Origin of the sequence: Sulfitobacter sp. F26204, from assembly GCF_026410305.1 — a bacterium.
GTDB lineage: Bacteria > Pseudomonadota > Alphaproteobacteria > Rhodobacterales > Rhodobacteraceae > Sulfitobacter.
Genome location: NZ_JAPMLQ010000004.1, coordinates 173,015 through 360,437, shown reverse-complemented (window position 1 = coordinate 360,437; position 187,423 = coordinate 173,015). Strand labels below are relative to the sequence as shown.

The window sequence follows — 187,423 nt, the reverse complement described above, 5'->3', positions numbered from 1 at the left end:
TCTTCAGATATCTAATTTTCAAACAACGTCGAGACAAATAAAACCAGATGCGCCCTAACAACGGCGCGCCCCGCCTCATAAACCTCAGAATTTTCTCGTTACACCAAAGTGAACCTCAAGCTTCAAAACCCGATACCCACTCCAGCAACCCCTCAGAGCGTCAATGCCCTGCTGAGAATTGCTCTCTAAACCCAGCGCGCCGGACCCGCAACCCCTTTTTCGCAAAAACTCACGTCTAAGATCGATTTATTTGAATTCCTCCTCTGCAAATCGGGCTATCTCCTTATTTATATGGGGTCAGCCGATGCGTTTCCTATGGACCGGAAAAATAACTTTTCTTCCTCACAGGCGAGATCGCTTTGTTTCGGGCCAGTCTGAAGAGCAAAAACCAGTCAAACGGAATCACTCCGCCACGGGTTTGTCTGTTTTTTGGCATCTTCCCACCGATTCCGGTCTTTGAAATGGGTCGCAGGGTGCCGGACGCCTTCTTAAAGATGCCCGTTTTTGTGCTGCGGCTGCTTTTCAAGCGACAGGGGACACCCCCGCCTGCCCTGCCTTGGGTAGGTTGGGGCACTTCCTCCAAACTGACAAGCGAAGGTCCGGCTTCTGCCCGCTAAAATTGCAATTTCGCTCCCGGCAAGCTATATCCCTTTGCATAATAAAAGATATTGAGTGGTTTCTGAATGAATGCGGCACTTCAAACGGTATGGAAGTCGTTCCTTGTACCGATGCTGAGACGGCCCAAACGGCTACAGGTAGCTGCATTGTGTCATCGTGGAACAGGAAAGAACAAGGAGTACCTTCTGGTGACGAGCCGCGATACCGGTCGTTGGATCATCCCCAAGGGTTGGCCCATACGTGGTCTCAAGTCCAATGAAGCGGCCTTGCAAGAGGCCTGGGAAGAAGCAGGTGTGCAAAACAGTAATGCCACAAGTGAGCCTGTGGGCGCTTATACCTATCAAAAGCGCCAGTCGACCGGGCTGAAGATTCCTGTAGAAACTCTGGTATATTCGGTTGCGGTCAACGAATTGTCTGAAAGCTTTCCCGAAGCCCATCAGCGTAAACGCAAATGGGTCAAGGCAGACGCCGCCGCCGAAATGGTGAACGAGGCAGAACTGAAATCAATCTTCCGCAACCAATAGCAAATCGCATTCTATAATGAATGCGCGGTTGCCTTCCTCGCCATTGCAAGGGTAATCGTTTCTCCCAATTGGGGGAAGGTTACATATGACTCAGCAACAAGGCGATCGCCGCCACCTTGAAACTCTGGACCGCGATCTTGCACGCTATTCCAATCTAGAAATCGCAACGGCTTATGTCTCCCGTCCCATGATCGGTACGGGCATTGCGCTGGTGTTTGTTCTGGTGACGGGCATCGGCGCATTGCTCTTTCTCGGGCAGTCGAACAATTCGATCATTGTCGTAATTGCTGCCTGTCTGGGCGCCTATATGGCATTGAATATCGGGGCCAATGACGTCGCCAATAACATGGGCCCTGCGGTTGGTGCGAATGCGCTGACCATGGGAGGGGCCATCGCGATTGCTGTAATCTGTGAAAGTGCCGGGGCGTTGCTGGCCGGAGGGGATGTAGTTTCTACCATCGCCAAAGGTATCATTGCGCCTCAATCCATGGGCACCGCATCAATATTCATCTGGGCGATGATGTCCGCATTATTATCTGCAGCCCTTTGGGTCAACCTGGCGACCTGGATCGGCGCACCTGTATCCACCACACATTCGGTGGTTGGTGGCGTGATGGGGGCGGGCATCGCAGCGGCAGGTTTCGGTGCCGTCTATTGGCCAACGATGGGTGCAATTGCTGCCAGCTGGGTGATTTCTCCGGTGTTAGGCGGTGCTGTTGCAGCCGCCTTCTTGTGGCTGATCAAATCGCGTATCATCTACCGCGATGACAAAATCGCCGCTGCGCGCGTATGGGTCCCCATCCTTGTTGGTATCATGGCAGGGACTTTTTCCGCTTATCTGGCTCTCAAAGGTCTAAAGAAAATTATCAAGATCGATATGCCGACCGCGCTATTGATCGGGTCGATCATCGGCGTTCTGGTCTGGCTGGTCATGATTCCTGTAATCCGCAAACAGTCCCAGGGGCTTGAGAACCGCAACAAATCGCTCAAAGTTCTTTTTGGGATCCCTCTTGTTGTCTCCGCCGCATTGCTCAGCTTTGCCCATGGAGCCAATGACGTGGCCAATGCCGTCGGGCCGCTTGCCGCCATCGTACAGGCCTCGCAGTCGGGCAGCTTTACCGATGCGATCAGCATTCCGAACTGGGTCATGATTATCGGGGCGTTCGGCATTTCATTTGGCCTGTTCCTTTTCGGGCCCAAGCTGATCCGCATGGTCGGCGGCCAGATCACCAAGCTGAACCCGATGCGCGCCTATTGCGTTGCCCTGTCCGCTGCCATCACTGTCATCGTGGCCAGTTGGCTAGGCCTGCCCGTCAGTTCGACACATATCGCTGTCGGCGGAGTCTTTGGCGTGGGGTTCTTTCGCGAATGGGATGCTGAACGCCGCATCCGCAAAGCACGCATGGAAATGCCGGAACGCACCAATTACGCCCCCGAAGAGCGTCGTCGTCGCAAACTTGTGCGCCGATCGCATTTCATGACCATTATCGCGGCTTGGGTGATCACTGTTCCTGCAGCAGCAATTTTGTCAGGCATCATCTTTATCCTGATCAATTCCGCAGTAGACTGAGCAAAGTCGATACACCTCCGACCAAAGCGGCCTGTCAGACCGCTCAGCAAATCTTGCAAGGAAAAACATCATGATCATCTACGGATTAAGCACCTGTTCGGTTTGCCAAAAAGCCCGCAAGGCACTGGAGGTCCAGCGCAAGGATGTGCGCTTGCGCGATGTCAGGGCAGATCCTCTAAGCGAAGCGGAATTGAACACACTAATTGCCGAGTTCGGGGACCGTCTGGTGGATCGCAAGTCCAATGATTATCGCGCTTTAAGCGACTGGCTGAAGAATTCCGAGGCAGAGGCCCAGATCGCGGCGCAACCGAAAGTCATGGCCCGCCCGGTCATACACGACCAGAACACCTATTATCTGGGCTGGGATGACGAGATACAGGCGGCGCTGCTTGGCGAATAATCTGCGAAGTTAAACGCAGGTTGACACCCTTTGCGGCATCACCGGACCAAACCGCATCATGCTGCATCATGCAAAATTTGTACCAGCTCCGGTTGGGAAAGCGCAAAGGGGTTTGCACCCATGGAAGATGCCTTGGCCGCCAGGGCGGCCACCTCAGCAAAATCGCCGCTGGAAAGCCCCATTTCCTTTAGCCCACGCAGCCCCGCTTCACGCGACCAGTTGCGCAGTCCGGCCACCTCTGAACCAGTCGTCCCCGAACCGAAACAACCATCAATCTGATCAAGCACCCATTGTAACCGCAAACCGATTTCGCTGTGTTTTTCTGACTTGGCCAAGTGTGAATTCAGTACAGCAGGCAGCAAGGTACCACAAATCTCTCCATGAGGTGCATTTGTCTTGCCGCCGATCACACCGGCAAAACCATGCACCGCACCAAGACCCGCATTTGCCAACGCCAGACCGCCACAGGTGCTGACCCATGCCAGGCTATCCCATGCCTGCGTCGCATCCTTTTCAACCACGGCCTTCAATGCACCAAGACCTTTTGGAATTGCCCCGTGACACAATGCATCTGTCATCGGATTGGCCTTCAGGCACAAATAGGGTTCGATTACTTGTGTTACAGCATCCAACCCCGAGGCAAGGACAACAGCTTTTGGCGCACCCTGCATCAAAGCCGGATCGATGATGGCGATATCGGGAACCATGCGGGGATCCCGCAGGCTGACCTTGATGCCATGTTCCGGCACCGTTATCACCGCGTTCTTCGTGACTTCTGCACCTGTGCCTGCGGTGGTTGGCAGTGCGATCAGCGAAATCGGCGGAACATCCAGGGGGCGGCCGTCGCCCACCACTTCCAGATACTCAATGGGCTTGCCATCGCACCGGATCAATGCTGCCAGCGCCTTGCCAAAATCCATCACTGACCCGCCCCCAAGTGCGATCACCACATCAGGCTTGAACCCGTCCAGTTCGGTCAAGGCTGCATCGATGTCCGGCAGGCTCGGCTCATTAGCGCAACTCAAGGTCCGCAAGGTGAGTCCTGCAGTTGTACAGGCATCTTTTAGCCATGCCGCCCGTGTCGCCGAGGCCCCATGCACCAACAATATCGCCTGCCCGAAACCCGCTGCGAGACTCGCAGTTCCCGCGCTTTGCCCCCTGCCAAAATAAAGGGCTTTCGGACTGAAAAACGAAAACACTTTCCCTAAACGCTCAGGGTGGCCTGCACCGCCCTGCCCCAAGCCGCATATTTCGCCTGGCGGTCATCCTCATTCATCTGCGGAACAAATTGTTTGTCGCAGGCCCAGGTTGCGGCAAATTCTGCCTGGTCGGGATAGACACCCGCATGCATCCCCGCCAACCAGGCGACACCCAGAGCGGTTGTTTCCTGATTTTCGGGACGATCAACAGGGGCAGCAATGATGTCAGACAAGAACTGCATCGCCCAATCGCTGGCTGACATACCACCATCAACGCGCAAAGTTGGCTGAACACCAGTTGCGGCAGGCCAATCCGCCGCCATCGCCTCAAGCAGGTCACGGGTTTGATAGCCGACACTTTCAAGTGCGGCCTTGGCCATTTCCGCAGGCCCCGTCGCGCGGGTCAGACCGTACACCGCCCCACGGCAATCCGGGTTCCAATAAGGCGCACCCAGACCAACGAAGGCAGGCACGAGGATCACGCGCTGTTGCGCATCGGCCTGCTGCGCGAGGTTCTGTGTCTCTGCCGCATCCTTGATGATCTGCAAACCGTCACGCAGCCATTGTACAACCGCGCCGGCAACAAAGATCGAACCCTCAAGCGCGTAAACCGGTTTCCCATCCAATTGATAGGCAATGGTGGTAAGCAGACGGTTCTTGGATGTAACCGGCGTTTCACCTGTATTGAGCAAGGCAAAACACCCAGTTCCATATGTTGATTTCAACATGCCCGGTTCAAAACAGGCCTGACCGATGGTCGCGGCCTGCTGGTCACCTGCGACCCCGCAAATAGGGATTTCATGGCCGAACAGATCCGCCTGCGTCAAACCAAAATCGGCAGCGCAATCCTTGACCTCGGGCAACATGGCCACCGGAATTTCCAGTAGGTCACAAATCGTGCTGCTCCACCGCCCCTTGCGAATATCATACAACATCGTGCGGGCGGCATTTGTGGCATCGGTCACATGGGCCTCGCCACCAGTCAATTTCCAGATCAGGAAGGCATCAACGGTGCCAAACAACAACTCACCATTGGCAGCGCGATGACGGGATCCTTCAACCTTGTCCAGAATCCATTTAACCTTGGTGCCTGAGAAATAGGGGTCCAGCAACAGGCCAGTGCGTTCCGTGATCATCTTTTCATGCCCGGCGTCACGCAACACGCGGCAGGTATCCGCGGTTCGGCGATCCTGCCAGACAATCGCATTATGGATCGCTTTACCCGTGATTTTGTCCCAGACCACCACGGTTTCTCGCTGATTGGTAATGCCGATGGATGCGATCTGTGCCGCCGATATGCCCGCCTTTTCAATCGCCGCGCGGCAGGTGGCCAAAGTTGTGTTCCAAAGATCATCCGGATCATGTTCGACCCAGCCGGACTGAGGGAAATGTTGAGCAAATTCTTCCTGCGCATTGGCAACCGCCGTCATGCTGGCATCGAATACAATCGCTCGCGTGGATGTCGTACCTTGGTCAATTGCAAGCACATAGGTCATGGAAGGTCTCCACAAGTTGGATTTGGAAACAGCGGCCACTTGGGAAAGAGGCCGCTGTTCTTGATAAACTATCAAACGATTTACCCGAGGCCAATTACATGGCCGCGGATCCTGACCTTACTGCCAGGATTTGATCAGTTCGTCATAGGCAATCGTAACGGGCGCTTCGTCTTCGTTTTCCAGCTTTGGCTTCGGCGAACCGGGCTGGGACAGCCAGTACTCTGGATCCCGCTCTTCGTTCATTTTCGGACCAATATCACCCTGGACGCCAGCACGCTCCAAACGGATCAGTACCTTTTCCTGATCTGCGCAAAGTGCATCAAGCGCTTTCTGGGGCGTTTTAGCACCAGACATCGCATCGCCGATATTCTGCCACCAGAGTTGCGCCAGTTTTGGGTAGTCAGGGACATTGGTACCGGTTGGCGACCATTGTACCCGCGCTGGTGAACGATAAAATTCAACCAGACCACCCAGCTTAGGCGCACGTTCGGTAAAGCTCTCATGCTGGATCGACGATTCACGAATGAACGTCAGGCCAATATGACTTTTCTTCACGTCGACCGTTTTGGAGGTCACGAATTGTGCATACAGCCAAGCCGCCTGTGCACGATCCACCGGGGTGGATTTCATCAATGTCCATGACCCTGCGTCTTGATAGCCAATCTTGGTACCTTCGGTCCAATATGCACCGTGCGGAGATGGTGCCATGCGCCACTTGGGCGTGCCATCTTCGTTCATTACCGGCAAACCGGGCTCCACCGAAGCCGCCGTAAAGACAGTGTACCAGAACATCTGCTGAGCGACGTTGCCCTGTGCCGGGATCGGACCTGCCTCAGAGAATGTCATACCGGCGGCGGCTGGCGGGGAATATTTGTCCAGCCATTCGATTGCCTTGGTCACAGCATAGACAGCAGCCGGGCCGTTTGTCGCACCACCGCGCGCCATGCAGGATCCGACCGGTTGCGAATTTTCGTTGACACGGATACCCCATTCATCAACGGGCAGGCCATTCGGCTCTCCCACGTCACCTGCACCGGCCATGGACAGCCAAGCATCGGTGTAACGCCAACCCAGGCTTGGGTCTTTCTTGCCGTAGTCCATATTACCAAAGACTTCACCTTCGACGCCAAGATGTGTCAGATCACGACCGGTGAAGAATTCGGCAATATCCTCATAAGCGGTCCAGTTGACCGGCACACCGAGATCATAACCGTATTTGGCTTTGAAATCAGTCTTGTTCTTTTCATCGTTGAACCAGTCATAGCGGAACCAGTAAAGGTTCGCGAACTGCTGGTCAGGCAACTGGTAGACTTTGCCATCTGGTCCGGTGGTGAATGACAATCCAATAAAGTCTTCCAGATCAAGGTTTGGGTTTGTCACCGCTGCCCCTTCGCCCGCCATCCAGTCGGTCAGGTTGCGCGCTTGCTGATAACGCCAATGCGTACCAATCAGATCACTGTCGTTGATATAGGCATCATAGATATTCTCGCCCGACTGCATCTGAGTCTGCAGTTTTTCAACTACGTCGCCTTCGCCAATCAAATCATGGGTAATCTTGATACCGGTGATCGCCTCAAACGCAGGTGCGAGAACGGTGGCCTCGTAGGTATGGGTGCCGATGGTCTCGGACACGACGTTGATTGACATACCTTTGTAGGGCTCTGCCGCGTCAATGAAAAACTGAAGTTCAGCTTCCTGCTCGGCGCGCGAAAGCACCGACAAATCGCCGATCTCATTGTCCAGGAATGCCTTTGCGGCCTCCATGTCAGCAAAAGCAGGCGCGGCGAACATACATGTCGCCAGCGCAATCGCTGTGGTTCCTTTTAGTCGCAAGTTCATCTTGGTTCCTCCCTATATGAACACTGCGGGCCACCGGACATTTTGCCGGAAGGCCCATTCGATTAAACCCAGCGGAAAACCGCAAAGGCGTAAAAAAGACAGACCACCAGCGCACCCCATTGTGGTGCATCAAGCAGCCCAAGCCATGCCAGATTGATAAAGGCCGAGCCCAGTAGCGTGATGAACAGACGGTCACCCCGCGTCGTTTCGATCCCCAACACCCCGTGGCGGGGTACCTCGGGATACTTGATCGCCAGCACCGTGAAGGTGATCAGCGTGGCCGCGATGATGCCGAAGAAAACAGCGGTCGGCCATGTCCATGCCATCCATTCCATAGTGCTTCTCCTTTCTTAGACACGGCCCAGGGCAAAACCCTTGGCGATGTAGTTGCGGACAAAATAAATCACCAACGCTCCCGGTACGATCGTTAGAACCCCCGCCGCCGCCAGCACGCCCCAGTCGATGCCCGCCGCCCCCACGGTACGTGTCATCGTTGCGGCAATCGGCTTGGCATCCACGCTCGTCAACGTCCGGCTCAACAGCAACTCAACCCATGAAAACATGAACAGAAAGAACGCCGTCACCCCGATGCCAGAGGCGACCAGCGGCGTGAAGATACGGATAAAGAAATGCGGGAACGAATAGCCGTCGATATAGGCCGTTTCGTCGATTTCCTTGGGCACGCCGCGCATGAAACCTTCCAAAATCCAAACAGCCAAAGGCACGTTGAACAAGCAATGCGCAAGGGCGACAGCGATATGGGTGTCAAACAATCCAACCGAGGAATACAATTGGAAGAACGGCAGGGCAAAAACCGCAGGTGGTGCCATCCGATTGGTCAGCAGCCAAAAGAACAGATGTTTGTCACCCATGAAACTATAGCGGCTGAATGCATAGGCGGCTGGCAAGGCAACCAGAAGCGAGATCACCATATTCATCACCACATAGGCCATCGAATTGAGGTACCCGCTGTACCAGGAGGCATCGGTAAGGATTGTCAGATAGTTGTCAAAAGTCAGGTTCTGAGGCCAAAGGGTAAAGGTACTCAGTATCTCTGTGTTGGTCTTGAGGCTCATCATCACCAGCCAATAGATCGGCAAGAGCAGGAACAAGAGATACAGCCCCATGACAAGGGCGCTGCCCTTGAACCGTGGCAGGCGACGTGGCGGGTTATGCGTCACTTCAGACATCATTGGCCATCCCTTTTGTCGAGGTTCGTCATGACGGTGTAGAACACGTAGGAGACCAGCAGGATCACGAGGTAATACATGATCGAAAAGGCCGCCGCGGGACCAAGGTCGAATTGCCCCAGCGCCATCTTGACGAGGTCAATCGAAAGGAAAGTGGTAGAATTGCCAGGCCCGCCACCAGTCACGACAAACGGCTCGGTATAGATCATGAAACTGTCCATGAAGCGCAGCAGGATCGCGATCATCAATACCCCCATGATCTTGGGTAGTTCGATAAAGCGAAACACCTTCCAGCGACTGGCCTGATCGATCTTTGCAGCCTGGTAATATGCGTCGGGAATGGACTGCAGACCGGCATAGGCCAGAAGCGCGACCAGCGAAGTCCAATGCCAGACATCCATTACAATGACTGTGATCCAGGCTGCGTAAAAATCCTGAGTATAGTTGTAGTCAATGCCCATGGCCGCGAGCGTATGGCCCAAAAGACCAATATCGACCCGTCCGAAAATTTGCCAGATCGTGCCAACCACATTCCATGGAATGAGCAGCGGCAATGACATCAGCACAAGACACAGTGAGGCCCAGAAACCTTTCTTGGGCATGTTCAACGCCACGAAAATACCCAGCGGAATTTCAATGGCAAGAATGATAACCGAAAAGGAAATCTGCCGGCCCAATGCATCCCACATGCGTTCGGACGACAGCATTTCCTCAAACCATTCAAGCCCTGCCCAAAAGAACTTGTTGTTGCCAAAAGTGTCCTGAACGGAATAGTTCACAACTGTCATCAGCGGGATCACCGCGGAGAAAGCGACCAGCAACAGCACCGGCAGAATGAGAAACCATGCTTTTTGATTGACCGTTTTGTTCATCTTGACGCTACCTTTGGCGCAACACGCCAGTTGTCGGAATAAATGTTGATACCCGCAGGATCAAAAACGACTCGGTTCATCTCAGGCGAGAATTCAGCGCCCTCGTCGGCAAGGATATTGATCTCTGTTCCCTGGAAATCCGCCCGCACGATCTTGTTACGGCCAACATCTTCGACACGCTTGATGGTGACGGGCAGACCATTGTCACCTGCCCTCAACGAGGTGAATTCGGGACGTACGCCCAGTTCGACCTTGCCTTTGAGCGGCGCATAACCTTTGCCCAACGCAATTTCAAAGCCTCCCAAAACGGCTTTGTCACCGTTCACTTCTGCACTCAGGACGTTCATCCCTGGCGAGCCGATGAAATAGCCGACAAAAGTATGCTCTGGTGTCTCGAAAAGTTCCTGCGGCGTACCCATTTGCACCACCCGACCATCGTACATAACGACCACCTTATCAGCAAAGGTCAGTGCCTCTGTTTGATCATGCGTCACGTAGATCATCGTATGGCCAAACTCGTGGTGCAGCGACTTGAGCTGTGTGCGCAATTCCCATTTCATATGCGGATCAATCACTGTCAGCGGTTCATCGAACAACAGCGCGTTCACATCCTCGCGCACCATGCCCCGCCCCAGCGAAATCTTTTGTTTGGCATCCGCCGTCAGGCCACGCGCCTTGCGGTTCAGCGCTTCTTCCATGCCGATCATCGCCGCGATCTGCTGTACCCGTTCCTTGATATAGGTTGGATCAGCCCCCCGGTTGCGGAGTGGAAACGCCAGATTGTCGCGTACCGTCATGGTGTCGTAAACAACTGGAAACTGAAAAACCTGCGCAATGTTGCGTTCCGTCGTTGGTGCCAATGTCACATCCCGATCGTTAAACATAATGCGTCCCTGACTGGGATGCAGCAGACCGGAGATAATGTTGAGCAAGGTGGATTTACCGCACCCCGATGCCCCCAGCAGCGCATAGGCCTCTCCGTCAACCCAGTCGTGGTTCAGCTCCTTGAGCGCATAGTCGTCCTCGCTTGCGGGTTTTGGCAAATAGGAATGGGCGAGGTTTTCGAGGGTGATTTTGGCCATATTCCGTTCCCTCAGGCTGCGGTTGCATAAGAAGCAGGGGCAATCGAGGTGCCGTCCTGCGCGAAAATGTAAATATGGGCAGGATTGAGATAGACCTCCAAAGGTGCCCCGATCATCAACTTTTGCACCCCGTGTATCAGGCCAACCCAATTGTCGCCGTGATGGTCAAGGTGGATAAAGGTTTCAGATCCAGTAATTTCGGTCACTTGCAGTTTGGTTCTGAACGTCAGGGAATCCGCTGCCTGCTTTTCCAGTCTCAGGTGGTTGGGGCGAAACCCGGCCAAATAGCTGCCATCGTTCAAACCGGTGAATGCACCAAATGCCGCCGTACTCAGCCCGTCACCGAATTCAAGCCGGTCCCCCGCTTTGCGCACCTTAAGAAAATTCATCGGCGGGTCGGAAAAGACCCGCGCCGTAGTCGCGTTTATCGGCTTGCGGTAGACGGTTGGCGTTTTGTCAAATTGGGTGATCCTGCCTTCCCACAGGGTGGCAGTATTTCCCCCCAGCAACAATGCCTCCTCCGGTTCGGTTGTCGCATAAACAAAGATTGACCCGGCTTCTTCAAATATCTTCGGAATCTCGGCCCGCAGTTCCTCGCGCAACTTGTAGTCAAGGTTTGCAAGCGGTTCATCCAACAGGACAAGGCCCGCATCCTTGACCAAGGCTCGCGCCAGGGCGCAGCGTTGTTGCTGCCCACCCGATAATTCCAACGGCTTGCGGTCCAGAAAAGGAGAAAGCTGCATCAAATCGGCCGCCTTGCGAACAGCGGAGTCAATTTCTTTTGCGGATTTCCCCAGCAACCGCATCGGGCTTGCGATGTTTTCATAAACTGTCATCGACGGATAGTTGATGAACTGTTGGTAGACCATGGCCACGCCCCGGTCTTGCACCCGCATGCCGGTCACGTCCTGGCCATCCCAGATGATCCTGCCACTGTTTGGCACATCAAGCCCTGCCATCAGGCGCATCAGCGTTGTCTTGCCCGAAGAGGTTGGGCCGAGCAGCACGTTCATTGTACCCGAGGACAGTTCAAGGTCTGTCGGGTAAATATAGGTCTGGCCATTCATGGCCATGCAAACCCCGTCAAGTACCAGTGACATTACACCCTCTCCCTTGCAGTTACTTCTGCGCATTGCTGCATCTGGCCATTTGCCTGTGCCATCCAAACGTCGAGGGCGTCGACTTCATCCTGACCAAGGCGCAAACCCAGTTTTGAACGACGCCAGACCACATCCGCGGCCCTGCGTGCAAATTCGTTATGCATCAACCAGACGACTTCGCGCTCGGTCAGGCTGGCCCCGAAATCCCGCCCCAGGTCTGCCGCGCTTTTGGCGTCGCCAAGAACATCAAAAACATCAACGCCATATGCCTTTATCAGGCGGCTCATCCAGGATTCTGACAGAAACGGATATTGCCGCTCCAATTGTGCTTTCAGGGCCGGCACACCATCCACAGCAAAATTCCCACCCGGCAAAGCGACCCCGGCGGTCCAAGGTCCTGCCGCCTTTGGAAAGAACGGAACTATCTTTGTTAAGGCTGTTTCAGCGAGGCGTCGATAGGTCGTTATCTTGCCGCCAAAAACGTTCAGGATCGGCGCACCTGCTGTTTGGTTCAACGTCAATACATAATCCCGCGTTGCAGCAGTCGCAGAGGACGCTCCATCATTATAAAGCGGGCGCACACCAGAATAGGTCCAGACAACATCCTCTTTGGTGACCGGTTTTTTCAGGTAATTAGAGGCAAAGTTGATTAGATATTCTTGTTCTTCAGGGGTGCATACGGGTTTATCGCTCACATCCCCATGGTCGGCATCTGTTGTCCCAATCAGCGTAAAATCGGTTTCATAGGGGATTGTGAAAATGATCCGACCATCCTCACCCTGAAAGAAATAACATTTGTCATGATCATAGAGCTTGCGTGTCACGATGTGACTGCCCCGCACCAACCGGACCCCCTCGGTCGAATTGATGTGAACCGTGTTGCGGATAATATCCTCAACCCACGGGCCGCCGGCATTGACCAACATTCGGGCCGCAACAACACGTTGTTCGCCTGTTGCCTGATCTTGCAACGTCACCTGCCAGATGCCATCTGCCTGCTCTGCCGAAAGGACTTTGGTGCCTACATTGATGCGCGCACCACGGATCTGGGCATCGCGTGCATTCAACACCACCAACCGGCTGTCTTCGATCCAGCAATCGGAATATTCATACGCTTTTTTGAATCGTTCCTGCAGCGGAGCGCCTTCTGGTGTGTTGTCCAATTCTACCGAAGTCGTGCCCTTAAGGATTTTCCGACCACCCAGATTGTCATACATGAACAGCCCAAGCCGGATCAGCCAGGCGGGTCTACGCCCTTTCAACCAGGGCATCAGAACGCGCAATACCCTGGACGTCGGCGTATCACCTTCAAAGCGCATGTCTTCATGATAGGGCAGCACAAAACGCATTGGCCAGGAAATATGCGGCATCGCCCGCAACAGCGTCTCGCGCTCGACCAAGGCCTCGCGGACAAGCCGGAGTTCCCAATATTCAAGATAGCGTAAGCCACCATGAAACAGCTTGGTCGAAGCAGAGGATGTTGCAGATGCGAGGTCGTTCATTTCGGCCAGTTCGACCCTCAGGCCACGCCCAGCCGCGTCGCGCGCGATCCCACAACCGTTGATGCCACCGCCAATGACGAAAAGATCAACCATGTCATGATTATCAAGCCGACCCAATGAAGCCTCCCCGCATTCATTTTGCGCCGCATTCTCCCCGATTGCGGTCTTGTGATACCCAACATCAATTAGCGCAATGTAGCAATAGCGAATGTTCGGTTTCTTTCGTTTTGCTGTAAACCCTTGAATCCCTTGGGTCTATTTGTTCGGGTTCGATAGATTTTACAGATTCCGCCGCGAAAAAAGAATCGCCTATTGACGCAAGGGGCAGTCTGCTGATTGTCTCGGAGAACTGGACAGAGGCTTCCGTTGACGACGGAAGAACAAGTGACGTAAAAGGCGCGATGGTTTCGAATTTCAGGCAAAAAGAGATACTTGAGCTGGCCCGCAAGGACGGCAAGGTGACAGTTGACGGTCTTGCCGATCTTTATGATGTGACGGTTCAAACAATCCGACGTGATTTATCCGATCTCGCCGATACAGGACGCTTGGAAAGAGTGCACGGCGGCGCGGTCTTACCTTCCGGTGTGACCAATATTGTATACGAGGAACGCCGCAGGCTGAACGACACCGGCAAAAAGGCGATTGCGCTTGCATGCGCCCGCGCAATCCCGGATGGGGCGTCTGTGTTTATGAACATTGGCACGACAACAGAAGCGGTGGCGCGTGAGTTACGTGATCATGAGAACCTGCTTGTGGTGACGAACAACCTCAATATCGCAAACATTTTGGCCATCAACCACAGCTGCGAAATCATTCTCGCAGGTGGTGTGTTGCGCCGTGCTGATGGCGGGATTGTCGGCGGGTTGACCGTCGAAATGGTAAAGCAATTTAAGTTCGACTATTCGGTGCTCGGCTGTTCTGCCATAGATGCGGACGGCGACCTGCTTGATTTCGATGGACAGGAAGTCATGGTCAGCGGCACTGCAATCCAACGCTCACGCAAGGTGATGATTGTAGCCGACCATCTCAAGTTTACACGCAAGGCACCATTAACAATTTGTTCATTGAGCGACGTTGATGTGTTGTTTACGGATTGCGCCCTAGCTCCCGAACTCGCCGAAAATTGCAGGTCCTGGGGCACCGAAGTTGTAACGCCATAACCGCGTTTTGCGGCGGGTGGGATACGGTAATTCGAATCACTTTCTAGTGACGGCCAAGGAAAATGCGCGGCCACAATGCTGTAAAGTATGCCATGATCGTTTCCCAAATTGGCCGGAACCTTGCCTCAATTGGGTTGGTCATGAAAGTGTAACCTTCCGCGATTTTCAGATAAGACACTGTTAAAATTTACAAAATCACGATGTCTGCATTTCTCCTTTCTTGAATTTTGCTCTCGCTTCAGGTTTACCTCTTCAGCGACTTCCGTAATTCATCATGATGAGTGCGCCAAATGCCCCTGTTGAATCCCGCAGCATCTTCCATGTCGATTGTCGCCCATATCGACGACGATCTGCTGTTTCAGAACCCTGATATTCGGCACAGCATCAACGAAGGTGGCGGGCATACCACGGTCTATCTGACAGCCGGGGATGCAGGCCAAAGCGCGCTTTACTGGGAAGGGCGCGAAGCTGGTGCCAAGGCCGCATATGCCAATATGGCCGGCACTAGCGACTGGATAGATACAATCGCAACCTTTGGCGATGGTCCCAACCGCGTAGACGTCCATACTTCCTATCTGGAAAGCAACCCGGACGTTCGCCTGTATTTCCTGCGCCTGCCCGACGGCAACCCCAACGGGTCAGGTTATTCGGTAACTGACCAGCAAAGCCTTGAGCTGCTTTGGAATGGCGACATCGAAACGATTTCCACGGTTGATGATGCCAATACCTATGACACGGATCAGATTTCCGGCCTGTTGTTGGGGCTGATGCAACATCACCAGCCTGAGGCGGTAATGTTTCAAGATCACAGTTCGGATTATGCAGACAGCAATCATTCTGATCACGTGCATGCTTCTCAATTCGTTTATGATGCTCAGCAATATTACGATGTGGATCATCAACTGATCTCATATGTTGAATACGCAACATCGGATTTTCCCAGCAACCTGACACCCGAAGAGATTCAGCAAAACCTGGAAACACTTTATGCATACGCGGAACATGATCCGCATGTATCCAGCGCAACCGATGCAGAAGGTAATCCTGTTTTGCCCGGCGTCTACCGCGCATGGACCGAAGTCAGTTACGAGGTCGACAACCTGCCCACGCCCGGCACCGCGCCTATCCCAGAGCAGGTTTTTGAGACCCTTGGCTTTATCTCCGAGGTTGATCCACCTGAAATTGGCTTGTCTGAAATCATTGGCACTGATGCAGATGATGTGCTGATCGGTACCGAAGCAGACGACACGATCGCCGGCTTGAACGGCAATGATTCTATGACGGGTGATGCGGGCGCGGATTTGCTGACAGGAGGCGCAGGCCAAGACACGCTTCGCGGTGGTTGGGGTAATGACACGATTGCTGGGGGCGACGGTAATGACGAGATCGAAGGCCTCTATGGGGATGATGTGATCTATGCCGGTGCAGGTGATGACCACGTATTTGCCCGTGACGACAACGACCTGCTATTCGGGGAAGAGGGCAACGATACGCTGATTGGAGGTATCGGCATCGACACGATCTGGGGCGGGACCGGCAATGACATCCTTGCCGGCAGTCAGGGCAATGATGAAGTGCACGGTGGCGACGGCAATGATCTGGTCTTTATCGGTGTACACGAAGATTCAGACCGAATCTTTCTGGACGCTGGCAACGACTTTCTTGACGGCCAGACTGCGGGATCTTCTTTCTATGCAGAGGGCGGTGACGGCAACGACATCATGAATTCGGGCATCGGCAACGACACATTGATTGGTGGCGATGGCAATGACCAATTGGATGGTGGTAGCGGCAATGACATTCTTGACGGTGGCGCGGGCATCGATCAATTGACCGGTGGTGACGGCGATGATGTGTTCGTTTTACAAAACCTCCCCGGCAGTGTGCGGATTACGGATTTCGGGGCCAACGGCGCGGCCGACCTGATCGATATGTCGCAATTGCCAAACTACGCCAGCACCGAGGCATTGTCCGAAGTGATGCGCGTGACGGGCGATACCACAACCTTGACCCTCGGCGTCGAGGGGGGAACATTGGTTGTTGCCGTCGTATCCGAAACACCGCTGACCGCTGCTGACTTTGGTCTCACGGGCGACCTGGTTGCGCCTGTCGATCCGGTGGATCCTGACGGCCCGGCGGACCCCGGTATTTTGTATACTCTTGATGGTCCTGATGCTGGCCATTTTGATGTCGATCCCACCACGGGCGCGGTCAGTAACAAGGACTGGTTTGAACCGTCATATGATCAGGTCTGGGATACCAACGGGGATCACATCTATGAAGTGACTGTCACCGGCACAGCGCCGGATGGCACGCAAGCGAGGCTAAGCGATCTGGAGCTTGTCGTTACCGAAACCGAAACCTTCTGGCAGCCTGCCGGCACTGGTGAATCCCTAGACCCTATTGAGCCGGTAGATCCCGTTGATCCGATAGATCCGGTTGACCCCATTGAAACTCCCGGTCCGATTGCTGGACCTGACGGCGTGACCTATTCTTTGGCAGGCATTGACGCTGGACATTTTGATGTGAATTCAGCAACCGGTGAAATCAGCAACAAGACCTGGTTCAACCCGTCGTTTGATCAGATATGGGATTCGAACGGCGACCATATTTATGAAGTGTCTGTCCTTGGAACCGACGCTGAAGGTACCGAAACCAGCAACAGCGCGTTTGAACTGGTCGTCACCCAGGGCGAAACCTATTGGCGTCCCGCTGAATTACCCGACGACAACGACCCAACAACGGACCCTGTCTATCCCGTAGATCCCAATGATCCTGGCGACCCGGTTGTGAATGAAGACGGAATATCCTACGTGCTGGACGGGTCAGACGCGGGACATTTCGATGTCAACGCGCTGACCGGCTCGATCTCGAACAAGAGTTGGTTCACGCCGTCCTTTGACCAGGTTTGGGACACCAATGGTGATCACATTTATGAAGTTTCCGTTTTGGGCATGGATATTGACGGCGCAGAAGTCAGCCGCGATGCGCTTGAACTTGTCGTAACTGAAACCGAAACCTTCTGGCAGGATGCTGATGCAGATGCAGATGCAGATGACGAGGTCGGAACCACCGCGTCAGAAAGTGAAGCCGCCGTGAACGACAATGAGAGTGAAGACGTCATGGCCGCCCTGTTTATCCCCGAAGACCCGGAAGAGGCTGCCGTTCCCTTCGAAGCAGAAGAAGACGAGATGCTCCTCACCATGTTCTGACCGGGACTGTTGTACCAATTGAGTGAAGCCGAGTTTATTTACCTGTTATTACACTCGATCACACCGGGTACCGTCGAAATGCGGGCCCTATCGGTGGTTGTTCTCGCGGATGACGCGACGATCCCCTATCGTTTCTTGCGCCGTGATTGCGGTGTCTTGTTGCCTCGCGGACCGGTGGATATGGGCGTGTTGTCGCGGTTTTCTTCGGATAGCTTGCGCCAGCGATCAAGGCGCGCCGGGTCAAGATCACCCGCCGCCACCGCCGCCTGAACCGCGCACCCCGGCTCATGTGCATGGGTGCAATCGCGAAATCGGCAATCCGGCGCCAATTCGGTAATCTCCGCAAACAGCATCTCCAGACCTGTCGCGACGTCACTGACGTGCAGCGTGCGTATCCCCGGTGTGTCAATGACACAACCGCCGCCTTGAGTGCTGTGCAACGAACGCGACGTGGTGGTGTGGCGACCCTTGGCATCGTCTTCTCTGATCCCGCCGGTCCGTTGCGCGGATTTGCCTGATTTACCGGTCAGCGTGTTCAGCAAGGTCGATTTTCCTACCCCTGATGATCCGACCAGCGCCACCGTCTGACCGGGCCCGCACCATGGCGCAAGCGCCTCTGCCGCCTCCGGTTCCTTGGCGTTCAAACTGACCACGGTGAGGCTACGCTGCAATGCCTCGGCTTGCGTGCGAAAAGGCGTCACATCGACAATCTGATCTGCCTTTGTCAGAACAATTACAGGATCGGTACCCGCCTCGTTCGCCAGTGCCAGATACCTTTCCAAACGTGCGGAGTTGAAGTCTTCATTACACGACGTCACGACAAGCAGCGTATCGACATTTGCGGCAATCAACTGCGGCAATCGCGCGCCTTCGGTCTTGCGTTGCAAAAGCGCGTGACGTTCCAAACGGCGCACTACCATGTCGGATTGCGGAGCCAGCAATACCCAGTCACCAACAGCGAAATCTGTGGTTTTCACATTTCCGGGCAAATTCAGTCTCACAGGTCCGGTTGCGGATTCTCCCGTCATCCGTGAACGATGCACTGTACTAACACGCACCGGCGTCAGGTCCGCTTCAGCGGGATCACGTTGTTCTTCAAAAAATGCGGACCAGCCTAAGGCAACCAGCGACTGAGCAGTATCCATAACCATCCCGTTCACTCCCGCGTGTCGAGCGGCAAATACCTTTTCCCCCTCACGAAGCCAGACGCCGTTCGACGATACGCGCCATAATCGACGCGCCGACCGGCAAGATTTCGGGATCAAGAAAAAAACTGGGATTATGCAAGCCCGTGGTGCCGGAATGGCCTACGCGGCAATAAGCCCCGGGCACGACCCTGAGCATATCTGAAAAGTCCTCTGAGCCTGTCGCCGGCTGATCTGCATCCGATACATTCTCTTTGCCAACAATATCCGCTGCGGCCTCAAGATAGGCATCCGACAATTCCGCATCATTGATCAGCACATCAAATACATTTCGCAGGTCCAGATTTATGGTAACGCCATAGGCCTTGCCAAAGCCGTCGCAGAGTTCGCGCATCCGGCTTTCGGCCAATGCAATTACATCATCTTTGAAATAGCGGATGGTGCCCGCCAGGGTCGCGGTATCCGGCACTACGTTATAGGCTGAACCCGCATGAAGCTGCGTGACGGACAACACACAGGCATCCAGCGGCGCGATGTTGCGCGACAGAATGGTTTGCAGGCTGCCAACCAGAGCCGAGGCAATAACCAGAGGGTCGCGCGATTGCTGTGGCATCGCGGCATGACTGCCCTTGCCTTGAATTGTAATGTCAAAAAATGAGGCTCCCGCCATCGCCGTGCCTTTGCATATCCCAAAGGTTCCTTGCTGCCCGTTGGGGGAATTGTGCATGCCATAAATCTCGTCGCAGGGGAATTTTTCAAACAAACCTGCCTCAAGCATGCCACGGGCACCGCCCAGACCTTCTTCGGCGGGTTGAAAGATCAGAACAGCCGTGCCAGCAAAATCACGGGTCTGTGCCAGATGTTTGGCCGCACCCAGTAGCATGGTGGTATGGCTGTCATGACCACAGGCGTGCATGACGCCCGGATTGATCGATGCATAGCCAAGGTTGGTCTCCTCATTGATCGGCAGTGCATCCATGTCAGCCCGCAGCCCGATACGGCGTGTGCCCTCGCGCTTGCCTTTGATCAATCCGACAACACCGGTATGAGCAATGCCGGTATGCACCTCATCCACGCCGTATTCCTTTAACTTTTCAGCAACGATCGCAGCGGTGCGGGTCTCTTGAAAACCGATTTCAGGATGTTTGTGAAGATCTTTGAAAATGGCGGTCAATTCGTCAGTGCTGTCTGCGATAATCTCAAGAGTGGGCATGCATGTATCCTTGTTGCATTGGTAACTGGCTGCGATCTGGTTCTTTCGGCCCGGTCCGGGATTGCCGATTGTCCACACGGACAACAAGCAAATCTCCGGGCATCAGGCCTCGCATCTACTAGCGCTAGTTTGATCAGTGCCAACAAAGTGTCAATGATACCTGCAACCTCGGGCTTTTGATGGCAAAGCAAGATCTGTACTTTTCTGCACTACGTCCAACAGAAAAGCGCGGGCTTCAAATCTAACAAGCCCTGGGGTTGATGTTTGCTGCATTTTCGAAGCCGCATCATGCGCATCCGTCAAAGCATGACTTCAATCAAATTGGGACCCCCACAGGTCAGACCATCCTGCAACGCATTCTCCAATCCGTCGCAATCGGCGACACGCGACGCCTGCACGCCCATCGACTGCGCCATCTGGACCCAATCAAGCGCGGGTCGGTCAAGGCTGAGCATATCAACGGCCCGGGGACCCGGATTGCCAACACCAACATTGGTCAGTTCGCCGCGCAGGATCTGATAGCTTTGATTGGCGAAAACCAGCACTGTGATGTCCAGGTTTTCCCGTGCCATGGTCCATAGCGATTGCACCGTATACATCGCCGATCCGTCCCCGGTCAGACACATGACCTTGCGGTCGGGACATGCGATGGCGGCACCAATTGCCGCAGGAAGGGCGTATCCGATGGAACCGCCGCAATTGTTCAACCAAGTGTGTTTTGCGGCACATTTGGTTGCCGGTGAAAAGGCCCGTCCGGTAGTGACCGATTCATCGACAACGATGGCATCTTCGGGAATGGCACGCGCAATCAAAGCCGCAAGACTATCACGGTTGATTGGCCCGCTTGGTCGTGTCGGCACGGAAGGAGCGACCAGATCCGCCGGGGGGGTTTGCCCGCTGTCCGTCGCAACACAGAGCGCGTCCAATGCCCCAGTCAGATCGGCACCCGCACCGGCAAGCGGCAAGATTTCTGCGCCTTCACGGGTCAGGATTGCGGGTTTGTCAGGATAAGCGAAAAAACCGATGGGGGCCCGCGCCCCGATCAGGACAATGCGTTTGAACGGAGCAAGAACCTCAAGCGCCATGTCGATTGGATAGGGGACCCGGCCGACGAAAACCCGTCCTGCCCCGCGTTCAAGGCGCGCATTCGACCATTCCGACAATAGCTTGCAACCGGTCTTGGCAGCAATGCGCCCCGCGGTTTCAAGATTATCCTCGGTCAATGCACCACCGCCAAGCAGCAGCAAGGAGTCCGGTCCGTCAAGGGCAGTGACGGCTGCATCAAGATAATCGGCATCAAAGGGGGCAGGCACCGGCATGTCGACCGCGTCCTGCACGACACCACCTTCGTTCCAGGCTGTATCACTGGGCAGGATCAATGTTGCTATCTGACCGGGTGACACCCTGGCCGCCTGCACTGCTTCGGCCGCGTCTTTACCAACTGTTTGCGCTGTCGGAGATATACGCACCCAATGGGAGACCGGTGCCGCAATTCCCGCGATGTCAGAAGTTAGCGGCGCATCGAGGGCGATATGCGTCGAGGCGTGTTCCCCAACGATATTCACGACGCCAGAACCAGCTTTTTTAGCATTGTGCAGATTGGAGAGCCCGTTCGCCAATCCCGGACCAAGATGCAGCAATGTAGAGGCGGGCTTACCTGTCATGCGATAATAACCGTCTGCGGCACCGGTTGCCACGCCCTCTTGCAAGGCGAGGATCGACCGCATGCCTGGAATATGATCCAGTGCCGCTACAAAATGCATTTCCGACGTGCCCGGATTGGTAAAACAAACCTCGACACCGTTGGCCAGCAGGCTGTGTACCAGGCTTTCGGCACCGTTCATCCTTGTGGTGGGGGTTGTTGAATCTGTCACGGTTGTTCCTTTTCCCAGTAGGGCGCACGCAGGTCTTTCTTGAGTATCTTGCCGATGGTGCTGCGCGGCAGGGTATCGCGGACTTCGATCGCGGACAAACGCTGGCTTTTGCCCAGCTTTGCATTGGCGGCTTCCAGGATCTCTTTGGCGGTTCTAGTGGCAGCGACACGGAGGGTGACCAGACCGAGAGGAGTTTCCCCCCAGGCATCAGAAGGAACACCGATCACCGCGACATCCGTTACGTCGGGATCAGCCAGCAGTACCAATTCAAGATCATTGGCATAGATATTCAAGCCCCCCGAAATGATCATGTCCTTTTTACGGTCTGACAAAACCAGAAAGCCATCCACATCGAAGGATCCCATATCACCAGAACGGAAATAGACATGACCCTTTGCATCGCGCCAGATGTAAGCGGAGGTAAGATCGTCACGGCCATAGTAGCCCGCCATCATGGTGGGACCGCGGCCGCAAATCTCGCCCACCTGCCCTTGGGCAACTTCCCGGCCTTCGGAATCGATCAGACGGATGTCATTGCCTGGGGCCAACTTGCCCACCGTATGCAGCTTGTCGGGATGTTCATGTGCGGCCAGGACCGTCACGCCACCGCCTTCTGTCAAACCGTAATATTCCTGCAAAGTGCCTGGGAAACGGGCCAACACATCCGCTTTGACGTCAGCACGCAGGGGTGCAGATGTCGAAAACTTGACCCGCATGGACGACAGGTCAAATGTGTCAAAATCCGGTATATCCATTATGCGCTTGTATTGGACCGGCACCAGCATCGTGTGAGTAATCTGTTCACGCTCTACAATTTCCAGATAGGTGCGCGCATCAAATTTTGACATCAGATGCACGGTGGAGCCGCCGAACAGCGTGGGTAGGAACGAAACAATCGTTGTGTTGGAATAAAGCGGTGTAGAGAGCAAGGTGCGCGCATTATCGTCATAACCGTTGGGCGTCACCCGGTCCATTTGCGCAGCACGCATCAAATGGTTGTGCAGGATGCCTTTTGGTGTCCCCGTGGTGCCCGAGGAATAGATCAGGTTGAACGGATCCGACATGGCGATCGGAATCAGGGGATCGCTGGTCGATGCCTGGGCAAGCGCCGCTTCGTAATCTTGAAAATTCTCGTGGACAAAATCGATGGCAAATCGTTTGAGCGGCATCTCGGTGATAAACTCTGCCACCAACCCGAAGAACTGTTCTGCGACAAATACCGCGACGGCACCGCAATCGGTCAACATCTTTTGGAGCGCGTCGGACGAAGCCATCGACGACAGCGGTGTGACACATCCACCCGCCCGCAAGATACCCATGAAAAGTTCTGCATAGGGAATGGAATTCGCCGACAGGATCGCCACGTTGTCCCCCTTTTGCAGGCCGTTCAAAAGCAAGGTATTCGCAACGCGATTGATACGCTCCTCAAAATCGCCCCAGGTAACTCGTGCCGCGCCGCATACCAGTGCCAACCGGTCAGGATGCAGCGCTGCGTTGGCGCGCAAACGCGCGACAATTGTTTCGCCTGGCGGGCTGTCGCCTTGGGGGGGATTGATCGGGAGCATGTTTCTCAGACGGTATTGGGACCTGCGGCATTTGTCCGCCACGCAGCGAGTATTGGCAAGGCACATAGAACGGCACCGATTGCGAAAGACAACCCATAGCCCAAGTCGACCAAAGCATTCTGGGGCATCGCAATCAACACGCCGCCACAGAACAACAGAATGCGCAACGGCATCCCGGCCCCGCCTTCCAGAGGGCCGACAAGACTGATGAAGCCTTGCAGCGCAGATGAAATCATCGCGACTCCGATCAGGGCGCAACCAAGGGCGACGATGATCTCCCACGCAGGGGCCTGACCGATCAAAGCTGGATTCAACACAAAGAAGAATGGCGCAATATAGATCACACCGCCAAGGCGCATCGCCTCGAACCCTGTCGCTATCGGATTGGACCCCGCCATGGTGGACGCGGCAAAGGCGCCCAGCGCAACAGGCGGTGTGATGTAGCTGACCATGCCCCAATAGAGGATGAACAAATGCACCGCGAGCGTATTCAACCCGCCAGCTTCAAGCGCGGGCGCAAGGACAACGGCAAGGAAGATATAGCAGGCCGTGACCGTCATCCCCATGCCAAAGATAAAGGCCGTCAGCGCACCCATCAGCAGCAGCACCAGCGTGCTGTCACCCGCCATGAACACCAGCTCATTCACCAGGGTTCCGGCAAGACCGGTGGCGGAGAATGATCCGACGATCAGGCCCACCCCCAACAGGATCGCGGTAAGCTCTGCCAAGCCCATGCCAACACCCACGATCATATTGCCAAGCCGTTGCAGGTTCAGTCGAAAGCGCGCACGGAACTGGTTTACGAACAACAGCAATGCAGTTGAATAAAACGGAGCGGAAGACTCCTGTCGCAAGCCGACCATCATATAAAGCAACAAGGCAAACACAAAGATATAGGGCCAGCCTTCGGCCATGACTTCCTTGAGGCGCGGCAGGTCGGGCTTGGGCAATCCTCGCAATCCGCGTTTTGCAGCATAGGCATCAATGCCCGTGAACAAGCCCCAGTAAAACAGGATGCTCGGGATGGCGGCCGCCAATGCGATTTCCACATAGGGACGTGACAGAAACGACGCCATGATAAATGCCGTGGCACCCATGATCGGCGGCATCAGGACGCCACCGGTTGAGGCACATGCCTCGGTCGCGGCGGCCGTTTTCGCGCTGAAACCGGTTTTGCGCATCGCGGGGATCGATACGGCCCCCGTGGTCAAGACATTCGAGATGACAGATCCGGACATCGACCCCATGAAACCGCTGGCAAAAATGGACACCTTTGCCGCGCCCCCACGATAGCCACCAACCAACCCCAGTGCGAGATCGTTAAAGAACTGGCCGCCACCGGTGCGCTGCAAAACAGCACCAAACAGGATAAACCCGATGACCACACCGCCAAAGGCCTTCATGGGAATACCGAAAGAGCTCTCGGCGGAATAGATATGATAGGGCACCGTCTCCATGAAGGTGCTCTGAAATCCAGAGAACGGATCAGGCACTACACCTGCAAATGTGGGATAAAAGGCAAAGAAGGTGACAATGCAGAACAGCACCAGCCCACCTGCGCGACGTGTCGCTTCCAACGTCAGCAGGAAAAATGCCACGGAAACATATTGCGCGGTCTGCGGCGCGGCATATTCCCAGCCTTGCGAAAGATTTACCTGCGCTGTCTGCGCCAGATAGCCGGTACAGACAACGGCCAGCGCGAAGAGCGCCCAATCAAGCACCGTGGGCACACCACCTTTGCCACCGCGTATCTGGAAAATCAGAAAACTCAAGGCCAGAAACATGCCGCCAAGAATATAAAGGTATCGTCCTTCGATCAGGACGATACCGAACATGTGCAGGTTGAACAGTTGGTTGATCACCAGAACCAAGGACAGGAGCGTCCCGATCACAACCACCCACCGGGCTGGGCCGGCTATACGCTCGGACGGGGTCTCACCATCTATGGCAACCTGTTCGAATCCTTTGGCGTCCGGGGCAGAGGTGTTCTGATCGGTCATTGGCTTACTCTTGTGAAGGAAACAACAGGCAAACCGGCCTGCAACAAGACACAGGCCGGTTCACGTCAATGCGCGCGGTCTAGAATACGACTGCGAAACCGCCGTCTGCCAGTGCCTTGCGGCGTGCTTCACTCCATGCGGCAACCCAATCTGCCGGCGCGGCAGCCTTGGTTGCTTCCCATGCTGCAGAAAGCGCGGCCTGACGGGCAACGAGATTATCGTTATGTGCCTGTGCCGCGTCGTTCCATACACCGATTTCCTTATAATAGCGGATTGCGCCCTCATGGTAGGGTACAACCCATTCCATGTTCTGCTTGTCGAGAGCCCAGCCCCCGATGCCGGGTGAATTGCCGTCATATTTGGGGAACAGCTCGACCATCGCCTTGGTCATATTGTAAACCAGATCCGCTTCGGTTGCAGCCATCGCTGTCAAAACAGGATAGGCATATCCCGCCCCCTGATACCCGTCGGTGCCATCGATTGCAGCCCCGACTTTGGCTTTGTTGATCTGGAAGAACGGCGCGATGTCTGTCATGCGTTTGAACCCTTCTGTGTCCGCAGGGTCGATCGGGGGCCAATACAATCCGCGCGGACCCGCTTCAGCTTCATAGGTCTTGCCCGAGTTGGTGGCGGCAAAGGCGGCATCCACCTGCCCCTCGATCAGCCCATTCCAGCTGGCACCATAGCCGCCAAAATCGACACGCTCGACATCATCCCACGTGAGGCCGCCGTACGCCAGATAAGCCTCGGTGTTCACATTCAACGCAGGCGCGCCCACGATAAAGGCGACGCGCTTGCCCTTAAGATCCGCATAGGTTTCGATCCCCACATCAGCAGCGACACCCACGGCGAGGTTGATCGCGCCACCATTGTTGGCCATCAGCACACGAACAGGTTGCGGACCCCAGTTTTCAGCACCGAAATCAAACACACCTTCTTGCGCCATGAAACTGCCGCCAACACCAGTTGCCGAGAACTGGACACGGCCCTGACGCAGCGGTTCGGTACGCGAGACATCGTTCTTACCGGGCAACACGCGCAGGTTGACGCCGGTCGCGTCTTGCAGCGCCGCACCGATTGCGACTGATTGGTTATATCCTGCAGAGCCGGTGCCATACGCTGTCCAGCTGAGTTGTTTTGGCAAATCAATGTCGGCAGCCATCGCCATTGAAGCTGACAAGCCCACAACAGCAATCGCAGATGTAATGTAATTCATAGGTTCCTCCCAAAACGATGTCTGACCCGCGCGCGAGGCGCGACAGGCCAATTTTAGCAGCTGTGTCATTTTCCGAAACACTGTTCCGCTATGTGGAATACGATAAGTGGATTGCCTTTCCTGAGTCAACACAACTTCGGGATTGATTTGGCTGAAGCCTCTTTTGGCCCGCATTCCAGTAATTTTGGGACCAATAGGTGCCGCCGAACGTTGGTCAAACAGAACCAAAGAAAACCGGTGGCAATGGATACTCTTGCTGGATACTCCGCCCAGCTTTCTTCCGCCGTCATCCCATGTTCGGCGGTCATTCAATCCTGTCGCGTGCTAACCCGCTGCCGGACTTACGCCTCATTCGATCGTGAGTGTCCCGTCGCAACGCGGGGCATGACCAAAACGGTACCGCCCTTTGGCATAGGCATTCTGCACCTTTTGGTGCCTTAGCGTTCCAACTGGCTGGCAGCGCGCGCCAGAGCCTCGATCTCGTCCCACTTTCCGGCCTCGATCAGATCGTTCGGAGCAACCCAGCTGCCACCGGCACAGATTACATTCGGCAGGGACAAATAGCTTTCGGCATTTTCAGAGTTTATCCCGCCTGTCGGGCAAAAGGTAATTTGTGGCAATGGGCCGCCAATACCCTTGAGCGCAGGCACCCCTCCCACTGCCGCTGCGGGAAAGAATTTTTGCACATCATACCCGCGTTCCAGCAGCGCCATAGCTTCGGATGCCGTTGCCGCACCGGGAAGCATCGGCAGTCCCGCCACCTCTGTCGCGTCCAGCAGCGCATCAGTGGCTCCCGGGGAAACACCAAATTGCGCGCCTGCATTTATGGCCGCGGCGACATCATCAGGCGTAACAAGGGTTCCCGCCCCGGCATATCCTCCCTCGACCTTTGCCATTTCGGCAATCACCTCAAGGGCTGCGGGCGTACGCAACGTGACCTCAAGCACCGGCAGGCCACCGCGGACCAAAGCCTCGGCCAGAGGACGGGCATGTGCCACATCATGCACCACCAGAACAGGAATGATCGGTGCCAAGGCACAGAGTTTGCGGGTCTCGGTAGAGCGTGAATGCAATGTCATCATGACTTCCTTACCATCCAAAAACACTAGCGCCGGTTTCTGCCGCACCAACCGCGGCGCGGAACGGTGTAAACAACTCGCGCCCTACACCTGCTGCTCCGCCGCTCAGATCCACGGTCACCATAGGGCGACTGGCCGCATCCGGCGCGAGGTTCTCTAGCGTGCCTGCAACCGCATCGACGCGCAAGATATCCCCGTCCTGCACCTGTCCAATGGGTCCGCCATCCAGTGCTTCCGGGCAGACATGGATGGCCGAAGGCACCTTGCCAGAAGCGCCGGACATGCGCCCATCTGTCACCAACGCAACCTTTTGACCACGGCCCTGCAAAATCGCCAGCATCGGTGTGAGGCTGTGCAATTCGGGCATGCCGTTTGCCTTTGGTCCTTGAAAGCGCACGACGACAATCACATCACCAGTAAATTCGCCAGCCTTGAACGCGGCTTTTGCATCTTCTTGTGAATGAAACACCCGTGCTGGCGCTTCGATCACATGATATTCCGGTGCGACAGCCGAGATTTTCATCACGCCTGTACCCAAGGATCCCTTTAGACGTTTCAACCCGCCGGTTTTCTGGAAAGGTGCGTCAATGCTGCTTACGATCTTGGGGTTCAGACTTTGATCAGTTCCGGGCCGCCAGACAAGTTCACCATTCTCCAGGAAGGGCTCCTGAGTGTAATGATCAAGCCCCTGCCCCGCGACCGTTTGCGTATCGGGATGCAGCAATCCGCCCTTAAGTAGTTCCCCAACCACAAAACCCAAACCGCCCGCGGCATGGAAATGGTTCACATCCGCCAGGCCGTTAGGATAGACTCGCGCCAGAAGCGGCACGAGTTCGGATATTTCGGAAAAATCGTCAGGTGTTAACACGATGCCACCCGCTCTTGCCATTGCAACCAAATGGATCAGCAGGTTCGTAGAGCCACCCGTCGCCATCAACCCCGACATCCCGTTCACAAAGGCACGTTCGTCCAGAATGTCGCAAACCGGCGTATAATTATTGCCAAGCGCGGAAAGCGACAATGCTCGGCGCGCTCCCTCCGCAGTGAGGGCTTCCCGCATGTCAGTGTTTGGCGTGACAAAGCTGGAGCCAGGCAAATGCAAACCCATGAATTCCATCAGCATCTGGTTGGTGTTGGCCGTCCCATAAAACGTACAGGTGCCCGGACCGTGATAGGCACTCATCTCGGCTTTCATCAATGCATCGCGGCCAACCTCGCCCGTCGCAAATTTCTGACGCACCATCGCTTTTTCATCGTTGGCAAGACCGCTTGTCATCGGTCCGGCAGGCACGAACACCGCTGGTAAATGGCCAAAGGCTTGCGCCCCGATCACAAGGCCCGGAACGATCTTGTCACACACGCCCAGGAAAACCGCCGCGTCAAAGACATTGTGACTAAGTGCGACACCGGTGGCCATGGCAATGACATCGCGCGAAAACAGGCTCAATTCCATGCCCGCCTCACCCTGGGTTACTCCGTCACACATGGCAGGCACACCACCTGCAACCTGCGCGGTGCCGCCCACGCTGCGCGCGGCCTTGCGCAGGACATCAGGAAACAATTCGAAAGGCTGATGTGCCGACAACATGTCATTATAGGCAGTGACGATCCCGAGGTTTCCCCCGATACCCGTTGCCAGGGCATCCTGATCATCACCGGCGGCCGCATAGGCATGCGCCTGCCCACTGCAAGACAGATGCGCACGCGACGGCCCTTTGCCATTGGCCGCCCGCATCCGCGCCAGATAGCCCGCACGCGGCGCTGCGCTTCGCTCGATGATACGATCGGTAATTTCTTGGAGCCTGGGATGGACGGTCATGGCTTTCCCTCAGTTTGTTAGCGCTAACATCACAACATCTACACCCCTGGCCGCATTTAGGCAACCGCTTGACGTCTAGATACAGCGGCCGCCATCAACTTCCATGCAGACCCCGGTGATCATGCTCGCTTCGTCAGAACATAGATAGCAGGCGGCATTGCCCATGTCTTCTGGAGTCGAGAAACGGCCCAGCGGAATGGTGGCAAGAAATTTTGCGCGCATTTCGGGCGTATCCTCTCCCATAAAGCTCTTGAGCAAGGGGGTCTCACCTGCAACCGGGTTCAATGCATTCACACGTACGCCACTCGGCGCCAGTTCGACCGCCATCCCTTTTGTCGCATTGTTCATCCAGCCTTTGGATGCATTGTACCAACTCAGTCTTGGTCGCGGGCTAACCCCTGCTGTTGATGCGACATTCAGGATAGCTCCCGCCCCCCGTGCCTTCATCAGTGGCACGATGGATCTGGCGGTAAGATACACGGATTTGACATTAACCGCGATGACCCGGTCAAAGTCGTCCTCGGAAATATCCTCCATCGCGGCAGGTAAATGGGTGACACCCGCATTGTTGATCAATATGTCGATCTGCCCCCATGTCGCCATCGCATGGTCGGCCATCGCCTGAACGCTCAAACCATCGGCTACGTTTGTCGCAATCACCGCGACACCCGACCCAAGTTCAGAGGCAAGATCATGCCCCATTTCGGCATTCAAATCTGCAATCAGCACTTTCGCGCCCTCGGCGCGAAATTTACGTACAATGCCCGCACCAAAGCCCGAAGCGCCGCCAGTCACAATCGCTGTTTTACCATCCAACCTCATGAAACTCTCCTATCCGTGTAATGCCGCGACCGTTTTCAGGGTCGAAAATCCATAGAGTGCCTCGAACCCTTTCTCGCGTCCATGTCCGGACAGGCCGGATCCCCCGAATGGGAGCTCGACACCGCCGCCTGCACCGTAATTGTTCAGGAATATCTGCCCTGCCCGCAGGCGTTTGGCCAGACGCATTTGTCGCGCCCCGCTTTGCGACCAGACCGATGCGACCAGGCCATAGGGCGTGCCATTGGCGATTGCAACGGCTTCTTCCTCGCTCTCGAACGGGATCACGACCTGCACGGGGCCAAAAATTTCTTCCTGCGCCAAGGTATGATCCGCCGCGACATCTGCAAACAAAGTCGGGGCGACATAAGCCCCGCCACTTGGCGCAACTGCGATGATCTGACCGGTTGCAGCAATTTCAAGATCGTCACCTTTGCTCAGAAAGCCCTCAACGATCTCTTTTTGACGATGGGACACCAACGGGCCGACATCCAGATCTTGCATCGCAGGTCCGGCACGCAAAGCACGATAATGCGCGGCCATCCCGTTCACCACTTCGTCGAAACGACTGCGGTGCACCAAAATCCGCGAGGATGCGGAACAGGTCTGACCCGCGTTCTGTATTCCCGCATTGGTCAAAAACGGCAGAGCGGAGTCGACATCCGCATCTTCGAACACCAACTGCGGAGATTTACCACCAAGCTCAAGTGTAACCGGCACAACATTGGCCCCAGCTTCGGACTGGATCAACTTACCCACGCCCACAGAGCCTGTGAAGGAAATGTGGTGTACGCCTGGATGTGCAGTCAGAGCAGCACCTGCCTCCGCTCCCAGTCCGGGCACCACGTTCAAGGCTCCCGCGGGCAGACCTGCGTCATCGGCGATCTGGGCAAATGCCAGTGCCGTCAGACAGGCATCTTCAGCAGGTTTGAGGACGCAGGCATTGCCCATAGCCAACGCCGCACCAACAGAACGGCCGATGATCTGCATCGGGTAATTCCACGGAATGATATGCCCCGTCACCCCATGTGGCTCACGCAGGGTATAGACAGTATAGCCGTCAAGATAGGGAATAGTCGCGCCGTGAATCTTGTCAGCCGCCCCGGCATAAAATTCCATGTAACGGGCCAAAGCAATCACATCAGCGCGCGCTTGTTTGAGGGGTTTGCCGACATCCAGCGCTTCCAGCTCGGCCAGCGTTTCCAATTGCTCCAGTACCAGTTGGCCGATTTTCGCCAGCAAACGACCGCGCTCGAAATTGACCAACCTGCCCCAGTCAGACACCAAAGCGCCCTGGGCCGCGATCACGGCCTTGTCTATATCCAAAGCATTTCCTCGCGCGATGGCACAAAGTGTGCTGCCATCAGACGGATTAAGCAGATCCAACGATGAGCCGCTTTCGCAGGGCACCCACCGCCCCCCGATAAAACACTGGCCGGGATCGATCCCAAGGGGGCGCATTGTCATGATATGTCCTTCTGAGCGGGAATGCCGTCAGGCCAGATTAGACACCCAGAGCCTCGTGTCAAAGAAGATGTGCGTCCGGAAGTTTATCCGTCGATCAGACCCGCCATATGCGTCGCAGTATCAAGCATTCGGTTTGAGAAACCCCATTCATTGTCATACCAACTGACCACCCGCACCAAACCTTCGCCGGTGACACTGGTTTGAGCCGGTGCAAAGACAGACGACAACGGATTGTGGTTGAAGTCAGATGAAACCAGCGGCGCTGCCTCATATCCCAGAACACCTTTGAGGGGGCCGTCAGCAGCGGTTTTGATGGCTTCATTCACGGTCTCGATCGTGGCCGGCTTTTCAGGTACAAAGCTCAGATCCACCAGCGAGACATTCGCGGTTGGCACACGAATAGCCGAACCTTCCAGCCGCCCTTCGAGATGCGGCAATACCAGCGAAATCGCCCGCGCCGCGCCCGTCGAAGTCGGAACCATAGACAGGGCGCAGGCCCGAGCCCGGTAAAGATCGGAATGATCCCGGTCATGGGACGGCTGGTCCCCCGTGTAAGCGTGGATCGTGGTCATATACCCTGTCTTGATGCCAAAGGTATCGTCCAGAACCTTGGCAACCGGAGCCAGACAGTTTGTGGTGCAGGACGCGTTTGACACCACCAGATCTTCGCCCGTCAGTTCCGTGTGGTTCACACCGTAAACAACCGTACGGTCCGCTTTGGATGCGGGGGCGGACACCAGAACGCGTTTTGATCCATTTTCGAAATGTGCCGCTGCCTGCTCACGACTGTTAAACCGGCCAGTGCATTCCAGTGCAATATCAACATCGCCCCATGGCAGGTCCGCAGGTTTGGGTTCAGCGCTCAGCCGAATCCTTTGTCCAGCAATGACCAGCTTCCCGTCTTCGACCGACACATCCTGCTGGAAGGTACCATGTACACTGTCGTACTTCAGCAAATGTGCCATATGATCGGGGGATGCCAGATCATTGATGGCGACGACTTCCACATCACTGCGCCCGCTTTCGAACAATGCCCTAACTGTGCATCGACCGATGCGTCCAAACCCGTTGATTGCGATTTTGGTAGTCATGTCGATTACTCCTGCAAGGTCCGCCGTTCATTTGCGGCCATCGTTAGCGCTAACAGTGGCGACAATCAAGCGAAAGCTTTAAAAATGCCTCCTGAGACTGCATGTCGTTGGGCCGCCCACTCAATTCTTACTATTTCAATAAGAATACTTGCACCTGTCGCAAGGTATGATAGTTGATCAAAACAGTAAGATACTTTCAACCGGAGAGCCCGATGTCATTTCTAAAACAGACCACCACTGCTTTGCTGACTGCTTCAACCTTGCTTGGCGGGACCGTTGCCGCTCAGGCAGATGGTCAGTCCAAAGAACTGAATCTCTATTCCTCGCGCCACTACGACACCGACGAGCGGCTCTATTCGGATTTTACAGAGGCGACCGGAATCACCATCAACCGGATCGAGGGCAAGGCCGATGAACTTATCGCCCGGATGCAAGCCGAAGGGGCAAACTCTCCGGCTGATATTCTGTTGACGGTCGATACCTCCCGTCTGTCCCGCGCCAAGAACATAGGCGTGCTTCAGTCCATCAACAGCGCCGTACTGGAAGAACGCATTCCCGCCAACCTGCAAGACAATGACAACCAGTGGTTCGCTTTTTCCCAGCGTGCGCGGATCATCTTTTATGACAAGGCCGACGTGCAGGATCCCCCGATGGATTACCTCTCGCTCGCCGATCCAAAATACAAAGGAATGGTCTGCCACCGTTCCTCGTCCAACGTCTATGGCCAGACCCTTCTGTCGTCGATCATCGAGAACCATGGCAGCGAAGCTGCAAAAGAATGGGCAGCAGGCGTCGTTGCCAACTTCGCCCGCGATCCAGAAGGTGGTGACACTGACCAACTGCGCGGCATCGTATCTGGCCAATGCGATATTTCGGTTGCCAACACCTATTATTTCGCCCGTGCCCTGCGCACCGATGTCAAAGGCTTAAGCGCCGAGATCGACAAGATCGGCTGGGTTTTCCCAGCACAGGACGCTGAAGGTGCACATATGAACCTGTCGGGCGGTGGTGTCGCGGCGCATGCCCCGAACAAGGAAAACGCCATCGCCTTTCTGGAATACCTTTCCTCTGATCAGGCCCAGCAGTATTTTTCAGCAGGTAATGACGAATTCCCATCCGTTCCCGGCGTCACACTGAGCGAGAGCGTCGCGAAGCTGGGCACCTTCAAGGCAGATACAGTCAACCTCTCAGACGTGGCTGAGAACCTGCCGGAAGCACAGAAAATTTTTAATGAAGTCGGCTGGAAGTGAACCACATTTCCAACACTCCCCGGGGGGCGTACCAATGGTGCGCCCCTTTATTTTTGGCCGTGCTTTAAACCGGATTCGGCACGGGTTTTCCGTCAAAGAAGGCGCAAAGATTGTCGACGGCCATCAACCCCATTTCCTCTCTCACTTCTTGCGCCGAAGTGCCCAGATGCGGCAGCAAGGTCACGTTTTCCAACGCACATAGCGCCGGTGGCACGGTCGGTTCAAATTCATATACATCCAGACCCGCGCCCGAAATCTGTTTGCTCTGCAGCGCCTTTATCAGGGCTGCCTCGTCAATGATGTCGCCCCTAGCGATGTTGATCAGATAGCTGTCGGGCGACATTGCCGCCAAGGCTTGTGCGTCAATCAAATGGTGCGTCTGCCGGGTCGCGGGCAAGGCGATCACGACAACATTTGCCGCCGCAAGCACATCTGTCAAACTGTCCATCTGGTGCGCGTCAAAGGGCAAGCCCGTCACCTTGGAGCGGTTGTAGAATACCACTTTCATTCCGAAACCGGCTGCGGCACGTTTGGCAATAGCCGTGCCGATCCGTCCCATGCCGACAACACCCAGCGTCTTGCCGCCCACATGCATGCCCAACAATTGCGTCGGATGCCACCCCGGCCATTTGCCCGCACGCACCAGACGTTCACCTTCGCCGGCACGCCGGCATGTCATCAACATCAATGTGATACCAATATCGGCAGTGGCATCCGTCACTGCACCGGGCGTATTCGTCACCTCGATACCAGCCGCACGAGCAGCCTCTGCGTCTATATGGTTAAAACCCACACCAAAATTTGCCAGTATCCGGCAGCGTGGTTCAGCCGTAAAAGCATCCGCAGGAAAGGCATCCCCCAATGTCGGAAGAACTGCATCAAATTCGCTCAGGGCGGCACTCCGTTCAGCCAGGGTCAAGGGTGTCGTTTCCGCACGCACCCTCACGTCAAAGTTCCGTTTGGCCACGTCAATCACGCTTTGCGGCAGGGGACGTGTAATCAGGAGTTTGGTCATTTGGCACGCTCTTTTGCAGGTCCGGACGGTAAATGATGTCATCCTAGGACCGGCTTCATAAAATATCGACCCATAGGTTTGACGTTTCCACAAGCCGATGGCACAAAGTCGCTGACCTCGGTTTACCCGATACAGGAGCTGCATCATGACCACCCCAAACAGCCTGAAATCGGGGGCCATCCAGTCCGCCGAACTGGTTTTAGCGGTCAAAGACCTCAAGACCGAGATGCCGTTCTTTCTTGGTAAGCTGGGCTTCCGGCTTGATTTGATTTTTCCTGCGGATGATCCTTCCGTTGCGGTAATTTCGGGACATGGTCTGCGTCTTCGCCTGGAACGCGATGCGAATGTGGCACCTGTGGTGTTGCGCCTTTATGTCAGTGACTATGAAACACTGGCCGCGCAAAGCGCAACCTTGACCAGCCCCAATGGCAACCGGATCGAACTGCATGATGCAAACCCACCCTTGCAGATCCCCGAAACACGCCATTCTTTCATGGTGCGGCGTTTGGCCGACAGCGATTCCTGGGTCATCGGGCGTGCAGGCATGCGCTACCGCGACCTGATTACCGACCGCCTCGGTGGGTCGATCATTGCTTCCCATATCCGCATTCCGGATGGTGGTCCGGTACCTGACATGGTCCACTATCATACCGTCGGTTTTCAGTTGATTTTCTGTTATCGTGGCTGGGTGCGTCTTGTATATGAGGATCAGGGCGAACCCTTTATCCTGAGCGCCGGAGACTGCGTCATCCAACCGCCAAAAATCCGCCACCGCGTGCTGGAGGCATCAGATAATGTAGAGGTTCTGGAACTTGGCGTCCCAGCCGAACATATCACAACAATTGATCACGACATGGAATTGCCCAATGACACAGTGAATCCCGATCGTGATTGGGAAGGCAGCAAGTTCGTGCATCACAAAGAAGCAGAGGCGGTATGGAGCCCCTGGCGAATCCCCGGATGGGATGCGCGTGATACAGGAATCGGTGACGGCACTGCAGGCGTCGCTGGCGTCATGGTGGCGCGACCAGATGGATCGGGCGATCAAATATGGACAAGCCATGACACCGACATCCTCTTTACCTTTGTCAAGGAAGGCAGCCTGACATTGGAAGTCGATGCCGAAGGGCCAAAGACCCATGACCTCGTTGCGGGGGATGCATTTGTCCTGCCCCCGTTCCTCAAGACACGCTATGTAAACGCATCACCAGACTGTGAAGTGATCGAGGCGACCTTGCCTTCGGGCTTTGCCACCACGGTTCACACCTAAAGACATACACCATAGGTCGCGGGTCATCGGCCTTGCAAAACACATTCTGCGAAGGGGTGGGTTTGCGCGGGATGTTGGTCTTTCACTTATCTGATCCGACGCGCTTCGCAGGCAAAAATCTCCCTACCTACTGGCCACTGCGCCCAGCCAATTGATACTTGTCACAGGATCGTTCAGCCAACCAGCCCTCGGATCGGTTTCTTCAATCACGTCGTTACGACGTACCGATGCACCAATTCGGTATAGATCAAAGGCATCAAGGATATATCACTCTTTGCCCAATACGATGCCCCCATTGGCCCCATTGGCCCCATTGGCCCCATTGGCCCCATTGGCCCCATTGTCGCGGGTCAATTCGGCACCACCAAGGGTGTTTTCGGAACAAGGGCAATCAGTTCTTCGATCGGATACATCATGGGCGAGAGAGAATCATATTGTCGCAGATTACCAATTACTTGAGCTTCGATCGTGGGCGCGTTCAATGTCGCGGATGAGCGCGTGCTAAGGGTCTTGGCGGAACAGGCACGCCCTGGCGCCACCCATTTTACAGGCATTGGGCGACAGGTCATTCGTGCAACTGCTCAACCAGTTGGTAGACTGGGTGATTTCACCTTTCGCCCCTTTGGCAATACCTCCCCGCGCTGACCCACATTTCAATGGTGGCGGTCAGGAATCCGTATCATCGCTGCCAAATTTCTGCCGTACAGGACCCGTGTATTTGGCGATCAGTTCAGCGGGCACTTCGCTACCGTCATACAGAAACGGTAAAATACCCCGGCGCAAGGATTTGCCGCGCATGTTGATGATGTCCGCATCCGATTTCGTAACCCGTTGCGACATGCGTCGGCCCCATTGCCCCAACAAACGATATAGCCGCTCCAGCACCTCACCGTGTTCATCCGTTTTGGCAAGATCCTGGAATTCGTCAGGGTCATTTTGCAGATCAAACAGCATTGGACGGAAGCCACCCTCGGCATGCATCAACTTGTACCGCCCGTCAAACACCATGAAAAGTCGGGCATCTTTCGGCGCAACGCCTAATTTGACCGCATGCGGCGTTGCGGAATAATCATATTCGCTTACTACAAAATCGCGCCATTCTGGCCTTTCGCCCTGTAACCAGGGGATCAAGGACCGCCCTTCGATGATATGTTCGGGTACTTCTCCCCCAGCGGCCTCAACAAAGGTGGCGGCCAGATCAATGCTTTCGACCAGGGCATCACAGGTCGTACCACGGGTGCCGTCGGCCTGCTTGCGTGGATCGAATATGATCATGGGCACCTTAACCGATGCCTCGTGAAACAGATCTTTCTCACCCAACCAATGATCACCAAGGTAGTCGCCGTGATCAGAGGTCAGGACGATCATGGTATCCTTGATCCGGTCGTTTTCCTCAAGGTAATCTAACAAGCGGCCCAATTGATCATCGCATTGCTTGATCAAACCCATATAGGCAGGGATGACTTTTTCGCGCACTTCTTCGCGCTGAAATGCCTGTGCGACCTTGTTCTCCATATAGGCACCAAACACAGGCTGCGGATCATCGCGCTCCACCTCGCTGCGCCGGGCCTGCGGCACGTGGTTCTTGCCGTACATGTTGTGATAGGGTGCTGGCACGATGTAGGGCCAATGCGGTTTGATATAGCTGACATGTGCGCACCAGGGTGCTTTTGTCTGCTCCATAAAAGCGATGGTTTGCGAGGTCAGCCAGGGCGTTTCACTGTCTTCCTCGCGGATATTGGCGGGCTTGTCTGCATTTCGGAACATCCAGCCAGAGGCAATCTGTTCATCGCTGACCGCAGCATTGGCAAAATCCGCCCAGGGGTTGTCGCTGTCATACCCCCTGGACTTCAGGTATTCATTATAGGGAGAGCGTTTTTCGTCATAAAACCCTTCCGGCCCCTCCGCCCATAGGCCATCGTCCCTGATCCAGCTGTCAAAACCGCATTCCGCCTGTCGGGCACCGATAACGCTGTCGGGGGCGAGGCCCAGGCGTGCCATACCTGCGGCATCTGCCCGCATATGGGTTTTGCCAATCAGCCAGCAGTCCATGCCAGCCCGGCGCAGGTGATCACCAAGGGTATGTTCCCCCACCCGCAGGGGGAAACCGTTCCACTGTGCCCCATGACTAGAAGCATAACGCCCCGTGTAAAAACACATCCGGCTGGCGCCGCAGATCGGCGATTGTACATAGGCATTGGTAAAACGGACACCCATATTTGCCACACGGTCAAAATTAGGCGTTTCCAGATGTGGATGGCCCGCGCAGCTCAGATAGTCGAACCGCAACTGGTCATACATAATAAACAGAATATTCAAGACGCGTCTCCCTTGGCGCATTCTATCCATGCCGCCAGACCAATCGCCAGCCATTAGTTATCCTGCAATTGCCCGGCATTGCAGCGATGCACCACCTCAATCCAGTATGGAAAGCCGAAGCCACGGCGATATTGCCAGCCAGATACGAGTATGAAAGACATTGGGTTAAAAAAATCGAGGCTGGGCAGAGTTATGAAAATTGCAGTATTCGGCATTGGCTACGTTGGACTATCCAACGCTGCCCTTTTGGCTCAGCACAATACCGTCGTGGCCGTCGATATTTCGGGCGATAGGGTTGCGCAAATCAACGCTCGGGTCTCGCCTATTGATGAGGTTGGGCTGGCACAATGGCTCGCCGAACGCCCGCTGGAGCTGAGCGCAACAACAGATGCGACTTCGGCCTGTGTCGGGGCCGATTACATCATTGTCGCCACGCCAACCGATTACGACCCCAAGACTGACTTCTTCGATACCTCGTCTGTCGAACAGGTGCTGGCAACCGCACGTGAAACCAACCCGACTGCCACATTGGTTGTCAAATCCACGGTGCCGGTCGGATTTATCCGGCGCATGCGTGGTGTTCTTGGCACAGAAAACATCTTCTTTTGCCCCGAGTTTCTGCGCGAGGGGCAAGCACTTTATGACAACCTCAACCCCTCGCGCATCGTCGTGGGCGCAGATACAGAGGCCGCCCGCGGCTTTGCCCGATTGATGGCGGATGGCGCGACGGCCAGCAATATTCCGATGCTCTTTACCGGAGCGGATGAAGCGGAATCGATCAAGCTGTTTGCCAATACCTATCTTGCTTTGCGGGTTGCATTTTTCAACGAGCTTGACAGCTATGCCCTGAGCGCTGGCATGGACGCACGCCAGATCATCGAGGGTATCGGCTTGGACCCCCGCATCGGCGATCACTACAACAATCCGTCTTTCGGCTATGGTGGCTATTGCCTGCCCAAGGACACCAAACAAATGCTGGCAAATTTTTCGGATGTGCCACAGAACCTGATGCGTGCGGTGGTCCAGGCCAACAAGACCCGCAAGGAATATATCGCCTCAACCGTAATCGCGATGGAACCTCAGACCGTGGGCATCCATCGTCTTGTCATGAAGGCCGGGTCTGACAATTTTCGACAAAGTTCGGTGCGCGGCGTAATCCGAGACATCCGCGATGCAGGCATCCGGGTACTGGTCTATGAACCTTCGCTCGATAAAAAGAAATTCATGGGATGCGAGGTCGTCACCGATTTGACAGCGTTCAAGTCGGAATGTGATGTCATCGTTGCAAACCGTGCGTCAACCGACCTGAATGATGTCGAAGACAAGGTCTTTACCCGCGATATTTTCGGGGTCAGTTGACCCTTTCGGAGCGCTGATGCCAGATACCTCCCGCAAGTTCCTGAGCCATCTTTTTGAGCATGCGGTTGCCGCAGCGGACCCGTTCAAGGCCCTTGAGCATCGCTTGCCTGCCAGACCACAAGGCCGCACTGTGGTGATTGGCGCAGGCAAAGGTGCCGCGCAATTGGCACAGGCGTTTGAGGTGCTTTGGGACGGTCCGTTTTCAGGCGTGGTTGTGACGCGCTACGGCTACGCTGCCCCTTGCGAAACAATTCAAGTGTTGCAGGCTGCGCATCCAGTGCCGGACGCCGCAGGCATCAAGGCTGCACAGGCCTTGAAAGCGGCAGTGTCGGGCCTTGGCCCTGAAGATCTGGTGATCGCCTTGATCAGTGGTGGTGGGTCATCGCTTTTGCCTGATCCGCCGCAAGGGTTGGATCTGGCCGACCTGCAGGCACTGAACCAGGCGCTTCTTGCCTCTGGCGCACCGATCTCGGTGATGAATGATATTCGCAAATGTTTCAGTGGTATCAATGGCGGACGATTGGCAGAACTTGCCGCGCCAGCGCGGGTGTATAACCTCATTGTTTCGGATGTACCCGGCGACATACCGGGCGAGGTTGCGTCGGGTCCGACTGTGGCGGGACGTCCCTCCCCCAAAAACGTGCGGGACATGATAGGTGCCCGTGGGATTGCCTTGCCCGAGGGTCTGATGTCCCATCTTGACGGCCAAGAAGACAGTCCAGCAGCCGACATCAATGAACGGATTGAAACACAGATCATTGCCTCGGCCGCGATTTCCCTCGAAGCAGCCGCCCTAGCGGCACGCGCCAGAGGCGTGAACGCTTGGGTGATGTCAGATCGTATGGAAGGCGAAGCACGGGATGTCGCCCAGGTCCATGCTGCCATCGCCCGTCAGGTCGCGCAAACCGGCTTCCCCTACCCCGCACCTGTTGTACTGCTCTCAGGGGGCGAAACCACCGTCACCCTGCGCCATAAGGGCCGCGGCGGACGCAACAGCGAATTCCAGCTGGCAATGGCCCTGGCGCTGGAAGGCATGGATGGCATCCACGCTCTGGCCGCGGACACCGACGGTATTGACGGTTCAGAAGACAATGCAGGAGCCTTTGTTGACGGGACAACTACTGCCCGGATGCGCAGGGCAGGCTGGAATCCACAAGCCACCTTGCAGCAAAACAACTCATATGAAGCCTTCCAGGCCACGGATGATCTGTTTGTCACAGGTCCGACCGGCACCAATGTCAACGATTTCCGTGCCATTCTGATCGGCGCAGTGCCGTGAAGTCAGGACCGCTCTGCCACATGGCGATGGATCAGGTCTTTATACAAGGCCTGCAATCGCGCCGTCACCGGCCTGTCTCCGCTGCCGATCGCTTTACCATCGATCTTTGCCACCGGTGTCTGCGCCCCGAAGGTTCCCGTCAGAAACGCCTCATCCGCGCCATAGGCCTCATAGAGTGAGAAGTTCTTTTCAAAAACCGGAATATCATTGGCGCGGCACAGATCAATCACCTTTTGGCGGGTGACCCCGTTCATGCAGTAATCCCCCGTTGAAGTCCAAACCGCACGCTGGCGCACGATGAAAAAGTTGCAGGCATTTGTGGTGTTCACAAATCCATGAGGGTCAAGCATCAGCCCCTCATCCGCTCCTGCTGCCTCGGCCTGCAGGCAGGCGATGATACAATTGAGCTTGGAATGTGAATTCAATTTTGGATCCTGGGATGTCGGCAGACCGCGCACCTGTGGCACCGACGCCAATCGGATGCCGGTAGATTGCAGTCGGTCAACTGGCTTGGAATGTTCCATGATGATCACCAGCGTCGGCCCCGAGGTGCTGAGACCGGGATGCTGGAAAGGTTTGTCCTTGATCCCCCGTGTCAGCATCATTCTGCAATGCACGTCATCTGTCATCCCATTGGCCTCTGCTGTCAGGCGCAGCGCCTCTGCAATGCCTGCCTTGTCCATCCCGACATCCAGCGAGATCGCCTTGCAAGAATTGAAGAACCGGTCCATGTGCTCGTCAAAGAAAGCCCAGATCCCTTTGTAAAGGCGCATGCCCTCCCAAATTCCGTCACCCAGCATGAAGCCGCTATCATAAACCGACACTTTGGCCTCGTTTCGGTGAAGGATGTCTCCGTTTACGTAAATCTTGATATCGCGGTTACGGGCGTCTTCGTCCGCTTCATGTGTCGTGGTCATCTGCTGGCCCTCCTGCTGTGTCGGTCATTGATAGCAGGTTTGCATAGGCTGGCCAGCAGGGGCACCGGACCTTTTTGCAGATCCCGGTATACCGCAAATAGTGAAGGCAGCTGCCCAATCACCCTTTTACAAATGGTCCGCTTCGGCCTATCAGCCAGCATAACAACCCTGTTCAACTATCGCGAAAGAGGCCCGCTATGACCTTTGACAGATCGCTCAAAATCGCTCCTTCCATCCTCGCGGCGGATTTCGCCAATTTCGGCGCTGAATGTGCAGCAGTTGAGGCGCAGGGGGCAGATTGGGTTCATGTCGATGTCATGGACGGGCATTTCGTTCCCAACATCAGCTTTGGCCCGGCGACCTGCGCCGCGATCCGCCCACATATAAAAGGGGTCATGGACGTTCATCTCATGATCGCGCCTGTTGATCCCTATATCGATGCCTTTGCCCAGGCGGGTGCCGATTTCATCACCGCGCATATCGAGGCAGGGCCACATATTCACCGCACCCTGCAGGCAATCCGCGCCAGTGGTGCCAAAGCGGGCGTAGCGTTGAATCCCGGCACCCCTGCGGAAAGCGTGGCGCATCTGCTCGATCTTGTTGATATGATCTGCGTCATGACCGTGAACCCCGGCTTTGGCGGGCAGAAGTTCATCGACATGAGCGACAAGATCAAAAGCCTGCGCCAGATGATCGGCGAACGCCCTATCCACATCGAGATCGATGGAGGTGTTGATCCAGTGACAGCCCCTATTGTGACACGGGCGGGCGCGGATGTGCTTGTTGCAGGATCTGCCGTTTTCAAGGGCGGCTCTGCAAGCGATCCTGCGCCCTATGGCCACAACATCAAAGCGATCCGCGAGGCGGCCAACGGCGTCTACGTCTGACATCCAGTCGCAGCCAGAACAAGCTAGTCCAGTTGATCCGCAAACGCCTCAAGCAGTTTGTGTTTCAGAATTTTTCCCGTTGGCGCAGCTGGCAGACTCGTGCCCATCACAATGCGGCTGGGCCGTTTGTATCCAACCAGCCGTTCGCCCACAAAGCGCCGCAACTCTTCCGGCTCCAGACTGTCCCCGTCGGCGATCTGGACAAAGGCCAGCACTTCTTCGTCACCGTCCTTCATACGCCCGATCACAGCTGACTGAATGACCTGCGGATGGTCGTTCAGCGCCGCTTCTACCTCGGGCGGATAGACATTGAATCCTCCATGAATGATCAGTTCCTTAGAGCGGCCCAATATATGCAGATGGCCGTTGTCATCGATCATGCCCAAGTCGCCGGTGCGCAGCCAGCCATCCGGGCTTAGCGCCTTTTCGGTCTCGGACGGATTACGGTAATATCCCTTCATGACATGCGGGCCGCGCACCAGCACCTCACCCGTGCCTGCACCATTTCCTCCCGAAGCGGCATCATCAATCCTGATTTCGGTGCCCGGGGTCTTGGGCCCGACCGAAATATCCGGTGACCCCGGAGGATTGCGTGTAGCAGATGCGCCCGAGGCTGTCTCGGTCATGCCAAAACCGTTCTGCAATGGCAGGCCATAAAACGCTTCGGCCTTACGCTTCCAGGCGGGGTCAAGCGGTGCACCGCCCGACGATACATAACGCAGGCTGGGGGATCCGAGTTCGGTCAGTCCCTGCTCCTTGCTATATTGCATCACCAGCGCATGCATCTGCGGGACCGCAGGCAGAATGGTCACTCCTGCCATCACTGCATCATACAGGGACTTGGCCGAAAACCGTGCCTCTTGTTGCACTGTCGCGCCTGCGTAGATGGCCCCTGTGATGACAGAAACCAGCCCGAAAACATGGGTCAGCGGCAGAACACCATATATGACATCATCTGTTCTCATCTCGCGCAGGTTTGACGACGCGGTGCCGCCGAAACACATATTCCCATGGGTCAACATGACCCCCTTGGGATCACCGGTTGTGCCGGTGGTATAAAGCAACACTGCCACGTCGTGCAGATCCGCATCCGGATTTGACCGGAAAGAGGCCATATGCAGCGTCCCGAAATCACCGCTTACCTCTCGCGCGCCCAGTCGCGCCGCATGGATGCCCGCATCTGTGGAAACCGCGGTTGTCATCACAATTGCTACCGGTGTGGCGTGATCCAGAATGCGGTTCAATTCGCTTTCGGTCTGACGGGCATTCACCGGGATCACCACTGCATCGAGTTTCCAACAGGCAAACAGAACGGCAACCGCGCTCGCACAGTTTTCCGACAGCATCAGCACACGGTCATTCGCAGCGACACCCGCATCGCGAAACAGTTCGGCCAGTGCGTCACTTGCCGCGTCGAGATCAGCAAAGCACCAGCGCGTGCCGATGCTGTCGGTGATGGCCAACGCCGCTGGTCGGGTCGCCACCTGTTGTGCCAAAAATGCTTCTACCCGCGCCATCGCTCTATCCTCGCCTGCGCCTCTGCCTAGGGATAGGCTGGCGCGCGTTTTTCCAAGAAAGCCGCGATGCCTTCGGCGGCCTCGTCTTTTCCCGCGGCCGCGGCCATGGCATCACGTTCTGCGTCCAGTTGCTCAGTTTCGCTGGTTTCATAGGCTTGGGCGACCAATCCACGGATCACGCCCTGCGCCTCACGCGGGCCTGCCGCCAAATGATCCGCAATTGCCATCGCTTCCTCCATCGCCTTGCCCGGGCCGCTCAGGCGGTTCACCGCGCCAAGCTCTGCAAAACGCGTCGCCAGGACGGGACGGCCAAGCAAGCACATTTCCATCGCCAAAGGGCGCGGCAATAACCGCGCCATCGCAGAGGTCAATCCACCATCGGGGACCAGACCGGCCTTGACATAGGCCGCGGTGAATTTCGCATCCTTGGCAGCGACGATCAGATCACAGGCAAGCGCAAGACTGAGACCGGCGCCAGCGGCCCCGCCTTCGACCGCCGCAATCAAGGGCACCGGACTTGCCCGCATCGCGCGGAGCAAATCATGCAATTCATCAACCTTTTCGCGCCGTGCCTCTTCTGACATCTTACGGCGTTCAATCAGCACATTGAGGTTGCCACCTGCGCAGAAAAACCCGCCCTCCGAGGTAAGGATCACAGCGCGAATGCGCGGCTCCGTGGCCTGTACCAAGGCCGTGTTGATACAATCGTAAAGTTCGGGCGACAAAGCACCACGTTTGGCGGTATTCCCGTTCCAGATGATCAGTCGATCACCGGCGTCTTCAATACGTGCGTTCATTTTGCAGCCCTTTTAAACACACCCGAGGCCGAGGACAGCACCTGACCTCCGGCATCAGTTATTTCTGCCGTGGCATAAACAATCTTGTACCCGCCCCCTGTGACACGGCCCGTCGCCACCACGCGCCCATCGGCAATAGCCGCAACATAATTCGTGGTCAGCGACAGCGTCACGACCGGCACCAAGAGGCCGTCACCCGCCATAAACCGCGAGGCGGCGAAGCCGGCGGCTGCGTCCAACATCATCGCGTGGATGCCACCGTGCAATGTGCCGTTTCGGTTGCGGTGTTTCGCGTCGATGTCAAGCGTCACCGTCGCCAATCCCGAAGGGTCGGCAAGATTGATACGGTAACCCACCAACAGTTCCGCCCCGCTTTCAGGAGCTTCATGCGGCGGCAGTGTCTTGCTGGCTTCGCTCACATGGCACCAAGAGCGATAAAGCGCTCAAGATGATGATCCGTGTCTCCAAAACGGTGGTCGGCCATAACAATGCGTTTTGCGATATGGGCCAGTTCATATTCTTGGGTCATGGCAATGCCACCGTGCATCTGGATGCTGTCCTCACCCACCAGACGCCCGACCCGGCCTATCAGGTTTTTGGTCGCCGAGACATTGATCTCGCGCTCCTTGCGGCTGGCTTCCAGATGACCGGCTGCATTGATCACGGCGGAGCGGGCTTGCTCCATCTCGATCAACATCTCCGACATGCGAAACGCCAGTGCCTGAAACGTGCCGATGGGACGTCCGAATTGTTTACGTGTCATCAGGTATTCTTTGGTCAACGCTGTTGCGGTATCCATCGCCCCCAAGGTTTCGGCGCATTGCGCGATGGAAGCGGCCGCTATACGTGCCTCGATCGCCGCAAATGTTTCACCTGCTTTACCCAGGCGGGCGGACACAGGAATTGTCACTTCATCCAACATGACTTCGGCGGCGCGGCCACCAGCCAGCAGCGCATAGCCCTGTATTGTGATACCTTTGGTGTCTGCGGGTACCAGAAACAGAGATATTCCCGCTTCCTTTGATGGTTCACCGCCCTCACGGGCCGAGATGACCAAATGGTCCGCAGCTTCCGCATTGACCACAACAGCCTTATGCCCGTTCAGGACGATGGCATCACCCACGTTCCTTGCCGTAGTCTGAACGCGGTTCAGGTCATAACGGCTGGTCGGTTCGCCATGGGCAAAGGCCATCTGGCAGGTGCCCTCGATGATTTCCTCAACCAGTGTACGCTGACTCTCGTTGCCCAAATCTGCAACCAAACCACCGGCCAGCACGGCTGTATCAAGAAACGGTTCCACAACCCCGGCGCGGCCGAGTTCCTCAAAAACAACGGCAAGATCAAATCCCTTGCCGCCAAAGCCGCCCTGTTCTTCCGTGAACAATGCGCCAATCACGCCAAGTTCGGCCAGTTCCTGCCAGATTTCAGGGGACAGCCCGGTCTCACTGTCCAGGATCTTGTTACGTGTCGCAGTATCATAACGGTCACGCAGAAAACGTCGCAGCGTATCCTGCAGCATTTGCCGCTCTTCTGTCAGCTCGAAATTCATCGGCGTTACCCTCCCATGCTTACTTTGGCGATGATGCCTTTTTGGATCTCATTGGATCCGCCGAAGATCGACAGCTTTCGATTGTTGAAATATTTGGCGGCCACCGGTCCCGCGCCAAGCGGATCGGGCAGCCCCGCATTGGAGCCTTCAAGCGCTTCAGAGGCAAAAGGCATTGCGTAGACACCCGCCGCCCGGCGCGCCAGATCATTGATTTCCTGGCGGATTACGGTGCCCTTGACCTTGAGCATCGAGGCTTCGATCCCTGGTGTACCGCCGCCAGCAGCCTTTGAGATGATGCGCAGGTTGGTCGTTGACATGGCCCAGAGGTCAATCTCGACCTGTGCAATACGTGCCGCGAAATGCGGGTTCTCGATCAACGGTCTGCCATTGGACATTTCGGCCTTGGCCAAACGTTTGACAGTGTTCAGTCCAGCTTTGGAAAACCCGACGCCCGCGATATTCGTGCGTTCATGTGTCAGAAGATATTTGGCATAGGTCCAGCCCTTGTTCTCTTCACCCACCAAATTCTCGACAGGCACTTCGACGTCCGTGAACCAGACCTCGTTCACCTCATGGGCACCATCAAGCAAGATGATCGGACGAACTTCGATACCGGGCGTTGTCATGTCGATCAGCAGAAAGGAAATGCCTTCCTGTTGCTTCACATCCTTGTTGGTGCGCACGAGGCAGAAGATCATGTTCGCGTGCTGGCCCAAGGTCGTCCAGGTTTTCTGTCCGTTCACGATGTAATGAGTACCAGCTTCGTTCAGGACGGCCGTGGTCTTGAGCGACGCCAGATCGGACCCTGCCCCCGGTTCCGAATATCCCTGACACCACCAATCGTCACCATTCAACATCCGCGGAAGCCAATAGTCGTTCTGTTCCTGGCTGCCGAATTTGTGCAGCACCGGGGCCAGCATCGAAAACCCAAACGGTACAATGCGCGGGGCATTTGCGGCTGCGGCTTCCTCTTCAAAGATGTGCTTTTGCACCGCATTCCATTCGGCGCCGCCAAACTTCTTTGGCCAGTTGGGCACCAGCCAACCCTGATCGTTCAGAATGCTATGCCAACGTTCCATATCCTCCTTGGTCAACCCGTCACCATCCGTGCCTGCCACCTTGTCGCGCAGGTCTTTCGGCAACTTTTCCGCCAAAAAGTTTCGGACTTCGTCGCGAAATGCCTTTTCTTCGTCTGAATAGCTCAGGTCCATTGGGTCTCTCCCTTGGGGTCAGTTTCTGGGTTGCATGAAGTCAACCCGCTGCCTCTCTCAACGATCCAACGGGAGAGACAGCAAGTTTTCCAGCACATCCAAAAACAATCTAGTAGATTTCGAACAGGCCAGCAGCACCCATGCCGCCGCCAATACACATTGTCACAACGCCCAGTTTCGCACCGCGCCGCTTACCTTCCAAAAGCAGATGCCCCGTGCAGCGTGCGCCTGTCATGCCAAAAGGATGGCCGATGGCGATGGACCCCCCGTTGACGTTGTATTTTTCCGGATCGATGCCCAATCTGTCTCGGGAATAAAGGCACTGAGAAGCAAAGGCTTCGTTCAACTCCCACAGGTCGATGTCGTCAATTTTCAAACCGTGACGCTCCAGCAGCCGTGGCACGGCATAAATCGGGCCGATGCCCATCTCGTCAGGTTCACAACCTGCGACGGCAAAACCCTTGAAAGCGCCCAGCGGTTCAAGGCCCTGCTTTTCGGCCTGTTTGCTGTCCATTACCACCACTGCAGCGGCACCATCAGACAACTGGCTGGCATTGCCTGCGGTCACAAAACCACCTTCGCGCACGGGTGCAAGTCCTGCCAATCCCTCCAGTGTGGTGCCGGGGCGGTTGCATTCATCCTTGTCAACGGTCACTTCGTGATGCGTGACCTCGCCGGTCTCTTTGTTTTTCATGCCCATCGTGGTTGTCATCGGCACGATTTCATTGTCGAACTTGCCTGCCTGCTGCGCGGCATGGATCAATTGCTGACTGCGCAGACCGAATTCATCCTGATATTCACGGCTCAAGCCATAGCGTTCCGCCACAATATCCGCCGTTTCGATCATCGTCATATAGATCGCGGGTTTATGCTCCTCAAGCCAGGGGTCTTTTACTGCGATGGAATGCGGACCTACCATCGAGATACTCTCGACGCCCCCTGCAACCATCGGTCCGGCTCCTTCCTGGGTGATGGCGTTTGCCGCCATTGCAACCGATTGTAGTCCAGACGAGCAGAAACGGTTTACCGTCACACCAGATGCCGTGATCGGCAGGCCCGCGCGCAACGCGATCTGGCGCGCAATATTGCCGCCGGTCGCGCCTTCGGGTGTGGCGCAGCCCATGACCACATCCTCGATCTGATCCGGTGCCAACCCGGCCCGTTCGACCGCATGTTTGACCGCATGACCACCCATTGCGGCACCATGCGTCATGTTAAAGGATCCTCGAAAGGACTTCGCAAGCCCTGTACGGGCGGTGGAGACAATAACAGCTTGTTTCATTTTGCAGCATCCTTGTTCAAATCATCAAATGTACGGCCTTCTGCGACCAGCGTTTTCAACAGGGGGGCAGGTTGCCAGAACCAGGCATCGTCCTTGGCATAGGCTTCAATATCGGCGAGCACGGTCGGCAACCCAACAATATCGGCCCATTTCATCGGTCCCCCCCAATAGCGCGGAAATCCGTATCCAAAAAGCAATGTCATATCGACGTCCAGCGGACGGCGGGCAATGCCTTCACCTACGACTTTCGCAGCTTCGTTCACCATGGCACACATGTAGCGGCGCACAATCTCTTCGTCGCTAAAGGGACGTGGCGTAATTCCCAGACTCTGCTGTTCGGCCGCCACCAGTTCCGCGATCTTGGGGTTGGGTACACCGGCACGTTTGCCGGCAGAATAGATATAGTATCCCTCTCCCGTCTTTTGTCCGAAATGCCCCTCTTCGCAGAGTTTGTCGATGTAGGTCGGGACACGTTCTTCGGGATGACGGTCAGGGGCTTTTCGCTTGCGGGTCATCCAGCCGATGTCGAGACCGGCAAGGTCGGCCACCGCAAACGGGCCCATTGCAAAACCGAATTTGGTAAGGGCTGCGTCGATCTGATAGGGTGTCGCCCCGTCCAGCACCATGTGATCCGCAGCAGTCCGGTAACTGGCCAGAATACGGTTTCCGATAAATCCGTCGCAAACCCCGGCACGCACTGAAATCTTGCCCAGCGCCTTTCCCAGCGCAAATCCTGTAGCAACTACATCGGGGGCGGTTTTTTCCGCTACAACCACTTCGAGCAGTTTCATGATGTGCGCGGGAGAAAAGAAGTGCAAACCGATCACATCCTCCGGGCGCGAGGTGGCGGCGGCGATTTCATCGACGTCAAGGTAGGATGTATTGGATGCCAGAACACAGCCCGGTTTGCATACGGCGTCGAGTTTGCCAAAGACCTCTTTCTTGACATCCATGTTTTCAAACACCGCTTCGACCACCAGGTCGACATCGCTCAGACTGTCGTAGTCGGTCGACACGCTTAATGCTTTCTGCGTCAACGCATCGAACTGTTCCTGGCTAATCTTGCCGCGTTTCAATGCCCCCGATAGGTTGCCGCTGATCCGGTCAAGAGCGGCCTCGGCCGCCTCCGCCTTCATCTCGATCAAGACAACCTCAAGACCCGACAGCAAGGCGGCTGTGGCAATACCTGCCCCCATCGTACCGCCACCGATCACGCCGATTGCCTTCAGGTCACGCGGCGTGACACCTTTCAATTCCGCCAGATTGCCAACTGCACGTTCCGAGAAAAAGGCGTGGATCATACCTTGGCGCTGATCGGTTTGCATCAACTCCATGAACAGGTCACGCTCTTTTTTCAGCCCCTCCTCAAAGGGCAATTCACTCGCGGCTTGAACGGCACGCACGGCGATTGCCGGGCTGATCTGGCCGCGTCCCTTGGCCAGCACCGCGTCATAGGTTGCGTCCCAGTCAATCGCAGGGGCAGCGGGCAATTCACTCACAGGGCGGCGACTGGCGCCCTCAGCCAGCAGATCCCGTGTATAAGCAAGACCTACGGCTTCCGGCTCGCCTTCCTCCACACGGTCGACGACCCCCATGTCCAGCGCCTCGGCTGCCTTGACCTGGCGGCCACTAGTGATGATTTCCAATGCCTTTTCAGCACCGATCAGGCGTGGCAACCGCTGGGTGCCACCGGCACCGGGGATCAGGCCAAGATGCACTTCGGGCAGACCGACACGGGCGCTGGGCTGGGCAATTCGATAATGTGCCGACAGCGCAACCTCAAGCCCGCCCCCCAGCGATACACCATGCATCGAGGCGACAACCAGCAGCGGCGATGCTTCGATCCGGTTACACAGGACCGGCAGATGCGGTTCCAACGGGGGCTTGCCGAATTCGGTGATGTCAGCGCCTGCGATAAAGGCGCGACCGTCACCTACGATCAGTACGGCACGCACCCCACTGTCAGCCTCGGCACGGTCCATTGCGTCCCATAACCCCTGCCGCACGGCATGGGACAGGGCATTGACCGGCGGATTGCGAATGCACAAAATGGCTGTGTCATCGTGACGGGTATAGACTATCGGGTCGCTCATCATGTTCTCCTGGGGTTTCATCCGCGCCGGGCCAAAGCCGACGCATGTCCGGTGCGTTGTTCCAATGCACGCACAGTGTCTCTGAGGGCCGGTCCGACGTCTTGTATCATCCGTGCATCCGGCAAGTCCCTTGGCAATGCGCCGCAGGTAAAGGCGACGCTTTCTCCGAATTCTGTCGCGAAATAGGGGACGCTCACCGCATTGACGGTACTGGCATAACGCAAAGGTTCCGGCGCTATCGCAAAGCCCTGGCCGATCAATTGACCATATCCTTCCCGGCGCAGATCCATCATTTCGGCACTGTCGCTCAGCGCAAGAAACTTGTCTTCGTCCAATGTGGCCAGAACCGCAAGTCCCGAGGACGACCCAAAAAGCGGGATCCGTTGTCCGGGGTCCAGCCATATGGTCGCAGCCCCCACGGGCCGCCATGTTTTGACCAAGAGCATCCGATCTCCATCGCGCACCGCGATCAATGCAAGCGTACCGGTTTCATCAGCCAACTTCTGCATGGCCTCGGACGCCAGATCCACAAAGCTGATCGAAAGCGCGGCAACAGATCCAAGCGCGACCGATGCCGGGCCAAGCCTGAAACGTTCGTTGCGCCCACCATGAACCAGATAACCCAGCTCGCAAAGCGTATAGGTCAAACGTGATATTGTCGGCTTCGGCAGCCCCGTGCGCGTCGCGATTTCGGCATGGGTCAATCCATTGTCACTGGCGCGAAAAACCCGCAGCACGCCAAGGCCACGGGCAAGGGTATTGGCAAATTTGCGGTCTGCAACCTGATCCTTCATCTCAGCAAGAGCCCTGTGGCATATGGCCCGAATTGATGCATTGATAGGTGCATTGATGTGCTTCCAGTGTTTTGCTTGGCGAAATTGAATTTCACTTTGGCAAGGCAACACCTAAAGACCCCTCCCGATTCACGCAAGGGTACTTTGACCGGTGCAGTGTGGCAGGCAGTTTCAGAAGATCAACCGTAGATGAAGCATCGTCCCGGAACAGCATCAGACGGCAGCGGTTGTTCGCCAAGGGTTTCGAAATACATCCGGTCACTGGAGACCATCAGCCCGCCCTGTGCCAGCAGAGGCTCGATCAAGGGCGACACTGCACGCGCAAAAGCGTCGTTTTTTTCAAGGTTGTGCCCGCCCAGATCCGCATGGATCAGTGATGCGGTCGCACCAAAACGTGCCAGTGCCTGAATCAGCGTTTCGTTCACATCACCAAGGATCAGCATGTCATCTGGTGGTGTGCTTGACGGGTGTGACGCGACCGCACGTTCAAACACGAAGATGTCACGACCCGGCATCTTCTCGACCATATGGCTGTAGGTTCGCCCATTACCCAGCCCAAGTTCGAACACAGGGCCATTCATTGATCGGGTCATAGCGGCGGCATGGTCTAGGCAAGCCCGCTGCGACACCATACGGTTGATAAAGAGGTCAAGACGGCTCATGGCGGTTCCTTTGAATAAGGCGCGGGCAAACGCCCTGAACGCAGATCCTTGTGTAACCTGATTACACCGCGAGGGACCAGAGCGGTCCTTGGGCAAACGCCCAAGGGTATCATTGCTGGACGGTTGGGCGCAAATCGGCTTCACTCCGAATCCAAGCACCTGATTTTTCGGGTGGCCTTTCATTGTGTGGAATTTGATGACTTCTTTGCTGGACGTAGATGCACTTACAATCGGGTTCGGGAATGCGCCCCCGGTTGTGCACGACGTCAGTTTTTCCGTCAGCGCAGGCGAAACCCTTGCCCTGGTCGGCGAAAGCGGGTCGGGCAAGACACTCACCTGCCGCACGGCATTGCGCATCCTGCCAGAGACCGCACAGATCAGAGGTGGTTCTGTTACCTTTCACAGCGGCGACGGACCGGTTGATCTTTTGGGATGTCACGAACACCAGATGCGCCGTATTCGGGGAAACCGAATTGCGATGATCTTTCAGGAACCGATGCGCTCCCTGTCGCCGTTGCACAGATTGGGCAACCAGGTAGGAGAAGTGCTGCGCATCCACCGGGATATGGGTGCCGCCGAAGCCAAGCGCCGGGTCATCGAACAATTTGACAAAGTCGGTTTCGTCGACCCCGAACGCGCATTCAGCAGCTATCCCTTCGAGATGTCGGGCGGCATGCGGCAACGCGCGATGATCGCCATGGCGATGGTTGCACAACCCGAATTGCTGATCGCGGACGAACCGACCACAGCACTGGATGTGACGACACAGGCGCAGGTTCTGGGACTGATAAACAGCTTGCAAAAAGAGACAGGCATGGCGGTTGTCCTTGTCACCCATGATCTTGGTGTTGTTGCCAATATGGCCCAACAGGTTGTCGTGATGAACAAGGGGCGCGTCATGGAGGCGGGCCGCGCCGAACATATACTCGCGGCCCCCGCCCACGGTTACACTGCCAAACTGTTTGCCGCCGCGCCAATGATCCCCACCGTGGCCACACCTGCACCCGAACTGACCTATGATGACGTGATCCTCGATCTCAAGGATGTGACCAAGACCTATACGATGCGGGCAAGCGGCTGGCGGGCACCCGTGGCCATCACCGCCTGTCGTAACGTGAACCTTTCAGTGCCTCGGGGCAAAACCCTGGCCGTTGTAGGCGAAAGCGGATCGGGCAAGACCACCTGTGCGCGGGTTGCACTCGGGGCGGAGCGGCCAGATCCGGGCGGCGAGGTCCTGTTTCGTCCTGACGCCGGCGCGCCTGCCCTTCCGGTACACGACATGAACAACATGCAGCGCACAGCTTTCCAACGACAGGCGCAGATGGTTTTCCAAGATCCTTATTCTTCACTCAGCCCCCGGATGCGGGTTCTCAATGCGCTGGTTGAACCTATGGAGATCCACGGCATCGGCACTAAGGCAGACCGTCGAGACAAAGCCGCCGACATGTTGAAACTTGTCGGGCTTGACCCTGATATGCTGCATCGGTATCCGCATGCGTTTTCAGGCGGGCAACGCCAACGATTGTCGATAGCACGCGCGCTGACTCTGGATCCGAAACTCCTGATCTGCGATGAACCGACATCCGCGCTGGACGTTTCTGTTCAAGACCAGATCCTTACATTACTCGAAGACATCCGCGACCATGCCAACCTGAGTTATCTGTTCATCAGTCACGATCTGGCAGTTGTCGCCCGCATCGCCGACGAAGTCGCTGTAATGCGCGCCGGTGTGATCGTGGAAGAAGCCCCCCCGGACACGCTATTCTACAATCCGCAGCATCCCTACACACAGGCGCTGATCGCAGCACAACCCGAACCCGACATTACCCGACCCATCGATCTTGATCTGGTCGCCAAGGGCGCAGGCGCACCGACAAGCTGGCCCGAGATATTCCGTTTCGACGGGGCAAACGCCCCCGACTTGCGAGAGTTGGAACCGGGGCATAAGGTACGCTGCCATGCGTAACTTCATCCTCTTTCTCGCTTTGCTGGCGACTCCCGTCCTGGCGCAGACGACGTTACAGGAAACCAGTTTCTGGGCACAGGAGGTCCAGGCCGGAGACCTGCCCCCGATCGCAGAACGGTTGCCCGACCTGCCCTTGGTCGTTGATCTGGAGGCGAAGGGCCGTCAATTCGGCAAGCAAGGCGGCACCCTGCGTACCTTGGTGACACGGTCAAAGGATGTCCGTCAGATGGTTGTCTATGGCTATGCGCGGCTGATGGGCTATGGCACGGACTACGAACTTTATCCCGACATTCTGCATCGCGTCGACGTCATCGAAGACCGCAAATACATCCTGCACCTGCGCCCCGGGCATCGTTGGTCTGATGGTGCGCCCTTTACCTCGGACGACTTCCGTTACTGGTGGGAATATGTCGTCAACAATCCCGAAATCACCCCTTCCGGCCCGCCGGAATTCATGATCGTAGATGGCAAGCTGGGCAGCGTGACTTTTCCGGATGCCCATACGGTCGTTTTCGAATGGGAAACGCCAAACTCGAACTTCCTGCCGCTATTGGCCCAGGCCTCTCCCCCCTTCATCTATCGACCGGCACATTACCTCAAACAGTTTCACAGCGCATTTGCAGAGCCCGAAGCGCTTTATGAGGAAGTCCGTCGCGCGCGCGTCAAAAGCTGGGCGGCATTGCACAACAAACGCGACAACATGTACAAGTTCGACAACCCGCATTTGCCGACGCTGCAGCCTTGGGTGAACGCCAGCAACCGCGGGTCTCGCCAGTTGTTTGTGCGCAATCCCTATTATCACAGGATTGATTCTCGCGGGCTCCAGCTGCCCTATATTGATGTTGTGAATATGACAATCGTCGGCGGCGGTCTGGTTGCGGCAAAAACGAACGCAGGCGAGGTCGACCTGCAGGCGCGTGGCCTCGATTTTCCAGATGTTTCCATCCTCAAGAAGGGTGAAACAGATGGTGGCAATTATCGCACTCTGTTATGGGCCAGCGGCGTGGCCAGCCAGATTGCCATCTATCCAAATCTCAATTTCCGTGATCCGGTCTGGCGTGACGTGATGCGCGATGTTCGGTTCCGCCGCGCCCTGAGTATGGGCATCGACCGGCGCATGATCAACCGCGCGCTCTACTTCGGACTAGGCAAGGAGGGCGGCATGTCCGTTCTCAGCCAAAGCCCCCTGTTCGAAGTGCAAAACGCCTATCGTTCAGCAATTTATTATCCGGCCAAAGCCAACGCCCTGCTGGATGAAATGGGACTGACCGGCCGTAACCAGGCCGGGATCCGGCTGCTTCCCGATGGCAGGCCGATGGAATTTGTGATCGAAACCGCCGGTGAACGCCAAGAGGTCGAAAATGCCCTGGCCATCGTCACGGATACATGGCGTGAGTTGGGTATCAAGCTGGTGATGCGCCCACTCGACCGCGATATTTTGCGCAATCGGGTCTACGCGGGAATTAGCATGGCCGCGGTCTGGTATGGTTGGGACAATGGTTTGCCCTCGGCGGCCACCTCACCAAAGTACCTGGCCCCCACCAATCAGGAATTCTTTGCCTGGCCCAAGTGGGGGCAGTATTTCGCGACCTCCGGCAGCGCGGGCGAAGCCCCTGACATGAAACCGGCCCAACACCTGCTTGCCCTTGCAGAAGACTGGTCCCACACCACAGACCCGAAAGAGCGGCGTGCAATCTGGTCTGACATGCTGGAAATCCATGCAGATCAACAATATGCCATCGGCATCCTGTCCGAAGCGCCGCAGCCCGTCGTTGTCTCCAAACGCTTGCGCAATGTGCCCGAGCACGCGATCTGGGCCTATGATCCTGGCGCGCATTTTGGTGTCCACCGCATTGATGAATTCTACTTCGACGACGCCTTTGAACAGGTGACCCAATGATCTTGTTACTGCGCTATGCGGGCTATCGGTTCCTGACCATGTTGTTGACGCTTTGGGTGGTCTCGATCATGGTTTTTGTCATCATCAACCTCCCGCCGGGGGATTATCTGAGCAACCAGATCGCCGAGCTGCGTGCAACCGGTCAGGCCGAAGGTGTGGCCAAGGCCGAATTTCTGCGAACCGAATATGCCCTCGACCGCCCGATCTGGGAACAATATTTTATTTGGGTTGGCATGATGCCCGGTCCCAACGGGTTTTCGGGATTGATCCAGGGCGATTTCGGCTGGTCCTTCGAATTTGACCGCCCCGTGGGCGAAATCGTGGGCGATGCATTGTGGTTGACCGTTCTGGTCAATCTCGCAGCCGTCCTGTTTGTCTATGCTGTCGCCCTGCCACTTGGCGTCCTGGCCGCCGCCAGGTCGGAGACCTGGGTGGATTATACTGCGGGTTTTGTCGGATATCTGGGCCTCGCGACGCCCAACTTTCTGCTGGCGCTGATCCTGTTCTACTACGGTAATAAATACTTTGACCTGCCCATCGGCGGGCTCATGGCCCCGGCATTCGAGGGCGAACCCATGTCCTGGCTCAAGGTGAAATCCATCCTGTTACATCTGATTGTGCCAACCTTTGTTATCGGCACGTCAGGAGCGGCCGCCATGATGCAGCGGTTGCGGGCCAACATGCTGGATGAACTGAGCAAACCCTATGTTGAAACAGCCAAGGCCAAGGGGCTTGGCCCTGCCAAATTGCTGACGAAATACCCGCTGCGCATGGCCTTCAATCCTTTTGTCGCCGACATCGGCAATCTGTTACCCGCAATGGTCTCCGGTTCGGTTCTGGTTTCCGTGGTGCTCGGCCTGCAAACCATCGGCCCGTCCTTGTTGACCGCATTGAAATCACAAGATCAGTTTCTCGCCGCCTTTGTGCTGATGTTCGTCGCGCTGCTGACGCTGATCGGCACAATGATCTCTGATCTGTTGCTGGTCCTGTTGGATCCGCGCATCCGCTATGGAGATCGCAACGGATGAGCATTCAGCCCGACAACCGCTTTGTCGATCCTGCCCCGTGGAGCGACGAAACAGACCTCAGCGCCCCAGACCGCGCGGATATGGATGCACCCGGCTGGTTACTGACCTGGCGCAAATTCAAGAGACACAAGCTGGCGCTGGTATCAGGCATCTTTCTGCTCCTGTGTTATCTAATCCTGCCTGTCGCAGGTTTCGTGGCCCCCTACACGCCCAATGAACGCAGCGCGGATTACCTTTACGCCCCACCGCAAAGCATCAATCTGTGGCATGATGGCCACCTGGTCGGGCCTTATGTCTATCCCCTTACAGCCAAGGCAGATCTTGTCAATTTCCGCTGGACCTATACGACAGATGAAACCACACCGATGCCGCTGGATTACTTTTGCAAGGGCGAGACCTATCGCCTGTTCGGCCTGCTGCCCTCGAACACACATCTTTTCTGTGCTCCCGACGGTGCCACCGTGTTCCTGTGGGGCTCCGACCGCCTGGGCCGGGATGTATTCAGCCGCATCCTCTATGGTGCACAATTGTCGCTGACAGTCGGTATCATCGGCATCACTGTCTCCTTTCTGCTGGGCATTACCTTTGGCGCCATGGCCGGATATTTCGGCGGCAAGACCGACTGGATCGTCAACCGCGTCATCGAAATCCTGCGCTCCTTGCCTGAACTGCCGTTATGGCTGGCCCTGTCGGCGGCGGTGCCGTCCAACTGGGGACCAGTGGCGGTCTTCTTCATCATCTCGATTATTCTCGGGATTCTCGATTGGCCGGGACTGGCCCGCGCTGTGCGATCCAAATTCCTGTCCCTGCGCGAAGAGGAATATGTAAAGGCCGCCGAAATGATGGGGGCAAAACCCGGCCGGGTGATCCGCCGTCATCTGCTGCCCAACTTCATGTCACATCTGATCGCAAGTGCCACCCTGTCGATCCCCGCCATGATCCTGGGTGAAACCGCGCTCAGCTTCCTGGGCCTTGGTCTGCGCGCCCCCGCCGTCTCTTGGGGAGTCATGTTGAACGATGCACAGAACCTCGCCAGTATCGAAATCTACTGGTGGACAGCCATTCCCATGCTGCCGATCGTCGTCGTCGTGCTGGCCTTCAATTTCCTCGGCGACGGTCTACGCGCATCTCTCGACCCCTACAAAAGCTGACGCCTTATTCTGTCGCGCCAAGGCCGTTCCTCTTTTTGGCCTCAAATACCGCGGAGGGTCCGGGAGGCAGAGCCTCCCGAAAGGTGGTCGGGTGCATTCCGCACCCGATACCAGTTCAGCTGTACCAGTTGCCCAGCTTCACTTCGGTCTCCCCGCCAATCATCTTTGCAAAACTTTCGGGGTCCTGGGTTCCCCCGTCGCGGCCGCGGTAGTGATAGGGATAGACGTAGGTGGGTGCGAATTCGGACACGGCTGAAGCGGCCGCATTTGCGTCCATCGTGAACGGCAGGTTCATACAGACAAAGGCCAGATCAATGTCGGTGAGACTGCGCATCTCGGGAATGTCTTCGGTATCGCCAGAGATATAGATACGGAAATCTTCAAAGTTCAGGACATAGCCGTTGTCACGTCCCTTGGGGTGAAACTTCATTCGTTCCTCTGTGGTGTTATAGGCCGGGATGGCCTGGATCGACAGGGTGTTGAATTCGCTCACACTGCCATTTGCCACATCGCTTGCGCGCTCTTTCAATCCTTCGGTCAGTTTTCCCATCACCGCTGGGTTCACGATCATCTGGGTCTCATCTGTGACGAGGGCCTGTAGCGTCTCCTCATTATAATGATCACCATGTTCGTGGGTGATCAGAATCAGATCGGGCGCAGGCATGCCCTCGTATTGCGCCGCATCTCCGACCGGGTCGACGTAAATGGTGCCCTTCGGTGTTTCCAGCACGATCGAAGCATGGTTCACGGGATGGACGCTGATCTTGCCTGCAGGGGTGTCAAAGGTATCCGCCCCATGCCCCTCGGCACGCAGGGCGAAGGGCAGCAAGGTGATGGTGCCGGCGACAGCGGCACCGGTGGTGAAGAACTCTCTGCGGGTCTGGGTCATCGGGTTTTCCTTTCTGATATGCGATTACAGTTAGCGGTATCGGCAAACTTGTCAAAGTGTGGACCGGCAAAACCGGCTATCGGTCATCCCCTCCCGCGGAGTCATTCCCGGCAAGGGCATCCTCCTCGATCGAGCTTTGCGCCGCCGCCGTCACGGCCCGGCGCTCTTCATCAGTCAGGTCATCAACCTTGGCATCAGCCAGACGAACGGTGACTTCACGATGGGCAAATTTGATGCCCTCACGTTCGAACAACTCGCGGATCTCTTGATAGATCCGTTTGCGAATGACCCATTGGTCGCCCGGCTTGGTCATGAACTTGACCCTGATGATCATGGCAGAATCCTGCATTTCGATCACACCCTGCGACTTCAGCGGCTGAATAAAGTCTGCCCCGATGACAGGATCATCCAAAAGGTCCTGTCCCAGTTTCTTGATCAGTTTGCGCACATGTTCGACATCCGTGTCATAGGTTACGCGCAGCGGCAGCTTCATGATCACCCAGTCGCGGGAGTAATTGGTCATGACCTGCAATTCACCAAAGGGTATCGTGTGCAGGGCACCAAGGTGATGGCGCAGTTGGAAGGACCGCACAGAGATTTTTTCAACCGTGCCTTTGACACCGCCGACATCCAGATATTCACCCTTGCGGAAAGCATCATCAAACAGAAAGAACGCGCCTGCAAAAATATCACGCACCAACGCCTGAGAACCAAAGCCAACCGCAACGCCGACGATACCCGCCCCTGCAAACAAGGGGCCGACGTTGATGCCGACCTGCATCAGAACGATCAGCAGGATCGTCACCACGACAACGATCAATATGAAGTTGCGGAACAAAGGCAGCAAGGTTGCCAGACGGCTGGCGGAACTGCCGCCGCCCTCATCGCCCAGTTCGCCTTCTTCCTGGTCACCGGCTTCCTGTTGGATCTTGGTATCTATCCAGATGCGGAAGGCATGATAGACGATGTAGCCGATGAAAATGATGACCATGATGTCGAGCAGGCGGTCGGCAAAACTTTCGACCATTCTGGCACCATCATTGTCCCAAATGTAAAAGAATGCATATACCCCGGCTACAAAAGCCAGAATGCCGGCAACACGCCGTGCCAACCCTTCAAAACTGTTCATCTGACGGCGCGGGGTGGTAAGGCTGCGCGCCTCTTCTTCGGCCTTACGGCTAATTAGCAATGCCTCGCTCAATCGCGCCACTTCTTCCGGGTCGGCGTCATGGCTCTCGGCTTCGGCCAGTGCCTGTTCCTGCGCCTCTTCCTCTTGCATGATGTCATTCATACGCCGCAGGGCACGGGCACGGGCAAAACTGCGTTCAATCGCGAAGTTGATCACACCGTATACGACAATGATGGAAATCAGTATGCCATATGCCCCGGCAATTAACGGGATCGAACTGGGCACACCAAGCACAAGATCATAAGTCAGCTCGATCCAAGCATAGACAACATAAAGGATGACCACAGGTGCCCATATCTGGCTGAGTATCCTGATCGCCAGACTGGTATCCGCAGCACTTTCCCCGCCGCGCAAAGCGCGCGAAATCGCCCTGCGGTTGATGATCACCATGCCGATGTTCATCAATACGATCACCGCCGATAGAACTGAAACAAGGAAGGCATAGACATCATAGTTCAGCCCCAGTTCCGCAATCCATATCCCGAGAAGGATTGCGCAGATGTCAAAGGTTGCCAGCACCCAGAGCCACCAATGTAACCGCCTGGCGTCGTGATCGCTGAGGGCGGGAATGCGATATTGTGGCAAGTAGGGCGACAGGATCATGCGCCACAGTCCTGCAACAAAGCGGCACGAAAAATACCCGATGTTGATCAAGGTAACCGTGAATTGCATGGCGGTGTCTTCGAGCGTGCCAAAGACGATGGCCCCGATGATATAAGCGACGACCATTGACACCAGGATCCCTCCAACCCCTCCTGCGAACCGCAGGACAAGAAAAGGCATCTTTTCCGCAAAGCCTTGGGGGTTTTCGTGAATGCGCGGGACAATAATGTGCCGCATCAGCCGCTGGCCGTAAATCTTGCGTTCAAATAGAACGCCGATCCCGAACAACAACATGCTGTAAAGCAATGCCTTGCCAAAGGCGGCCAATGTTCCATCGGGACTTGCCGCCCGCAGGATGTACAATACTTCGTTGAAAGCATCGGGCATTTGCAGCAGCCGCGCAATCAGGGCGGACCGGAACTTTACCGTACGATCCTGCAGCGCCATCAAGGCAGAGCCTTTGGCATCCGTTTGCGCAATGTCGTGCGGTTCGGCCTGCGCAGCTTGGGTCAATAGAGTGCCGTTGCTATCGATAACCACGACGCCAACACCCGCTGCAGCTGCCTGACGCATGATGTCACTTATGTTGGTGTCGCGGTTTTCCGCCGCGCTTTCGTCCTGCGCATGCAGCAGCCCCAGTACCCCCTGCGCCTGAGCAGCCTGCGGCATTGAACCGGCCAGAAGGCTGAGGAACATGAACAACACAATCACAAGGCGCATCTCGGGTTCCTCAGCTTGTTGCAATCGAAACACGCTAAGCCAGCACCGGGCTCAATGCAATTGCGTCGCATCGCGTCTGAACCGATGCTACGCACATAACTGTGAACCGTGATGTTTTACAAAGCACTTCGGTTTATGCCATAGCGATAAAGGGGCTGCGCCATATTAGCGTCAAAACCGCGCGACACCGGTACGTTTCGGACCAACGGGTTTAGACCGCTATGGGCGGGAAAAGGTAATTTCTATGGGGCCAACACCTTCGTTTCACAACCGGAGCAAGACCCGGTCCCGACGGATCATGTTTTACAGTCACGACACCTTCGGGTTGGGCCATCTGCGCCGCTCGCGTGCTTTGGCGACGGCAATGACCCGGGCAGATCCGGATGCTTCGGCCATTATCCTTACAGGGTCGCCGGTTGCGGGACGGTTTACCTTTCCTGAACGGGTGGATCACATCCGCCTGCCCGGTGTCACGAAAACGCCCGATGGCACTTATATCAGCCAGACCCTGGGGTTGGACATTGACGATACGACTTCTCTGCGGGCGGGCCTGATCCAAAGCGCGGTTGAACGGTTCGAACCTGATTTGTTGATCGTCGACAAGGAGCCAACAGGTTTTCGCGGTGAACTGTTGCCGACACTGGAATTCCTGCGTCTGCGCGGCCGTACACGCACTGTCCTTGGGCTGCGTGATGTATTGGATGAACCCGAAGTCCTGGCCGCTGAATGGCAGCGCAAAGGTGCCCTGGCCGCCGCCGACAACCTTTATGACGAAGTTTGGGTCTATGGTGTGCATGATGTCTATGATCCGACAAGCGGCCTGTCCCTGTCCGAGGAAACCCGCGCACGCATGCATTGGACGGGGTATCTGCGCCGTGAAGTGACAGATGCAACCGACACACCTGACACGCCTTACGTCCTGATCACGCCCGGTGGCGGCGGGGATGGCGCGGCGATGGTGTCGCTGGTCCTGTCCGCCTATGAACAGGATCCCGATCTGGGGCCGAATGCACTGCTGATCTATGGTCCCTTTCTGTCAGGCGATGTGCGCGATGCCTTTGACGCGCGGGTGGCAAAACTTAACGGGCGAGTCACCGCTGTCGGCTTTGATAGCCGGATAGAGGCACTTTTTGCCGGTGCGGTCGGTGTGGTGTGCATGGGCGGCTACAATACCTTTTGCGAGGTATTGTCATTTGACAAACCCGCAGTGATCCTGCCGCGTACCAAACCCCGGCTTGAGCAATGGATCAGGGCCAGTCGCGCCGAGGAACTGGGTCTGGTGCGCATGCTGGACGAATTTCGCGACGGCATGACAACGCAGGCAATGATTTCTGCTATCCGTGCCTTGCCGGATCAACCCAAACCCTCAGCCGCCGGAGCCGATGGCTTGCTTGACGGGCTGGACATTGTGGTGGAGCGCGCCCGCATCCTGATGGATGGAGAGGGGCGGAAATGAGCGTGCCCCCCCGTTTGGCCGTTGTCGTCAAAGGATGGCCGCGCCTGTCCGAGACCTTTATCGCTCAGGAACTGGTCGCCCTTGAAGAGGCAGGCCTTGATTTTGAAATCTGGTCCCTGCGCCATCCGACCGACCGCAAGACACACCCGTTGCATGACAGATTGCGTGCCAACATCCGCTATCTGCCGGAATATCTGCGCGACGATCCAAGGCGTGTGGCGCGGGCCATGGGTGGCGCTTCTCAAATGCCGGGTTTCGATGCAGCAGCTGCTGCCTTTGTTGCGGATCTGAAACGTGACGACACGGCCAATCGCCGTCGCCGCTGGGGGCAGGCCTGTGTGATGGCACATGAAATACCCGCCGGCGTCGCTGGAATTTACGCCCATTTTCTGCACACCCCGTCATCGGTTGCGCGTTATGCGGCAATCTTGCGCGGGCTACCCTGGTCGTTCTCTGCCCATGCCAAAGACATTTGGACCTCGCCCGAATGGGAGTTGCGTGAAAAGCTCTCGGCGGCAACATATGGTGCCGCCTTTGGCGCGACCTGCACAAAATTCGGAGCAGAACATCTACAATCACTCGCCGACAGACCTGACCGCGTTGATCTGGTATATCATGGTCTTGATCTGGGGCGTTTTCCCCCTCCGCCCGAACGGCCCTTGCCAACACCGGGCGCTCCCTTTGCGATGCTCTCTGTCGGCCGTCTTGTGGAAAAAAAGGGCTATGATAACCTGCTGGACGGATTGGCCCTACTGCCTGAAACGCTTGATTGGCACTTTACCCATATCGGCGGTGGCGTTTTAGATGGCACCATGCGGGCACGGGCAGAACAGTTGGGCATCGCTGGCCGCATCACATGGCGCGGCGCTTGTGACCAACCAGAGGTGATTGCCGCCATGCGGGCAGCAGATTTATTTGTCCTGCCCTCGCGCATTGCGTCGGATGGCGACCGTGACGGATTGCCAAATGTCCTGATGGAAGCCGCCAGTCAAAAACTCGCCATCCTCAGCACGCCGGTTTCTGCCATCCCCGAATTCATCACGAACGGAATCCACGGTATTCTCTGCGACGATGCCCCCGCGGCACTTGCCGATGCGATGGGTGACATAGCGCAAGACCCCGCCCGCGCCAGAACACTGGCCGAGGCCGCCTTTGACCGGCTTACCACCGCGTTTTTGATGCAACCCGGCATCACGCATCTGGCCAAACGATTGACAGCCATGTTGACGGCGGCGCGCTGATGCATCTGGCCTTTTATGCGCCAATGAAATCTCCAAACCATCCGGTGCCTTCCGGTGATCGCAGCATTGCACAATCCTTGATTGTCGCACTGAATTTTTTAGGGGCAGAGGTCAGCGTCGCCTCGGAATTGCGTAGCCGGGACGGAACCGGCGACAGCGCGGTTCAGGCGCAGCTAAAGTGCAGGGCCGAGACCGAAATCCAACGATTGATCAAGCTGGGGGAGATCGCCAACTGGCAGGCCTGGATCACCTACCACAACTATTACAAGGCACCTGACCTGCTTGGCCCCGAGGTGAGTCGTGCATTGGGCATTCCCTATCTTCAGGTTGAATCAACGCGCGCCCGAAAACGGTTGACCGGCACCTGGTCCAGTTTTGCCGAGGCCGCAGAACAGGCAGCGGATGCAGCACAGGTCATATTCTATTTCTCGACCAGGGACGCCATTGGCCTGCGCCAATATGCAAAGCCGCAGCAACGGTTCATCCACCTGCGGCCTTTTCTGCCTATCCAGGAAACCCCATACGCAAGCGTAGGTTCCGGGCCGATGCTAAGTGTCGGTATGATGCGCGCCGGGGACAAACTAGCCTCTTACAAGATTATTGCCGAGACACTGGGCTTGCTGACCACCACCGACTGGCAACTCCAGATCGCGGGTGACGGCCCGGCCCGGCCGCAGGTAGAGGAGATGATGGCCCCCTTCCATGGCCAGGTGAATTTTCTGGGACAGCTTGATCTTGAAACGCTCAAAAGCATCTATCAAAGCGCCAGTCTTTTTTTCTGGCCCGGCGTGAACGAGGCGCTTGGGATGGTCTATCTGGAAGCGCAGTCTGTCGGGTTGCCCGTTGTGGCCCAAGACCGCCCCGGCATGCGCGAAGTGCTTGCCCCCGCAGATTACCCCGCCCCCTCCGATGGTGCATCTACCCTTGCTGCATTACTGGATGAATTGCTGTGCGACCCTTTGAAATTAAAGACCGCTGGCCAGATTGCCCGGTCATATATTTCTAACAATCATCTGATGCCCTCCGCTGCGGATACCCTGCGCGCCGGACTGGCACATGTAGGAGTTACCAAATGATCCGTCTTGCCTTGATGCGTCATGGTCACACCGCCTGGAACCGCGCAGGGCGCATCCAGGGACGGACCGACATACCGCTTGATGAGGCCGCCAAGACGGATTTGTCCAGGCTCATGTTGCCGCCCCTCTGGTCAGGAGCCGACCTATATGCCAGTCCGTTGATGCGCGCCGTGGATACCGCGCGGATTGTCGCGGACACCGCCCCACAGACATCGCCCGCATTGATCGAAATGGATTGGGGCCGCTGGGAGGGCAAGTTCGGCGCGCAGTTGCGTGCAGATCCCAGCAGCGGTTATCGCGACATAGAAACCTGGGGCTGGGACTATACGCCGCCGGATGGTGAGCCACCGGCGGCACTTCGCGATCGCCTGTTGCCCTGGGTCGCTACCCTGCAGGCGGACAGCCTGGTTGTGTCGCACATCGGCGTGATGCGCGTGCTGTTGGCAATCGCAACCGGCTGGGCCTTTACCGGCCCCGCACCCTTCCGGATAAAGCGCAATCGGTTGTATATCATTGATGTCACATCGAAGGGTTGGGATTTTCATGCCGAACCGGTGCGACTTGTGGAACGCCCTTCATGAAAGTGATGATCGTCGTTACGCATCTGTTGGGCACGGGACATTTGGCCCGTGCTGCCACGCTCGCCCATGCCTTTAAGGACGCGGGGCACAGACCGGTTATTGTGTCCGGGGGACTGCCAGTCCAACGCTTTGAGAACAGCGACCTGGAGCTGGTACAACTGCCCCCGGTTCGATCGGATGGCGTAGATTTCAGCCGGCTTCTGACACCGACCGGAACCGTGGCAGATGCTGCACACCTGCAAGCGCGACAAAGGCAAATCATTGATGTCCTTCAAATCCTCCAGCCGGACATCTTGATTACGGAACTGTTTCCATTCGGACGGCGCATTCTGAAAGACGAATTCACCGCCCTCTTGCTGGCTGCGCGCGCTTTGCCGCAACCTTTGAAAATTTTTGCCTCGGTCCGAGATATTCTTGCCCCTCCAAGCAAACCCAGCAAGGTAAGCTATGCTGATCAGATCATTGCCCAGCATTATGATGCTGTGCTTGTGCATTCCGATCCCGACGTCACCCCATTGGATCTAAGCTGGCCCGTGTCTGACTCCCTGCGCCCAAAACTGCAGTATACCGGCTTTGTTGCCCCCCCGCCGGTTCAGCCTGACCCTGCTGTAGTGGGGGCGGACGAAATCATTGTCAGTGCAGGTGGTGGTGCTGTGGGCCGCAAACTCTTTGACTGCGCAAGATTGGCCGCAACAAATGATCCTGACACGACCTGGCGTCTTCTCATCGGAGGTGCAGATGCAGCAGTAACCATCACTGCGCTGCAGCAAGGCGCGCCCGGCAACCTGATTGTCGAAGGTCTGCGGCCGGAATTCCGACAAATGCTTCACCATGTGCGGGCATCGGTGTCTTTTTGCGGGTACAACACTGCCCAAGACATCTTGCAAACAGATTGTCCCGCCGTTTTCGTACCCTTTGATGACGGCGGCGAGGTCGAACAAAGCATTCGCGCTACTGCATTGGGGCGGCTCGATGGGATCGAGGTTCTTGCCTCATCTGACATGACCCCGGCCAAATTGCTGCAAAGCCTCAACGCTGCGGTCTCCGCCCCTCGCAGACCGCATAGCGCCTATGTCGATGGTGGTGTCAAAACGGTTCAAATCTCTGCTGGCTTTGGTAATGTTACCAAAAATGTTTGACTGGTCAGGCATAAAGCAGGAGTTGGCAATCTGGCGCAGGGAAAACCGCAGGCTGACGGTTTGGTGGCGTGATGACGACACTGTGACACATCGGCCGGAATTGGATCAACTGATTGATCTGAAAACAAAATCTGGCGTCGCACTTCATATCGCCGTGATTCCGAAGCATGCGGATCAAAGTCTTGTTGCGATTTGCAGGACAGAACACAATCTTGTCCCATTGGTACATGGCTGGGCGCATGACAATCACGCGTCCGATGGACAGAAAAAGGCCGAATTCGGCTTTGACCGAGCAACCCTCGCAGCTGATGCAGAACGCGGCATCGACCGAATGGGCAGATTGTTTGGTTCAGACTTCCTGCCGTGTTTCGTCCCGCCCTGGAACCGGATCCTTCCTGATTTACTGCCTGCTTTGCCAGATATGGGGTATACATGCGTTTCGAAATTCACCCCCCGTCAACAACGGTTGGCGGCCCCCGGTCTGGTCAGCATCAACACCCATGTCGACCCGATAAACTGGCGAGCGGGCGGCGGTCTGCTCGCGCCTGACAGTCTGGCAGATGTTATTCTATCCTTGTTGCGGGACCGGCGATTGGGGCGCAGTGATTCCACTGAACCGCTTGGGCTATTGACCCATCATCTGGTGCATGATGCGGCGATCTGGACCTTTACCGAGACCTTCCTGAAGACAATGCTGGACGCGGGGGCCATGCCGGTTAACCTATTGGAACTGAAAGATGACTTGCCATGAGCCGCCTTGAATCCATGAGCCGTCGTTTGACCGCACAGATTGAAGGCCTGAATTGGGCGGCGGCCCAGATCAAGGACATACAGGGGGACATTCTGGAATTGGGCTTGGGCAATGGTCGCACCTATGACCATCTGCGTCAGGAGTTGCCTGATCGACGCATTTGGGTGATTGACCGCATCCTGAAACCACACCCAAGCTGCGTGCCCCCGAAACAGGATTTTTTGCAGGGCGAGGCCGAGGAAATGCTACGGAAAATGGCTGCCCGTAACATCCGGATCGCAATGGCTCACTACGATTTTGGATTTGGCGTCAAGGAGTTGGACGCGGCGGAGGGTGAAAAGCTGTCGCCCTTCATCACCGCGCTCGTTGCAAAAGGCGGATTGATCGTTTCGCAGCAACCCTTGATCGGGGTGAGGCAAATACGCGGGCCAGCAACCATCGATCCCGAACGGTATCTTTTTTATCGTGCCTAAGCAGGGCGAAGCCCCAGGATTTCGCGGGCTTGTGTGGGCGTTGCGACGGGTCTTTCGTATTGATCACAAAGGCTTACAGCGCGCTGGACAAGGGCCGCATTGGAAGGTGCGAGCGTGGTTTTGTCCAGCCTTACATTGTCCTCAAGGCCTGCCCGGGTATGCCCCCCGGCAGCGATGGCCCATTCGTTGAGTACAATCTGATTGGGGCCGATCCCGGCGGCACACCAGGCGGCATCCGGCGCAAGACGCGCAAGGGTTTTTACATAGAAATCAAAGGTTTCCTTGTCGGCTGGCATGGCATTTTTGACGCCCATCACGAATTGGACATAAAGCTTTCCGGGGATGCGGCCGTCGCGATTCATCTCGGCCGCCTTGTGAATGTGGGACAGGTCGAAAGCTTCGATTTCGGGTTTCACATCATAGCTGCGCATTTCGCTTGCCAGCCAATCGACCAGTTGCGGCGGATTTTCGTAAACGCGGGTGGGAAAGTTGTTGGAGCCGACAGAGAGGCTTGCCATGTCCGGACGCAGGGACAGCATGCCGCCGCGTTCCTGACCCGCGCCTGAGCGGCCTCCGGTCGAAAATTGTATAATCATGTCAGGGCAATGCTTCTTTAGCCCCTCTTGCAAACGTGCGAATTTTTCTGGGTCGGAACTGGGGCTTTCATCGGCATTGCGCACATGGGCGTGGCAGATGCTGGCCCCAGCCTCATAGGCCTCATGGGTGCTTTCGATCTGTTCTTCGATGGTTGTTGGGACCGCTGGATTGGCCGCCTTGGTGGGGACAGAACCGGTGATGGCGACACAGAGGATACAGGGATTGGACATGCGGAGGAGCCTTGCGATTCAGGTGGTTTGACACGGTTATACAGGTGGGGTGCCTCGCGTACACCCCAGGTGCACCCTATGTACACCACCGCAGCGCAGCATCGTCGTTAGTTTTTGGTGATCTCGCGCGCCACCAGATAGGCGACAGGAACCGCGAGCGCAGCACCGATCCCGGCCGCCGTCAGGATCGCATTCAGCGTGACATATCCGGCGGACAGCACCACGATGACGCCGCCACCAGCGAGGGCAGTGGCAATAATGGAATAGAGCATGGAGGCGAGGCGGAACATGGTGTGGCCTTTCGGGCTATGTGAGTCGCGAAAGGGGTAGCAGAGGCGTGCCGCGTGGGCGTTGATTTGTATCAAATGGGGGGAGCGGGATCAGCGGAGCCGATAGTGACGGGAGATGTTTGGAGCGTGGTTGTTGCGGTGGCATAGTGGGGGCAGGTGACGGGGTAGCGTAGGGTGGGTGAAACCCACACGCAATGATTTGTTAACCATGCTGCACCAGAATTGTCTGATGAGCCGATACCGCCGCATGTATGTCCCGGGAGGAACGTATTTCTTTACTGTCAATTTGGCCCAACGTGGCGGGGACTTGTTGCTGCGCGAGATTGAATTGCTCCGCTTATCTTATGCGTCGGTTGCAGCCGAGCATCCGATCCAATGTGACGCTATGGTGATATTGCCAGATCATCTTCATGCTGTTTGGACGTTGCCCGGTGGTGATGCTGATTTTTCTGTTCGATGGAAGAAGATCAAGGCGACGTTCTCAAAGCATTGCGGTGCCGTGAATGATGTCAGTTCCAGCAAGGCCCGCAAAGGCGAACGTGGGATATGGCAGCGGCGGTTTTGGGAGCATTACATTCGAGACGAAGAGGATTTCGCGGCGCATGTAAATTATTGCCATTGGAACCCAGTGAAACATGGGTTTGTTGAGCGAGCCGATGATTGGCCATATTCGACGGTGCATCGGTATGCGAAGGTTCGGAGATGGGCGTAGGGTGGGTGCAACCCACGTTTGCGCCGGTTGAAATGGAGTGGCGCGTGGGTTTCACCCACCCTACCCATCCATCTTCAGCGCAGAAATAAACGCTTCCTGCGGAATATCCACCTTGCCAAACTGGCGCATCTTCTTCTTACCGGCCTTCTGCTTCTCCAGCAGCTTCTTCTTGCGTGTCGCATCGCCGCCGTAACACTTGGCCGTCACGTCCTTGCGCATCGCGCTCAATGTCTCACGCGCGATGACCTTGCCGCCGATAGCGGCCTGGATCGGGATCTTGAACATGTGGCGGGGGATCAGGTCTTTCAGCTTTTCGACCATCGCCCTGCCCCGCGCCTCGGCACGGTCGCGGTGGACCATGGTAGAGAGCGCGTCGACGGGTTCGTCGTTCACGAGGATCGACATTTTGACCAGCGCGTCGGTGCGGTAACCGGTCATGATATAGTCGAAGGACGCATACCCTTTGGTAACGCTTTTGAGTCTATCGTAGAAATCGAACACCACTTCGTTCAACGGCAGGTCATAGACGACCATAGCGCGGGAACCGGCGTAGGTAAGGTCCATCTGGATGCCGCGGCGGTCCTGGCAGAGTTTCAGCACGTCGCCAAGGTATTCGTCAGGCACGAGGATCGTCGCCTTGATGCGCGGCTCTTCGATGTGGTCGACAAAGGTGAGGTCGGGCATGTCTGCGGGGTTGTGCAATTGCGTGACTTTGCCGTCCTTCATGTGGATATCGTAGATAACGGAGGGCGCGGTGGTGATGAGGTCGATATTGTATTCACGCTCGATCCGGTCGCGGATGACTTCGAGGTGCAGCAGGCCGAGGAAACCGCAACGGAAGCCGAAGCCAAGGGCGGCGGATGTTTCCATTTCGAAGGAGAAGCTCGCGTCATTGAGGGCGAGTTTTTCGATGGAATCGCGCAGATCTTCGAAGTCGGCAGCGTCGACGGGGAAAAGGCCACAAAAGACCACGGGCTGTGCGGGTTTGAAGCCAGGCAGCGCGTCGGTGGTGCCCTTTTTCTCATGCGTGATCGTGTCGCCGACGCGGGTATCACGGACCTGTTTGATGGAGGCCGTGAGAAAGCCGATCTCGCCGGGGCCAAGTTCGTCGATCTCGGTCATGGCGGGACGAAAGACGCCGATGCGGTCCACGTGGTGCGTGGAGTTGTTGGAGAGCATGCGGATACGTTCGCCCTTTTTCAGCACGCCGTCCATGATACGGACAAGGACGATGACGCCGAGATAGCTGTCGTACCACGAATCAACCAGCATCGCCTTGAGAGGCGCATCGCGGGTGCCTTTGGGGGGCGGCAGGTGTTCGACGATGGCTTCGAGGGTTTCGGGGATGCCAATGCCGGTTTTGGCGGAGACACGGATCGCACCGCTGGCGTCGATGCCGATCACATCTTCGATCTGCTCGGCCACGCGGTCACAATCGGCGGCGGGCAGGTCGATCTTGTTCAGGACGGGGACGATTTCGTGGTCCGCGTCGATGGCGTGATAGACGTTGGCCAGCGTCTGCGCCTCGACGCCCTGGGTGGAATCCACGACCAGCAGCGAGCCTTCGACGGCGCGCATGGAGCGTGAGACCTCATAGGCGAAATCGACGTGACCGGGGGTGTCGATCAGATTGAGGACGTAATCCTCGCCATTTTTCGCAGTGTAGTTGATGCGCACGGTCTGCGCCTTGATGGTGATGCCGCGCTCACGTTCGATGTCCATGGAATCGAGCATCTGCTCTTTCATATCGCGGTCCGCCACGGTGTTCGTGGACTGGATCAAGCGATCAGCCAGAGTGGATTTACCGTGGTCGATGTGGGCCACGATGGAGAAATTGCGGATGTGTGAAAGCGGTGTCATATATGGGGATATGAGGCGGATTGTGGGGTTGGTCAAGGTGGATCGTGGGGTCGCGGGACAGGAGTGCCGAGTCCGGCTGGTTTTCACGCTCTCCAGGCCACAGAGAACCGGTTTCAGGCACCCCCGGTTCAGAGGCGATGACGCTGTGTTGCCTTGCAGTTGGTGATGAACGCAGGTTCCGTCGTTGTGCGACCTCCCTGCGGGATGCTGGGATTGATGCCACCCCATGGTTTGCCCGCAATAGAAACGTGATTTGCCCCCTCCCCCGGAATCCGGCATACTGTGCCACAGGCAAAACAGGACCACCAAGGGGCAAACCCCATCGGTCCGCGGCAAAGGCAGTATTTATGGTTCGTTTATCTGTAGCGCTTGTAGCGCTTTTGGGGTTGGTTGCTTGTGGGGGCAGCCGGTCTGCGGCCAATCGAGGATATGTTCCCGTGGTGCAATTCGCATCGGGGCCAATTCAGAAAGCCTGTCAGGCACAGGGGCGCAAGCAGGCTTCTCGGGCGAGGTGCGGATGTGTGCAGGCGGTGGCAAACCGCGAGTTGTCCGCCGCGGACCAGCGCAGGGGCGTGAAATATTTCAAGGATCCACATGCCCTACAGGAAGTCCGCCAGAATCAGGACAGCAATGCGAGTAACAAGAGGTTCTGGGCGGCGTGGAAGGCTTTTGGCGCGCGCGCGGAACAAATCTGTTCCGGCGTCTAGGCGCGCGGCGTATTTTTCAGGGAAGGTTCGGAAACCTTGTTCGCTTTCGGGTGGCAGGCGACCTAGTGGGTATTGATCGGCGGACCGAAGCGATTGATCAGCCGTTCGGCGATCTGATCGCGGGCGGCGCGGAACTGGATCAGTTTCGCCTCGCGAGTCTCACCCAGCCCCGTAGGGTCGAGGATGGGCCAGTATTCTACGTCGAGGTGGAAGTAACGGGTCAATTCCAGGGCGCGGTGCTGGCTTGCCGATGAAAGCGCGATGACAAGATCAAAGGACGAAAGGTCATCGCCCCATTGTTCCATTTCATCAAAACTGCGGGAACGGTGGCGGGCAAGTTCAACGTCGATTTCCGCACAGACCGCGATGGAAAAGCCGTCGATTTCGAGATCATTACGCACACCTACGGACTGCACATAGGTGTCTGTGCCGTAGAATTTCTTCATGATGCCTTCGGCCATGGGCGAGCGTACTGCGTTGTGATCGCAGCAAAAAAGGACCGATTGGGGCAGTGGCGTGCTCACTCAGCCTCCGAAATGCAGAACACAGATCAGGGTAAAGAGGCGCCGCGCCGTGTCAACGTCGATCTCGGCCTTGCCCTCAAGGCGTTCCTGCAGGACGCGGGAACCTTCGTTATGGATTCCGCGTCGTGCCATGTCGATGGTTTCAATCTGGCTTGGGGGGAGTTTCTTGACAGCGTCAAAATAACTTTCGCAGATCTGGAAATAGTCCTTGACCACTTGGCGAAAAGGACCAAGCGAGAGGTGGAATTCGGCCGCTTTTTCCGAAGTTTCGGTGGCGACATCAAAGACCAGGCGTTTGTCGCGGATCGACAGGCCAAGGTGGTAGGGCCCTTGCGGGACAGGACGATCGGACTTGGTTGGCAGGACAAAGGTATTGTCCTCAAGCAAATCAAAGACCGCAACTTTGCGTTCCTGCTCAATCTCCGGTGTGGGCGGTGGCAGGCCGGCGTCGTCGAGGTCGATATGGCTGATGCGGGACATCGGCGCATCCTTTTGTTGGCGCGATTGACCGAGAGATACGCCAGTGCTGTGGCGAAAGCAATGCTGCATCGCAGCATCACCTGAAGATTTGCCTCAGCCGTTCAATTTGTCGAGGCGCAGGGTGACGGACAGCCCATGTGCCTGCAGACCTTCGGAGCGTGCGAGGCGTTCGGCAGCGGGACCGATGGCATGCAATGCGCCCGGGGTCATCCGCGCCAGTGTGGTCCGTTTCATGAAGTCGAGGACCGATAGACCCGAGGAAAAGCGCGCAGAGCGGGCAGTGGGCAAGACATGGTTCGGCCCTCCGACATAGTCACCAATGGCTTCGGGCGTCCATTGGCCAAGAAAAATCGCGCCTGCATGAGTGATTTCCTGGCTCAGGGCCTCAGGATCGGCAACGCAGAGTTCGAGATGTTCCGGGGCGATGCGGTTTGAGAGGACAGCGGCAGTGGCAAGGTCGGGCACGGTAATGATGGCCCCGTAATCACGCCAGCTGGGAGCGGCAATGGCCCGGCGTTCGAGGGTTTGCAGGTGTTTGCCCACAGCCTGTGCCACCTGGGCACCGAAGGCCGCATCGGTCGTGATCAGGATACTCTGGGCGCTTTCGTCATGTTCGGCTTGTGACAGGAGATCAAGCGCGATCCAATCTGGATCATTATCTGCATCCGCGATGACGAGGATTTCGGAAGGACCGGCGATCATGTCGATTCCGACCTTGCCAAAGACACGGCGTTTCGCGGCGGCGACAAAGGCATTGCCTGGGCCGGTAATTTTGTCGACAGGCAAGATTGTTTCTGTGCCATAGGCAAGGGCTGCGATCGCCTGGGCACCGCCGATGCGGTAGATTTCATCAACGCCGGAGATATGGGCGGCCATGAGGACAAGCGGGTTGAGGATGCCGTCGGGGGTTGGCACGACCATGGCGAGGCGCCCAACGCCCGCGACTTTGGCGGGGATGGCGTTCATCAGGACGGAACTGGGATAGCTGGCGAGGCCACCTGGGACGTAGAGGCCCGCAGCGGAAACCGGGGTCCAGCGCCAGCCGAGGGTAGCACCTGCGTCGTCGGTCCACTCAACATCTTCGGGGAGTTGTCGTTCATGGTAGGCGCGGATGCGGTTGGCGGCGAGGTCGAGAGCGGCCTTGTCTGCGCTGCTGACCTCATCCAACGCCTTTGCGATTTCTTCGGGGGTGATGCGGAGGGTTTCGGACGTTAGCGTGATACGGTCAAATTTGGCGGTGAGGTCGATCACGGCGGCGTCGCCACGGCGGCGCACATCCGCGATGATGTCTGCGACCACGGCATCCACATCCGGGCTGTCTTCGCGTTTGGCGTTCAGAAGGGTGACAAATGCTGCCTCGAAACTGGCAGCTGTCGCATCGAGTGTGACGGGCATTTTGAAAGGGCGCTCCAAAAGTCGGTATATAAGGCCAAAAAGAGAAACATCACGACGAGGGGTTTGGTGTTACCTCAACCCTGGCGCGCTCAGCGGGGTCAGTCCGGGTGCTGCGGCAATTTCCTGGAGGGGGCGGCGTAGGGTCTGGTGACGTCTTTGAGCGATACATCAATGGCCTCGACCTTCAAACGGATCGCCCCGTCCCCCGCGAAGGTCAGGGTCAGGAAACCCGAGGGCGCATCGGTCTCTTCAAAAGAGAGCGACAGCAGGGACAGGACGGTATCCACATCCCCCTTGGGCACATCCTGGCTGGCGACGCCCTGTACGGTCTGGAAGATCAACACGGATTGCACGCGTTCGGGTGCATGGCGGGTCTTGCCCTGATCCTCCCAGCGGACGCGGTTCAGCAGCAGGGCAAAGCGATTTGCCTTGCGGTCCCAGCGCATTTCCGAGGCGGGGAAGACAGCGTCCTGCACCAGGGATGAAATGACCGCGAGATCATCTGCATCCAATGCGCCAAGATTCAGCGGGGCTTCGCGGCCATCCTCGAAGCGGGCGTCCTGTGTCATGTGTCCTTGATCCGTTCTATGTTTGCGCCGACGCCGCGCAGTTTGGCAACTACATGTTCGTATCCGCGATCGAGATGATACACACGGGCGACCCTGGTTTCATCCTCTGCGGCCAGTCCCGCGAGAATAAGCGAGACAGAGGCGCGCAGATCCGTGGCCATGACCGGGGCACCCTTGAGCTTCTTGACTCCCGTGACGGTTGCCGTGCCGCCGTGCACCTCGATGTCGGCCCCCATGCGGATCAGTTCCGGCGCATGCATGAAACGGTTTTCGAATATCTTTTCTTCGAGAACCGATGTGCCGTCTGCTGTGCACAGCAGTGCCATCATTTGCGCCTGAAGATCGGTTGGAAAGCCGGGAAAAGGTTCGGTGGTGACATTGACGGCGCGTATGTTGCCGTTCTTGCGGGCGACGGTCAGGCCCCTTTCGGTTTCGCTGACGGTGATGCCCGCCTCGTCCAGCTTTTCGCAAAAGGCCGCCAGCAGGTCGATGCGCCCGCCCAGCAACTCGACCGTGCCGCCACAGATTGCAGGGGCCAGCATATAGGTACCCAGTTCGATCCGGTCGGTGACCACACGGTGGGTGGCACCATGCAGGCTATCAACGCCCTGGATGGTGATCGATTCGCTGCCGTCACCGTCAATCTGCGCGCCCATGGCCCGCAGACAGGTGGCAAGATCAACGATTTCCGGTTCACGCGCGGCGTTATTGATGACGGTGGTGCCTTTGGCGAGGGTGGCCGCCAACATGATGTTTTCGGTGGCCCCAACGGACGCGAAAGGGAAGTCGATGACCGCGCCCTTCAACCTGCCGCCCTGGGCTTTGGCATGCAGATAGCCGTCGCGCAATTCGATGTCCGCCCCCATGCATGCCAATCCGTCGGTGTGAATATCCATCGGGCGGGCCCCGATGGCACAGCCACCAGGCAGCGACACTTCGGCATGGCCCTCACGCGCCAGCAAAGGACCAAGCACAAGATTGGAGGCCCGCATTTTGCGCACGATGTCGTAATCGGCATGGGTGTTGATGGCGCCGTGGCTCGACATGGTAAGAACCTTGCCGTCCTGCAAATTGGTCACCTCGGTGCCAAGTGACCTGAGCAGTTCGGTCATGGTGCGGATATCGCTGAGGCGTGGCGCGTTGGTCAGCGTCAGCGGTTCCTCACTGAGCAATGTCGCAGGCATCAAGGTAAGGCAGGCGTTCTTTGCCCCCGCGATCGGGATTTCGCCCTGCAGCGCTTTGCCGCCTTTGACCAGAATTGAATCCATTCTAACTGCTTTCCTCGGTTGCCCCTTGGGCGCTTTTGTTGACCGCTGCCCTGCCGCGTGCCTGTTGCTTGCGTCGGCCCATATTGGCCTTAAGCGCAGCTTTCAACCGCTCTTCACGGGCTTGCGCCGGGGTTTTGGGCGTCGGAGTTTTGGGTGGTTGGGGTATCTTGCCTTGTGCCATGGCGCCTGTCTAACGCAGGGCATGGGGCGCGTCCAGATTTCGGTTGCAGTGTTTTTGGTTTGGCGCTATTTGCCCCGCTAACGTCGCTGTAGTAGCTCAGTGGTAGAGCGCGTCATTGGTAATGACGAGGTCGGGAGTTCAATCCTCCCCTACAGCACCATTCAGACGTCAGATCCATACATACTACACGAAACGCCGTTTTGTCCGGGGCAACACTGTGTGTCTTTGCCGCTTTTGCAAGCGTTCATGGCGGCACAACCGAATCCAAGCACGAGGCCCGCGTCAGCTCCACAAGTTTTTACACATCCAGGTGGCCTTGGCCGCTTCCGATTTTGGCGGTGTGGGGCTGCTGTCTGCTCACCCCTTCGGCGGCCAGCGAGAGCCTCGGTGAATTCGACAGGCCGTCTTTGGTTAGAATACCCTGACAACGGTCACCCCCTCGACGAGCGAAAACTGACGTCGCACAGCAGTGTCAATCAAGAGAGCCGCGTTGCACGACGAGTAAACCTATCGCGGATCACAGGTGCAGCAGACTGGACGAATTGATGCTGTGTAACTATCGTTGAAAGGTGTCATGTCAAAAGTCGCGCGTTAAAATAATTCCGCCAGCGAAAAATTTGATCCAATTTCTTATGGAGTATGGCTCTTGAAGTCAGCTAGATATTTTCTCATCAGGATAATTTTCCTGATGCTTTTCCCAACTACCGCATTTGCCGGTAGCGACCGTATTGCCTTAGTCCTTGGCCTTGGCGCCTATCAAAAAATCGAGACCCTGAACAATACCCGGAATGATGCCAGGGTGATTGCGGAAACTTTGGAAGAAATAGGCTTTGATGTGACTGTTGGCATCGATACGAGCGCTATCCAGATGCGCGAGATGCTGAACGAATTTGCATTCCGCTCTGAACTTGCTGATCTGGCGTTGATCTATTTTGCAGGGCACGGTGTGGAGGTACAAGGCGAAAACTTTTTGATTCCAACCGATGCGGATCCAAAATCCAATCTGGATATTCAGAAGCAATCCGTTTCACTCAAACATTTACTTGCTGCCGTGGACCATGCCCGTAAGATGCGCATCGTGATCCTTGATAGTTGTCGAAACAATCCTTTTGGCGATGAGATCAATCTGGATGCAGCACAAACCAACGGCGTGTCGACATCAGGTGGAATGGCCCCTGCAAATCCTGATCGTGGCACAATGGTCGCGTTTGCAGCCAAAGATGGTCAGGTCGCCTTGGACGGCGTCGGTGGAAACAGCCCGTACGCGCGCGCACTGATAAGCAAAATGGCCGAGCCTGGGCTTGAGATCAGCCTTATGTTTCGTCAGGTCCGCGATGTTGTCCTGCGCGAAACCCGAAACCTTCAGGAACCTCATACCTATGGTTCCTTGTCAGGCACACCGTTTTACCTTGCGGGGTCCTCCACTGGCGAAACCGCGTCGACAGCGGCCTCTCCCGGTACGGAATGGTCAAAGGTACGCCCTGATCAGGAACAGCAGATGGCAGCGTTGGCGGCGCTGGGGGACACACGTTCCATGCTGGGGCTGGCCTACATTCACCTCAATCCAGACGACAAACGCTTTGATCTAGATGAAGCAATTGGATTTCTGGAGCGCGCTGTCGAGGAGGGGTCTCCCGAGGCGCAGATGGAATTGGCGAAGCTTCTGGAGAAAGGCATCGGCGTTCCCATTGATCAGGCAAGAGCCTTAGCGCTTTACCAACAAGCGGCTGATCAGGATTATGCCGATGCAATAAACGATCTTGGCTGGATGTATTACCAAGGTGGTTTGGGATTACGTGCAGACAAAGAAAAAGCCCTCGAATTATTTGGTCGAGCAGCAGATTTGAGACATTCTCAGGCCATGTTCAACTATGCAGCGTTGATCGACGACAAGCTTGTCGCGGACAAAGGCCCCGGCGATGCCGCCGGATACCTTTACGCTTCGCTCAGAACCGGGAGCCAGGACGTCCTGGATCTGTTGTTGGAGCGGCCTACCATGTTTTCGCTCGAAACACGGCGCGAACTGCAAAAGAAACTGCAGGAGTTCGAATTTTACGCAGGCACCATCGATGGCGATATTGGACCCGGAACCAGACGTGGCATTCGCGCGGCTTACGGGCTGAATTGATACCATTACCGTTGATGTCTCCGGCCTGTTCTCAACTTGAACGCAACAATACTTTGTTAGAGCTGACCGCAGCCGCGATACGTTGATAATGCACGGATTTTGTTGAACTTGAACTGGCAGACCGCAGAAGTTTTGTCGAAGCTTCTTCCAAAATTGGAATGGCCTGACGTTTTACTCTGGCCAAGCTTTGCGGTTTCACCGGAGTGAGCGCACGCTTGTGCAATTTGCGGCCATTGGATTTGTCTTTCACTTGAATACGCGGCTTTGTGCTGTCTCGATTTGATTGAACCAAGGCGTCTAGCTGGTCTGCGGTATCAAGCAATACCGTGCGAGCTTCTCCGTAATCGCCACGTTCTGCAAGTTTTTTCGCCGTCTCGCGGTAGTTCAGAGAAAGACAATCGATCTCATAGGCTCCGGGTGTCTTTTCACAAAGATCCGCGCCCTTTTCTAACTGGCTCAGGATTGCATTTGTTGCGCTCGTCGAAGCAGTGCTGACGCCGGCCGCAGCGCCCGTATCACTCGGTCCCTCTCCGGGCTCGTCGTCTTCACCAGTAATGTTATCAACGGGTTCAGGATCAGGCACAACCTGATCAGGGACAACAAACTGCGCAAGAATAGCTTCTTTGGATAGATGGAGCGCCCTTGCTGAGTTGTCCGCGTTGCGCACCGCAGGTGTCGCTGTGGTAGCATGGAGGGCCGTGGCCAATGAGACTGTCAATACCAAGCCGATGCCGACCCCCAATTTGAAGTTATCTTCCAAGAGCTTTCTCCTTGTTTGAACTGTCGATTCCGATGCTTTAGCGGCTGAATTGACTTGTTTCTTAATCCAGAAGGCGGGTCGAAAGAGCCTCGCGCTTCTTTTTCAAATATTGTGTATGGTCGCATATTTCTGTCGCGGGACGATGACCTCAGCCCTTTGGACAGGATACATCGCCTATGCGACCTCGAATGGGTTTTCCAAAACGCCAATCAACGGCATGAGGAATTCTCCACTCTCTGCGCCAAGCGCCGCGAGATGAAAAACGTCGATCGCCGCGACCGCCGCAGTGACACTACCCTCTGATCCATCAAAAACAGCCATCGCTGCAGAGGCATTGTCAACGTCAGACAACCCCTGATGCAAAGAATAGTAGGCACCAATATCTGTCTTGTTTGATATGAAATTCTGATCCGCCAATTGCTGATCTATAAAGCTCTGATCTGCAGTTGGGTCAGGCGCAGCCTTGGCACCAGCCAAAATTTCCAAAATGAATTGATCACGGCCAACACCGCTATCAGGATTGCCCAAGACACCCACCCAGAAATCAAAACCCGCTTGGTCGGGGATGCGACCCAATACGTTGTTGTATACGGCTGTCGCAAAGTCCGCGGTTGATAGGCTTTCCGGATAAAGGCCTCGTGTTTCATCTTGATCAATGAAGAGCGATGCTATCTCACTCAGTGACGTACCATTTGCCAAGGCTGTTCCCCAGAAATGCAGTCCAACTGCATCTGGTGCGCGGTTGAAATATGCAACGTAGAGTTCGATAAGACTTACAAAATCGCTTTCAGAGAGGCTTGTTGCGCCTGCAAATATGCTGAGGTCGAAAGGCCCATCAAAAAGATCGTTATCAAAGTCGAGAAATTCAATCGCTGACAACTGATCCGTGCCATTTTCACCTGCACGCCTGTCCTCGATTGTCGTTCCGGAAGTCGAAAGTGTGAGCGTGTAGCTCTCCTGTGAACCGGAATAGATCGCGGTATCAATGCCGTCGCCACCGTCAATTGTGTCGTTCCCGGCACCACCGTCGATTGTGTCATTGCCCGCCTTACCATCGAGTAAATCATCTCCCACGAGCCCTTCCAGCCGATCCGCGCCCGCAGTACCGATCACCCCCCCGTTCCCAGGCGAGCCACCTTGACCAGTGTCCATGCCAAAATCGATGACAAGGCTGTTTGATGTAGTTGTGAACGACAGCTCTGTTGTAGCGGCTGCCGCACCATCCCCATTGAAGGTGGTAAGTGTGTCCGCATCCGCTTCGAAGAAATGAACAGAGAAGGACGCGCCGACCGTTAGACTGGCACCGCTGATCAATTCAGCGCTCAAGCCCTGCAGGTCAGCCAGCGACTCTGCAATGATGAACATGGTGCCGTCCAGATTAACCGACCCCGTGAAGGTGTATGTATCGTAGACGAAACCTCCAGCACCGGTTTCCGCCGCATCAAAACCCACACTGGCTGCGCTCGTTGCACTGGCGTGCGTCAGGTCACCCTCAATGACGACCGCCTCAACACCAGATGAACTGCGCAACAGCCCCTCTTGGGTGAGGTTTGCGTCAAGCCGCCCGCCGCTGTTCAGATCGAGGATGCCGCTGTTTACGACAGTGTTGCCGCGTAACAGGCCGCCATTGCTGATCGTGACAGTGGCGTCACCGCGGGGTCCATCCTCGATATTCTGGGAAAAAATAGCCGTCGCGCCGAAATCAAAGATGCTTCCCGCACCATCGACATTCACGGCACCGGTTGATCCCGCCTCTTGTGCAACGATCAAGGTTCCGGTTTCGTCGTTGGTAATCACCCCGCCATCCAGCACGTTGATTGTGCCGTTAGAGCCAGCTTCGCGACCGGCACGGGTAATGCCGGTGGCACCAGAGCCGTCATCAACGTTCTGGGCACCATCAATGGCTATCGTTGATCCGGCACCAGTTACGGTAAGTATTCCATTGCTGCCATCATTTCTTCCAACCTGAAAACCGGGATAGTCACCACCATCCCCAATAATGGTAATGTCTGCCCCGTCGCGAAGAGTGAATGTTCCGTCTGCATCGCGCCCAACTTGTAAAAAGGCACTATACTGAGGAGTGACCTGCGAACCTGATAATATCAGGCTTGTACCTTCGCCTTCGAAAATAGTTTCAGCCGATCCAAATAGACCGCTGGAGAAAAACAATGCTTCAACATCAGCGCCATCAGAAACAATAAATTGGGAGTCCCCGCCGTTTCTGCCTATTTCAATGAACCCTTGTTCGGCGAATAATCTCGTGCCCTCACCTGTAATAATTGCTGCCGCTTGACCGCCGTCCCGATCGCCGCCCCCAGACAGTTGCATGCCCCCACCGTGTTCGCTTCCCGCGAGGAGGTTGAACTCTGCACCATCGCGCAAAATGAATACGCCACGCCCGCCCTCTTCGGCGATGCGCATGAAACCTTGCGATATATTTTCAGCGCCTGTCCCCACATTTACGGTCGTACCAGCGCCTTCAACGATTAGAGTGCCATTTGCGGTAGCACCTTCGATCCCGTTCGCATCACCCAAACCAACATATTGGTGTATGTTAACTACGGCCCCATCGCGAATAATGGCTAACCCATCTGCTGAGCGATTGGTGGTCGTGTCGGTTGTGCCGTCACCTGGCCTCTCAACTTGGCCGACGGTCATATCACCATATCTTCCACCTGAAGGAAGAACCACCGAAAGGGTCGTTCCGGAACCCTCCACAATCAAGGTGCCATCAACACTCTGGCCACCGGGCCAGATGTCTGAACCGCTTACCAGAGAACCGCTTTCAACAAATGCTCCCCAGTTTCTTCCAACCGAAACTCCGGCACCTTCGGCCGGATTTGTTTGAGCAACAGTAACCTGCGCTCCGTCGCTGATGAAAAACGTCGAAACCACGTCACTTCCATCGCCAGCGACGAGTCTGAGCTGAGCACTGCTGCTATCCTGACCGGGAAGCATCAGGCTGGCTGCTGGGCCAGAGATCGAAACGATGTCATTGGACGCTCTTGACGCTCCAAAGTCATCGCCAACAATCACATCGGCATTTCGGGCAATGAATATGCCCTCAGAGGTTAATGGAAAAGCACCGACATCGTTGATTGTTGTCAATGAAAACAAACCCTGCGCAGTGGAAGAACTATCGCCAGTTTCAGTTTCGAAATAAAAGTCTTGAAAGAAAATACCTTCTGGGCTGTTCACGCCAGGATCAGCGGGAAGACCCAGATCCACCTCACCACCCGCCGCCAGAATATCCAATTGCTCAGTTGTTAATGCCATTTCATTTCCCCTAAACGCATCAAATAATAAAAAATATTTTGTAGACAGCTTAGGGCCATGATTAGATTTGACGCAAGAGCGGACTGAATGGCCCAAATTTGTAGACGATTTCTTCGCTGATTTTAAGGCAAGACGAAAGGCAAGTTCGTGGCGGGCATCGCCCCGATCTTAAGGGCGCAGGATGTATTGTTGCGCTGCTTTCCCGCTGGCGGGTTTTACGCATGGATTGAGAACCGGCCAGGCCACCGGGGGCGTGAAGATCCCGCAAGACCGAGTGGCCCGAACCAGAGCGCGAGGCTTGCCCGTTTGCCGGGCATTCGCACTGAGATCGAAAATAACCAGCTACATGGCGGTCAGGGCGGAATACTGTCGGTCGTCATTGATGACACATTAGACCGACAGTTTGATGTGGCAGCGCCAGACATGGCCTGGGTGTCAGACGGTGCCAACCCCAAAACCTATGAGGGTTCCTCTGCCCGGCCGCGGTCATCCATCTCAATTCACGAGCTGTCATCGGATGGATCACGCAATCAACTCAGTCCACTGACCTGGTGTAGAAAACCCTTCTTATGGCGGCTGGGTGACACAAGCCCAAGCAAGGGGCCCTGATCCACACCGTCCAAGACCATAATACACAGGCCGGGTTTGGGCGGCCTTCCTGCGTGCGCACAGCATCACGCATTCCATGAGCAGGCAGGGCAATTGCCATGACAACGGCGATTGCTGCCGTTTGTCGATTTCGAACACCAGCAGCATGATGTGAACCAGGAAGGTGCCCGGAAACCAGGGGCTATTCAGTTAGCGTTTTTTCCAATATCGTGAATCAGGTTTTAGCGGAGCGAATTATCATGATTTTCAAATTCTTTACAGTCGCCCTTGTCGGCACTTCTCTTGCCATTTTGCCAGCCCAAGAGGCCAAGGCCGATGCCGGTGATTTCATTGCCGGTGCCATCATCGGCGGCATCGTCGGGGCAAATGCCAATAAACAGCGCACCCAGAAACGGACCTACAAAAAGTCCTACAAAAAGCCCGCCCGGGCGCGGATCCCAGCGACTCAGGAAGGCCGCAATATTCAAGCGTCGCTGAATTATTTCGGGTTCAACGCGGGTACCGTCGATGGCCAGTTGGGCCGCAAGACCCGCGATGCGGTTTCACAGTATCAAGCCTATCTGGGCTATCCGGTGACAGGCCAGTTGTCAGCATTCGAGCAAAACCTTCTGACCTCAAGCTATAACCGTGCGCAGGCTGGAGGCTACGCCGTGCAGCAACAGGTCGCAGCTACACCTGATGGCACACGCGGGTTGCTGAAAGCCTATCGGGCCGAGATGGCCGGGCAGTCGCCTGCTGGAAACTTTGCCCCCCAGACCACGGTCGTTGTTACCCCGCAGGTCGTGCCGCAGCCGGCACCAGTCGCCCAATCGACGACGACAGTCATGGCCGCCGCGCCGCTGGCCGGTGTTGCCGGTCTGGCAGCCGCGATTGCGCCGGCACCAGGCCTGCCCAGCTTTCTTGACACGGGATCATTGGCATCACATTGCAACACCGTATCGTTGATCACCAATACCAACGGCGGCTTTACCACAGTCGCCAGCATGAGCGATCCGAATGTTGTACTGAATGAACAGTTCTGCCTTGCACGGACCTATGCGATTGCCAAATCGGAAGAGTTGGTCAGCCAGGTTCAGGGTTTCACACCCGATCAGATCGCAGCCCAATGTGAAGGTTTTGGTCCGGCAATGACGCCCCATGTTGCGTCACTCTCGCAGAAACCGCGCGAAGCGATCATGGCTGATGTGTCTTCGTTCGTGGCGACCACGGGCATGTCGCCTGCACAGCTCAGCGGTACGGCCCGGATCTGCATGGGAGTGGGTTATCGGACCGACAACATGAATGTTGCTGTGGGTTCTGCCCTGTTGCTCTATGCGATGGGCGAAGGGGTCTACGGCGAATTGATGGGGCACCACCTGAGCCAGGGTTTTGGCACTGCCAAAAACGCAGAAATGGCACGCGGATGGTACGCAGCGGCGTTGCAGGCGGCGGACAACGGATCTGCAGCTGTCTTTGTACCAGGTCAGCCAGAGCGCACCGAGTTGATCCGCATCGCAACCCAGCGCATGTCCGGTTCGCCGGTTGGTTTGCCCAAGCCACAGGCTGCATCATCGGTGGGCGCGTTACCGACGTTCTCGATCTCTGAATAGGGTTATTGCTGGCCGGGCCGTTGCCCGCACGATGATCGAAAATGCCTGGCTCACCTCAGCCATTCTGGACTGATTGCCCTGTCTGAAGCGCGCGCAGAGGCACCGCTGCGCCGGGTGGCGACGCCAGTTTGGTTCAGGTGGCGCAATGCGCGCAGCGCCGCCTGCCGGATCGGTGGGCGCTTAGGCCGGGGGCGTTCCGCCCTCGCCAATGTCCCAGAACAGGCCGGCCATCAGCCGGAGCGCATCATGGCTGAGTGATTTCAGCACATGTTCGTCCGGTGCGTGCTGCGAACAGCCGCGATAGGAATGCGGGATCCAGACCGTTGGCAGGCCAAGGATGTCGGTGAAACTGTCGTTTGGCAGGGACCCTGCGAGGTTTGGCAGGACATGGGGCGGTTTGCCTGTGCTACGCTGGATGGATCCGATGACAAAACCGACCCAGGGATGTTTCGGATCCAGCCGGGTTGCGGCAAAAAAACCGCGGTCGTGAGGCCGGATCTTGATTGCCTCAAAGCCATGGGCATCAAGATGACGGCGCAGTGCCGGGAGAATGTCCTGAGGGTTTGTACCGACGACATAACGCAGTTGACAGGTCGCGCGTGCAGATGCGGAAATGGCATTGACCGGTGCATCGGGAACGCCGCTGGTCATTGCCAGAACGGCAAAACTGTTCCAGCCGTAGACGCGTTCTGCGAGGGTGAGGCTTTCTTCTCCCCATTCCGTGTCGACCTCGGGACCATCCCCGCCTGTGACGGGAAGACCGTCCAAGGCTTGACGTACATCGTCGGTCAGGCTGTCGGGACGCCATTCGGCGATTTGGATTTGCCCGCGCCGATCCGTGATCGTTGCCAAGGCATGGGCCATGATCAACGCAGGATCCGCCAGCAGGCCGCCCCAGTTTCCAGAATGGTGAGCCCCTTCGCGCAGGGTCAGTTCGAGGTCAAAGGTCACGCCACCGCGTGATCCCATAAAGATGGTCGCGACATCAGGCTGCAGACGCGGCCCATCCGAGGCGATCAGGACATCAGCGGTCAACCGGTCCTTGTGGCTGCGAAAGACATCGGCAAGCCCGCTTGAGCCGACTTCCTCGCTCATTTCCAGTACAATGCGGACATTGAAGCCAAGACTGCCGCGCACGGCCAGAACGGCCTCAAGGGCTGCGATATTGATCAGGTGTTGCACCTTGTTGTCGGCAGTGCCGCGCCCGTAAAGGCGATCCCCCTCCTCAACCAGTTGAAACGGTGCCAGCCCCTCGCGCCACATCCCCTCTTGTGCGCGGATGACGTCACCATGGCCATAGGTGAGGATGGTAGGCAGGTTTTCTGCCTCGTGGCGTTCACCGATCAAAAGCGGCCCGCCGCGCGGATCGGGGTTTTCCAGTATCTCGGTGCTGAAACCAATCTTTTCCAGACGGGGCTGGATCACCTCGACCAGATAGCGGCGCAAAGCGGGTGCGGCATCTGGAATCTGGCTTTCGGTCGGGTGCGAAACCAATGTTGCAAGTTCGGATTGGAAAGTGCCTTTTTCAAAATAGTCGGTGACGGCCTCAATGGCGGAGTCGCGAGTCATAACCTAGTCCTCTTGTTCTAATGCAGTATCGCCCCAGGGCGACATGATCTCGGTACAGCCGGTGTTGACCTCGCCGTCGCGCATCACGCCTGCCGGGCAGGCAAAGGCATAGGGAAAGACGCTGCGTGGGGTGGTGACCACCTCATGAGCGGCACGCAGGCGGTCCAGTATCTCGGGGGTGTGGGCGGCGTCCGCGACCACGTGCTTGCCACCGGATACATCAATGCGCGGGTGGTGAAATGCGGCACCCACATCCATGCCGAAATCCACGACGAACGAAGACATTTGCGTCATGGCCGACACGATCTTGCGCCCGCCTGACGCACCAAAGGCAAAACGTCGCGACCCGGTTTCACCCAACACTGGGCATACGTTCATCAAGCAGCGTTTGCCAGCACCAAGCGAGTTCGGGCGTCCCTGCACCGGATCGAACCACATGATACCATTGTTCATCAGGAAACCCGTCGAGGGCGATACGACACGGCTGCCGAAAATCGACAACAGTGTCTGGGTCTGGGCCACCATATTGCCATCACGGTCCACGACCGAGAAATGCGTGGTCGACCCAGGGGCTGCGGGGCTTTCACCATCGTCCCCCATGGTGCCCAACCGCGCGGCATAGGCTGAATCGAGGCCGGCCGCATAGGCCGCAAATGCCTCAGGCTTGTTGCTGAGATCGTGTTTTTCGATTTCCGACAGGGCATGCGCAAAGGTGGGGCCGGCGGTCAGGCCGTCCATCACATGAAACCGTGCATCACGGTACGAAAAGCTGAGGGGGGTCTGTACGTCGGCGTGGTAGGCGGTCAAATCCTCGCGGCTGAGGTACCCACCCTTGTCCTGGATGTCACGGGCCATGGCGGCACCGACATCGCCGTCATAAAGCGCACGCGCCCCCTCGCGAGCGATGGCATCGAGGCTGTCGGCCATTCTGGACTGGTTCAGACGCTTTTCCGCCAAAGCGGTCCATCCTGAAATTGTCGGCCATTGCCCATCTTCGAGAAACAGCGCCGCCGCATCGGAATCCTGTGCCAACATCCGCGTCACCGAGGCAATGCAGAGGGCGGCGTACCAGTCCACCTGCATTCCCTGTCGGGCATGGGCCACTGCCGGAGCAACAAGGTCGGCCCAGGGGAGTTTGCCAAAGCGTTCATGCACCTGACCGAGTCCGTCCACGACACCAGGCACGGCAATTGCCTTGGCACCTTGAACGTTCACGTCGCCAACGACCTGTTCCCATGGGAAAAGATCACCGGCAATACCGGCACCGGAAAGTGGAAAATCCTCAACCCGCAGATCTCTGGGCGCTCGCATGCCATGGTTAACCGCGACCGCCTTGCCCTGATCCGCGCGCCAGAGCATCATTGCCCCGCCGCCGGCCGGACCACTCATCCAAGGCTCAAGTACCCCGATTACAAACGAGGTCGCAACCGCCGCATCAACAGCGTCGCCACCGGCGCGCAGGACCTCTGCCCCCGCCTCTGCCGCAAGGCGGTGCTGGGCGGCGACGACGCCGCCTTTGGTTTCAATAACCGTTTTGGTGGTCTGGAGCGAGCGGGACAGGCTTGAAGCCATGGTGGAATTCCTTTGGTCGTCAGGCGGTGAAATCTGCGCTGTACATCGGGCTGTCGGGATCATGCAGGTGGCATTCGACATGACCACCCTTGCGCAGGACGGGGCGCGGTGCCTTGTTCTTGCAATGGTCCGTGGCCAGAGGACAACGCGGATGAAAATGACAACCCGAAGGCGGTGCGATCGGGTTTGGGTAAGCGGCACCCAGCTGCGTATCGGGGACACCTTGGGAAGGATCAGGTGTCAGAACCGAATTCAACAGGGCGCGCGAATAGGGGTGACGCGGTGCCTCGAAGAGATCGGCGGCTTGGGCCTCTTCGACGATGCGACCCAGATACATGACCGCCACACGGGTCGCCAGATGTTCCACCACTGCCAGATCGTGGCTGATGAAAAGATAGGTCAGGCCGAATTCCTCGCGCAGCTCGTTGAGCAGGTTAAGGATCTGGCTTTGCACCGATACGTCCAAAGCGGAGGTGGGTTCGTCGCAAATCACGATTTCAGGGTGCATGATCAGGGCGCGGGCAATGGCGACGCGCTGGCGCTGTCCGCCCGACATCTGGCTGGGATAGGTGTTAAGGACACGCGCGGGCAGACCTACAAGTTCAAGCGTTTCGCGCACCTGCTTGGCGCGGCTGGCCGCATCCCCGATGCCATGAACCCGCAGTGGCAAGGACACGATGTCTGCAATGGTCTTGCGCGGGTTCAGGGAGGAATAAGGATCCTGGAAAATCGGCTGGATGCGGCGCGCCAGTGCCAGGCGGTCCTGCCCTGCGATTTGTGCCCCTTCCACCAGCACCTGCCCTTCGGTCGGAGCCTCAAGACCCAGCAGGATCTTGGCAAGGGTGGATTTTCCGCAACCGGATTCACCTACAAGGCCCAGCACCTCGCCCTTGTTCAGCGTCAAGGAAACATCATTCACCGCTTTCAGCGGCTTCGATTTGCCGAACAATCCCTGTTTGACGTGATAAACCTTTGCGATTTTTTTCAGTTCAAGGACTGGCGCTGTCATGTCATCTCTCCTTCGGCGGAGGCTGCGCCATCAGGGTAGATGCACAGGAATTCGTGCGGCGCGGCACCCTGTTCGGGGATCGCCCCACGGCAAGCATCGACGGCATGGGGGCAACGGGTGCGAAAGGCGCACCCCTGCACCGCACCGACCAGTGACGGGACAATGCCCGGAATGGTCCCGAGCGGTTGGCCACGTTCGGTCTTGCCCGGTTGCGGGATGCAGCGCAGCAGGCCGCGGGTATAGGGGTGCATCGGCGTGCCGAAGACATCACCCGCAGGGCCGGTTTCCACCAGTTCCCCGGCATACATAACGCCCACCTTGTCAGCGACACGGGCAACAACGCCAAGATCATGGGTGATCAGGATCATTGCGACATCCATTTCTTTCGTGAGGTCCACCAGCAGGCTGAGAATTTGTGCCTGAATGGTGACATCCAAGGCCGTTGTCGGTTCATCGGCAATGATAAGCTCGGGTTCGCACATCAAGGCCATTGCAATCACCACTCGTTGGCGCAGCCCCCCGGATAACTGGTGCGGATATTGGCCTAGACGGCTTTCGGCGGCGGTGATGCCTACCTTTTCCAAAAGTTCCACTGCGCGCGCGCGCGCCTTTTCGCGGCTGACGTTACGGTGCAGGCGCATGGCTTCGCTCAATTGGTCACCAATGGTATAGGCCGGGTTGAGCGAGGTCATAGGCTCTTGAAAGATCATTGCGATGCGGTCACCGCGCAGGGCACGCATCTGTCGCTTGGAAGCTGTCGTCAGTTCAATTCCATTGAAATCCAGCTGATCCGCGCTGCGCTGGATGTTCTTGTCCAGCAAACCCATGATCGCTAGCGAGGTCAGCGATTTGCCTGACCCGCTTTCCCCCACGATACAAAGCGTTTCGCCGCGGTGCAGATCAAAGTCGATGCCGCGTACGGCGTGCAGGACGCCACTGGGCAAGGGGATGTCCAGCGTCAGACCGCGCACGCTGAGCAATGGTGTTTCTGTGTGTCTGGTCATCATCAGCTCCGGCTATCGGGGGCGGTCACATCACGCAGGCCGTCGCCCATCAGATTGATGGCCAGCACCAGTACAAACAGGACAACACCGGGGATCAGGACCAGCCAGGGCTCAAAGAGCATCATGTTCTTGCCTTCACTGACCATGAGGCCCCAACTTGGTGTCGGTGGCTGTACGCCGAGCCCGAGGAAGGAAAGGGTCGCCTCCAGCAGGATCGCATGTGCCATTTCCAGCGTGACGATCACGATCAGGTTGTTGACGATGTTCGGCATGATTTCCGACAGGACAACCCGTGTTGTTGAGGCACCGATGGCCTGTGCAGCGGCGACATATTCGCGCCGCCGCACCTGCAGCGTCGAGGCACGCATGACGACCGCAAAACGATCCCATAGCAAAAGACCCAGAACGCCGATCACAACCTGGAGAGATCCGCCCAGAATGGCGACAACGGCAAGCGCCACCAGGACGACCGGCATCGCCAGCCGCACGTTGATCAAGAAGGTCACCACGGCATCCACCTTGCCGCCGAAATAGCCGGCAGCGACGCCCATGGCGGTCCCGATGGTGCCGGAAATCATCGCGGCCACCAAACCGATCAGCAACGAAACCCGTGCGCCATAGATCAAGCGCGACATGTAATCACGGCCAAGATGGTCGGTACCCAGCGGATGCTCCCAAGTCCCGCCCAGAAAGACCGGTTCGATCATCCTGCTGCCCAAACTTTGTTCATAGGGGGAATGTGGGGCCAGCAATGGCGCAAAGACCGCCACCAAAACCAAAAGGAAAACCACAAACAGACCGAAAATCAATCCTTTGTGGCCGGTGACTCGCTTGCGCAAGATCTGGCGCGGAGTCGGCCCTGAAATCTCTTCCAGCAGTGGATCGATGGTTTGTTGCACCGTCATGTCAAGAACTCCTCATCCGGGGGTCGAGCCAGGCGTTCAGCACATCTGCCAGAAAGGTGAAGATGATATAGAACATCGAGAAAATCAGGATCAGGGCTTGCACGGTCGGCAGATCGTTGCGCGCGATGCTCTCCCATGCGAGGTAGCCTGCACCATGCAATGCGAAGACGGATTCAACCACGATGGATCCCCCCAGCATGAATCCCATCTGGACCGCCGCGAGGCTGACCACCGGAATGATTGCATTGCGCAGGGCGTGTTTGAACATGACGCGCCCTTCGCCGGCGCCTTTCGCACGTGCTGTCCTGATGTAATCAGAGCTCAAGACCTCAAGCATCCCGGCACGTGTCAGGCGCATGATCGCCGGCATTGCATAATAACCAAGTACAATTGTCGGCATGATAAAGTGACGCCATGTCGTTGCCCCCGAAGGCGGCAGCCAGCCAAGTTTGATCGCAAAGACGACGATCAGGATCAGACCGAACCAGAAGCTGGGCATTGCCTGTCCGGCCACCGAAAGGAACAAGGCGACGCGGTCGATGATGGAATTGGGTCGGATTGCGGCAGCAACCCCCAGAGGCACCGCCGTCAACAAGGCAAAGGTAATGCCGCAGACACCCAAGGTCATCGTCACGCTGAGACGGTCGGCAATCAGGCTCGCCACCGGAAGTTTGAAATAATAGCTTTCGCCAAAATTGCCCTGAAGCGCCTGCACAAGCCATTCACCGTATTGCACCAGCATCGGTCGGTTGAAGCCGTATAATACGCGGATCGCCTCGACATCCTCACCGCTGGCGGTTTCGCCAGCCAGGGCCGCTGCGGGATCTCCTGAAAGGAAAAGCAGGGAAAAGCTGATGAAACTTACTGTGAAGGCCACAAGAATCGCGAGGCCCAGCCGTTTGAGAATAAATGGCAGCATGGGCTGCAGCCTCCTTGCCGGTATGTGCGGAAATCATCGCGTCAAAGGAGACCCGCCCGAACCGTTGCAAACTGGCTTCGGGCAGGTCAGTTGTATTACTTCCAGCTCATGTTGGTGAAACGCAGCACCTCATCCGCCGTGGGCGTATAGTCTACGTCCTTGTTGGTCACATAGTTGGTGTTGTAGCTGAACATCGGTGCCCAGTAGGCTTGCTCCGCAATCCGATTCAGCGCTTTGGAATAAAACTCCTTGCGCTTCTCGGGATCGTTTGACTGGTCCGCGACATCCAACCATTCGAGCACCTGATCATCGCGCGTGGAATCAAGGCTGCCGTGCTTGAAAAACTGGCTGACCATGGCCGATGCATCATTGATCGAATAGCTGCCCCATGTCTGGAAGGTCAAAGGCACCTCACCCTTCATGTTCAATTCACGCAAAGCGGAATATTGCAGCATCTTGAAGTCCGTCTTGATGCCAACAGCGTTCAGAAAGCTCGTAATCGCTTCGGCATAGTCGCGGTCCCGGTAGGCGTAGAATTCGGTTTCGAAACCATCAGGGTAGCCGGCTTCAGCAAGCAATGCCTTGGCTTTTTCAGGGTCGTAGGGATATTCCGTCACGTTCTGGTCGCAGCCGAACTGGCTGGGGAAACAGGGTGTCCAGACGACCTTGGACTTCCCTTTCAACAGGTTGTCGACCAATGCATTGCGGTCGATCGCATGGTTGATGGCCTGACGCACCTTGAGGTCCTTGAACGGATTCGGATCCATGCTGGAGCGGCCTGCCGCATCCATCGCCAGATACCCGACACGCATGGTGGATTCGTTGGTGACAACAAACTGGTCGCCCATTTCCGACAGTTTTTCCGCCTGATCCGCCGGCACCTGCCAGATCAGATCAAGAGAACCGGAAAACAGCTCTGCGATCTGGGTGTTCACATCGGGGATCGTGCGGATGTCAATGGTGCCGATGCTGGGCTGGCCCTTGGGGCTGTCGTGATAATTTTCGTTCTTTTCCAGAACAAAATGCTGTCCGGGAACCACTTCAACCACCTTGTAAGGACCGGTTCCGACAGGTTTCAAACCCATTCCGGAGGGGCCAACCTCGGCATAATAATCCGACGGATACATCGAGACAGGACCGGACAGGAATTCAATCGCAGCAGGGAACACATTTTTGGTTTTGATCCGCACGGTAAAATCATCGACTTTCTCTGCGGATTCCATCCAGTTCACGTTGCGCTGTGTTTTGACGCCGTTCTCTTCCTTGGCAACAAAATTGACAGTGGCGACCACATCATCGGCATCAAAAGCATCGCCATTGTGAAAGGTCACACCCTCTCGCAGCTTGAGTTCCAGCGTCTTGTCGTCGATCCATTTCCATTCGGTGGCAAGGTTGCCCTTGTACTCATTGGTGATCGGATCACGATAGATCAGCCCGTCCCAGATGGCACGCTGCAGGACGACGCCTTCGCGCGAGGAGTTGAAATAGCTGTCAACGTTTTCCAGCTCTTTTGTATAGGCAACACGCAGGGTGTCGTTTGCCTTGTCGGCAAGCGCGACACCGGTGGCCGACACCGACATTGCCAGGGCAATGGCTGTTGTTCTCAGGAAATTGATCGTCATTTGGTCCCCCCTGCGGCAGCATAGCGCGGCCGCTGCAATTAAGTGTATTTACCGAGAAGCGAGTATCATATAGTGATACCTTGCATCGGCATATAATTAGTTGACCCTAAGGAAATTTGGAAATCAAGCCTCAATTCCCAGGGTATTCGCTCTGCGTGAGGCACGGCACACGGGAATCTATGACGAAATCCAAACAGAATACGCTTTTCGTGGGGACATTGGCAAAAGGACTGAGGGTTCTGCGCGCCTTTGATGAAACCCACACGGAGCTTTCTCTGGTCGAGCTTGCCAGCCTTACCGGTCTGGACAAAAGCGCCGTTCAACGCTTGGCAAATACTTTGCATCTTGAAGGCATGCTCGACAAGGATCCCGTCACCCGCCGTTACCGCCCGACACATGCCTGGCTGCAACTGGCCTATGCCTATTATTGGTCCAATCCACTGGTGGCGCGTGCGATGCCCAAACTGATCGACCTGTCCCAACGTCTGGGTGAAACGGTGAACCTTGCCGAGCTATCAGGCGACAGGATCATCTATACCGCGCGACTGCCCTGTACCCGCACGATTTTTGCCGCATCTGTCCCCGGGCGTACGGTTCCCGCGTTGAACACATCTGCGGGTCAAGTGATCCTGGCGACGCACCCAAGCGACGAGCGCGACGCCGCCATTCGCGACTGGCATCTGCACGCCCATACCTCACGCACGACACTGGACCGCGCCGAAATTGCCCGCCAGATCGGCACCGTGGTCCAAAACGGATTTGCGATCACCCATGACCAGATGATCCTGAGCGAGATCGGCATCGCCTGCGCGATTCGTGGACCTGACAGCAGAGGCCGGGCAGCGGTACATTGTTCCGTGTCCGCGCATCATTGGGACGAAGCGCGGATCAAGGCAAAGATACTACCCTGGCTTCTGGATGCAGCCAATGCGATCTCACCGATTCTGCGCCCCTGACTGCCCTGTGACCGGTCTGTAACAGGGACCCGGAACGGCAGAATTGGCGGGATCCTGTCGGATGATGCAAGCACCGCCAGAAACAAAAACGGCCCCCGCCCCCTTATTGAGGGCAAGAGCCGCAGTGTCGCGCATGTTGCGTGGATCAGACGATTACGTCATCCAGCAGATCCTCGACTTCTTCATCCAGCGTTTTCAGTTGGTCTTCGGACACCGGTTTCAGCACCGGTACACCGGCAATATACCCGACATCATACTGGCCGCCTTCGCAATCGCCGTCTGGTGTATCGACGACTTCTTCGGAAGTCTCGGTCAGCTTGATATTGTCAATGCGAACAACCTCGTTCGACGATGTGAAATCGGAGACAAAGCGGAACTGCAGGTCACCCTTCACATCATCAAGCACACCACCAGAGTATGACAGGTTGCTGCCGCCTTCGGTGATTTCATTGCCCGTTTGGTTGCCCACCAATGCTGTCTTGCCGTGGTTGACCTTGAACGTGTCCAATGTCTTCCAGTTGTCTTCGTCGATACGCACCTGCAAGGTCATGCAATCGGCGGCCCATCCCCAGGATTCGAAGTTACAGGCATTGTCGACGGAGGCGTCAAAACTGAAGGTTGCATTTCCGTCTGTCTCGACGGCGGCCGTCTTGAGAATACCATCGTTGCAACCGTCCGTGCGTGCCGCACCACCTTGAACGTCCCAGCCGCCGTCGCTTTCAATCGCGGCAGAATCATCCGGGTCGCTTACATCATTGAAGTCTTCGCAAAGCAGAACCGTTTCCACGGTTTCTGTTGTGCCGTCTTCGGGTACTTCCTGAGTAGCTGTCACCGAGACATTGTCGATCTTGATATATTCGTTGCCACTGGTGATGTCTGAAACCACGCGGAACTGTGCGCTTTCCTCTGCCGTGTCCAGGATGCCGCCGGAGTAGGTGACGGTGCTGCCGGAATTGCCAAAGGACTGACCGGTTTCAGACCCGACAATCGCCGTGCCCTGGTNTCCAGCAGAACCCAGCCGCCGCCATCGATGCTGACCTCGACGCGCAGGCTGTCTTCGCCCCAGCCGCAGTTTTCGAATACACGGGTATCGTGGGTGTTCAGGTCCATCGTCAGGGTGACGGGGCCGTCAGTATCGATTTCGTTGAAGGTCAACGTGCCATCGTTATAGCCGTTGGTGACCAGCTTGTCCCAGGCCGCAGCCCAGCCCGTGTTGCTTTGCACGATGTTGGAATCCCGTGCATTGTGCAGATCATCGAAATCATCGGCCAGGACTTCTTCGACGATCGTCGTCGTGGGCGCAGAGGTAGAGCCGCCTTCAGCCTGTGTCGCGCTGATCGAAACATTGTCGATCTTGATATATTCGTTGCCACTGGTGATGTCTGAAACCACGCGGAACTGTGCGCTTTCCTCTGCCGTGTCCAGGATGCCGCCGGAGTAGGTGACGGTGCTGCCGGAATTGCCAAAGGACTGACCGGTTTCAGACCCGACAATCGCCGTGCCCTGGTTGTTGACCTGATATTCGTCCAGCAGAACCCAGCCGCCGCCATCGATGCTGACCTCGACGCGCAGGCTGTCTTCGCCCCAGCCGCAGTTTTCGAATACACGGGTATCGTGGGTGTTCAGGTCCATCGTCAGGGTGACGGGGCCTTCGGTTGAAACCTCCTCAAAGGTGACGGTGCCGTCATTGTAGCCGTTGGTGACCAATTTGTCCCAGCCGGCAGCCCAGCCTGTGTTGCTTTCAATGATGCTTGAATCCGAGGGGCTGTGGATGTCGTTGAAGTTTTCGAACAGCACGACCTTGGAGACCAGTACAGGCGGATCACCCGGGCCGTCATGGGTGGTCAGAACCTGACCATTACCCCCGTCAGAATTGACCACGGTGGCGAGGCTGCCCAGATCGAGATCCTGCAGCTGTAGCGGACCATTGTCCGACCACAGTGTAAAGTTGGCCTGCGGGACCGTGCCTTCGGTGGAATTGTCGGATAGGCCGAACTGGATACCGATGTCATAATTGTCTGTCACCTGGGCACCGTTTGCCAGCGTATTGACGCTGTCGGCCGCCGCCTGAATGCCTGTTACCGGAGAAAAGATAGTTCCAGAATTGGCATCCGGGTAGAAATTGATTGAATCGAGCTGGCTGTTGTCAGCCAGATCAAAGAATATACCGTCGATATCGCCCACCGGCTGTGCCGGGTCTGTGGGTGCAATCGACACAAAAACTGTACCGGATGGAGTTTCTGTCAGGGTTACGGTGACCTGGGGGTCACACCCGAGTGTGACCGTAACGGGGACTTTTACAGGCGTGGCATTGTCAAGCATTCGTGGCTCCGAAGTGAATTATCGATGTCACAATTCCGTAATCCCGCGCGTATGTGGCGTCAGCAAAAAACAAACATTGGCCACAATTGAGCACCATTCCGGTCAGATTTGGGAGATTGGTGCCAGTAATTGTTTCACCTTCGGCGCCAATACCAAGCCTTTGTAATTATTGTAATTCACACCAATTTTCAGCCGCAGGAAAGGCTCGAATCATCCGGGTCTTTTGTGTAAATGGGGCAGCGCCACCGTGAAATGCTGCGTTTGGAAATGTGACACCGGAAAATTTAGACGTCATATTGTTATGCCCCCACAGCATCTGACCGGCAGTTGCTGTGGCGTACGATCCAGGCCTGCCCCCCCCGCAGACAGGCGGCAACTGGACCGTGCAGACGTTTGGGACGTTATTCGAGCGAGCGAAGCAATTCCTGTGACGGATCACCTGTGGGTTGCTGGCCAATGCTACCTTGATAGGCGCTGATGGCCTTGCGGCTGTTCGGGCCGACAACACCGTCGCTGCCGCCGGTGTCGAACCCCTTGGCCGTCAGGCGTTGTTGCAGGCGCACGCGGTCGTCTTTGGTGAGCCCGTATTTATCGGGGGGGAAGCTGGCGCGGATCGGGCCTCCGCCTGCGATGCGATCGGCCAGATGCCCTACGCCAATCGCATAGCTGTCGGAATTGTTATACCGTTTGATCACGTTGAAATTGCTGGTCACGGCAAAGCGCGGCCCGCCTGCCTGCGGCTGGATCATGCGGCCACTGGGAGCGTTGTTGCCGAATTCCCCGCCCCATTTCCGCCCTTTGGTCCAGCCATTGCGCGACAGGTAGGCCGCAGTGGAAGCAAGCGAATCTTCGGGGTTTTCCGACCAGATGTCGCGGCGGCCGTCGCCGTTGAAATCGACGGCAAAGGCTTGGTAGGAGGTCGGTATGAACTGGGTATGGCCCATGGCACCGGCCCAGGACCCCTTGAGGTTGGCCGCGGTGGTGTCGCCGCTTTGCAGGATTTTCAGGGCAGCAACCAGTTGCTTTTCAAAGAAAGCCCCGCGCCGCCCGTCAAAAGCGAGGGTGGAGGTGGAAGAAATTACCGGCACGTTGCCGCGCCGCTCTCCGTAAAAGCTTTCGAGGCCCCAGATCGCGGTCACGATTTCGGCGGCAACGCCGTAGCGGGCTTCGACCGCGGCGAGGGTGTTGCGGTAGCGCGAAAAGGCAGCACGGCCTTTGGCGACACGTTCGTCCGATGCCGCAATGGCAAGGTAGTCTTCCAGCGTGCGGGAAAATTCGGTCTGGTTCCTGTCTCGCTTGACCACACCGGGCAAATAGCCGGTGTTGCGAAAGGCGACGGCAAGAACATTCGACGAGATGCCCTGCCCCACGGCGCGGCTGCGGAAATTTGTCACCCATGCGTCATAGGCTGGATTTGCAGCCGGGCGCAGGTCCGCAGGCAAGCCGGCGGCATCGGTTGTTCCTGCGCGCGGGCCCAGGGTGCCGCCCGTGCCGCAGGCGCTGAGGCCGAAGGCACCAAGACCCAAGAGTGTCGATCTACGTGAAAGGTTCATCTGCTCTGATCCATTCTGTTTTACACAACCCTAGCGCAGGAAAATCGCCGCGGGAAGCAGGGTTTGAACCCCACAGATCAGATCGGCGGATTTCGGACAGCCCATTGCCGGGCCTGCGCCACTTCAAGTGACAAAGTCAGCCCCTGACCAAAGCAGAGGCTTCAGAGACCAGTGTCCAGCAACGCCTTGATCTGCGCTTCGGATGTGCCTGCGACTACGCGCCCCAACTCATCCTCGCCGCGCAACACGATCAGCGTCGAACGGCGGGGGATTTCACGAAAAAGGGTGACATCGGCATTTTTGTAGGTATCCCAGTCGACCTTTACAAAGATCATTGCTGCGTCATAGGCGGGATTGTCTTTGCGCAGCGCTTCGATGACACGTTCCTGGCGTTTGCAGGTACCGCACCAAGTTGCCGAATAATCGACAAAGACGGTTTTGCCTTTGTCGAGGGCCGCGTCGATAACCCCCGGCGTATAAGTGACATAATCGGCAGCAAAAGCGGTGATCGGCATCAAGGATGCAGCAGCCAATGAGACAAGGAAGGAACGGCGTTTCATATTGTTTTCCTTAGAGTTAGAGGGCGACAGATAGATCCTGGAGCCAGATCGGCATTAGATCGAGCACCCAAGCTTCGACAATGTGGTGGATTTGGAAAACAAGCACCACTCCGACAGCAATGAAAGTAGCACCGAGGATGGATCTGGAGCGCCCCGCGATGCTGCGCAGCATCTGGGCACGGGTGCGGATTGCCTCGCGGGCTCCCAGACCCAGCACAAGGATCACTGTCGAAACTCCCAGGGCAAAGCTGGTCATGACCAACGTGACAAAGCCAAGGTTTTCGCCGCGCGAGGCCAGCGCGATTGCGCCGCCCAAAGTTGGTCCGATGCAGGGGGACCAGACCGCGCCAAGCAGCATCCCGCCGATAAACTGGCCTTTCATTGCCGAACCGTCGAGCCGATTGATCCGCACATCCGCCCCCGCTGCGATGCCTGCGGTTGCCTGTTCAAACCGGTGGGCAAACATCGGCACCAGGAGGATCAGGCCAAAAACGATCATCAAGACCGCGCCAATCTGCGCCAGCCGATCCTGGGTCAGACCGATTGACGCCCCAAAGGCCGTCACCAACACTCCGAAGGCGACATAAGACAAGCTCATCCCTGCGGCCAGGGCCATGGGGCCCCAACGATCTGCGTTCAGCGCAGTGGCCAGAACGATGGGCAGAACCGGCAGAACGCAGGGATTGATCAAGGTCAGCAGACCCGCGAGGTAGGCAAAGACGAATTCCATGCAGTTGATGTGAATGCGAACGCAGGCCAAGGCAACAAAAATGCGTTGATCCCTCGCTCACGTTGGCGTCAGCAAAAGCGGATCGCGCCATAGCGCTTGCCCATGGGATGACATTCGATCATATTCAGATAAGGGAATTATTGGAGGGCGGTAAAGTGATTTCACGACGCAAACTCATTGCTGGCGGTGCGGGACTGGTCGCTGGGCAGGCGCTTGGTCTGATGCCAGGCATGGCGCATGCGCAACTGATGGTTGGAGATATTCAGCTGGATGTTGCCAGCGATGGCTCCCTTACCCTGCCAGGCAGCTTTATCTTTGATCCGATGCCGAAGGACGCCCTGTTGCCCATTCTGGAGAAATACGGTCAATCCGCCGAGATTCTGACCCCGCCCTGCAATGTGACATTGATGCGGCAGGGCGATCGCGTTGTGCTTTTCGATGTGGGGTCCGGCCCGGATTTCGCACCGAATTCGGGCATATTGCTTGAATCTTTAGAGGCGCTTGATGTTGTGCCGGAAGACGTGACCGACATCGTTTTTACCCATGCACATCCTGATCATTTGTGGGGGGTACTGGATGATTTCGACGATCCGCTGTTCCCTGAAGCCACCTATATGATTGGCAAAACAGAGTGGGACTACTGGATGAACCCCAATACGGTGAACGAGATCGGCGACTCCCGCGCTTCATTTGCTGTTGGAGCCCAGCGCCGGTTGGAAATGATCGAGGACCAGATCACCTTTGTTGGCGATGGTGATGAGGTATTTCCGGGGGTAATGGCACATGCGACCTTTGGCCATACGCCCGGACACATGGCGTTCGAGGTGCGAAAGGGCACCGAGTCAGTCATGATTTTGGGCGATTGTATCGGCAACGATCACATCGCCTTTGCCAGGCCGGCCTGGCATTCAGGGTCGGATCAAGACCCTGAAACAGCGGCAGAGACCCGGGTTAAACTGATGGATCAGCTGGCACATGAGAAGACCCGGGTGATCGGGTATCACCTGACCGGTAACGGTATCGGATTTGTTGAAAAATCTGCTGACGGCTATGCCTTTTTGACGGAGAAATGATAATGCGACACCTCATCCTTGCTTTTGCCCTTTGCGCCACATCTGCCTTGGCGAGCGAAGACATCGCGGACCAATATCCCGCCTCGATACTCTACTCCAAGCCAGTCGAGGTGATCCCGAATGTGTTTTCGGCAATCGGTGCCACCGCGCCGCCGACCTATGAAAACGCAGGGCACAACAACAACCTGAGCTTTATCATTACCGGTGACGGTGTGGTGGTTGTCAATGCGGGCGGATCCTATTTGCTGGCCAAAGCACTGCACCATGAAATCAAGGCGGTGACCGACCAGCCCGTCAAACTGGTGTTCAACGAAAACGGCCAAGGTCATGCGATGCTGGGCAATACCTATTGGGCCGAACAGGGCGTTGAAATTGTCGCCCATACAGAGGCCGCCATCGAATTCGAGGAATACGGCGCGCAATCGCTGAGTGCCGCACAACGCAGTTTGAAGGAGCGTGCGGACAAGACCGAAGTGACGCTGCCGACGCAGACCTTTGACGACACCTACAAGGTCGAGCTGGGCGATATGAGCATTGAAGCGCGGTATCTTGGCCCCGCTCACAGTCCTGGTGATATAGTGGTCTGGCTGCCGCAAAAGAGCCTGGTCATATCCGGCGATATGGCCTTTCACGAACGTATGCTGCCGATTTTCGAACATACGATGACTGCCGACTGGATCGAGACATGGGACACGGCGTTTGAGCCGCTGGGCGCGACCTATGTAATCCCCGGTCATGGCCATCCGACGAACATGGATCAGGTGCGCCGCTATACCCGCGACTACCTGATTTATCTGCGTGAAAAGATCGGTGCCCATCTGGACGAAGGTGGTGATCTGGCCGAGGCCTATTATGTGGATCAATCGCCTTACGCGCATCTGGACACCTATGAGGAACTGGCCACCAAGAATGCCGGTCGTGTCTATGAACAAATGGAGTTTGAATAGGCAACACAGGCTTTTTCCGGCGCGAACGTTGATCTACATCAAGGTTCCCACGCCCCTTGATGCTAAGACTTGTCCCGAACCTATTTTGGGGGACAAAGCGTGGAAAACCTGATTGATACCCTCGGCGACGGTCCCGTCCTGTTCGGGCTTTCCTGTCTCATCGGCATCCTTTTTGGTGCGGCTGCCCAACATTCGCGATTCTGCCTGCGGGCGGCGACAATCGAGTTTTCCCAGAATATCTGGGGACCACGTATCGCGATTTGGTTCGTGGCGTTCAGCGCTGCGGTGGTGAGTGTGCAAGCCGCAATCTGGTTTGGGTTTCTCGACCTGTCGGACGCAAGACAAATCGCGGCAGAAGGCAGCCTGTCAGGTGCCATCATTGGCGGCTTGATGTTCGGATCGGGCATGATCCTGGCGCGTGGCTGTGCCAGTCGTTTGCTGGTCTTGTCGGCAACAGGCAACCTGCGTGCGATGATCACCGGGCTGGTCCTAACATTGACCGCGCAGGCCTCTCTGCGGGGCTTCCTGTCACCGCTACGTGAAAAGCTGAGCGCGGTATGGACGGTCCCAGGCGGGCCGACGCGGGATTTACTGACCTATTTGGGAACTTCCCCTGCGTTGGTTGCGGGCCTCGCGTTGATCTGTCTGGCGCTGGCGATCGGTTTTGCGCGCTACCGGGGCAATTCGTCCGGACGGATTGCCGCTGCGGTGCTGGTCGGCGCTGCGATTTGCGCGGGATGGCTTGCCACCTATGGAGTATCGCAAAGTTCCTTTGAGGTGGTGCAGGTGTCCTCTATCACTTTTACCGGCCCATCAGCCGATACCTTGATGGGATTCATCAATGAGCGCCAACTGCCGATGGGTTTCGGGTCCGGCCTTGTCCCTGGGGTCATTGTCGGGGCTTTCGTCATGGCCGCCTTGAACGGGGAGGCGAAAATCCAGCGGTTCGAACCTGAGATGCCGATGGAGCGTTATCTGATCGGGGGAGTAATGATGGGTTTTGGCAGCATGTTGGCGGGCGGATGCGCGGTGGGTGCGGGCATGTCGGGGGGATCGATCTTTGCCCTGACAGCCTGGCTGGCCTTGCTGTCAATGTGGGTGGGAGCCGTGATCACGCATCGCATTGCGCAGGGCGGCTTTGGTGGCAGGACTGCGCGCATTAGCCCGCAGTCCTGACGATCAATCTCCGACCGCTTCGCGGGCGATGTCGTCCAGAAGCGCCTGCACTTCCTGCATCGGACCCTTGGGATAATTGCGATAGCCAACCATCACCCGGCCCTGACGTTCGGCCACGAATATCCCATAGGGGCAATGGGCGATGTTCATCGGGTTGATTTCCATCACCTTTCTGGACAGAACCGCAGAACAGAAAACATAGACATCAGCCGCGACAAACAGAGGTTCGGTGCTGCCGACGTCGGCGCCAGTGCGGTTCAGCATTTCACCGGTATGGCTGACATAATCAATCACCAGACCCTTACCAATGATTGCGTTTTCCACGCTGAAGGCGGCGTCTTCGAAGCTGCCATCAAAATCGTAGACCGTTGACGTGTCACCTGCCTGTGCCGCAACAGCCATGGCCAAACTTGCGATGCCGCCCAGTATAAAGGATTTCATATTCGTTTCTCCCAAAGTTGTCGTTTCAGTTTAATGAGAAAAGCACAGGGGGGACTTTGATCTAGCGCAAAGTCCCCGCCATGATTTCTAGCCGAACATGTCAGCGGTAATCCCCGCGTACCAACCTTCGGATTCTTCGTAGGTTGCACGGCGTAGGTCCGCACTTTCACCGGTTGACGAGATGAATCCGTCGACCTTGGCAATTTTTTCGTCCGTGGCCTCGTAGGTTGCGCCGACTTTCACGCCGTTGTCGGTGTCGATCAGCGACCAGCAGGTATTCGAGAACTTGGCCGGGAATACCTTTGATCCTGTCAATGCGCCGCGTACCGCATTTGCGCAGACCTTGGCCTGGGAATTGGCCGAAAAGCCGGATTTGGGCATATCGCCCTGCTGTGCGGCATCCCCCAGAACATAGACATCCGCATCCGCCTTGGAGGACATGTCGGCCGCATTCACAGGCGCCCAGTTGCCATCGGTCACTTGTGCCAGTTCGGCAATGTGCCCGGCCTTCATCGCGGGGATGACATTGCAGACATCAACCTTTGTTTCTTCACCATCAATCGTGACGGTCATTGCCGCAGGATCAACCGAAACATTGGCACCACCAAATTCCGATCCGATCCAGTCGATCATGCCAGAATAGGAATCGGCCCAACCTTCCTGAAACAGAGCTTGTTTCGAAAACTTGTCCTTGGGATCCGCGACGATAATCTTGGCGGTGGGGTTATTTGCCTTGAGGTAATGGGCAACCATGGACACGCGTTCATAAGGCCCTGGCGGGCAGCGATAGGGGTTTGGCGGGGCGACCATGGCAAAGGTGCCCCCCTCTGGCATCGCCATGACCTGAGCCTTGAGCAATTCAGTCTGCGAGCCGCCCTTGTAGGCATGTGGCATGGCGTTTTGCGCGGAAAGATCCCAGCCTGCGACCGCCCCTTCGACAAAGTCGATACCGGGGCTGAGGATCAGTTTATCATAGGACATTGATCCGCCACTGGCCAGGGCGACGGTCTTGGCTTCGCGGTCTACGCCAATGGCCCAATCATGGACGACGTTTACCCCGCCCGCTGCGAGGGAGCCGTAGCTATGGCCAAGGTCATCGATTTCCTTGAAGCCGCCAAGATAGAGATTCGAGAAAAAGCAGGTGTAATACATGCGCGTCGGTTCGATCAGCGTCACCGCGATTTCGCCTTTGCTGTCCTTGGCGATGTAGCGGGCGGCTGTGGCACCGCCTGCTCCGCCGCCGACAACAACAACATGTGGTTTGCCATGGCCGGCCGCAAAAACCCTGGGGGCGGCGAGCGTGGCAACGGTGGCGGCGCTGGAGTTGATAAAGGCACGTCTGTCGAGTTTCATGGTTTCTCCTCCCGATGATGTGGCCCCGATTATTCGAGATCCTCAAAATATGCAGCAAGGGCTGCAATCTCTTCCTCAGATAGGCGCCCTGCCATCATCTGCATGACGGGATGCGGTCTGAGCTTGCGTTTGTAGGCGTGCATGGCAACGACAAATTCTTCGGTCGGCCAGCCGGATATGCCCGGAATACCGTCATTGGCACCACTGCTTTGGTGGCAAGTCAGACATTCACTGGCTAGGTATTCACCATACTCCGGATCGCCCTGGATGGCGAGGATCGCCGGGTCCAGGTCATGATTTGTCGCAGTGGCGGTTGGTGCTGCCTCGGGAATATCGGAAGGGTTGTCAGAAAAAGCCCGCAGATATGCCAGCAAATGCGCCCGTTCGGTTGCATCCTTGATACCGCGAAAATTCATCCTTGTTTTCGAGACCAGCGCCTTGGGATTTTCGACATAGGCATCCAAGGTCTGTTCCGTCCAGACCAGCCCGTCATCGCCGGCGCGGTCCATGCTTTTGGAGTATTTGTATTCGGGGTCAGAACCGGCGTGCCTGCCGAAGATGCCGTTCAAATGCGGGCCGACGCGATTTTGCGCGTCTGAGCCGATCTCATGGCAGGTTTTACATTGTTTGAAAATCTTTGCGCCCTTGTCTGCATCTCCAAACTCGTTTCCCCAAGAGACCCCCGCCGAAAGAACTGCGGCGAGGGTCAGGGAGGTTTGGATATGCCAGCGCACGAGGCTACTGCGCGACCGACTTGAGGTATTCGATCACTGCGGCCAGATCACCGTCCTTCTTGAGACCAGCAAAAGACATCTTGGTGCCTTTCATGTAGGCCTTGGGTTTTGCCAGGAAAGCTGAGAGTTCAGCCTCGGTCCAGATCAGCCCTTCTTCGGCAGCGGCTTTCATCGGTTTGGAATATTTGAATCCCTCGACCGCACCGGCGGGCTTGCCGACTACGTTGGTCAACACCGGGCCGGAACGGTTCTTGGCTCCTTCACCAACCTGGTGGCAGGATTTACACTTTTTAAACACCTTTTCCCCTGCTGCAGCCAACGCCGCATCAAAGGTTGCGACGGCTTCAGCGGGGGCCGCCTCGGCTGTTGCTTCGGCTGGTGCCTCTTCGCTGGTCGCTGCGGTTTCGGTCACAGCGGGTTCCTGTACCGCAGAGGTTTCTTCGGTTTCGGGTGTAACGTCCAGAACCAGGGCACGCATGGTTACCTTGACCGGGGCATCCTTGCAGTTTTCCATACAGGCTTCGCCGCTCCAGGCCGGGTATTCCGTTTCGGCACGATCATCAACAAAGAAGCCATCCGCATTGGGCATTTCGACGTCAAAGAAAGTCTCTTTTGACAGAACGAAATCATCCTCGATCAGGTCGTTGGAATACAGGATGTAGGCGACAATGGCATAAACTTCGTCGTCGTTCAGGGTGCCTGCATTGCCGTAGGGCATTGAGCGTTTGATATAGTCAAAGGCCGTCGACAGATAGGGCCAGTAGGAACCAACGGTCTTGAGCGGGTCATCGTGATCAAGGGTGTCGGCCCCGCCCGCAAGCTTGGGCCAATTGTCGATCCCTTCGGCAAAGTCGCCGTGGCAGGATGCGCATTTTTCGGAAAAGATGCCCTCGCCGTCGATGGCATCTCCGGAACCGGCGGGCAGACCTGCGCCGTCGGGACTGACATCACCGTCCCAGGCCGCGATTTCTTCGGGCAGTGCGGTACGCCCAAGACCGAGTTTTTCGGCCGCAGCGGGGCCTGCGGCAAGGGCGACAGCGGCGCAAATCGATAGGGATTTAAGAAACTTCGACATTTTCAGCCTCGCCGTTGCTGCGCACCAACCATGTCTGGATGCAGTTGTTGTGATAGATCGAGTTCAGTCCGCGCACCTCGCGCAGCTGCGTCTTTGTCGGCTGGATATATCCTGTGTCATCGATTGCACGGCTTTGCAGCATCATTTCCGAGCCGTCCCAATCAGTATCAAGATAGAACCGGGTCAGAGCCATCTTTTCACCGGGTTTGGCCAGACGGGCGGTTTCCCATGTCATCCCTCCGTCCTTGGACACATCGACGCGTTTGATTGCGCCCCGACCCGACCATGCGAGGCCGGTGATCACCAGAGGGCCCTTGCCATGAGTGATCGGTGCCTGCGGGCTGGGGCTGGTTACTACGGATTTTGCATCCATCGCCCAGGTCCACTTGCGGCTGGTGCCATTGGCAAGCGTGTCTGTGTATTTGCTGGTTTCCTCGCGGCTTTCTACAGGGCCGTCCATGACCTCGATCCGGCGGATCCATTTGACCCACATGTTGCCTTCCCAGCCCGGCACGACAAGGCGAACCGGATAGCCGTGTTCTTTGCGCAGGGCTTCACCATTCGCCTTGAAGGCGATCAGGCAATCATCCAGCGCCTTTTCCATCGGAATCGAACGCCCGTTGGACGAGGCATCAGCACCTTCGACAAAGACCCATTTATCCTTGAGGTCGCCCGCCGTATCCAGACCCGCCTCTTCAAGCAGGGTTCGCAAGGGCACGCCGGTATATTCCATGTTGTGGATCATACCGTGCGTGAATTGCGCCCCGTTCAGTTGTGCACCGGCCCATTCCATGCCGGTATTCGCCGCACATTCGCAGAAATAGACGTGGTTCTCGCGTGGGAACCGTTCTAGATCGGCGTAGGAAAACACCAGCGGATTATCCACCAGTCCATTGATCATCAGACGGTAATCTTCCTTGCGCAGTTCGATGGCCCCGGAGTGGTGCCGTTCAAAGGCGCAGCCCTGCGGTGTGATGGTACCGTCCAACGCGTGAATCGGTGTGAAATTGATCGAACTCACGGTATCGGCTGTGAGCCATTCCACATTTCGTCGGATCACGTCGCTTTCGAATTGAATCGGCATGCCATAGGGCGTTGCATCCACACCGTCGCCAAACTCACGCGCCCATGGCTGAACTTCGGTGATCAGCGGATCCGGTATATCCGCCTGGGCGCTACCGGCGGCGGAAATTGCGGCACCGGCCGCAAGTCCACTCGCCAGAAACTCTCGGCGTGACGGCTTGTTCGTCATGGCATTTTCCTCTTTGGTTTTTTCTCTGCGCCGATGCCCGAAACGTCAGGGGCGGATGTAGGCGTAGTCTTGTTCTTGCAATTTGATCAGGCGCACGACACCGGAAGGCACCACTGTTGCCTCATCCATCAGCGCTACCTTTTTGCCTGCTTTCTTTTCCATATTGGCCAGTGTGTTGCCGCAGGCGGAAAATGACAGGTTTTCCATCGACAGCGACATGGTGGAAATGCGGTCTTCGACAGGGCTTTTGCCCGGAACAAACATATTCAGCCCCGGACCATAGGCAACAAGTTCTACCATCACGGTGTCGCCCTGCGCCTCATAATAGCTGGTCAGATTGGCCACGTTGTTCAGGGCTATGTTCATGACCTTGGGATCATTTTCATCCACATGCACAGCCACGCGGTGCATCTGGCCTTCGGCCAAAGCACCGGTTGCCAGCATCGTGGCAAGCAGACCGCCTGCAATCGTTCTTAACATTTCTTCTCTCCCTTTTTGGGTCGAATTACGTGCCGACCACTGTCACGCTGTTGTTCGGATCAAGCGAAATCGTACCCTGTTTGGCGATATGTGCCTCGACCACATCCCAGATCTGCGGGCCTTCGGTGCCTTCGTTGACCGACGCCCAGCCTGCGATCTGATAGGTCTTTGCCGGATCGATCATTTCACCGGTTTTGAGCAGGGTCATTTCGGTGATGCGATCCCCCTGCGGTTTGGTCACGTCAATGCGGTAGCCAAGACCACCCACACGCACCATATCGCCGCCCTGCTGGTAATAAGGATCAGGGTTGAACAGGTTATCGGCCACGTCTTCCAACACGACATGCAAGAATTCGCCGGTCATTTCAGTGCGATATGCCTGTCCGTATGACATTGAAGTGACATTCCAGATGTCTTCACGGGTGATGTCCTGACCTGGCAGGATCGATGGCCCCCAGCGGACGCCCGGCGACAATGCGATGTCTGCGTCGCGTTCCGAGATCAGCGCATCACAGATCAAATCATCCCAGGTGCCGTTGAAATTACCACGGCGGTAGAGTGTTTGATCATCTGCGGTTTTGCCAATGACCTCGGCCAGGGCGTCTGCGTAGGGGGCGCGCTGTTCGTCGATGACCTTTGTAACGGCGGCATCCGGGGTGATGACATCCGAAAAGATCGGGATCAGCTTGTGACGGAACCCCATCATGCGCCCGTCGCGCACATCCAGATCGACGCGGCTGACGAATTTTCCATTAGAGCCGGATGCGACAATGATCGTTTCGCCCACCAACACCGGTTCGGGCAGGGCGTCATGGGTATGGCCCGACAGGATTACGTCAATGCCGGTAACCTTGCCCGCCATCTGTTTGTCGACGTCAAAGCCGTTATGCGACAGACAGACGACCAGTTCGGCCCCCTGTGCGCGGACCTCGTCCACCATTTCCTGCATGCGTTCGTCACGAATACCAAAGGAATATTCGGGGAACATCCAGCCTGGGTTGGCGATGGGCATATAGGGGAATGCCTGACCGATAACAGCGATTTTCACGCCGCCGCGTTCAAAAAACTTGTAAGGCGGGAAAAGTTCTGTTGGTTCATCCCACTCTGCATCAAATATGTTTTGACCGAGTGCGGCAAATGGCAGGCCTTCGACGATTTCATTCACCCGATCTGAGCCAAGTGTGAATTCCCAATGAAAGGTCATCGCATCGGGTTTCAATGCATTCATCACGTTTACCATGTCCTGGCCCTGGGTGTGATAGCAGGTATAGCTGCCGTGCCAGGTGTCGCCCCCATCCAGCAGCAGCGCATCGGGACGATCGGCGCGAATGGCGTTGATCACGGTCGACACCCGGTCCAGCCCGCCAACTTTGCCATAGGCTTTGCCGAGGGAGGCGAAATCATCATATGTCAGCGCATAGGCAGAGGGGCTGCCGTCGTCGATACCGTAAAGTTTGCGGAAATCGGCACCGGTGACATGGGGCACCGCGCCCTTGTTGTCGCCGACACCGATATTGACCGAAGGCTCTCGGAAATAAATCGGTTTAAGTTGCGCGTGGATATCTGTCACATGGATCAGAGAAACATTGCCGAAGGTATCAAATTCAAGCAGTTTGTCCTGAGTTAGCGATTGCTGCGCGGCGACCCGCGCCCAATTGCCAAAGCCGGACCCTCCATAAAGCGCTGCGGCGGCCATGCTGGTTTGCAAAAAGTCACGGCGAGAAATCATGTGATGCTCCCTGGAGCGCGAACATATGCGCATTTATGAATAAGTTGAAAGTGAAAAAGGCCCCGTTCCGAAAACTCGGACGGGGCCTTTCAGGATTAGTTGCGGACTGAAGGGCCTTCGACGCTCAGACCGTTACCACGTGAAGCGACATAAAGTTCAAGTGCGATGAACTCGGCGCTGCCTGGCTTGTATGTTTCCGCGCGCGTGTCGCGGATACAGCCTTTGAAACGTGAGTGTGAGCCGTTCAGCTTGGTGTTTTTCAGACGATACACCGGAAAGCCATTGATCTGGCCCTGACTCAGGTGGTCGGCGCGGATCATCTTGCCGTAGTTGTCCTCGTGGCAATTTGCGCATGACAGCTCAAGCTGGCCTGTACGGGTGTAGTACAGTTCCTTGCCCATTTCCCATGTGGACTGCGCCGGACCGTCAATGGCGACGTTCATGGGCAAGCCACGTGAAACAGAAGAAAGCGCCGCTTCCATGTTGATTGCCGGGCCTTTGTCATAGCCCCAGGCCTCTGCGCCCATACGCTCTGTCCGGCAGGCGTTCACCTGCATTTGCAGCGTCCGCATTTCGCCAGCTTCTTCGTTCCACTTGGGGTATGTGGGCTTCACGCCCGCCATGCTTTCCATACCATCGTGACAGGACGCACAGGATTTGCCTTCGGTCCCCTCGACAGTGTCCCAGGATTCCTGAGCTTTCTCGACAAAGATCATGCCCGGATTGTCGAAATCATCCGCTTGCATGGCGCGGGTTTCAGTGCCGCGAAACAACCAGCCCGACATCACCTCGTCAAAGGCATCCGACAGATGCGCCGGTGCCGCGGTGCGGGTGACCAGCGTGATGTCTTCGTTCAGGATCAGCGTGTCATCAACCGGATCAGCCGATACAAATGATGCCGTCAACACAGTGGCCAACAAGGCTCCCGTCAGTATTTTCATGATGTCCCTCCCAAGACTTGGCTTCAGCCGATCGCGATTTCTTTGGTCTCTTCGTAGACAGAGCCGTCGTCGTCATACCATGTGAATTTGAATGCGCCGGCCTCTGGGACCACCGCTTCGAATTCGAAGTACGGATTGGTGGAAATCGCCGGTTCCAGCGTGATGTCGACCACGTTTTCACCATTAAATTCACAGGTGAACCGGTTGATGATCGAGCGCGGGATGACGTTGCCGTCGCTGTCTTTGCGTTGACCGGATTCCATCTTGTGGCTGATCAGCGTCTTGATGGTGACCGTATCACCAGCAGCCGCTTTTTTAGGGACTTTGACGCGAGGCTTTACACCAGATGCCATGATTATTCTCCTTGAACCTGTTTAGCCGCCGCAGCCGCCGATGGTGACTTTGACCGCACTTGTTGCCTGAACGAATGAGCCATCCTCAAGCTTTGCAATCGCGACGACATCCTGCGTACCCGCGAGGCGGATGCGTGTTGATGCGCTGCGGGATGCGGCCAACTTGCCGAATTTGAATGTCGCAACAGCCGGTGTCGGGTTGCCAGTCGCGAGGACCATGATCTCGACCGCGGTTTCCGAGGACACTTCAATCGGCACGGTATTGCCGTTCTCGGCGATTTCGGGCGCTGTCAGGGTGATGTCACCTTCGCCGACTTCGGCACCGCCGGTGAAAGCAGCGATAGCATCGTCGGTTGACGCCGTTGCGTGGATGGGCAGACCTGCGACCAGCAGCGCACTGGCCCCGAGCAGGATTGCATTACGTCGTGTGAGTTCCATGAACTTACTCCTTTATGCCGGTCCGATGGCCGCGGGGCCACCCCTACCGGTTTGGATTATTCTTTGAGCGTGGCGAGATAGGCCACAACATCTTCAATCTGCTGGGCGCTCAAGAGCGGCCCGAAAGTGTCATCAGCGGCCTTACCCGTGTAGGCATTGCCGGGACGAATGAAACCCTCGGTCTTGTAGAAAGACGGCATCATGCTGTCTTCGAACATGACCTTGGCATTGGCCACGATCCCGCGCAACTCGGCCTCGCTCCACCGGTCACCGGCTCCGTCCAGCGGAGGGCCGATTTCACCCTGAAACGGCACATCGGCCAAGTCATTGACCATGTGACAGGCAACGCAGTTCCCTTGCCCTTTGTCCCCGACAATGATGCGGCCATTGGCGGCATCACCTGCGGTACCGGACAACGATTGCTCAACTGCGCCATCGTCGTTGAAGCTGACTGCGGTTGGCAGCACTTCTTCAGCGAAAGCCGTCGAAGCGATGAGCCCCAGTGCGGCGGCTGAAATGACAGAAATCCTCATGCGTCCTCCCAAACGTATTATTTGGCACACCGTAGCCTAGGCCATCATGATGGCGCAACAACAAATTCAACTCTTTGAATTATATTATTCAAGCGGGGCGTCAGACCGCCTTAGTTCCCTTGCTCTGCAAGCTTGCGGGCGTGATATTTCTGAAATGGTTCGTCTGATTCGTATCCTTTCTCGACAACCCAATTAAGCATATTGAAAGTCGTGTGGCGCCCGAAAGCTCCCGGCATGGTAGCAACCGCGACCTGCGTCGCACCGACGTCTTCGGTAACCTCTTCGGGAAAAAACAGAATCATCGGCGTGAACAGCGCCCCCCATTTTTTCACCATGTCTTTTTCCGGCAGTACGGTGCCGTCAAAGTCCGTGACCTCGACATCGCCGAACATGTTGATCTGGACCACAAAGAAGTTTTCAGTGATGTACTCTGCCACCTCGGGCACCGAAAACACCTCTTCGTGCATCTTCTTGCAGTAGACGCAGCCACGCTGTTCGACGATCACCATCAAACGCTTGTCTTCGGCATTGGCCTCCCCCAGGTCTTCGCGCAGATCCTTGAAGGTGTCGCGCATCCAGGTCTCTTTGTGCAGACCGTCATCGCCTATTTCGCTTGCAAAAGCGCCCAGGGCCATCGCAACCAGCGTGACACCCGCCAAAATCAAGTTTTTCATCAGACTTCCTTTCGATTAACGCAGCACGCCAATGTCCGGCCCAATGGCCAGCATCCATTGCGCGATATAGTTCATTGAATTTGTCGCGATCAGCAAACCGAAGACAATCAGCATGCCACCCATAATCTTTTCGATCAGACCAAGATGGCGGCGGAACCGGACCATCCAGCGCATGAACGGGCCGATGAACAGCGCTGCCAGCACAAAGGGCGCGGTCATGCCAAGGCCGTAGACGAACAACAGCCCCGCGCCTGTTGATGCGGTTTCCGCCCCCGCGGCGGTAAACAGAATGGCGGCCAGGACCGGGCCGACACAGGGCGTCCAGCCAAAGGCAAAGGCAAGACCAATCACATAGGCCCCCAACAGGCTGGTGTTTGACGTGTCCCCCGCGTCTGCGCGTAACTGTCGATAGAGGATACCGATGCGGATCACGCCAAGAAAATGCAGGCCCATCGCAATGATGATAGCCGCAGCGATCCAGCGTAGAATATCAAAATATTCGCGCACGACCTGCCCAAACGTCGTTGCCGCAGCCCCGAGTCCCATGAAGATGGTGATCACGCCCGCCGCAAAAAAGGTCGCCGCGAGGACAGCACGCAGACGTGTTTTGCTATCGATCTGCGCATCTGCTGAGATCTGGTTCATGCCGATTCCGGCGAGATAACTAAGGTAAAACGGAACAATCGGCAGGATACATGGTGAAAGAAATGATAATAGACCTGCAAAAGCGGCCCCAAGGTAGGTAATCTCAAGCATGTCCGTGGCGAGTCCTTGTATAATTCACATATTCAGATTACGTTATTTGTTTAGCAAAGGTCAATTTCTCATGTTACTGCGCCGCTTCATTTTGAGTATGGTATTGGTTGTTCTTTCAACCCTCAACCTGGCAGCCGAAACCGAATTGGTGATGGTCGAGGAGCATGGTTGTGTCTGGTGTGCACGCTGGAATGACGAGATCGCTGAGATCTATCCCAAGACGCCAGAAGGCAAGGCAGCCCCCCTGCGACGCATCGACATTCACGGGCCGCGCCCTGACGACATCACGTTCGAACGGGGTCTGTTTTTCACACCGACATTCGTGCTGACAGTGGACGGTAGTGAAGTGGCGCGTCTGGAGGGCTATCCTGGTGAGGATTTCTTTTGGGGCATGCTCGGCACCATGCTTGAACGCGCACAGATTGATTTTCGTGAATGAGAAAAGTATCAACGAAATGTCAAAGGCTGCTTAAGCCGCAATTCTTCTGGATTTTGAGGATAAGATGGGCCTGCCAGTTTTCGACCTGAACATGTGTACGGAAGATATGGACAAGATGGCGGCGAATGCCGTTGAAGCGTCCAACTTTCTAAAAGCGATCAGCCATGAAGGCCGGTTGATGATACTCTGTCACCTCGCCTCTGGCGAAAAATCCGTGACCGAGTTGGAAAACCTTTTGTCTGCGCGACAGGCCGCGGTCTCACAGCAACTTTCCCGCTTACGGCTTGAAGGGCTGGTCACTCCGCGACGCGAGGGCAAAACCATTTTTTACAGCCTGTCGGACGACCGGCCAAAGCAGATCATGGAAGTGGTCTATGACCTGTTTTGCCGCGACACTTGATCGACGGCTTCTGTGGCCGGGTAACTGACGACCGGATCGCAATCAATCGGGGAGCCCCTGATGGAACGTGGCAATGCTTGATTTGTTTTCAGAACCTGTGCTGGTGGCCCTTCTTGGTATGATTGGAGGCATCGCGCTTGGCTTGGCGGCGCGGATCGGCCGGTTTTGCACCCTGGGGGCCATCGAAGATCTGTATTACGGTGAAAACACCCTGCGCCTGCGCATGTGGGGGATTGCCATTGGCGTTGCGGTGATCGGCACCTTTGCTCTGTCTGCAGCGGGATTGCTTGATCTTGAGCAGACCCTCTACCTCTCACGTAGCTGGAACCCGCTTGAAAGCATTTTTGGCGGGCTGCTGTTCGGATATGGTATGGCTCTGGCGGGCAATTGCGGTTACGGCGCGCTGGCGCGCGTCGGCGGAGGCGACATGCGTTCTTTGCTGATTGTCCTGATCATGGGCATTGCGGCTTATGTCACCCTGGGGGGCCCCCTGTCCGGTCTGCGGCTCTGGGCCTTTGGAGCGTCGGAACCTGCAACGCTGCCCCAGTCCATTCCGCATGCCATTACGCAATTGACCGGCATTTCCACCCCGGTCATCGGGATCGCAATCGGATGTATCATTCTGGCACTGACCCTGCTCAACCAGGGTCTGCGCCATTCCCCTTCGCATATTTTCTGGGGTGCTATTGCCGGATTGGCCATCGTATCGGGCTGGGCCGGGACGGCTTGGGTGGCGCGGAACGGTTTTGACGCGACCCCCATCGTCAGCCATACGTTTTCCGCCCCGATAGGCGAGACCATCCTCTATGCCATGACATCAGCCGGGAATACCGTCAGTTTCGGCACGGGGTCGATCATTGGCGTTGTGTTGGGCGCGGTGCTGGGCAGCCTGATCAAGGGTCACTTCAGATGGGAGGCCTGCGACGACCCCAGGGAGCTGCGCCGCCAGATCCTGGGCGCGGCACTGATGGGCACCGGTGCGGTAATCGCCGTCGGATGCAGCGTAGGTCAGGGATTGTCGGCATTTTCCGTCCTCGCCTTTGGCGCACCGCTGACGCTTTTGTGCATCATGGCCGGTGCCGCCATCGGCCTGCGCCAACTGATCTTGGGCTTTGCCCCGTCGGTTTGATCGGTATTGAATTGATGGAAGTGGCGATCCCGGAAGGACTCGAACCCTCAACCCCCTGATTAGAAGTCAGGTGCTCTATCCAGTTGAGCTACGGGACCACGCAGGGGGGTTGTCTTGCAAAATCGAACCTTTTGCAAGACCGATGCCACCATTCAATCAAAGAGTTTGAGCAGACAAATGCGGCGGGTGTGGAACCGTTTCGCGCTGCCCGCGCATCGGCCAGTTTCACACAGCGGGGTCAGTGCGTCCAGGCACCGCGCCGTCCGGTTGCGAAATTTTCGCCATATCCACCGGCTCGGATGTTGGGTTTGCGTTTGTTGGGCAGTTGCACCTGTGCGCTGATGCCGTTTTCATTGGCATATTCAACCGCTGCGCTTTTGGTTTCAAAGGTCAATCTGACCTGTGCTTGGGTATCGGAAGAAGAGGTCCAGCCCATCAAGGGGTCAACGCCGCGGGCTTCGGACGGGGCGAATTCAAGCACCCAATGATTGGTCTTGGCTGTGCCAGACGACATCGCGGTTCGGGCAGGTTGATAGATACGTGCTCGCATGGGGGCCTCATTGCATTTCCTGACTGCGTTATCGGCGATTTACCCCGCTGAGGCAAGCGGCATCCGACTGCGCACTGAAAGCATCGCTTGCAATTGCTGCGCTGCAGCATTAAACGGAATCAGCAACTGGAGCTGCATAATGTTTAATAGTGAATTGTTTACCCTACAGCTGAGAATCGCCCAGTTGATGGCCGAGACCCAGACCGTCATGGCCCTGCGTTTGCTGGCGATGAGTGGTGCAATACCAGCGAAACGCGGCGAAAACGAACGCATGGTTGAAGAAAAGGGCGTCGCCATGGCCTCTGCCTTTGCCGCGGGAGTGACAGAGATGATGAAGGGGCGCCGGCCCGATCAGATTATGTCGGCTGCAATGGCACCGATCAGCAGAAAGGTCTCATCCAACCGAAAGCGTCTGATGAAGTAGCGTTCTGCTGTCACTTTTTGGCAGCAAAGCGGGGCTGCGCCCTTGAACCACCCCGAAAAAACGTCACCTTGGGGGCGAACCGCGCAGAAAGAATACAGATGCCCTATGCCCTAACTGATACGTCCGAAGGCACGCCCGTCATGGCGAAGGCTGCCGAGGATGTACGCAAGCGCCTCAAACTGGAGGGAGGCAAACGCTTTGTACTGAGTACAGAGTTCGAACCTGCGGGCGATCAGCCTACTGCAATCAAGGAGCTTTGCCAGGGGGTGCGGGACGGGGACCGCAATCAAGTACTTTTGGGTGCAACCGGGACCGGCAAAACCTTCACGATGGCCAAGGTGATCGAGGAAACCCAGCGTCCAGCTATCATACTGGCCCCGAACAAGACACTGGCGGCGCAGCTTTACGGTGAATTCAAAAGCTTTTTTCCTGACAATGCTGTCGAATATTTTGTCAGCTTCTATGACTATTACCAGCCCGAAGCCTATGTGGCACGCTCGGATACCTTCATCGAAAAAGAGAGCCAGATCAACGAACAGATCGACCGCATGCGCCATTCGGCGACACGGGCGTTGCTGGAGCGCGACGACGTCATCATTGTAGCATCGGTATCGTGTATTTACGGTATCGGATCGGTCGAAACCTACGGTGCGATGACGCAGGATCTGAAGGCCGGGAAAACCTATGACCAACGTCAGGTGATCGCCGATCTGGTTGCCCAGCAGTACAAGCGCAATGATGCCGCATTTGTGCGTGGTTCGTTCCGTGTGCGCGGCGATTCGCTTGAGATTTTCCCCGCCCACCTTGATGATCGTGCCTGGAGGCTGTCGTTCTTTGGGGAGGAGCTGGAAAGCATCACGGAATTTGACCCGCTCACGGGCGAAAAGACCGATACGTTTGAACAGATTCGCGTCTATGCCAACAGCCACTATGTGACGCCGAAACCCGCGATGTCGCAGGCGATTGTGAACATCAAGAAAGAGTTGCGCATGCGGCTGGATCAATTGGTGGGTGAGGGCAAGCTGTTGGAAGCACAGCGGCTTGAACAACGGACCAACTTTGATGTGGAAATGCTGGAGGCGACAGGCGTCTGCAACGGGATCGAGAATTACTCCCGCTACCTGACGGGCCGAGCACCCGGGGAACCGCCCCCCACCCTGTTCGAATTCATTCCCGACAATGCGATTGTTTTTGCCGATGAATCCCACGTATCGGTGCCTCAGATCGGCGGCATGTACAAAGGCGACTACCGGCGCAAGTTCACCTTGGCCGAACATGGCTTCCGTTTGCCTTCCTGCATGGACAACCGCCCGCTCAAGTTCGAGGAATGGGACGCGATGCGCCCACAATCTGTGTTTGTTTCCGCAACCCCGGCAGCCTGGGAGATCGAACAATCGGGCGGCGTCTTTACCGAACAGATCATTCGACCAACCGGCCTGATCGACCCTCAGATCGAAATTCGTCCGGTCGAGATGCAGGTAGATGATCTGCTGGACGAAGTGCGCAAGGTTGCAGCGGACGGTTATCGCACGCTTTGCACGACATTGACCAAGCGCATGGCCGAAGACCTTACTGAATACATGCATGAACAGGGCATTCGCGTCCGCTACATGCACAGCGATATTGATACCATCGAGCGGATCGAAATCCTGCGCGATTTGCGGCTTGGGGCCTTTGACGTCCTGATCGGGATCAACCTGTTGCGCGAAGGGTTGGACATTCCCGAATGTGGCCTGGTCGCCATTCTTGATGCCGACAAGGAAGGTTTCCTACGCTCGGAAACCTCGCTGATCCAAACCGTTGGCCGGGCCGCACGCAATGCCGAAGGCCGCGTGATCATGTATGCGGACAGGATTACTGGTTCAATGGAGCGCGCCATCGGTGAGACCGACCGCCGCCGAGCCAAGCAGATCGCCTATAACGAGGAACACGGCATCACGCCGATGACGGTGAAAAAGAACGTCGAGGATATTCTGGCAGGTCTTTACAAGGGCGACACGGATCAGTCCCGCGTCACTACGCAGATCGATAAAAAGCTTGCGGGCAGCAACATGCAAACCGTACTGGAAGGGCTGCGCACCGACATGCGCAAGGCTGCCGAGAACCTTGAGTTCGAAGAAGCGGCGCGGCTGCGGGATGAGGTCAAGCGGCTGGAAGCTGTTGATCTGGCGATCGCCGATGACCCGATGGCGCGGCAATATGCGGTTGATAAAGCAGTGGCAGATGCGAAAAAGTCATCGGGCCGTTCGTCGATGGGGCGTGGCGGCATGCGCGGCGGTGTCAAACGCAGGCGAGGTCGCTAAGTTCGCAGCGGCCTAGAATGAAGCGACCTGTTTCGCCCGATGCTTTGTTTTTGATCTCCCCGCCCAGGACCGATCTCGCGACAAGTTTGCCTTGGCTCTGCTGCGCCTGTCCGATCACAGGAGATTTCCTTCCCATCATACATTAACCTTTTGTTAACCTCGTCCCGTAATCCTCTTCGCAGGAGGTCGGATGAGAAAGCTGTTCGTTGCAAGTTTAATTCTTTGGCAGGGTCTCGCCTCCGTAGCAGATGCCGGTGCCTGGCTACGTGAAAAGGGTGATGGTTTCGTTTCGCTGTCCTTTGGTGCGACACAGTTTTCCGAAACTACCAATGCATTCTATATCGAATATGGACTGAGTGACAAAACCACCATCGGTCTTGATGTCAGTGCCTTCACCAATGCGCTGAATGTACGGAACGGTTTCGGCAACTTGTTTCTGCGTCGCGCAATTGGTCCTGCTGACCAACCCGATAAATGGGCCTATGAGCTTGGCATAGGTGGTGTGTGGGGCAATGAAATGCACCGCCCCACGGTCAAGGCCGGCATCGCCTGGGGCCGCGGTTTTAAGGTCAACTCACGGGCAGGATGGATCAATCTGGACGCTGCCTATATCCATGAACCGACGCTCGGCGAACATATTACCAAATTCGATGCCGCTGTCGGCATGGCGTTCAGCGATGCCACGACCGGCCTGCTGGAAATTTCGGTCTCTGCCCAAAAGAGCGAAACCTACGGTGCCTTTGAACCCTCGCTTCTCATTCAACCAAAGGATAGTAAATTCCGCATAAAGTTGGGGGCGCAAATCCCATTTTCCGAGCAGGAAAAGACGGCTCTGAAAATGGGAATATGGAATGATTTCTGATCGTGCCCCGCGCTCTTTCAGAATGGGGGGAGAATTCTAACGGAAGTCCATGCGCACCGTTGCCTGTATCTTTCCCCGAACAGCAGAGGGCCAAACCAGCCGGATCTGATCGCGGTTCGCGCCCTGAACCGTATCGGCATAAGGGGTCAAATATTGGCGAACATTGTTGGAGTTTCGCAATGCACCGATCGAGGTGATCGCATCCACTGACAATGCCTCACCACCAAAGGCAAGATGCTGTGCGACATCTACGCTCCAGGTGTCATCAGGCGAGGATTGGGTAAAATCGACATGGGCCGGATTGGAGGGCTGCGCCGTCACGCCAAGATAGGAATTGGCGGTCATCGTGAAATTCTTGCACCGCGACATGTTGAGGTCAGCGAATGTTGTATCCACGCGATCAGCGCGATCGATAAAGCCGTTCAAACTGCGGAAACGGTTGCCCGAAATCGTGACACCATTCAGGAAATGTCCTGCTCCATGCGGTTTTACCACGATATAGCTGAACCAGGGAGCAACGTCCCCTGACAGGAATACATTGTCCGTCACACTTAGCGCGCTGAAGGAAAAACCGCCGGTAAACGCTGGGCTCGGGTCATGTTCATTTGTCCATTCGATAAAACAATTGTCGATATAGTTGTTCGAAATGATCGTCCCGACGCTTGTGCTGGCCAGAATGATCCCGCTTGAGCGTACACCGTTGGTCACCCCGTCCCCTTGGAAAAAGTGGTTGCCGGTAAAGATGTTGTTCGATCCTCCCAAAAGACCGAAATGGCGGAATCGCGTTGCGCGATTGTTGCGGATCTTTGCATCGTTCTGGTTGACGTTGAACCCGATCGTCTTGCGGGCGGGCACATTCAACGCATCCTCCGACGACAGAAACTGGCAACGGTCCAGCATCATGCCCTGACACCCCGTCCCGATCGAAGTGATTCCACGGTCTGCTGGACGACTGATAAAGCAATCGCGCACATGAAAGGTGATCCCGCCCCGCGCCAACATGATGCCGGAACTTCGGTTGTTACACTGAAACTCTATATCTGCCAGAACGAATTTGCTCAGGGAATTGAAGCCGGAGAAATCGATGAGATATTTGAACTTCCGGAAAGTATAGTTCTGGCGCCCTTCTGCATCATACAAGGGTTTGTTCAGGGTGATTTCCTGACGGGACAAATCCTTGCTGCGAACATAGACCTCGCGACCGACGCCGGCGCCCTCGACCAGTGCACCCACCGGGATACTGGCCACATTAGATACAGCCGTCAACGTCCGCGAGTCGCTGGCGGAATAAGTCGCTGCGGAACTGACGACTTCGGGGGCCCAGGCCGCAGTCGCCGCCGCTTCCAGTTGCCCGTTTCTTATGACGCGCCGCGTAGCATAAGAGGTGGTTCCCGGAACCGTAGCGGCCATATCAAGCGGTTCTGTTACATTGATCTTGCGACCGCCCATATCAAGCGTTTCGTGGTCCACATTGTTCAGCAGGGCCTGAAAGGCCTTTTTGAACGCGACTTCTTCATCCTCAAACGCTTCAATATAGGTGGGGAGATCAAAATTACGGCGCAAAAGCAAAACCGCATTGTCCGGCATGCTGACCCGGCCTTCAAATTTTACTGGGGTATCTATCGTCACATCACTGGCCAGACGAAAATTTCCCGCTGGGACAAAGACCGTCCGCCCATTCGCTGCAGAATTTGCCGCTTCGAAGGCCGCAGTATTATCGGTGTTTCCATTGCCCAGCGCACCGTAATCCGTGACATCGACCATTGAAATCATGTCACGCAGAAAGACCGAAGTGACATCTTCGATCTGTATGTCATCGACGCGAATGATACCCCCGTTCGGGCCGACCAGATCTATGCCGAAATGCCCGTAAACCGGTGTCGTTCCCCAGACCATGTCAACACCGCCGCGTGCGCCTGTCCCGATGATAGCGCTGATCTCGACAACCTCGCCATAACTTTGCAATGTGGTAAAAGTTGAAAACTCAGGTAGGCCGTTTACCCGGCTACCATTGCCTGCGGCGGGATAACCCCCAATCCGTACAGAAGGTAGATTACCGCTGATCGCCTTTACCCGCGCCGACACTCGCAAATAACAGCCCGGCAACAAGGGCGTTTGCCCCATGAAGCGCAACTTTTGTGTATTCTGAGTTTTCAGCAGTTCCAATGATCCTGCAAAGTCCTGATCCGCCGCGATAAACAGCGCATTTGCGGCGTTCTCATAGGTATCTGATCCCGGCGTGCCATCGCCACTTGACCAAACATCCAAGCCATCACCAAAAGGTGTTGGCATCAGCACCAAGCCGTCGGTTATTGCCTTGTTCATGAAAAATCCCTTTCCACGGAAATGCCAACGCACTCCGATATTGCATGATCCCGGCGCGTGCCGGTTCAGGGACAGGGAAATAACAACCGGGTGTTAAGCGATGCTAAGGCCACCGTGCGCCATCGGATGCAACAGGTGCCTGTCAAACATCAAAAATCCGGCGGAGCGGCCGCACCTTTGGATAGATCGGTTGGAAAGGGTGTCTAGGCGTTCGCGCCGGGTGCCTTTAACAATTGCACACTGGCGATGCGCCATCCCGCCTCGGTCTTTTGCATTTGGTAGAGCAGCAGATGGATAAAACCTTTTTGGTCGGTAATCTGCACTTTCTGGAAAACTGACCCTTCGTATTCCTTGAATTCAAGATAGCGCACTTCGGCAGGTCGCCACACCATCGGGTAGCCTGACGTGACCATGCGTTGAAAATTCTGTGGCGTTTGAAACAACTGTTGCAGGTTCGGCGTTGCATAGGAAAACGCCTGTTCGAAATCATCGGCCTTGAAAGCCTCAATCTGATTGCCGATCGTATCCTCAATCTCAAGTTGTTGCGCCGCAACACCAAAGGTCAGCGCAATAGACATCGCTGCTGCGCTGAGTACATGAACCACTGATTTCCACATCTGCTCTCTCCCTGCATGAACTTGACTTAAGGGAAGTCACGTATCGGGCAGGACAAGAGTTTCAAGCAGCCGACAGCTTTCCTGCCAGGGCATCGTCAATCAGGACCACAGTCTCGTCCACCCCGTAAAGTGCGATGAAACCGCCGAACCTCGGTCCCTGGCTCGCCCCCAGCAACACTTCGTAAAGCGCGGTGAACCAGTCGCGCAGTGGATCGAAGCGTTCCTTGCCCACGGCGAAAACCATCGTTTGCAAGGCCTCTGCATCCAACCCACCATCCCACGCTTTGAGATTGTCACGCAGTTCTGTCAGCGCTTCGCGCTCCAGATCGGTTGGCGCGCGGAACACCTTTTGCGGTTTCACAAAATCGTTGAAATACCGCACCGCATGACCCGCCGCCGCATCCATACCGGGATTGTTCTCCGCAGATGCCTCGGGCGCATAGCGCTGGATAAAGCCCCAAAGCTGCGATTTATCCTCAGCCGAGGACACCGATGCCAGGTTAAGCAACATCGAAAATGGCACAACCATATCCGACTTGGGCACATCGCCGCCGTGAATATGCCAAACCGGATTGTTCATACGCCCTTTCGCGTCCTGCCCCTCATAGGCGCGCAACTGCTGATGATATTCATCAACCGCTTTGGGGATCACATCAAAATGCATCCGTTTGGCCGTCTTGGGCTTTTGATACATGAAATATGACAGGCTTTCGGTGCTGGCATAGGTCAACCATTCATCAATCGAAATCCCATTGCCAGAAGACTTCGAAATCTTCTGCCCGTTTTCATCCAGGAACAGCTCATAGCTGAAATGGTTCGGCTTCTTGCCGCCCAGAATCTCGCAAATCCGGTCATAGATCGCCGTGTTAGTCGCATGTTCCTTTCCGTACATCTCGAAATCAACGCCCAATGCCGCCCAGCGCGCACCAAAGTCCGGCTTCCACTGCAACTTCACGTTTCCGCCCGTCACCGGTAGCGTCCATTCCTTGCCGTCTTCATCGTCAAAGGTGACGGTATGATTAACGGCATCGACGTTTTTCATCGGAACATAAAGCACCCGCCCCGTTTCGGGGTGGATTGGCAGAAAAATCGAATAGGTCTGCTGCCGCTCCTCGCGCAGGGACTTCAGCATGACGGACATGACCTCGTCATACCGCTCGCAGGCGCGCTTCAGCACCTCGTCAAACTGCCCGGTCCGGTAGAATTCCCGCGCGGAATAGAACTCGTATTCAAATCCGAAGGTATCGAGGAACCGACGCAGCATTGCGTTGTTGTGATGGCCGAAACTTTCGAATTCGCCAAAAGGATCCGGGACGCTGGTCAAGGGTTTGTGCATATGCTCTGCCAACATTTCCTGTTGTGGCACATTTCCCGGCACCTTGCGCATCCCGTCCAGATCGTCCGAAAAGCAAACCAGCTTGGTCGGGATGTCTGAAATCTCTTCGAATGCACGCTTGATCATGGTGGTGCGCAACACCTCGCCAAAAGTGCCGATATGCGGCAGACCCGATGGTCCATAGCCGGTTTCAAACAAGACAAATCCCTTCTCCGGCGGAGCTTTGGCATAACGTTTCAACACTGCGCGCGCTTCTTCAAAAGGCCACGCTTTGCTGCTCATCGCCGCTTCCCGCATCTCAGACATTTGTATCATCCATTTTCTAACCGATTCCGCGCCCTATGCGCGCAGGCTGGCGTGTACCTATTGCGTCCCCTAGGGTGCGTCAATATTCTGCACCGCAACAACTTTCCTCCAAAGGACATCCTCATGACCAACGGCCCCTCCCTTGCGCTCAGCGCACAAGACAGCCTTGTCGCATTGATGGTTGCGGTTTCAGCCTCGGACGAGAATATCCGCACCGCAGAACTGATCAAAATCCAGTCGGCGGTGAACATGCTTCCGATCTTTGCCAATTATGACAACGACCGCCTGGCGGTGATCAGCAAAACCGTGTTTGACCTGTTTGAACAAGAAGACGGGCTTGATGCACTGTTCGGCCTGATCCGCGAGGCTTTGCCAGAGCGCCTGTTCGAAACCGCTTATGCGCTCGCCTGCGACGTTGCGGCTGCGGACGGCACACTCGACGAAGCTGAATTGCGGCTGCTCGAAGAAGTGCGTTATGAATTGAACATAGATCGCTTGCACGCCGCAGCGATTGAACGCGGTGCGCGGGCGCGACATCTAAGTTAGGTTTTGGCCCGACCGTATAGTGCATCCCAGCGTTCAATCAGCCCTTGCTGGACCCGCTTGGCGCGTTTGTTCCAGGCTTTGCCGCCTGTGGGGGATTCGCGTTCTTCCCGACTGATCTTGGACCGTTCGTCCATATCTGCCGCAAAGATCGCAAACACCATTTCCCGTCCGTCTTGCGCCGTGATATAGCCTGCCAAGGACGACACAAAATTCAACGTACCGGTTTTGGCGTCCACCATGATCTTCTGATCCTTGACCGGCTTTCCCCTGGCGTCGCGGAACCCGAAGGATTTGAGGATTGATCGAAATCCGGCGTCGTTTGCCTTTAGCAAGGCGCGCGCCATGTCTGCGGCAGTCAGCCGTGAATCGTCGCCCAATCCAGAATGATCGACCAATGCCGGTGCCTGCATGCCCAAGGCCGATTTGGCCCAAAGGTTCATCGCATTTGCCGACATCCGCAGGTCGGTGACAGCCCCCAGCCGTTTCTTGCTTGACGCGAGACCAACCATCTCGGCCGTCAGGTTGGTCGACCATTTCAACATATCACGCAGAAGCAGGCGCAGATTCTGGCTTGCGTGGCGGACCAGAACTTCGTGAGGCGGCAAAGTATCAATCACTTCGGGCGAGCCAAGGCGTATGCCATGCGCCCCTGCCAACGTGGAAAACACCTCGCCCGCATAAGATGCGGGTTTGCGCACTGGCAGCCAGCGGGCACCGCCCCCGCCCAATGCCCCTTTTGCCACCGTCCATTGATCCCGTCCCGCAAGGTCGCTGTAGGTATAGACCGGCGCACTACGATCTTCGATGCGCATTGCCGCAAAGCGAACGTCGGGCCGATGCTTCTTTGACCGTCCATCCATTGTGATCGCATATTTGCCACTGGCACGCCGCCATTCGAAATGAACCCGATTGTAATTCAACGCAATGCCCGACACTGCTGGATTATACCCCACATGATCCGGTTGTGCGGGATCAATATGCGTCATCACCGGCAGCGATCCCTGAAAGACTTTCAAGCCGCCCTTAACGCCGATGACACCCGCGGCTTTCAAATCAGCGGCCATCTGTGCCAGCGCATCGGTATCCAGCGTTGGATCATTGCCCCCGATCAGGATCAAATCGCCTTGAATTTCGCCCTCTTTGATCCCCCCAGTGGCCGCGAGCCGGGTCTCGAACCGGTGCTCTGGCCCCAATGTCTCCAATGCATAAAGCGCGGTGACGGCCTTGGTCACGCTTGCGGGTGGCATGCCGGCAAGTTCGTCTTGGCTTTCCAGCCATGCGCCTGACGATACATCAGCCAGTGCAAAAGCGACCTGCCCGGACAGGTTCTTGTCCCGGATAATCTCCGCAGCCTCGGGAATGGCCTGTTTGAACAGGTCATCACTGCGCAAGACCGGCCTCAACGATGCGCTAGGAGGTGCCGCAAGACCGCCCTGCGCAAACATGGTGAATGCAGCGCTGATACTTAGGAAACCGCGTCTGGAAAACTTCTGTGTCATGCTAGGGTTAAACCGCACCGGGGGCTTCTCTACAAGCGTTGCAATATCACATTTTCAACCCCGATTGACCATGCTAAGTGGCACCATGCAACGTGCTGCCCTCATCATGTTTATTGCCATGTCAATGATTCCCGCAGGTGACAGTGCGGGCAAACTGTTGACGGGATCCTATGGCGTGTCACCCGTCTTTGTCGCCTGGTCACGCTTTGCGCTTGGTGGGTTGATGGTGCTGCCCTTCATTCACGCCAGCGCATTTTTGCTGCTGAAAGACTGGCGAATTTGGGCGCGGGCAGCAATTCTGTCCTGCGGCATTACGTCGATCCAGATGGCGCTGCAAACAGCAGAAATCGCGACGGTCTTTGCCGCCTTTTTTGTCGGCCCGATGTTCAGCTATGTTTTGGCGGTTCTTTTCCTGCGCGAACCTGTCACCCTGTTGCGCAGCGCCTTGATCGTATTGGGGTTTCTGGGTGTGATACTGGTGGTCCGTCCCGGTTTCGGGGGCGAACCGGGCGTTATTTGGGCGGTGGTCGCGGGACTCTGTTATGGTGCATTCCTGACCATGTCGCGCTGGTTGTCTGGTCTTGGCACGCCGATAGCGCTGACCTTCACGCAGTTGTTGCTGAGTGCTGTTTTTCTGTTGCCCTTTGGCATGCTGTACATACCTCAATTCACTCCTGAAGTCGCGGGGCTGACTGCAGCTTCTGCCTTGGGCTCCATGATGGGCAATTTAATGTTGCTCTATGCCTACCGCATCGCGCCTGCCACCAAGTTGGCACCATTGGTCTATTTTCAACTTCTCGCCGCGGTGATCCTTGGCTGGGTCATTTTCAACGATCTGCCGGACGCCTATACTTGGGCGGGACTTGTTGTAATCATTGGTTCGGGCTTGGTTTCAACCAGATTGCGCTGACCAGGCCCCGCTTGCCCGGATCGCAGTCGAAGAAGTATCGTTCATCGGTACATTCACAAAACTCCATGCCGGAGCTTGCGCACGCGCCAGCAATTGCCCGAAACGCCCCGGAATTCGATACGGTGCATATTGTCGCGCCGCCCTGCTCATCCGTGCCGAAATGCGCTGACCAGGCCTTGCAAGCACGCCAACTGGCACGCTTTCCATGATCCCCTGCCAGTCCTGCCATAAATGAAACTGGGCCATGTTGTCTGCCCCCATCAGCCAGACAAAACGCACACCCGGATAGAGCCCCTGAACCTTTACCAGTGTTTCGGCAGTATATCTGGTACCCAATTGTGTTTCGATATCTGTAATCTCGACCCGTGGATGCTGCATTACCTCACGTGCCCGCGCCATGCGATCCTCAAGCGAGGCCGGCCCGCGCAACTTGAGCGGATTCCCAGGTGAGACCAGCCACCACACACGATCCAAACCGAACCGTTTGAGCGCCTCACGCGTGATATGGGCATGTCCCGCATGTGCCGGATCGAATGACCCGCCAAGCAGACCAATCACCTGACCGGGTGCAGCATGAGGAAATTGAAAACGCACGAAAACGGCCCCTGAATCGCTTCAGGGGCCGAAAGGAGAGGCATCTGCCCCGTTTGTCAATCAGAGATCAGTGCGAGTGCTTGACGATCTCACCGGATTTGATCCGTTTGAAATAACTGTTCATCTCACGCTTCACGATTGGCATCAGGAAGTAGAGTGCCGTAATGTTCACAACAGCCATGGCAAAGATCATCGCATCGGAGAAGTCGATGACGGCCCCCAATTGAGCAGCCGCGCCAACGATGATGAAGAAACAGAAAATCAACTTGAATATCAGTTCTGTCGTCTTGCCTTCACCAAAGAGGTACGTCCATGCCTTCAGCCCGTAGTAGGACCAGGAGATCATGGTGGAGAAGGCAAAGAGGATCACCGCAACCGCCAGCACATAGGGGAACCAGCTGAAGCCGGAGGCAAAAGCCGCCGAGGTCAGGCTGACGCCACTGGAGCCGTCGATTGTCTGAATCGCCGTGCCCGCTTCGTTCAACACGAAGTTGCCTGTTGCAGGGTCCATGACCAACACTCCCGAGATGGTGATGACCAACGCAGTCATCGTACAGATTACAACTGTGTCGATGAAGGGCTCAAGCAAGGACACAACGCCTTCGGTAACAGGTTCTTTGGTTTTCACCGCAGAGTGCGCAATCGCCGCCGAACCAACGCCCGCTTCGTTCGAAAAGGCCGCCCGTTTGAAACCTTGGATCAGAGCACCGACAAAGCCGCCTGCAACACCAAGACCGGTAAAGGCGCCGGCAAATATCTGGCCAAAGGCCCAACCGATCTGATCCGCGTTCATGATCAGGATCACCAAGGCAGCTAGGACATAAAGAATCCCCATGAACGGCACGACTTTCTCGGTCACGCTGGCGATGGATTTGATCCCGCCGACGATCACTGCGAAAACCACCGCTGCAAAGATCACACCGGTGATCAAGCCAGAGAAATCACCAGTAATCTGGGTAATCTGTTCATGTGCCTGGTTAGCCTGAAACATATTACCGCCGCCCAGCGCACCACCGATTGTAAAGATGGCAAAGATCACAGCCAGCACCTTGCCCCCTGGCAGGCCGCGCTCTTTGAAACCTTTGGTCATATAGTACATCGGACCACCGGAAACGGTGCCATCGGCATATTCGTTGCGGTATTTCACACCCAAGGTACATTCAGTGAATTTGGATGCCATGCCCAGAAGACCGGCAAGGATCATCCAGAACGTTGCCCCAGGCCCGCCGATACCCACAGCCACCGCAACGCCCGCGATATTCCCAAGACCAACAGTACCCGAAAGCGCCGTGGTCAACGCCTGAAAGTGGCTCACTTCACCCGCATCATTGGGGTCGGAATAGTCACCTTTAACAAGGCTGATCGCATGGCCGAATGCTTTGATCTGGATAAAGCCGAAGTAGATCGTAAAGATCGACGCGGCCACAACCAGCCACAGCACGATCCACGGAAAGTTTGTTCCTGGCAGGTTCATGAAGATCAGGTTCACAAACCAACCCGTCGAACTCGCAAAGACGTCGTTGACGCGCTGATCAAAGCTGACCGCCTCTTGCGCCGCCGCCAATGTGGGCAGGCTCAGCGCTGTTGCGGCAAGGCCTGCTGTCAAAAATCGTTTCATATCTGTTCCCCCAATTTCACGGAATGATCGTGACGGGCACGCTGGCAGAAGCTGCCAAGCGACCGGTGACGCCACCAAAAACACGCTCTTTCAGTCCGCGTGCACCGACGCGGCCGACTACGATCTGGCTTGCACCTTGCTGTTTGGCGACGGCGTCCAGAATATCAGCCGCATCACCGTGCCTTACGATTCCGAGGACATCAAACCCTTCGCTCTTGGCAGTTTCGATTGCGGGGTCCAGCACACGGGAGTGTGCGAGATTGAGCTCTTCATTGCGGCGCTTATGGCGCTCTTCATTCTCTTCGGCGGTTTGAAACGAGAATGGTGACCACTCGATCACATAGCAGATTGCAATCGTACAATCCCCAATTCCCTTGGCCTGATCTTTGGCAAAAGCAAGCGCACGCGCACCAGCCTCCGACCCGTCCAGCCCTACAACGATAGTTGTTTTTGACATGTTTATTTCCCTATTGTCCTGACATGAGCCAATCCTCACGAGGTCAGATTGGCGATCACATCTCGTTTACCTGTGGTTGAAACGATCGGAATTCACCCGCAGGATTTCGAAAGTGTAACAACAAGTTCACAACTTTATACACTGAAATTTACTAATAATGCAGGCCGATAGGCATCCAATGGTCGCAAAAGCAGTTCATCTGCCAGTAAACTGGGAAAACCGCAGTTTCGGGTCTTAGTCAGGCTTGATCAGCTTGGGCATTTGTTTGAAAGCCATTACTTGGCCGGCGTGCATGACGCGTGTTCCCTGCCGATTAACGTCCGCGCTCCAGTGCCAGATTGGGCAACCTGTCCAGCGGGTAATCATGATGCAGTCGCCAAATTGTATCAGGATCGGCCTCGAGCGGGCGCAAGCTACCACCGGGAAAGGCGCGTGTGCGCAGAACCAACACCATATCTGACAGGACAGCGGGGTTATTGCGAAAATAGGAATGGCTATCGGAACCACTTGCCCCCTCGACACGGATAAAATGGATCAACCCCTGTTTTCGCAGGTCCTTTAACTCACCCGGCTTGAAGTCCTCTTTTTGGGCGGCACCGATACGTGAAGAGTTGGTCAGAAGGGAAGACAGCTTCAAGACCACATCATCAGGATTAATATAGATATTGACCTGTTCGAAGCCCTCGGAAAACCGTTCTGACAATAATCGTTGACGCACAAGACCTGTATCAAGATCGGGGGCTGCCAGGATCAAAACGCCCGTCTTCATCGCTTGTTTCGGGGCCAAACCACGCCCCCGGTTGAAAATCACCATCTCGCGCAGGGCCTGTGTCATGACCGAAGTGCCGCGTGAATGGGCGACAATATCTATATCTTCAACCTCAGGAATTTCCGCGATCAGGCGCAACATCTCCTTGGCGTGATAGACACTAAAATCTCCTGCCTCTCGGTCGCGAAAGTACCCCAATACGCCATGATTGCCCGCCGGCCAACTAAAGACAACGGGCGTCGAGCGACGACCAGAAAAGTGCCACAAGCTTGCTAAAGTTTGCACCGCGTTTTCAAAATTGTTCCGGATGCCATGTACATAGATCAAGACACGTCTGTTGCCCGTACGTGAAATTTCCCGCCTGACCGCCTGCTGGAATGCCGCCGCCTTGCCCGCGTAGGCCGAAACCGCAGCCGGCGAAAAGTGCAGGGTGCCCTGTTTGCGCACTACCGGCAACGGAACATCGCTGAAGCGCACCAGTTCTTGCAGTGCTTCGACCTTCAGCGTCGAAATGTGTCCACCGCGATCCACATGAGTACGTGCCACAAGGTCAGACCAGTCGGTCGCGCCAAAGCGCACATGCGCCAGCCCAAACCCCATGGAATCCGATCTGCCGGTGCCATAGCCCGCCACCTGCCCGCCCTCGGCCAGTACATTCCGATCCGTCACGTAGAAAATCGGCGGATCAATAACCTTTAACGCTGCTGGCACCAGCGCATCAGGGTAGTTGCGTCCATCCAGATAAAGGTTTGGTGGTTGCGACAAATGCACTGCGGTCGAGCAAGCCGCGAGCCAGGACAGCGCCCCGACAAGCACCCAGTGCAGGGCCCTTGAACCTCTTGGAATTTGTCTGCGTTGATCTTGGGCCATTGGCGCGATATTGCGTCTCTTAACCTCATTTGACCAGACAGGAATTCCCATGGCTGCCTATCAATTCGTTTACCACATGTCCGGCGTCTCCAAAACCTATCCGGGGGGCAAGAAAACTTTTGAAAACATTCACCTGAACTTTTTGCCCGGCGTGAAGATTGGTGTTGTCGGCGTTAACGGCGCGGGTAAATCCACCCTGCTCAAGATCATGGCCGGGCTGGACAAGGATTTTCAGGGCGAAGCCTGGGCGGCTGAGGGTGCCAAAGTGGGCTACCTGCCGCAGGAGCCTAAGCTGGACGAAACCCTGACCGTGCGTGAAAACGTCATGCTAGGCGTGGCCGAGAAAAAGGCGATCCTTGATCGCTACAACGAACTGGCGATGAATTATTCAGACGAAACCGCCGACGAAATGGCAAAACTGCAGGACGACATCGACGCGCAGAACCTCTGGGACCTCGATTCACAAATCGATGTGTCGATGGAAGCCCTGCGCTGCCCGCCGGACGACGCCAACATCAAGGACCTTTCCGGCGGTGAAGCCCGCCGCGTCGCGCTATGCAAACTGCTGCTTGAAGCGCCTGACATGCTGCTGCTTGACGAACCGACCAACCATTTGGACGCCGAGACCATCGCCTGGCTGCAACAGCATCTGATGGATTACAAGGGAACCATCCTGATCGTCACCCACGACCGCTACTTCCTTGATGACATCACCAGCTGGATTCTGGAACTCGATCGCGGCAAGGGCGTGCCATACGAAGGCAACTATTCCGACTGGCTGGAACAAAAGGCCAAGCGGCTGGCGCAGGAAGCCCGCGAAGACAAATCCAAGCAAAAGACCCTTGAACGCGAACTCGAATGGATGCGACAGGGTGCCAAAGCCCGTCAGGCCAAGAGCAAAGCCCGTATCAACGCCTATAATGAAATGGCCGAGTCTTCCGAGCGCGAGAAACTTACCCGCGCACAGATCGTCATCCCGAATGGTCCGCGCCTTGGCAATAAGGTGATCGAGGTCGAAGGCCTCAAGAAAGCCATGGGCGACAAACTGCTGGTCGAGGATCTCAGCTTTTCCCTGCCCCCAGGCGGGATCGTCGGCGTGATCGGCCCCAACGGTGCGGGTAAATCGACACTCTTCAAGATGCTGACCGGACAGGAAAAACCGGACGCGGGTACAATCGAGTACGGCGACACGGTTGATCTTTCCTACGTGGACCAGTCCCGCGATGACCTGAACGCGGATGACACCGTATGGGAAGCGATCACCGGCGGTGCCGAGTTGATCAAACTGGGCGATGCCGAGGTCAACTCCCGCGCCTATTGTTCCTCCTTCAACTTCAAGGGCGGCGATCAGCAGAAAAGGGTTGGACTGCTCTCAGGTGGTGAACGCAACCGTGTCCACATGGCGCGTCTGCTCAAGGAAGGCGGCAACGTGCTGCTGCTCGATGAACCGACCAACGATCTGGACGTCGAAACCCTGCGTGCTCTGGAAGACGCGCTGGTCGATTTCGCCGGCTGCGCCGTGGTCATCTCACACGACCGCTTCTTCCTTGACCGGATTTGCACACATATGCTGGCGTTCGAAGGCGATGCCCATGTGGAGTGGTTCGAGGGCAACTTCGAGGATTACGAAGAGGACAAGAAGCGTAGGCTTGGGGCCGATGCGCTTGAGCCGAAGCGGTTGAAGCATAAGAAGTTTGTGCGCTAACCCGTAGGGCGGGGTTCACCCCGCCACCCCTCCCGCCAAAGATGCCAGATTTTTACCAAAGAAATTTTTAAGCGCACTTTTACGTTCGTGCTTCTATTGGCTCCGGCGGTTGGCTGGGTTTTCGGGTTCTACCTCGAAACAGACAAGAACACCGTTTTGGGTGTGACTGGATTCTATGCTCTTTCGACGTCCTTGTTTTCATCCCGCCAAGGGTGTTCCCGACTGATGAGTAGATCCGCCTGTCTGCGGGCGGCGGGGTGAACCCCGCCCTACGGCCAATTCAGCTTTGTCAAATTAGTCCAATTTGACCGCCCGATGCACCGACGACCACGGCCAGTCCTCTGGGCGCTCGACGTACCCGTGTTTGACCGGGTTGAAATGGCAATATCTGACATGGTTTGCCAAAACTTCTGCGCTGCGAATATGATGCTCCCAAAACCGCTTTTGCCAAATGCCAACCTGCCCCTTCCGTAGAGCGGGGCTCACCCCGCCATTTGCCAAATTCGGCGAGATTGGCGGGACCAGTCCCGCTCTTCGGACAGCCGCTGAAAACCGTCCTTTGATTGCCCCCCAGCGGCGGCCGAAATCTCGCTCGCCTTTGGGCAATCGCCAAATGCAGTGCAAGTGGTCCGGTAGCACAACCATTGCAACAATCTCAAACGGACGGTCACGCGTGGTCGGATGTAAGAAGGCATCCGGCAAAACTGCACCGGACATAGTTAACAAACCCCTAACCACCCCCGGCCAAAATCCGCCCAAATCCCCACGGCCCTTGATCGAATCGCCCTTCGCGCCTACATTCCGTTTTGCTAACGTTTATCTATTTCGACCCACTGTCTCCCTAACACGGCGCAGATCGAACTCAGACCGACCACGCCAAGCCATCGCACAATGCGGATGGCACACTACTTAGGAGACTACGGAATGGCTACTGGCACCGTAAAATGGTTTAACACTACAAAAGGCTTCGGCTTTATCGCACCCGATGGCGGCAGCAAGGACGTTTTCGTTCACATTTCTGCTGTTGAGCGCGCAGGCCTGACCGGCCTGGCCGACAACCAGAAAGTGACGTTCGACATCGAAGCTGGCCGTGATGGCCGCGAGTCGGCAACGAATATCGCATTGGCGTAAGCCCCAAGCGGCAGCAAACCGCCGCTTTTCACAAGAATTTGACCGATCCTCTGGCAACAGTGGATCGGTTTTTGTTTCGCACGGGTTGATAATAGGCAACTTTTTGCGACATTAGACCTATCTGCAACAGAAAATTATGGAGCATCCCCATGCACCGCCGCACATTTCTGGCTTCAACACTGGCCGTCGCCGCCCTGCCACACGTATTGTCCGCCACTACCGCTACCTATGATCCCAAGCCGCAAGAGGTGTCGATCAAATCCGTCTACAAGACCGGTCAGCTTCTGGTCGTGCCCAGCAGTCATTATCTTTATTTTGTGACCGCCCCCGGCAAAGCCATGCGTTATGGCATCGGCGTCGGCAAGGCAGGCCTTGAATTCACCGGCACCGCAACGATTGCCCTGAAAAAGGAATGGCCCACCTGGCGTCCCACCGACGAAATGATCGAGCGGGACCCAGCCGCCTACAAGCGTTTCATCGGCAATACCGACGCCCAGGAAGGCGGTCCCAACAACCCGCTTGGCGCGCGCGCACTCTACCTGTTCGAGAATGGCCGTGACACCTATTTCCGCATTCATGGCACCACACAGCCCAGTTCTATCGGACGGTCGGTTTCCAGCGGCTGCATTCGAATGATCAACGAACATGTCATCGATCTATACAACCGCGTACCTGTCGGGACTGTTGTGACGGTTCTGTAACCCCCCATTTCAATCCGAAACACCGAAAAGCCGCCCCATGGGCGGCTTTTAACCTATCAATCTCTGCAATTTGTCGAGGGAACACACAGCTTCGACATTTGTTCATCTGTCTTGACCTCTACACACCGGGGAAACGGCACCCACACTTGCAGCACCAAAGCGCAGAGGTTGACCCGATGGGGTGTCTCAGCAGTTTCTGGGTAGATGATATTCAGGCAAGACTTGCAAAATACTGCAACCGCCTTTTAGCCACCTGCCCGCCGGATGAAATCCACCGGTGGTAGAAAAACCAACTCATGAAGGCGCCGTTGCGACGCGATCGACGCTTGCAATCATGTTACGGGAAACAAAAGGGCCAGCGCATTCCGCCGGCCCTCCATCATGATTTTTAAGTGCTTGCAGATCAGTTCAAGGCTTTATCTGTAATTGCATGTGTCCACGCACCTTCAGGCTGTTTGGAAATGACCGGATCAGAACCACCTGCCAACAAAGTATCGACGGTCCGCTGGTAGTCTGCTTCATCCAATGCGCCGTTTGATCCCGCTGTCAGCTTGGCAATCTCGCCCATCATCCGCACTTGGGCTGCTTCGGTCTGTGCCCCGGTTTCGTCATTGTCCAGCACGATGCCAGCAGCTTCTTCCGGGTTCTCTTCGGCGTACTTCCATCCCTTCATGGACGCCCGTACAAAGCGCACCATTTTGTCCTCGAACACCGGATCGGCAAGGTTTTCTTCCAGCACATAGATACCGTCTTCCAGTGTCGCCACGCCCTGCTCTTCGTATTTGAAGGTGACCAGTTCATCAGGGTTCACACCCGCATCCAGTACCTGACCATATTCGTTGTAGGTCATGGTCGAAATGCAATCCGCCTCACGCTGCAACAATGGATCGACGTTGAATCCCTGCTTCAGCACGGTCACGCCATCCTCTCCACCATCAGTGGAAATGCCTTCTTGTGACATCCACGACAGAAAGGGATATTCGTTTCCAAAGAACCAGACACCGATGGTCTTGCCTTTGAAATCCTCAACCGAGGTGATCCCGGTATCCTTCCAGCAGGTCAGCATCAGTCCGGAGGTTTTGAATGGCTGCGCGATATTGACCACGGGCAGACCTTTCTCCCGCGCTGCGAGGGCAGAGGGCATCCAGTTCAACATTGCGTCGGCACCGCCTCCTGCCAGTACTTGTGGCGGCGCAATGTCCGGCCCGCCGGCAAGGATCGTGACGTCCAGCCCCTCTTCTTCATAAAACCCTTTGTCCAGCGCCACATAGTAGCCCGCGAACTGCGCTTGCGTCACCCATTGCAATTGCAGTTTCACCGTGTTGGCATGGCCGTCCGCAAACGCTGCCACGCTGCCCAGACCGGTGGCAAGCGCCGCTGCCATCATCATTTTCTTCATCATTGGATGTCTCCCCAGATTGGTTTTCATTATGCCCCGTTTCGAGGTCTTGGTCATCTCTGTGATGGGTGCCAGAAGGTCACCCGCTTCTCGATCAGCGTCATCACTCCATAAAACGCGCTACCTGCGATTGCCGCAATGACAATCTCTGCCCAGACCATATCAAGCGCAAGCTGGCCAAAGCTGGTCGAGATTCGAAATCCCATACCAACCGTGGGAGAGCCAAAGAATTCAGCAACAATCGCCCCGATCAGGGCCAGAGTGGTCGCGATCTTCAACCCGTTAAAGATAAATGGCATGGCCGAGGGCAGGCGCAGCTTGATCAGCGTCGGCCAATATCCCGCCCCATACGTCCGCATCAGGTCACGCTGCATGGGCTGTGTGTCCCGCAACCCTGCCACCGTGTTCACAAGGATCGGAAAGAATACCATCACGGCCACCACCGCCGCCTTGCTTTCCCAATCGCTGCCGAACCATTTCACGAAAATCGGGGCGATCCCGACGATCGGCAAAGCGGCCATGAAGCTCCCCACAGGCAAGATACCCCGCGTCAGGAAATCCGACCGATCCGCCAACACCGCGATACCAAGCGCGGCCAGACCGCCGATCACATAGCCCGTCATCGCACCCTTGATAATGGTCTGGTGAAAGTCGGCCCAAAGTCGTGGTCCCTCGACCAACATCCGTTCAAGAATTGCGGAAGGTGCAGGCAGGATCACCGGATTGACCGCATAGCCGCGCACAAGCAATTCCCAGACGATCACCACCGTCAGCCCGAAGACCGCCGGTATCAACATCATGACGACCCTGTTGTCAGAAGCGGTGCCATTGGCCAGCCACACATTGATCCACCATCCCAGGGCCCAGACAACAATTGCAGCACTCACCATCATCATGCCCCCTGCATCCCCATACGTCGCAGGGTGATCCGTTCGATCAGGCTGAACAAGCCGACCAAGGCCGCCGCTGTCAGCGCTGCGGCAAAAAGCGCCGCCCAGGACACCAGAGGCTGTCCGTATTGATCCCCCACCAGCATCCGCGCACCGAATCCTGCCTTTGCGCCTGTGGGCAGTTCCGCCACGATCGTCCCGACCAAAGAGGCCGAAATCCCGATCTTGAGCGAGGCAAACAAATAAGGCACCGAGGCCGGCAGACGCAGCGCCCAAAACCCCTGACTGTTTGACGCATGATAGGTGCGCAGCAGATCCAGCTGCATCGTGTCAGGGGCCCGCAACCCCTTCACCATTCCAACAACCACCGGAAAGAATGACAGATAGGCGGCAATCAGCGATTTGGGAAACACACCCTGAATGCCCATCGACCCCAGAACCACGATCACCATGGGGGCCAGCGCCAGAATCGGGATCGTCTGACTCACAATCGCCCAGGGCATCACCGACCGGTCCATCACACGGGAATAGACGATGCCTACCGCCAGCACGATGCCCAGCCCCGTCCCGATGAAAAAGCCCAATAATGTCGGTGCCAGCGTCACCCAGCCATGATAGACCAAAGACCGCTTCGAGGTGATTTTCTTCTGCACGATGGTCGCATACATTTCTTCAGCCACCTGTTGCGGCGCGGGCAAACGGGGGCGCACAAAATCATAGGTGCGTGGCACCAAATGCAGATTGCGCAGGCTCAATCCGATCCCGCTGAAGGCCTGCCGTTCCACGGGGGTCTGCGGCGAAACGCTCAACCCGTCCCGCTGCGCCTGATCGGCTACAAGATGCATGTTCATCGGAACAACGGCGATCAACCAGAACAACAAAACCGCACCGACCACTGTCAAAACCGGCAGCACAGATTTCACAGCAGGCCCTCCAACTTCATCTTGCCATTAAACTCGATCCCGCAGAAGCCGCAAATGCATCCTTCATTCATCCTGATGCCCCGCCCGCAGCCCTTCCCTCACCCGATGCGCAATCGCAAGGAACTCCGGCGTTTCACGTATCTCCAAAGGCCGCTCCTTGGGCAGCGGACTCTCGATCACATCCGTAATCCGCCCCGGCCGTGGCGACATCACGACAATCTTGGTACTCAGATACACCGCTTCCGGTATCGAATGCGTCACAAAGGCAATCGTCTTCTCCGTCCGCGCCCATAGCTTGAGCAACTGCTCATTCAGATGATCCCGCACAATCTCGTCCAGCGCCCCGAACGGCTCGTCCATCAGCAGAATATCCGCATCAAAGCTCAACGCCCGCGCAATGCTCGCCCGCTGCTGCATCCCGCCTGAGAGTTGCCACGGAAACTTGCGCTCAAACCCCGCCAGATCGACCAGTTCCAGCACACGGCGCACCCGATCCGCCTGCTCCGCCTTCGATATCCCCATGATCTCGAGCGGCAGCCGGATATTCCCGCCAATCGTGCGCCACGGATACAACCCCGCCGCCTGAAACACATAGCCATAGGCACGCGCCTTACGCGCCTCCTCGGGGCTGACCCCATTCACGGTCACAGTGCCACCCGTGGGCTGCTCCAGATCCGCCATGACCCGCAGAAACGTCGTCTTGCCACAACCCGACGGCCCGATGAAGCTGACGAAATCACCTTGGTTGATCTCAAGGTTTACATCCTTGAGCGCATGGATCGGGCCATCATTCGTCTGGAAGGTGAGGTCTAGGTCTTGGGCTGAGATGACGGTCATACGACCTTGTTCTTTCGCGCTGTGGAATAGGTAGCGATTGTCGCTCCAACAATTTCCAAGAAAAATTCAAGCGCACGTATCGATATCTCTAATTTTACTTTCTTCATTTTGTTCTCAAAAATGATCGATTGATCCAAAAAGCTATAGTCAGCATGAGCAACAGAATTTCTGACAAGGTAAAGAAAGCCAGTAATCTTGAGCGAATTGAGAGCCGCAAAATCCTTTGCAGACAATTTGGAACGCCATGACTTATCTGCATTCGCCAATTCTTCCGACAAAAGCAGGTCTTGCCAGAAAACCTCGCGGGGAACCAGAACGAGACAATACAACAGTGAAATTGTTCTTGATTGCCGAAAAGATCCATTTCCAAGCGCACCCTGAGGCAGATCAAAATTCTTCTCCACTAGGGTAACCGCTTCCGCCCAGCTATCAACTCGAATTGCTTCGGAGATGATCTGCTGCTCAAGATAGGCCAGACCGGGCAGGTCAAGCACATATTCTCTCCCAACCATCAAATCCCCGCCGGAATATTCAACGGATCACGCTTGATCATCTTCGGGCTGGTCAAGGCCTTCCACTTGCTCAACGCCACATTCGCTGACGGGAACGCAGGACGCGGAATGAACTTCCCCCGCCCCGGTTGCGGCTGCGAATTCTGCCCCCAGGACCAGATCACATCCCCGCGCGAAAGCGTGTACCGCGCATTCGCCGTCACCTCGAACCCCTCAAACACGTTGTAATCCAAAATCGAATGATGCGTGGCAGGCGAAATCATCTTGGTGATCTTCGGATCCCACACCACAATATCCGCATCCGCCCCTTCCACAATCGCCCCCTTGCGGGGGTAAATATTCAATATCTTCGCCACATTGGTCGAGGTCGCCGCGACAAACTCGTTCGGCGTCAGCCGTCCCGTCTCAACCCCTTCGGTCCAGAGCACGCCCAAGCGCTCCTCCAACCCGTTCGACCCGTTCGGAATAATCCGGAAATCATCCCGCCCCGCGCGCTTCTGCTCGGTGTTGAACGCCGCATGATCCGTCGCCACCACCTGCAACGATCCCGCCTGCAACCCCGCCCAAAGCGACTCCTGATGATCTTTTGAGCGGAACGGCGGCGACATCACCCGCCGCGCAGCATGGTCCCAATCGGTGTTGAAATACTCGCTCTCATCCAAGGTCAAAAACTGGATCAATGGCTCGCCATAAACCCGCATCCCCTTCTGCCGCGCTCGCCGGATCGCCTCATGGGTCTGCTCACAGGACACATGAACGATGTACAAAGGCACGCCCGCCGTATCCGCAATCGTGATCGCGCGGTTCGCCGCTTCACCTTCCAACTCAGGCGGGCGGCTATAGGCATGCCCCTCCGGCCCCGTGATCCCCTGATCGAAATACTTCTGCTGCAACTCCGCCACCAGATCGCCGTTTTCAGCATGCACCATAGGCAACGCACCCAGTTCCGCACAGCGCTTGAAGGAGGCGAACATCTCATCATCCTCAATCATCAAGGCACCCTTGTAGGCCATGAAATGCTTGAAGGAATTTACGCCCATATCCACGGCGTCTTTCATCTCGTTGAAAACGTTCTCATCCCAACCCGTGATCGCCATGTGATAACCAACGTCCGAGCAGATCTGCGGCGCAGACTTGCGGTGCCATTCGTTGATCGCGTTCTTGATCGACCCGTCCGCACCCGGCAGGCAGAAATCCACCACCATCGTGGTCCCGCCACATGCCGCCGCCCATGTGCCGGTCTCAAACGTCTCCGCCGCCGTGGTTCCCATGAATGGCATCTCAAGATGCGTATGCGGATCAATCCCGCCGGGGATCACATAGGCACCCTCGGCATCAATAGTTTCATCGCCCTTCAGGTCCTCACCAATCTGGACGATCTTTTCGCCCTCGATCAGCACATCCGCTTTCCAGGTCCGGTCCGCCGTGCAGACCTGTCCACCTTTGATAACCTTGCTCATTTCATCTCTCCCAATTTCATCTTGCCAATAAACTCCGGGGTCCGGGGCAGAGCCCCGGTCGGCCCGGCATTGACGCAAGCTGCGGAAACACAAGTACGCTCCGCCGTCTATCCTGACTGGAAATGCGCCCCCTGATCAAACCACAACCAACGCTGTCTCGACAACCGCATGCATCAGGACATCCGCGCCGGCCTTCGCCCATTCTTTAGAAATGTCCTCCGCCTCATTGTGTGACAACCCGTCCACACAGGGGCACATCACCATCGCTGTCGGGGCCACCCGATTGATCCAACATGCGTCATGTCCGGCACCGGAGATAAGGTTCATGTGGCTGTAGCCGAGCCGCTCCGCCGCATCGCGCACAGCCGTCACACATCCCGGGTCAAAGGCCACCGGATCAAAACCTCCCACCTTTTCAAATTCAATTTCCAGGCCCATTTCATCCGCGATCTTCTGCCCTTCAACTTTCAGGCGGGCCTCCATATCCTCGATCACGCTCAGCTCGGGCGAGCGGAAATCCACAGTAAACACCACCTTTCCGGGGATCACATTGCGCGAATTCGGATAGACATCTATATGGCCCGCCGCGCCGACGGCATGAGGCGCATGGCTCCAGGCAATCTCGTCCACCTTTTCGAGAATACGGGCCATCCCCAGACCTGCATTCTTGCGCATCGGCATCGGGGTTGATCCCGTATGGCTGTCCTTACCCGTCACTGTCACCTGCGTCCACGAAAGCCCTTGCCCATGGGTGACAACGCCAATGTCCTTACCCTCCGCTTCCAGAATCGGTCCCTGTTCGATGTGAAGTTCAAAAAATGCATGCATCTTGCGTGCGCCAACCTGCTCTTCACCGCGCCAGCCGATCCGGCTCAGTTCATCGCCAAACCGCTTGCCATCGGCATCGACACGGTCATAGGCCCATGCCTGCGTATGAATACCGGCGAAAACACCTGATGAAAGCATCGCGGGCGCATAACGTGTGCCTTCTTCATTGGTGAAATTTGTGACCACAATCGGGTGTTTCGTCTTGATGCCCAGATCATTCAGCGTGCGGATGATCTCCAATCCTGCCAGCACACCCAGCACACCGTCATATTTGCCGCCTGTCGGTTGCGTGTCCAGATGTGAACCTACATAGACGGGCAAGGCATCCGGGTCGGCACCTTCACGGCGCGCAAACATGTTGCCCATCTGGTCCAGTCCCATGCTACAGCCCGCTGCTTCGCACCATCTCTGGAACAAGGCACGCCCTTCACCGTCTTCATCCGTGAGCGTCTGGCGGTTATTGCCCCCAGCGATGCCGGGCCCGATCTTGGCCATGTCCATCAGGCTATCCCACAAACGTTCGGGATTGATCTTCAGGTTTTCTCCGGGTGCTGGCATGTGCTGGCTCCTTGGCGGTCGGGATTAAATTTTACCATTTGGTAAATCTACGATTGCGGTTAGGCTGGTGTCTGTCAAGAACTGCTTTAAGAGACAGGCGGCGGGTTCACCAAAGACGCCGCTTTTTCGTGCACCTTACCGGAGAATGCCCTTGTCAGACGGGTCGACCAAAAAGCCAAGCCGCATTCAGCAACGCAACCGCCACTTGATCCTGGACGCTGCGCTTGAGGTATTCTCTCGCCATGGATTTCGTGGCGCGACCCTTGACCAGATTGCAACCCAAGCAGGGCTGAGCAAACCAAATATCCTGTATTATTTCGGCGGCAAGGAAGACATCCACCTCACTCTTCTCAGCCAGTTGATGGAGACCTGGCTCGATCCCTTGGTTGAAATGAACGCCGCGGGTGATCCTGTCGAAGAGATCCTGAACTATGTCCAGCGCAAATTGGACATGGCCCAACAATTACCGCGCGAAAGCCGCCTGTTCGCCGGTGAAATCCTGCAAGGGGCCCCCCGGATGCGTCCGGAACTGGAATCCAAGCTGAAGCCGCTGTTTGATGAAAAATGCGCAGTAATTCAAAGCTGGATCCAGCAGGGCCGCTTGCCGCCACTGGACCCGCGACATTTGATTTTTTCGATCTGGGCGAGCACGCAGCACTATGCGGATTTCGAAAGTCAGGTCAGTCTTTTGATGAATGAGGGCGATGACACCTACGCCAGCGCGGCGACTCATCTGAACATGATGTTTCGCACACTTCTTCAGGGGTAACGCCACGAATTCAATTCCAACATTACCACATTTGACAGGGACCGCTGTCTTTGGTGGTAGCCAAATCGCTGGATCCGCCCCGACAGGATTATTCTGCCGCTGTTGCCGAGGGATTGTTCGGATGCGTTGTCCAGTTTGCATATTCCGACTGCACGACCTTGCCTGTCCGCGGGTCGGTTTTGCCCGGCGCCATTGCTTCCATCGTTATACAGCCTTCGACAGGGCAGACATTGACGCAAAGGTTACAGGCAACGCATTCCTCGTCGATCACGCTGAAGGTACGGTCTTCGGACATCGCAATCGCCTGATGGCTGGTATCCTCGCAGGCCGCGAAACAACGCCCGCAGGAAATGCACAGATCCTGATTGATTACCGCTTTGGCAACGTAATTGAGGTTCAACTGGTTCCAGTCGGTGACATTTGGCACTGCGCGCCCGACAATGTCATCAACCGAGGTCATTTCTTTGGTGTCCATATAATCGGACAACCCACTGATCAATTCCTCAACGATCTTGAACCCATAGGTCATCGCCGCCGTGCAAACCTGCACATTCCCTGCGCCCAACGCCATGAACTCTGCAGCGTCGCGCCATGTGGTTACGCCACCAATGCCGCTGATCGGCAGGCCACGCAGTTCTGCGTCGCGCGCGATTTCAGCCACCATGTTCAGGGCAATCGGTTTGACGGCAGGTCCGCAATAGCCGCCGTGCGCTCCTTTGCCGTCAATCATCGGTTCAGGCGAAAACAGGTCAAGGTCAACACTGGTGATCGAGTTAATCGTGTTGATCAGGCTCACCGCATCCGCACCGCCCGCCAGCGCCGCGGCGGCCGGTTTGCGAATGTCCGCGATATTGGGCGTCAGTTTGACGATCACTGGCATCCGTGTGTGGGATTTGACCCAACGTGTCACCATTTCGATATACTCAGGTACCTGCCCGACGGCGGCACCCATCCCCCGTTCGGACATGCCATGCGGGCAGCCAAAGTTCAGTTCGACACCATCGGCACCGGTTTCTTCAACCTGTGGCAAGATCATCTTCCACGGCTCTTCCTCGCAAGGTACCATCAGCGACACGACCAAGGCGCGGTCTGGATAGTCACGTTTCACAACCTTGATCTCGTCCAGATTGGTCTGGAGCGGGCGGTCGGTGATCAGCTCAATGTTGTTCAGCCCCAACAGACGCCGATCCGCGCCGTAGACCGCACCATACCGGGGGCCGTTTACGTTTACGACGCTAGGATCCAGTCCGAGAGTTTTCCATACGACGCCGCCCCACCCCGCCTCAAAGGCACGGCGGACATTATATTCCTTGTCTGTCGGCGGTGCAGAGGCCAACCAGAATGGATTGGGAGATTTGATCCCGATGAAGTTGCTTGTCAGATCAGCCATTTGTAATGCTCCTACACATCCAGAAGCGGCTCGAACCCGCCATAAATCATCCGCTTGCCATCAAATGGCATCTCCATCCCGGTCATGCGCGGATCGCTCATTGCCTTTTCCATACTGGCATGAGCCAGGTCTTTATCTGGCCATTCCTGCCAGCCTGTCACAATGGTCTCACCCTCTTTCGCGGCCACTGCCAGCGGATAGGAGGTGACTTCACCGGGAGGTGTGAAATCGCCCCAACATTCGACGATGCGGATCGCACCATACGCCTTGAAAACTTCGGCAGCCTTGCGGCTATGCGCCAGATAGGCCTCTTTCTTGTCGGTCGGCACTGCGGCCACAAAGCTCATGATATACATTTGTGTTCTCTCTATCTGCTCAAAACCGCGTGAATATCCATCGCCGCATCACGGCCCTCTGCGACGGCCGTCACGGTCAGGTCATCCCCGCCAGAGGCGCAATCACCGCCGGCCCAGATACCTTCAACAGAGGTACGTCCCACATCAGAAACCTTGATCTTGCCGCTTTCGAGCGTCGGCAATCCGTCACCTTGCAAGGTCTGGCCGATGGCTTTGAATACCTGATCCGCCATCAGACGAAGCGTCTGGCCTGTTCCCTTCATCGCATCATCGACATATTCAAACTCGATCTCGTGCAGGGAACCGTTGCCATGCACCGCCACCGGAACAGCATGTGTCACGATCCGCACACCTTTGCTGGCTGCCAGATCCTGCTCAAAGGCGCTGGCGTTCATCCGGTCGCGACCACGGCGATATACCAGGGTAACATTCAACGCGCCCAGCAACTTTGCCTGAACAGCAGCATCCACAGCGGTCATGCCACCGCCGATCACGACAACATCACGACCGATCGGCACCGCAGCCATGTCTGAAGCCTGGCGCAATCCGCCGATGAAATCGACCGCATCAGTAACGCCATCCTTGTCTTCCTCGGCAATGCCCAGCGCGTTTACTCCCCCCAACCCCATGCCAAGGAATACTGCGTCATATTCCGCTTTCAGCGTTTCAAGTGTCACATCACGGCCAAGGGAGATGCCATAGCGCAGCACGATCCCACCAATCTTGAGCAGCCAATCCACCTCGCCTTGGGCAAAGCCGTCGGGCGTTTTATATGCTGCAATTCCATATTCATTCAGACCGCCGGGTTTCTCATGCCGGTCCATGACAACAACATCATGTCCTAACATCGCCAAACGATGCGCACAGGACAGTCCCGCCGGCCCGGCACCCACGACCGCCACTGTTTTGCCCGTGGGCGCGGCGCGGGAAAACGGATGTATCCCCTGTTCCTGCAAGTGGTCCGTTGCGTAGCGCTGCAATTGCCCGATCAATACGGGTTTGCCCTCGGCCAACTCCCGCACGCAGGCTTCCTCGCACAAGGTTTCAGTCGGGCAGACACGGGCACACATGCCGCCCATGATGTTTTGCGACAGGATCGTTTTCGCCGCCGCATCGGGTGTGCCTGTTGCGATCTGGCGAATAAACAAGGGAATGTCGATGTCTGTGGGGCAGGCTGTGATACATGGCGCATCATGGCAGAAATAGCACCTGTCGGCCGCCACCAGCGCCTCATGGCCGTCAAGCGGCGGATGCAAATCGGAAAAGCCTGTTTCGTAACTTTCAGCTGCCAACCGGCCCGCGATCACACCGGGTTGAAAAACATCTGATCCCATCTGGCTCACTCCATGGTTTGCTGGACATGTCAAACGCTCTCATGGATTGATTTTTTTATCAACTGGTAAAATTATCTTTGCCCTGTGGAAATCGCTGTGCCTTTGGCAGCTATCGATAAACGGCTTCACGCTATTCCTTTATGCTGTTGATCAAGGTCAACACCTCTGGTCCCAACCCTGCCACGATTCTGGCTACCCCTTCGGCATTGGGATGTATCCCGTCTGACTGAAAATAGTCCCGCAAGGTTGTTGGATCGGAAATATCACCTACGGCTTCGAGACCGGCAAAAAAATTCCTTTGGAAACCGCTGTCGTATTGCTGTGCCAACTCTGGGTAAATCGCGTCAAACTGGGCTTTGTATTCGGGGCCAAAATTGCCTGGTGCCTGCATTCCGACCAACAAAACCTCCACTCCCGCCGCCGCCGTTGCCTGCATAATTCCATCGATGTTGGTGCGGGCCTCTAAAGGGTTCAGTCCGCGCAACAAGTCATTCCCACCAAGCGCAACGATAATACCATCGACCTCGGGTGTCAGTGTCCAGCCGATCCGCGCCAGACCACCCGCAGTGGTATCCCCCGAAACACCCGCATTGATCAGTCGTGCCTCAGCCCCCTGGGCGTCCAGCCATGCCTGTAATTGAGGGACAAATCCCTCGGCTGCGGGCAATCCATACCCCTGGGTCAGACTATCCCCAAATGCTGCGATCACGACTTCATCAGCCTGCGCCGCACCCGCACAAACCAGAACAATAGCTGCTAACGCCTTGCGCATCTCGATAGTTACTCCATATCCAAATAGACCCAAACTCAAAGGCCTCCCATGTCTGATCACCCACCCGCGCCCGTCTTTCACCTGTCAGATGTGGCTCTTTCGCTCAAAGGCAATGCTGGCGCTGTCGATATTCTGCGCGGGATCAGCCTTGATGTGCAAGCTGGGGAGACAATCGCACTGACGGGGCCGTCCGGTTCGGGCAAATCTTCGCTGTTGATGGTCATGGGGGGGCTGGAACAGGCCACCAGTGGGACGATCGAGGCACTGGGGCACAACCTGTCGGTTATGACCGAGGACGAACTCGCCCGGTTTCGCCAGGGGCGTATGGGCATCGTGTTTCAATCGTTTCACTTGATCCCGACAATGACCGCCCTGGAGAATGTGGCGACGCCACTGGAACTTGCCGGTGTCCCGGATGCCTTTTCCCAAGCTGAGGCAGTGTTGAAAACCGTCGGTCTCGGTCATCGCAGTAACCACTATCCGGCACAGATGTCGGGGGGCGAACAGCAACGTGTTGCCCTGGCCCGCGCCTGTGCACCGCGCCCTGCGATCCTGTTGGCGGATGAACCGACTGGCAACCTTGATAGCGTGAATGGTGCGGCGATCATGGATCTGCTCTTTGATCTGCGCGACGCCTATGGCGCGACATTGGTTCTGGTGACGCATGACCCCGGCCTTGCAGAACGCTGTGACCGCGCCATCGCTCTGGCGGATGGGCAGATCGCATGAGCCTACGCCTTGCCGCCCGATTTGCCGGTCGTGAAATGCGTGGAGGATTGCACGGCTTCCGGCTGTTTCTTGCCTGTCTTGCGCTGGGCGTCGCCGCCATCGCCGCTGTCGGCTCCGTGCGGGCCGCAATCGAAGCCGGATTGGAACAGGAGGGGGCTGCCCTCCTTGGCGGCGCTGCCGAGCTGGATTTCACCTTCCGCTTTGCCAGCGTCGCGGAACGAGACTGGATGCAGGCCCGCGCCACGCGCCTGTCTGAAATCGCCGAATTCCGGTCAATGGCCGTGGTCGGTGATGACCGTGCCTTGACCCAGATCAAAGCGATTGACGAGGCCTATCCGCTTGTTGGCAAAGTTGTCCTCGCGCCCGACATCCCCTTGGCGGTAGCACTTGATACCACGGATGGTCTGCCCGGTGCCGTGATGGAACGCGCGCTTTCCGATCGACTGGGCCTGACCCCCGGCGATAGCTTTCAACTGGGAAGCAAGACCTTTCGCTTTACTGCTTTGATCGTCCGCGAGCCGGATTCCACGGCCAGTGGTTTTGCACTTGGTCCGCGTACCTTGTTGTATAAGAACGCCCTTGACGGGGCGGGACTGCTGGCACCCGGCACCTTGTTCAACAGCAAGTACCGGCTTGATGTACCAGAGGGAACGGACCTCGAAACACTCGAAAAAGAGGCCAAGGCGCATTTTGCCAACAGCGGCATGCGCTGGACGGATGCCCGCAACGGTGCTCCGGGGGTTGCGCAGTTTGTCAAAAGGCTTGGTGCCTTCCTCGTTCTGGTTGGCTTGTCAGGCCTTGCAGTGGGCGGCGTGGGCGTTTCCGCCGCAGTGCGTGCCTACCTCAACGGCAAGACCACCACCATCGCGACCCTGCGCGCATTGGGCGCGGATCGCGCAACGATTTTCCAGACTTATTTCCTTCAGATAGGCACACTGTCGCTTCTGGGGGTAGCAATCGGCCTGATGCTGGGGGCCTTTGTGCCCCTCCTGCTGTCACCGATCATCGAAGCGCGTCTGCCCGTACCGACTGCGTTTTCGCTTTATCCCCGCCCTTTAATCGAAGCCGGCATATACGGTCTGTTGACCGCACTCGCTTTCACTCTGTGGCCTCTTGCCCGCAGCGAAGACGTGCGGGCCGCCACCCTGTTTCGTGACGCATGGTCCGGGGCACCGCGCCTCCCCGCCGCTCGCTATCTGATCATCATCACCCTGATCACCGCTGTGCTGGTCGCCCTTGCCGGTTGGTTCAACGGTTCATGGTGGCTCACGCTCTGGACGTTAGGCGGCATCGCCGGTGCCCTGACGCTCCTCGCCTTTGCGGCGATGCTGCTGCGCAAACTGGCGCAACGCGGTGCGCGGCTTGCGCGGGGCTATCCGCGTTTGCGGTGGGCATTTGCGGCCGTTTCCGGTACCGGCGAAGGCGCAGGTGCTGTTGTGTTGTCACTTGGGCTCGGCCTCTCTGTCCTCGCGGCCGTGGGACAGATCGACGGCAATCTGCGCAACGCCATCTCCGGAAACCTGCCGGAGGTCGCGCCGTCCTATTTCTTTGTCGATATTCAGAAAGACCAAATGGCAGGCTATACCAAACGCCTTTCCGATGATCCGGCAGTTTCCAGAATTGAAAGCGTCCCGATGCTGAGGGGCGTTGTAACGGAAATCAACGGTGTTCCGGCCGCCGATGTTGCGGGCGATCACTGGGTCATACGTGGCGACCGTGGTGTGACCTATGCCGCCCGGCCTGACCCGAAAACCAAGATCACCGCCGGAACATGGTGGCCAGAGGATTACACCGGCCCACCGCTGATCAGCTTTGCCGCCGAAGAAGCCGAAGAGATGGGGCTTAACCTGGGGGATACGCTCACGATCAATATCCTCGGCCGTGACATCGTCGGCACCATCACCTCCTTTCGCGAAGTTGATTTTTCAACAGCTGGCATCGGCTTTATCCTCACGATGAATCCTGCGGCATTAGAAGGCGCACCGCATACCTTCATCTCGACCGTATATGCCGAAGAAGAGGCCGAAGCCGCCATTCTGCGTGACCTTGCCACCGCTTATCCCAATATCACGGCGATCCGTGTGCGCGATGCCATTGATCGCATTTCATCGGTTCTGAGCAGCCTGGCTGCCGCCACTTCTTACGGAGCGATTGCAACGCTGCTTACCGGTATCATCGTATTGATCGGTGCCGCGGCAGCAGGCGCAGATGCCCGCACCTTCGAAGCTGCCGTTCTGAAAACACTTGGCGCATCACGCGCGCAGATTGCGGCAAGCTTTATTCTCCGTGCCGCCTTTTTAGGGCTGTTTGCTGGATCCGTCGCGCTGTTTGCCGGGGCGCTGGGGGGTTGGGCCGTCAGCACCTATGTCATGGAAACCGACTTCACCTTGATCTGGCCCTCTGCGATTGCCATCATTGTCGGTGGCGTGTTTGCCACGGTCATGGCCGGCTTGGGCTTTGCACTGAAATCACTGAATGCCCGCCCCGCCCAGGTTCTGCGCGCGCGAGAATAACAAGGAACGCCTCATGTCTGACAACCTTCCTGCGACCTTGCCCAAAGCGGTGAAGCCTGCCCAGGCTCAATATATCGTCAACCTCGTGCGCCGTGCTGCCAAAACCGAGATCATGCCACGTTTCCGCAGCCTTGCTACCAACGACATCCGCATCAAATCGCACAAGAACGATCTGGTCACCGCCGCCGACACTGCGACTGAGACGATGATCTCACGTGCTCTGTCGATTGCTTTCCCAGAGGCACTTGTCATTGGTGAGGAATCCGTGGCCGACGCGCCCGAACAACTGGCGCAAATCGCTGACGCTCCACTTGCCTTCATCATTGATCCGATCGACGGCACATGGAACTATGCCCATGGCATCGCGGTCTTTGGCGTCATCATCGCGGTTACCCAATTTGGCCGCCCGGTGTTCGGGCTGATCTATGACCCTATTGCAGATGACTGGGCCGTTGCGGATGAAGACAGCCCCACACGTCTGGAAACAGCAAGCAATGTTTCGCGCCCCTTAAAGGCCAGCATGGGTAAGGCGCTGGATGCACTGATCGGCTATATTCCCCTGCACATGTTTCCCAAGGCCAAACAGCCGGCACTGGCCGCAGCCTTGCCCGGTTTTGCCCGCACCCACCCGCTGGGGTGTTCAGCACATGAATACCGCATGATCGCGCAGGGCCACGCCGATTTTCTATTGACGGGTTCGTTGCATCCCTGGGACCACGCAGCAGGCGCATTGATCTGTGAGCGTGCTGGTGCCCATGTCGAAATGCTCGACGGTGGACCCTATTCGGCAGCACGCCTGAATGGATATTTGCTGGTCGCGCCTGACAGAACGACATGGAACCGGCTCAAGAAAGTGTTTGCCTTCTTGCTGGAGGAGGCGGGCCAATAGCCCGCCTCGATGCTGATCTTACTCGGCCGCTTCCGCATAATCGCTGAGCGGCGGGCAAGTGCAGATCAAATTGCGGTCCCCCTGCACATTGTCCACGCGGTTGACCGGTGGCCAGTATTTGTCGACACGAAAGGCCCCCGGAGGGAAACACCCCTGTTCGCGGGAATAGGGCCGGTCCCCCCATGCCATCACCAGATCTTCGACAGTGTGAGGCGCATTTTTCAAGGGATTGTTTTCCCGTGGCATGTCACCTTTTTCAATCGCATCAATTTCTGCCCGGATCGCCAGCATCGCCTCGCAGAACCGATCCAATTCCGCTTTCGTTTCGGATTCCGTTGGCTCTACCATCAGGGTGCCGGCCACAGGCCAAGACATCGTCGGTGCATGAAAACCACAATCCATCAAACGTTTGGCAATATCATCCACCGTCACGCCTGCGTTTTCTTCAAAGGGGCGCACGTCGAGGATACACTCATGCGCCACGCGTCCCGTCGGACCCTTGAACAATACATCAAAGGCTCCTTCCAACCGTTTGGCGATATAGTTGGCGTTCAGGATCGCAACACGCGTCGCCTGCGTCAGCCCCTCTCCCCCCATCATCAGGCAATAGGACCACGAAATAGGCAAAAGCGAGGGCGACCCGAAAGGCGCTGCCGACACCGCATTGCCGCCTTCGTTCGGATGCCCCGGCAAATGCGGGATGAGGTGTTCCTTGACACCGATCGGCCCCATGCCTGGGCCGCCGCCGCCATGCGGAATGCAAAAGGTCTTGTGCAGATTCAAGTGGCTTACATCGCCGCCCAGATCGCCGGGACGTGACAATCCGACCATCGCGTTCATGTTTGCTCCGTCGATATAGACCTGGCCCCCCTGATCATGGGTGATCTTGGTCACTTCGGTGACGGTCTCTTCAAACACACCATGGGTTGACGGATAGGTGATCATACAGGCCGCAAGGTGTTCGCCCGCAGCCTCCGCCTTGGCGCGGAAGTCGTCCAGGTCAATGTCGCCGTTGGCAGCGGATTTCACTACGACAACCTTCCAGCCGACCATCTGCGCCGAGGCAGGATTGGTTCCATGGGCCGAAACCGGAATGAGACAGATGTTGCGCTGGTCCTGCCCGTTCGCCCGGTGGTATCCAGCAATGGACAACAGACCGGCATATTCCCCCTGCGCGCCGGAATTGGGCTGCATCGAGATCGCATCATAACCGGTGATATCGCAGAGTTTCGCCGACAGATCGTCAATCATCTCGGTATAGCCCACGGCCTGATCCGCCGGCACAAACGGATGCATCTGCGAAAACTCGCGCCAGGAGACCGGCATCATTTCAGCCGCCGAATTCAGTTTCATCGTGCACGACCCCAATGGGATCATTGAGCGGTCCAGAGCCAGGTCACGGTCAGCCAGCCGACGCATGTAGCGCATCATCTCGGTTTCAGCACGGTTCATGTGGAAAATCGGATGCGTCAGATAGGCGGTTTGGCGGATCAACTTTTCCGGCATGTGGTAATGCGGGGTATAATCCTTGTCGGTCCTGTTGATGCCAAAAGCTCGCCACACCGCTTCGATCGTCGCCGGTTTCGTGCGTTCATCCAGGGTGATCCCGATCTTGGTTTCCCCGACGGCGCGCAGGTTGATCCCCTCGTCTACTGCAGATTTCAGCACGGCCGCCTGCAATGGCCCCACGTCAACCGTAATGGTGTCGAAATAGGTGGCGGGCTGCACCTCGAAACCTGCTGATTTGAGCCCCTCAGCCAGACGAACAGTCTTGCGATGGATCCGCTGTGCAATGGCTTTCAATCCCTCCGGCCCGTGGAAAACCGCATACATCGATGCCATCACCGCAAGCAACGCTTGTGCAGTACAAACGTTCGATGTCGCCTTTTCACGCCGGATGTGCTGTTCGCGGGTTTGAAGGCTCAACCTGTAGGCGCGGTTGCCATGGGCATCGACAGACACGCCAACAATCCGTCCCGGCATGTTGCGCTTGTAGGCGTCCTTGCATGACATATAAGCGGCGTGAGGCCCGCCATATCCTTCGGGCACGCCAAACCGCTGGGTGGATCCAACGGCAATGTCGGCACCCATTTCGCCGGGCTCTTTCAACAGGGTCAAGGCCAGTGGATCGGCCGAAATGATGCCAATCGCCTTTTCCGCATGCAGCGCTGCGATCACATCGGTGAAATCCCGCACGTGACCATTGGTTCCCGGATACTGGAAAATCCCGCCAAATACTGCGGCGGCATCAATGTCCTTGGGATCACCGACAATCACCTCGATCCCCAGAGGGTCAGCCCGGGTCTTCATCACAGCAATGTTCTGCGGATGGCAGTCCTGATCGACAAAAAAAGCGTTCATCTTCGACTTGGACACCCGATGCGCCATCGTCATTGCCTCGGCACAGGCTGTCGCCTCGTCCAGCAATGATGCATTTGCAACTTCCAGGCCGGTCAGATCCGAAATCATGGTCTGGAAGTTCAGCAAAGCCTCAAGACGCCCCTGCGCGATTTCAGGCTGGTAAGGCGTATAGGCCGTATACCAAGCAGGATTTTCAAGGATATTGCGCTGAATCGCAGGGGGCGTCACAGTCCCGTGATACCCCTGCCCGATCAGGGAGGTCAGGACCTTGTTTTTCGAGGCGATTTTGCGCATATGCTCAAGCACCTCACGCTCGGACATGGCCTTGCCGAAATCCAGTTTCCCCTTCATCCGGATGGCTGCCGGAACCGTATCGTCAATCAGGCTCGCAAGGGAATCGGCCCCTACCACTTTCAACATATCCGCCATTTCAGCCGGAGACGGCCCGATGTGACGCCGGTTGGCAAAATCATAAGGCAAATAGTCGGTTGGCTTAAATGTCATCTGGTGATCCTCATCCATAGTAAACGCACAGGGCACAGCTTCTTGCGCACCCAGTAACTTCATCTTGCCGTTAAACTCATTCCGGTGGTGCCTCCTGAGGCTACCCTATGAATTTCTGGTAGGCAGCTTCGGTCATGAATTCATCCAACTGGGACGGGTCACTGATCTTCATCTTGAAAAACCACGCCTCGCCCTGTGGATCCTCGTTCACCATGCCGGGATTGTCGGTCAGGGCTGAATTGACCTCAGTAATCTCGCCGTCAACCGGTGCAAGGATATCTGACGCCGCCTTGACACTTTCAATGACAACAACTTCGTCGTCCTTGCTGATCACGGTGCCTTCTGCAGGGAGTTCAACGAACACCACATCACCCAGCTGTTCAGCCGCGTGGATCGTAATGCCAACAACCATTTCGCCATCTTCCTCACGCAGCCACTCGTGCTCTTCTGTAAATTTCATTTTTGGATTCCCCGTTTCTGATTATCTTTTGAAATTTGCCGCAACAAAGGGCATTTTGGCAATGCTTACCGGCAGTCTTTTCCCCCGGACCTCTCCCCAAAGCTGTGTGCCCGTGCCGCTGATCGCTGTTTCCACATACCCCATGGCGACCGGCCCGCCAACGCTTGGCCCAAATCCGCCTGATGTGACGACACCAACTTCCCTGCCCGCCTCATCAGAATCGAACAGCCGGACAGCCTCACGCATTGGCGCACGGCCTTCCGGCAACAGCCCGACGCGTTTACGTGATGCACCCTTGGCAAGTTGCTCCAGAACTACTTCAGCGCCGGCAAAACCGCCTGCGCGGTCACCTTCGGCTCGCCTCACCTTCTGGATGGCCCAGTTCAAACCAGCTTCGACAGGTGTTGTCTCGGCGTCAATATCATGACCATAAAGACACAGCCCTGCCTCAAGGCGCAAGGAATCCCGCGCACCCAGACCAATCGCTTCGACGCCATCCAGCGCTAGAAACGCCTCTGCCAATGCTTCGGACTGATGTTCTGGCACCGATATTTCGTAACCGTCTTCGCCAGTGTAGCCAGAGCGTGACGCCCAGACCGCAATGCCACCCAGATCAAGATCGGCAACATCCATGAAGCGCATCTCAGCGGCTCGGGCATCCATCGCGGCAACCACGTCAACAGCTTTCGGTCCTTGCAGGGCAATCAGCGCCCTGTCCGTCAGCTCGGTCACGGTGATCGCAGGCTCCAGCGCTGCACGCATGCGTGCAATATCGGCCGTCTTGCAGGCGGCATTGACCACAACAAACAGGTCATCACCGCGCCGCGCAAACATCAAATCGTCCTCGATCCCGCCGGCATCATTTGTGAAAAACCCATAGCGCTGGCGGCCATCTTCCAATCCCAGCACATCCATCGGCACCAGTGTTTCGAATGCCAGCGCCACTGCCTCCCACGATTCACCGGACAAGATCACCTGGCCCATATGGCTGACATCAAAGAGGCCTGCCTCTGCCCTGCAATGTATATGTTCTTTCATCACCCCCAGCGGATATTGCACGGGCATGGAATATCCGGCGAAGGGCACCATTTTGGCCCCCAAGCGGAGATGCAGGTCATATAGCGGCGTTTGTAACAGATCATCCATTGCGGTCGCTCCCCTTGACCGGATGTCTGCACATACCGGCACCACAAAACCGCGAAAATGCGGTCCCTTGATGCCCCCTCTGTCCTTACGCCTGAGATCGTTATCCCTTCGGCGGGTGCATTTCGCACCACTCTCCAGAGTGTCGTGTCGCGTGATCACGGTCCTTGGGGCCTGAGAGTTTCCGGGGCGGTTGCTCCTTCGGCATCAGCAGCGGCTGATTCTCCCATGATCTGTCGACATTCGTATGCCGTCTGCACTGCAGGCGTCAAGCATACTTGTGCCCCGGCACGCCTCATGCTTTTTAGGGCGCACAACCGACGAGGCGGACATGACACCCTATTTCTTTGGCTACGGTAGCCTTGTGAATCGCAATACCCACGCCTATCCCGATTCTCATCCGGCGCGACTGACCGGCTGGCGGCGGGCCTGGGTGCCTTCCGTTGCCTTCGACCGGGTATTTCTGAGTGTGATCCCTGACCCGGACACGACCATCGAAGGGTTGATCGCCGCTGTACCGGGGGCGGATTGGGACGCTCTGGACGCCCGCGAAACCGGTTATGTCCGACTGAATTCAGGCGATGCAATCATACACCCTCTGTCGCCTTCGCCCCCGATTGCCCATTATGCAGTTCCCGCACAGGACCATGGGGTTACCCGTTGCAACACCATTATCCTCAGTTATCTGGATGTGGTTGTGCAGGGGTTCCTGCGCGAATATGGAGAAGGCGGCGTACAGGCCTTTTTTGACACCACAGACGGGTGGGACACACCCATCCTGAACGATCGTGCGGCCCCTCAATATCCCCGTCACCAGACACTCAGCCCCGCTGAAATCGCTTTGGTTGACAGCCATCTGGCACGGTTATCGGCGTTCCTGGAATAGGGTCATCAAACGGCCTTCACGGCCAAACAAATTCTGTTTGTCTTCGATGGGAACGATGCCGCGCCCGATGGTACGCAAGGCCAACACCCACGCCACAATGCCAAATACCACGCCTGCCAGGGCCTGTCCGATCAATACGCCCTGGGCACCGAACGCCCATGAACCGATAAAAACAAGTGGAATCAGAGCCACTGCATTGCGTCCCCAGTTGGTCAGGGTAGACAGGAACGGACGCCCCAGATTGTTAAAGGCCGCGTTGGCCACAAACAGAACGCCGGGGAAGAAGAATGCCAGCGACAGCGGCCCACAGAACAAAAAAATCAGTTCGCGGGTCAACCCAGTTGCGCTGAACAGATCCGCAATCGCCCCGCGTGCCACAAAGAGAACTGAGGAAACCAGCAGGATCACGGCTGCGGCAAACAGGACTGCTGCGTTGAAGCCCGCCTTTACCCGCGCCATATTTCCCGCGCCGAAGTTCTGTCCGATGATCGGCCCGACCGCCCCTGAAAGGGCAAAAACCACACCAAAGGCAACCGGTGTCAGCCGCCCGACGATTGCCATCCCGGCAATCGCCTCCTCGCCATAGTTTGCCATTGCACGGGTGACAAAAGCCTGGCCTACCGGAGTGGCGATCTGCGCCAGAATCGTTGGAAAGGCGATGGAGAGGATTGGGCTCAGGTCGCGCAACATGCCGCCGATCCTGGGTCGAACAATCCCACCGTAAATCGTGACCAGCGGCCAGATTGCCATGTAACAAATGACCAGGCGCGCCACGACAGAGGCAATCGCCGCCCCCGTCAGTTCAAGGTCCAAACCAAAGATCAGTATCGGATCCAGCACAGCATTAACAACGCCGCCCGCGATCGTTGTCATCATTGCCCGGCGGGCATCGCCATGAGCGCGCAAGACTGCGCTGCCCATCATGCCAAGAATCAGAAAAGGCATCGACGGCACGATGATCTGCAAAAAATGCACGGCCAGTGCGGCCGTTTCCCCCGACGCCCCAAGCATGGCAACAAGTTCCGTCAGCCACAGCCAGACTAGGACCGAAAACCCTGTACCAAAGATCAATCCATAGCCCAACGCATGAGTCGTGCGCTGGCGGGCCAAAGCTTCGTTATCCGCGCCCAAGGCGCGCGCAACAAGCGCGCCCGCTGCAATCCCCAGCCCGATGCCAAAGGAAGTTGTGAAAAACAGGATGGCGCCAGCATAGCCTATGGCAGCTGCAAGTTCCGCCTTGCCCAGCATCGCAATAAAGATCATGTCGACGAAGTCGACGATGAAAACCGCCATCAATCCCAGTGACGCGGTGAGCGACATCACTGCCACATGGCCGAAAAGGTTACCTTTCAAAAACTTGGCTTCAGCCACAAACGGATCTTTCCTGAATGACAAAGGGGGCTGGCAACACCCAACCCCCTTCTTGATCTATTTACAATTGCTTTGGATAGGCGCGTATCATTCCTTGGCCTTGATCACCTGCAACAGTGGCATCAGCGCGGCCATTTCCGGTCCGTGTTCCTGACCCGTCAGCGCCAGCCGCAAGGGGCGAAACAAACCACGTCCCTTTCGGCCTGTCGCATCCTTGACCGTAGCCGTCCAGTTGCGCCAGGTATTTTCATCAAAGGGCATCTCGGGCAGCAGTGCGACGGCCTCTGCGACAAAGTCCTTGTCGTCGTCCTCGATCACCGGATCAGCGCCGTCACGACACATCGCCCACCAGGTATCCAGATCGCCCAGCGTTTCTATATTTTCTTTGGTCACGGCCCAGAACTGCGCGGTTTTTGACTCTGGCACCCCCAGTGCAGCCAGCTTGTCAGCGACGTCGTCAACCTCCAATGTCTGTAAATAGCGACCGGTCAGGGGAAACAGGTCTCTCTCATCAAATTTCGTCGGTGCAGCGCCAAAGCGGTCGATGTCAAATCCGTCGATCAACTCCGCCATATCCGTACGCAGTTCAACCGTGTCCGAAGATCCCAAACGCGCCATCAACGACAAAAGCGCAAATGGCTGCACTCCCTGTTCGCGCAGATCACGCAAGGCCAGAACACCCAAACGTTTCGACAGCGCCTCGCCTTTCGGCCCTGTCAGCAAAGAGTGATGCGCAAAGGACGGATGGTCATGGCCCAGGGCTTGCATGATTTGAATCTGTGTCGCGGTATTGGTCACATGGTCAGATCCGCGCACGACATGGGTCACGCCCATTTCCGTGTCATCAACAACAGACGCCAGGGTATACAGGATCTGCCCGTCGCCGCGGATCAGCACAGGATCAGACACAGAGGCCGCATCGATCGAGATGTCTCCCAGAATACCATCCTGCCATTCGATCCGCTGCTGTTCCAGTTTGAAACGCCAAACGCCATCGCCGCGCTCGGCGCGCAATGCGTCTTTTTCTTCGTCCGTCAGCAAGAGCGCAGCACGGTCATAAACCGGCGGCTTGCTCATGTTCAGTTGCTTCTTGCGTTTGAGGTCCAGTTCTGTCGGCGTCTCAAAGGCTTCGTAGAACCGGCCTTTTGCGCGCAGGTCCTCCGCAGCGGCATGATATTGTTCCAGTCGCGCCGACTGCCGCTCAATCCGGTCCCAGTGCAGCCCCAGCCATTCGAGGTCCTGCTTGATCCCGTCAACATATTCCTCTTTGGAGCGCTCGGGGTCGGTGTCATCAATCCGCAGGATAAACGTGCCACCAGCCTTGCGCGCGATCAGATAATTCATCAACGCCGTGCGCAGATTTCCCACGTGGATGTAACCGGTGGGGGAGGGGGCGAAACGTGTGGTTGTCGGGCTGGCCATGCATGATCTCCTTGCGAGCGGCAGGCTTCTCACAACAGCTCGAAATTGTCCAGTTAGGTTGAACGGACCGGCCAGCTCTTGGCAAGATCCGCCAATCCCGCCCGCACCAGATCGGCCAGAACATCCAGATCGGCATCCTCCAGCTTGTTCAGGTAAAGACAGGATTTGCCTTTGCTGTGCTTGCCCAGCCGTTCAAGAATACCCGAGAAATCGGCATACCCCGGCATGATATAGATGCTGAGCTTGGCCTTTCGCGGCGCAAATCCGGTGGCGAAATAGCTCCCGGAGCGGCCCGAAGCATAGGTGTAATCATAGCGACCATAACCCAGCATCGATCCCGACCATAAAACCGGCTGCCACCCCGTCACATCGCGGAAAAACGCATCCAGCTGCGCGGCTTCCCTATGCCGGCGAGCGGGTTCAACACTTTCCAGGAAATCACCAACATCATCCATGATATGCCTCTCGATCCCCGGCGCGCTCAGCCTTTTTTGTACCAGTCAATAAAATCAGCAGAGTCGTTATGCCCCAATTTCCGCGCTTCTTCTGCAGGGGTGGCATAGTTATCTATTATCGTGCGCCGCGTCCTATCCGCACCCGCGTCCATCAATATCTGCATCGCCTTTTTGTCATCACGGATCGCTGCCAGATGAAGCGGCGTCCAATTGTTAAATCCCCTTATGTTCACATCAGCCCCCGCCTTGATCAACATAGAGAGAACCGCATGACGGTCGGCCTTGGCCCGATCGATGCAGGAATGCAGCGGCGTGCCGCCTTCACCATCCTCAAGATTCAGATCGGTACCTTTCGCGATCATCCACTCAATCGCAGAAATCGTCCCCACATCTACCGCAGTCCTCACCCAGTATCGCCCCGAAGGCAAACCGTCTTTGCAGTTCGGAAACCCGTCCAGAATTTCCGCGACCTCCTCCAGTCCGGCGATGCCGCCTGCCATCAGACGGCGTTCGATCTCTGCATCATCTGATGGGTTTTTTCCTGTGATGGGAAGCTGCCACTCCCAATCAGCCACCTTCCTTCAACGCCCCACTTTCCCAGTCACCGCTGGTTTCTTCGCCCGAGGCATAGCGCATGGTACCGGCTCCCTGTCGCTTGCCAGCCTTGAACCCGCCCTCATAGACGTCGCCATTGGCATAGGTCGCAGTGCCCATGCCCTCGATCTCGCCATCAACCCAGGTTCCCTCGTATCTAAAGCCCGAAGCCATCGTGATCGTTCCCTGCCCGCTGCGCATGCCGTTCACGAACTGCCCTGCATATACAGTGCCATCTGGATAGGTCGCAGTACCCATGCCGTGACGCTGTCCGTCGCGCCATTCACCCTCATATTTGTAGCCGTCCGCATAGGTCATCACGCCCTGGCCATCGTTGCGCGCGTTCTTGAACCCACCCTCATAAACAATCCCGTTGGGATAGGTCGCGCGCCCCTGCCCTTCGATCACACCGGCCAGCCAGTCCCCCTCGTAGGTTGATCCGTCTGGATAGGTAATCTTGCCGGTACCATCGGCCAGGTCGCTGCGAAATTGACCCTCATAAATCGATCCGTCTGGATAGGTCACGCGGCCTTCGCCTTCAATCTGACCCATAACCCATGATCCGGCATAGACATAGCCGTCTGTGCCGGTGAATATCCCCTGTCCGTCGCGGCGGTCATCGCTGAAATCGCCCTCGTAAACATCGCCGTTTTCGTAAGTGACCTTGCCTTTGCCCTGTCTGCGGCCCGCAACCAACATCCCTTCATAGACATCGCCATTGGGCTGGGTCAGCGTTCCGGAACCGTCAATCTGTCCGTTTTTCCATTCGCCCACATAAATCAATCCGTCCGGCATCTTGAGGGTCCCGGTACCACTGCGTTCGCCTGCCTTGATCTCACCTTCATATACCGCACCGTCAGGATAGGTTATCGTGCCCATGCCTTCCTTGACGCCATCAACCCAGTCACCCTTGTATTCATAGCCGCCCGCGCTTTGCATCACACCCTTGCCGTGATGTTTGGCATTGCGTAATTGTCCTTCATAGCGCACACCATTGGCATAGATCGCAATGCCTTGCCCCATGATTGCGCCGGCCTGCCATTCACCTTCGTAGGTGCCGCCATCGGCAAAGGTAATCTTGCCAAAACCGTCCGGTTTGCCGCGCTCAAAATTGCCTTCATAGACCGAACCGTTGGGAAAACGTGCGACTCCCTCCCCCTTGATCTCGCCTTCTACCCAGGTGCCGGAATACTCATAACCGTTGGGCAGCTTGTAGGTGCCTTGTCCGTGCTGAAGCCCGCCTTTGAAGGTGCCTTCATATATACCACCGTCTTCGTATTGCTTGGTCTGCACATCACCGCTCTGGGCCAATGCAGGCAAGGGCAGCAAGATCAGACTAAAAAGGATCGCACGAAAGGACATCAAGAACCTATCCAAGCTAGAAAATGAGCTGTTAGCCTTCAACCTAAGGCTTGACCGCGAACGGGGCAACGCCTTTTCAATTGGGTGGCGGGACTTATCCGGGCGCAACAGGGGCGTGTATCAATGACCAACCCGCGGACTGTCAAAGGCTGCTGCTCATGCAGGGACCGCCACTATCGCGTCACTGCCAAATCGGTGTTCAAGGCGCAATGCCATTGCCGCGAATGTCAGTATTCTTCAGAAGGTGGCCTGATTTACTTCATGTTGCGGCCTGAAGACCGTTTGAATGGACCCAGGGCATCGCAGCACAATTCACACATCCCGCGCCCGAGAACCCGATAAACCGCAATTTTTGCGGCACCTGGGGTATACATATCTCTACACATCCGCCCCGCCGACGGCAAACTGGTCCTCAAAGTCGGGGCACTGGAAGATCCCGACCTGTTGGGCGGCCTGAAAGCTGCACTTCATGTTGCGGACAAACAACCCTTTCATCTGTTTTTAGACAATATTCCTGGTTTTGACCAACTCCCGCCGTGCTAGGCCACTGCGCAGTCAGGGTTCATGCCCCTTTCCCCTCCGGCGTGATCTGCTACATCATCAGCAACACTAAACAAGTTGAGGCCGTCCCATGGCAGACCGATTTCGTATCACACTGGGTCAATTGAATCCGACAGTTGGCGATCTGGCCGGCAATGCCGCCCTGGCATTTGAGGCATGGCAGGCAGGCAAGGCGGCTGGCGCTGACCTTGTCGCCCTGCCCGAGATGTTCATCACCGGCTACAACGCGCAGGATCTGGTGATGAAACGCGCCTTTCAGCTTGATGTGATGTCCCATATCGAAAAACTGGCCGCTGATTGTGCCGACGGTCCCGCGCTGGCCATCGGTGCCCCATGGGCTGAAGGGGCCGAATTATTCAACGCCTATCTGATCCTCAAGGGCGGCAAAATCACCTCACGCACGCTAAAGCACGATCTGCCTAACGAAACCGTCTTTGACGAGGTACGCATCTTTGATGCCGGTCCACTGGGCGGCCCCTATGCTGTTGGCAATACCCGAATCGGCTCGCCGATCTGCGAAGATGCCTGGCACCCTGATGTGGCGGAAACACTGGCGGAAACTGGTGCGGAATTCCTGCTGGTGCCAAACGGGTCTCCCTATTACCGCGAAAAGATGGAAACGCGACAGAATATGATGGTTGCCCGCGTCATCGAAACCGGGCTGCCGCTGATCTATCTCAACATGGTCGGTGGTCAGGACGATCAGGTGTTCGATGGCGCGTCCTTTGCGCTCAACCCCGGTGGCAAACTGGCGATGCAGATGCCCGCCTTTGACGCCATGATCCACAACGTCGATCTGGAACGCACCCCAGAGGGTTGGCGCGTGGTGGAACAACAGCTTGCGACATTTCCTGACAATTACGAGGCCGACTACCGCGTCTGCATGCTGGGCCTGCGCGATTACATGCGCAAGACAGGATTCAAGAAAGTGCTGTTGGGCCTGTCGGGCGGCATCGATTCCGCCATCGTCGCCACCATCGCCGCAGATGCCATCGGTCCCGAAAACCTGCGCTGTGTGATGCTCCCCTCTGAATATACTTCCCAGGCTTCGCTGGATGACGCCGAGGCCGTCGCCACTGCGCTTGGTTGCCGGTATGACTACGTGCCGATTTCCGAGGGCCGCCAAGCCATCACCAACACGCTGGCCGCCCTTTTCGAAGGCACCCAAACTGGCCTGACCGAAGAAAACATCCAATCCCGCCTGCGCGGTCTGCTGCTGATGGCCCTATCCAACAAGTTTGGTGAAATGCTGCTGACCACCGGCAATAAATCCGAAGTCGCGGTGGGCTATGCCACCATCTACGGCGATATGGCGGGCGGGTATAACCCCATCAAGGATATGTATAAAACACGGGTGTTTGAAACCTGCCGCTGGCGCAATGCCAACCACCGCGACTGGATGATGGGGCCTGCCGGCACCATGATCCCTGAAACCATCATCACCAAACCGCCCACCGCCGAACTGCGCGACGATCAGAAGGACAGCGACAGCCTGCCTGACTATCCCGATCTTGATGCCATGCTGAACATCCTCGTCGATCAGGACGGCTCGATCGAGGATTGCGTGGCGGCAGGTTTCGACCGCGCCATCGCCAAAAAGGTCGAACACCTGATCTATATTTCGGAATACAAACGCTTCCAGTCGGCACCGGGGCCGCGCCTGACCAAAGGGGCCTTCTGGCTGGACCGCCGTTACCCCATTGTCAACCGCTGGCGCGACCCAGGTTAGACGCGCTGCCCCCCGCCTCCTCGTCACTCTGCCAAGTGATTTTCTTGCGGAAGTTTCGCCTCGACTTCATCTTGCCCTTAAACTCAATCCCTCCCTGACCACATGCACCACAGCTCACAATTGTTCACCATTCAATCCCGCCCTGCCACAATCATGTGACTTGAGCCTCCCGCCTTCCCGCGCAATTATCCCCCATGCGCATTTTGCTCACCTGCCTTCTGTTTCTTGCCTCACCCGCCTTCGCCTGCGGTCCCGACTCTGATTGCGTAGTGGGCAACCGCCATTACCGCATTTCCATGCCCTCGGCACACGACGGCACTACGCCTGTGCCAGCGCTCATATGGTCACACGGCTATCGTGGCAGCGCACAGGGGGTCATGAAAAATGGCTCGCTGCGCCGCATGGTGTCGGACGCGGGATTTGCACTGATTGCCATGCATGGCCTTAACGGAACCTGGGACCTACCCAATGGGCCGCGCACGATGAAGAGTGACGGTGCGGCAGAATTCGCCTATTTCGACGCGGTCATCACCGACGCGATTGTCAATCACCACATTGACCCCGATCGCATCGTCGCTGCCGGCTTTTCCGCTGGCGGGATGATGGTCTGGAACCTCGCCTGTTCGCACCCGGCGAAATTCGCAGGCTTCATTCCGCTGTCTGGCACCTATTGGCTCAAGCCACCCGAAACCTGCCGGACCCCGGTTTCCAGTATCGTCCATATCCATGGCAGTCAGGACAAAACCGTGCCGATCAAAGGTCGCCCCATTGGCGAAACCAAACAAGGTGAGGTCGAAGAAGCCCTTTCAATGTATGAAAAATTTGGCAGTTTCGGCCCGTCCCGCTACTCCAAATCCGGCGCGCTAACCTGTCGCACCCGCACCAACCCCACGGGCGAAGTCCTTGAATACTGCCTTTTCGAGGGCGGCCATTCCTTCCGCACCGAATACCTTGCGCACGGCCTTGCCACCTTGATGGAGGCGGGCCAGCTTTAGCTGTCAAACATCCCGGCGAACCCTTTTTCGCCCGCGCGCGAAAACCGCACCACCCGCGTGCCTTCAACCCGCTCGGCCCAGCCCATCTCGACCATCCGCGCCAGCAAGGCGCGACCGACACTGCCCGCCAGATGCGTCTGGCGCGCAGACCAATCCAGACAGGACCGGCACAGAGGGGTCTTGGATTTACGCAACCGCGCCACGTCCACACCAAACCCTGTCAGAAACGCCGCGCCCGCGTCGGTCAACACAACCTTTGCACCCTGTTCGCGCAGCACTCCTCTCCCCAGTAGTCCCTGATACAGCGCAATCCCCTTGGCACCTGCCAGATGATTGTAGCATACCCGCGCCTCGCGCAAGGCGGCATCCCTGGGGCCTGTCCGCATGCGCAAATGCCCCGCACCGGCCGCGAGCCCCATCAAGGCCTCAATCGCATGCCCGACATCAGCACTGCGCAACGTGAAATACTTGTGCCGCCCCGATTTGCGACTGGCAATCATCTCTGCCGCTTCAAGTTTGGCCAGATGGGCGCTGGCGGTCTGTAGGGTGACCCCTGCTTCGCCTGCCAGTTCAGTTGCTGTCAGCGCCTTGCCCGACATCAACGCCGTGAGAATATTGGCGCGTGCCGGATCACCGATCAGCGCCGCAATTCGGGATATGTCCGGACCTTCTTTCATAGTTCGACCGTAGCCGAAGCATTCACACCGATCAATCCACTAGAACAGGGCCAGCACAGAAAGGACATTTCATGCCGAAGCGCATCATCCGATATGAAATCGACCCGATCAAGATAACCCTTTTGAACCGGTACGCCCGTACCCATTGTCAAACGATCCCTCGCTGCGGTGCCGACCTCATCAATTGTTGCGGCCCACACGAAACATCAGCGTCGCTTGCACCTGGCATCCACACCTTCCAGGAGCGTGCAGACTTCGGGGCTTATCCCGAAAAACTTGCTGTTGTTCCCTTGAGCCGCAAAAACTACGAATGCACGCGATCGAAAAAGTTCTGGTTGCGCGAAGACCAAACCTTTCTGAAACTGCTCTCATCACCACATGGAGCATCCACATGATCGCCGTCATTTTCGAAGTCACGCCTGACCCGAACCGAAAGACCGAATACCTCGACATCGCGGCGGAAATGCGTCCGCTGGTGGAGCAGGTCAAAGGCTTTATCTCCGTCGAGCGTTTTCAAAGCCTGACCAACCCGGACAAGTTGTTGTCCCTGTCCTTCTTTGAAAACGAAGAGGCCGTCGCCCGATGGCGTACCCTTGCTGCGCACCGCAAGGCGCAAGCCAAGGGCCGCGGCGGAATCTTTACGGATTACCATCTGCGTATCGCCCATGTGATCCGCGACTACGGCATGTTCGAACGTCAAGAGGCCCCCGACGACAGCCGCGCATCACATGATTAACGGGCACACACGTACATACGTCCGGGGTCGAAACCCCCGACATCTGGTCTGTTCTATTGCAGAATGGTAGAAACTCGCGCTGACGGGCCGGCTTGCTAACTGGCCGGCTTCAAGCGGGCCTCCCCCAATCGGGGGTGCAAACGTCCTGCAATACCCCATGCCAACAAACTGGCAATTCCAGCCGCAGCAAAGATAGCTGAGATTGGCGCAGCCAAAAGGATGAGCCATGCAGCACCGGGCGTCGCGATGCCGGATACGTCACGATAGGAAGAATACACTGCCGACATCTCTGTGCGTTCCGACGGTTTGACTGCCATCAGAAAGGGCAATCCCGCGCAGATATCCAAGAGGATCAGAAAAAAGCTCCCAACAAATAGAAAGGCAATCGCGGCCATGGGAACCGCAGAAACAAAGCTCGCTGCCAAAAACAATGTTGCACAGGCAATGAACCCGGTTTGAACCGAGTAACGAACAGAGCGTTTTTGCATCCATCGAAGCATCAGAGGTGACAGGAAAAGAGCAGCATTCGTAATTGACAGCAGAACCCCGCCAATCGTTTCTCCCAATCCGTTCTCGACGGCAAAAATTGGCAGATAGACAACATAGGCCCACCACCCACAGGAGCGGATAACAGCAAACAACCAGCCCGCAATCAGCCGGGGTTGCTGAAAGAAACGACCAAGGTAAGCCACTGGATTGGTCGGCGCGCGTCTGGCACGTGTGATCAACTTGCCGTTGCCCATCCTCAGATACAGGAATGCCCCCAACATGATCAGCGCCGATATGCCTGAAACCAGAAAAGGTGCCGGTTCCCACCAGCCCCACAAGAGCACACCCAGCACCGGCCCCACAGTCCACCCCAAAGCGGAATAGAACATGCGCAGGGTTTCGCATTTGCCCAGTTCAACCCGCGAGATGTAATCCAGAACATAGGCATTGAAGCAGACAAAGGTGATTACTGTTGCCAATGAATTCAGGGCAAGTGCAAACACAATCATCTGCGGATCGCCAAAGGCAGCCAGACATGACCCCATGACAAAACCCGACGCACCGATGCTGTACATCCAACGCCGTGGAATCACTCGGTTCAGAAAGGGAACCAATAGGCCGCCCAACAAAGAGATGACGCCAATCACAAAGTAGATCGAACTGATCAAGGCAACATCCTTGAGCGCGTCATACATCGCAACTGGGAAAACCGAGATGAGAATGCCGCGGGCAATTGCTTCAAAGGCGGAAAGGGTTGCGAACCCGCGCACCGAAGGCGCGGGGGCGTGACGCAGCCATTCTGGAATACGGCGCTCGAACATATCTGATCTTTTCCAAGTTTTTCGGCCCTTGATGGTCTGCAAAAACAGTCGGGTCTGTTCACCCGCCGACACCAATATCAAACCTGCGACAATTCCTTGTCCCTGAACGGCGGCAAAGACCGGACATTCGAGCGGTCTGGCAGTGGGTTCTAACGTCGATTTTTCGCCACCTTCCAAGGCTGTGTTAACTCCACCGGCTCGCCCAAGCGGAGCACTCTTAACCAGTGTGGCGATGCAAACCTATGTCCAGAACCTTCATCACCAATCAAAAGCTGCCCTTTGGCGCTTGTGACATCTCTGGCAGGGCCTGATTCCCTACCTACTTCGACATCCTGAATGGTGTGAAGAAGGGTTTCCGGGCATATCAAGGCTCTCCATCGCACGTAATATTCTGAAAAAACGCAAGAACACGACCATTGTGCACCTTATCCGAGACCACTTGATCTCAACATTGATCGGCCAAACGTTTACGGTTAAGTGACGAGCCGTCATGCTGAGGCGTCCTTCAGTGCCACTGGCGCAAAAGGTCAATTGCGAAGACAAGAAACGCTGGAGCCCCACGCAGGTACTGGCGGCCAGAGAACTGGACAAGGCCAACTCGCTGTCCGCCGCAAGCCAAAGCGGAACAGGGTGACGGTGCCCTTGTCTCTGCGCTGTGCTGCGCCAACACAACTGGCCCGATTTCCCCCTTCCCATTTGAAAACAGCCCCGTATAAACGACATCATGACATACGCAGCACATATCCCGACCACATCGCGCTCTGACGCGATGCTGCTGCGTGCCACCCTACTGCTGCTAATCCGCCTCTGAGCGTGCCATCTAGGGCGCGTCCGCTCAGAGGGATCGTTACCGCGCCATGGATTTGAAACAGCAGAACGAAAGACATTCAAATGACTGACAAGCAGAAACAGGACCGCGTCTTGATCTTTGACACGACGTTGCGTGATGGCGAACAATCGCCCGGGGCCACCATGACCCATGCTGAAAAGCTGGAGATCGCGGGGCTGTTAGATGAAATGGGCGTCGATATTATCGAGGCAGGTTTCCCGATTGCATCCGAAGGCGATTTTGCCGCCGTCAGCGAGATTGCCAAGAACAGCAAGAATTCCACCATCTGTGGGCTTGCACGTGCACAATTCGGCGACATCGATCGTTGTTGGGACGCGATCAAACATGCCCGCAAACCGCGCATCCACACCTTTATAGGCACCTCGCCTTTGCACCGCGCTATTCCGAACCTCACCATGGATGAAATGGCCGAACGTATTCACGACACCGTCACCCATGCCCGCAACCTCTGTGAAAATGTGCAATGGTCCCCGATGGATGCTACCCGGACTGAGTTGGACTATCTTCATCGCGTGGTTGAGATCGCCATCAAGGCCGGGGCCACCACGATCAACATCCCCGATACTGTGGGCTATACCGCGCCCCGCGAAAGCGCCGATTTGATCCGCAAACTGATTGAAAATGTGACCGGCGCTGACGAGATCGTCTTTGCGACCCACTGCCATAACGACCTTGGCATGGCCACGGCCAACAGTCTGGCAGCAGTAGAAGCGGGGGCACGACAAATCGAATGCACCATCAATGGTCTGGGTGAGCGCGCCGGGAATACCGCGCTTGAAGAAGTTGTCATGGCCCTGCGCGTGCGCAACGACATCATGCCCTATCAAACGGGCATCGATGCAACCAAAATCATGAACATCTCACGCAGGGTTGCGTCGGTTTCCGGCTTTGCTGTCCAATACAACAAGGCCATCGTCGGCAAGAACGCTTTTGCGCATGAAAGCGGCATCCATCAGGACGGCATGCTGAAGAACGCCGAAACCTTTGAAATCATGCGGCCCGAAGATGTCGGCCTGTCAGAGACGAATATCGTCATGGGCAAACATTCGGGTCGCGCGGCATTGCGCTCAAAGCTCGAAGATCTCGGTTTCGAATTGGGTGACAACCAGCTCAAGGATGTCTTCGTTCGTTTCAAGGAATTGGCGGATCGCAAAAAGGAAATCTACGAAGATGACCTGATCGCCTTGATGCGAACCTCGACCGATCCCGAAGAAGACCGTGTCAGGCTTATATCAATGCACGTCGTCTGTGGCACCGAGGGGCCCAACCAGGCTCGCATGACCCTGAGTACAGACGGCGTCGAACAAACCACGGAACAGACCGGTGATGGCCCGGTAGATGCCGCGTTCAATTGTGTCAAGGCACTGGTCCCGCATGAGGCACGGTTGCAATTGTATCAAGTGCATGCCGTGACCGAAGGCACCGATGCGCAGGCGACGGTTTCCGTACGCATGGAGGAAGACGGGCGCATCGTAACGGGGCAATCCGCAGATACGGACACGGTTGTGGCCTCCACCCGCGCCTATATTCATGCATTGAACCGTCTGTTGGTCCGGCGAGAGAAGGGCGGAACTGACAAGCGCGAAATCAACTACAAGGATGTTGGTTGAAGCAAGGTGGGTGGGGTCGGATCCCCACCCGCCCCTATCTTCAGTAAGGGTTTTTAGCGTTTCGGTCCCCTGACAATGATGCCTGCGACCTTTCAACGATCAATACGGCTGCATCGGCCAGGTGTTCACGTTCGATTGCATGAGCCCCTCGTTCGACTCGCAATTTATGCGCTTCAAGCATCACCTCCGCGTGGCTGGATCCGCGTGGCGGAATGAAGGTATAGCACGCCAATTCAATCAACAGTCCCAGAGGGTCATTGAAATAGATCGAATGCATGAAACCCCGGTCCTTGACCCCTGTATTGCTGATACCGCGCTCGGCCAGGCGGGCTTCGATCTGATCAAACATCGCGCGATCCACCTCGAATGCGAGGTGATGCACACATCCGGGATCCATGGGTGTCCGATCATGCACCTTTTTGCGTGTTTCATTGGTGAAGATGGTGATCAAACGACCGTCGCCGGGATCAAAATACAAATGGCCTTGGTTGGGATCATCCAAATTTGGTTGTTCGAAGACAAAGGGCATCCCAAGCAGGCCTTCCCAGAAATCTATGCTGGTTTGTCTGTCGGCACCGGTAATCGTAATGTGATGCACGCCAAGGCTCTGGATTTTTTTCATTTTGATCGCTCCGCGAAATTGATAATTCGCGCAGCTTATCCGATCAGCGGCATGATGCCCAAGCCTGAAAAACAGCCCCTTTCACATGGATCAGCCCATGCCTATAAGGGCGCACAGCCCGCCTTCTTAGAGTCGCGGGCCAATATGACTTTTACAAGGTGCATGGGCGCATGAAATTCTCTGGTAACCTCCGTGGGCTATTTTCGTCGGATATGGCGATTGATTTGGGTACTGCGAATACATTGGTCTATGTCAAAGGCCGTGGTATAGTCCTGTCAGAACCATCGGTGGTTGCCTATCACATCAAGGATGGCGTCAAGAAAGTTCTGGCTGTCGGAGAAGACGCCAAACTGATGCTGGGCCGTACTCCCGGCTCAATCGAAGCGATCCGCCCGATGCGCGAAGGCGTGATTGCCGATTTTGATACTGCCGAAGAGATGATCAAGCATTTCATTCGCAAGGTTCACAAGCGGTCGACCTTTTCAAAGCCCAAGATCATCGTTTGCGTGCCACATGGTGCCACGCCGGTTGAAAAACGCGCGATCCGCCAGTCGGTCCTGTCTGCGGGCGCGCGTCGCGCCGGCCTCATAGCAGAACCGATTGCCGCCGCCATCGGGGCTGGCATGCCGATCACTGATCCGACAGGCAACATGGTTGTCGACATCGGCGGCGGGACGACCGAAGTGGCGGTGCTGTCGCTTGGCGACATCGTATATGCCCGCTCGGTTCGTGTTGGTGGCGACCGGATGGATGAGGCAATCATCAGCTATCTGCGACGTCAGCAAAACCTGTTGGTCGGCGAAACCACGGCAGAGCGGATCAAGACATCCATCGGCACCGCACGCATGCCTGACGACGGACGCGGGACCTCGATGCAAATCCGCGGTCGCGACCTGTTGAACGGTGTGCCAAAGGAAATCGAAGTGACGCAGGCGCAAATCGCCGAAGCCCTAGCCGAACCTGTGCAACAGATTTGCGAAGCGGTGATGACCGCGCTGGAAACCACCCCACCGGACCTTGCTGCCGATATTGTTGATCGTGGCGTCATGCTCACCGGGGGCGGTGCGCTGCTGGGTGATCTGGATCTGGCATTGCGCGAACAGACGGGACTTGCTGTATCCATCGCAGATGAATCGCTCAATTGCGTGGCTCTGGGCACCGGCAAGGCATTGGAATACGAAAAACAACTGCGCCACGCCATCGACTACGACAGCTGATTTTTGCTAGACTAGGGCAAGCCCGCAAGTTCGGGCAGGAGCGCATGGGACATGGCAAGCGATCGTTCAAATTCAGGTGACTACACCGGGCCGTTACGCCGGTTACTGCTGGCTGTATTATTCCTGCTGCTGGCCGCCGTGTTTTTGCTTTGGCGCATCGACAGTCCACGGGTAGAGCGGTTTCGCGCCCAAATCACCGACACGCTGGTACCCAACCTCGATTGGGCGATGGCTCCTGTGACCGGTACGGTCAATCTGCTGCGTGATTTCCAATCCTATCAACGTCTGGTCGAGCAAAACCAGGAGCTGCGCAGTGAACTGCGTCAGATGCAGGCATGGAAAGAAGCCGCCCTGCAACTGGAACAGGAAAATGCACGATTGTTGGACCTCAACAAGGTAAGGCTCGATCCTCGGCTGACCTTTATCACCGGTGTGGTGCTGGCGGACAGTGGGTCACCCTTTCGTCAATCGGTCCTGCTGAACGTCGGGGCGCGGGATGGACTGGTCGATGGCTGGGCAACGATGGACGGTATCGGGCTCGTCGGACGCATCTCGGGCGTGGCAGAAAATACGTCACGGGTAATCCTGTTAACCGACGCGACCAGCCGGATTCCCGCAACGATCCAGCCTTCGGGACAAAGGGCGATCGTGGCAGGTGACAACTCTATCGCACCGCCCATCGATTTTCTGGAAAACCCCGACCTGATCCGCCCCGGTGACCGTGTAATCAGTTCGGGCGATGGCGGGGTTTTCCCTGCTGGATTGTTGATCGGACAGGTTGCGGCAGATCCCGGCGGACGTCTTCGGGTGCGTCTGGCGGCGGATTACGAACGGCTCGAATTTCTGCGGGTACTGCGTCACTATGGAACGGAAAGCGTGACGGACACTGCACGGGTGATCACTCCGACAGGCCCTTTGAACGACTCAGCAGAGGTGGCGACAGAATGAATGATCTGTCACAAACCCGAGTCTGGTTGATGCGGGCGTCCTTTTTGCTGCTGACACTGTTGATCCTGTTCTTCCATCTCCTGCCGCTTGAAACGGTTCCGCGCCGTTGGGCCGGCCCCGACATCCTGTTCTGTTTTGCTTTGGCCTGGAGCATGCGCCGCCCGGATTATGTGCCCGCGCTGGTCTTGGCCATGGCATTCCTGCTAGCGGATTTGCTGCTGCAGCGTCCACCAGGTCTTTGGGCTTTGTTGGCGCTGGTCGGCTGCGAAAATCTCAAAAGCCGTGCGCGCTCTTTGCGCGATGCGAATTTTGCCGCAGAATGGATCACGGTTGGCGTGATCATTATTGGTGTGACGCTGGGCTACCGCGTTGTACTGGCCATCGTGCTGATTGATCTGCCCAGCCTCTCACTGAGCCTGTCCGAACTGGCGCTGAGTTTGCTTGTCTACCCCATGATCGTAGCTGTGACCCATTCGTTGATGGGCGTACGCAAGGGGACGCCCGGCGATCTTGACACTTTGGGTTCGCGTCTATGAAGGAAGCAACCGCATGAGACGCAACCGCGCAGAAAATGACGCAAGCCATGCCAAGTTAACCCGTCGCGCCGCGTTGCTGGGCGGCGCGCAGTTGCTCTTTATGGGCGGGTTAGGCGCCCGCATGCGCTATCTGCAAGTGGATCAAGCCGATCAATTCCGTCTGCTCGCCGAAGAAAACCGGATCAACATCCGGCTTATTCCGCCTGCACGCGGAGAGATCTTTGATCGTAACGGCGTGCGTCTGGCCGAAAACATACCTTCCTATCGCATTGTCATGGTGCGCGAGGATGCGGGAGATGTGGATGCTGTGATGGCGCGGCTTTCTCAAGTGATCGACATCGACCTGGAAACTTACGAAGGTGCCCTGGAAGAGCTTAAACGCTCCGCTCCGTTCCTGCCTGTCACCATTGTTGAAGGCGTCAGTTGGGATGAGGTCAGCAAGGTCAGCGTGAACGCCCCCGCCTTGCCCGGTGTCACACCGGAGGTCGGCCTGACACGGGTTTATCCACGCGGGTCGGACTTTGCCCATGTGGTAGGTCGTGTCGGCCGTGTCAGCCAAAAAGATCTGGATGCGTTGGAAAATCCCGATCAGGTGCTGCGCATCCCGCGCTTCCAAATCGGTAAAATCAACGTCGAAGCCCGCGCCGAGGATGCTTTGCGTGGCACCGCGGGCACAAAACAGGTCGAGGTCAACGCCACAGGTCGCGTGATGCGCGAACTGGACCGACGCGAGGGGCAATCGGGCGCGGATTTGCAATTGACCGTTGATTCCAAATTACAGGGCTATGTCCAGGCACGTCTTGCGGATGAAAGCGCCGCTGTCGTGATCATTGATTGCGAAAACGGCGATCTGGCCGCGATTGCTTCTGCACCCAGCTATGATCCGAATCTGTTCATCGGTGGAATCTCTTCCGCCAATTATGATCCGCTGCTGAACTCGAAATACCGCCCGCTTGTGAACAAGACGGTGCAGGGTGCCTATCCGCCCGGATCGACCTTCAAGATGATGACAGCAATGGCAGCACTTGAAGAAGGGTTGATCGGACCGGATGACACCGTTTATTGTCCCGGCCATCTTGAGGTTGCTGGACGCAAGTTCCACTGCTGGAAACGCGCCGGCCACGGTTGGGTTGATCTGGGGAATTCACTCAAACAATCCTGTGATGTCTATTATTACGATCTCGCGTTGAAGGTCGGGATCGAAAAAATCACTGCCATGGCAAACCGCTTTGGTCTGGGGATCCGGCACGAATTAGCGCTTTCTTCAGTCAACTCAGGGCTGACGCCCACCAAGAGCTGGAAAAAAGTCACGCGAGGGGCGGACTGGGTAATCGGCGACACGGTCAACGCCTCTATCGGTCAGGGTTTCATGCTGGCATCACCGCTGCAACTGGCCGTGATGTCCGCCCGGATTGCCACAGGTCGCATGATCACGCCACGGTTGATCAAATCCGTCGATGGGGTCGAACAACCCCTGGGCACCGGTGCCTCGCTCAATCTGAACGACAACAACCTGCAAAAAATGCGCCGTGCCATGTACGAAGTTGTTAATGACAGGCGCGGCACCGGATACCGCAGCAGGATCATTGCAGATGAATGGCGCATGGCCGGAAAGACCGGCACCAGCCAGGTGCGCAACATTACTGCTGCCGAACGTGCACGTGGGGTGACCAGTAACGCCGATCTCCCATGGGAGAGACGCGACCACGCCCTTTTTGTGGCTTTTGCGCCTTTTGACAAACCGCGCTATGCGGTTTCGGTTCTGGTGGAACATGGCGGCGGAGGGTCGACAGCTGCCGCGCCCATTGCCCGCGATGTGCTGTTACAAGCCCTGGCCGGGGGGGAGCCAAGCCTGAGCGCCTATCCAAAAGGCGACCGGGCGCGTATCAAGACCCAGCAGAACCGCTTGCGCGATGTCAAGCCAGAGGCAGCGATCGACGGAAAAGACCAAGCATGAGCTATCTTGAATATACCGTCAAATCTGTCCCAACGGGATTTCGCAAGATCCTGCACCTCAACTGGCCTCTGGCGTTGTTGTTGGTATCGGTCTGTGGCATCGGATTCCTGATGCTTTATTCGGTCGCCGGGGGATCGTTCTCCCCTTGGGCAGAACCGCAGATGAAACGTTTCGCTCTGGGTCTGGCGATCATGATGGCCGTTGCTATGGTGCCGATCTGGTTCTGGCGCAACCTGTCTGGCGTCGCTTATGGCGTCTCCTTGATCCTCCTGGTCTTGGTGGCGTTGATCGGGGAGGCGCGCAAGGGATCGCAACGCTGGCTTGATCTTGGGTTCATGGATCTACAGCCGTCAGAGCTGATGAAAATCACACTGGTGATGTTTCTGGCTGCCTATTACGATTGGCTGCCTGCGAAAAAAGTCTCGCGTCCGTTCTGGGTATTGCTGCCTGTTCTCATCATTTTTCTGCCCACTGCACTGGTGCTGGAACAGCCCGACCTCGGCACCTCGATCCTGTTGCTGACAGCCGGTGCGGGGCTGATGTTTCTGGCAGGCGTGCACTGGGCCTATTTCGCGGTCGTTATCGCCGCGGGAGTAGGGCTGGTAACGGCCGTGTTTCAATCACGCGGGACAAGCTGGCAGTTGTTGAACAACTATCAATACCGACGGATTGATACCTTCCTTGATCCTGCCGCCGAACCTTTGGGTGCCGGGTATCACATCACACAATCAAAGATTGCGCTGGGGTCCGGTGGCTGGACGGGGCGCGGTTTCATGCAGGGAACGCAATCACGGTTGAATTTTCTACCCGAGAAACACACCGATTTCATCTTTACCACGCTGGCCGAGGAATTCGGCTTTGTCGGGGCCATTTCCCTGCTGGGGATATATGCGTTGATCATTCTCTTTTGTGTGGTCACGGCAATCCGGAACAAGGACCGGTTTTCCTCGCTTCTGACGCTGGGCATTGCACTGAACTTTTTCCTGTATTTCGCGGTAAACATGTCGATGGTCATGGGAATGGCCCCTGTTGTCGGTGTTCCTCTGCCCCTTGTCAGCTATGGTGGCTCTGCGATGCTCGTGCTTTTGCTTGCTTTCGGCCTTGTCCAATCCGCCCATGTCCACAGACCGAGGTAGCCAATGCCCCTGAACATCCTTTTTGCCGCCCGCCCCGAACGCTGGGAAACCTATGAACGTCCCTTGAAGGAAGCCTTGGCAAAGGCGGGCATCACAGCGCATCTGGCACCGCAGATACCTGCGGAAGAAGTCGATTATATCGTCTATGCGCCCAACAGTACCTTGCAGGATTTCACGCCCTATACCCGTGCCAAAGCGGTTTTGAATCTATGGGCCGGAGTCGAAGGGATCGTCGGCAACGATACCCTCAAGGTTCCGCTTGCTCGAATGGTTGATCCCGGCCTGACCCAGGGGATGGCAGAATGGGTGACAGGGCATGTGATGCGTTATCATCTGGGAATTGATACGGACATTACCCGCAACGATGCCAAATGGGCCCCGCGCATCCCGCCCTTGGCACATCAGCGTCAGGTGGTGATACTGGGTCTCGGCGCATTGGGGACAGCGGTGGCACAGATGCTTCTTGGCATCGGGTTTCGCGTGGCAGGCTGGTCACGCAGCGAAAAAACTGTCGAAAGTGTACAATGTCTGTTTGGGCAAGAGGGTTTGAAACAAGCGCTGGCGCTTGCAGAAATTGCGGTTTTGTTACTGCCTAAGACACCGGAAACGGAAAATACGCTGAACGCCGAAACCCTCGCCATGATGCCAAAAGGTGCGTTTATCATCAACCCTGGCCGCGGGCCGTTGATTGATGATGACGCCTTGCTTGCCGCATTGGATACCGGTCACATTTCCCATGCAACGCTGGATGTATTCCGGGTCGAGCCATTGCCCACAGACAATCCCTATTGGGCGCACCCCAAGGTAACCGTGACACCGCATATTGCCGCCGAAACGCGTGCCACAACAGCCAGTGAAGCTGTTGTGGAAAACATCCGACGCGGCGAAGCGGGTGAGCCATTTCTCAACCTTGTGAATCGTGAGTTGGGATATTAGGCCGCCAGACCGCGCCCTTTCAACAAAGCCTCGACCCCCGGCAACCTGCCTCTGAATGCGACGTAAAGTTCGGCTGCATCCTGCGATCCACCTTTCGAAAGGATATGGGTTTCCAACGCCTTGGCACGCTCTGCATCAAAGGGGCTTCCGGCTTCCTTGAATGCATCGAATGCATCCGCATCCATCACCTCGGACCACATATAGCTGTAATAGGCACTGGAATATCCATCCCCCGCAAAGACATGGGCGAAATGTGGTGTAGCGTGGCGCATGCGGATGGCTTCAGGCATACCGAGCCCGGCCAGGACCTCGGCCTGTTTCGCCATAGGGTCAACCACGGCAGGGCCGTCATGAAACGCCAGATCGACCAAGGCAGAGGCCACGTATTCCACGGTCTGGAAACCCATATCAAAGGTTGCAGCACCCAGTACCTTATCAAGCATCTCTTGTGGCATTGCTTTACCCGTTTTGGCATGCGTCGCAAATTTGTGCAGCACTTCGGGCACTTCCAGCCAATGTTCGAAAAGCTGGCTGGGCAATTCAACAAAATCACGAGCCACCGAGGTCCCCGACACACTTTCGTAGGTCACATTTGACAACATCTGGTGCAGCGCATGGCCAAATTCGTGAAACAAGGTGCGGGCATCGTTGTAGGACAACAACGCAGGGTCGGCCTTGGCAAAATTGCATACGTTGATGACAATTGGCGTTTGATCCTTGGGGAACTTCGCCTGCGCGCGCATCGCTGAACACCACGCGCCCGAACGTTTGGAACCGCGGGCGAAATAATCGCCAATGAACACCGCTACATGCTTGCCGTCGCGGGTGACTTCCCAGGCGCGGCAGTCCGGATGATACAGCGGCACGTCCAGGGTCTTGAACTCCAGCCCGAACAGACGCGTGGCACAGTCAAAGGCAGCCTCAATCATGCGCTCCAACTGGAAATAAGGCTTTAAGGCTGCTTCGTCCAAATCATGTTCAACCTTACGGCGCTTCTCTGTGTAATAGTGCCAGTCCCAGGGGGCCAGATCATCGTTCACGCCATCATTGCGCATCATCGCGGTCAACACCTCGGCGTCCTTGTTCGCCTGACGTCTGGCCGGTTCCCAGACATCCATCAACAACTTACGAACCGCCTCGGGGGTCTTGGCCATTTCGGTTTCAAGTTTGTAGGCAGCAAAGGTGTCGTACCCCAACAAATTGGCGCGTTCTTCGCGCAGCGCCAAAATTTCGGCAGCGATAGCCCGGTTGTCAGTTTCGCCACCATTTGCCCCGCGTGCTTCCGAGGCGAGAAATGCTTTCTTGCGCAACTCACGACGCGATGAGCTTTGCAGGAACGGTGTAATCAAGGACCGTGACAGGGTCACTACCGGTCGATCAACATCCTTTTCCGCCCCCGCCGCGCGTGCCGCATCAATGACGAAATCCGGCAATCCTTCGAGATCATCCTCAGCCAGTTCCAAGAACCAGTTGCGTTCATCCGCCAGCAGGTTTTGGGTGAATTGCGTTCCAAGTACGGCAAGCCGCCCCTTGATCTCTTTCATACGGGTTTCCTGCGGGCCGGACAGTGCCGCCCCTGCCCGTATGAACCCACGGTGTTCCAGCATCAAGACGCGGGCCTGTTCATCGCTCAGGTTCAGGGAGTCTCGCTGTTCCCAAACCGCGGCCACACGTTGAAACAATGCTTTGTTGCTCGAAATTTCCGCGAAGTGAGCGGCCAACCTGGGGGAAAAGGCGCGTTGCAAGTCTTCGCGCGCGGGATTGCTGTCTGCCCCTGCAACGGTAAAAAACACAGACAATACCTTTTCCAAGGCACTGCCAGCCGCTTCCAGAGCTTCGATCGTATTGGCGAAAGTTGGTGCATCCGTGTTCTGCGCGATTGCTTCAATTTCACTGTTATGCTGTGCAAACGCTTCTTCCAGAGCAGGTGCAAAATCATCATCTGAAATCAGATCAAACGGTGCAATTTGAAACGGTGTATTCCAGTCGGCAAGCAGGGGATTTGTCATTGATGTCTCCTTTGCCGCGAAGCTATGCCTGCACGAAACAGGTTGCAATTGCATCGCAGCGATTTGGCCCGTTTAGGTCAGATCGTGCCACAGGTGGGACAATCAGAGCGACGCGCGATCTGAATGGTACGGTTTTCGCCGTAGAGCGCATCATAGATGAGCATTTTGCCCCGTGCAGAACTGCCTGCGCCGGTGATTACCTTGATCGCTTCAATCGCCATCATTGATCCAACAACCCCGGGCAGCGGCCCGATCACACCTGCTTCGGCGCAACTTGGGGCGAGATTTGCGTCAGGTACCTGCGGAAAAATACACTGATAACAAGGGGCACCCCTTGCAGGGTCAAAGACCGAAATCTGTCCCTCCCATTGACTGAGCGCACCGGAAACAAGTGGTTTTGCAGTGGCGACACAGGCCGCATTGACCAAGTATCGGGTTTCGAAATTATCAGTGCCATCAAGAACCAGATCATATTCAGCGATCAATTCCTCAGCTATCTCAATGCTCAATCGGCGGTGATAGGGGCGCACGGTGACAAAGGGGTTTTGTGCCTCGATTTGTGCCTGTGCAGAGAACACCTTGGGCATGCCAATGTTCGCGTCAATGTGGATGACCTGCCGATGCAGGTTGGTGTTTTCCACCACATCATCATCGACCACCCCAAGTGTGCCGACTCCGGCCGCTGCCAGATATTGCAAGGCAGGCGCACCCAGACCGCCGGCACCAATGACCAGCACCTTCGCATTCTTCATTGCTTTCTGCCCGCTGCCGCCAATCTCGCGCAAGACTATGTGGCGTGCGTAGCGTTTCAATTCTGTATCGCTGAAAGTCATTGGCTTTTTTTCGTCTTCTGGGCCATATGCGGATGCACGCGCACGCAGATGCAAGAGGCCGCGACGATAGATCCAGAACAAGGCCGAAAATCCGCCAAGAACAAGCCAAAGGCCTGCACTGCCTCCGGTCGCCTGGCGCAACGGGTTGGTTTCTGGCAAAAGTATCTGGAGCCCCAATACTGCTATGAAGACCAACCCCAGAATCGACAGTCTGGTTTCGCGGGCAATCCCCATCTTGTCGCCGCCGAACCAGATCGCGCCCAACAAGACCAATACCAGCAGCATCACGTTACTCCGGTCGAACCAAAACCACCCGCACCACGCGCGGTCTTACGGGTGAATTCATCGACAACCTCAAAGGTGGGGCGCACAACGGATACGAATGCCATTTGGCCAATGCGCTCGCCCGGGCGGATTTCAACCGGCGCGGTGCCGATCGCGTTCCGGTTCCAGACACTTATCAGTATTTCGCCATCATAGTCAGGATCTATCAATCCAACCGTATTTCCCAGAACCAATCCCTTTTTATGTCCCAGACCAGACCGGGGCAGCACGAGCCCCGCCAATGAAAGGTCATCAAATGAGATCGCAATCCCCGAATTGACCAGAACGGCAGGAGCCTGGGCTTCGATATAAAGTTTGTCATCCAGACAGGCGACCAGATCAATGGCCGCTGCGCCCTCTGATTGAAAATCCGGCAAGCCCCAGTCAAACAATCTTGGGTCGATGACTTTTATCTGCATATTCATTCTCCGGTGTTCGGTGTATCTATATGGACCTTCGGCGACGCTATCAAACAACCGTTTGCGGCAGTTTCCAAACCTCCGAAAAATAGAACATCGGCCTCTGGGGTAATGCCGTTTCTCCCTTCTGCACAGCACATAGATTTTCAGAAAATATTTGATGGCCTTTCATTATATCAATATTTCATGATTTGTAGAGAATGGTCGCGCACTCAACGCCTTTGCCACCCTTAATCAGTCCACCTGCCTGGATGCCTTTCGCTTACCTATCAAGGCGGCGAAAAGGGCATGTCGTCTGGCGACATCGGCACAACTCTCGGGGTGCGCCAGATTACGATGTCGGCCAGGCAGTGATCGCGGCTTGAAGCAGCGAACAGCTTGTACAGGTCGGGCGACGTAAAGAAATGGAAGCTTGAGCGCGTTCCCCAGCAGGTGTTTGGCTTCACGGCCAAGGGTGTCGCGGTTGCGTTCATTACAGACGACAGCCGCGCATTTGCGCTGATCGAGACCTTCCTGCTGCGTGTGACGGATTTTGCGGTCGCTGGTGATGGGCCGCCTCACTTGATATTAATGGAGCAAATCAACCCAAAACCCTGGCGATACGCAATGCAAGTTCTCGAGCGACTGCGTCCTTGCCCATGCGCGGCCAATTTTCCGAACCGGTTTCAGTGATCAGCGTGACAGCATTCTCGCTGCCACCCATGATGCCGGTTTCAGGCGAGACATCGTTGGCCAAAATCCAGTCACAGCCTTTGCGGGCTCTTTTGGCGGTGGCATTGCTCAGCACGTCATTGGTTTCTGCGGCAAAGCCGATCACCAACGGCGGACGCCCCTGTTTCATATGGCTCACGGTTTTCAGGATGTCTGGATTTTCGGCAAAATTCAGCACAGGCAAACCGTCTTTGGATTTCTTCAACTTTCTATCACTCGCCCCTTCAATACGCCAATCGGCCACGGCGGCAGCGAAAATGCCCGCGTCAACCGGTAGCGCCGCCTCAACCGCTTCCAGCATTTGTTTGGCTGTCTGCACGGGGATCACCTCGACTCCGTCAGGGGGGGGGACATCGGCAGGGCCAGTGACAAACACCACGTCGGCCCCCATCGCGGCCAAAGCGCGACCTATGGCAGCCCCCTGCGCGCCGGATGAACGGTTGGCAATATAGCGGACGGGATCAATCGGTTCATGAGTTGGCCCAGAGGTCACGAGGATGCGTTTGCCCTTGAGCGGTCCATCGCTGAGGGCATCTTCAACCGCTGAAACGATCTCCAATGGTTCTGCCATACGGCCTGGTCCAAATTCGCCGCAGGCCATATCGCCCTCATTCGGGCCAACAAACGTGATTCCATCCTGGCGCAAAGTCATCAGATTGCGTTGCGTCGCCGCATGATCCCACATCCGTACATTCATCGCCGGGGCAATCAGCACGGGCGTGTCTGTTGCCAACAGCAATGTTGAGGCAAGGTCATCCGCCTGACCATGCGCCATTTTCGCCATCAAATCCGCCGTCGCGGGAGCAACAACAACCAAATCGGCGACGCGGCTTAGCTGGATATGGCCCATTTCGGCCTCATCCCCCAGATCAAACAGATCGCGGAAAACCTTGTTCCCCGCCAATGCGGACACAGAAAGCGGCGTGACGAATTCCTGGCCTGCACGGGTCAGAACCGGCGTGACATCCATCCCGCGTTCGCGCAAGCGACGGATCAGATCCAGCGATTTAAACGCTGCGATTCCACCGCCGATGATCAGCAAAATGTGTTTACCTGCCAGCATGATGCGCCCCTGTGCATGTCTTGTCTGCATAAAGCATATGCGCCATAGGTGGTCAGTGCCAGCCCCCGCGGGTTTCAGGCTTGCATCATACCGGGCTTTGCGCGTTTCCTGAACGCAGTGACGGGATCATCGGGACTCCGCAGCCGGGTGCGCGGATTTGCGCCCGATTGCTGGTTTCAGCCTGTCTTGTGACAGTCCTCGCCATTGTGTACCCACGGACAGGCCGTCTGAGTTTGGGAAAGGTAAAAGATGCGATCTATGTCGACCTTTGTACTTGGCGGGGCTGCATCTGGAAAATCTCTTTGGGCCGAGAGACTGGCAGAATCCTATGATCGGCCTCTGACCTATATCGCGACCGGTCAGATATTTGATGATGAGGTCGCCGCACGGGTCCAGATCCACAAAAACCGCCGGGACGACCGATGGGTTACGGTGGAAGAGCCGCTCGATCTGACTGCAACCCTGACAACCGCCCGTTCCGAACAAGTGTTGTTGATCGACTGCGCAACAATGTGGCTGAGCAATCATATGATGGCAGGTAACGATCTCGCTGCCGCGCAGGCCGCTTTGATCAAAGCCCTGCAAACCTGTCCCGCCACCTGGGTCATCGTATCAAACGAAGTGGGACACGGAATCGTGCCGGACAACAAGCTGGCCCGCCAGTTTCGCGAAGCACAGGGGCGGTTGAACATTGCACTGGCCGCCGAAGCCACATTGGCCGTAATGGTTGTGGCAGGCCTGCCCCAGGTTTTGAAAGGGTCCTTGCCATGACCGTCTGGCATTGGGTCCGGCATGGGCCGACGCACGAAAAAACGTTGGTCGGATGGCGCGATGTACCTGCAGATCTATCTGAAAAAGAGCGACTGGCGCGTTTGCATGATTATTTACCGGATGCGGCGCAACTCATTTCCTCGGATCTGATCCGTTGTACGGCAACCGCCGATGCCCTGGAAGGTAAAGAGCGTATCCGTCTGCCACACGCCCGTGATCTGCGCGAACTGCACTTTGGGGTCTGGGACGGCATGCATTTCCGAGAGGTCGCCGCACGCGATCCCGAGCTGTCACGCGCCTATTGGGAAACACCCGGCGAGATTGCGGCACCAGGGGGAGAAAGCTGGAACCAGACCGCACTGCGGGTACAGGCAGTTGTGGATTCCATGAATGCGGCATACCCGACGGGGCATATTATTGCCGTCGCCCATTTCGGCGTGATCCTGACTCAGGTTCAACAGGCATTGGGCCTCACCCCGATCAAGGCGATGGCGCACAAGATCGACAATCTTTCCGTTACCACATTGATCCATGACACAGGCATATGGCAAGCCGAAGTGATCAATCATCTTGTGTGATAACCTAGCGCACAATTTAGAATTTGCCTCATTCCTGCCCTGCCCGCTACCAATGCCGTCATGACATATGACCTTTACATCGGCGATCGTACCTTCTCTAGCTGGTCCTTGCGCGGCTGGCTGATGATGGAAAAATTCAACCTGCCCTATCGTACTCATCTGGTTGGGCTTTATAACGGCACAATGGCCGAAGACCTCGCTACGCTTGCACCTGCCAGGCTGGTCCCGGTCATGCGCACCCCCGAAGGCACAGTGGTTGGCGAAAGCCTTGCGATGGCAGAAACCTTGGCCGAACGGCATCCGAAGGCAGGTCTGTGGCCGTCTGACCCGGCAGCGCGCGCCGCTGCGCGGTGGCTGGCTGCAGCCATGAGTGCAGGGTTTACCGCCCTGCGCGAGACCTGCCCGATGCAATTACAGCATGTCAATAAGGGGTTTCCCATTTCGCCCGAGGTACAAAAAGACCTCGACCGCGTCCAAGAGCTTTGGACCCATGCACGTGCGCAACGCAGCGAAGAGGGACCGTGGCTGTTCGGCACCTATTCTCTTGCCGATGTTTTCTATGCACCGGTGGTGGCGCGGATCACCGGGTATGATCTACCGGTATCCAAGGAAGCGCAGGAATATTGCGCCACAACCCTGAATGATCCCGCATTCAAAACATGGCGTGCCGAGGGATTGAAGGTGATCTATGATCCCTTTCCCTATGATTATGGTGTGCCTCTGACACCCTGGCCGGATTCATAATCTTTTTGTTATTTTTCGTTGTCGCGCATGCGTCCGCGTTTCATTAACCATTCCTAAACAGTCCCTAAATAACTCTGACAAGGGTTAACGGGAGCTTGGGAATGGTTTCACGCGCCTATACAGTCGCGTTTCAGGGGGTTGAGGCCCGCATGGTCGAGGTGCAATGCGCCGTGACACCCGGTTTGCCTGCATTCTCTATCGTCGGCCTGCCGGACAAGGCCGTTTCAGAAGCCCGCGACCGTGTGCGCACGGCACTAGGTTCCATGGCGATTGCATTGCCGTCCAAACGCATTACCGTAAACCTGAGCCCCGCAAACTTGCCCAAGGAAGGCAGTCACTTTGATCTGCCAATCGCCTTTGCCTTATTGGCCGCCCTCGATATTCTACCCGACGATGTCACCCAGACTGTTGTCGCTCTGGGCGAATTATCCCTTGATGGTACGCTGATACCCGTTGTCGGGGCCTTGCCTGCAGCTATGGCGGCGGCTGAACAGGGCCGCAGCCTGCTTTGTCCCGCGGGATCCGGTGCCGAGGCGGCCTGGGTGGGCAATGTAGAAGTCATCGCTGCGGCATCCCTGGGGGACGTTGTGCGCCACTATACTGGCCAATCGCCGCTGGCCCCGGCCATTCCGGGTGAGGTCACGCTTGATCTCATTGGACGCGACATGCACGAAGT

The 187,423-nt window shown here is 56.4% G+C and carries 164 protein-coding genes, 2 tRNA genes and 2 riboswitches (1 of these 168 only partly in view); of the genes, 60 read left to right on the top strand and 106 right to left on the bottom strand.

Translation table 11 applies throughout. The annotated features are described in order from the left end of the window. Positions 1 to 728 precede the first annotated feature (728 nt). The 3 genes from OS190_RS12960 (at position 729) to OS190_RS12950 (ending at position 3,112) form a co-directional block, all read left to right on the top strand. Positions 729 to 1,142, top strand: a complete 414-nt coding sequence (locus OS190_RS12960) for an NUDIX hydrolase (protein WP_323370702.1) — start codon at positions 729 to 731, stop codon at positions 1,140 to 1,142. A gap of 85 nt (positions 1,143 to 1,227) precedes the next feature. Next, complete coding sequence (locus OS190_RS12955) at positions 1,228 to 2,712, top strand: inorganic phosphate transporter (protein ID WP_267159122.1); 1,485 nt, start codon at positions 1,228 to 1,230, stop codon at positions 2,710 to 2,712. A 70-nt stretch (positions 2,713 to 2,782) separates the two neighbouring features. Next, the gene (locus tag OS190_RS12950) at positions 2,783 to 3,112 is read left to right on the top strand and encodes an arsenate reductase family protein (RefSeq protein ID WP_267159121.1); all 330 of its coding nucleotides are present in this window, start codon (positions 2,783 to 2,785) and stop codon (positions 3,110 to 3,112) included. Positions 3,113 to 3,168: 56 nt separating this feature from the next. On the opposite strand, the gene OS190_RS12945 is transcribed toward OS190_RS12950, so the two are convergent. From OS190_RS12945 to glpD, 9 genes are all read right to left on the bottom strand, one after another. Beyond that, positions 3,169 to 4,311 carry an iron-containing alcohol dehydrogenase gene (locus tag OS190_RS12945; RefSeq protein WP_267159120.1) on the bottom strand — a complete coding sequence of 381 codons (1,143 nt, stop codon included), beginning with the start codon at positions 4,309 to 4,311 and terminating at the stop codon, positions 3,169 to 3,171. A 5-nt stretch (positions 4,312 to 4,316) separates the two neighbouring features. Then, positions 4,317 to 5,807 (bottom strand): glycerol kinase GlpK, encoded by a 1,491-nt coding sequence (gene glpK, locus OS190_RS12940; RefSeq protein WP_267159119.1) that lies wholly within the window; start codon positions 5,805 to 5,807, stop codon positions 4,317 to 4,319. Between the two features lie 117 nt (positions 5,808 to 5,924). Continuing rightward, positions 5,925 to 7,646 carry an ABC transporter substrate-binding protein gene (locus OS190_RS12935; RefSeq protein WP_267159118.1) on the bottom strand — a complete coding sequence of 574 codons (1,722 nt, stop codon included), beginning with the start codon at positions 7,644 to 7,646 and terminating at the stop codon, positions 5,925 to 5,927. Between the two features lie 62 nt (positions 7,647 to 7,708). Then, the gene (locus tag OS190_RS12930; RefSeq protein ID WP_267159117.1) at positions 7,709 to 7,981 is read right to left on the bottom strand and encodes a DUF2160 domain-containing protein; all 273 of its coding nucleotides are present in this window, start codon (positions 7,979 to 7,981) and stop codon (positions 7,709 to 7,711) included. Positions 7,982 to 7,996: 15 nt separating this feature from the next. Beyond that, on the bottom strand, positions 7,997 to 8,836 hold the full coding sequence (locus OS190_RS12925; protein WP_267159137.1) for a carbohydrate ABC transporter permease: 840 nt from the start codon (positions 8,834 to 8,836) through the stop codon (positions 7,997 to 7,999). Next, positions 8,836 to 9,708 carry a carbohydrate ABC transporter permease gene (locus OS190_RS12920; RefSeq protein ID WP_267159116.1) on the bottom strand — a complete coding sequence of 291 codons (873 nt, stop codon included), beginning with the start codon at positions 9,706 to 9,708 and terminating at the stop codon, positions 8,836 to 8,838. Before OS190_RS12920 ends, OS190_RS12925 begins: the two co-directional genes overlap by 1 nt. After that, on the bottom strand, positions 9,705 to 10,790 hold the full coding sequence (locus tag OS190_RS12915; protein WP_267159115.1) for an ABC transporter ATP-binding protein: 1,086 nt from the start codon (positions 10,788 to 10,790) through the stop codon (positions 9,705 to 9,707). Before OS190_RS12915 ends, OS190_RS12920 begins: the two co-directional genes overlap by 4 nt. Positions 10,791 to 10,801: 11 nt before the next feature. Then, positions 10,802 to 11,890, bottom strand: a complete 1,089-nt coding sequence (locus tag OS190_RS12910; protein ID WP_267159114.1) for an ABC transporter ATP-binding protein — start codon at positions 11,888 to 11,890, stop codon at positions 10,802 to 10,804. Beyond that, positions 11,890 to 13,485, bottom strand: a complete 1,596-nt coding sequence (gene glpD, locus OS190_RS12905) for a glycerol-3-phosphate dehydrogenase (RefSeq protein ID WP_267159113.1) — start codon at positions 13,483 to 13,485, stop codon at positions 11,890 to 11,892. Before glpD ends, OS190_RS12910 begins: the two co-directional genes overlap by 1 nt. Positions 13,486 to 13,793: 308 nt before the next feature. Here glpD and OS190_RS12900 point away from each other — a divergent pair, with 308 nt between their 5' ends. Further along, on the top strand, positions 13,794 to 14,552 hold the full coding sequence (locus OS190_RS12900) for a DeoR/GlpR family DNA-binding transcription regulator (RefSeq protein ID WP_267159112.1): 759 nt from the start codon (positions 13,794 to 13,796) through the stop codon (positions 14,550 to 14,552). A gap of 290 nt (positions 14,553 to 14,842) precedes the next feature. Then, positions 14,843 to 17,764 carry a PIG-L family deacetylase gene (locus tag OS190_RS12895; RefSeq protein WP_267159111.1) on the top strand — a complete coding sequence of 974 codons (2,922 nt, stop codon included), beginning with the start codon at positions 14,843 to 14,845 and terminating at the stop codon, positions 17,762 to 17,764. 125 nt (positions 17,765 to 17,889) lie between these two features. Here OS190_RS12895 and rsgA read toward each other — a convergent pair whose 3' ends face one another. The 11 genes from rsgA to gap form a co-directional block, all read right to left on the bottom strand. After that, a complete protein-coding gene (rsgA, locus tag OS190_RS12890; protein ID WP_502212185.1) occupies positions 17,890 to 18,909 on the bottom strand; it encodes a ribosome small subunit-dependent GTPase A in 1,020 nt (339 codons plus the stop codon). Between the two features lie 49 nt (positions 18,910 to 18,958). Further along, positions 18,959 to 20,122, bottom strand: coding sequence for a M20 aminoacylase family protein (locus OS190_RS12885; RefSeq protein ID WP_267159109.1), 1,164 nt, complete (start codon positions 20,120 to 20,122; stop codon positions 18,959 to 18,961). A gap of 299 nt (positions 20,123 to 20,421) precedes the next feature. Continuing rightward, on the bottom strand, positions 20,422 to 21,966 hold the full coding sequence (locus OS190_RS12880) for an acetolactate synthase large subunit (protein ID WP_416237408.1): 1,545 nt from the start codon (positions 21,964 to 21,966) through the stop codon (positions 20,422 to 20,424). 26 nt (positions 21,967 to 21,992) lie between these two features. Next, positions 21,993 to 23,561, bottom strand: a complete 1,569-nt coding sequence (locus tag OS190_RS12875) for a class I adenylate-forming enzyme family protein (protein WP_267159107.1) — start codon at positions 23,559 to 23,561, stop codon at positions 21,993 to 21,995. Positions 23,562 to 23,566: 5 nt separating this feature from the next. Continuing rightward, a complete protein-coding gene (locus OS190_RS12870) occupies positions 23,567 to 25,561 on the bottom strand; it encodes a TRAP transporter permease (protein WP_267159106.1) in 1,995 nt (664 codons plus the stop codon). A 79-nt stretch (positions 25,562 to 25,640) separates the two neighbouring features. Continuing rightward, positions 25,641 to 26,777 (bottom strand): TAXI family TRAP transporter solute-binding subunit, encoded by a 1,137-nt coding sequence (locus OS190_RS12865; RefSeq protein ID WP_267159105.1) that lies wholly within the window; start codon positions 26,775 to 26,777, stop codon positions 25,641 to 25,643. A gap of 437 nt (positions 26,778 to 27,214) precedes the next feature. Then, positions 27,215 to 27,856, bottom strand: coding sequence for a bifunctional 4-hydroxy-2-oxoglutarate aldolase/2-dehydro-3-deoxy-phosphogluconate aldolase (gene eda / locus OS190_RS12860; RefSeq protein ID WP_267159104.1), 642 nt, complete (start codon positions 27,854 to 27,856; stop codon positions 27,215 to 27,217). A gap of 10 nt (positions 27,857 to 27,866) precedes the next feature. Then, complete coding sequence (gene edd / locus OS190_RS12855; RefSeq protein ID WP_267159103.1) at positions 27,867 to 29,675, bottom strand: phosphogluconate dehydratase; 1,809 nt, start codon at positions 29,673 to 29,675, stop codon at positions 27,867 to 27,869. A gap of 75 nt (positions 29,676 to 29,750) precedes the next feature. Further along, positions 29,751 to 30,497, bottom strand: a complete 747-nt coding sequence (locus tag OS190_RS12850) for an SDR family oxidoreductase (RefSeq protein ID WP_267159102.1) — start codon at positions 30,495 to 30,497, stop codon at positions 29,751 to 29,753. Positions 30,498 to 30,506: 9 nt separating this feature from the next. Then, positions 30,507 to 31,961: an aldehyde dehydrogenase family protein gene (locus OS190_RS12845; protein WP_267159101.1), complete on the bottom strand. Its 1,455-nt coding sequence runs from the start codon at positions 31,959 to 31,961 to the stop codon at positions 30,507 to 30,509. Between the two features lie 83 nt (positions 31,962 to 32,044). Next, the gene (gap, locus tag OS190_RS12840; protein ID WP_267159100.1) at positions 32,045 to 33,052 is read right to left on the bottom strand and encodes a type I glyceraldehyde-3-phosphate dehydrogenase; all 1,008 of its coding nucleotides are present in this window, start codon (positions 33,050 to 33,052) and stop codon (positions 32,045 to 32,047) included. Between the two features lie 212 nt (positions 33,053 to 33,264). On the opposite strand from gap, the gene OS190_RS12835 reads away from it, so the two are divergent. Continuing rightward, positions 33,265 to 34,302: a Fe(3+) ABC transporter substrate-binding protein gene (locus tag OS190_RS12835; RefSeq protein WP_267159099.1), complete on the top strand. Its 1,038-nt coding sequence runs from the start codon at positions 33,265 to 33,267 to the stop codon at positions 34,300 to 34,302. Positions 34,303 to 34,366: 64 nt separating this feature from the next. Here the strand turns inward: OS190_RS12835 and OS190_RS12830 are convergent, their stop codons facing one another. Then, on the bottom strand, positions 34,367 to 35,317 hold the full coding sequence (locus tag OS190_RS12830; RefSeq protein WP_267159098.1) for a 2-hydroxyacid dehydrogenase: 951 nt from the start codon (positions 35,315 to 35,317) through the stop codon (positions 34,367 to 34,369). A 145-nt stretch (positions 35,318 to 35,462) separates the two neighbouring features. Here OS190_RS12830 and OS190_RS12825 point away from each other — a divergent pair, with 145 nt between their 5' ends. Further along, positions 35,463 to 36,587 carry a cupin domain-containing protein gene (locus tag OS190_RS12825; protein WP_267159097.1) on the top strand — a complete coding sequence of 375 codons (1,125 nt, stop codon included), beginning with the start codon at positions 35,463 to 35,465 and terminating at the stop codon, positions 36,585 to 36,587. A gap of 350 nt (positions 36,588 to 36,937) precedes the next feature. On the opposite strand, the gene OS190_RS12820 is transcribed toward OS190_RS12825, so the two are convergent. Further along, entirely contained in the window at positions 36,938 to 37,141 is a 204-nt protein-coding gene (locus OS190_RS12820) for a hypothetical protein (RefSeq protein WP_267159096.1), read from the bottom strand. Positions 37,142 to 37,253: 112 nt separating this feature from the next. Further along, positions 37,254 to 38,906 (bottom strand): sulfatase-like hydrolase/transferase, encoded by a 1,653-nt coding sequence (locus OS190_RS12815; protein WP_267159095.1) that lies wholly within the window; start codon positions 38,904 to 38,906, stop codon positions 37,254 to 37,256. 192 nt (positions 38,907 to 39,098) lie between these two features. On the opposite strand from OS190_RS12815, the gene OS190_RS12810 reads away from it, so the two are divergent. After that, the gene (locus OS190_RS12810; protein ID WP_267159094.1) at positions 39,099 to 40,265 is read left to right on the top strand and encodes a nucleotide sugar dehydrogenase; all 1,167 of its coding nucleotides are present in this window, start codon (positions 39,099 to 39,101) and stop codon (positions 40,263 to 40,265) included. Positions 40,266 to 40,281: 16 nt separating this feature from the next. Then, on the top strand, positions 40,282 to 41,544 hold the full coding sequence (locus OS190_RS12805) for a glycerate kinase type-2 family protein (protein ID WP_267159093.1): 1,263 nt from the start codon (positions 40,282 to 40,284) through the stop codon (positions 41,542 to 41,544). Between the two features lie 2 nt (positions 41,545 to 41,546). Here OS190_RS12805 and OS190_RS12800 read toward each other — a convergent pair whose 3' ends face one another. Further along, on the bottom strand, positions 41,547 to 42,461 hold the full coding sequence (locus OS190_RS12800; protein WP_267159092.1) for an aminotransferase class IV: 915 nt from the start codon (positions 42,459 to 42,461) through the stop codon (positions 41,547 to 41,549). 197 nt (positions 42,462 to 42,658) lie between these two features. Between OS190_RS12800 and rpe the strand changes: the two genes are divergently transcribed. Then, positions 42,659 to 43,348 (top strand): ribulose-phosphate 3-epimerase, encoded by a 690-nt coding sequence (gene rpe / locus OS190_RS12795; protein WP_267159091.1) that lies wholly within the window; start codon positions 42,659 to 42,661, stop codon positions 43,346 to 43,348. Positions 43,349 to 43,371: 23 nt separating this feature from the next. Here the strand turns inward: rpe and OS190_RS12790 are convergent, their stop codons facing one another. From OS190_RS12790 to OS190_RS12750, 9 genes are all read right to left on the bottom strand, one after another. Further along, on the bottom strand, positions 43,372 to 44,865 hold the full coding sequence (locus OS190_RS12790; RefSeq protein ID WP_267159090.1) for a class I adenylate-forming enzyme family protein: 1,494 nt from the start codon (positions 44,863 to 44,865) through the stop codon (positions 43,372 to 43,374). 26 nt (positions 44,866 to 44,891) lie between these two features. After that, positions 44,892 to 45,662: an oxepin-CoA hydrolase, alternative type gene (locus tag OS190_RS12785; RefSeq protein WP_267159089.1), complete on the bottom strand. Its 771-nt coding sequence runs from the start codon at positions 45,660 to 45,662 to the stop codon at positions 44,892 to 44,894. Beyond that, positions 45,659 to 46,081 carry a PaaI family thioesterase gene (locus OS190_RS12780; protein ID WP_267159088.1) on the bottom strand — a complete coding sequence of 141 codons (423 nt, stop codon included), beginning with the start codon at positions 46,079 to 46,081 and terminating at the stop codon, positions 45,659 to 45,661. Before OS190_RS12780 ends, OS190_RS12785 begins: the two co-directional genes overlap by 4 nt. Continuing rightward, entirely contained in the window at positions 46,078 to 47,211 is a 1,134-nt protein-coding gene (locus OS190_RS12775; RefSeq protein ID WP_267159087.1) for an acyl-CoA dehydrogenase family protein, read from the bottom strand. Before OS190_RS12775 ends, OS190_RS12780 begins: the two co-directional genes overlap by 4 nt. Before the next feature lie 5 nt (positions 47,212 to 47,216). After that, positions 47,217 to 48,422 carry an acyl-CoA dehydrogenase family protein gene (locus OS190_RS12770; RefSeq protein WP_267159086.1) on the bottom strand — a complete coding sequence of 402 codons (1,206 nt, stop codon included), beginning with the start codon at positions 48,420 to 48,422 and terminating at the stop codon, positions 47,217 to 47,219. Positions 48,423 to 48,531: 109 nt separating this feature from the next. Then, positions 48,532 to 49,704, bottom strand: a complete 1,173-nt coding sequence (locus OS190_RS12765; RefSeq protein WP_267159085.1) for an acetyl-CoA C-acyltransferase — start codon at positions 49,702 to 49,704, stop codon at positions 48,532 to 48,534. After that, entirely contained in the window at positions 49,701 to 51,797 is a 2,097-nt protein-coding gene (locus tag OS190_RS12760) for a 3-hydroxyacyl-CoA dehydrogenase NAD-binding domain-containing protein (RefSeq protein ID WP_267159084.1), read from the bottom strand. Before OS190_RS12760 ends, OS190_RS12765 begins: the two co-directional genes overlap by 4 nt. Positions 51,798 to 51,814: 17 nt before the next feature. Beyond that, complete coding sequence (locus OS190_RS12755) at positions 51,815 to 52,591, bottom strand: IclR family transcriptional regulator (RefSeq protein ID WP_267159083.1); 777 nt, start codon at positions 52,589 to 52,591, stop codon at positions 51,815 to 51,817. A 179-nt stretch (positions 52,592 to 52,770) separates the two neighbouring features. Further along, positions 52,771 to 53,253, bottom strand: a complete 483-nt coding sequence (locus OS190_RS12750) for a class I SAM-dependent methyltransferase (RefSeq protein ID WP_267159082.1) — start codon at positions 53,251 to 53,253, stop codon at positions 52,771 to 52,773. 196 nt (positions 53,254 to 53,449) lie between these two features. Between OS190_RS12750 and OS190_RS12745 the strand changes: the two genes are divergently transcribed. The 4 genes from OS190_RS12745 to OS190_RS12730 are packed head-to-tail and all read left to right on the top strand — an operon-like array spanning position 53,450 to position 59,298. Then, positions 53,450 to 55,219 carry an ABC transporter ATP-binding protein gene (locus tag OS190_RS12745; protein WP_267159081.1) on the top strand — a complete coding sequence of 590 codons (1,770 nt, stop codon included), beginning with the start codon at positions 53,450 to 53,452 and terminating at the stop codon, positions 55,217 to 55,219. Then, positions 55,212 to 57,119: an ABC transporter substrate-binding protein gene (locus tag OS190_RS12740; RefSeq protein WP_267159080.1), complete on the top strand. Its 1,908-nt coding sequence runs from the start codon at positions 55,212 to 55,214 to the stop codon at positions 57,117 to 57,119. Before OS190_RS12745 ends, OS190_RS12740 begins: the two co-directional genes overlap by 8 nt. Then, positions 57,119 to 58,147 carry an ABC transporter permease gene (locus OS190_RS12735; protein WP_267159136.1) on the top strand — a complete coding sequence of 343 codons (1,029 nt, stop codon included), beginning with the start codon at positions 57,119 to 57,121 and terminating at the stop codon, positions 58,145 to 58,147. The genes OS190_RS12740 and OS190_RS12735 overlap by 1 nt, the downstream gene beginning before the upstream one ends. Continuing rightward, positions 58,144 to 59,298 (top strand): ABC transporter permease, encoded by a 1,155-nt coding sequence (locus OS190_RS12730; protein ID WP_267159079.1) that lies wholly within the window; start codon positions 58,144 to 58,146, stop codon positions 59,296 to 59,298. The genes OS190_RS12735 and OS190_RS12730 overlap by 4 nt, the downstream gene beginning before the upstream one ends. 115 nt (positions 59,299 to 59,413) lie before the next feature. On the opposite strand, the gene OS190_RS12725 is transcribed toward OS190_RS12730, so the two are convergent. Further along, positions 59,414 to 60,187, bottom strand: coding sequence for an MBL fold metallo-hydrolase (locus OS190_RS12725; RefSeq protein WP_267159078.1), 774 nt, complete (start codon positions 60,185 to 60,187; stop codon positions 59,414 to 59,416). A 76-nt stretch (positions 60,188 to 60,263) separates the two neighbouring features. Further along, positions 60,264 to 62,699 carry a mechanosensitive ion channel family protein gene (locus OS190_RS12720; protein WP_267159077.1) on the bottom strand — a complete coding sequence of 812 codons (2,436 nt, stop codon included), beginning with the start codon at positions 62,697 to 62,699 and terminating at the stop codon, positions 60,264 to 60,266. Between the two features lie 244 nt (positions 62,700 to 62,943). On the opposite strand from OS190_RS12720, the gene OS190_RS12715 reads away from it, so the two are divergent. Genes OS190_RS12715 through OS190_RS12685 form a run of 7 tightly spaced genes read left to right on the top strand, consistent with a single transcriptional unit; the run spans position 62,944 to position 69,416 of the window. Next, positions 62,944 to 64,155 carry a glycosyltransferase family protein gene (locus OS190_RS12715; RefSeq protein ID WP_267159076.1) on the top strand — a complete coding sequence of 404 codons (1,212 nt, stop codon included), beginning with the start codon at positions 62,944 to 62,946 and terminating at the stop codon, positions 64,153 to 64,155. Then, positions 64,152 to 65,396, top strand: a complete 1,245-nt coding sequence (locus OS190_RS12710; RefSeq protein WP_267159075.1) for a glycosyltransferase — start codon at positions 64,152 to 64,154, stop codon at positions 65,394 to 65,396. Before OS190_RS12715 ends, OS190_RS12710 begins: the two co-directional genes overlap by 4 nt. Beyond that, the gene (locus OS190_RS12705; protein ID WP_267159074.1) at positions 65,396 to 66,472 is read left to right on the top strand and encodes a glycosyltransferase; all 1,077 of its coding nucleotides are present in this window, start codon (positions 65,396 to 65,398) and stop codon (positions 66,470 to 66,472) included. The genes OS190_RS12710 and OS190_RS12705 overlap by 1 nt, the downstream gene beginning before the upstream one ends. After that, positions 66,469 to 67,053, top strand: a complete 585-nt coding sequence (locus OS190_RS12700; RefSeq protein ID WP_267159073.1) for a histidine phosphatase family protein — start codon at positions 66,469 to 66,471, stop codon at positions 67,051 to 67,053. Before OS190_RS12705 ends, OS190_RS12700 begins: the two co-directional genes overlap by 4 nt. Continuing rightward, positions 67,050 to 68,192: a glycosyltransferase family protein gene (locus OS190_RS12695; RefSeq protein ID WP_267159072.1), complete on the top strand. Its 1,143-nt coding sequence runs from the start codon at positions 67,050 to 67,052 to the stop codon at positions 68,190 to 68,192. The genes OS190_RS12700 and OS190_RS12695 overlap by 4 nt, the downstream gene beginning before the upstream one ends. Beyond that, positions 68,185 to 68,943 carry a polysaccharide deacetylase family protein gene (locus tag OS190_RS12690; RefSeq protein WP_267159071.1) on the top strand — a complete coding sequence of 253 codons (759 nt, stop codon included), beginning with the start codon at positions 68,185 to 68,187 and terminating at the stop codon, positions 68,941 to 68,943. Before OS190_RS12695 ends, OS190_RS12690 begins: the two co-directional genes overlap by 8 nt. After that, positions 68,940 to 69,416, top strand: a complete 477-nt coding sequence (locus OS190_RS12685; RefSeq protein ID WP_267159070.1) for a class I SAM-dependent methyltransferase — start codon at positions 68,940 to 68,942, stop codon at positions 69,414 to 69,416. Before OS190_RS12690 ends, OS190_RS12685 begins: the two co-directional genes overlap by 4 nt. On the opposite strand, the gene OS190_RS12680 is transcribed toward OS190_RS12685, so the two are convergent. Together OS190_RS12680 and OS190_RS12675 are read right to left on the bottom strand one after the other, a co-directional pair. Next, positions 69,413 to 70,243, bottom strand: coding sequence for a 3-oxoadipate:acetyl-CoA acetyltransferase (locus tag OS190_RS12680; protein ID WP_267159069.1), 831 nt, complete (start codon positions 70,241 to 70,243; stop codon positions 69,413 to 69,415). The genes OS190_RS12685 and OS190_RS12680 overlap by 4 nt on opposite strands. 107 nt (positions 70,244 to 70,350) lie before the next feature. Beyond that, the gene (locus OS190_RS12675) at positions 70,351 to 70,533 is read right to left on the bottom strand and encodes a hypothetical protein (RefSeq protein WP_267159068.1); all 183 of its coding nucleotides are present in this window, start codon (positions 70,531 to 70,533) and stop codon (positions 70,351 to 70,353) included. Between the two features lie 229 nt (positions 70,534 to 70,762). Here OS190_RS12675 and OS190_RS12670 point away from each other — a divergent pair, with 229 nt between their 5' ends. Then, positions 70,763 to 71,245 carry an REP-associated tyrosine transposase gene (locus tag OS190_RS12670; RefSeq protein WP_267159067.1) on the top strand — a complete coding sequence of 161 codons (483 nt, stop codon included), beginning with the start codon at positions 70,763 to 70,765 and terminating at the stop codon, positions 71,243 to 71,245. Positions 71,246 to 71,305: 60 nt separating this feature from the next. Here OS190_RS12670 and lepA read toward each other — a convergent pair whose 3' ends face one another. The 6 genes from lepA to murA all read right to left on the bottom strand — a co-directional run bounded on the left by lepA (position 71,306) and on the right by murA (position 78,048). After that, positions 71,306 to 73,105: a translation elongation factor 4 gene (gene lepA / locus OS190_RS12665; protein WP_267159135.1), complete on the bottom strand. Its 1,800-nt coding sequence runs from the start codon at positions 73,103 to 73,105 to the stop codon at positions 71,306 to 71,308. Positions 73,106 to 73,874: 769 nt separating this feature from the next. Beyond that, complete coding sequence (locus OS190_RS12660) at positions 73,875 to 74,336, bottom strand: arsenate-mycothiol transferase ArsC (protein ID WP_267159066.1); 462 nt, start codon at positions 74,334 to 74,336, stop codon at positions 73,875 to 73,877. Beyond that, positions 74,337 to 74,885, bottom strand: coding sequence for a UPF0262 family protein (locus OS190_RS12655; protein ID WP_267159065.1), 549 nt, complete (start codon positions 74,883 to 74,885; stop codon positions 74,337 to 74,339). Between the two features lie 24 nt (positions 74,886 to 74,909). Beyond that, positions 74,910 to 76,211 carry a histidinol dehydrogenase gene (gene hisD, locus OS190_RS12650; protein ID WP_267159064.1) on the bottom strand — a complete coding sequence of 434 codons (1,302 nt, stop codon included), beginning with the start codon at positions 76,209 to 76,211 and terminating at the stop codon, positions 74,910 to 74,912. 98 nt (positions 76,212 to 76,309) lie between these two features. After that, positions 76,310 to 76,780, bottom strand: a complete 471-nt coding sequence (locus tag OS190_RS12645; RefSeq protein WP_267159063.1) for a DUF2948 family protein — start codon at positions 76,778 to 76,780, stop codon at positions 76,310 to 76,312. Continuing rightward, complete coding sequence (gene murA, locus OS190_RS12640; protein WP_267159062.1) at positions 76,777 to 78,048, bottom strand: UDP-N-acetylglucosamine 1-carboxyvinyltransferase; 1,272 nt, start codon at positions 78,046 to 78,048, stop codon at positions 76,777 to 76,779. The genes OS190_RS12645 and murA overlap by 4 nt, the downstream gene beginning before the upstream one ends. Before the next feature lie 266 nt (positions 78,049 to 78,314). Between murA and OS190_RS12630 the strand changes: the two genes are divergently transcribed. Both OS190_RS12630 and OS190_RS12625 read left to right on the top strand, forming a co-directional pair. Then, positions 78,315 to 78,389: transfer RNA gene (locus tag OS190_RS12630), tRNA-Thr, on the top strand. Positions 78,390 to 78,917: 528 nt separating this feature from the next. Beyond that, on the top strand, positions 78,918 to 80,357 hold the full coding sequence (locus OS190_RS12625; protein ID WP_267159060.1) for a caspase family protein: 1,440 nt from the start codon (positions 78,918 to 78,920) through the stop codon (positions 80,355 to 80,357). A gap of 31 nt (positions 80,358 to 80,388) precedes the next feature. Here OS190_RS12625 and OS190_RS12620 read toward each other — a convergent pair whose 3' ends face one another. After that, positions 80,389 to 81,117 carry a hypothetical protein gene (locus OS190_RS12620; protein ID WP_267159059.1) on the bottom strand — a complete coding sequence of 243 codons (729 nt, stop codon included), beginning with the start codon at positions 81,115 to 81,117 and terminating at the stop codon, positions 80,389 to 80,391. A 174-nt stretch (positions 81,118 to 81,291) separates the two neighbouring features. Beyond that, positions 81,292 to 84,393 carry a beta strand repeat-containing protein gene (locus OS190_RS12615; RefSeq protein ID WP_267159058.1) on the bottom strand — a complete coding sequence of 1,034 codons (3,102 nt, stop codon included), beginning with the start codon at positions 84,391 to 84,393 and terminating at the stop codon, positions 81,292 to 81,294. 848 nt (positions 84,394 to 85,241) lie between these two features. Here OS190_RS12615 and OS190_RS12605 point away from each other — a divergent pair. Next, a complete protein-coding gene (locus OS190_RS12605) occupies positions 85,242 to 86,591 on the top strand; it encodes a peptidoglycan-binding domain-containing protein (RefSeq protein WP_267159057.1) in 1,350 nt (449 codons plus the stop codon). 180 nt (positions 86,592 to 86,771) lie between these two features. On the opposite strand, the gene OS190_RS12600 is transcribed toward OS190_RS12605, so the two are convergent. The 7 genes from OS190_RS12600 to OS190_RS12570 all read right to left on the bottom strand — a co-directional run bounded on the left by OS190_RS12600 (position 86,772) and on the right by OS190_RS12570 (position 95,149). Next, entirely contained in the window at positions 86,772 to 88,160 is a 1,389-nt protein-coding gene (locus OS190_RS12600; protein ID WP_267159056.1) for a M20 family metallopeptidase, read from the bottom strand. Positions 88,161 to 88,163: 3 nt separating this feature from the next. Next, positions 88,164 to 89,732 (bottom strand): gamma-glutamyltransferase family protein, encoded by a 1,569-nt coding sequence (locus OS190_RS12595; RefSeq protein WP_267159055.1) that lies wholly within the window; start codon positions 89,730 to 89,732, stop codon positions 88,164 to 88,166. A 19-nt stretch (positions 89,733 to 89,751) separates the two neighbouring features. Beyond that, the gene (locus OS190_RS12590) at positions 89,752 to 90,741 is read right to left on the bottom strand and encodes an ABC transporter ATP-binding protein (RefSeq protein ID WP_267159054.1); all 990 of its coding nucleotides are present in this window, start codon (positions 90,739 to 90,741) and stop codon (positions 89,752 to 89,754) included. Beyond that, positions 90,738 to 91,745 (bottom strand): ABC transporter ATP-binding protein, encoded by a 1,008-nt coding sequence (locus tag OS190_RS12585; protein ID WP_267159053.1) that lies wholly within the window; start codon positions 91,743 to 91,745, stop codon positions 90,738 to 90,740. The genes OS190_RS12590 and OS190_RS12585 overlap by 4 nt, the downstream gene beginning before the upstream one ends. Positions 91,746 to 91,747: 2 nt before the next feature. Beyond that, the gene (locus tag OS190_RS12580; RefSeq protein WP_267159052.1) at positions 91,748 to 92,650 is read right to left on the bottom strand and encodes an ABC transporter permease; all 903 of its coding nucleotides are present in this window, start codon (positions 92,648 to 92,650) and stop codon (positions 91,748 to 91,750) included. A gap of 1 nt (position 92,651) precedes the next feature. Next, positions 92,652 to 93,569, bottom strand: a complete 918-nt coding sequence (locus OS190_RS12575; protein WP_267159051.1) for an ABC transporter permease — start codon at positions 93,567 to 93,569, stop codon at positions 92,652 to 92,654. 95 nt (positions 93,570 to 93,664) lie between these two features. After that, on the bottom strand, positions 93,665 to 95,149 hold the full coding sequence (locus OS190_RS12570) for an ABC transporter substrate-binding protein (protein ID WP_267159134.1): 1,485 nt from the start codon (positions 95,147 to 95,149) through the stop codon (positions 93,665 to 93,667). 221 nt (positions 95,150 to 95,370) lie between these two features. On the opposite strand from OS190_RS12570, the gene OS190_RS12565 reads away from it, so the two are divergent. Beyond that, the gene (locus tag OS190_RS12565) at positions 95,371 to 96,147 is read left to right on the top strand and encodes an IclR family transcriptional regulator (RefSeq protein WP_267159050.1); all 777 of its coding nucleotides are present in this window, start codon (positions 95,371 to 95,373) and stop codon (positions 96,145 to 96,147) included. A gap of 145 nt (positions 96,148 to 96,292) precedes the next feature. Here the strand turns inward: OS190_RS12565 and OS190_RS12560 are convergent, their stop codons facing one another. The 4 genes from OS190_RS12560 to OS190_RS12545 form a co-directional block, all read right to left on the bottom strand. Beyond that, the gene (locus tag OS190_RS12560) at positions 96,293 to 97,033 is read right to left on the bottom strand and encodes a hypothetical protein (RefSeq protein WP_267159049.1); all 741 of its coding nucleotides are present in this window, start codon (positions 97,031 to 97,033) and stop codon (positions 96,293 to 96,295) included. A gap of 1,837 nt (positions 97,034 to 98,870) precedes the next feature. After that, entirely contained in the window at positions 98,871 to 100,022 is a 1,152-nt protein-coding gene (locus OS190_RS12555; protein ID WP_267159048.1) for a lytic murein transglycosylase, read from the bottom strand. Between the two features lie 161 nt (positions 100,023 to 100,183). After that, positions 100,184 to 100,582, bottom strand: coding sequence for a thioredoxin family protein (locus tag OS190_RS12550; protein WP_267159047.1), 399 nt, complete (start codon positions 100,580 to 100,582; stop codon positions 100,184 to 100,186). A 16-nt stretch (positions 100,583 to 100,598) separates the two neighbouring features. Beyond that, a complete protein-coding gene (locus OS190_RS12545; protein WP_267159046.1) occupies positions 100,599 to 101,312 on the bottom strand; it encodes a cytochrome c biogenesis CcdA family protein in 714 nt (237 codons plus the stop codon). A 221-nt stretch (positions 101,313 to 101,533) separates the two neighbouring features. On the opposite strand from OS190_RS12545, the gene OS190_RS12540 reads away from it, so the two are divergent. The 3 genes from OS190_RS12540 to OS190_RS12530 all read left to right on the top strand — a co-directional run bounded on the left by OS190_RS12540 (position 101,534) and on the right by OS190_RS12530 (position 104,508). Further along, positions 101,534 to 102,385 (top strand): MBL fold metallo-hydrolase, encoded by an 852-nt coding sequence (locus OS190_RS12540; RefSeq protein ID WP_416237407.1) that lies wholly within the window; start codon positions 101,534 to 101,536, stop codon positions 102,383 to 102,385. A gap of 2 nt (positions 102,386 to 102,387) precedes the next feature. Continuing rightward, positions 102,388 to 103,332: an MBL fold metallo-hydrolase gene (locus OS190_RS12535; RefSeq protein WP_267159044.1), complete on the top strand. Its 945-nt coding sequence runs from the start codon at positions 102,388 to 102,390 to the stop codon at positions 103,330 to 103,332. A 99-nt stretch (positions 103,333 to 103,431) separates the two neighbouring features. Beyond that, a complete protein-coding gene (locus OS190_RS12530) occupies positions 103,432 to 104,508 on the top strand; it encodes a YeeE/YedE family protein (RefSeq protein ID WP_267159043.1) in 1,077 nt (358 codons plus the stop codon). A 3-nt stretch (positions 104,509 to 104,511) separates the two neighbouring features. Here the strand turns inward: OS190_RS12530 and OS190_RS12525 are convergent, their stop codons facing one another. The 13 genes from OS190_RS12525 to OS190_RS12465 all read right to left on the bottom strand — a co-directional run bounded on the left by OS190_RS12525 (position 104,512) and on the right by OS190_RS12465 (position 115,267). Next, a complete protein-coding gene (locus OS190_RS12525; RefSeq protein WP_267159042.1) occupies positions 104,512 to 104,949 on the bottom strand; it encodes a DUF302 domain-containing protein in 438 nt (145 codons plus the stop codon). 87 nt (positions 104,950 to 105,036) lie between these two features. Continuing rightward, positions 105,037 to 106,302, bottom strand: a complete 1,266-nt coding sequence (locus tag OS190_RS12520) for an NAD(P)/FAD-dependent oxidoreductase (RefSeq protein WP_267159041.1) — start codon at positions 106,300 to 106,302, stop codon at positions 105,037 to 105,039. A gap of 29 nt (positions 106,303 to 106,331) precedes the next feature. Beyond that, on the bottom strand, positions 106,332 to 107,036 hold the full coding sequence (locus tag OS190_RS12515; protein ID WP_416237403.1) for a c-type cytochrome: 705 nt from the start codon (positions 107,034 to 107,036) through the stop codon (positions 106,332 to 106,334). 4 nt (positions 107,037 to 107,040) lie between these two features. After that, the gene (locus OS190_RS12510; protein ID WP_267159040.1) at positions 107,041 to 108,111 is read right to left on the bottom strand and encodes a c-type cytochrome; all 1,071 of its coding nucleotides are present in this window, start codon (positions 108,109 to 108,111) and stop codon (positions 107,041 to 107,043) included. After that, positions 108,095 to 109,363, bottom strand: coding sequence for a sulfite dehydrogenase (gene soxC / locus OS190_RS12505; protein ID WP_267159039.1), 1,269 nt, complete (start codon positions 109,361 to 109,363; stop codon positions 108,095 to 108,097). The genes OS190_RS12510 and soxC overlap by 17 nt, the downstream gene beginning before the upstream one ends. A 45-nt stretch (positions 109,364 to 109,408) precedes the next feature. Next, positions 109,409 to 109,843 (bottom strand): DsrE family protein, encoded by a 435-nt coding sequence (locus OS190_RS12500; RefSeq protein WP_267159038.1) that lies wholly within the window; start codon positions 109,841 to 109,843, stop codon positions 109,409 to 109,411. Between the two features lie 25 nt (positions 109,844 to 109,868). Then, on the bottom strand, positions 109,869 to 111,572 hold the full coding sequence (gene soxB / locus OS190_RS12495; protein WP_267159037.1) for a thiosulfohydrolase SoxB: 1,704 nt from the start codon (positions 111,570 to 111,572) through the stop codon (positions 109,869 to 109,871). Positions 111,573 to 111,667: 95 nt separating this feature from the next. Then, complete coding sequence (gene soxA / locus OS190_RS12490; RefSeq protein ID WP_267159036.1) at positions 111,668 to 112,513, bottom strand: sulfur oxidation c-type cytochrome SoxA; 846 nt, start codon at positions 112,511 to 112,513, stop codon at positions 111,668 to 111,670. 23 nt (positions 112,514 to 112,536) lie between these two features. Continuing rightward, the gene (gene soxZ, locus OS190_RS12485) at positions 112,537 to 112,866 is read right to left on the bottom strand and encodes a thiosulfate oxidation carrier complex protein SoxZ (protein WP_267159035.1); all 330 of its coding nucleotides are present in this window, start codon (positions 112,864 to 112,866) and stop codon (positions 112,537 to 112,539) included. A 21-nt stretch (positions 112,867 to 112,887) separates the two neighbouring features. Next, the gene (gene soxY / locus OS190_RS12480) at positions 112,888 to 113,304 is read right to left on the bottom strand and encodes a thiosulfate oxidation carrier protein SoxY (RefSeq protein WP_267159034.1); all 417 of its coding nucleotides are present in this window, start codon (positions 113,302 to 113,304) and stop codon (positions 112,888 to 112,890) included. Between the two features lie 56 nt (positions 113,305 to 113,360). Next, the gene (gene soxX, locus OS190_RS12475) at positions 113,361 to 113,837 is read right to left on the bottom strand and encodes a sulfur oxidation c-type cytochrome SoxX (protein WP_267159033.1); all 477 of its coding nucleotides are present in this window, start codon (positions 113,835 to 113,837) and stop codon (positions 113,361 to 113,363) included. A 110-nt stretch (positions 113,838 to 113,947) separates the two neighbouring features. Next, positions 113,948 to 114,511, bottom strand: a complete 564-nt coding sequence (locus tag OS190_RS12470) for a thioredoxin family protein (protein WP_267159032.1) — start codon at positions 114,509 to 114,511, stop codon at positions 113,948 to 113,950. Positions 114,512 to 114,526: 15 nt separating this feature from the next. Next, complete coding sequence (locus tag OS190_RS12465) at positions 114,527 to 115,267, bottom strand: cytochrome c biogenesis CcdA family protein (RefSeq protein ID WP_267159031.1); 741 nt, start codon at positions 115,265 to 115,267, stop codon at positions 114,527 to 114,529. A 70-nt stretch (positions 115,268 to 115,337) separates the two neighbouring features. Here OS190_RS12465 and OS190_RS12460 point away from each other — a divergent pair, with 70 nt between their 5' ends. The 3 genes from OS190_RS12460 (at position 115,338) to OS190_RS12450 (ending at position 117,235) form a co-directional block, all read left to right on the top strand. After that, positions 115,338 to 115,706, top strand: a complete 369-nt coding sequence (locus tag OS190_RS12460; protein ID WP_267159030.1) for a thioredoxin domain-containing protein — start codon at positions 115,338 to 115,340, stop codon at positions 115,704 to 115,706. A gap of 64 nt (positions 115,707 to 115,770) precedes the next feature. Beyond that, a complete protein-coding gene (locus OS190_RS12455; RefSeq protein ID WP_267159029.1) occupies positions 115,771 to 116,106 on the top strand; it encodes an ArsR/SmtB family transcription factor in 336 nt (111 codons plus the stop codon). Between the two features lie 73 nt (positions 116,107 to 116,179). After that, a complete protein-coding gene (locus tag OS190_RS12450) occupies positions 116,180 to 117,235 on the top strand; it encodes a YeeE/YedE family protein (RefSeq protein ID WP_267159028.1) in 1,056 nt (351 codons plus the stop codon). Between the two features lie 21 nt (positions 117,236 to 117,256). Here OS190_RS12450 and OS190_RS12445 read toward each other — a convergent pair. Further along, positions 117,257 to 117,333, bottom strand: a tRNA-Arg gene (locus OS190_RS12445). 140 nt (positions 117,334 to 117,473) lie between these two features. Continuing rightward, a complete protein-coding gene (locus tag OS190_RS12440; protein ID WP_267159027.1) occupies positions 117,474 to 117,785 on the bottom strand; it encodes an ETC complex I subunit in 312 nt (103 codons plus the stop codon). A gap of 139 nt (positions 117,786 to 117,924) precedes the next feature. On the opposite strand from OS190_RS12440, the gene OS190_RS12435 reads away from it, so the two are divergent. The 3 genes from OS190_RS12435 to OS190_RS12425 all read left to right on the top strand — a co-directional run bounded on the left by OS190_RS12435 (position 117,925) and on the right by OS190_RS12425 (position 121,374). Further along, positions 117,925 to 118,209, top strand: a complete 285-nt coding sequence (locus OS190_RS12435) for an antifreeze protein (RefSeq protein WP_267159026.1) — start codon at positions 117,925 to 117,927, stop codon at positions 118,207 to 118,209. A 98-nt stretch (positions 118,210 to 118,307) separates the two neighbouring features. Then, the gene (uvrB, locus tag OS190_RS12430) at positions 118,308 to 120,512 is read left to right on the top strand and encodes an excinuclease ABC subunit UvrB (protein WP_323370697.1); all 2,205 of its coding nucleotides are present in this window, start codon (positions 118,308 to 118,310) and stop codon (positions 120,510 to 120,512) included. 190 nt (positions 120,513 to 120,702) lie between these two features. Further along, complete coding sequence (locus tag OS190_RS12425) at positions 120,703 to 121,374, top strand: hypothetical protein (RefSeq protein ID WP_267159025.1); 672 nt, start codon at positions 120,703 to 120,705, stop codon at positions 121,372 to 121,374. Positions 121,375 to 121,410: 36 nt separating this feature from the next. Here OS190_RS12425 and OS190_RS12420 read toward each other — a convergent pair whose 3' ends face one another. From OS190_RS12420 to OS190_RS12410, 3 genes are all read right to left on the bottom strand, one after another. Beyond that, complete coding sequence (locus OS190_RS12420) at positions 121,411 to 123,699, bottom strand: right-handed parallel beta-helix repeat-containing protein (protein WP_267159024.1); 2,289 nt, start codon at positions 123,697 to 123,699, stop codon at positions 121,411 to 121,413. Between the two features lie 203 nt (positions 123,700 to 123,902). After that, positions 123,903 to 124,316: a DUF4864 domain-containing protein gene (locus tag OS190_RS12415; RefSeq protein ID WP_267159023.1), complete on the bottom strand. Its 414-nt coding sequence runs from the start codon at positions 124,314 to 124,316 to the stop codon at positions 123,903 to 123,905. Positions 124,317 to 124,377: 61 nt separating this feature from the next. After that, positions 124,378 to 125,958, bottom strand: coding sequence for a lysine--tRNA ligase (locus OS190_RS12410; protein ID WP_267159022.1), 1,581 nt, complete (start codon positions 125,956 to 125,958; stop codon positions 124,378 to 124,380). A gap of 123 nt (positions 125,959 to 126,081) precedes the next feature. On the opposite strand from OS190_RS12410, the gene OS190_RS12405 reads away from it, so the two are divergent. Continuing rightward, positions 126,082 to 126,504, top strand: a complete 423-nt coding sequence (locus OS190_RS12405; RefSeq protein ID WP_267159021.1) for a tellurite resistance TerB family protein — start codon at positions 126,082 to 126,084, stop codon at positions 126,502 to 126,504. On the opposite strand, the gene dacB is transcribed toward OS190_RS12405, so the two are convergent. After that, positions 126,501 to 128,003, bottom strand: coding sequence for a D-alanyl-D-alanine carboxypeptidase/D-alanyl-D-alanine endopeptidase (gene dacB, locus OS190_RS12400; protein ID WP_267159020.1), 1,503 nt, complete (start codon positions 128,001 to 128,003; stop codon positions 126,501 to 126,503). The two genes, OS190_RS12405 and dacB, sit on opposite strands and share 4 nt — an antisense overlap. An 85-nt stretch (positions 128,004 to 128,088) precedes the next feature. On the opposite strand from dacB, the gene OS190_RS12395 reads away from it, so the two are divergent. Continuing rightward, the gene (locus OS190_RS12395; protein ID WP_267159019.1) at positions 128,089 to 128,913 is read left to right on the top strand and encodes a DMT family transporter; all 825 of its coding nucleotides are present in this window, start codon (positions 128,089 to 128,091) and stop codon (positions 128,911 to 128,913) included. Here the strand turns inward: OS190_RS12395 and OS190_RS12390 are convergent. From OS190_RS12390 to OS190_RS12375, 4 genes are all read right to left on the bottom strand, one after another. Then, entirely contained in the window at positions 128,896 to 129,507 is a 612-nt protein-coding gene (locus tag OS190_RS12390) for a nicotinate-nucleotide adenylyltransferase (protein ID WP_267159018.1), read from the bottom strand. The genes OS190_RS12395 and OS190_RS12390 overlap by 18 nt on opposite strands. A gap of 67 nt (positions 129,508 to 129,574) precedes the next feature. After that, the gene (locus OS190_RS12385; protein ID WP_267159017.1) at positions 129,575 to 131,125 is read right to left on the bottom strand and encodes an alanine/glycine:cation symporter family protein; all 1,551 of its coding nucleotides are present in this window, start codon (positions 131,123 to 131,125) and stop codon (positions 129,575 to 129,577) included. Positions 131,126 to 131,141: 16 nt separating this feature from the next. Further along, positions 131,142 to 131,582: a universal stress protein gene (locus OS190_RS12380; RefSeq protein WP_267159016.1), complete on the bottom strand. Its 441-nt coding sequence runs from the start codon at positions 131,580 to 131,582 to the stop codon at positions 131,142 to 131,144. A gap of 313 nt (positions 131,583 to 131,895) precedes the next feature. Then, positions 131,896 to 133,272, bottom strand: coding sequence for an alpha/beta hydrolase (locus OS190_RS12375; RefSeq protein WP_267159015.1), 1,377 nt, complete (start codon positions 133,270 to 133,272; stop codon positions 131,896 to 131,898). On the opposite strand from OS190_RS12375, the gene ettA reads away from it, so the two are divergent. Further along, positions 133,271 to 134,926, top strand: coding sequence for an energy-dependent translational throttle protein EttA (gene ettA, locus OS190_RS12370; protein WP_267159014.1), 1,656 nt, complete (start codon positions 133,271 to 133,273; stop codon positions 134,924 to 134,926). The two genes, OS190_RS12375 and ettA, sit on opposite strands and share 2 nt — an antisense overlap. A gap of 294 nt (positions 134,927 to 135,220) precedes the next feature. Here ettA and OS190_RS20570 read toward each other — a convergent pair whose 3' ends face one another. Then, positions 135,221 to 135,643, bottom strand: a complete 423-nt coding sequence (locus OS190_RS20570; RefSeq protein ID WP_416237402.1) for an REP-associated tyrosine transposase — start codon at positions 135,641 to 135,643, stop codon at positions 135,221 to 135,223. Between the two features lie 207 nt (positions 135,644 to 135,850). On the opposite strand from OS190_RS20570, the gene OS190_RS12365 reads away from it, so the two are divergent. Together OS190_RS12365 and OS190_RS12360 are read left to right on the top strand one after the other, a co-directional pair. Then, positions 135,851 to 136,057 carry a cold-shock protein gene (locus tag OS190_RS12365; RefSeq protein WP_007117950.1) on the top strand — a complete coding sequence of 69 codons (207 nt, stop codon included), beginning with the start codon at positions 135,851 to 135,853 and terminating at the stop codon, positions 136,055 to 136,057. Positions 136,058 to 136,206: 149 nt separating this feature from the next. After that, positions 136,207 to 136,758: a L,D-transpeptidase gene (locus tag OS190_RS12360; protein WP_267159013.1), complete on the top strand. Its 552-nt coding sequence runs from the start codon at positions 136,207 to 136,209 to the stop codon at positions 136,756 to 136,758. A 403-nt stretch (positions 136,759 to 137,161) separates the two neighbouring features. Here OS190_RS12360 and OS190_RS12355 read toward each other — a convergent pair whose 3' ends face one another. The 7 genes from OS190_RS12355 to OS190_RS12325 form a co-directional block, all read right to left on the bottom strand. Continuing rightward, the gene (locus OS190_RS12355) at positions 137,162 to 138,157 is read right to left on the bottom strand and encodes an ABC transporter substrate-binding protein (RefSeq protein WP_267159131.1); all 996 of its coding nucleotides are present in this window, start codon (positions 138,155 to 138,157) and stop codon (positions 137,162 to 137,164) included. 53 nt (positions 138,158 to 138,210) lie between these two features. Beyond that, entirely contained in the window at positions 138,211 to 139,053 is an 843-nt protein-coding gene (locus OS190_RS12350; protein ID WP_267159012.1) for an ABC transporter permease, read from the bottom strand. Further along, positions 139,050 to 139,970, bottom strand: a complete 921-nt coding sequence (locus tag OS190_RS12345; RefSeq protein WP_267159011.1) for an ABC transporter permease — start codon at positions 139,968 to 139,970, stop codon at positions 139,050 to 139,052. Before OS190_RS12345 ends, OS190_RS12350 begins: the two co-directional genes overlap by 4 nt. A 63-nt stretch (positions 139,971 to 140,033) precedes the next feature. Continuing rightward, positions 140,034 to 140,807 (bottom strand): ABC transporter ATP-binding protein, encoded by a 774-nt coding sequence (locus tag OS190_RS12340; RefSeq protein WP_267159010.1) that lies wholly within the window; start codon positions 140,805 to 140,807, stop codon positions 140,034 to 140,036. Continuing rightward, positions 140,804 to 141,301, bottom strand: coding sequence for a HEPN family nuclease (locus OS190_RS12335; protein ID WP_267159009.1), 498 nt, complete (start codon positions 141,299 to 141,301; stop codon positions 140,804 to 140,806). The genes OS190_RS12340 and OS190_RS12335 overlap by 4 nt, the downstream gene beginning before the upstream one ends. A 17-nt stretch (positions 141,302 to 141,318) precedes the next feature. Next, positions 141,319 to 142,779: a dihydropyrimidinase gene (gene hydA, locus OS190_RS12330; RefSeq protein ID WP_267159008.1), complete on the bottom strand. Its 1,461-nt coding sequence runs from the start codon at positions 142,777 to 142,779 to the stop codon at positions 141,319 to 141,321. A gap of 135 nt (positions 142,780 to 142,914) precedes the next feature. Continuing rightward, positions 142,915 to 144,165: a Zn-dependent hydrolase gene (locus OS190_RS12325; RefSeq protein WP_267159007.1), complete on the bottom strand. Its 1,251-nt coding sequence runs from the start codon at positions 144,163 to 144,165 to the stop codon at positions 142,915 to 142,917. Positions 144,166 to 144,310: 145 nt separating this feature from the next. Here OS190_RS12325 and OS190_RS12320 point away from each other — a divergent pair, with 145 nt between their 5' ends. Next, positions 144,311 to 144,934, top strand: coding sequence for a TetR family transcriptional regulator C-terminal domain-containing protein (locus OS190_RS12320; protein WP_267159006.1), 624 nt, complete (start codon positions 144,311 to 144,313; stop codon positions 144,932 to 144,934). An 88-nt stretch (positions 144,935 to 145,022) separates the two neighbouring features. Here OS190_RS12320 and preA read toward each other — a convergent pair whose 3' ends face one another. From preA to OS190_RS12300, 4 genes are all read right to left on the bottom strand, one after another. Then, positions 145,023 to 146,324 (bottom strand): NAD-dependent dihydropyrimidine dehydrogenase subunit PreA, encoded by a 1,302-nt coding sequence (gene preA, locus OS190_RS12315; protein WP_267159005.1) that lies wholly within the window; start codon positions 146,322 to 146,324, stop codon positions 145,023 to 145,025. Positions 146,325 to 146,335: 11 nt separating this feature from the next. Further along, positions 146,336 to 146,680, bottom strand: coding sequence for a DUF1428 domain-containing protein (locus OS190_RS12310; RefSeq protein ID WP_267159004.1), 345 nt, complete (start codon positions 146,678 to 146,680; stop codon positions 146,336 to 146,338). A gap of 11 nt (positions 146,681 to 146,691) precedes the next feature. After that, on the bottom strand, positions 146,692 to 148,014 hold the full coding sequence (locus OS190_RS12305) for an NAD(P)-dependent oxidoreductase (protein ID WP_267159003.1): 1,323 nt from the start codon (positions 148,012 to 148,014) through the stop codon (positions 146,692 to 146,694). A gap of 130 nt (positions 148,015 to 148,144) precedes the next feature. Next, positions 148,145 to 148,786 carry an arylesterase gene (locus OS190_RS12300; RefSeq protein ID WP_267159002.1) on the bottom strand — a complete coding sequence of 214 codons (642 nt, stop codon included), beginning with the start codon at positions 148,784 to 148,786 and terminating at the stop codon, positions 148,145 to 148,147. Positions 148,787 to 148,834: 48 nt separating this feature from the next. Between OS190_RS12300 and OS190_RS12295 the strand changes: the two genes are divergently transcribed. Genes OS190_RS12295 through OS190_RS12285 form a run of 3 tightly spaced genes read left to right on the top strand, consistent with a single transcriptional unit; the run spans position 148,835 to position 152,917 of the window. Then, positions 148,835 to 149,515 (top strand): ABC transporter ATP-binding protein, encoded by a 681-nt coding sequence (locus OS190_RS12295; protein WP_267159001.1) that lies wholly within the window; start codon positions 148,835 to 148,837, stop codon positions 149,513 to 149,515. Then, the gene (locus tag OS190_RS12290; RefSeq protein WP_267159000.1) at positions 149,512 to 152,028 is read left to right on the top strand and encodes an ABC transporter permease; all 2,517 of its coding nucleotides are present in this window, start codon (positions 149,512 to 149,514) and stop codon (positions 152,026 to 152,028) included. Before OS190_RS12295 ends, OS190_RS12290 begins: the two co-directional genes overlap by 4 nt. A gap of 13 nt (positions 152,029 to 152,041) precedes the next feature. Beyond that, positions 152,042 to 152,917, top strand: coding sequence for an inositol monophosphatase family protein (locus OS190_RS12285; protein ID WP_267158999.1), 876 nt, complete (start codon positions 152,042 to 152,044; stop codon positions 152,915 to 152,917). An 18-nt stretch (positions 152,918 to 152,935) separates the two neighbouring features. Here the strand turns inward: OS190_RS12285 and gcvP are convergent, their stop codons facing one another. From gcvP to gcvT, 3 genes are all read right to left on the bottom strand, one after another. Continuing rightward, a complete protein-coding gene (gcvP, locus tag OS190_RS12280; protein WP_267158998.1) occupies positions 152,936 to 155,782 on the bottom strand; it encodes an aminomethyl-transferring glycine dehydrogenase in 2,847 nt (948 codons plus the stop codon). Positions 155,783 to 155,882: 100 nt separating this feature from the next. Continuing rightward, positions 155,883 to 156,242 carry a glycine cleavage system protein GcvH gene (gene gcvH, locus OS190_RS12275; RefSeq protein WP_267158997.1) on the bottom strand — a complete coding sequence of 120 codons (360 nt, stop codon included), beginning with the start codon at positions 156,240 to 156,242 and terminating at the stop codon, positions 155,883 to 155,885. Positions 156,243 to 156,263: 21 nt separating this feature from the next. Then, positions 156,264 to 157,388: a glycine cleavage system aminomethyltransferase GcvT gene (gene gcvT / locus OS190_RS12270; RefSeq protein WP_267158996.1), complete on the bottom strand. Its 1,125-nt coding sequence runs from the start codon at positions 157,386 to 157,388 to the stop codon at positions 156,264 to 156,266. 69 nt (positions 157,389 to 157,457) lie between these two features. Next, a riboswitch (glycine riboswitch) is annotated at positions 157,458 to 157,536 on the bottom strand. Continuing rightward, positions 157,537 to 157,624, bottom strand: a riboswitch (glycine riboswitch). Between the two features lie 92 nt (positions 157,625 to 157,716). Between gcvT and OS190_RS12265 the strand changes: the two genes are divergently transcribed. Continuing rightward, positions 157,717 to 158,271, top strand: a complete 555-nt coding sequence (locus OS190_RS12265; protein WP_267158995.1) for a gamma-glutamylcyclotransferase family protein — start codon at positions 157,717 to 157,719, stop codon at positions 158,269 to 158,271. On the opposite strand, the gene OS190_RS12260 is transcribed toward OS190_RS12265, so the two are convergent. The 5 genes from OS190_RS12260 to OS190_RS12240 all read right to left on the bottom strand — a co-directional run bounded on the left by OS190_RS12260 (position 158,251) and on the right by OS190_RS12240 (position 163,475). Further along, positions 158,251 to 159,591, bottom strand: a complete 1,341-nt coding sequence (locus OS190_RS12260) for an MATE family efflux transporter (protein ID WP_416237406.1) — start codon at positions 159,589 to 159,591, stop codon at positions 158,251 to 158,253. The genes OS190_RS12265 and OS190_RS12260 overlap by 21 nt on opposite strands. 138 nt (positions 159,592 to 159,729) lie before the next feature. Further along, complete coding sequence (gene gltX / locus OS190_RS12255; protein ID WP_267158993.1) at positions 159,730 to 161,064, bottom strand: glutamate--tRNA ligase; 1,335 nt, start codon at positions 161,062 to 161,064, stop codon at positions 159,730 to 159,732. A 53-nt stretch (positions 161,065 to 161,117) separates the two neighbouring features. Next, complete coding sequence (locus tag OS190_RS12250; RefSeq protein ID WP_267158992.1) at positions 161,118 to 161,519, bottom strand: DUF1801 domain-containing protein; 402 nt, start codon at positions 161,517 to 161,519, stop codon at positions 161,118 to 161,120. Between the two features lie 26 nt (positions 161,520 to 161,545). Then, complete coding sequence (locus tag OS190_RS12245) at positions 161,546 to 162,094, bottom strand: ankyrin repeat domain-containing protein (RefSeq protein WP_267158991.1); 549 nt, start codon at positions 162,092 to 162,094, stop codon at positions 161,546 to 161,548. After that, on the bottom strand, positions 162,087 to 163,475 hold the full coding sequence (locus OS190_RS12240; protein WP_267158990.1) for an MORN repeat-containing protein: 1,389 nt from the start codon (positions 163,473 to 163,475) through the stop codon (positions 162,087 to 162,089). Before OS190_RS12240 ends, OS190_RS12245 begins: the two co-directional genes overlap by 8 nt. Before the next feature lie 123 nt (positions 163,476 to 163,598). On the opposite strand from OS190_RS12240, the gene OS190_RS20645 reads away from it, so the two are divergent. The 3 genes from OS190_RS20645 (at position 163,599) to OS190_RS12230 (ending at position 166,760) form a co-directional block, all read left to right on the top strand. Then, a complete protein-coding gene (locus OS190_RS20645) occupies positions 163,599 to 163,817 on the top strand; it encodes a GFA family protein (protein ID WP_502212167.1) in 219 nt (72 codons plus the stop codon). A 289-nt stretch (positions 163,818 to 164,106) separates the two neighbouring features. Next, positions 164,107 to 165,765, top strand: a complete 1,659-nt coding sequence (locus tag OS190_RS12235) for an NAD+ synthase (RefSeq protein WP_267158989.1) — start codon at positions 164,107 to 164,109, stop codon at positions 165,763 to 165,765. A gap of 377 nt (positions 165,766 to 166,142) precedes the next feature. Beyond that, positions 166,143 to 166,760 (top strand): CE1 family esterase, encoded by a 618-nt coding sequence (locus OS190_RS12230; protein WP_267158988.1) that lies wholly within the window; start codon positions 166,143 to 166,145, stop codon positions 166,758 to 166,760. On the opposite strand, the gene OS190_RS12225 is transcribed toward OS190_RS12230, so the two are convergent. After that, complete coding sequence (locus OS190_RS12225) at positions 166,757 to 167,437, bottom strand: ArsR/SmtB family transcription factor (protein WP_267158987.1); 681 nt, start codon at positions 167,435 to 167,437, stop codon at positions 166,757 to 166,759. The two genes, OS190_RS12230 and OS190_RS12225, sit on opposite strands and share 4 nt — an antisense overlap. A gap of 391 nt (positions 167,438 to 167,828) precedes the next feature. Here OS190_RS12225 and OS190_RS12220 point away from each other — a divergent pair, with 391 nt between their 5' ends. Continuing rightward, positions 167,829 to 168,173, top strand: a complete 345-nt coding sequence (locus OS190_RS12220; protein WP_267158986.1) for an antibiotic biosynthesis monooxygenase family protein — start codon at positions 167,829 to 167,831, stop codon at positions 168,171 to 168,173. A 95-nt stretch (positions 168,174 to 168,268) separates the two neighbouring features. Here OS190_RS12220 and OS190_RS12215 read toward each other — a convergent pair whose 3' ends face one another. After that, positions 168,269 to 169,483, bottom strand: coding sequence for an MFS transporter (locus OS190_RS12215; RefSeq protein WP_267158985.1), 1,215 nt, complete (start codon positions 169,481 to 169,483; stop codon positions 168,269 to 168,271). Positions 169,484 to 170,374: 891 nt separating this feature from the next. Here OS190_RS12215 and OS190_RS12210 point away from each other — a divergent pair. After that, positions 170,375 to 171,943: a 2-isopropylmalate synthase gene (locus OS190_RS12210; RefSeq protein WP_267158984.1), complete on the top strand. Its 1,569-nt coding sequence runs from the start codon at positions 170,375 to 170,377 to the stop codon at positions 171,941 to 171,943. 40 nt (positions 171,944 to 171,983) lie between these two features. Here the strand turns inward: OS190_RS12210 and OS190_RS12205 are convergent, their stop codons facing one another. Further along, complete coding sequence (locus tag OS190_RS12205; RefSeq protein WP_267158983.1) at positions 171,984 to 172,565, bottom strand: VOC family protein; 582 nt, start codon at positions 172,563 to 172,565, stop codon at positions 171,984 to 171,986. 170 nt (positions 172,566 to 172,735) lie between these two features. Here OS190_RS12205 and OS190_RS12200 point away from each other — a divergent pair, with 170 nt between their 5' ends. Genes OS190_RS12200 through OS190_RS12175 form a run of 6 tightly spaced genes read left to right on the top strand, consistent with a single transcriptional unit; the run spans position 172,736 to position 179,295 of the window. Next, a complete protein-coding gene (locus OS190_RS12200; RefSeq protein WP_267158982.1) occupies positions 172,736 to 173,782 on the top strand; it encodes a rod shape-determining protein in 1,047 nt (348 codons plus the stop codon). Between the two features lie 51 nt (positions 173,783 to 173,833). Next, a complete protein-coding gene (gene mreC / locus OS190_RS12195) occupies positions 173,834 to 174,730 on the top strand; it encodes a rod shape-determining protein MreC (protein ID WP_267158981.1) in 897 nt (298 codons plus the stop codon). Further along, positions 174,727 to 175,266, top strand: a complete 540-nt coding sequence (locus tag OS190_RS12190) for a rod shape-determining protein MreD (RefSeq protein ID WP_267158980.1) — start codon at positions 174,727 to 174,729, stop codon at positions 175,264 to 175,266. Before mreC ends, OS190_RS12190 begins: the two co-directional genes overlap by 4 nt. Before the next feature lie 13 nt (positions 175,267 to 175,279). After that, positions 175,280 to 177,223, top strand: coding sequence for a penicillin-binding protein 2 (mrdA, locus tag OS190_RS12185; protein WP_267158979.1), 1,944 nt, complete (start codon positions 175,280 to 175,282; stop codon positions 177,221 to 177,223). Further along, positions 177,220 to 178,359 carry a rod shape-determining protein RodA gene (gene rodA / locus OS190_RS12180; protein WP_267158978.1) on the top strand — a complete coding sequence of 380 codons (1,140 nt, stop codon included), beginning with the start codon at positions 177,220 to 177,222 and terminating at the stop codon, positions 178,357 to 178,359. Before mrdA ends, rodA begins: the two co-directional genes overlap by 4 nt. A gap of 3 nt (positions 178,360 to 178,362) precedes the next feature. After that, on the top strand, positions 178,363 to 179,295 hold the full coding sequence (locus tag OS190_RS12175) for a 2-hydroxyacid dehydrogenase (protein WP_267158977.1): 933 nt from the start codon (positions 178,363 to 178,365) through the stop codon (positions 179,293 to 179,295). Here the strand turns inward: OS190_RS12175 and OS190_RS12170 are convergent. The 4 genes from OS190_RS12170 to coaBC form a co-directional block, all read right to left on the bottom strand. Then, the gene (locus tag OS190_RS12170; protein ID WP_267158976.1) at positions 179,292 to 181,304 is read right to left on the bottom strand and encodes a M3 family metallopeptidase; all 2,013 of its coding nucleotides are present in this window, start codon (positions 181,302 to 181,304) and stop codon (positions 179,292 to 179,294) included. The genes OS190_RS12175 and OS190_RS12170 overlap by 4 nt on opposite strands. A gap of 77 nt (positions 181,305 to 181,381) precedes the next feature. Next, positions 181,382 to 182,422 (bottom strand): HesA/MoeB/ThiF family protein, encoded by a 1,041-nt coding sequence (locus tag OS190_RS12165; RefSeq protein ID WP_267158975.1) that lies wholly within the window; start codon positions 182,420 to 182,422, stop codon positions 181,382 to 181,384. After that, a complete protein-coding gene (gene dut / locus OS190_RS12160; RefSeq protein WP_267158974.1) occupies positions 182,422 to 182,880 on the bottom strand; it encodes a dUTP diphosphatase in 459 nt (152 codons plus the stop codon). Before dut ends, OS190_RS12165 begins: the two co-directional genes overlap by 1 nt. 580 nt (positions 182,881 to 183,460) lie before the next feature. Next, on the bottom strand, positions 183,461 to 184,654 hold the full coding sequence (coaBC, locus tag OS190_RS12155; RefSeq protein WP_267159130.1) for a bifunctional phosphopantothenoylcysteine decarboxylase/phosphopantothenate--cysteine ligase CoaBC: 1,194 nt from the start codon (positions 184,652 to 184,654) through the stop codon (positions 183,461 to 183,463). Between the two features lie 258 nt (positions 184,655 to 184,912). Between coaBC and cobU the strand changes: the two genes are divergently transcribed. The 4 genes from cobU to OS190_RS12135 form a co-directional block, all read left to right on the top strand. Further along, positions 184,913 to 185,425 (top strand): bifunctional adenosylcobinamide kinase/adenosylcobinamide-phosphate guanylyltransferase, encoded by a 513-nt coding sequence (gene cobU / locus OS190_RS12150; RefSeq protein ID WP_323370694.1) that lies wholly within the window; start codon positions 184,913 to 184,915, stop codon positions 185,423 to 185,425. Then, the gene (locus OS190_RS12145) at positions 185,422 to 186,003 is read left to right on the top strand and encodes a histidine phosphatase family protein (protein ID WP_267158972.1); all 582 of its coding nucleotides are present in this window, start codon (positions 185,422 to 185,424) and stop codon (positions 186,001 to 186,003) included. The genes cobU and OS190_RS12145 overlap by 4 nt, the downstream gene beginning before the upstream one ends. A gap of 60 nt (positions 186,004 to 186,063) precedes the next feature. After that, positions 186,064 to 186,747 carry a glutathione S-transferase gene (locus tag OS190_RS12140; RefSeq protein WP_267158971.1) on the top strand — a complete coding sequence of 228 codons (684 nt, stop codon included), beginning with the start codon at positions 186,064 to 186,066 and terminating at the stop codon, positions 186,745 to 186,747. Positions 186,748 to 186,848: 101 nt separating this feature from the next. Further along, on the top strand, positions 186,849 to 187,423 hold the beginning of the coding sequence (locus tag OS190_RS12135) for a YifB family Mg chelatase-like AAA ATPase (RefSeq protein ID WP_267158970.1). 940 nt of this gene lie beyond the right edge of the window; 575 of the gene's 1,515 nt are visible here — the first part of the coding sequence; it begins with the start codon at positions 186,849 to 186,851; its stop codon lies beyond the right edge, outside the window.

Bases quoted from the DNA above. Each gene is read 5' to 3' on its own strand.
- OS190_RS12555 (WP_267159048.1), bottom strand. From the start codon at position 100,022: ATGAACCTTTCACGTAGATCGACACTCTTGGGTCTTGGTGCCTTCGGC.
- OS190_RS12290 (WP_267159000.1), top strand. From the start codon at position 149,512: ATGAGCCTACGCCTTGCCGCCCGATTTGCCGGTCGTGAAATGCGTGGA.
- OS190_RS12350 (WP_267159012.1), bottom strand. From the start codon at position 139,053: ATGATGATGGTGAGTGCTGCAATTGTTGTCTGGGCCCTGGGATGGTGG.
- soxZ (WP_267159035.1), bottom strand. From the start codon at position 112,866: ATGGCATCTGGTGTAAAGCCTCGCGTCAAAGTCCCTAAAAAAGCGGCT.
- OS190_RS12745 (WP_267159081.1), top strand. From the start codon at position 53,450: ATGACTTCTTTGCTGGACGTAGATGCACTTACAATCGGGTTCGGGAAT.
- OS190_RS12830 (WP_267159098.1), bottom strand. From the start codon at position 35,317: ATGACCAAACTCCTGATTACACGTCCCCTGCCGCAAAGCGTGATTGAC.
- OS190_RS12140 (WP_267158971.1), top strand. From the start codon at position 186,064: ATGACATATGACCTTTACATCGGCGATCGTACCTTCTCTAGCTGGTCC.
- OS190_RS12895 (WP_267159111.1), top strand. From the start codon at position 14,843: ATGCCCCTGTTGAATCCCGCAGCATCTTCCATGTCGATTGTCGCCCAT.
- OS190_RS12520 (WP_267159041.1), bottom strand. From the start codon at position 106,302: ATGAAACTCGACAGACGTGCCTTTATCAACTCCAGCGCCGCCACCGTT.
- OS190_RS12580 (WP_267159052.1), bottom strand. From the start codon at position 92,650: ATGACGGTGCAACAAACCATCGATCCACTGCTGGAAGAGATTTCAGGG.
- OS190_RS12210 (WP_267158984.1), top strand. From the start codon at position 170,375: ATGACTGACAAGCAGAAACAGGACCGCGTCTTGATCTTTGACACGACG.
- OS190_RS12200 (WP_267158982.1), top strand. From the start codon at position 172,736: ATGAAATTCTCTGGTAACCTCCGTGGGCTATTTTCGTCGGATATGGCG.
- OS190_RS12405 (WP_267159021.1), top strand. From the start codon at position 126,082: ATGACCAACGGCCCCTCCCTTGCGCTCAGCGCACAAGACAGCCTTGTC.
- OS190_RS12770 (WP_267159086.1), bottom strand. From the start codon at position 48,422: ATGGACCTGAGCTATTCAGACGAAGAAAAGGCATTTCGCGACGAAGTC.
- OS190_RS12915 (WP_267159115.1), bottom strand. From the start codon at position 10,790: ATGGCCAAAATCACCCTCGAAAACCTCGCCCATTCCTATTTGCCAAAA.
- OS190_RS12375 (WP_267159015.1), bottom strand. From the start codon at position 133,272: ATGGGAATTCCTGTCTGGTCAAATGAGGTTAAGAGACGCAATATCGCG.
- murA (WP_267159062.1), bottom strand. From the start codon at position 78,048: ATGGATTCAATTCTGGTCAAAGGCGGCAAAGCGCTGCAGGGCGAAATC.
- gcvP (WP_267158998.1), bottom strand. From the start codon at position 155,782: ATGACATTTAAGCCAACCGACTATTTGCCTTATGATTTTGCCAACCGG.
- OS190_RS12470 (WP_267159032.1), bottom strand. From the start codon at position 114,511: ATGAAAAACTTGATTTTGGCGGGTGTCACGCTGGTTGCGATGGCCCTG.
- OS190_RS12645 (WP_267159063.1), bottom strand. From the start codon at position 76,780: ATGACACAGGACGCCCGCTTCGAGGATGGCCGCGAAGCCCCGCTGAAT.
- OS190_RS12550 (WP_267159047.1), bottom strand. From the start codon at position 100,582: ATGAAACGCCGTTCCTTCCTTGTCTCATTGGCTGCTGCATCCTTGATG.
- OS190_RS12615 (WP_267159058.1), bottom strand. From the start codon at position 84,393: ATGGCATTAACAACTGAGCAATTGGATATTCTGGCGGCGGGTGGTGAG.
- OS190_RS12510 (WP_267159040.1), bottom strand. From the start codon at position 108,111: ATGTCGAAGTTTCTTAAATCCCTATCGATTTGCGCCGCTGTCGCCCTT.
- OS190_RS12955 (WP_267159122.1), top strand. From the start codon at position 1,228: ATGACTCAGCAACAAGGCGATCGCCGCCACCTTGAAACTCTGGACCGC.
- OS190_RS12605 (WP_267159057.1), top strand. From the start codon at position 85,242: ATGATTTTCAAATTCTTTACAGTCGCCCTTGTCGGCACTTCTCTTGCC.
- mreC (WP_267158981.1), top strand. From the start codon at position 173,834: ATGGCAAGCGATCGTTCAAATTCAGGTGACTACACCGGGCCGTTACGC.
- OS190_RS12225 (WP_267158987.1), bottom strand. From the start codon at position 167,437: ATGAAAGAAGGTCCGGACATATCCCGAATTGCGGCGCTGATCGGTGAT.
- OS190_RS12820 (WP_267159096.1), bottom strand. From the start codon at position 37,141: ATGCCTGTAAAATGGGTGGCGCCAGGGCGTGCCTGTTCCGCCAAGACC.
- OS190_RS12715 (WP_267159076.1), top strand. From the start codon at position 62,944: ATGGGGCCAACACCTTCGTTTCACAACCGGAGCAAGACCCGGTCCCGA.
- OS190_RS12250 (WP_267158992.1), bottom strand. From the start codon at position 161,519: ATGGATGATGTTGGTGATTTCCTGGAAAGTGTTGAACCCGCTCGCCGG.
- OS190_RS12440 (WP_267159027.1), bottom strand. From the start codon at position 117,785: ATGCGAGCACGTATCTATCAACCTGCCCGAACCGCGATGTCGTCTGGC.
- OS190_RS12755 (WP_267159083.1), bottom strand. From the start codon at position 52,591: ATGAAGGATCAGGTTGCAGACCGCAAATTTGCCAATACCCTTGCCCGT.
- OS190_RS12720 (WP_267159077.1), bottom strand. From the start codon at position 62,699: ATGCGCCTTGTGATTGTGTTGTTCATGTTCCTCAGCCTTCTGGCCGGT.
- OS190_RS12875 (WP_267159107.1), bottom strand. From the start codon at position 23,561: ATGCTCCCGATCAATCCCCCCCAAGGCGACAGCCCGCCAGGCGAAACA.
- OS190_RS12460 (WP_267159030.1), top strand. From the start codon at position 115,338: ATGTTACTGCGCCGCTTCATTTTGAGTATGGTATTGGTTGTTCTTTCA.
- OS190_RS12710 (WP_267159075.1), top strand. From the start codon at position 64,152: ATGAGCGTGCCCCCCCGTTTGGCCGTTGTCGTCAAAGGATGGCCGCGC.
- OS190_RS12880 (WP_416237408.1), bottom strand. From the start codon at position 21,966: ATGAACGGTGCCGAAAGCCTGGTACACAGCCTGCTGGCCAACGGTGTC.
- OS190_RS12145 (WP_267158972.1), top strand. From the start codon at position 185,422: ATGACCGTCTGGCATTGGGTCCGGCATGGGCCGACGCACGAAAAAACG.
- rsgA (WP_502212185.1), bottom strand. From the start codon at position 18,909: ATGGATACTGCTCAGTCGCTGGTTGCCTTAGGCTGGTCCGCATTTTTT.
- OS190_RS12190 (WP_267158980.1), top strand. From the start codon at position 174,727: ATGAATGATCTGTCACAAACCCGAGTCTGGTTGATGCGGGCGTCCTTT.
- OS190_RS12740 (WP_267159080.1), top strand. From the start codon at position 55,212: ATGCGTAACTTCATCCTCTTTCTCGCTTTGCTGGCGACTCCCGTCCTG.
- OS190_RS12310 (WP_267159004.1), bottom strand. From the start codon at position 146,680: ATGTATATCATGAGCTTTGTGGCCGCAGTGCCGACCGACAAGAAAGAG.
- OS190_RS12415 (WP_267159023.1), bottom strand. From the start codon at position 124,316: ATGTGGAAATCAGTGGTTCATGTACTCAGCGCAGCAGCGATGTCTATT.
- OS190_RS12810 (WP_267159094.1), top strand. From the start codon at position 39,099: ATGAAAATTGCAGTATTCGGCATTGGCTACGTTGGACTATCCAACGCT.
- OS190_RS12240 (WP_267158990.1), bottom strand. From the start codon at position 163,475: ATGTCCTTTCGTGCGATCCTTTTTAGTCTGATCTTGCTGCCCTTGCCT.
- glpD (WP_267159113.1), bottom strand. From the start codon at position 13,485: ATGGTTGATCTTTTCGTCATTGGCGGTGGCATCAACGGTTGTGGGATC.
- OS190_RS12685 (WP_267159070.1), top strand. From the start codon at position 68,940: ATGAGCCGCCTTGAATCCATGAGCCGTCGTTTGACCGCACAGATTGAA.
- OS190_RS12690 (WP_267159071.1), top strand. From the start codon at position 68,185: ATGTTTGACTGGTCAGGCATAAAGCAGGAGTTGGCAATCTGGCGCAGG.
- OS190_RS12575 (WP_267159051.1), bottom strand. From the start codon at position 93,569: ATGCTGCCATTTATTCTCAAACGGCTGGGCCTCGCGATTCTTGTGGCC.
- OS190_RS12675 (WP_267159068.1), bottom strand. From the start codon at position 70,533: ATGTTCCGCCTCGCCTCCATGCTCTATTCCATTATTGCCACTGCCCTC.
- soxB (WP_267159037.1), bottom strand. From the start codon at position 111,572: ATGATTTCTCGCCGTGACTTTTTGCAAACCAGCATGGCCGCCGCAGCG.
- OS190_RS12220 (WP_267158986.1), top strand. From the start codon at position 167,829: ATGATCGCCGTCATTTTCGAAGTCACGCCTGACCCGAACCGAAAGACC.
- OS190_RS12325 (WP_267159007.1), bottom strand. From the start codon at position 144,165: ATGCCAGCACCCGGAGAAAACCTGAAGATCAATCCCGAACGTTTGTGG.
- OS190_RS12865 (WP_267159105.1), bottom strand. From the start codon at position 26,777: ATGAATTACATTACATCTGCGATTGCTGTTGTGGGCTTGTCAGCTTCA.
- hisD (WP_267159064.1), bottom strand. From the start codon at position 76,211: ATGCCCGTCACACTCGATGCGACAGCTGCCAGTTTCGAGGCAGCATTT.
- OS190_RS12455 (WP_267159029.1), top strand. From the start codon at position 115,771: ATGGGCCTGCCAGTTTTCGACCTGAACATGTGTACGGAAGATATGGAC.
- OS190_RS12435 (WP_267159026.1), top strand. From the start codon at position 117,925: ATGTTTAATAGTGAATTGTTTACCCTACAGCTGAGAATCGCCCAGTTG.
- OS190_RS12925 (WP_267159137.1), bottom strand. From the start codon at position 8,836: ATGTCTGAAGTGACGCATAACCCGCCACGTCGCCTGCCACGGTTCAAG.
- OS190_RS12655 (WP_267159065.1), bottom strand. From the start codon at position 74,885: ATGCAGCATTGCTTTCGCCACAGCACTGGCGTATCTCTCGGTCAATCG.
- gcvT (WP_267158996.1), bottom strand. From the start codon at position 157,388: ATGGATGATCTGTTACAAACGCCGCTATATGACCTGCATCTCCGCTTG.
- OS190_RS12700 (WP_267159073.1), top strand. From the start codon at position 66,469: ATGATCCGTCTTGCCTTGATGCGTCATGGTCACACCGCCTGGAACCGC.
- OS190_RS12425 (WP_267159025.1), top strand. From the start codon at position 120,703: ATGAGAAAGCTGTTCGTTGCAAGTTTAATTCTTTGGCAGGGTCTCGCC.
- OS190_RS12465 (WP_267159031.1), bottom strand. From the start codon at position 115,267: ATGCTTGAGATTACCTACCTTGGGGCCGCTTTTGCAGGTCTATTATCA.
- mrdA (WP_267158979.1), top strand. From the start codon at position 175,280: ATGAGACGCAACCGCGCAGAAAATGACGCAAGCCATGCCAAGTTAACC.
- dut (WP_267158974.1), bottom strand. From the start codon at position 182,880: ATGCAGATAAAAGTCATCGACCCAAGATTGTTTGACTGGGGCTTGCCG.
- OS190_RS12835 (WP_267159099.1), top strand. From the start codon at position 33,265: ATGTCATTTCTAAAACAGACCACCACTGCTTTGCTGACTGCTTCAACC.
- OS190_RS12320 (WP_267159006.1), top strand. From the start codon at position 144,311: ATGCCCTTGTCAGACGGGTCGACCAAAAAGCCAAGCCGCATTCAGCAA.
- OS190_RS12790 (WP_267159090.1), bottom strand. From the start codon at position 44,865: ATGGCGCGGGTAGAAGCATTTTTGGCACAACAGGTGGCGACCCGACCA.
- rpe (WP_267159091.1), top strand. From the start codon at position 42,659: ATGACCTTTGACAGATCGCTCAAAATCGCTCCTTCCATCCTCGCGGCG.
- OS190_RS12365 (WP_007117950.1), top strand. From the start codon at position 135,851: ATGGCTACTGGCACCGTAAAATGGTTTAACACTACAAAAGGCTTCGGC.
- OS190_RS12870 (WP_267159106.1), bottom strand. From the start codon at position 25,561: ATGACCGATCAGAACACCTCTGCCCCGGACGCCAAAGGATTCGAACAG.
- OS190_RS12175 (WP_267158977.1), top strand. From the start codon at position 178,363: ATGCCCCTGAACATCCTTTTTGCCGCCCGCCCCGAACGCTGGGAAACC.
- lepA (WP_267159135.1), bottom strand. From the start codon at position 73,105: ATGACACCGCTTTCACACATCCGCAATTTCTCCATCGTGGCCCACATC.
- OS190_RS12165 (WP_267158975.1), bottom strand. From the start codon at position 182,422: ATGCTGCTGGTATTGGTCTTGTTGGGCGCGATCTGGTTCGGCGGCGAC.
- OS190_RS12235 (WP_267158989.1), top strand. From the start codon at position 164,107: ATGGCAGACCGATTTCGTATCACACTGGGTCAATTGAATCCGACAGTT.
- OS190_RS12625 (WP_267159060.1), top strand. From the start codon at position 78,918: ATGCTTTTCCCAACTACCGCATTTGCCGGTAGCGACCGTATTGCCTTA.
- OS190_RS12340 (WP_267159010.1), bottom strand. From the start codon at position 140,807: ATGACCGTCATCTCAGCCCAAGACCTAGACCTCACCTTCCAGACGAAT.
- edd (WP_267159103.1), bottom strand. From the start codon at position 29,675: ATGACCGTCCATCCCAGGCTCCAAGAAATTACCGATCGTATCATCGAG.
- OS190_RS12545 (WP_267159046.1), bottom strand. From the start codon at position 101,312: ATGGAATTCGTCTTTGCCTACCTCGCGGGTCTGCTGACCTTGATCAAT.
- preA (WP_267159005.1), bottom strand. From the start codon at position 146,324: ATGGCTGATCTGACAAGCAACTTCATCGGGATCAAATCTCCCAATCCA.
- OS190_RS12395 (WP_267159019.1), top strand. From the start codon at position 128,089: ATGCAACGTGCTGCCCTCATCATGTTTATTGCCATGTCAATGATTCCC.
- OS190_RS12450 (WP_267159028.1), top strand. From the start codon at position 116,180: ATGCTTGATTTGTTTTCAGAACCTGTGCTGGTGGCCCTTCTTGGTATG.
- soxC (WP_267159039.1), bottom strand. From the start codon at position 109,363: ATGACGAACAAGCCGTCACGCCGAGAGTTTCTGGCGAGTGGACTTGCG.
- OS190_RS12585 (WP_267159053.1), bottom strand. From the start codon at position 91,745: ATGACCAGACACACAGAAACACCATTGCTCAGCGTGCGCGGTCTGACG.
- OS190_RS12805 (WP_267159093.1), top strand. From the start codon at position 40,282: ATGCCAGATACCTCCCGCAAGTTCCTGAGCCATCTTTTTGAGCATGCG.
- gcvH (WP_267158997.1), bottom strand. From the start codon at position 156,242: ATGAAATTTACAGAAGAGCACGAGTGGCTGCGTGAGGAAGATGGCGAA.
- OS190_RS12800 (WP_267159092.1), bottom strand. From the start codon at position 42,461: ATGACCACGACACATGAAGCGGACGAAGACGCCCGTAACCGCGATATC.
- hydA (WP_267159008.1), bottom strand. From the start codon at position 142,779: ATGAGCAAGGTTATCAAAGGTGGACAGGTCTGCACGGCGGACCGGACC.
- OS190_RS12295 (WP_267159001.1), top strand. From the start codon at position 148,835: ATGTCTGATCACCCACCCGCGCCCGTCTTTCACCTGTCAGATGTGGCT.
- OS190_RS12570 (WP_267159134.1), bottom strand. From the start codon at position 95,149: ATGTCGGTGTCGGCCACCGGTGTCGCGCTTGCCGACAAGGCAAACGAC.
- OS190_RS12960 (WP_323370702.1), top strand. From the start codon at position 729: ATGCTGAGACGGCCCAAACGGCTACAGGTAGCTGCATTGTGTCATCGT.
- OS190_RS12725 (WP_267159078.1), bottom strand. From the start codon at position 60,187: ATGACCCAGACCCGCAGAGAGTTCTTCACCACCGGTGCCGCTGTCGCC.
- OS190_RS12825 (WP_267159097.1), top strand. From the start codon at position 35,463: ATGACCACCCCAAACAGCCTGAAATCGGGGGCCATCCAGTCCGCCGAA.
- soxX (WP_267159033.1), bottom strand. From the start codon at position 113,837: ATGAGGATTTCTGTCATTTCAGCCGCCGCACTGGGGCTCATCGCTTCG.
- OS190_RS12215 (WP_267158985.1), bottom strand. From the start codon at position 169,483: ATGTTCGAGCGCCGTATTCCAGAATGGCTGCGTCACGCCCCCGCGCCT.
- OS190_RS12920 (WP_267159116.1), bottom strand. From the start codon at position 9,708: ATGAACAAAACGGTCAATCAAAAAGCATGGTTTCTCATTCTGCCGGTG.
- OS190_RS12380 (WP_267159016.1), bottom strand. From the start codon at position 131,582: ATGTCAAAAACAACTATCGTTGTAGGGCTGGACGGGTCGGAGGCTGGT.
- OS190_RS12775 (WP_267159087.1), bottom strand. From the start codon at position 47,211: ATGAATTTCGAGCTGACAGAAGAGCGGCAAATGCTGCAGGATACGCTG.
- gltX (WP_267158993.1), bottom strand. From the start codon at position 161,064: ATGGCCAGCCCGACAACCACACGTTTCGCCCCCTCCCCCACCGGTTAC.
- OS190_RS12285 (WP_267158999.1), top strand. From the start codon at position 152,042: ATGTCTGACAACCTTCCTGCGACCTTGCCCAAAGCGGTGAAGCCTGCC.
- OS190_RS12205 (WP_267158983.1), bottom strand. From the start codon at position 172,565: ATGAAAAAAATCCAGAGCCTTGGCGTGCATCACATTACGATTACCGGT.
- OS190_RS12850 (WP_267159102.1), bottom strand. From the start codon at position 30,497: ATGAGGTTGGATGGTAAAACAGCGATTGTGACTGGCGGCGCTTCGGGC.
- rodA (WP_267158978.1), top strand. From the start codon at position 177,220: ATGAGCTATCTTGAATATACCGTCAAATCTGTCCCAACGGGATTTCGC.
- OS190_RS12760 (WP_267159084.1), bottom strand. From the start codon at position 51,797: ATGAGCGACCCGATAGTCTATACCCGTCACGATGACACAGCCATTTTG.
- OS190_RS12230 (WP_267158988.1), top strand. From the start codon at position 166,143: ATGAAAAATGGCTCGCTGCGCCGCATGGTGTCGGACGCGGGATTTGCA.
- OS190_RS12705 (WP_267159074.1), top strand. From the start codon at position 65,396: ATGCATCTGGCCTTTTATGCGCCAATGAAATCTCCAAACCATCCGGTG.
- OS190_RS12355 (WP_267159131.1), bottom strand. From the start codon at position 138,157: ATGAAGAAAATGATGATGGCAGCGGCGCTTGCCACCGGTCTGGGCAGC.
- OS190_RS12910 (WP_267159114.1), bottom strand. From the start codon at position 11,890: ATGTCACTGGTACTTGACGGGGTTTGCATGGCCATGAATGGCCAGACC.
- OS190_RS12170 (WP_267158976.1), bottom strand. From the start codon at position 181,304: ATGACAAATCCCCTGCTTGCCGACTGGAATACACCGTTTCAAATTGCA.
- dacB (WP_267159020.1), bottom strand. From the start codon at position 128,003: ATGACACAGAAGTTTTCCAGACGCGGTTTCCTAAGTATCAGCGCTGCA.
- OS190_RS12600 (WP_267159056.1), bottom strand. From the start codon at position 88,160: ATGACTCGCGACTCCGCCATTGAGGCCGTCACCGACTATTTTGAAAAA.
- OS190_RS12260 (WP_416237406.1), bottom strand. From the start codon at position 159,591: ATGTCGCTCACCGCGTCACTGGGATTGATGGCGGTTTTCATCGTCGAC.
- OS190_RS12385 (WP_267159017.1), bottom strand. From the start codon at position 131,125: ATGAAACGATTTTTGACAGCAGGCCTTGCCGCAACAGCGCTGAGCCTG.
- OS190_RS20645 (WP_502212167.1), top strand. From the start codon at position 163,599: ATGACCAACCCGCGGACTGTCAAAGGCTGCTGCTCATGCAGGGACCGC.
- OS190_RS20570 (WP_416237402.1), bottom strand. From the start codon at position 135,643: ATGTCCGGTGCAGTTTTGCCGGATGCCTTCTTACATCCGACCACGCGT.
- OS190_RS12730 (WP_267159079.1), top strand. From the start codon at position 58,144: ATGAGCATTCAGCCCGACAACCGCTTTGTCGATCCTGCCCCGTGGAGC.
- OS190_RS12410 (WP_267159022.1), bottom strand. From the start codon at position 125,958: ATGTCTGAGATGCGGGAAGCGGCGATGAGCAGCAAAGCGTGGCCTTTT.
- OS190_RS12680 (WP_267159069.1), bottom strand. From the start codon at position 70,243: ATGTCCAATCCCTGTATCCTCTGTGTCGCCATCACCGGTTCTGTCCCC.
- OS190_RS12300 (WP_267159002.1), bottom strand. From the start codon at position 148,786: ATGCGCAAGGCGTTAGCAGCTATTGTTCTGGTTTGTGCGGGTGCGGCG.
- OS190_RS12900 (WP_267159112.1), top strand. From the start codon at position 13,794: ATGGTTTCGAATTTCAGGCAAAAAGAGATACTTGAGCTGGCCCGCAAG.
- OS190_RS12360 (WP_267159013.1), top strand. From the start codon at position 136,207: ATGCACCGCCGCACATTTCTGGCTTCAACACTGGCCGTCGCCGCCCTG.
- OS190_RS12785 (WP_267159089.1), bottom strand. From the start codon at position 45,662: ATGAACGCACGTATTGAAGACGCCGGTGATCGACTGATCATCTGGAAC.
- OS190_RS12590 (WP_267159054.1), bottom strand. From the start codon at position 90,741: ATGACAGCGCCAGTCCTTGAACTGAAAAAAATCGCAAAGGTTTATCAC.
- OS190_RS12595 (WP_267159055.1), bottom strand. From the start codon at position 89,732: ATGGCTTCAAGCCTGTCCCGCTCGCTCCAGACCACCAAAACGGTTATT.
- OS190_RS12950 (WP_267159121.1), top strand. From the start codon at position 2,783: ATGATCATCTACGGATTAAGCACCTGTTCGGTTTGCCAAAAAGCCCGC.
- ettA (WP_267159014.1), top strand. From the start codon at position 133,271: ATGGCTGCCTATCAATTCGTTTACCACATGTCCGGCGTCTCCAAAACC.
- OS190_RS12525 (WP_267159042.1), bottom strand. From the start codon at position 104,949: ATGAAATCCTTTATACTGGGCGGCATCGCAAGTTTGGCCATGGCTGTT.
- OS190_RS12670 (WP_267159067.1), top strand. From the start codon at position 70,763: ATGAGCCGATACCGCCGCATGTATGTCCCGGGAGGAACGTATTTCTTT.
- OS190_RS12695 (WP_267159072.1), top strand. From the start codon at position 67,050: ATGAAAGTGATGATCGTCGTTACGCATCTGTTGGGCACGGGACATTTG.
- uvrB (WP_323370697.1), top strand. From the start codon at position 118,308: ATGCCCTATGCCCTAACTGATACGTCCGAAGGCACGCCCGTCATGGCG.
- OS190_RS12565 (WP_267159050.1), top strand. From the start codon at position 95,371: ATGACGAAATCCAAACAGAATACGCTTTTCGTGGGGACATTGGCAAAA.
- cobU (WP_323370694.1), top strand. From the start codon at position 184,913: ATGTCGACCTTTGTACTTGGCGGGGCTGCATCTGGAAAATCTCTTTGG.
- OS190_RS12265 (WP_267158995.1), top strand. From the start codon at position 157,717: ATGACACCCTATTTCTTTGGCTACGGTAGCCTTGTGAATCGCAATACC.
- OS190_RS12935 (WP_267159118.1), bottom strand. From the start codon at position 7,646: ATGAACTTGCGACTAAAAGGAACCACAGCGATTGCGCTGGCGACATGT.
- OS190_RS12305 (WP_267159003.1), bottom strand. From the start codon at position 148,014: ATGGGATCAGATGTTTTTCAACCCGGTGTGATCGCGGGCCGGTTGGCA.
- OS190_RS12420 (WP_267159024.1), bottom strand. From the start codon at position 123,699: ATGAACAAGGCAATAACCGACGGCTTGGTGCTGATGCCAACACCTTTT.
- soxA (WP_267159036.1), bottom strand. From the start codon at position 112,513: ATGAAAATACTGACGGGAGCCTTGTTGGCCACTGTGTTGACGGCATCA.
- OS190_RS12500 (WP_267159038.1), bottom strand. From the start codon at position 109,843: ATGTTAAGAACGATTGCAGGCGGTCTGCTTGCCACGATGCTGGCAACC.
- OS190_RS12765 (WP_267159085.1), bottom strand. From the start codon at position 49,704: ATGAAACAAGCTGTTATTGTCTCCACCGCCCGTACAGGGCTTGCGAAG.
- glpK (WP_267159119.1), bottom strand. From the start codon at position 5,807: ATGACCTATGTGCTTGCAATTGACCAAGGTACGACATCCACGCGAGCG.
- OS190_RS12750 (WP_267159082.1), bottom strand. From the start codon at position 53,253: ATGAGCCGTCTTGACCTCTTTATCAACCGTATGGTGTCGCAGCGGGCT.
- OS190_RS12885 (WP_267159109.1), bottom strand. From the start codon at position 20,122: ATGCCCACTCTTGAGATTATCGCAGACAGCACTGACGAATTGACCGCC.
- OS190_RS12540 (WP_416237407.1), top strand. From the start codon at position 101,534: ATGCCAGGCATGGCGCATGCGCAACTGATGGTTGGAGATATTCAGCTG.
- gap (WP_267159100.1), bottom strand. From the start codon at position 33,052: ATGACTACCAAAATCGCAATCAACGGGTTTGGACGCATCGGTCGATGC.
- OS190_RS12845 (WP_267159101.1), bottom strand. From the start codon at position 31,961: ATGACAATGCGCCCCCTTGGGATCGATCCCGGCCAGTGTTTTATCGGG.
- eda (WP_267159104.1), bottom strand. From the start codon at position 27,856: ATGACATTGCATTCACGCTCTACCGAGACCCGCAAACTCTGTGCCTTG.
- OS190_RS12535 (WP_267159044.1), top strand. From the start codon at position 102,388: ATGCGACACCTCATCCTTGCTTTTGCCCTTTGCGCCACATCTGCCTTG.
- soxY (WP_267159034.1), bottom strand. From the start codon at position 113,304: ATGGAACTCACACGACGTAATGCAATCCTGCTCGGGGCCAGTGCGCTG.
- OS190_RS12930 (WP_267159117.1), bottom strand. From the start codon at position 7,981: ATGGAATGGATGGCATGGACATGGCCGACCGCTGTTTTCTTCGGCATC.
- coaBC (WP_267159130.1), bottom strand. From the start codon at position 184,654: ATGCTGGCAGGTAAACACATTTTGCTGATCATCGGCGGTGGAATCGCA.